Source organism: Marinomonas algicola, from assembly GCF_014805825.1.
Lineage (GTDB): Bacteria > Pseudomonadota > Gammaproteobacteria > Pseudomonadales > Marinomonadaceae > Marinomonas > Marinomonas algicola.
Genome location: NZ_CP061941.1, coordinates 2,076,176 through 2,306,861 on the forward strand (window position 1 = coordinate 2,076,176; position 230,686 = coordinate 2,306,861).

At 41.1% G+C, this 230,686-nt stretch carries 199 protein-coding genes, 13 tRNA genes and 5 pseudogenes (2 of these 217 cut by a window edge); 87 read left to right on the plus strand and 130 right to left on the minus strand.

What is annotated here, in order from left to right:
- The 6 genes from IEZ33_RS09420 to IEZ33_RS09445 form a co-directional block, all read right to left on the minus strand.
- Positions 1 to 565 carry the 5' portion of a phosphoribosylanthranilate isomerase gene (locus IEZ33_RS09420; RefSeq protein WP_191603395.1) on the minus strand. Its footprint begins 53 nt before the window's first position, so only the first 565 of its 618 coding nucleotides appear in the window; it begins with the start codon at positions 563 to 565; its stop codon lies beyond the left edge, outside the window.
- Positions 549 to 1,373, minus strand: coding sequence for a tRNA pseudouridine(38-40) synthase TruA (truA, locus tag IEZ33_RS09425; RefSeq protein WP_191603396.1), 825 nt, complete (start codon positions 1,371 to 1,373; stop codon positions 549 to 551). The genes IEZ33_RS09420 and truA overlap by 17 nt, the downstream gene beginning before the upstream one ends.
- Position 1,374: 1 nt before the next feature.
- Positions 1,375 to 3,552, minus strand: coding sequence for a FimV/HubP family polar landmark protein (locus IEZ33_RS09430; RefSeq protein ID WP_191603397.1), 2,178 nt, complete (start codon positions 3,550 to 3,552; stop codon positions 1,375 to 1,377).
- A 260-nt stretch (positions 3,553 to 3,812) separates the two neighbouring features.
- Positions 3,813 to 5,459 carry a chaperonin GroEL gene (gene groL, locus IEZ33_RS09435; RefSeq protein WP_191603398.1) on the minus strand — a complete coding sequence of 549 codons (1,647 nt, stop codon included), beginning with the start codon at positions 5,457 to 5,459 and terminating at the stop codon, positions 3,813 to 3,815.
- A gap of 54 nt (positions 5,460 to 5,513) precedes the next feature.
- Positions 5,514 to 5,804 carry a co-chaperone GroES gene (locus IEZ33_RS09440; RefSeq protein ID WP_191603399.1) on the minus strand — a complete coding sequence of 97 codons (291 nt, stop codon included), beginning with the start codon at positions 5,802 to 5,804 and terminating at the stop codon, positions 5,514 to 5,516.
- A gap of 131 nt (positions 5,805 to 5,935) precedes the next feature.
- Positions 5,936 to 6,397 (minus strand): FxsA family protein, encoded by a 462-nt coding sequence (locus IEZ33_RS09445; RefSeq protein ID WP_191603400.1) that lies wholly within the window; start codon positions 6,395 to 6,397, stop codon positions 5,936 to 5,938.
- 49 nt (positions 6,398 to 6,446) lie between these two features.
- On the opposite strand from IEZ33_RS09445, the gene IEZ33_RS09450 reads away from it, so the two are divergent.
- On the plus strand, positions 6,447 to 6,749 hold the full coding sequence (locus IEZ33_RS09450) for an MGMT family protein (RefSeq protein WP_240009677.1): 303 nt from the start codon (positions 6,447 to 6,449) through the stop codon (positions 6,747 to 6,749).
- Between the two features lie 33 nt (positions 6,750 to 6,782).
- Here IEZ33_RS09450 and IEZ33_RS09455 read toward each other — a convergent pair whose 3' ends face one another.
- On the minus strand, positions 6,783 to 7,268 hold the full coding sequence (locus tag IEZ33_RS09455) for a YajQ family cyclic di-GMP-binding protein (RefSeq protein WP_191603401.1): 486 nt from the start codon (positions 7,266 to 7,268) through the stop codon (positions 6,783 to 6,785).
- Positions 7,269 to 7,349: 81 nt separating this feature from the next.
- On the opposite strand from IEZ33_RS09455, the gene IEZ33_RS09460 reads away from it, so the two are divergent.
- Positions 7,350 to 8,285: a ketopantoate reductase family protein gene (locus IEZ33_RS09460; protein WP_191603402.1), complete on the plus strand. Its 936-nt coding sequence runs from the start codon at positions 7,350 to 7,352 to the stop codon at positions 8,283 to 8,285.
- Between the two features lie 52 nt (positions 8,286 to 8,337).
- On the opposite strand, the gene IEZ33_RS09465 is transcribed toward IEZ33_RS09460, so the two are convergent.
- Together IEZ33_RS09465 and IEZ33_RS09470 are read right to left on the minus strand one after the other, a co-directional pair.
- Positions 8,338 to 9,174, minus strand: coding sequence for a CvfB family protein (locus tag IEZ33_RS09465; protein ID WP_191603403.1), 837 nt, complete (start codon positions 9,172 to 9,174; stop codon positions 8,338 to 8,340).
- 111 nt (positions 9,175 to 9,285) lie between these two features.
- Complete coding sequence (locus IEZ33_RS09470) at positions 9,286 to 9,846, minus strand: DUF1415 domain-containing protein (protein ID WP_191603404.1); 561 nt, start codon at positions 9,844 to 9,846, stop codon at positions 9,286 to 9,288.
- A 222-nt stretch (positions 9,847 to 10,068) separates the two neighbouring features.
- Here IEZ33_RS09470 and IEZ33_RS09475 point away from each other — a divergent pair, with 222 nt between their 5' ends.
- Entirely contained in the window at positions 10,069 to 11,346 is a 1,278-nt protein-coding gene (locus IEZ33_RS09475; RefSeq protein WP_191603405.1) for a DEAD/DEAH box helicase, read from the plus strand.
- 227 nt (positions 11,347 to 11,573) lie between these two features.
- On the opposite strand, the gene ribA is transcribed toward IEZ33_RS09475, so the two are convergent.
- Both ribA and IEZ33_RS09485 read right to left on the minus strand, forming a co-directional pair.
- Complete coding sequence (ribA, locus tag IEZ33_RS09480) at positions 11,574 to 12,185, minus strand: GTP cyclohydrolase II (protein WP_191603406.1); 612 nt, start codon at positions 12,183 to 12,185, stop codon at positions 11,574 to 11,576.
- Positions 12,186 to 12,273: 88 nt separating this feature from the next.
- A complete protein-coding gene (locus tag IEZ33_RS09485) occupies positions 12,274 to 12,762 on the minus strand; it encodes an Lrp/AsnC family transcriptional regulator (RefSeq protein ID WP_191603407.1) in 489 nt (162 codons plus the stop codon).
- Between the two features lie 184 nt (positions 12,763 to 12,946).
- Between IEZ33_RS09485 and leuA the strand changes: the two genes are divergently transcribed.
- Positions 12,947 to 14,620 (plus strand): 2-isopropylmalate synthase, encoded by a 1,674-nt coding sequence (gene leuA, locus IEZ33_RS09490; RefSeq protein WP_191603408.1) that lies wholly within the window; start codon positions 12,947 to 12,949, stop codon positions 14,618 to 14,620.
- 60 nt (positions 14,621 to 14,680) lie between these two features.
- Here the strand turns inward: leuA and IEZ33_RS09495 are convergent, their stop codons facing one another.
- The 4 genes from IEZ33_RS09495 to IEZ33_RS09510 form a co-directional block, all read right to left on the minus strand.
- A complete protein-coding gene (locus tag IEZ33_RS09495; RefSeq protein WP_240009678.1) occupies positions 14,681 to 15,556 on the minus strand; it encodes a PhzF family phenazine biosynthesis protein in 876 nt (291 codons plus the stop codon).
- 204 nt (positions 15,557 to 15,760) lie between these two features.
- Complete coding sequence (locus tag IEZ33_RS09500; protein ID WP_191603409.1) at positions 15,761 to 16,216, minus strand: NfeD family protein; 456 nt, start codon at positions 16,214 to 16,216, stop codon at positions 15,761 to 15,763.
- A gap of 2 nt (positions 16,217 to 16,218) precedes the next feature.
- Entirely contained in the window at positions 16,219 to 17,154 is a 936-nt protein-coding gene (locus IEZ33_RS09505; RefSeq protein ID WP_191603410.1) for an SPFH domain-containing protein, read from the minus strand.
- 50 nt (positions 17,155 to 17,204) lie between these two features.
- On the minus strand, positions 17,205 to 18,248 hold the full coding sequence (locus IEZ33_RS09510; protein WP_191603411.1) for a threonine aldolase family protein: 1,044 nt from the start codon (positions 18,246 to 18,248) through the stop codon (positions 17,205 to 17,207).
- Positions 18,249 to 18,619: 371 nt separating this feature from the next.
- On the opposite strand from IEZ33_RS09510, the gene IEZ33_RS09515 reads away from it, so the two are divergent.
- On the plus strand, positions 18,620 to 19,780 hold the full coding sequence (locus IEZ33_RS09515; RefSeq protein ID WP_191603412.1) for an MFS transporter: 1,161 nt from the start codon (positions 18,620 to 18,622) through the stop codon (positions 19,778 to 19,780).
- Positions 19,781 to 19,849: 69 nt separating this feature from the next.
- Here the strand turns inward: IEZ33_RS09515 and IEZ33_RS09520 are convergent, their stop codons facing one another.
- Positions 19,850 to 20,593, minus strand: coding sequence for a substrate-binding periplasmic protein (locus IEZ33_RS09520; protein ID WP_191603413.1), 744 nt, complete (start codon positions 20,591 to 20,593; stop codon positions 19,850 to 19,852).
- A gap of 460 nt (positions 20,594 to 21,053) precedes the next feature.
- Here IEZ33_RS09520 and IEZ33_RS20860 point away from each other — a divergent pair, with 460 nt between their 5' ends.
- Together IEZ33_RS20860 and IEZ33_RS20865 are read left to right on the plus strand one after the other, a co-directional pair.
- Positions 21,054 to 21,548: an FAD-dependent oxidoreductase gene (locus IEZ33_RS20860; protein WP_206696929.1), complete on the plus strand. Its 495-nt coding sequence runs from the start codon at positions 21,054 to 21,056 to the stop codon at positions 21,546 to 21,548.
- Positions 21,449 to 22,111, plus strand: coding sequence for a SidA/IucD/PvdA family monooxygenase (locus tag IEZ33_RS20865; protein WP_275672806.1), 663 nt, complete (start codon positions 21,449 to 21,451; stop codon positions 22,109 to 22,111). The genes IEZ33_RS20860 and IEZ33_RS20865 overlap by 100 nt, the downstream gene beginning before the upstream one ends.
- Positions 22,112 to 22,323: 212 nt before the next feature.
- Here the strand turns inward: IEZ33_RS20865 and IEZ33_RS09530 are convergent, their stop codons facing one another.
- From IEZ33_RS09530 to IEZ33_RS09555, 6 genes are all read right to left on the minus strand, one after another.
- Entirely contained in the window at positions 22,324 to 22,842 is a 519-nt protein-coding gene (locus IEZ33_RS09530; protein WP_191603414.1) for a GNAT family N-acetyltransferase, read from the minus strand.
- A gap of 348 nt (positions 22,843 to 23,190) precedes the next feature.
- Positions 23,191 to 23,673, minus strand: a complete 483-nt coding sequence (locus IEZ33_RS09535; RefSeq protein WP_191603415.1) for a cupin domain-containing protein — start codon at positions 23,671 to 23,673, stop codon at positions 23,191 to 23,193.
- A complete protein-coding gene (locus IEZ33_RS09540) occupies positions 23,673 to 23,876 on the minus strand; it encodes a hypothetical protein (protein ID WP_191603416.1) in 204 nt (67 codons plus the stop codon). The genes IEZ33_RS09535 and IEZ33_RS09540 overlap by 1 nt, the downstream gene beginning before the upstream one ends.
- 22 nt (positions 23,877 to 23,898) lie before the next feature.
- Complete coding sequence (locus IEZ33_RS09545) at positions 23,899 to 24,219, minus strand: antibiotic biosynthesis monooxygenase family protein (protein ID WP_191603417.1); 321 nt, start codon at positions 24,217 to 24,219, stop codon at positions 23,899 to 23,901.
- Between the two features lie 60 nt (positions 24,220 to 24,279).
- Positions 24,280 to 24,774 carry a nucleotidyltransferase domain-containing protein gene (locus IEZ33_RS09550; RefSeq protein ID WP_191603418.1) on the minus strand — a complete coding sequence of 165 codons (495 nt, stop codon included), beginning with the start codon at positions 24,772 to 24,774 and terminating at the stop codon, positions 24,280 to 24,282.
- Between the two features lie 242 nt (positions 24,775 to 25,016).
- On the minus strand, positions 25,017 to 25,553 hold the full coding sequence (locus IEZ33_RS09555; protein WP_191603419.1) for a GNAT family N-acetyltransferase: 537 nt from the start codon (positions 25,551 to 25,553) through the stop codon (positions 25,017 to 25,019).
- Positions 25,554 to 25,936: 383 nt separating this feature from the next.
- On the opposite strand from IEZ33_RS09555, the gene IEZ33_RS09560 reads away from it, so the two are divergent.
- Both IEZ33_RS09560 and IEZ33_RS09565 read left to right on the plus strand, forming a co-directional pair.
- Complete coding sequence (locus tag IEZ33_RS09560; RefSeq protein ID WP_191603420.1) at positions 25,937 to 26,209, plus strand: type II toxin-antitoxin system Phd/YefM family antitoxin; 273 nt, start codon at positions 25,937 to 25,939, stop codon at positions 26,207 to 26,209.
- Entirely contained in the window at positions 26,190 to 26,459 is a 270-nt protein-coding gene (locus IEZ33_RS09565) for a Txe/YoeB family addiction module toxin (RefSeq protein WP_191603421.1), read from the plus strand. The genes IEZ33_RS09560 and IEZ33_RS09565 overlap by 20 nt, the downstream gene beginning before the upstream one ends.
- A gap of 36 nt (positions 26,460 to 26,495) precedes the next feature.
- Here the strand turns inward: IEZ33_RS09565 and IEZ33_RS21015 are convergent.
- From IEZ33_RS21015 to IEZ33_RS09595, 7 genes and pseudogenes are all read right to left on the minus strand, one after another.
- Positions 26,496 to 26,600, minus strand: a pseudogene (locus IEZ33_RS21015) (transposase); the annotation flags it as partial.
- A 184-nt stretch (positions 26,601 to 26,784) separates the two neighbouring features.
- Positions 26,785 to 27,243 (minus strand): methyltransferase family protein, encoded by a 459-nt coding sequence (locus IEZ33_RS09570; RefSeq protein ID WP_206696930.1) that lies wholly within the window; start codon positions 27,241 to 27,243, stop codon positions 26,785 to 26,787.
- A 138-nt stretch (positions 27,244 to 27,381) separates the two neighbouring features.
- Complete coding sequence (locus tag IEZ33_RS09575) at positions 27,382 to 29,130, minus strand: hypothetical protein (protein ID WP_191603422.1); 1,749 nt, start codon at positions 29,128 to 29,130, stop codon at positions 27,382 to 27,384.
- A 137-nt stretch (positions 29,131 to 29,267) separates the two neighbouring features.
- Positions 29,268 to 30,065, minus strand: coding sequence for an SIR2 family NAD-dependent protein deacylase (locus IEZ33_RS09580; protein WP_191603423.1), 798 nt, complete (start codon positions 30,063 to 30,065; stop codon positions 29,268 to 29,270).
- Positions 30,065 to 30,583 carry a non-canonical purine NTP pyrophosphatase gene (locus IEZ33_RS09585; RefSeq protein WP_240009679.1) on the minus strand — a complete coding sequence of 173 codons (519 nt, stop codon included), beginning with the start codon at positions 30,581 to 30,583 and terminating at the stop codon, positions 30,065 to 30,067. The genes IEZ33_RS09580 and IEZ33_RS09585 overlap by 1 nt, the downstream gene beginning before the upstream one ends.
- 26 nt (positions 30,584 to 30,609) lie before the next feature.
- Complete coding sequence (locus IEZ33_RS09590; protein WP_191603425.1) at positions 30,610 to 31,593, minus strand: amidohydrolase family protein; 984 nt, start codon at positions 31,591 to 31,593, stop codon at positions 30,610 to 30,612.
- A 74-nt stretch (positions 31,594 to 31,667) separates the two neighbouring features.
- A complete protein-coding gene (locus tag IEZ33_RS09595) occupies positions 31,668 to 32,417 on the minus strand; it encodes a hypothetical protein (protein ID WP_191603426.1) in 750 nt (249 codons plus the stop codon).
- A 707-nt stretch (positions 32,418 to 33,124) separates the two neighbouring features.
- On the opposite strand from IEZ33_RS09595, the gene IEZ33_RS09600 reads away from it, so the two are divergent.
- Positions 33,125 to 33,373 carry a reverse transcriptase domain-containing protein gene (locus IEZ33_RS09600; RefSeq protein ID WP_240009695.1) on the plus strand — a complete coding sequence of 83 codons (249 nt, stop codon included), beginning with the start codon at positions 33,125 to 33,127 and terminating at the stop codon, positions 33,371 to 33,373.
- Here the strand turns inward: IEZ33_RS09600 and IEZ33_RS09605 are convergent.
- The 5 genes and pseudogenes from IEZ33_RS09605 to IEZ33_RS09625 all read right to left on the minus strand — a co-directional run bounded on the left by IEZ33_RS09605 (position 33,370) and on the right by IEZ33_RS09625 (position 37,761).
- The gene (locus IEZ33_RS09605; protein WP_191603427.1) at positions 33,370 to 34,380 is read right to left on the minus strand and encodes a DUF2971 domain-containing protein; all 1,011 of its coding nucleotides are present in this window, start codon (positions 34,378 to 34,380) and stop codon (positions 33,370 to 33,372) included. The genes IEZ33_RS09600 and IEZ33_RS09605 overlap by 4 nt on opposite strands.
- A 480-nt stretch (positions 34,381 to 34,860) precedes the next feature.
- A complete protein-coding gene (locus tag IEZ33_RS09610) occupies positions 34,861 to 35,883 on the minus strand; it encodes a hypothetical protein (RefSeq protein ID WP_191603428.1) in 1,023 nt (340 codons plus the stop codon).
- Positions 35,884 to 36,171: 288 nt separating this feature from the next.
- Positions 36,172 to 36,645 (minus strand): annotated as a pseudogene (locus IEZ33_RS09615) (IS110 family RNA-guided transposase); the annotation flags it as partial.
- Entirely contained in the window at positions 36,623 to 36,931 is a 309-nt protein-coding gene (locus IEZ33_RS09620) for a hypothetical protein (protein ID WP_191603429.1), read from the minus strand. The pseudogene IEZ33_RS09615 and the gene IEZ33_RS09620, both read right to left, overlap by 23 nt.
- A 101-nt stretch (positions 36,932 to 37,032) precedes the next feature.
- The gene (locus tag IEZ33_RS09625; protein WP_191603430.1) at positions 37,033 to 37,761 is read right to left on the minus strand and encodes a hypothetical protein; all 729 of its coding nucleotides are present in this window, start codon (positions 37,759 to 37,761) and stop codon (positions 37,033 to 37,035) included.
- A 243-nt stretch (positions 37,762 to 38,004) separates the two neighbouring features.
- Between IEZ33_RS09625 and IEZ33_RS09630 the strand changes: the two genes are divergently transcribed.
- Positions 38,005 to 38,283, plus strand: coding sequence for a tyrosine-type recombinase/integrase (locus IEZ33_RS09630; RefSeq protein WP_191603431.1), 279 nt, complete (start codon positions 38,005 to 38,007; stop codon positions 38,281 to 38,283).
- Positions 38,284 to 38,715: 432 nt separating this feature from the next.
- Here IEZ33_RS09630 and IEZ33_RS21020 read toward each other — a convergent pair whose 3' ends face one another.
- The 7 genes from IEZ33_RS21020 to leuC all read right to left on the minus strand — a co-directional run bounded on the left by IEZ33_RS21020 (position 38,716) and on the right by leuC (position 44,673).
- On the minus strand, positions 38,716 to 38,949 hold the full coding sequence (locus IEZ33_RS21020) for an NADPH-dependent FMN reductase (RefSeq protein ID WP_191603432.1): 234 nt from the start codon (positions 38,947 to 38,949) through the stop codon (positions 38,716 to 38,718).
- Entirely contained in the window at positions 38,934 to 39,158 is a 225-nt protein-coding gene (locus IEZ33_RS09640; RefSeq protein ID WP_191603433.1) for an NADPH-dependent FMN reductase, read from the minus strand. The genes IEZ33_RS21020 and IEZ33_RS09640 overlap by 16 nt, the downstream gene beginning before the upstream one ends.
- Before the next feature lie 54 nt (positions 39,159 to 39,212).
- The gene (locus tag IEZ33_RS09645) at positions 39,213 to 40,055 is read right to left on the minus strand and encodes a pirin family protein (protein WP_191603434.1); all 843 of its coding nucleotides are present in this window, start codon (positions 40,053 to 40,055) and stop codon (positions 39,213 to 39,215) included.
- Between the two features lie 219 nt (positions 40,056 to 40,274).
- Positions 40,275 to 41,393, minus strand: coding sequence for an aspartate-semialdehyde dehydrogenase (gene asd, locus IEZ33_RS09650; RefSeq protein WP_191603435.1), 1,119 nt, complete (start codon positions 41,391 to 41,393; stop codon positions 40,275 to 40,277).
- Positions 41,394 to 41,500: 107 nt separating this feature from the next.
- Positions 41,501 to 42,577 carry a 3-isopropylmalate dehydrogenase gene (gene leuB, locus IEZ33_RS09655; protein ID WP_191603436.1) on the minus strand — a complete coding sequence of 359 codons (1,077 nt, stop codon included), beginning with the start codon at positions 42,575 to 42,577 and terminating at the stop codon, positions 41,501 to 41,503.
- A gap of 11 nt (positions 42,578 to 42,588) precedes the next feature.
- The gene (gene leuD / locus IEZ33_RS09660) at positions 42,589 to 43,236 is read right to left on the minus strand and encodes a 3-isopropylmalate dehydratase small subunit (protein WP_191603437.1); all 648 of its coding nucleotides are present in this window, start codon (positions 43,234 to 43,236) and stop codon (positions 42,589 to 42,591) included.
- A gap of 9 nt (positions 43,237 to 43,245) precedes the next feature.
- Positions 43,246 to 44,673, minus strand: a complete 1,428-nt coding sequence (leuC, locus tag IEZ33_RS09665; RefSeq protein WP_191603438.1) for a 3-isopropylmalate dehydratase large subunit — start codon at positions 44,671 to 44,673, stop codon at positions 43,246 to 43,248.
- A 92-nt stretch (positions 44,674 to 44,765) separates the two neighbouring features.
- Here leuC and IEZ33_RS09670 point away from each other — a divergent pair, with 92 nt between their 5' ends.
- Positions 44,766 to 45,650, plus strand: coding sequence for a LysR family transcriptional regulator (locus tag IEZ33_RS09670; RefSeq protein ID WP_191603439.1), 885 nt, complete (start codon positions 44,766 to 44,768; stop codon positions 45,648 to 45,650).
- Here IEZ33_RS09670 and IEZ33_RS09675 read toward each other — a convergent pair.
- A complete protein-coding gene (locus tag IEZ33_RS09675) occupies positions 45,647 to 46,798 on the minus strand; it encodes an MFS transporter (RefSeq protein WP_191603440.1) in 1,152 nt (383 codons plus the stop codon). The two genes, IEZ33_RS09670 and IEZ33_RS09675, sit on opposite strands and share 4 nt — an antisense overlap.
- A gap of 194 nt (positions 46,799 to 46,992) precedes the next feature.
- Here IEZ33_RS09675 and IEZ33_RS09680 point away from each other — a divergent pair, with 194 nt between their 5' ends.
- A complete protein-coding gene (locus tag IEZ33_RS09680) occupies positions 46,993 to 48,636 on the plus strand; it encodes an alpha-amylase family glycosyl hydrolase (protein WP_191603441.1) in 1,644 nt (547 codons plus the stop codon).
- Between the two features lie 64 nt (positions 48,637 to 48,700).
- On the opposite strand, the gene IEZ33_RS09685 is transcribed toward IEZ33_RS09680, so the two are convergent.
- From IEZ33_RS09685 to IEZ33_RS09715, 7 genes are all read right to left on the minus strand, one after another.
- Complete coding sequence (locus IEZ33_RS09685; RefSeq protein WP_191603442.1) at positions 48,701 to 49,993, minus strand: NAD(P)/FAD-dependent oxidoreductase; 1,293 nt, start codon at positions 49,991 to 49,993, stop codon at positions 48,701 to 48,703.
- 119 nt (positions 49,994 to 50,112) lie between these two features.
- Complete coding sequence (locus IEZ33_RS09690; RefSeq protein WP_191603443.1) at positions 50,113 to 50,559, minus strand: YaiI/YqxD family protein; 447 nt, start codon at positions 50,557 to 50,559, stop codon at positions 50,113 to 50,115.
- Between the two features lie 189 nt (positions 50,560 to 50,748).
- Entirely contained in the window at positions 50,749 to 52,398 is a 1,650-nt protein-coding gene (locus IEZ33_RS09695) for an electron transfer flavoprotein-ubiquinone oxidoreductase (protein WP_191603444.1), read from the minus strand.
- A 96-nt stretch (positions 52,399 to 52,494) separates the two neighbouring features.
- Complete coding sequence (locus tag IEZ33_RS09700; RefSeq protein WP_191603445.1) at positions 52,495 to 54,276, minus strand: acyl-CoA dehydrogenase family protein; 1,782 nt, start codon at positions 54,274 to 54,276, stop codon at positions 52,495 to 52,497.
- Positions 54,277 to 54,409: 133 nt separating this feature from the next.
- The gene (locus IEZ33_RS09705) at positions 54,410 to 55,489 is read right to left on the minus strand and encodes an AraC family transcriptional regulator (protein WP_191603446.1); all 1,080 of its coding nucleotides are present in this window, start codon (positions 55,487 to 55,489) and stop codon (positions 54,410 to 54,412) included.
- A gap of 112 nt (positions 55,490 to 55,601) precedes the next feature.
- Positions 55,602 to 55,943, minus strand: a complete 342-nt coding sequence (locus IEZ33_RS09710) for a hypothetical protein (protein WP_191603447.1) — start codon at positions 55,941 to 55,943, stop codon at positions 55,602 to 55,604.
- 99 nt (positions 55,944 to 56,042) lie between these two features.
- A complete protein-coding gene (locus IEZ33_RS09715; protein WP_240009696.1) occupies positions 56,043 to 56,486 on the minus strand; it encodes a cytochrome b562 in 444 nt (147 codons plus the stop codon).
- Between the two features lie 118 nt (positions 56,487 to 56,604).
- Here IEZ33_RS09715 and IEZ33_RS09720 point away from each other — a divergent pair, with 118 nt between their 5' ends.
- Positions 56,605 to 56,964 carry a hypothetical protein gene (locus tag IEZ33_RS09720; protein WP_240009680.1) on the plus strand — a complete coding sequence of 120 codons (360 nt, stop codon included), beginning with the start codon at positions 56,605 to 56,607 and terminating at the stop codon, positions 56,962 to 56,964.
- A gap of 71 nt (positions 56,965 to 57,035) precedes the next feature.
- Here IEZ33_RS09720 and IEZ33_RS09725 read toward each other — a convergent pair whose 3' ends face one another.
- The 18 genes from IEZ33_RS09725 to IEZ33_RS09810 all read right to left on the minus strand — a co-directional run bounded on the left by IEZ33_RS09725 (position 57,036) and on the right by IEZ33_RS09810 (position 65,395).
- Positions 57,036 to 59,477: a Lon protease family protein gene (locus IEZ33_RS09725; RefSeq protein ID WP_191603449.1), complete on the minus strand. Its 2,442-nt coding sequence runs from the start codon at positions 59,475 to 59,477 to the stop codon at positions 57,036 to 57,038.
- 160 nt (positions 59,478 to 59,637) lie between these two features.
- A complete protein-coding gene (locus IEZ33_RS09730; RefSeq protein WP_191603450.1) occupies positions 59,638 to 60,444 on the minus strand; it encodes a TatD family hydrolase in 807 nt (268 codons plus the stop codon).
- 3 nt (positions 60,445 to 60,447) lie between these two features.
- Positions 60,448 to 61,386 carry a DNA polymerase III subunit gene (locus IEZ33_RS09735; protein ID WP_191603451.1) on the minus strand — a complete coding sequence of 313 codons (939 nt, stop codon included), beginning with the start codon at positions 61,384 to 61,386 and terminating at the stop codon, positions 60,448 to 60,450.
- Positions 61,386 to 62,021: a dTMP kinase gene (tmk, locus tag IEZ33_RS09740; RefSeq protein WP_191603452.1), complete on the minus strand. Its 636-nt coding sequence runs from the start codon at positions 62,019 to 62,021 to the stop codon at positions 61,386 to 61,388. Before tmk ends, IEZ33_RS09735 begins: the two co-directional genes overlap by 1 nt.
- A gap of 22 nt (positions 62,022 to 62,043) precedes the next feature.
- Entirely contained in the window at positions 62,044 to 63,069 is a 1,026-nt protein-coding gene (gene mltG, locus IEZ33_RS09745) for an endolytic transglycosylase MltG (RefSeq protein WP_191603453.1), read from the minus strand.
- A gap of 12 nt (positions 63,070 to 63,081) precedes the next feature.
- Positions 63,082 to 63,885, minus strand: coding sequence for an aminodeoxychorismate lyase (gene pabC / locus IEZ33_RS09750; protein WP_191603454.1), 804 nt, complete (start codon positions 63,883 to 63,885; stop codon positions 63,082 to 63,084).
- 49 nt (positions 63,886 to 63,934) lie between these two features.
- Positions 63,935 to 64,010, minus strand: a tRNA-Glu gene (locus tag IEZ33_RS09755).
- Between the two features lie 40 nt (positions 64,011 to 64,050).
- A tRNA-Glu gene (locus IEZ33_RS09760) sits at positions 64,051 to 64,126 on the minus strand.
- 63 nt (positions 64,127 to 64,189) lie between these two features.
- Positions 64,190 to 64,264, minus strand: a tRNA-Gly gene (locus IEZ33_RS09765).
- Positions 64,265 to 64,301: 37 nt separating this feature from the next.
- Positions 64,302 to 64,377, minus strand: a tRNA-Glu gene (locus tag IEZ33_RS09770).
- Positions 64,378 to 64,440: 63 nt separating this feature from the next.
- Positions 64,441 to 64,515: transfer RNA gene (locus IEZ33_RS09775), tRNA-Gly, on the minus strand.
- Positions 64,516 to 64,552: 37 nt separating this feature from the next.
- Positions 64,553 to 64,628 (minus strand) — tRNA-Glu (locus tag IEZ33_RS09780).
- 63 nt (positions 64,629 to 64,691) lie between these two features.
- Positions 64,692 to 64,766 (minus strand) — tRNA-Gly (locus IEZ33_RS09785).
- A 37-nt stretch (positions 64,767 to 64,803) separates the two neighbouring features.
- Positions 64,804 to 64,879: transfer RNA gene (locus IEZ33_RS09790), tRNA-Glu, on the minus strand.
- A 63-nt stretch (positions 64,880 to 64,942) separates the two neighbouring features.
- Positions 64,943 to 65,017 (minus strand) — tRNA-Gly (locus tag IEZ33_RS09795).
- Positions 65,018 to 65,054: 37 nt separating this feature from the next.
- Positions 65,055 to 65,130, minus strand: a tRNA-Glu gene (locus IEZ33_RS09800).
- Positions 65,131 to 65,193: 63 nt separating this feature from the next.
- Positions 65,194 to 65,268, minus strand: a tRNA-Gly gene (locus IEZ33_RS09805).
- 51 nt (positions 65,269 to 65,319) lie between these two features.
- Positions 65,320 to 65,395, minus strand: a tRNA-Glu gene (locus IEZ33_RS09810).
- A 139-nt stretch (positions 65,396 to 65,534) separates the two neighbouring features.
- Between IEZ33_RS09810 and IEZ33_RS09815 the strand changes: the two genes are divergently transcribed.
- Together IEZ33_RS09815 and htpX are read left to right on the plus strand one after the other, a co-directional pair.
- Positions 65,535 to 66,110: a YajG family lipoprotein gene (locus IEZ33_RS09815; protein ID WP_191603455.1), complete on the plus strand. Its 576-nt coding sequence runs from the start codon at positions 65,535 to 65,537 to the stop codon at positions 66,108 to 66,110.
- 196 nt (positions 66,111 to 66,306) lie between these two features.
- Positions 66,307 to 67,188 carry a protease HtpX gene (htpX, locus tag IEZ33_RS09820; protein WP_191603456.1) on the plus strand — a complete coding sequence of 294 codons (882 nt, stop codon included), beginning with the start codon at positions 66,307 to 66,309 and terminating at the stop codon, positions 67,186 to 67,188.
- Positions 67,189 to 67,263: 75 nt separating this feature from the next.
- On the opposite strand, the gene IEZ33_RS09825 is transcribed toward htpX, so the two are convergent.
- The 4 genes from IEZ33_RS09825 to gcvT form a co-directional block, all read right to left on the minus strand.
- Positions 67,264 to 67,986, minus strand: a complete 723-nt coding sequence (locus IEZ33_RS09825; protein WP_191603457.1) for a flagellar brake protein — start codon at positions 67,984 to 67,986, stop codon at positions 67,264 to 67,266.
- 10 nt (positions 67,987 to 67,996) lie between these two features.
- Positions 67,997 to 69,142, minus strand: a complete 1,146-nt coding sequence (locus IEZ33_RS09830; protein ID WP_191603458.1) for a 4-phosphoerythronate dehydrogenase — start codon at positions 69,140 to 69,142, stop codon at positions 67,997 to 67,999.
- Entirely contained in the window at positions 69,126 to 69,644 is a 519-nt protein-coding gene (locus IEZ33_RS09835) for an elongation factor P hydroxylase (RefSeq protein ID WP_191603459.1), read from the minus strand. Before IEZ33_RS09835 ends, IEZ33_RS09830 begins: the two co-directional genes overlap by 17 nt.
- A 130-nt stretch (positions 69,645 to 69,774) precedes the next feature.
- On the minus strand, positions 69,775 to 70,869 hold the full coding sequence (gene gcvT, locus IEZ33_RS09840; RefSeq protein ID WP_191603460.1) for a glycine cleavage system aminomethyltransferase GcvT: 1,095 nt from the start codon (positions 70,867 to 70,869) through the stop codon (positions 69,775 to 69,777).
- A 396-nt stretch (positions 70,870 to 71,265) separates the two neighbouring features.
- Between gcvT and glyA the strand changes: the two genes are divergently transcribed.
- From glyA to IEZ33_RS09895, 11 genes are all read left to right on the plus strand, one after another.
- Positions 71,266 to 72,543 (plus strand): serine hydroxymethyltransferase, encoded by a 1,278-nt coding sequence (gene glyA, locus IEZ33_RS09845; protein WP_191603461.1) that lies wholly within the window; start codon positions 71,266 to 71,268, stop codon positions 72,541 to 72,543.
- 64 nt (positions 72,544 to 72,607) lie between these two features.
- Complete coding sequence (gene gcvH, locus IEZ33_RS09850; RefSeq protein WP_191603462.1) at positions 72,608 to 72,991, plus strand: glycine cleavage system protein GcvH; 384 nt, start codon at positions 72,608 to 72,610, stop codon at positions 72,989 to 72,991.
- Between the two features lie 118 nt (positions 72,992 to 73,109).
- The gene (gene gcvP, locus IEZ33_RS09855; RefSeq protein ID WP_191603463.1) at positions 73,110 to 75,986 is read left to right on the plus strand and encodes an aminomethyl-transferring glycine dehydrogenase; all 2,877 of its coding nucleotides are present in this window, start codon (positions 73,110 to 73,112) and stop codon (positions 75,984 to 75,986) included.
- Between the two features lie 240 nt (positions 75,987 to 76,226).
- Positions 76,227 to 77,279, plus strand: coding sequence for an ABC transporter substrate-binding protein (locus IEZ33_RS09860; protein ID WP_191603464.1), 1,053 nt, complete (start codon positions 76,227 to 76,229; stop codon positions 77,277 to 77,279).
- A 32-nt stretch (positions 77,280 to 77,311) separates the two neighbouring features.
- Positions 77,312 to 79,621, plus strand: coding sequence for a putative bifunctional diguanylate cyclase/phosphodiesterase (locus IEZ33_RS09865; RefSeq protein ID WP_191603465.1), 2,310 nt, complete (start codon positions 77,312 to 77,314; stop codon positions 79,619 to 79,621).
- Between the two features lie 553 nt (positions 79,622 to 80,174).
- Entirely contained in the window at positions 80,175 to 81,182 is a 1,008-nt protein-coding gene (locus IEZ33_RS09870) for a Bug family tripartite tricarboxylate transporter substrate binding protein (protein ID WP_191603466.1), read from the plus strand.
- A gap of 85 nt (positions 81,183 to 81,267) precedes the next feature.
- A complete protein-coding gene (locus tag IEZ33_RS09875; RefSeq protein ID WP_191603467.1) occupies positions 81,268 to 81,708 on the plus strand; it encodes a tripartite tricarboxylate transporter TctB family protein in 441 nt (146 codons plus the stop codon).
- Between the two features lie 2 nt (positions 81,709 to 81,710).
- The gene (locus tag IEZ33_RS09880) at positions 81,711 to 83,225 is read left to right on the plus strand and encodes a tripartite tricarboxylate transporter permease (protein ID WP_191603468.1); all 1,515 of its coding nucleotides are present in this window, start codon (positions 81,711 to 81,713) and stop codon (positions 83,223 to 83,225) included.
- Positions 83,226 to 83,389: 164 nt separating this feature from the next.
- Entirely contained in the window at positions 83,390 to 84,073 is a 684-nt protein-coding gene (locus tag IEZ33_RS09885; protein ID WP_191603469.1) for a response regulator transcription factor, read from the plus strand.
- Complete coding sequence (locus tag IEZ33_RS09890) at positions 84,036 to 85,493, plus strand: sensor histidine kinase (protein ID WP_191603470.1); 1,458 nt, start codon at positions 84,036 to 84,038, stop codon at positions 85,491 to 85,493. The genes IEZ33_RS09885 and IEZ33_RS09890 overlap by 38 nt, the downstream gene beginning before the upstream one ends.
- Positions 85,490 to 86,554: an ABC transporter substrate-binding protein gene (locus IEZ33_RS09895; RefSeq protein ID WP_191603471.1), complete on the plus strand. Its 1,065-nt coding sequence runs from the start codon at positions 85,490 to 85,492 to the stop codon at positions 86,552 to 86,554. The genes IEZ33_RS09890 and IEZ33_RS09895 overlap by 4 nt, the downstream gene beginning before the upstream one ends.
- A 229-nt stretch (positions 86,555 to 86,783) precedes the next feature.
- Here the strand turns inward: IEZ33_RS09895 and IEZ33_RS09900 are convergent, their stop codons facing one another.
- Both IEZ33_RS09900 and IEZ33_RS09905 read right to left on the minus strand, forming a co-directional pair.
- The gene (locus IEZ33_RS09900) at positions 86,784 to 94,151 is read right to left on the minus strand and encodes a DUF4347 domain-containing protein (protein ID WP_191603472.1); all 7,368 of its coding nucleotides are present in this window, start codon (positions 94,149 to 94,151) and stop codon (positions 86,784 to 86,786) included.
- A gap of 511 nt (positions 94,152 to 94,662) precedes the next feature.
- Complete coding sequence (locus tag IEZ33_RS09905) at positions 94,663 to 95,394, minus strand: substrate-binding periplasmic protein (RefSeq protein WP_191599937.1); 732 nt, start codon at positions 95,392 to 95,394, stop codon at positions 94,663 to 94,665.
- 211 nt (positions 95,395 to 95,605) lie between these two features.
- On the opposite strand from IEZ33_RS09905, the gene IEZ33_RS09910 reads away from it, so the two are divergent.
- Complete coding sequence (locus tag IEZ33_RS09910; RefSeq protein ID WP_191599938.1) at positions 95,606 to 96,556, plus strand: LysR family transcriptional regulator; 951 nt, start codon at positions 95,606 to 95,608, stop codon at positions 96,554 to 96,556.
- Here IEZ33_RS09910 and IEZ33_RS09915 read toward each other — a convergent pair.
- The gene (locus IEZ33_RS09915; protein ID WP_240009496.1) at positions 96,549 to 97,445 is read right to left on the minus strand and encodes a phytanoyl-CoA dioxygenase family protein; all 897 of its coding nucleotides are present in this window, start codon (positions 97,443 to 97,445) and stop codon (positions 96,549 to 96,551) included. The genes IEZ33_RS09910 and IEZ33_RS09915 overlap by 8 nt on opposite strands.
- Positions 97,446 to 97,575: 130 nt before the next feature.
- Here IEZ33_RS09915 and IEZ33_RS09920 point away from each other — a divergent pair, with 130 nt between their 5' ends.
- Positions 97,576 to 98,397 carry an apurinic/apyrimidinic endonuclease family protein gene (locus IEZ33_RS09920; RefSeq protein WP_191599939.1) on the plus strand — a complete coding sequence of 274 codons (822 nt, stop codon included), beginning with the start codon at positions 97,576 to 97,578 and terminating at the stop codon, positions 98,395 to 98,397.
- Positions 98,398 to 98,476: 79 nt separating this feature from the next.
- Here IEZ33_RS09920 and IEZ33_RS09925 read toward each other — a convergent pair whose 3' ends face one another.
- On the minus strand, positions 98,477 to 98,794 hold the full coding sequence (locus IEZ33_RS09925; protein WP_191599940.1) for a hypothetical protein: 318 nt from the start codon (positions 98,792 to 98,794) through the stop codon (positions 98,477 to 98,479).
- 275 nt (positions 98,795 to 99,069) lie between these two features.
- On the opposite strand from IEZ33_RS09925, the gene IEZ33_RS09930 reads away from it, so the two are divergent.
- A complete protein-coding gene (locus IEZ33_RS09930) occupies positions 99,070 to 99,729 on the plus strand; it encodes a DUF2959 domain-containing protein (protein WP_191599941.1) in 660 nt (219 codons plus the stop codon).
- Positions 99,730 to 99,788: 59 nt separating this feature from the next.
- Positions 99,789 to 101,426, plus strand: a complete 1,638-nt coding sequence (locus tag IEZ33_RS09935) for a methyl-accepting chemotaxis protein (protein WP_191599942.1) — start codon at positions 99,789 to 99,791, stop codon at positions 101,424 to 101,426.
- Between the two features lie 80 nt (positions 101,427 to 101,506).
- On the opposite strand, the gene IEZ33_RS09940 is transcribed toward IEZ33_RS09935, so the two are convergent.
- The 5 genes from IEZ33_RS09940 to hrpA form a co-directional block, all read right to left on the minus strand.
- A complete protein-coding gene (locus IEZ33_RS09940; protein WP_191599943.1) occupies positions 101,507 to 101,905 on the minus strand; it encodes an MmcQ/YjbR family DNA-binding protein in 399 nt (132 codons plus the stop codon).
- Positions 101,906 to 102,160: 255 nt separating this feature from the next.
- Entirely contained in the window at positions 102,161 to 103,612 is a 1,452-nt protein-coding gene (gene modF / locus IEZ33_RS09945) for a molybdate ABC transporter ATP-binding protein ModF (protein WP_191599944.1), read from the minus strand.
- A 144-nt stretch (positions 103,613 to 103,756) separates the two neighbouring features.
- Complete coding sequence (ilvC, locus tag IEZ33_RS09950; protein WP_191599945.1) at positions 103,757 to 105,232, minus strand: ketol-acid reductoisomerase; 1,476 nt, start codon at positions 105,230 to 105,232, stop codon at positions 103,757 to 103,759.
- Between the two features lie 571 nt (positions 105,233 to 105,803).
- On the minus strand, positions 105,804 to 106,607 hold the full coding sequence (locus tag IEZ33_RS09955; RefSeq protein ID WP_191599946.1) for an MlaA family lipoprotein: 804 nt from the start codon (positions 106,605 to 106,607) through the stop codon (positions 105,804 to 105,806).
- Between the two features lie 9 nt (positions 106,608 to 106,616).
- Positions 106,617 to 110,501 (minus strand): ATP-dependent RNA helicase HrpA, encoded by a 3,885-nt coding sequence (gene hrpA / locus IEZ33_RS09960; protein ID WP_275672779.1) that lies wholly within the window; start codon positions 110,499 to 110,501, stop codon positions 106,617 to 106,619.
- Positions 110,502 to 110,767: 266 nt separating this feature from the next.
- On the opposite strand from hrpA, the gene cysK reads away from it, so the two are divergent.
- Entirely contained in the window at positions 110,768 to 111,733 is a 966-nt protein-coding gene (gene cysK / locus IEZ33_RS09965; RefSeq protein ID WP_191599947.1) for a cysteine synthase A, read from the plus strand.
- Positions 111,734 to 111,861: 128 nt separating this feature from the next.
- On the opposite strand, the gene IEZ33_RS09970 is transcribed toward cysK, so the two are convergent.
- The 8 genes from IEZ33_RS09970 to dnaX form a co-directional block, all read right to left on the minus strand.
- Positions 111,862 to 112,647, minus strand: a complete 786-nt coding sequence (locus IEZ33_RS09970; protein WP_191599948.1) for a class II glutamine amidotransferase — start codon at positions 112,645 to 112,647, stop codon at positions 111,862 to 111,864.
- Between the two features lie 17 nt (positions 112,648 to 112,664).
- On the minus strand, positions 112,665 to 114,566 hold the full coding sequence (locus IEZ33_RS09975; RefSeq protein WP_191599949.1) for a vWA domain-containing protein: 1,902 nt from the start codon (positions 114,564 to 114,566) through the stop codon (positions 112,665 to 112,667).
- A 117-nt stretch (positions 114,567 to 114,683) separates the two neighbouring features.
- The gene (locus IEZ33_RS09980; RefSeq protein ID WP_191599950.1) at positions 114,684 to 115,163 is read right to left on the minus strand and encodes a YcgN family cysteine cluster protein; all 480 of its coding nucleotides are present in this window, start codon (positions 115,161 to 115,163) and stop codon (positions 114,684 to 114,686) included.
- A complete protein-coding gene (locus IEZ33_RS09985; protein ID WP_191599951.1) occupies positions 115,163 to 115,453 on the minus strand; it encodes a YcgL domain-containing protein in 291 nt (96 codons plus the stop codon). The genes IEZ33_RS09980 and IEZ33_RS09985 overlap by 1 nt, the downstream gene beginning before the upstream one ends.
- A gap of 21 nt (positions 115,454 to 115,474) precedes the next feature.
- Positions 115,475 to 116,617: a ribonuclease D gene (gene rnd, locus IEZ33_RS09990; RefSeq protein ID WP_240009497.1), complete on the minus strand. Its 1,143-nt coding sequence runs from the start codon at positions 116,615 to 116,617 to the stop codon at positions 115,475 to 115,477.
- Position 116,618: 1 nt separating this feature from the next.
- The gene (gene recR, locus IEZ33_RS09995; RefSeq protein WP_191599953.1) at positions 116,619 to 117,212 is read right to left on the minus strand and encodes a recombination mediator RecR; all 594 of its coding nucleotides are present in this window, start codon (positions 117,210 to 117,212) and stop codon (positions 116,619 to 116,621) included.
- 11 nt (positions 117,213 to 117,223) lie between these two features.
- A complete protein-coding gene (locus IEZ33_RS10000; protein ID WP_191599954.1) occupies positions 117,224 to 117,550 on the minus strand; it encodes a YbaB/EbfC family nucleoid-associated protein in 327 nt (108 codons plus the stop codon).
- Between the two features lie 11 nt (positions 117,551 to 117,561).
- The gene (dnaX, locus tag IEZ33_RS10005) at positions 117,562 to 119,784 is read right to left on the minus strand and encodes a DNA polymerase III subunit gamma/tau (protein ID WP_191599955.1); all 2,223 of its coding nucleotides are present in this window, start codon (positions 119,782 to 119,784) and stop codon (positions 117,562 to 117,564) included.
- 394 nt (positions 119,785 to 120,178) lie between these two features.
- Between dnaX and IEZ33_RS10010 the strand changes: the two genes are divergently transcribed.
- Complete coding sequence (locus tag IEZ33_RS10010) at positions 120,179 to 123,025, plus strand: sensor domain-containing protein (protein ID WP_240009697.1); 2,847 nt, start codon at positions 120,179 to 120,181, stop codon at positions 123,023 to 123,025.
- Positions 123,026 to 123,081: 56 nt separating this feature from the next.
- Here IEZ33_RS10010 and trhO read toward each other — a convergent pair whose 3' ends face one another.
- Together trhO and IEZ33_RS10020 are read right to left on the minus strand one after the other, a co-directional pair.
- Positions 123,082 to 124,068: an oxygen-dependent tRNA uridine(34) hydroxylase TrhO gene (gene trhO / locus IEZ33_RS10015; RefSeq protein WP_191599957.1), complete on the minus strand. Its 987-nt coding sequence runs from the start codon at positions 124,066 to 124,068 to the stop codon at positions 123,082 to 123,084.
- A 194-nt stretch (positions 124,069 to 124,262) separates the two neighbouring features.
- Positions 124,263 to 124,925 carry a 2OG-Fe(II) oxygenase gene (locus IEZ33_RS10020; RefSeq protein WP_240009498.1) on the minus strand — a complete coding sequence of 221 codons (663 nt, stop codon included), beginning with the start codon at positions 124,923 to 124,925 and terminating at the stop codon, positions 124,263 to 124,265.
- A gap of 92 nt (positions 124,926 to 125,017) precedes the next feature.
- Here IEZ33_RS10020 and radD point away from each other — a divergent pair, with 92 nt between their 5' ends.
- Positions 125,018 to 126,838, plus strand: coding sequence for a DNA repair helicase RadD (gene radD / locus IEZ33_RS10025; RefSeq protein ID WP_191599958.1), 1,821 nt, complete (start codon positions 125,018 to 125,020; stop codon positions 126,836 to 126,838).
- 6 nt (positions 126,839 to 126,844) lie between these two features.
- On the opposite strand, the gene IEZ33_RS10030 is transcribed toward radD, so the two are convergent.
- The 3 genes from IEZ33_RS10030 to IEZ33_RS10040 all read right to left on the minus strand — a co-directional run bounded on the left by IEZ33_RS10030 (position 126,845) and on the right by IEZ33_RS10040 (position 129,103).
- A complete protein-coding gene (locus IEZ33_RS10030; protein WP_191599959.1) occupies positions 126,845 to 127,450 on the minus strand; it encodes a TetR/AcrR family transcriptional regulator in 606 nt (201 codons plus the stop codon).
- 98 nt (positions 127,451 to 127,548) lie between these two features.
- A complete protein-coding gene (locus tag IEZ33_RS10035) occupies positions 127,549 to 128,301 on the minus strand; it encodes a DUF1499 domain-containing protein (RefSeq protein WP_191599960.1) in 753 nt (250 codons plus the stop codon).
- Positions 128,302 to 128,626: 325 nt separating this feature from the next.
- A complete protein-coding gene (locus IEZ33_RS10040; protein ID WP_191599961.1) occupies positions 128,627 to 129,103 on the minus strand; it encodes a DUF2947 family protein in 477 nt (158 codons plus the stop codon).
- Positions 129,104 to 129,428: 325 nt separating this feature from the next.
- Here IEZ33_RS10040 and IEZ33_RS10045 point away from each other — a divergent pair, with 325 nt between their 5' ends.
- A complete protein-coding gene (locus tag IEZ33_RS10045; protein WP_191599962.1) occupies positions 129,429 to 129,620 on the plus strand; it encodes a hypothetical protein in 192 nt (63 codons plus the stop codon).
- Positions 129,621 to 129,848: 228 nt separating this feature from the next.
- Positions 129,849 to 130,484 carry an HAD family hydrolase gene (locus tag IEZ33_RS10050; protein ID WP_191599963.1) on the plus strand — a complete coding sequence of 212 codons (636 nt, stop codon included), beginning with the start codon at positions 129,849 to 129,851 and terminating at the stop codon, positions 130,482 to 130,484.
- A gap of 67 nt (positions 130,485 to 130,551) precedes the next feature.
- Here the strand turns inward: IEZ33_RS10050 and IEZ33_RS10055 are convergent, their stop codons facing one another.
- Positions 130,552 to 131,571, minus strand: coding sequence for a nucleoid-associated protein (locus tag IEZ33_RS10055; RefSeq protein ID WP_191599964.1), 1,020 nt, complete (start codon positions 131,569 to 131,571; stop codon positions 130,552 to 130,554).
- 112 nt (positions 131,572 to 131,683) lie between these two features.
- Between IEZ33_RS10055 and IEZ33_RS10060 the strand changes: the two genes are divergently transcribed.
- Together IEZ33_RS10060 and IEZ33_RS10065 are read left to right on the plus strand one after the other, a co-directional pair.
- A complete protein-coding gene (locus tag IEZ33_RS10060) occupies positions 131,684 to 132,007 on the plus strand; it encodes a hypothetical protein (RefSeq protein WP_191599965.1) in 324 nt (107 codons plus the stop codon).
- A 235-nt stretch (positions 132,008 to 132,242) separates the two neighbouring features.
- Positions 132,243 to 132,665, plus strand: a complete 423-nt coding sequence (locus IEZ33_RS10065; RefSeq protein WP_191599966.1) for a VOC family protein — start codon at positions 132,243 to 132,245, stop codon at positions 132,663 to 132,665.
- A gap of 142 nt (positions 132,666 to 132,807) precedes the next feature.
- Here the strand turns inward: IEZ33_RS10065 and IEZ33_RS10070 are convergent, their stop codons facing one another.
- Positions 132,808 to 133,407 (minus strand): pentapeptide repeat-containing protein, encoded by a 600-nt coding sequence (locus IEZ33_RS10070; protein WP_191599967.1) that lies wholly within the window; start codon positions 133,405 to 133,407, stop codon positions 132,808 to 132,810.
- 260 nt (positions 133,408 to 133,667) lie between these two features.
- Between IEZ33_RS10070 and IEZ33_RS10075 the strand changes: the two genes are divergently transcribed.
- Complete coding sequence (locus IEZ33_RS10075; RefSeq protein WP_191599968.1) at positions 133,668 to 134,636, plus strand: sugar-binding transcriptional regulator; 969 nt, start codon at positions 133,668 to 133,670, stop codon at positions 134,634 to 134,636.
- Here the strand turns inward: IEZ33_RS10075 and IEZ33_RS10080 are convergent.
- The 7 genes from IEZ33_RS10080 to IEZ33_RS10110 all read right to left on the minus strand — a co-directional run bounded on the left by IEZ33_RS10080 (position 134,608) and on the right by IEZ33_RS10110 (position 142,347).
- Positions 134,608 to 136,095 carry an FGGY family carbohydrate kinase gene (locus IEZ33_RS10080; RefSeq protein ID WP_191599969.1) on the minus strand — a complete coding sequence of 496 codons (1,488 nt, stop codon included), beginning with the start codon at positions 136,093 to 136,095 and terminating at the stop codon, positions 134,608 to 134,610. The genes IEZ33_RS10075 and IEZ33_RS10080 overlap by 29 nt on opposite strands.
- A 4-nt stretch (positions 136,096 to 136,099) precedes the next feature.
- Positions 136,100 to 137,044, minus strand: coding sequence for a transketolase family protein (locus tag IEZ33_RS10085; protein WP_191599970.1), 945 nt, complete (start codon positions 137,042 to 137,044; stop codon positions 136,100 to 136,102).
- Positions 137,037 to 137,867: a transketolase gene (locus tag IEZ33_RS10090; RefSeq protein ID WP_191599971.1), complete on the minus strand. Its 831-nt coding sequence runs from the start codon at positions 137,865 to 137,867 to the stop codon at positions 137,037 to 137,039. Before IEZ33_RS10090 ends, IEZ33_RS10085 begins: the two co-directional genes overlap by 8 nt.
- 84 nt (positions 137,868 to 137,951) lie before the next feature.
- Positions 137,952 to 138,740 carry an SDR family oxidoreductase gene (locus tag IEZ33_RS10095; RefSeq protein WP_206696838.1) on the minus strand — a complete coding sequence of 263 codons (789 nt, stop codon included), beginning with the start codon at positions 138,738 to 138,740 and terminating at the stop codon, positions 137,952 to 137,954.
- 52 nt (positions 138,741 to 138,792) lie between these two features.
- Positions 138,793 to 140,289 (minus strand): sugar ABC transporter ATP-binding protein, encoded by a 1,497-nt coding sequence (locus IEZ33_RS10100; RefSeq protein ID WP_191599972.1) that lies wholly within the window; start codon positions 140,287 to 140,289, stop codon positions 138,793 to 138,795.
- A 26-nt stretch (positions 140,290 to 140,315) separates the two neighbouring features.
- The gene (locus IEZ33_RS10105) at positions 140,316 to 141,245 is read right to left on the minus strand and encodes a substrate-binding domain-containing protein (protein ID WP_191599973.1); all 930 of its coding nucleotides are present in this window, start codon (positions 141,243 to 141,245) and stop codon (positions 140,316 to 140,318) included.
- Between the two features lie 151 nt (positions 141,246 to 141,396).
- Positions 141,397 to 142,347 (minus strand): ABC transporter permease, encoded by a 951-nt coding sequence (locus IEZ33_RS10110; RefSeq protein WP_191599974.1) that lies wholly within the window; start codon positions 142,345 to 142,347, stop codon positions 141,397 to 141,399.
- 288 nt (positions 142,348 to 142,635) lie between these two features.
- Between IEZ33_RS10110 and IEZ33_RS10115 the strand changes: the two genes are divergently transcribed.
- The 5 genes from IEZ33_RS10115 to argC all read left to right on the plus strand — a co-directional run bounded on the left by IEZ33_RS10115 (position 142,636) and on the right by argC (position 147,345).
- A complete protein-coding gene (locus tag IEZ33_RS10115; protein WP_191599975.1) occupies positions 142,636 to 143,421 on the plus strand; it encodes an SDR family oxidoreductase in 786 nt (261 codons plus the stop codon).
- Positions 143,422 to 143,690: 269 nt separating this feature from the next.
- On the plus strand, positions 143,691 to 144,095 hold the full coding sequence (locus tag IEZ33_RS10120) for an acyl-CoA thioesterase (protein ID WP_191599976.1): 405 nt from the start codon (positions 143,691 to 143,693) through the stop codon (positions 144,093 to 144,095).
- A gap of 849 nt (positions 144,096 to 144,944) precedes the next feature.
- Positions 144,945 to 145,151, plus strand: coding sequence for a ParD-like family protein (locus tag IEZ33_RS10125; protein ID WP_191599977.1), 207 nt, complete (start codon positions 144,945 to 144,947; stop codon positions 145,149 to 145,151).
- Position 145,152: 1 nt separating this feature from the next.
- On the plus strand, positions 145,153 to 145,944 hold the full coding sequence (map, locus tag IEZ33_RS10130; protein WP_191599978.1) for a type I methionyl aminopeptidase: 792 nt from the start codon (positions 145,153 to 145,155) through the stop codon (positions 145,942 to 145,944).
- A gap of 465 nt (positions 145,945 to 146,409) precedes the next feature.
- Positions 146,410 to 147,345 carry an N-acetyl-gamma-glutamyl-phosphate reductase gene (gene argC / locus IEZ33_RS10135; RefSeq protein WP_191599979.1) on the plus strand — a complete coding sequence of 312 codons (936 nt, stop codon included), beginning with the start codon at positions 146,410 to 146,412 and terminating at the stop codon, positions 147,343 to 147,345.
- Between the two features lie 214 nt (positions 147,346 to 147,559).
- Here argC and iolG read toward each other — a convergent pair whose 3' ends face one another.
- The 9 genes from iolG to IEZ33_RS10180 all read right to left on the minus strand — a co-directional run bounded on the left by iolG (position 147,560) and on the right by IEZ33_RS10180 (position 159,094).
- Entirely contained in the window at positions 147,560 to 148,558 is a 999-nt protein-coding gene (gene iolG / locus IEZ33_RS10140) for an inositol 2-dehydrogenase (RefSeq protein ID WP_191599980.1), read from the minus strand.
- Positions 148,559 to 148,728: 170 nt separating this feature from the next.
- On the minus strand, positions 148,729 to 149,544 hold the full coding sequence (iolB, locus tag IEZ33_RS10145) for a 5-deoxy-glucuronate isomerase (RefSeq protein WP_191599981.1): 816 nt from the start codon (positions 149,542 to 149,544) through the stop codon (positions 148,729 to 148,731).
- A 21-nt stretch (positions 149,545 to 149,565) separates the two neighbouring features.
- Positions 149,566 to 151,092, minus strand: a complete 1,527-nt coding sequence (locus IEZ33_RS10150; RefSeq protein ID WP_191599982.1) for a CoA-acylating methylmalonate-semialdehyde dehydrogenase — start codon at positions 151,090 to 151,092, stop codon at positions 149,566 to 149,568.
- A 42-nt stretch (positions 151,093 to 151,134) separates the two neighbouring features.
- Positions 151,135 to 152,058 carry a myo-inosose-2 dehydratase gene (gene iolE / locus IEZ33_RS10155; protein ID WP_191599983.1) on the minus strand — a complete coding sequence of 308 codons (924 nt, stop codon included), beginning with the start codon at positions 152,056 to 152,058 and terminating at the stop codon, positions 151,135 to 151,137.
- A gap of 29 nt (positions 152,059 to 152,087) precedes the next feature.
- On the minus strand, positions 152,088 to 153,953 hold the full coding sequence (gene iolD, locus IEZ33_RS10160; RefSeq protein ID WP_191599984.1) for a 3D-(3,5/4)-trihydroxycyclohexane-1,2-dione acylhydrolase (decyclizing): 1,866 nt from the start codon (positions 153,951 to 153,953) through the stop codon (positions 152,088 to 152,090).
- Positions 153,954 to 153,966: 13 nt separating this feature from the next.
- On the minus strand, positions 153,967 to 155,925 hold the full coding sequence (locus IEZ33_RS10165; RefSeq protein ID WP_191599985.1) for a bifunctional 5-dehydro-2-deoxygluconokinase/5-dehydro-2-deoxyphosphogluconate aldolase: 1,959 nt from the start codon (positions 155,923 to 155,925) through the stop codon (positions 153,967 to 153,969).
- Positions 155,922 to 157,088: a Gfo/Idh/MocA family protein gene (locus IEZ33_RS10170; protein WP_191599986.1), complete on the minus strand. Its 1,167-nt coding sequence runs from the start codon at positions 157,086 to 157,088 to the stop codon at positions 155,922 to 155,924. Before IEZ33_RS10170 ends, IEZ33_RS10165 begins: the two co-directional genes overlap by 4 nt.
- Positions 157,089 to 157,099: 11 nt before the next feature.
- A complete protein-coding gene (locus IEZ33_RS10175) occupies positions 157,100 to 157,897 on the minus strand; it encodes an ATP-binding cassette domain-containing protein (RefSeq protein WP_191599987.1) in 798 nt (265 codons plus the stop codon).
- Positions 157,898 to 157,951: 54 nt separating this feature from the next.
- A complete protein-coding gene (locus IEZ33_RS10180) occupies positions 157,952 to 159,094 on the minus strand; it encodes an ABC transporter permease (protein ID WP_191599988.1) in 1,143 nt (380 codons plus the stop codon).
- A gap of 462 nt (positions 159,095 to 159,556) precedes the next feature.
- Here IEZ33_RS10180 and IEZ33_RS10185 point away from each other — a divergent pair, with 462 nt between their 5' ends.
- Positions 159,557 to 160,516 (plus strand): sugar ABC transporter substrate-binding protein, encoded by a 960-nt coding sequence (locus IEZ33_RS10185; protein ID WP_191599989.1) that lies wholly within the window; start codon positions 159,557 to 159,559, stop codon positions 160,514 to 160,516.
- A gap of 194 nt (positions 160,517 to 160,710) precedes the next feature.
- The gene (locus tag IEZ33_RS10190) at positions 160,711 to 161,571 is read left to right on the plus strand and encodes a MurR/RpiR family transcriptional regulator (protein ID WP_191599990.1); all 861 of its coding nucleotides are present in this window, start codon (positions 160,711 to 160,713) and stop codon (positions 161,569 to 161,571) included.
- A 66-nt stretch (positions 161,572 to 161,637) separates the two neighbouring features.
- On the opposite strand, the gene IEZ33_RS10195 is transcribed toward IEZ33_RS10190, so the two are convergent.
- Positions 161,638 to 162,315 carry a YoaK family protein gene (locus IEZ33_RS10195; RefSeq protein ID WP_191599991.1) on the minus strand — a complete coding sequence of 226 codons (678 nt, stop codon included), beginning with the start codon at positions 162,313 to 162,315 and terminating at the stop codon, positions 161,638 to 161,640.
- 332 nt (positions 162,316 to 162,647) lie between these two features.
- Here IEZ33_RS10195 and IEZ33_RS10200 point away from each other — a divergent pair, with 332 nt between their 5' ends.
- From IEZ33_RS10200 to IEZ33_RS10215, 4 genes are all read left to right on the plus strand, one after another.
- Positions 162,648 to 163,649, plus strand: coding sequence for an ABC transporter ATP-binding protein (locus tag IEZ33_RS10200; RefSeq protein WP_191599992.1), 1,002 nt, complete (start codon positions 162,648 to 162,650; stop codon positions 163,647 to 163,649).
- A 71-nt stretch (positions 163,650 to 163,720) separates the two neighbouring features.
- A complete protein-coding gene (locus tag IEZ33_RS10205) occupies positions 163,721 to 165,004 on the plus strand; it encodes an ABC transporter substrate-binding protein (protein WP_191599993.1) in 1,284 nt (427 codons plus the stop codon).
- A 57-nt stretch (positions 165,005 to 165,061) separates the two neighbouring features.
- Positions 165,062 to 165,928: a carbohydrate ABC transporter permease gene (locus tag IEZ33_RS10210; protein ID WP_191599994.1), complete on the plus strand. Its 867-nt coding sequence runs from the start codon at positions 165,062 to 165,064 to the stop codon at positions 165,926 to 165,928.
- A gap of 32 nt (positions 165,929 to 165,960) precedes the next feature.
- Positions 165,961 to 166,770, plus strand: a complete 810-nt coding sequence (locus IEZ33_RS10215) for a carbohydrate ABC transporter permease (RefSeq protein WP_191599995.1) — start codon at positions 165,961 to 165,963, stop codon at positions 166,768 to 166,770.
- Positions 166,771 to 166,932: 162 nt separating this feature from the next.
- On the opposite strand, the gene IEZ33_RS10220 is transcribed toward IEZ33_RS10215, so the two are convergent.
- The 7 genes and pseudogenes from IEZ33_RS10220 to hsdR all read right to left on the minus strand — a co-directional run bounded on the left by IEZ33_RS10220 (position 166,933) and on the right by hsdR (position 175,578).
- Complete coding sequence (locus tag IEZ33_RS10220) at positions 166,933 to 167,220, minus strand: TfoX/Sxy family protein (RefSeq protein ID WP_191599996.1); 288 nt, start codon at positions 167,218 to 167,220, stop codon at positions 166,933 to 166,935.
- 49 nt (positions 167,221 to 167,269) lie between these two features.
- Positions 167,270 to 168,151 carry a GIY-YIG nuclease family protein gene (locus IEZ33_RS10225; protein WP_191599997.1) on the minus strand — a complete coding sequence of 294 codons (882 nt, stop codon included), beginning with the start codon at positions 168,149 to 168,151 and terminating at the stop codon, positions 167,270 to 167,272.
- A 177-nt stretch (positions 168,152 to 168,328) separates the two neighbouring features.
- Positions 168,329 to 168,523: a hypothetical protein gene (locus IEZ33_RS10230; protein ID WP_206696839.1), complete on the minus strand. Its 195-nt coding sequence runs from the start codon at positions 168,521 to 168,523 to the stop codon at positions 168,329 to 168,331.
- 199 nt (positions 168,524 to 168,722) lie between these two features.
- On the minus strand, positions 168,723 to 169,829 hold the full coding sequence (locus IEZ33_RS10235; protein ID WP_191599998.1) for an SIR2 family protein: 1,107 nt from the start codon (positions 169,827 to 169,829) through the stop codon (positions 168,723 to 168,725).
- Positions 169,829 to 171,472, minus strand: coding sequence for a restriction endonuclease subunit S (locus IEZ33_RS10240; RefSeq protein WP_206696840.1), 1,644 nt, complete (start codon positions 171,470 to 171,472; stop codon positions 169,829 to 169,831). Before IEZ33_RS10240 ends, IEZ33_RS10235 begins: the two co-directional genes overlap by 1 nt.
- A 5-nt stretch (positions 171,473 to 171,477) precedes the next feature.
- A complete protein-coding gene (locus IEZ33_RS10245; RefSeq protein ID WP_240009499.1) occupies positions 171,478 to 173,079 on the minus strand; it encodes an N-6 DNA methylase in 1,602 nt (533 codons plus the stop codon).
- A 23-nt stretch (positions 173,080 to 173,102) separates the two neighbouring features.
- A pseudogene (gene hsdR, locus IEZ33_RS10250) lies at positions 173,103 to 175,578 on the minus strand (EcoAI/FtnUII family type I restriction enzme subunit R).
- Positions 175,579 to 175,832: 254 nt separating this feature from the next.
- Between hsdR and IEZ33_RS10255 the strand changes: the two are divergent.
- A complete protein-coding gene (locus IEZ33_RS10255; RefSeq protein WP_191600000.1) occupies positions 175,833 to 176,282 on the plus strand; it encodes a hypothetical protein in 450 nt (149 codons plus the stop codon).
- A 66-nt stretch (positions 176,283 to 176,348) separates the two neighbouring features.
- On the opposite strand, the gene IEZ33_RS10260 is transcribed toward IEZ33_RS10255, so the two are convergent.
- Positions 176,349 to 177,566: a BaiN/RdsA family NAD(P)/FAD-dependent oxidoreductase gene (locus IEZ33_RS10260; protein ID WP_191600001.1), complete on the minus strand. Its 1,218-nt coding sequence runs from the start codon at positions 177,564 to 177,566 to the stop codon at positions 176,349 to 176,351.
- A gap of 550 nt (positions 177,567 to 178,116) precedes the next feature.
- Here IEZ33_RS10260 and IEZ33_RS10265 point away from each other — a divergent pair.
- The 13 genes from IEZ33_RS10265 to IEZ33_RS10325 all read left to right on the plus strand — a co-directional run bounded on the left by IEZ33_RS10265 (position 178,117) and on the right by IEZ33_RS10325 (position 195,856).
- Positions 178,117 to 178,701 (plus strand): hypothetical protein, encoded by a 585-nt coding sequence (locus tag IEZ33_RS10265; protein ID WP_191600002.1) that lies wholly within the window; start codon positions 178,117 to 178,119, stop codon positions 178,699 to 178,701.
- A 471-nt stretch (positions 178,702 to 179,172) separates the two neighbouring features.
- Positions 179,173 to 180,480, plus strand: coding sequence for an imelysin family protein (locus IEZ33_RS10270; RefSeq protein ID WP_191600003.1), 1,308 nt, complete (start codon positions 179,173 to 179,175; stop codon positions 180,478 to 180,480).
- Between the two features lie 31 nt (positions 180,481 to 180,511).
- The gene (locus tag IEZ33_RS10275) at positions 180,512 to 181,903 is read left to right on the plus strand and encodes a di-heme oxidoreductase family protein (protein ID WP_191600004.1); all 1,392 of its coding nucleotides are present in this window, start codon (positions 180,512 to 180,514) and stop codon (positions 181,901 to 181,903) included.
- A complete protein-coding gene (locus tag IEZ33_RS10280) occupies positions 181,904 to 182,977 on the plus strand; it encodes an imelysin family protein (RefSeq protein ID WP_191600005.1) in 1,074 nt (357 codons plus the stop codon).
- Positions 182,978 to 182,982: 5 nt separating this feature from the next.
- Complete coding sequence (locus IEZ33_RS10285) at positions 182,983 to 184,119, plus strand: DUF1513 domain-containing protein (protein WP_191600006.1); 1,137 nt, start codon at positions 182,983 to 182,985, stop codon at positions 184,117 to 184,119.
- A gap of 111 nt (positions 184,120 to 184,230) precedes the next feature.
- Positions 184,231 to 186,516, plus strand: a complete 2,286-nt coding sequence (locus IEZ33_RS10290) for a GGDEF domain-containing phosphodiesterase (RefSeq protein ID WP_191600007.1) — start codon at positions 184,231 to 184,233, stop codon at positions 186,514 to 186,516.
- A 280-nt stretch (positions 186,517 to 186,796) separates the two neighbouring features.
- On the plus strand, positions 186,797 to 189,166 hold the full coding sequence (locus IEZ33_RS10295; RefSeq protein ID WP_191600008.1) for a hypothetical protein: 2,370 nt from the start codon (positions 186,797 to 186,799) through the stop codon (positions 189,164 to 189,166).
- Positions 189,167 to 189,199: 33 nt separating this feature from the next.
- Positions 189,200 to 190,507, plus strand: coding sequence for an OmpP1/FadL family transporter (locus tag IEZ33_RS10300; protein WP_191600009.1), 1,308 nt, complete (start codon positions 189,200 to 189,202; stop codon positions 190,505 to 190,507).
- Between the two features lie 217 nt (positions 190,508 to 190,724).
- Positions 190,725 to 191,810 carry a TRAP transporter substrate-binding protein gene (locus IEZ33_RS10305; RefSeq protein WP_191600010.1) on the plus strand — a complete coding sequence of 362 codons (1,086 nt, stop codon included), beginning with the start codon at positions 190,725 to 190,727 and terminating at the stop codon, positions 191,808 to 191,810.
- A gap of 60 nt (positions 191,811 to 191,870) precedes the next feature.
- Complete coding sequence (locus IEZ33_RS10310; protein ID WP_191600011.1) at positions 191,871 to 192,410, plus strand: TRAP transporter small permease subunit; 540 nt, start codon at positions 191,871 to 191,873, stop codon at positions 192,408 to 192,410.
- A 36-nt stretch (positions 192,411 to 192,446) separates the two neighbouring features.
- Complete coding sequence (locus tag IEZ33_RS10315) at positions 192,447 to 193,736, plus strand: TRAP transporter large permease (protein WP_191600012.1); 1,290 nt, start codon at positions 192,447 to 192,449, stop codon at positions 193,734 to 193,736.
- Positions 193,737 to 193,831: 95 nt separating this feature from the next.
- Entirely contained in the window at positions 193,832 to 195,187 is a 1,356-nt protein-coding gene (locus tag IEZ33_RS10320; protein WP_191600013.1) for a cache domain-containing protein, read from the plus strand.
- A 27-nt stretch (positions 195,188 to 195,214) separates the two neighbouring features.
- Positions 195,215 to 195,856 carry a response regulator transcription factor gene (locus tag IEZ33_RS10325; protein WP_191600014.1) on the plus strand — a complete coding sequence of 214 codons (642 nt, stop codon included), beginning with the start codon at positions 195,215 to 195,217 and terminating at the stop codon, positions 195,854 to 195,856.
- Between the two features lie 106 nt (positions 195,857 to 195,962).
- On the opposite strand, the gene IEZ33_RS10330 is transcribed toward IEZ33_RS10325, so the two are convergent.
- The 3 genes from IEZ33_RS10330 to IEZ33_RS10340 all read right to left on the minus strand — a co-directional run bounded on the left by IEZ33_RS10330 (position 195,963) and on the right by IEZ33_RS10340 (position 200,388).
- Positions 195,963 to 198,560, minus strand: a complete 2,598-nt coding sequence (locus tag IEZ33_RS10330) for a cupin-like domain-containing protein (protein ID WP_191600015.1) — start codon at positions 198,558 to 198,560, stop codon at positions 195,963 to 195,965.
- Between the two features lie 288 nt (positions 198,561 to 198,848).
- Positions 198,849 to 198,925, minus strand: a tRNA-Asp gene (locus tag IEZ33_RS10335).
- A 197-nt stretch (positions 198,926 to 199,122) separates the two neighbouring features.
- Complete coding sequence (locus IEZ33_RS10340) at positions 199,123 to 200,388, minus strand: glycerate kinase type-2 family protein (RefSeq protein ID WP_191600016.1); 1,266 nt, start codon at positions 200,386 to 200,388, stop codon at positions 199,123 to 199,125.
- Positions 200,389 to 200,756: 368 nt separating this feature from the next.
- Here IEZ33_RS10340 and IEZ33_RS10345 point away from each other — a divergent pair, with 368 nt between their 5' ends.
- The gene (locus IEZ33_RS10345; protein WP_191600017.1) at positions 200,757 to 201,602 is read left to right on the plus strand and encodes a transglutaminase family protein; all 846 of its coding nucleotides are present in this window, start codon (positions 200,757 to 200,759) and stop codon (positions 201,600 to 201,602) included.
- Positions 201,603 to 201,725: 123 nt separating this feature from the next.
- Here the strand turns inward: IEZ33_RS10345 and IEZ33_RS10350 are convergent, their stop codons facing one another.
- Positions 201,726 to 201,995, minus strand: coding sequence for an aldehyde dehydrogenase family protein (locus tag IEZ33_RS10350; protein WP_191603606.1), 270 nt, complete (start codon positions 201,993 to 201,995; stop codon positions 201,726 to 201,728).
- Positions 201,996 to 202,280: 285 nt separating this feature from the next.
- On the opposite strand from IEZ33_RS10350, the gene IEZ33_RS10355 reads away from it, so the two are divergent.
- The gene (locus IEZ33_RS10355; protein ID WP_191600018.1) at positions 202,281 to 203,600 is read left to right on the plus strand and encodes a mechanosensitive ion channel family protein; all 1,320 of its coding nucleotides are present in this window, start codon (positions 202,281 to 202,283) and stop codon (positions 203,598 to 203,600) included.
- 95 nt (positions 203,601 to 203,695) lie between these two features.
- The gene (locus IEZ33_RS10360; protein WP_191600019.1) at positions 203,696 to 204,931 is read left to right on the plus strand and encodes an alkaline phosphatase family protein; all 1,236 of its coding nucleotides are present in this window, start codon (positions 203,696 to 203,698) and stop codon (positions 204,929 to 204,931) included.
- 158 nt (positions 204,932 to 205,089) lie between these two features.
- Here the strand turns inward: IEZ33_RS10360 and IEZ33_RS10365 are convergent, their stop codons facing one another.
- Positions 205,090 to 205,671: an HD domain-containing protein gene (locus IEZ33_RS10365; protein ID WP_191600020.1), complete on the minus strand. Its 582-nt coding sequence runs from the start codon at positions 205,669 to 205,671 to the stop codon at positions 205,090 to 205,092.
- A 148-nt stretch (positions 205,672 to 205,819) separates the two neighbouring features.
- Entirely contained in the window at positions 205,820 to 206,617 is a 798-nt protein-coding gene (locus IEZ33_RS10370) for a helix-turn-helix domain-containing protein (protein WP_240009502.1), read from the minus strand.
- Positions 206,618 to 206,756: 139 nt separating this feature from the next.
- Here IEZ33_RS10370 and IEZ33_RS10375 point away from each other — a divergent pair, with 139 nt between their 5' ends.
- The 4 genes and pseudogenes from IEZ33_RS10375 to IEZ33_RS20740 all read left to right on the plus strand — a co-directional run bounded on the left by IEZ33_RS10375 (position 206,757) and on the right by IEZ33_RS20740 (position 211,229).
- Positions 206,757 to 207,821 (plus strand): TauD/TfdA family dioxygenase, encoded by a 1,065-nt coding sequence (locus tag IEZ33_RS10375; protein WP_191600022.1) that lies wholly within the window; start codon positions 206,757 to 206,759, stop codon positions 207,819 to 207,821.
- A gap of 104 nt (positions 207,822 to 207,925) precedes the next feature.
- Complete coding sequence (locus IEZ33_RS10380) at positions 207,926 to 208,825, plus strand: alpha/beta fold hydrolase (RefSeq protein ID WP_191600023.1); 900 nt, start codon at positions 207,926 to 207,928, stop codon at positions 208,823 to 208,825.
- 269 nt (positions 208,826 to 209,094) lie between these two features.
- Positions 209,095 to 210,111, plus strand: a complete 1,017-nt coding sequence (locus IEZ33_RS10385) for a LacI family DNA-binding transcriptional regulator (RefSeq protein ID WP_191600024.1) — start codon at positions 209,095 to 209,097, stop codon at positions 210,109 to 210,111.
- Between the two features lie 113 nt (positions 210,112 to 210,224).
- Positions 210,225 to 211,229 (plus strand): annotated as a pseudogene (locus tag IEZ33_RS20740) (transposase).
- A 32-nt stretch (positions 211,230 to 211,261) separates the two neighbouring features.
- On the opposite strand, the gene IEZ33_RS10400 reads toward IEZ33_RS20740, so the two are convergent.
- Complete coding sequence (locus IEZ33_RS10400; protein ID WP_191600027.1) at positions 211,262 to 211,957, minus strand: aspartate/glutamate racemase family protein; 696 nt, start codon at positions 211,955 to 211,957, stop codon at positions 211,262 to 211,264.
- Between the two features lie 52 nt (positions 211,958 to 212,009).
- Between IEZ33_RS10400 and IEZ33_RS10405 the strand changes: the two genes are divergently transcribed.
- The 5 genes and pseudogenes from IEZ33_RS10405 to tnpB all read left to right on the plus strand — a co-directional run bounded on the left by IEZ33_RS10405 (position 212,010) and on the right by tnpB (position 218,236).
- Positions 212,010 to 213,245 carry an NAD(P)/FAD-dependent oxidoreductase gene (locus tag IEZ33_RS10405; RefSeq protein WP_191600028.1) on the plus strand — a complete coding sequence of 412 codons (1,236 nt, stop codon included), beginning with the start codon at positions 212,010 to 212,012 and terminating at the stop codon, positions 213,243 to 213,245.
- Between the two features lie 8 nt (positions 213,246 to 213,253).
- Positions 213,254 to 214,573: a hypothetical protein gene (locus IEZ33_RS10410; protein ID WP_191600029.1), complete on the plus strand. Its 1,320-nt coding sequence runs from the start codon at positions 213,254 to 213,256 to the stop codon at positions 214,571 to 214,573.
- A gap of 130 nt (positions 214,574 to 214,703) precedes the next feature.
- A pseudogene (locus tag IEZ33_RS10415) lies at positions 214,704 to 215,996 on the plus strand (IS5 family transposase).
- A gap of 603 nt (positions 215,997 to 216,599) precedes the next feature.
- Positions 216,600 to 217,733, plus strand: a complete 1,134-nt coding sequence (locus IEZ33_RS10420) for a GGDEF domain-containing protein (protein WP_191600030.1) — start codon at positions 216,600 to 216,602, stop codon at positions 217,731 to 217,733.
- 140 nt (positions 217,734 to 217,873) lie between these two features.
- A complete protein-coding gene (tnpB, locus tag IEZ33_RS10425; protein ID WP_191600031.1) occupies positions 217,874 to 218,236 on the plus strand; it encodes an IS66 family insertion sequence element accessory protein TnpB in 363 nt (120 codons plus the stop codon).
- Here the strand turns inward: tnpB and IEZ33_RS10430 are convergent.
- The 3 genes from IEZ33_RS10430 to IEZ33_RS10440 form a co-directional block, all read right to left on the minus strand.
- Complete coding sequence (locus tag IEZ33_RS10430) at positions 218,233 to 218,472, minus strand: NUDIX hydrolase (RefSeq protein WP_191600032.1); 240 nt, start codon at positions 218,470 to 218,472, stop codon at positions 218,233 to 218,235. The genes tnpB and IEZ33_RS10430 overlap by 4 nt on opposite strands.
- Before the next feature lie 104 nt (positions 218,473 to 218,576).
- Complete coding sequence (locus IEZ33_RS10435) at positions 218,577 to 219,086, minus strand: ASCH domain-containing protein (protein ID WP_240009503.1); 510 nt, start codon at positions 219,084 to 219,086, stop codon at positions 218,577 to 218,579.
- A 69-nt stretch (positions 219,087 to 219,155) separates the two neighbouring features.
- Positions 219,156 to 220,178, minus strand: coding sequence for an ester cyclase (locus IEZ33_RS10440; protein WP_191600033.1), 1,023 nt, complete (start codon positions 220,176 to 220,178; stop codon positions 219,156 to 219,158).
- A gap of 201 nt (positions 220,179 to 220,379) precedes the next feature.
- Here IEZ33_RS10440 and IEZ33_RS10445 point away from each other — a divergent pair, with 201 nt between their 5' ends.
- From IEZ33_RS10445 to IEZ33_RS10495, 11 genes are all read left to right on the plus strand, one after another.
- A complete protein-coding gene (locus tag IEZ33_RS10445) occupies positions 220,380 to 221,435 on the plus strand; it encodes an ABC transporter ATP-binding protein (RefSeq protein ID WP_191600034.1) in 1,056 nt (351 codons plus the stop codon).
- 50 nt (positions 221,436 to 221,485) lie between these two features.
- Positions 221,486 to 222,694 (plus strand): ABC transporter substrate-binding protein, encoded by a 1,209-nt coding sequence (locus IEZ33_RS10450; protein ID WP_191600035.1) that lies wholly within the window; start codon positions 221,486 to 221,488, stop codon positions 222,692 to 222,694.
- Positions 222,695 to 222,766: 72 nt separating this feature from the next.
- Positions 222,767 to 223,789, plus strand: coding sequence for a carbohydrate ABC transporter permease (locus tag IEZ33_RS10455; protein WP_191600036.1), 1,023 nt, complete (start codon positions 222,767 to 222,769; stop codon positions 223,787 to 223,789).
- A 4-nt stretch (positions 223,790 to 223,793) separates the two neighbouring features.
- A complete protein-coding gene (locus tag IEZ33_RS10460; protein ID WP_191600037.1) occupies positions 223,794 to 225,011 on the plus strand; it encodes a carbohydrate ABC transporter permease in 1,218 nt (405 codons plus the stop codon).
- A 30-nt stretch (positions 225,012 to 225,041) separates the two neighbouring features.
- Positions 225,042 to 225,575, plus strand: coding sequence for an ester cyclase (locus IEZ33_RS10465; RefSeq protein ID WP_191600038.1), 534 nt, complete (start codon positions 225,042 to 225,044; stop codon positions 225,573 to 225,575).
- 108 nt (positions 225,576 to 225,683) lie between these two features.
- Complete coding sequence (locus IEZ33_RS10470; protein WP_191600039.1) at positions 225,684 to 226,652, plus strand: nuclear transport factor 2 family protein; 969 nt, start codon at positions 225,684 to 225,686, stop codon at positions 226,650 to 226,652.
- 50 nt (positions 226,653 to 226,702) lie between these two features.
- Complete coding sequence (locus IEZ33_RS10475; protein ID WP_191600040.1) at positions 226,703 to 227,719, plus strand: nuclear transport factor 2 family protein; 1,017 nt, start codon at positions 226,703 to 226,705, stop codon at positions 227,717 to 227,719.
- Positions 227,720 to 227,835: 116 nt separating this feature from the next.
- A complete protein-coding gene (locus tag IEZ33_RS10480) occupies positions 227,836 to 228,852 on the plus strand; it encodes a LacI family DNA-binding transcriptional regulator (protein WP_191600041.1) in 1,017 nt (338 codons plus the stop codon).
- A 113-nt stretch (positions 228,853 to 228,965) separates the two neighbouring features.
- Entirely contained in the window at positions 228,966 to 229,943 is a 978-nt protein-coding gene (locus IEZ33_RS10485) for a TRAP transporter substrate-binding protein (RefSeq protein WP_191600042.1), read from the plus strand.
- A 76-nt stretch (positions 229,944 to 230,019) separates the two neighbouring features.
- Positions 230,020 to 230,508 (plus strand): TRAP transporter small permease, encoded by a 489-nt coding sequence (locus IEZ33_RS10490; RefSeq protein WP_191600043.1) that lies wholly within the window; start codon positions 230,020 to 230,022, stop codon positions 230,506 to 230,508.
- Position 230,509: 1 nt separating this feature from the next.
- Positions 230,510 to 230,686: the 5' end (the start) of a TRAP transporter large permease gene (locus IEZ33_RS10495; protein WP_191600044.1), read on the plus strand. Its footprint extends 1,095 nt past the window's final position; the window shows 177 of its 1,272 coding nt (coding positions 1–177); it begins with the start codon at positions 230,510 to 230,512; its stop codon lies beyond the right edge, outside the window.

The window sequence follows — 230,686 nt, forward strand, 5'->3', positions numbered from 1 at the left end:
TGCCTTTCGTTAACTCAACACCACCACTAACGTCTACGGCATAGATACCTGGAACTTTTATCGCATCAGTAATATTAGAGGGCGTTAAACCACCGGCTAAAATAATAGGTGTTGTTAATTCTTTTGGAATAATATCCCAATTAAATGTTTCGCCGGTTCCTCCAGGTACACCTTCTTTATATGCATCTAATAATAATGCGGCGGCCGAGGGGTAGCTATTTAATTGAGAAAGTAATGTTTCCTCACTTTGCACCCTCAAAGCTTTAATGTAAGGGCGATTAAAACTAAGACATTCTTGCTCAGTTTCGTTTCCATGAAATTGAATTACCCAGCGTGAGTTACTCTCAATAACGTCATTTACCTCACCTTCATTTGCATCAACAAAAAGAGCAACAGGTGTTACGAAAGGTGGTAATTGCTTTAAGATTTCATTTGCAACGTTAGGCGAGACGTATCTTGGACTTTTTTTATAAAACACAAAGCCCAAAGCATCTGCACCTAGAGAGGATGCGATAATGGCATCCTCTAAGTTGGTTATTCCACAAATTTTAACTCGATGTGACATAATTTTTTTCTTTATGGTTAGGCAAAAAATGGGGCCCTAATGGCAACGATGGTAATCCATATTCTACTGGATATTCGGCATGAACAAAATACAGTCCATACGGAGGAGCCGTTACACCGGCAACCGTTCTGTCTTTTGCATGTAGCACCTCTTTTGCCCACCCAACTGGTTTTTCACCTGCACCGATTGCAATAAGAACGCCAGCAAAATTTCGAATCATATGATGCAAAAACGCATTAGCTCTTACATCCAAAACAATATATGAATCCGTTTCATATACCTCAAAATTCATCACTGTCCGAACAGGGCTATGGGCCTGACACCCAACGGCACGATATGAAGTAAAGTCATGAGTACCCAAAAAGCATTCAGCAGCTTCTCTCATTAAAGAGGCATTAAGTGCTTTATATGTCCATGTTACTTCTTTGGCCATGATAGCAGACCGATATTGCTTACTGTATATAACATAACGATACCGCCTACTTAACGCACCAAAACGTGCATGGAAGCTATCCGCTACATTAACCGCACTCACAACACTAATGTCATCAGGCAAATTAGAGTTTGCACCTGAGACCCATGCTTTATTCTCTCTTATGGATTCCGTTTCAAAGTGTATAACTTGATAACACGCATGAACACCTGAATCCGTTCTCCCCGCACAAATAACAGAGACTTGGTGATTGGCGATTTTGCTAAGCGCCTTTTCTAAGAAATCTTGTACTGTTTCTACCCTACCTTTTTGAGATTGCCAGCCCTTATATCTTGACCCTTTATACTCAACAACCAACGCAATTTTACTACTCACTTTACGTCATCCGCTCCAACATGTTTTGAGCTTCAGCAATTTGAGTCTCACTTCCAGATTCTACAACATCATCTAGTATCACTCTTGCACCTTCTTCATCTCCCATGTCCATATAGGCTCTGGCTAAATCTAGTTTTGTTGCCACCTCATCTCCGCTTGCATCGAAGAAATCGATCTCTTCCTCCTCATCGGATTCTTCCGCATCTTCGGCCGCTTCATTTTCACCAAATTCTGGAATTTCAAGATCTTCAGTTTCAAATTCACTCTCAATATCAGTAAGATCGTCTTCCAAAGCACTTTCAATTGACGGTTCAGGTGCTTCTTGTTCGTTAGCAAGTTCATCTATGTCATTTAAGCCGGAATCATCAAGTAAGTTTGATACGAAAGACTCTTCTTCTGAATTGTCTAGCTCGTCAATAGTTGGTTGCGTGTCTTCAATTGTTGGAACATTATCATCAACTAAGGCATCGATATCATCAAAACCTTCGGTTTCATCCAGTTCCTCAAGCTCATCCAGTTCCTCAAGCTCATCCAACTCCATCTCAGGCTCTGAAGGTGGAGGGTCATCAACCTCTATTTCGTCATCTAATGAGCTAGAATCTTCATCGAAATCAAACTCGTCAACCTCGTTTTCATCTGATAATTCCAAATCCAAATCGTCTAATTCATCATTACCAAAATCAAAGGCAAATGGGTCTTCTTCTTCTATTTCATCTACCTCAGGGAGCGGCTCCTCACCCTCTTCTTCAATATCGTCTGCCATGTTTGTCACAGCGGCTGCACTCGCCGTGGCCGTGACGGCCGCAGCGCTTCCCATACCGACTCCAGATGATAAGTCAAACTCGTTGCCTAACGAATCTAATGCTTCCTCTCTTTTAATGCCTCTTCGCTTTAACATGAAACCTATTAAAATACCCAGCAGCATCATTACAGCCGCAATAGCAGACATAATGACTGGATTTTTAAATATTTGATTAAATATTGAGTTTTCTTCAGCGGCTTCCGTTTCTCGACGGAGTTGGTCTGCTTCAAGCAGTTGGTCAACGGTATTCTTTTGTTCTTGCATTATCTGCTGAGCACTGATCATTTGCTGCTGAAGCTCTGCAAGCTGAGAGTCTTTTAAACTTATTAACTTTTCTAATGTGGCTTGTTGATCTGTTAACTCTTTCAACTTACCTTCTAGTTCGCTTTTCTCGCGGCGCTCTTTATCTAAAAGCTCATTACTCTCTGAAAGCTTGCCTTCTAAATTTTTAACCGCTTCTGAATTGGCTTGATTAGAGTTAGAGGAGTCTTCTGGGAGAACACTGGAACCAGATATCAATGATAGCTTATCATCATTATTTAATTCTGATTTTGTTTGTTGATTCGAGTTTGCTTGTGTATTTAATTGAGCTTTTTCTAAACTTTTTGGTAATTTTCCCGCTCTCTTTAAGGCATTCCAGGCCGCATTCTGTCGTTCGAACTCTTCTTTAGACGCCAGTTGATTAAACACAGCGATTTGTTCTTGAGTCGGTAGCCTTAAAACAGACCCTTCCTTAAGTAAGTTAATATTATTTGCATAAAACGCTTCTTCATTAAGCGCTTGAATGGCCATCATTGTTTGGTAAATAGTAAGGTCGTTAGACGTTTTATTGTTTTTCGCAATAGACCAAAGTGTATTTCCTTTGATAACGTTGAGCTCATTAGCCAGTGCAGTTGGCCTAGCCGTCGAACCTGAAGTGTTTTCTTCTTGTATAATTGGAGTAATACTGGTTGATTGTATGGCACTTTGCCCCGACTTCTCGATCAAGGCACTACTGTCTAAAGGGGTTTGATACTCCCTTACAACCTGACCACTGGGCCAACGTGCGGCCAATACAAAATGCAATTCGTCTGCGTTGATTGGTGTTGCACTACGTATGTCGACAACCATTTTATCGTCACGGTTTATGACTTGAAACTGAAGTTGAGACAAAGCCCTTACAGGTGTAATGCCAGCTAATTGAAATTCGCTTTCACTACCAAGTCTTATCGTTACATCTTTAGCCGTTAGGTTTACGGAATCCGTTAAAAACACTTCGGCACGAAAAGGCTCACTGCGTGAAGATTTGAGGGATAACTCACCTAATTCAAGCGCAAAAGCAGAAGATCCGGCTAAATACCCAGACACAGCTAAACTAATGAGCGTTTTCTTTAGCATAAGTTACCCTTTATTTTATTGACTGAATAAATCATAGCATTAAGTATCTTACACAGCCTCCGATTTATCAATAGCTTTAGAATCAACGGTTTGGCTTTATTGGAAGATGCACTCTTCTTTTTAACAAAAATATAACATTATCAATTTTTAGGCAGTGGAAACTGAACAGTGTTCATGCATATAGGCGGCTCACCCTACATAAAACTAAAGGCACCGAAGTGCCTTTAGTAGAATAGTCTAGGTTAATTCAGTAATAAAAATTACATCATTCCGCCCATACCACCCATTCCGCCCATACCGCCCATATCAGGCATACTTGGCGCTTCTTCTTTTGGTGAGTCAGCAATCATGCATTCAGTCGTAATCATTAAGCCTGCAACAGATGCGGCGGCTTGAAGCGCTGAACGAGTAACTTTTGCTGGATCAAGAATCCCCATTTCAATCATATCGCCATATTCACCTGATGCCGCGTTATAGCCAAAGTTTCCTTCACCTTGCTTAACTTTATCAACAACAACCGATGCTTCATCTCCGGCATTGGTAACGATTTGACGCATTGGTGCTTCCATCGCACGTAGAGCCAATGTAATACCAACGTTTTGATCTTCGTTATCGCCAATAAGTTCTGACAAGCAAGAAAGTGCGCGAACCAAAGCAACACCACCCCCCGCGACAACACCTTCTTCAACGGCTGCACGTGTTGCATGAAGCGCATCATCAACACGCGCCTTCTTCTCTTTCATTGCCACTTCACTTGCTGCGCCGATTTTAATAACCGCAACACCGCCAGCTAATTTAGCTACGCGTTCTTGAAGTTTCTCTTTATCGTAATCAGAAGTTGAATTAGCCATCTCAGCACGAATCTGATCTACGCGACTTGTGATTTCAGAGGCTTGGCCTGCTCCATCAACAATCGTTGTACTTTCTTTAGTTAGCGTTACACGCTTGGCTGTACCAAGATGCTCAAGAGTTGTTGTATCTAAAGCTAGACCAACTTCTTCAGAAATGACAGTAGCTCCAGTAAGAATAGCAATATCTTGTAGCATTGCTTTACGACGATCACCAAAACCTGGCGCTTTTGCTGCAGCGACTTTTACAATGCCACGCATGCTGTTTACAACCAGTGTTGCAAGTGCCTCACCTTCAACATCTTCTGCAATGATAAGCAATGGGCGTGAAGCTTTTGCAACACCTTCCAATACAGGTAGAAGATCGCGAATACTTGAGATCTTTTTATCAACCAAAAGAATGAACGGGCTTTCAAGTTCAGCGCTCATATTTTCTTGATTATTGATGAAGTATGGTGAAAGGTAGCCGCGATCAAACTGCATACCTTCAACTACATCAAGTTCATCATCAAAACCTGAACCTTCTTCAACGGTAATGACACCTTCTTTACCAACGCGCTCCATTGCTTCAGAAATAATTTTACCAACAGAAGAATCGGAGTTAGCCGAAATAGTACCCACTTGCTCAACCGCTTTTGAATCTTTGCAAGGAGTAGATAATTTCGCGATTTCAGCAACTACCGATTGAGTTGCTTTATCAATACCACGCTTAAGATCCATTGGGTTGCGACCAGCGGCAACCGCTTTTAAGCCTTCAGTAATAATAGCTTGAGCAAGAACCGTCGCTGTTGTAGTACCATCACCAGCAACATCATTTGCTTGTGACGCCACTTCTTTAACCATTTGTGCGCCCATGTTTTCGAATTTATTTTCCAATTCGATTTCTTTTGCCACGGTAACACCATCTTTAGTGACAACAGGAGCTCCAAAGGACTTCTCAATAACTACATTACGACCCTTTGGTCCCAATGTTACTTTAACCGCATCGGCTAAAACATTTACGCCACGTAGCATTTGTTGACGAGCACCATCACCGAATTTAACATCTTTAGCAGACATATTTTACATTCCTAAACTGTATGTTTGATTTTATAAATGAGTTTAATAAGAAAATTAAGCTTCTAAAATTCCGTAAATTTCATCTTCTTTCATCATCAAAAATTCTTCGCCATTTAACTTAACGGCTTGGCCTGAATACTGACCAAATAAAACAGTATCACCAACCTTTACAGCTAATGGAGCAACATCGCCATTAGATTGAATACGGCCAGTGCCTACAGCCAAGACTTCACCCTGATTTGGCTTCTCAGTAGCGGAACCAGGCAAAACGATACCAGAAGCTGTCGTTGTCTCTTCTTCTTTACGGCGAACAACAACACGATCGTGCAAGGGACGAATATTCATTGATCTACATCTCCAAAAAAATTAATCAATACCAGGAACCCCCTGGCCGGATTATGCCTACCATTAAAGTAGGAAAGGTTACTGGTTTTGAATATAGGGTTGTAAAAACCCTTTTCAACCCCTTAGTCTAATTAATTTTTATCAATTTGATCTTTATTTTCCTTAATGTATTCACCTTCTATGATCTCTCCTGTATTTTCATGAAATTGAGAGCCTCTGGGTGACGCTTTTTTAACCTTTTCAGCAATGATTTTTATAAACACACCAAGAAACAATCCTTTTCTGATGGGAGGAACAAGTAACAATAAGCCGATTGCGTCGGTAACAAAACCAGGAATCAATAGAAACACGCCAGCAATAGCCAGTAAAAAACCCTCTATAATTTCTTGAGCTGGCAACACATTTGCTCGCAATTTGTCTTGCGCTTTAAGCAATGTTTTACCGCCCTGCTTTCTGATAATAGCCAAGCCAAATACAGCCGTTGCTAATATCAATAGTACGGCCGCCAAACCACCAATTTGACTTCCAACCTCAATAAGCACCAATATTTCAATCACTGGAATCAGTAACATTAAGAGAAGAGCTTTACGCATATAATTGTCATACCTTATCAATATTTAATAACACATCACCGACTGATAAATGAGCAAATCGACAATGGATGAATTTAATTTAAGAATATACAGCATTCTGGATGCACTACCCACAGGAGAAACCATTTCTTACGGAGAACTTGCAAAACAATCAGGGTTTAAGGGGTACGCAAGACAGGTAGGCCAGCTTTTGAAGCAATTACCGAAAGACAGCGCCTTACCTTGGTTCAGAGTCATTAATAGTAAGAATGAAATCAGTTTCCCAATCGATTCAGATGCTTATTTGAGACAGAAGGAACATTTAGAAAAGGAAGGCTGGAGAGTGGTTGGAAAAAAAGTGAAGCCATCTTAACTCAACCACCCTTGATTAATACCCTATCGATCGTTAATCGCGAAAATTCGTAAACTGCACAGGGATATCTAAGTCTGCTGCGCGTAATATAGCCATAACCTCTTGCAAATCATCCCTTTTTTTACCTGTGACGCGTAATTGGTCTCCTTGAACTTGAGCTTGAACTTTCGCTTTACTGTCTTTAATGATCTTAACAATTTTTTTCGCTTCTGCCTGCTCAATACCTTCTTTAACTGTGATTGATTGAGTCGACCTTAAATTGGCAGCAACAACTTTTCCACGCTCCAACGACTTCAAGTCAATACCACGCTTAACCATCTTTTGAAACAATATATCAATCATTTGCTTAAGGTGTTGCTCAGCTTGCGCTTCCATATCAATGCTGACTTTTTCCTTTATTTCGTAACTGGCATTAACCCCCTTGAAATCATAACGGGTTACAATTTCACGATTTGCTTGGTCAACCGCATTCGTCACTTCGTGCCAATCCAGTTCAGACACAACATCAAATGAAGGCATATTTATCTCCTAATTCGCTTTTCAAAAATATTTTCGTAATAATACCAGCAATTTAAACCAATCAACATTACTTAGTGAAAAATGACTTCTCAAACGCATTCAACGACTTGGCTTATTATTGGCGCCGGTGCCATCGGACTGCTTTGGGCTTGCAAACTGACAAAAGCGGGTCAGAAAGTAATATTAATTAACCGTCAATGCAACGGCTGTCAGAATGTTCAACACATTCATGAGGGTATTACATCGAACTATGAAATTGAATACTCCACCATAGAGCTGCTAAATAACTCATGCTCTCAAAATCAGCTTACTCAGGTATTAATCTGTACTAAAGCGTTTGACCAACCATCAGCGTACAATGAAATCAAACATAGGTTATCCCCTAACGCATTTATTATTTCATTGTGTAATGGGGTCGGCAGTCAAGCCACTCTTCAGAACTTACTCATACATCAACACGCTTTGATAGTAGGAACAACGTCCGAAGGCGCGTTGAAGCACAGCTCAACCAAAGTTGAGCAGACCGGCAAAGGTGAGCACTTCTTTGGTTTTTTTGATGAAAATCAAGCGAAAAACACAGTATTACCCAATGAAATACTCTTATTTAAAGATGAGAATATCATGGCTCGCATCTTATCGAAGGCGATTATTAATGCCGTGATTAATCCAATTACCAGCATTAATAATATTACAAATGGCAACTTACTAAGTGCCCCTTATAAGGAACAGGCGATCGCTGCCATTGATGAATTAATTGGTTTGCTGCAAAACCCGGACTTCATACGAAATAACCCATCCATTAATGCAGTAAATACGGAACGAGAGCATGTTAACAGCCTTGTATTTTCGGTGGCTAAAAACACGTCTAAAAACAGGTCCTCTATGTTAGAGGATGTAAGTAACAGAAGAAAAACAGAAATTGAATTTATCTCGGGCTTTTTTATAACAGAAGCCAAAAAAATCCAATTTCCGATGCCTATTCAAAGCGCATTTCTTCATAAAATAAATAACGTATGAGCCTCCTTGCAAGCCGCCACTTACATAATGAAACGTAGGTAGTATTAATTACTTATTTAACACGCGTAACTTTACCTGGAGATAAGGCTATTTTCTTCTCTTTATACAAAGCGCCTATGGCTTTTTTAAAGGTGGCTTTGCTTACCTTAAAAACGGCATAAATGGTTTCTGGACTACTTTTATCGGTAATTGGCATTTCTCCGCCTTGCGCATCAAGATAATCTAAGATTTCATCTAAAATGCCGCGAACTTTCTTGTACCCAACTTCCTGTAAACTGATATCAATTTTACCGTCTTCACGAACTCGTTTAATAAAAGCTGAGACTTCTTCACCTTTTTTAAGCTGCCTAAAAGCATCTTGAAAAAATAACACCCCCCAAAAGCAGTCATCGATAATGCATTTAAAACCGATATCAGTCTTATCACCAATAATGGCCTTTACCTTATCTCCCGTTCTATAAGGAATTTCCTCACGATTCAACAACGCATCTACTTTTGTTGTTGCTACAATACGATTGGTATTTTGATCAAGGTAAACAAAAAGTAGATGAGTTTCACCTTCTTCTACTCGTATTTTTTGTTGACTAAAAGGAACCAATAAATCTTTTGGCAAACCCCAATCAAAAAAAGCACCTATGTGGTTGACTGCCACAGCGGTTAGCCCTGCAAATTCACCCACTTTTACTTTAGGTGTTTCAGTGGTGGCAATTAATTGGTCACTGGAATCAAGGTAGATAAACACCTCAATATCATCACCCACCCTTTTTCCTTTAGGAATATAGCGTTTAGGCAACAAAATTTCGCCCAATTGCTCAGCGTCTAAATAAAAACCAAACTCTTTTTCTTTAACGACAACCAATGTGTTTAGTTGTCCAATGCGTACGGCCATGAAATCTCCGGCTAAGGGTAATTAATCTCTGTAGTTTAATAGTAATAAACGGTACATATTTGCAATCGTGCTCACTATACGGTACTTGAATGAAAAATGAAGCGTATTAAATCACTTAGTTTCAATATGCATACATTTTGTCAAAATCTTGTCGATTGATTCCGCTCCAACCTCAATCATTTTTTCAATGTTATCCTCTGGAATAGCGCTGGTATCACCATAGAACTCAATGGCTTTTTCTACACTATTTTCCCTAAGGATATGCAGCATAGGGTAAGGTGATCGATTAGTGTAGTTCGTAACATCGTCCGCTTCCGTTCCAGAAAAACAATAATCAGGATGGAAGGTTGCCAATTGATAGATGCCCTCACACTCTTGCTCAAACATAAGATCTTCAGCCAAACTAACAAAATCTAAATACTGATAAAAACTTTTAAATAAGGTTGGGAAAACCAATAAGGATGTTTCTGCTTCTTCATTTTTGTCTAAAAAGGCAATCTCAGCAAGCAGCTCCTCAAGTGCCACCTCTACTTTTTTTGAACGTATAACGCACACTCTAATCGAGTCACGCTCGACCTCCCTTTTTGCAAAAGGACAAACATTTAACTCAACAATGAAATCTTTAACCCAATTCATCGTTTGCTGTGTAACCAACTCATCTGACAATGGCATAATGCGCACTCTTAAAATTTACCACTATTCTAGAAAACTCCACAAATAAGCTCAAGCTTAACACCCTAAACTAAGAAGATATTAACTTTACCGACAGCTGAGCACTTCTCTCACGTGCTTTTAATGTAAAAAGCTTTAAAAAACGGTATTATCCATTAAATTAAATTTTCAATAGAGTTTCTCAAACCTCTATTGTTACGCCTAACCAAATAGAGATAATGCATGTCATTTGACGTTTTAGACTTAGATAACACAATTGAACTGGCCATCCAACAGCTTGGCTTTACTTCTCCAACCCCTGTGCAAGAAGAAGCCATTCCAGCGGCTATGGATGGAGATGATATATTAGCAACAGCACCAACAGGAACAGGCAAAACACTTGCCTTTATGGCACCAGCCATTCAGCATTTACTTGATAGAAATGAGCCTGCCACCTATGCGCCCAAAATTCTCGTTTTAGCGCCTAGCCGAGAACTGGCACGACAAATTTTTAATTTTACCGAATCATTAATACAAAACACACATTTTACGACTCAACTTATTATTGGTGGAACGCCTTATGGAATGCAAGAACAACAGCTTTCCGAAAATTGCGACATTTTAATTGCCACCCCAGGAAGACTATTAGAATTAGATGAAAAGAATTGGCTCGACCTCTCCGACGTTACTTACTTCGTTATCGATGAAGCCGATAGAATGCTGGACATGGGCTTTTCTGACTCGATACTAAAACTATCTAAACTCTTGCCCAAAGAACATCAGACCCTTATGTTTTCAGCCACTCTTGAAGGCGAAAAGATCGGTTTTTTATCCTCTCAACTGCTAAGAGCTGACGCACAACAAATACGCCTTGGAGACTCATCGAGAACAGTACCGAAGCAAATCAAACAAGTGGCCTATCGTGTTGACGACGATAATCATAAATTACGTTTTTTAGAGCATATTTTAAAAGATGAAAATGTAAAACAAGCCGTTTTATTCGTCTCCAATCGTGACCATGTGGACGTATGGGTCCAAAAAATACGTGACCTGAATATTATGTGCGATGGCTTGCATGGCGAGATGAAACAAAGCGATCGCAGCGAGCATTTAAAACAAATGAAGCGTGGCCGTTTAAAAGTCTTGGTTGCCACAGATGTTGCATCACGAGGAATTGATCTACCAGAAATAAATACCGTAATTAATTTACGGTTACCACCAAAAGCCGATTCTTATATACATAGAGCTGGGCGCGCATCCCGTGAAGGCGAGCCAGGTGTTTGCATATCCTTAATCGACATTAATGACTTACCTGCTATTGAAAAAATTCAGCGTTACATGCTAGCTCCGATTAAATTTTCCAGAGTCGCAGGGTTAGAAGCAAAGCAAAAAGTAAGAGTGGCGTCTCTGACTAAAGGGAAAAAGAAAGCGAAAGCCATCCCTAAATCCGTGATTAAAGCTGAGGAAAAAAGAAAAGAAAAAGCAAGAAAAAAAGCAAAAGCAAAGTCACGCGCTAAATAAGCACTGATAAGATAGGTCATCGTTCTGATGACCTATCTTATCGCTATTAACATCGTTGCTTTTGACATTCAACCATGAATCTAGAAACACCAAAGAAGCCGTAGCGTTTTAGCTACCTGCGATCTAGACATCAAAAAAATTGCTCTATTAAAAAACACGTCATAAATTAGAAAAAAGAAAACCACAAACAACCTGAATCGTGACTTTACACTTTAGATTGACTTAGACTATTTATCCATAAAATTTATCGTATGATGCTTACGTTTGGCCTTAGTTTCTAAATACTGTCTGTTATGTTTATTTACATGAACAGAGGTTGGAACCAATTCAGACACGTTTATCCCGTTTTCAATAAGTTGGCTCGCTTTATCAGGATTATTGGTCAATAAGCGAATGTCAGTAACCCCCAATGCTTTTAACATCTCTGCACCAACAGAAAAATCACGGCCGTCATCTGGCAAGTGGAGCATTTCATTTGCTTGATACGTATCATACCCTTGGTCTTGTAACGCGTAAGCGTCCAGTTTGGCATAAAGACCTATACCACGACCTTCCTGTCTTAAATAAAGGATATAGCCGCCTTCTTGATTGATCAAGTCAATCGCTTCATCAAGTTGTTCACCGCAATCGCATCGACCAGAGCCAAAGACATCCCCAGTTAAACACTCTGAATGCAATCTAACCAAAGGGATGCTTGGCTTTTTATCAGAGACACCATCGCAATAAATAGCAATATGCTCTTTCCCAGAATCATCACCATCAAATGACACAAACTCGGCCATGACTTCTCCCGCTCTCATTGGGACAACAACTCGACGTTTAACGGTCAATGCATTCATAAAATAACTATTCTCACAATTAAAAAACGGACTTACCTATGATTGAGGCAACTTCTACAAAACTCAAGTTCGTCAACAAACTTTATCATCATTTATTTATAGTTTGCACTAAATGCGTCAGAGGAAGAGCCGTTCTATTCATTATTTTTCTTAATAAAAAGCTCGAATGAACCCCTGTAACACCTTCTATTCGGGTTAATCTTCCTAAAAGAAATTCTTGATATTTATCCATATCTTCCACTACGACTTCAACTAAGTAGTCTGCCGACTGACCAGTAACCAAACTGACTGACTTTACTTCTGGATAGGATGTCATCAAGGTCTCAAACACTTCAAACCGGTCAGGTGTATGCCTATCCATACTTATTTGAATAAAAGCGGTTAATGTTAGCCCAAGCTTTCGCTGATTCAATAACGTCACTCGTCGGTCAATAATGCCCGATTCTTCCAGAGCTTTCATTCGCCTTAAACAAGGTGAGGGTGACAGGCCTACTCGATCAGAAAGCTCCTGATTTGTTAAGCTAGAATCTTGCTGTATTTCAGTCAATATACTTATATCAATTCTGTCAAGATGCATATAAACAACCATTAATTTCAATATGATATGATTATTCGCTATATTATTGCTAAAATAAACACATTTAATAGAAAAAACGCAATTTATTACCTCAGAAAATTCTGTATGATTTGCTTATCGAGTCGTATAACCCTATGACACACAATAACAATTAAGTGCGCATCGCATGTTTAGAGGACGAACCATGTCAGTATTTACCCATACTAAGTACACTCCTTTTCAACCAGTTCACATTACCAATCGAACTTGGCCTGATAAAGAAATCACTCAAGCACCCATTTGGTCTAGTGTCGATCTAAGAGATGGCAACCAAGCACTTGTAGAACCTATGACAGTTGAACAAAAAAAAGTCATGTTCAAAATGCTGCTAGATGTTGGATTCAAAGAAATTGAAGTTGGCTTTCCTGCCGCATCGCAATTGGATTTTGATTTCGTTCGCTGGATTATTGAAGAAACAGATATTCCTGATGACGTATATATCCAAGTATTGACGCAAGCTAGACCAGAACTTATCGCTCGTACCTATGAGTCATTAAAAGGCGCTAAAAAAGCCATTGTACACGTGTATAACTCGACGTCTAAAACACAGCGTGAGCAGGTATTCCGCTTAGATAAAAAAGGTATTATGGATATTGCGGTTAATGGCGCAAAGTGCGTTCAAGAACATGCATTAAAACACCCCGAAACGGAGTGGGTGTTCCAATACTCCCCTGAAAGCTTCACTGGTACAGAAACAGACTATGCAGTAGAAGTCGTTAATGCTGTCGCTGAGGTATGGCAGCCTACTCCAGAAAATAAAATTATTATCAACTTACCTGCAACGGTCGAAGTCACAACACCTAACCGATTTGCAGATCAAATAGAATGGTTCTGCCGAGAAGTGAAAAATCGTGAATCATTAATTATCAGCTTACACACTCACAATGACCGTGGCTGCGGTGTGGCCGCCGCTGAACTTGGCTTAATGGCTGGCGCTGATCGCATCGAAGGCACAATGTTAGGCAATGGTGAGCGTACAGGCAATATGTGTATCGTTACTATGGCAATGAATATGTACAGTCAAGGCGTTGATCCTCAATTACAATTAGGTAATATGGATAGAATTGTCAGTGTGGTTCAATCATGCACACAATTGCCTGTTCATCCACGCCACCCTTATGCAGGTGAATTGGTTTTCACCGCCTTCTCAGGCTCTCACCAAGACGCCATTAAAAAATGCTTAGACAACCAAACAGAAGACAAACCTTGGGATGTGGCTTACTTACCAATCGATCCTCGTGATGTAGGTCGTAGCTATCAAGAAGTTATCCGTGTTAATAGCCAGTCCGGTAAAGGTGGCATTGCGTACAGCCTTGAACAAGAATATGGCTTATCATTGCCACGTTGGTTGCAAGTAGAATTCAGCCCAATCATCCAAAAATTTGCAGAAGAAGATGGCGGCGTTGTTACTACTGAGTCTATGAAGTCCTTATTTGAAAGCACCTACATCACTGGTTCAGCACCTTATGCATTAGGTCGCTACGAATTACAAAAAGATGATGGTGATAGCATCCGTGCGGATATCAGTTCATCAGGTTCAACCATCAGCATCACAGGCGAAGGCAACGGTACTATCTCAGCTTTTGCTAATGCGCTAGCCAAACAATTTGATATAACCATGGACGTTACTCAGTATTCAGAACATGCTCTTACTATTGGTAGTGACTCCAACGCGATTGCTTATATTCAAATGAATATCAATGGTGATCGTTATAATGGCGTGGCCATTGACGCCGATATTGTCTCTGCTTCCATCCAGGCGATTTTGGCGACGGTTAATCAATTTGTTGTAAACAGCAATAAAAGTAATGTAGCTTAAGATATAAGCAAGACTGAATATTTTTTGCTTGCTAAAAGGCCGCTGTCAAAAGCGGCCTTTTTATTGCTTCAAATAAATGTGCTGTCGCCCTATCCGTTGCGCAAACCCACCAACCGTCACCCTGATGATTCCAGATTCATTTGATTCAACTGATGCCGTAATAATTGAAAGACGGTTCATTGCTCTGCCTTGCTCAAAAATAAAATCATTCAACGGGTTTAGGAATATATGTTTACTTAAATAGCATGCTAATGCTCCGCTAGAGCTTCCAGTTGCAGACTCTTCTTGTATCCCAAACAAAGGCGCAAAGTTGCGGCAACTGGCAGTCAATTTACTTTCCTCCTCGCACAACTCAAACGCATGCAGGCCCACTAACGCATGTTTCTTACAGAAGAGACTGAGTAACTCATCATTTACTTGAATTTGATTTAGATAGCCTAATGGAACAGGAACAATAATATCGGGCAAACCCGTTGAAACAACTTCTATGGGAAGTAGAGTGGACTCAAGTAGTCTAGTATCAATGCCAATCAAGCTGGATACCGTCGTACAGTCCAATTGTCCAAGGCATTTAGGTTGCTTTTGTTGCATCACTATTTTGCCATTTAACGCTATGGTAACAGCGAGCAATCCCGCTTTTGTCCTTTGAATATATTGACCTTCTACGACTATGCCCTCTTTATACATTGTAGAAAATGCCGCCAGAGTTGCGTGACCGCAGAAATCAACTTCACCCGTAATAGTAAAAAAAGACAATTCAAAATCCACTTCTGTATCTTTAGATACAAAAGCCGTTTCTGAATAACCAACTTCTTGCGCAATTTTTAATTTTTCTTCGTTAGACAAATTATCGGAATGTAATACAACGCCTGCAGGGTTCCCACCGCTTCCATTTGAAGTAAAGGCGTTGACCAAGAATGCCTCAATTTTTATCAATGTCTACTACTCCTTATACAATTTAGCCATTTTACTCCATTCTCAGCAAAAGCCAGTTAGCTATACTCTGCATTTTTATCGGATTGAGCTGAATCTACGCGGGTAATAGAGGCGGCATTAAAAAACGCCAAGCTTGACTAAAAAGATCAAACTTGGCGTTATAATTTTCTCTTGTGACACAGAGGAGCGCATTCTTCAAATCATCTATTCAACGACTTTAATATGGAAAGCACCTACTTCGGCATCTGTTACTTCTACTCTCGTCCCCGCTGAAATAAATGTTACACTGAGCAACTTCCAATTCACACCAGAATAATGATACATACTTAGTTGAGTTGGAGAGACATCCTCTTGCAAAATAAAACGATGTCCGACTAAATCGCCTTGAGCTTTTTTAGGGCTGACACCTGATTGCATCTTTTTTAAGGGCCGCCACAAAACAGCCGCAGCAAGTAAGGTAAGCACCCCAGTACTTAACATAGCGCTAAGAACACTGTTTGGCAAAAGGTTGGAATACAGTAATACACCCGTCACTAATGCAGCTAAACCAACAAAAAAAAGCACAAATGTAGAAAAGCCTAATACCGCAACTTCAATTACCAGCAAAATCAAACCTACAACGAAAAAGCTTTGCGCCAGATTATTGGTAAAGAAATCCATGCTTAGCTCCCTTTTGACATTTTCTGAATGATTGTCATGGCTTGTGCAACCACAGAGGCGGCATCCGTTCCACCATCGGGCAATAAAACCACAGAAGATTCTTTCGCAATCGCTCGCTTAGCATCAATCGATTTAGTCGCCAAATCCAGCTGAATGGCTTTTTGCCCTTCTTCCGTTGCAGCGGCTTCACCTACTTGACGCAACGCTTCAGCCTGAGCCGAAGCAACCGCTACAATGGCTTTAGCTTCACCTTCAGCACGTAGAACTTGCTCTTCTTTGTCTGCTTCTGCCGCTAATACAACAGAGGCTTTTTCGCCTTCTGCACGATTAATAGCCGCTTGGCGGTCTCCTTCTGATTCCAAAATCTGCGCACGTTTTACACGTTCTGCTTTCATTTGTGCTTCCATGGCTTGCATAACAGATTGCGGAGGAATGATGTCTTTAATTTCATAACGCAATACCTGTATACCCCATGGGCCAGCCGCATCATTAATTGCGGCAACAATATTGGTGTTCAAAAGATCACGCTCTTCAAAGGTTTTATCTAACTCCATCTTACCGAGCTCTGAACGCATCGTTGTTTGCGCAAGTTGAGTGACTGCGAAAACATAATTATCAACACCGTAAGTCGCTTTATAAGCATCCAATACGCGGAAATACAAAACGCCATCGACGTGTAATGAAATATTATCTTTGGTAATTGCACTTTGCTCTGGTACATCAACAGCTTGTTCTTTCAAAGAGCGATCCGCCGATATACGGTCAATAAAAGGTACGATGAAATTCAACCCAGCTTCTTTAGTCGATTGATATTTGCCAAAACGTTCAATCACATAGGCCTGATTCTGAGGCACAAATTTAATAGAGTTTTTTAGCAACACCACGACCAGCACCAAAATCAGTACTTGTACATTTAAAATATATTCTAAATATTCCATATTTATAAACCTTTACTCAATTGAAGGGAATTCCTAACTCATTACCTATTTTAAACACGACTCACCTCAAAACGGTTCGCACTTTCAATGAAGGCCTCGACAGCTTCTTGGTTCGTTCTAAAGGAAGTCACCAAACGAACAACACCTTCCTCCCAACGACCCCATCCAAACGCAAAGCCTTCTGCCATTAAATAATCGGCCATACCTACAGGTAAGGTACAAAACAACATATTCGCTTGAGCAGGTGTCTGAATTTTAATGCCTGGCACACGGGCCAAACCGGCCTGCATTAAGGCCATCATATCATTTGCATGTTGTGCATTTATACGCCACAGATCATCGGTTAAATACGCTTTCATTTGAGATGACAGCAAACGCATTTTTGAATGCAAATGCCCTCCCCGCTTACGACGAAAACCAAGTTCTTTTGAAAAACGCTTGTTGAAAACAACAATGGCTTCTGATGCCATAGTGCCGTTTTTGGTTGCACCAAAAGAAACAATATCAATACCTGATTTCCACGTCATTTCAGCTGGCGTACAACCTAATGACAATAAAGCGTTCGCAAATCGAGCACCATCCATATGAACGGGCAACCCAGCTAATTTTGCCACCTCTGTAATGGCTCTAATTTCAGCTAAGCTGTAGACACTACCCACCTCGGTAACCTGAGATATACTCACCGCAGAAGGTTGGCAAGAATGCACGTCCCCCACCTTTTGATTCACAAGACGCTGTAACTCTACAGGGTTTATTTTTGCATCAGAACCGCTCACACCAACAAAACGCGCTCCGTTCGTATAAAACTCAGGTGCCGAACTTTCATCATTTAATAAGTGACTTTCTGAATGGCATAACACACTACCCCATGGTGGCGTCATCGCACTAATACTCAAGACATTCGCCGCTGTACCAGTAGACACCAAATACACATCCACATCACATTCAAACAAGTCAGACAGCATAGTCGTTACTTCCGCCGTCGTGTCATCATTACCATAAGGCATTGAATCGCCCTGCTCTGCTTCCATCATAGCGTTAAAAACCGACGCGGATGCACCAGCAATATTATCACTTGTAAATGCGGCTTTCATTTAACTACTCCATAAAATGATTGAAGACATAATACTAAGATTGAGAGGAATATCATCTTTTCATCACCATAATATAGGTTGTTCACCTTTTTTTCTCCAAGAGGAGCAACATTTATGACGATTGGTCAAACAAATGATTCGCTAGTGGGGTCACAGTAATACTGTATTTTTTCCTAAATTGTAAAGGAGCCAGACTGTAAGTGAGTTTAAATTTTTTAGCGAAGTAAGCCGAGCAATTGAACTCACTCTCGTATAACATTTCTCAACAGAAACGCTTTGATAGAATCGTTATAATTAAAGAGACTATATAGTTCAATTTATAATCTGTCAGATTGTATTGTTTTAAAAAATTAATACAGGCCTACACCATCATGTTATTGCTTTTCATCATCTACATAGCCTTTATCAGTTTAGGTTTACCTGATGCCATACTTGGCTCTTCGTGGCCCGTTATGAAAAACGATTTAAATGCTTCCTTGGAATTCGCTGGTATTATTTCTTTTATCATTAGCGCTGGCACAGTAATCTCTAGTCTTTACGTGACTAAAATGATCCATTACTTGGGGATCGGTAAGGTAGTAGCACTAAGTGTATTGCTGACTGCGGTGGCGTTACTTGGGTTTAGTATGGCAAACATAGCCTTAGCACTTGTGTTCTTGGCAATTCCATTAGGAATTGGCGCCGGTGCTGTGGATGCGGCCTTGAATAACTTCGTAGCCTTGCATTATAAATCCAAGCACATGAATTATCTGCATTCATTTTGGGGAGTAGGAGCGACCGCAGGGCCACTCCTAATGGTAAACTTTTTAGCCGTAAATCAAGGCTGGCGTGATGGCTACATGATAATTGCTCTCGTGCAGTTTTTACTTGTTGCCGTATTATTTTTATCCCTTCCTCTTTGGAAAACGTTTTTACTTAAACCATCGAAAAGTCAAGAGATGAACACACCTTTGGTGAGTAATATCTCAGCGCTCAACATCAGTGGCGTTCCGCTCCAATTAACGGTATTTTTTTGTTATTGCTCAATTGAAATGAGCACCGGCCTGTGGGCGGCAAGTTATCTCACTACAGAAAAAAGCTTGCTACCATCAGACGCCGCATTTTGGGTCGCCATGTATTACTCAGGCATTACGATCGGTCGCTTTACTTGTGGCGTAATCGCCGAAAAAATAGCAGAAGAAACCCTCATCCGTTCTGGCGTAATTATGATATTGCTTGGGTGTCTATTACTTGCCCTGCCCCTTTCAGGCGAGCTAGCGAAAATTGGCTTAATATTGATTGGACTAGGTTGCGCACCTATTTTTCCGAACACGATTCATTTAACGCCGAATCGATTCGGACCTACAGCCTCACAAACCATCATTGGTTTATCCATGGCATCGGCTTATGTTGGGCTGATGCTATTTCCCCCCTTACTCGGTTTAATCGCAAAACCTTTCACCTTTGCTTCATTGCCCGTCACCCTTATATTTATGAGTGTCATCCTATTACTGGCCACTGAACGATTAAGGCGTTTTTTACATAATGAATAACCTCTTCTTAAGGAAAGAAGAGAGGGCTATTTACCGATTGAGATAAAGCGGGGTAAATGAACAAGAGGCTTAATTATATTTATCGATTATTTTTTCATAAACGCCATTAGATTTAATGGCATCTAATGCTGACTGCCACTGCTGTATTTCTGCATCAGAAAAGTCCTTGCTTGCGACTAGGTATAAGTCTGCTTTAATGATCGGAAAAGGTATTTTTTCAAATACTTCTTCTATATTCAAGCCAAATGATTTAAGAATATGTCGTACGCCAAGGTCACTCTCACTAATGGCCAAATCACAACGTCCAGCTAACAGCTTTCTATAGATTTGACGTCCATTCGTTGATGAATCGTCTAAATTTTTAAACCCCTGTTTTTGAAGTAAGCGGTGTACCAAACCCGCATGTCTGGAACAAATCCACAAATGGCTATTTTTCATATCATCGAAGTTTTCTATTTTTATGTTTGAACCTTTCTTTTTATAAAAGTAGATTGAACCATCCGTTAGCGGGCCTATCCATTTATAATTGGGCTCTCTTTCAGGCGTTTTAAACATTGAAAACATCATAGAGTGGGCTCGACTCGTGACCATATCGGAGCTTCTCATACTGGGTAACAACTCGATTTTATACTCTTTATCGAGTCTTTCAAGAAGGGTCCTTACTACGTCGGTCGATACTCCGGTAATTTTTCCTTTCTCAGTATAATTGTATGGAGGCCATTCTTCTGTGAAAATTAAGACTTCTTCTGCATATAGATTTGAAAAAAACGGAGCGATCATGAGTCCACACGAAAACAATATTTTATGGAACATAAAATCCCCTTCACTGATACCATTATTAGGATGTGAGCTTCATACTACTACCATCAGCATACTAAAAAATTATCGTACGAGTCACATTGACAGAAAGTAATTATATGAATCTCATCTCATGTCGCTTATTTTAAAGGTAAAACAAACGAAAAAGGCCAAAAGATAAAAATCATTACAACTTAATACAGGAATAGCTAATTAGAATATAAAGGTAGTTTAACATTTCAAAAAAGCGAAATGCATTATAACTATCAAGTAAGATACAAGGTGAATTGGCGTCTTATCACGGGCTTGAATGGCACGGCGATCCGTCCAGTATCACTTTTTTGTTGCTAACGTTTTTGTACACTTTATTAGAATGATCAAATGAACCCATAACCGTAATGAAATAGCTTAGTGAGATTAATTAAGACATTGGTGTGATTTATGTTATTTTGTGATCGAAAAACAGGGGAGAATTATGACTACCAAACAATTTGATGTCGTTGTTATTGGTGCAGGCCAAGCTGGCCTATCAGTTGGGTATTATTTGAAACGTGCTGGCTTAGACTTCATCATGTTAGACAACCAAGAAACCAGCGGCGGCGCATGGCTTCATACATGGCCTTCATTGCGGTTATTTTCACCGGCACCAATGAGTTCGTTACCTGGAAGGTTGATGCCTAAGGCAACAGAAGGCGAATACCCTCATCGGTCTGAAGTATTAAGCTATCTTGCAGACTATGAGCAACATTATCAATTACCAATATACAGACCTCATCAGGTGCAAACTGTTGTACGAGATAACGATGCGTTGCGCGTCAGTGATGGTAAGTACTCATGGTTAGCACTACCGGTACCTGGAGTAATGAAAAAATTCCCCATTTCCAAGGACAAAACACATATCTCGGTAAACAATGCCATTCAGCACACTATCAAGGCCCAGAAGCATACAAAGGAAAGCGAGTTCTTGTAATTGGTGGAGGTAACTCAGGTGCTCAAATCGTGTCTGAGTTAGCCTATACAGTTAGGGTTAGTTGGGTAACACGCGAGGCGCCTTTATTCTTGCCAGACGACGTCGATGGCCGTGTTTTATTTGAGCGTGCTACTGCTCGCATTACCGCAAATGGAGCAGATACCCCAGTAGGCGGAATTGGGGATATTGTTATGATACCCACGGTCAAGAATGCCTATGATAAAGGGCAACTTAACACTGTTAGCATGTTTGAACGTTTTACTGAGCATGGTGTTGTATGGCCTGATGGCAGCCAAGAAGATATTGATGCCATCATCTGGTGTACTGGCTTCAAACCTGAGCTAAGGCATTTAGCTCAACTTAATGTGATTGAGTCAGATGATACCGTTAAGGTCGTTCATGGTCAGTCAATAAAAGAGCCGAGACTTTGGTTGTTTGGTTATGGTGATTGGGCCAGTCCGGGGTCAGCAACCTTGATTGGTTCAGGACGAAGTGCTCGTGAAAATGTGCCTAAGTTGGTGGAATTTTTAAAGAGTACTCATCCAAATATTGGCCGCCAATAGAGGGTATTCTGGGTGTGATTTTTAAGCTACTTTCTAAAAGCTACTTTCTAAGACACCCAGAATTAGAACATACCATGTTGATGCTTTAATCCGTTGAACAAAGTAAACAGGAAGCAAGTAAAAACTGATTGATTCCTGGTCTTTGACCTAATTGTTTACTTCATCCGTGAATGTGGCTCTTTTCAGATGAGATGATGATAAAAAAACATCTATTAAGTCATGGATGATGACTTATACTGACTCAATGAATACTCATAGAAAAGGGTTTCGCTGTTTTCACTGGCACTCTCAACAAAACCAAGCTTATGGAGCAACCTGGATGACAAAAGGTTATTCCTATCTACGCCTGCAATTAATCGCTGTATTTTATTTTCATGTTCAATAAAACCGATTAGCCCTTTCAGAACTTCGGTTGCGTAGCCTTTACCCCAGTATAATTCACCCAGAAGATAACCAATATGAGCATTTGCATCGTTTCCTTCAAATACAAAAACAAAACCAATCACCGTGTTTTCGCCAACGAGCTTAATGCTAAACAAACGGCTTTCCGTCACCATTTTTTCATACCAGCCCTGTGCATCAGATAACGAATCAATGTTTGCAAAATGCGGAGGTAAATTCGCCACTACTTGTGGCGTTAACAATTGCATGATGGACACCAAGGTTTCAGTTTCCTGTGATCCACCGAACATTTCGATCACGGATAACCTTGAGGTTTGATAAGTAAACACAAAAAAGACACTCCATCTTGGTACAAATAGGCTGAATGCCCTGCTCTTAGTCATTCAATAGTGTAACCCACGATAAGTTACATTTACCAAAGATTCAATTTTTCTAGCCGTATGTTTTTTATTGTAGAAAACCATCAAAAGTATCAAGCACGCGATGGGTAGATAAAATGGCCCAGTGCACTAGAGCAAGACGTTTATACCGCGTTAAATAATGCCTCTATTAAGAACGCCGGAGGAGTATTACAGCGCAATGAAAAAGCGCATATTTCACTGTGCTAAATGTAACTCAGTACGTAACCGTATTTAGAGTGTTGTGAGGACAGAAGATTAAAAGCGACGGATCTCCTGTTATGCTTTTTTGCCCGCATTTGGCTCACTAATGTTTTCAATATCGACAAGATTCCATGGCATATTTTTTTGACGATAAATACGTTTATTCAGTTTTGGGTAATCGCCAACATCATGATCGAGACGCTGACCAATAACGATGCATTTCAAAATGCCATTGCCACTATTACGTATACTGTGCGCTTCACCACCAGCGCGATACCCCAAGAAATCACCAGCCTTTATGGAATAGGTTTGATCGCCTATTTGTGCTTCAGCAACCCCCTCCAAAACATAAACACATTCATCTTCATGATAATGCTTATGAAATTCTGTAGATTCGTAGCTAGGTTGAATCTCAATAATGTGGAATCCAAAACCCGTTAAACCCGTTAGGTCCCCAAGTGATTTATTAACTCTTTTGGCATTCTCATTAAGAAAGTGTGTTTTTGAAATGCCTTCCATTTCTTCGATTTCTTCCTTAGTAACGAGATATTTATCCATTAGTCTCTCCGGAGATAAGAAGTGAAGTTTACCAGAATGATACTATCGTCTTTGATTTTAATTAGATCGCCCATTACGGCGGCGGTATCTTCACTTTGAGTATGTTTAAAATTATCAATAATAGCCTGATGGACGTCGGTTTCTGTATCCGCCCACGTTATGGTAGAGATGAGCAGCAATATCATTGATGTAGTAAGTTTCATGTCATTTCCTTATTAACAGTCACTATGACTGGCTGGTATGATTCTGTAAATAGTCCTCACTGACTTCTAACTTGTAAACTGTTTTCGATTGCACTAGGCAATTGCGCATGGCTTCACGAGCTTTTTCATAAAGTTCACCCGTTAATTTATGATCTTTTTCCCATTGCTCACGGCTAGGCCACTGCGCATAACCCACCAAAACATTTGGCGTGTCTGATACATGCAGCCTTGACCCAAAACTACCGCACTTTTGATATATTACCTTTGTCATTTCAAGCCACGCTTCCCGAAACGAGACGTCCATGCCATCTTTTACTTCAAACTCATAGACCGCTATAAACATTTACTATTCTCCTTGAGGAACGAAAAGAGCCAACTGTATTTTGTCCTGATAAATAACTTATTATGGCGCTGATAATGCTTTCAACTCTCTAATATCAATTAAATCAACGTCTCGACCTAATAACCCTTTATAAGCCACTAACTCTGAAATTGGAATGACAGGAACCTCAATACCGTTATAACGTCTCATTATTGACTTAGAGTAATCTGTCGTTAGTTCAACCCACTCATCATCTGAATTTAAGCTCTTTCTATTTAATATTTTTGTTCCTGGCGACAAACCAATTTCAATTTTTTGTTCTTGATATAATAGTTGAAAATACTCTAGATCCCATGAACCCTCAATGTAATGTGTTAAAGGCTTTGAAATATAGTTAGCTGCGCTTATCAATATTTCAGATGCACACTCTTTTGGAATGTATAAGTCGATATCAGCAACAGGTCGTGAACCACCATGAATATGAGCAGCAAAGCCACCAACAATTTGATAGGGCGTATTATTGTCTTCTAAAATACGTTTAATCCAAATTAAAGCATTCTCAACTTTCGAACTCATTGCTATACCTTGTGTTGTGTACGTATTACTCAAAGTACCATAACTACTAATCTGTTATACACGCCTAATTAGGACTAGATAAAAAAGAACCTTCACCACACAAGAAAGCATCAATAACGTGTGGGTGTGCTGTGTTACTTCCTGTATTACGGCTTATGTAATATCGGTAGGCAATCGACCACAGTCATCATTTAACGAACCAAATACTTTCCTACTCGTTCATCATGCACAACAGTGTGTTTCTACCATAAACTTGGATCATTTAATGCATCGACACATTGTGTTGCACCCTTCATCGCTTGAATGGAATGACCATCTAATGATTGCGCGAGCCAACCGATTGGCTGACTCAATGGACAAGGGGCTTTTACGATATTTTCATCCATGTGCTTAAAGCCAAATTTGGCATAATAAGCAGGATCACCGTAAGTAAAGGCTAAACTCACATTCTGAGCCTTAAGATGCTCAAGACCATACTCTATAAGCGTTTTACCAATGCCTTGCCCTTGAACCTCCGTTAACACCGCAACCGGCGACAAAATAAAAGCAACGTCATCACTCGGCACGGTCAATCGGCTAAAAAAGATACAACCAACAATACTTCCATTATTTTCAGCAATGCAGCCGATTAGGTCTTCACGCTTTGTTGTTGTGATTAGGTTTGAGACGAAATCCGCAATCACCTGCCCCTCGGCTTCCCCTTCTGTTTCAGAGAATACACTTTTAAAAAGACCAATAACCTCTGAAGACTGTGTTGCCGTAAATAATAAATAATTCATACTATCTATCGCCTTTCGCATTAACTTAAATGAGTACAAAATCCAAAGTTGGAGTTCTGGGTAATCCTCAGAATAAATCTAAGAAGGAAGATTCAATTTTGTCGATGACCAATCCATTTGGCTCTCGGCATCGTTTATTCCTCATCCTTAAGTTTGTTTTTTTCTCGTTTAGACCGGGATCAAAAAAACATCAACAAAGTAATGAGTGGCCTGTATTATTTCCAGTAAAGGGCTGTGGCGCAGTGCTAAAACTCCGAGGATCAAATTGGTTAAAATAAGCGACGAAGGAGCAAAAACCAACTGTTATTTGTCCTTTTGAGTGACTTGTTATATTTTTTAAACTACAATGTACGGCATTACCGTACATTAATGAGGTTTTAATTATGGATAGCATAAGTGTAAATCAATTTAGAGACAACTTAAAAACATACGTTGAACAAACAGTTAGTGAGCATGAACCTATAAAAGTAACCAGACGTTCTGGCGATGCATTTGTAGTTATGAGTGCCGATGACTGGGAGCGAGAGCAAGAAACTTTGCATGTTTTACAGAGCAGCAGTTTGATGCAACAAATTGCCGACTCGATGAAAACTCACACAGCAAATAAAGGCTATAAACCAACCCAAGAGCAATTAGATGAGATCGTTAACCTTTGAAGGTAAAACTTGGCTCATCTATGAGCAGTTAAGAGAAAAAGATAAAAAGCTACATAAAGCTTTATGCAAAATACTGAAAGAAATGATGCGTTCAGATCCAAGTAAAGGTTTAGGTAAACCAGAACTTTTAAAACATAATTTATCAAGCTTATGGTCGAAACGAATCTCACAAAAAGATCGACTAATTTATAAGTTTGATGATGACTGTATATATATTTTCGCCATTGGTGGGCATTACGACGATCATTAGAAAAATATAACGTTTTTGTTTTGCAAATTTACCATAGACATCCATTGTTAAAACACCCAACAAAACAGAGGCTTCATCTAACAACGCCTGAGACTTAAAGCGGCCCTTCCAAAATCGTCCCGTGCAGCCATCTTCAACATTGAAATACTGTATATATATCCAGCCCTCTTAATTTCCCCTCTCAAACCATTACCGTTCGCTTTTGTTGGATGGGAATCCATCATCTAGTAAATAAAAAACCTTTGTTTTTTCTGCGCTGACGACACCAGTGACGCAAGCCATAAAGTAATGGGTGTCTTAGATTGCCAGCTTGTTATGCTTACATTTACAGCCAACGCCTAACTGAATCTTTATACATTTGATAATTTCTACCAAATAGCTTTTCAAGAAATTCCTCTTCAGGAGTAATTTGATATTTATTTAAATACAAAATAAACAAACCAAGTAAGATTATGTTTAAAGGGTTAGCCAAATATACAGCATAACCAATTAAAGACGAAAGCATACCCACGTACATTGGGTTTCTTGTATATTTAAAAATTCCAGAGTCAACAAGGGCTGATACGTTTTTAGTATTAACAGGATTAACTGTGGTTTTATGCTTTTTAAATGAGCTAACGCCTGAAACTGCAAGCCCCACTCCGATCAAAATGAATACCGAAAAGCCAAGAACATTAAATGTATATGAAAAATTCAAAGAGCCAAATAGTTGCTCTGTTATAAACATAAGCGCTGCAAATATTCCAACAAGAATTAATGGTGGGATTTTTTGTTCAAGTTTCACGATACTTTCCTTGTAAGCATAACGCTAAGCTCACCTGCACATAATGCGGAGAGCGTTTTTGTGTAAAAATGGAGCGTAGCGACAGACACAAAAACGAGCGTAGCAGTATGTGTCAGTGTGCTGCGCCTTGTTATGCATTTATGCCTCAAACGCTTGCTGCACCAAGCTTCTTATAGTCTGATTTTCTAATTTGGCGGCTATAGGGGAAATGTTATCTTGGCCCTCTCTCCAATGCATTCCGTCGTTATAAATAACCCCTAATAAATAGAAATACTCGGGTATTGAAACTCCATGATTTTCTGCACAAGAAAGCTTATCACGTGTTTTAAATGTATCAAGAAACTCCTGCTTGTGTGCGGGGTCTGCAAGAAGCTCATAAGCATGCCTTTCAACTGAAACTCTTACCGCGCAACAAACGGCCAACGGGTCGAAGTTATCGCCATCCTCAAGGTACTTTCTAGCTTCCTCTCTAATGAACCTATAGAAGTTATCACCTTCGCCCCAAGTTTGTCGTAGGTCAAGCGCATTAAACTCTGCCCGCTTATTAATTTCACTATTATGAAAATGTAATAAAAACTTCGAAACATCATCCTTAATTGAGGCTTCATTTCTCTTTCTTAATAGCTTAACCATTGCCGTATTAGGCTGAATATCTCTTTTGTCCAAGTAGTAAACTTTTTGCTTGCTAAAAGCAAAATTCTTGAAATAGTACGGATTTAGATGGGTCAGAATAAGAGGGTATAAACGACGCCCTTCATCCTTAAACTTATCGATTAATTTGGTTATGTAGTACTGAACAGCAACTAAGTTAGCATCATCTAAATAGTCAAAAACTTCATCGATAATAAGAATACAGTTACTACCCGTTAGCTTCTTTTGAGCTCGGTAGAGCAATGCAACAAAAGTGATTACATCTCTTTGACCGTTTGAAATATGATTAGTTTTTGGAAACTCAACTATTAATTTCCTGCCAGACTCTTTAGGCACAACCCTACACCATGAGCTGTTAAAAGCTTCTAGCATTTCTTTGTATTCATTCTTCTCTAGCTTATAACTACTGTATTTCTGAGCTTTCTTGAATTTTGGTTTGTCTTCTGTATAGACGACATGCAACTGCAAACCGATAAAAAAGGATAGTGCAGGGCTAGCCACCCCCAGATTGGCGTTTAAGATTATGTTTGATATTTCATTGAGAGGTTCAATTTGTGATAAATAAACGAGTTTATTATTAGAAACCCACTCTAGAAGTTGTTCTGCTGTACCGTTTTGAGCGTTAACATCTGAGATAAAGTCCTCGATTTTTCGCTGATTTCTTACCTGAGACATTCTGTCAAAAAGAGTGAATCTATCTCCAAGGACGCTAATAAATTCTATGTTTTCTAGATGAGGTGAAATATTTGGCAGAACCTTCCCGTTACAACCAAAGCTAGCCTTTTGATTTCGGTGAGAATATTTGAATATTTCTCTTTCCGGAATTGTTTCTATCAGTATTACTGGATCCACTGATATTGACGCACTTACAGTTGTTCGACCGCCAAAGTTTCGTCCAACACCTTTAGCTTTAATTTGACTGTTAATAACGAACCATGAAAAGTGGTCTGAAATTGTATTATGTGTATCATCAGCTTCCAGTGTGAAAACAGCATTTTCTGAATTTTCATATTCAATTGTCAGCTTTGCCGATAGATCCGAGTCACTTCTGTGATGGTGATCTTCATGAACCGAAAGCTTGTTGGTCTGTAAGCTTTTAAACGCAGTCGCAAATGAGCTTTTACCAAACCCATTTGGCGCAACCAACAAACTAGGCCTATTAGCCAATATATCTAGTTCAAAATTTCTACTTGAAATGCCTTTAACATTCTCAATCGTAATCTTCTTTAAGGTCATTTCTGTTCGTATCCCTTCAAACGTGATTCAGTGCAATGTCTAAGCATAACGCCCGCTTAAGCGGACAAAAATTGTTGGTTATAATATGAAGCGAAGCGGAACCTAACCAACTGTTTTTGTTCCGTTTAAAGCGCTTGTTAGCTGTTGTCTATGAATTTACTGAGAAAATCCTCTAACGCTTTACCAGGATGCTCAATATCAGATGAAATCATATCAATGCCCCATTGCTCTAGAATTTTTTCTTGAACTGGATTTGGTTTTGGGGAGAAAATGTATGATTTTGGCTGTGCTTCGCCAAGGTGATGAGCCTTCCAAAGCATCGACAACTTATAGAAAAGAAATCGTATGTTTACATCAGCCAAACTATAACCAATAAACAAGACTGACTTACCCAATACATCAGAACGCAATTTTATATCCAAAGGAGTTTCGAAACCTAAACGTTCAAAGTAACTAGTTTCATCTAATACAATTGATTTATCATCATCAAAATCTCCATGAAACTTAACAATTTGAGTGCTGTTACTATCTACTTTTGTTAAATCTGCAACCGAAGATATTTTGGTATAAGGTTTTTTATAATGATCTAGAGCGTACTCTAACCAACGGTCGTAATTTGTTGTATAAATTATTGGAAATTCAGCTTTAGCTATATTCTCATGAACTTTAGATGTCGATACATCAATATCTGAAGCATGCCAATTTCTATCCATCCAACTTCTTAGTGGCCCAATACTTCCCATTTTTAAACGATAGTATTCAGCTAAAGCTAAATGATCCCCAAACGTCTTATAAATTTCTGGGTCATAACCCAAGTCTTCAGCGATTTTGTCAATTAATGAATCCCATGATGGCAAACCAAGATTCATAGATACACCAGCGCCGACAAAAAGTATGACATTGCCTTCTTTAAATGACCTTAACAGTTGATCCATTATTTTTTATTCCTTTCTAAAAAAAATTTAAATTCGTCAAAAGCGATTTTCCGCATTGAGATTTCATTTTTCTTATCACCCATTTCAGCAAATGTTTCTGTTTCACCTTCAGGTATAAATATGCAATCCCATTGGAAGCTTCTATCTCCTTTTGGTTCTGGAGATATAGTGCCTTTTATTGCACCTTCAAAGAAATACATTTTTTTAGCATCGCAGTAACCTATAATTGTTTTAGCAACTAGCCCAAGATTGTCTCCGTTTCCTAGTAAGGTCGAAAATTTATCTGCTTTTAATTTATCCCAAAATATTTGTGTTAAACCACCGGGAAATCCATTCAAACTGTCTATATAAAGGCCAGTATGTTCTACAAACACAGGACGTCCAACTTTCTTGAATGCTTTTAACAGTTTATCTTTAACTAATTCATTTACATTCTCTGTTTGTATTTCGTTAATTGAGTGCTTTGCAGCAACAATTGTAACGCCAGTCCCCTCTAATATTTTTTGAACTTCAGCCACTTTGAACTCATTCTTAGAAACAAACCTTATTTGCATGATAATCCTTTTATGAAGCTATATCTTTTTTGTATATCCAGCATTTTTTTAATGTGTAATGAACTCTTTGTTTCACGATAGAATTCAATATAATCTTGAGTTATGCTGGACCTGTGAATGGAAGGGTTGTCTGAGCATATAACAAAGGGCACCTCATTATTTATAAACTCAATTACAGGGTGTGATTCACTCTCACCTACTGCATTTGTTAATCTATTACTTATAGGACAAACTTCGACGCATATGTCTTTCTCTTTGAGTAGTTCCAACGTTGATTGGGATTTTATCGCAGCCGTTCCATGACCAATTCGATCAGCTTTGAAATCATTAACAGCTATCACTATGTTTTCAAAATTTCCTGTTTCACCTGCATGAATGGTTATTTTCAGTCCAAATTCAGTTTTAGCACGAACAAACTCATACGCTAGTGAGCTAGAAACGTTAATGTCTTCATTTCCAGCAAGGTCTAATCCAACAATTAAGTCAGGCTTTCCTAACTTGATATAAGCGTTCAACAGTGATCGGAGTTGTTCTAGTGAATAGTCCCCTCTAGTAACCGTAAGAATTAGGCCAGCCTTAATGTTGTAAAATTCAGATGCTCTTGAGACATCTTCTAATAACCAAGCCATTGCTACGTCGACATTTACTTCATTAAGCAAGGCTATATATAAAACACTATTTCGCAGTTCTACAAATCTCACATTACTCTTTCTTAGATTTTCAAATGCATCAAATACAATCAAGGTTAAATCTGATCTGCTTTTAGGAACAAACCTTAATAGAACCCAAGGTTTCAGGTATGAAGACAAACTCTTAGCTGGTTTTATGATATTGAGATCTTTTTCAAGGTCAAAGCCTTGTGGAATATCAATTATATTATTATTAAGTAATTTGATTACAAGTTCCGAACTGACAAGTCCATTAAGATGAACATGTAGCTCTCCTTTATCCATTTCTAGTATAAAATTTTCCATCACCTACCTGTGTCAAATACGGAAACAGCTAACGCCGCATTCAGCGGCTTGTCCGCTGCAATGCATTGTTAGCTTTATATCTCGTTCTTTGCATAAAGAATAAACTCTTGGTGCGTTCTGTAAACCTCAGTAGCCATCTCATTAAGCTCTGTAATTTGAGATTTCACCCAGTCTGGAAAGTCCCATTCGCCTCTAAGGTGGTCAGGAACGACACTAGAAAAGTTGCTCGCACCTACCGGAGACGTATATTCGGCTATCTTCACCAAAAAGGATTTACACAACGAGTGGAATACAGCCCGTTTTTCATCAATATCTTTGTTCATAAACTTATATTCAGCACCATTCCAGCGATATGTAAAATCATCAATATTTTTCAGATAGTCCCGATTAAAGGAATTTCCAAAATCATGATCTTTCAGTAAAATCGCGCTGGAACAGTCAGAAGGGAACTCCAACAAGAATTTCTCTAAAAGCTTAAGGTCAGAATGTTTTAATTCTTGCGAAACTGCATGATCAAACTTGTCTTTTTCCAAGGAAAAGTACTTATGCCCGAGATTATGGGCCAATGCTAAAACTATTAGAACTATACCTACCGTATAGTCGGTACTTGCTTCCAGATCAGGAAGTTCAAGCGGCACCCCTGAATTAAGGTTGAATATATCTATTAGCCAATTCAGAAAAAATAGCTTTATAGGTTCTGGAACGAGAATAAATCCAGCACCCAATGTCACAACATACCAAGTTATTTTGTTTGAAAAATCCGGGAAAAACCACTTATTTCCTAACTTGATAATGAAGGACTTAACTTCTTCCTGTGTAAACACTCAATACTTCCTTTTGTAAGCTAACGCCCGCATTTGCGGCGGGTTTGGAGCGCAGCGGAAAACCAATCCGACAACATGCGCTTGTGTACGCCCAGCATGGGCATGAACTAATGAGGTGAAAGTCCTCTGTAGGAAGATCACCGTTTAAATAACATACTGTTATTAAACGTTAACTACTAGCGAACGGCAAGGGCTTATCCGCAAGGATTGGTCTGGAGGAAGCCGGACGCAAAACTGCGAGCTGATGAATAAGAACATCATATGAGGCGTAGGCTGAAGGCGAGTTGGCACAAGACGACGAAGCCAAGTGATCTAACGGCCACCGTAAATGATGCAGCAGTGCAGTGAAAGTTCATGTTCTTATCTGGGGAGATCTGCTTAATACGCGATCGGTCATTAACCAGTAAGGCTCTGGTTTATAAGTGCCTTGGCTTTTCAGTGTCATCGACTGAAAAGAGCGAACCAGATGGAAACCGATAGCGCATGACGGGGTAACTCGGTATGTGATTAAGCAGAAGTCAGCATACGACTGCATGGATGCAGGAGGTAGGGCGAAGCAGGAAGCCAGAGCCGAGTAGCCCAACGCCCATCGTAATGGATGGGACATGGTGAAGGCCTGAACATTTAGAAGAAGGAGGAGTCTTGTCAAACTTGTCGATACCCACTACAGAAATGCCAAACAAGCGGTACTGCAAGTAAGGGATATCATCAAACAAAAGCGCAAATTTGCTGTAGATGTCGACCTGTCCAAGTTCTTTGATCGGGTTAATCATGATCTTTTGATGACTCAATTGAGGAGCAAGGTACAGGATAAGCGTCTGCTGGCGCTTATTGGTAAGTATATTCTTGGTGGCGTGATGGTCAACGGCCAATTTGAAGCAAGCTTCGAAGGTGTGCCTCAAGGCGGCCCACTCTCACCATTACTATCAAACATCATGTTGGGGGCTGGAGGTTAGAAACCTCCGGCTACCCGATTATATTCAATTTCGTGAAATACTAATTCAAACCTTTTATCAGAAATATTCGCTTTCTTAAATTTTATATTATTTGAAAAGAGGTTGTTTTCGTGTACTGTTTTCATAATCTCATTAATATCGCTATCACTGACATGGCAGCCAAAATATACCCCCGTGATAGATTTAGGATCTATATGATACAAATGAATAATGTCAGTATTGCATTTTGACATAACTTCAATACCTACTCGAATCCCACCCCCATTTACATCTTCATTATCATCGGTATCATGATCATACTCAAAATTCAGTTCGCAATATCCATTATCTAACTGCTTTATTTCAAGCTCATCCCTACAGATACTCTCAACATAAGAGTCATATTTCGCAATTATTTTGTCTGCGTAAGATACCTTAAGAACGGAGCGATGCTCCTTTTCATACAGCCATCTATCGCCCTTTGTTAGAAATATTGATTTTATCAATTTCTGATAATTTACATTCCATTTATTATCAGGTAATGCATCATGTTGCAGCTCAAACTTTGGCTGTGAATCTCTATAAACTACTCGAACAGGCTTTTCTTCGGTATTACATAAAGGCTTCTTCTTATATCTAAATTGATTGCCGTTTCTATTTATATAAGAATCTGTTAACCATGGCCTATTTTCAATTTCTAAAACAAACCCTCTATGCTCATCGGCATAATGCGACCACATCAATAAATTTGAGTAATCTTCCGTAAAGGAAACAACGCCATATTCGAATAAGTCATCTTGCAAGCCTTCAATTACAGCTTGGATATGATACTCATTATCTTCAGGGTCAATATCAACAACTTCCGGCTTTAAATGCAAATTCTCATGCTTATTTACATTTCTAATTTGTTCTTCTGAGTACTGGCCTTCAAATGGATCATTTAAATTGTAAAATGGAGTTGCCCTCAGCATTGGTTCTTCAAAAAACTGCTTTCTTAAGGGCATATATTTATATAAATATTTGTTCAAATTTAACTTCCTTATGAATATAACGCCTAAGCTAAACAGAAAATGCGAGTGCTTTGGGCAAAGCCCAGCGAGTGGTTTTCTGTTTTAAGCTTTTTGTTAGCGGCCGCGATACGTACCGCTGTTTGATTTAATTGCTGAACTAACAAACTGTGACTTCCTGTTTTAAATTGTGTGACTTCACTATCCATTGCCTTAAGTTTGAAAGTTGTTGATGATTTATATTGCCAGGCTTTTTAAGTTACGTGAACTGAAATTACAAACCGTGACAAACTAAAAAAATCACCGCTTTGCATACCACTTTTTGGTAAAAAACAAATTAATGCTTTGGCCTGCTAACGCCGCGTTAAGTAGTGAGCAACGCAACCACTTAACCTTACCATACCGCCGTAAACACAAACCCAACGATAGAATGAAAAATGCCATGCGTTGGGAATCTGTCTTAAACGCTTGTTAGCTCTTACTTCACGGTAAACACTTAACTTAACCAACCCCGAGCAAAGCAGTAAAGGCAGCAATGATTCTCTCTTGAGCCAAGCCTGTTATTGCGCCAATGAATAGAGCACTCCGCCAACTCAATGACAATTTAAAACCTTTCCCTAATGACGTATGTTCATAGATGTTAAAAAAAATTAAAGCGACTATACTCGCTGAAATTATATTTGTATGAATTACAGGATTAAGTAAAAGTGTATCAAAATTAAAATTTTCGACTTGTGAGTTTTTGATAAATACGCCAAGAGCACCACTAAGCATAGCTATTATACTTAAGCACCATGGGCGTGGGCTAATCTCTACATTAGAAAATGAAGTTGAGTTCTGTACCCCTTGAGTGTCCTCTTTTTGGTGATCTACATCTACACTAAACCTATACATTTTCGGGTCTATAACCCCCCGCTTAAATTCAATAATATATGTTAGATATATAGATTCGCTTGATTGAATAGAGGCTACAAATTCTTTTTCATCTTGGCTCATTGAGGACTCTAACTCTTGCAGTTGCTCAACTTTAGCTTCAAAAATGCTAGATATATTTTTATGCTGTTCTGATTTGGAAAGCCACTTGTCAAATGCTACTTTGGCCTCTGTACTTGAATGAATCTGATAATTAATAGACTTTAATTCTGTAACAAGAATTGATTCAAAATTTAGAAAGCCAAACAACATGTGATAGTAAACTTTAGCTAAACCACTAAAGCTTAGGATTCTCTTCATTCCTTCTCGCTGAGTACGTACCCAGTCTTCTCTAAATCCTTCTGATGTTACTAATAAATACTGCTTAAGGAGAGAATTTAGATCATCTAATAGAGCCTTTCTTCTAATTTTAGCTGTTGCAATTGAGCTGTCAGATATTTCGACTAGTTTTGCACCTTCAGGTAACTTAGGTTTTATTGATAAAACCTTAACCACTTGTAGACTAGAGTTTTTAACTCTTAGCTTAAAGGTAATCTGATTTGTCCTTTGGCTTACCGATGATTCTTCAATAATAGTTTCGATTGACGCCATAATAGTCCCTTAGAGCTAACATCTATGGACACCCCGATTTTTGCAAGCAAAATCAAGTATTAACAAGGGTAGTTTTGCAGCCATCTATTCGGATTTTTTACGAGACATTAATTGTCTCTATCCCTGATGAACTCCGCTGACTTGGTTCTAATCATTTTAGCGTTTTCAACGAAACGATGTTAGTCCCAGAATTTCCAAGTCACGGTCTTACCTATCCTGTCATCACTCTTTTTTACTAAGCAAAACTTGGTGTATCATTTTTTAAACCATTTAAACCATTTAAACCATTTAAACCATTTCAGCTTTATACTTTTGATCTCGTGCAAGTACAGCCCAAACAATCCTTACTAATTTATTTGCCAATGCCACAATCACTTTGTTTTTATGCATTCTTGATTGCAAACTCATAACCCACTCGTAAAAAGGTTTACCCGGTTTCAAGTGCCTTATTACCGCTCTTGCGCCATGAATAAACATACGCCTCAGATAAGCATCTCCACGTTTACTTATACCTAATAAAAGCGACTTCCCACCACTTGAATGCTGGCTTGGAACCAAACCTAACCATGCAGACAACTGACGACCCGATATAAACTCTTTCGCATCACCAACACTAGCAACCAAAGCAGATGATGTTAATCGACCAACTCCTGGAATTTCTCTAATTGCCTGGCATTCACTACTTTCTTGGCTCGCCCCATCAATGTGGTCATCCAAACTTTCAATGTAATTTCCTAAATCAATCAACCGTAGATGTCGCAAAGAGTAGGGACTGACATTGCGTCATGCGTTTACGGAATACTTCAGCCGTTGCAGAATTTACAGATTCGCACTCCAACTGTTTATCGTCAATCCAGTCCACATATACAAATAGCTCTTGTTCTTCTAAGTAATTCTTTAACCTAAAAACTATATCCTTATCCAGATAGCTATGAGACAAAAAGACATCGAACTTCTCATAATCAAGTTCTCTGCTAGATAAAATCTCCAGAGATATAGAACTTTTTTTTGAATACGATCTTAAATCAGATTCTTTTATTAAAGCCATTTTTCTCCCTTAATATATGACTACTGTGAGCTAAATCCTCTAACGCCCTTGTTAACTTGCAAAATGCAGTGGGCTAAAATTGAGCGAAGCGAAATAGCCCGCTATTTTTTGTCCAGTTGAACAGCTTGGTATATTTTTTGATCACGATTCCTAAAATGAATAATTATTCCCTCTTCCACAGAATTTAACAACATCCCCATAGTGAATTTGCGCCAAACCATCAACTTACCTTTATGTTTGGAACAATGGTTAACGTCTCCAATTTCTAATGTGTGTGTTGTTGAGTGAGCAAATTTACTTCTTACATGATAAATAAGTTTTACGAGCAATTCCGTACTCTCAATCGGAACATCATCGATGGTAACATGCGACCTTAGTCGCTCTTGGGTATTTGACGAGAGGCTTTTAAAAAAGGAAACCACATTAGAAATTGAACCATGCTCTTGCTTATATTTTCTATAATGGCCATCAAGCTCTCTTCTCTCGATAGGGAAAATATTTTTATTTTCTCTTTTATTCAACCAATCAAAAAACTCCAAATGCTTTGTGCTCTCTAACCCTTCTATAATGGATAGTAGCGATACAAGCTTGAATGAATTTGTAAAATAACTAACTATCGGTGCAGAGCGCTTAACATCAACATGCCAATCACCACTTTTAACAAAAAACAGGTAATCTGTACCTACACGCAAAAAGTCGTCTTTTGTTTTATCATCAGGTAAAGAATTATAGAAATCTAAAAATTCTTGCTTATCTGAAAATTGAGATGATAAAGCCTCAAATACATCATCCATAAATATTGGATTATCTAAAAACTTCAATTGACTCATAACCCTCTAAAAAATATAACATTTTATTAATGCGCATGCGGGTTTACACCTTTATCCACGGCCTGTAATTTCTGCTGAGGATATTATTATCCATTTGATACTAAAAGACTTTCTTAATTCTTGCCAGTACAAACGCACAATACCGCGATTATTTTTTAGACAAATCGAGCCAATTATTGGCAACCTAAAAAATAAACTGTATATTTGTACAGTTATAGGTCAATTATCCACAAGGAGTGTGTGATGTCTTCTAGCCCTTTTCATAATTTTATTCGCGAGCATGATTCAGTACCTCGTAAAGCATTAAAAAAAGCCGTTTATGCCGCTAAGATTATAGAGAAAAGAGTCAACTGTCATACGTTCCGTCACTCCTTTGCAACACACTTATTAATGGCGGGTAGAGATATTCGAACCGTTCAAGAACTTCTGGGTCATAACGATGTATCAACCACACAAATTTACACCCATGTTATAGGCCAGCATTTTGCTGGCACTGATAGCCCAATTGACTTAATTCTATAAAAGCTTCTTCTTAAATAAAAAGAATAAGACGGTATTATCAAAAAACACTTTGCTGGCCTAAAGACCAACGTTCTGTAAGCTCCAAGTGCATTTGGATGACTCTAAAGCACTTTGTCGGGCTGAAGCCGCGACCTACAGAAAATTCTCATTTTAGGTGTAATGTGGTGCCACATGAAAAGTCTGCGTTCCAAGAAAGTTTGAATAATTCTAAAGCATTTTGTCGGCCTGAAAGCCGACCTACGACACTCACAGAAAATACTGTATATATATCCAGACTTCTTAATTTCCCCTCTCAAACCACTGCCGTTCGCTTTTGTTGGATGGGAATTCACCATCTGGTAAATAAAATGCCTTTGTTTTTTCTGCGCTGACGATGCCAGTGGCGCAAGCAGAAAAGACGAAGGCTTTTTTTGTGTTCCAAGGTGAGTTTAATCAAAGAGGCCGTTTTGTCGGGCTAAAGTCGCGACCTTGATAGAGTATCGATAAAGTTGAGTCAAAAATGAGTTTAATGTGGGCTTGTGCTCTCGCTCCACCCACGGGGCTATTTGCTTGAGTGATAATAGTGACGGGGTTATCTTTTATTACTGAGTTAAAAGCTGGGCGAGAGGCCCAATCAATGGCGTTTTTAAGACGGCGGGGATGCTGTGATTTTATTCTGGCGAACACACGATGATGCCATCACTTAGCGCCATTTGATCAATGAGGTCTTGCACGTTGTCAGGCTTATTCTCATTCAAATCATCCGTGTAAAACGGCAATAAATCTAATTTAGGCAATTGAAATTGATGTTCTGGGAAAGCGTCTTGTAAAAAATGTAAAATCGATAGGCTTTTGCTTTTTGAATGAAAGCGGCCTGATAACAAAAGAATGTTCATACTATAAACCTAATAATGTGCGAAAACGGGCTAAGCAAATAACAAGGCTGCCTTTTATTTCGCGTCTGCCACTTGTGCAAGCGTGCCGTTGTTGTAGTCGGAAATCGCTTGATGAATCTCAGCTTCGGTGTTCATAACAAAGGGGCCATATTGCACCACAGGCTCTTGTAATGGTGTGCCTGAAATGACTAAAAAACGTGCGCCATTTTTACTGTTCAAATGCACAAAATCCCCATTCGCGACTTGCACTAATTCGCCAGTGGAAACCTTGGTTGTATTCACGGTCATTTCACCCACAAACACATAGAGAAGGTGTGTTTGCTCTGGTTGCAATTCCATTTGATAGGCGCTGTTCTTACAAAGTTCGATGTCTAAATAAGTAGGCGATTCTGTGTCGTACAGCGCGCCTTTGACCCCTTTGTGTTCACCTGCTAAAACTTTAAAGGTAATGCCGTTTTCTTCTAATATAGGAATTTGGTCACTTGGGATATCTTTATACCAAGCCGAACTCATTTTTTTATGAGACGGTAAATTCACCCACAGTTGAAAGCCCCACATAGTGCCTTCCGTTTGCTTAGGCATTTCACTGTGAATGATGCCCTGCCCTGCGTTCATCCATTGCAGACCACCATCTTCTAATAACCCCACATTACCTAGATGATCGGTGTGCTCCATTTTGCCTTTGAGCATATAGGTCACTGTCTGAAACCCCCGATGCGGATGCGGAGGAAAACCGCCTTTATAATCTTCAGGGTCGCTGGAACCGAACTCATCAAGCATTAGAAAAGGGTCGAGATCTCTTGCGCTGTTTCCACCGAACACACGAGTCAAACTGACTCCATCGCCGTCTTGTGTTCTCACCCCTTTACGTTGTTTTACGATATCCGCTTGTTTCACGATAATGTCTCCAACCTTCTCAATAACAGTGACACTATAGTGAAACAAACCGACTCAAGAAAACAGCGCATTTTTCCTAAGTTAATCATCAGTTTTTTTGATCTATGTGTTCTTTAGGGTCTTTTAACAGAGAATAGCCTCGAACAGAATTCGTTAGAGATAGGCAAAAAAAATCCCAGACATACGCTGGGATTTTTACAAACATAAAACGCGTTGTAACTAGGCTTCCAATAAAATGCGCAACATTCTACGCAGAGGCTCGGCGGCGCCCCATAGAAGCTGGTCACCTACAGAGAACGCACTGATGTACTGAGGGCCCATATTCAATTTACGAATACGACCAACAGGAATGTCTAGGGTGCCGGTTGCGGCGGCAGGAGTGAGCTGCTGCATAGTGATTTCTTTTTCGTTTGGTACGACTTTCACCCAATCATTATGTTGTGCTAATAAGCCCTCGATGTCCGCCACTGGAATATCTTGATTCAACTTAATAGTGAACGCCTGACTGTGAGAGCGCATCGCACCGATACGAACACACAGACCGTCAACAGGAATTGGCGAGCCAACGTTACCCAGGATTTTATTTGCCTCGGCTTGAGCTTTCCACTCTTCACGGCTTTGTCCGTTTTCCAATTGTGAATCAATCCAAGGAATCAAACTACCGGCAAGCGGTACCCCAAATTGGTCAACAGGCATCGCGTTTGAACGCATGGTTTCCGTTACACGACGGTCAATGTCTAATATCGCACTGGCTGGATTACTTAAATCAGCGGCGACTGAGTCTTTTAATACACCCATTTGATTGATCAACTCACGCATATGACGCGCACCACCGCCAGAAGCGGCTTGATACGTCATCGAGGTCATCCATTCAATGTGGCCTTTTTCGAACAAGCCACCAAGCGCCAATAACATTAAGCTAACCGTACAGTTACCGCCAACGTAGGTTTTAACACCGTCTTTTAGACCTTGTTGAATCACATTTTGGTTCACTGGGTCTAAAACGATAATGGCGTCTTTTTCCATGCGAAGTGAAGACGCCGCATCAATCCAGTACCCTTTCCAACCTGAGGCACGTAAATCAGCATAAACAGATTTGGTGTAGTCACCACCTTGACAAGTAATAATAATGTCCATCTTCTTCAATGCTGTAATGTCCATAGCATCTTGTAAAAGAGGAATATCCTTACCAATATTAGGACCCGCTTGCCCCGTTTGTGATGTAGTAAAGAAAACCGGATCAATATGATCAAAATCTTTCTCTTCCAACATACGTTGCATTAATACGGAACCAACCATTCCGCGCCAGCCGACTAAACCTACATTCTGTTTTGACATGATTTCTACCTTTTAGTTTGGGCCCACTCATACCAAGAGCAGTTTCCCCAGTGAATGCGCCTAAAATTATTTTTAAGCGCGTATAAAGCCTTTTTGCTTTGTATAAATTAAAGCGCTGCTAGTACGGCATCGCCCATTGCTTGTGTGCCAATCACATTGCATCCTTCAGAAGCAATATCACTTGTGCGTAAACCTTGATCCAAGACGTTACTTACCGCGGCTTCAATGGCATCGGCGGCGTCTTTCGCGTCTAAAGAATATCGCAACATCATAGCAACAGATAAGATAGTTGCAAGCGGATTTGCAATCCCTTTCCCTGCAATATCTGGTGCAGAGCCATGACAAGGCTCATACATGCCACGACCTTCCGAGTTTAGAGAGGCTGATGGCAGCATTCCAATGGAGCCAGTCAGCATCGCCGCGGCATCAGAAAGAATGTCACCGAACATATTTCCCGTCACCATAACGTCGAATTGTTTTGGAGCACGTACCAATTGCATGGCCGCGTTGTCTACCAACATGTGGCTCAATTCCACATCAGGGTATTCTTTAGCGACTTCTTCCATGACTTCTTTCCACAGTACCGTTACTTCAAGTACATTGGATTTATCGATAGAGCACAGGCGCTTACCACGTTGACGAGCCGCAAGAAACGCAGAATGAGCAATACGACGAATTTCAGATTCGCTGTAAACGTAGGTATTAAACCCTTCACGCTCACCATTTTCTAATGTTCGAATGCCGCGCGGTTGACCAAAATAAATACCACCCGTTAATTCGCGTACAATTAAGATATCAAGACCCGCGACAATCTCAGGTTTTAGGCTTGAAGCTTCTGCCAGTTGAGGATACAAAATAGCCGGACGTAAGTTGGAAAATAAATCCAAGTTTGAACGTAATCCTAACAGCCCTTTTTCTGGGCGTACCGACATATCCAGTCCATCCCATTTAGGTCCACCAACGGCACCTAATAAGATCGCATCAGCGGCTTTTGCTTTTGCTAAGGTGTCTTCTGGTAATGGAGAGCCTGTCTCATCATAGGCAGAACCACCGACTAAAGCGGATTCATGAGTCACACCTAGACCAAACGTTTCATTTACTTTGTCTAACACTCGTACCGCTTGTGTCACAATCTCTGGTCCAATACCGTCACCCGGTAGAATCAATACATTTCTAGACGTCATTCTTACATTCCTTACTTTTTATCTGCAAATAACCAAGGCGCTTTTTGTTTGCGAGCTTCTTCGTAGGTACGAATGGTTTCCGCATGTTGCAATGTTAACCCGATATCATCTAAACCGTTAAGTAAGCAATGTTTACGAAACGCATCCACATCAAAAGTGAATTCTGTACCGGAAGGCGTTGTTACTTTCTGCTCGGCTAAGTCAACGCTCAATGAGTAGCCTTCTGTAGACTCGCTTTCAGTAAACAACTGCTCAACCTGAGCTTCAGTTAATACAATTGGCAAAAGACCGTTTTTAAAGCAATTATTAAAAAAGATGTCAGCAAAGCTAGGAGCAATTACAACACGGAAACCGTAATCATCTAATGCCCATGGTGCGTGTTCACGACTTGATCCACAGCCAAAGTTTTTGCCTGCAAGTAAAACACTTGCGCCTTGATAACGAGGCTGGTTTAACACAAAGTCTTTTTTTAATGGACGCATAGAGCAATCTTGATCAGGTTGGCCTTCGTCTTCATAACGTAATTCATCAAATAGATTCTTCCCAAAGCCTGTTCTTTTAATGGATTTCAAAAACTGCTTTGGAATAATCATATCTGTATCAACATTGGCCAAATCTAAAGGCGCTACTAATCCAGTGTGTACGGTAAATGGACGCATAATCCTCTCCTAGTGTTTAACCAATTCATTAACATCAACAAAGTGACCCGCAACCGCCGCCGCCGCGGCCATAGCTGGGCTAACTAAGTGAGTTCTTCCGCCAAAACCTTGACGACCTTCAAAGTTACGATTGGACGTGGAAGCGCAATGCTCACCATTACCTAATTTATCCGCATTCATTGCCAAACACATGGAGCAACCAGGCTCACGCCATTCCAAGCCAGCCTCCGTAAAGATTTTATCTAGGCCTTCTTTCTCGGCTTGTGCTTTAACCAAACCAGAGCCTGGTACCACAATGGCTTCTTTTAATGTAGAGGCAACTCGACGGCCTTTAACCACTTCGGCCGCAATACGTAAATCTTCAATTCGTGAGTTAGTACACGATCCGATAAAGACACGATCTAAAGTGATGTCCTCGAGAGTGGTTTTGCCTTCAAGCCCCATGTATTTCCAAGCGCGTGCATAACTTTCTTGTGCGCCAGCATCCGCTTGATCTTGTGGGCGAGGTATTGGCTGATCAATAGCAATGACCATTTCTGGTGAGGTACCCCACGTTACTTGAGGTTTAATGTCTTCCGCCTTTAACACAACCACATTGTCAAAATGCGCCTCCGTGTCCGAATGCAAATCTTGCCAAGCCATTACCGCCTGCTGCCACTGTTCGCCTTTCGGTGCATAAGGACGATCTTTAACATAATCTATCGTTGTCTGATCTACCGCAATTAAGCCCACTCGTGCGCCCGCTTCAATGGCCATATTGCAGACTGTCATACGACCTTCCATTGATAGCGATTGGATGGCTTCACCGCCAAACTCAATCGCGTAGCCTGTACCACCAGCCGTGCCAATTTTACCAATAATCGCTAACACAACGTCTTTTGCCGATACCCACGGGGACAATTTACCGTCTACACGTACCAGCATATTTTTGCTTTTCTTTTGTACCAAGCACTGAGTCGCCATGACGTGCTCTACTTCAGAAGTACCAATACCATGAGCCAATGCACCAAAAGCACCATGAGTAGAAGTATGAGAGTCACCACATACAACGGTGGTTCCCGGTAATGTAGCACCTTGTTCTGGCCCAACAACGTGTACAATGCCTTGACGTATGTCTTGCATTTTAAATTCTGTAATACCAAATTCATCACAGTTATCATCCAAAGTAACCACTTGGATTTTTGAAACTGGATCAGAAATACCTTCAATACCGCTTTTACGCTCAGCATTAGTAGTGGGTACATTGTGATCTGGTGTCGCTAAATTGCCACTGATTCTCCATGGCGTGCGGCCTGCAATACGCAGACCTTCAAAAGCTTGTGGTGAAGTCACTTCGTGCAACAACTGTAAATCAATATAAATCAATGCACTACCATCGTCACGTTGCTGAACCAAGTGGTCATCCCACAACTTATCGTAAAGTGTTTTTGCCGACATTTGCTCTCTCCTCTTTATCTATTTGATTATCCTAAAGCTTTGCTTTAAATTACTCAAATTCATATTTTTCATGTTTTGGATAATTTTTTGGAATGATGGATATTTCTGAACTGCTTACTTTTATAAAAGTCGCTGAAACGGGCTCTTTTTCCGAAGCCGCCGAAAAACTGTTTGTCACTCAACCGGCCATTAGTAAACGCATTGCCAGCCTTGAACAAAATCTCAACATCCGTCTTTTCGATCGTATTGGTCGTAAAGTACACCTTACAGAATCGGGATTGCGTCTTTTACCAAAGGCCAAAAGCATTGCACTTGAGCTGAACGAGATTAAGCACAGTATGTCACAGCAAGAAGGTGAAATAAGTGGTGAACTTCGTATTGCTACCAGCCATCATGTTGGACTCAGGCGACTGCCTACTACGCTCAAACGTTTCCACTCTGAATTCGCCAATGTAAACTTGGAAGCGGATTTTACGCAATCTGAAGAGGCTTATCAGCAAGTAATGCGTGGCGAAGTTGAATTAGGCATTATTACTTTGTCGAATCAACTTGATAGCTCTATTGAATCCATTCCTGTTTGGTCAGACCCTTTTGTCTGTGCCGTTAGTAAAGATCATCCTCTGAGTCATTTAAAATCGGTGGATTTGGTTAAATTGGCCGCCTATCCATGTGTGTTGCCAAAACAAAATACATTCACACGGCAAATGGTAGATCAAGCATTAGCAAAATATGGACTCAGGCCTAATATTCGCATGAGCACCAATAACTTTGAAACCTTAACCATGCTGACCAGTATTGGCTGGGGGTGGTCTTTGTTACCCTCAACCTTAATTAACAATGAGTTATGCATATTGGATCTAACGGAGCTTAACATTGCTCGGCAATTGGGCGTTATTTATCATAAACAACGCACGTTAAGTCGAGCGGCTCAAATGTTTATTCGTATTATGATGTCTGAAGCTCAAATAGAGCCTTAACGTCGTTGATGGGCAATCAAGGTAACAAGCGCAATGGCACTGATGATCGCGGCAAAGGTAAACGCCGTTGGACCGCCCATTAACTCCCAAATGTAACCAGCGATGACCATACCAAGACCACCACCAAGACCAACAGCGAGAGAACTGTACATGGCTTGACCTTGCGCTGCATATTTTTCAGGAAAAAGTCGATTTACTTGGTCGATTGACACCATATGAAACAAGGCAAACGTAACACAATGAGTTAATTGCGTTAACAGAACGACCCATAAGCTATCAACGTACCAACCAACTAGAAGCCAACGCGCAATTCCTAAACCAAAACACAAGGCGACAACATAAACCACGGAGTAACGTTTTAATAAGTTACCAAAGAATAAAAATAAAACGATCTCCATCACGACACCAAAAGAGATGAGCAGACCAATTTCATCACCTGAATAACCGGCATTAGATAGGTGTAATGCCATGAAAACATTGAATGGCGCGTGCGCCATATAAGAGAGAAACGACAAAAGTAAGAAGAATCGCACTTCTTTAATTTTAAATAATGACCAGAAAGAACCAACTTGCTTATCCATTTCAAGTGGTATGGGTTTTTCTTTCAATAGAAACGTCGTTGCAAAAGCGATGATAATAGCGAGGATCATCATCGGAACAATGGCATTAACACCGACTTTTGCAATAATGAATCCTGTCAACGTCACGGCAAAAATGTAGCCGAGTGAGCCACCGGCTCTTATTCTTGTATAGGGTATTCCCAGCCCTTTAATACTTCTAATCGCAAAAGAGTCGGCTAATGGTACTAGAGCACTGTAGGAAAGCGCCAAGAGTAAGGTCAGCACCCAAAAGGTTTCATAGCCTTGGGCAAAATAAAAGGGCAAAACAGCCAGTAAAGTACAGCCCGTTGCTATTTGTAGGGTTAGCTTTGGTAAACCTAAGCGTGTTGTTAGCCACCCCCAAAAATGAGGCACAACAATCGTTGATAAAGTCAATAGCGCCATGATACGGCCAATCTCTGAGCCACTAAGATCAAGAGATTTGTAGTACATTGAAATATAGGGAGCCATTGAGCCAGTTAGACTACTAAAGAAGAAAAAATACCCGAATAATGGCCAAGCAATAGAACTAGATCGAGCTGGAAACATGATATACCTAGAGTCGTGTTGAAAGTGGTGATGGCTGAAAACGCTTAGGCAAAGTTTAATACGATTCTTTTATCGTTATTTTAGGAATATAGTAAAACAACTTATGCAACTACCGTATAAGTATATAACATAGCGTTTAAAATCGAGAACATAAAATGCGAAAGATCTCATTAATTTTTTAGGAGTAAGCTTTGATGCTAGAAAACAAATCAAACTGGTGGCGTGGTGGCGTTATTTATCAAATATACCCTCGCAGTTTCCTAGATTCTAATAATGATGGTATAGGTGACCTTCCAGGTATCACCCGTAAACTTGATTACGTCGCTTCTTTAGGAGTAGATGCCATTTGGCTATCTCCCTTCTTTACTTCACCAATGAAAGATTTTGGTTACGATGTCTCCGACTATTGCGATGTAGATCCGATCTTCGGCCTGTTATCGGATTTTGACGCTCTCATTACTAAAGCTCATTCCCTTGGTTTAAAAGTGATCATTGACCAAGTATTAAACCATACGTCTGATCAGCACCCTTGGTTTGAAGAATCACGCCAAAACCACACTAACGACAAACACGATTGGTATGTTTGGCAAGACGCTAAACCAGACGGTACGGCTCCGAATAATTGGATGTCTGTTTTTGGTGGCCCTGCTTGGCATTGGGACAGTCGGCGTTGTCAGTATTACCTTCATAACTTCTTGGACAGCCAGCCAGATTTAAATTTCCACAACCCTGCGATAGTAACTGCACTTATGGACACATTGGAATTCTGGTTAAAACGTGGCGTTGATGGCTTTCGATTAGATACGGCCAACTTTTTCTATCACGATGCCGAATTAAAAGATAATCCGCCAAAACACGACATTGTAGAAGGCAGTATTGGCGTTCGACTTGATAACCCTTATGCATTTCAGTTGCACTTATACGATAAATCCCAACCAGAAAACATACCCTTCTTGCAACGCATCAGAGCCCTAATGGATCGTTACCCCAATACCACTACTGTGGGTGAAGTGGGTTGTGATTTTTCCCTCAAAACCATGGCTGAATACACTCAAGGTAATGACAAGCTTCATATGTGTTATTCATTTGACCTGCTGACCCATGATTCCTCCATGGGTCATGTTCGCAATACCATGGAACAAATAGAAAATGCGTTAGGGGATGGCTGGCCCTGTTGGACAATTGGCAATCATGATGTTAACCGAGTGGCATCGAGGTGGTCTGAAAACGGCACGCCTAATATGGAACAAGCAAAAGTGTTTATGGCCATGCTACTCACTTTACGTGGCAGCGTTTGTTTATATCAAGGCGAAGAGCTAGGGCTGACCGAAGCGGAGCTAGCATTTGAAGATCTTGTTGATCCGTTTGGCATTACCTTTTGGCCTGAATTTAAAGGACGAGACGGTTGCCGAACTCCCATGCCATGGGAAAACTCGGAAAATGGTGGCTTTAGTCAACACACTCCTTGGCTTCCTGTTGAGAAAGCGCACCTTAGTCAATCCGTCGCCGTTCAGGAGCAAGAGCCTAACTCGGTGATGCGAGCTTACTCTGACTTTTTGACGCTCAGGAAGTCCCACCCTGAATTTATTGAAGGCCGCATTACATTCTTATTTAACGATGAAAAGCGCTTAATCTACATTAGAGAGCTGGATAATAGAAAAACCCTAGTAGGAATCAATACGGGTCATGAAGAGAAAAGAATGGCGCTAGAAGCACTTGTTGACAAAACAGCGCAACTGGACGTTATTGAGCTTCCTCAAAGTATCAAGTCGGGAGAAGTCATTGATAAGGAATTGATCTTGGGTCCTTACAGTATTATTTTATTGTCTCTACATTAATCGAGAAAACAGCACTCACTCGGCCTATTTAGTGGGTGCTGTTGCAATTTAATGTCGTTGCAATTTAATGTAGTTTCATTTTCGGTTTAACCGCTTTACTGATGCGTTTTACAGACATAATCAGCAGCGCTTTAATCCATCCATGAATCGCAATTTGATGCATTCTGTATAGTGAAACATAGACAAATCGGGCAATTCTCCCCTCTACAAACATAGATTTACTGGACAAATTGCCCATTAAACTGCCAACAGTACTGTAACGACTTAAATTAACTAATGACCCATGATCATTGTATTTAAATTCTTTTAATGGTTTATCAGTAAAGCTTGCTACAATATTGTCACCCACTAAAGACGCCATTTGATGGGCTGACTGGGCTCGCGGAGGTACAAATTTTCCGTCAGCTAACTCACAGGCACAACAATCGCCGATAACATAGACGGTCTCTAGCTGAGTCGCTTGCAAGTTTTGTTTAACTAAAATTTGATTAGCACGGTTGGTTTCCAAACCCTCTATGTTTTTAATAAAATCTGGCGCTTTTACACCCGCCGCCCACACCATTAAATCGGCTTCTATGGTGTTTTCATCCGCCGTTAAAAAGCCCTGATCTGTTGCTCTAACAATACGAGTGTCTTCACTGACTTTCACACCTAATCGTGACAGTTCTTTACGTGCTAACAAGGCAATTCGCTCTGGAAGCGCAGGCAGAATTCGACCACCGGCTTCAATCAGACTCACTTCCATTCGCCTTGATGACATGTTTCTCATACCATAGGCTTTTAAAAGATCGGCCACATGATTCAGCTCAGCGGCCAACTCAACACCTGTCGCACCCGCTCCAACAATAGCCAGTTTAAGCTTTGCATCATTGCCACTTGTTTGATGAACACGCAAGAACTGGTTGAGCAAGGCTTGCTGAAAGCGCTCTGCCTGCTTGTGAGAATCAAGGAAATAGCAATTTTCCTTCACACCAGGTGTACCAAAATCGTTACTAACACTGCCAACCGCCAGTACTAAGATGTCGTAAGACAATGATCGAACAGGTAGAATTTCATGGCCTTCTTCATCCAGCAAGGCCTCTAACTCAATGCTTTTTGATTCGGCGTCCATACCAATCATAGTACCTAACTGATATTGGTAATAATGCCTTGCAGAGTGGGCACGATAATTAATACCATCGGTATTGATGTCTAATGACCCAGTCGCCACCTCATGTAACAAAGGTTTCCAGATATGGGTTCGGCTGCGATCAACCAGTATGACTTCGGCTTCCCCTCGCTTCCCAAGTTTGTGGCCAAGTTTGGTGACTAATTCAAGCCCACCAGCCCCCCCACCAACGACAATAATTCTTTTCATGAGTTGTTTACCTTTAAGTGAAATTAACTGAAAAGCTGTCTTCAAGAAAGCACCTTTTCAGATAATTCAACACTCATAAAGTATCAAAAGTTAACCAACGGATTCACTTTTTGAATTCATTAACGCATTTTCATTAATAACTTATCCAGTGCATTGGCAAAGGCCGCTCTGTCCTGATGATTGAAGCTTTCAGGACCACCAATATTTTCACCACTGCTTCTCATTTGCTCCATAAAATCCCTCATCGCAAGACGTTGTTTAATGTTTTCTTTAGTGTAGATCTCACCGCGAGGGTTTATTGCAATAGCCTGTTTTGCAATGACGTCGGACGCTAATGGTATATCGGCGGTTATCACTAAATCGCTTTCCGCTACCTGATCCACGATGTAATTATCGGCTTCATCAAATCCTTGTGAAACTTGATGACGTTTAATCCAAGGAGATGGAGGTATGGCTATTAGCTGATTAGCAACCAATATGCATTCAATTTGCACCCGTTCAGCGGCACGAAATAAGATGGTTTTAATCACATTTGGACACGCATCGGCGTCAACCCAGATTTTCATTACTTCAACCCTATGTAAAAGATACTGATATTATTCCCCTTCAACGAAACTTTATCTAGAGGCAAATTAATGAAGTCTATTTTTTTATGAAATTTACAATCGAAAAGCAAAAAAAAACCAACTTATGTTCGAATAAATTGGTTTTTTTAAAGTCAAATGACTCACTTATCGTTTGAGCCTCATTATCATCTACATGTTAGGATAATTTGGTCCACCTGTGCCTTCTGGTACAACCCAAGTAATGTTTTGAGAAGGGTCTTTTATATCACAGGTTTTACAATGAACGCAGTTCTGACTGTTTACTTGAAACACAGACTCGCCTTCTTTTTCAACCACTTCATACACACCGGCTGGACAATATCGTTGAGCAGGCTCATCGTACATGGGTAAATTCTTCTGTATAGGTATGTCTTTATCCGTGAGTTTTAAATGGCTGGGTTGGTCCTCGTCATGATTGGTATTCGATAAAAACACCGACGACAATTTATCAAAGCTGAGTAAACCATCAGGCTTTGGATAGACAATTTTCTGGTGCTTCTCCGCCAACTCAAGAGACGCATAATCTGGCACCACGTCAGTAAAGTTAAAAGGTAATGACCCAGAGCAAAGGTTTTGATCAACCCAGTTATAAGCGCCGCCAAAGAAAGTGCCTAATTTATGCATGACCGGAACAAAATTGCGTGTTTGTTGCAATTCTTTCCCTACCCAAGACGCATTAAATGCTTCGGTGAAATCGGTTAACTTACTAGGAGGATTTTCACCTAATAAGGCGTTAACAATCGATTCTGCGGCTAACAAACCGGTTTTCATGGCCGTATGGGTACCTTTGATTTTACCTGGGTTTAAAGTTCCCGCGTCACAACCAATAAGTAGACCACCCTCAAAAACCATCTCAGGTAAAGAACGTAAGCCACCTTTAGCAATGGCTCGTGCGCCATAGGAAACCCGCTTGCCGCCTTGCAGATGCTTTGCTATCAATGGATGATGCTTATAACGCTGGAATTCATCATAAGGACTTAAGAAAGGGTTTTTATAGTTGAGGTCCGTAATGAGCCCGACGACCACTTGGTTATTTTCAAGATGGTATAAGAATCCCCCTCCACCCGCTTCGTTACCTAAAGGCCATCCAGCCGTATGAATAACGGTACCTGGTTTACTTTGTTCGGCAGGAACGTCCCATAACTCTTTAATACCCAATCCATAATGTTGTGGATCGGCGTCTTTGTCCAATCCAAAATGTTGGATTAATTGCTTTCCAAGGTGACCACGGCAGCCTTCAGCAAAAATAGTGTACTTAGCTTTAAGTAGCATTCCTGGCATATAACTGTCTTTTTCAGTCCCATCAGCGGCAATCCCCATATCACCAGTAATAACACCTTCTACTCGACCAGAGTCATCGTAAGCTACCGTTGCGGCGGTGAAACCAGGAAACACTTCAACGCCCAGCTCTTCCGCTTTTTCGGCCAACCATCGACATAAGTTGCCTAAACTGATGACATAGTTACCTTCATTGTGCATGGTTTTTGGAATCATCCAATTGGAAAACTGACGACTTACTTTATCATCATGTAGCCAATGCAATTCATCAACCTTTACTTCGGTATTCAGCGGTGCCCCTAGCGCTTTCCAATTAGGATAAAGCTCTTCTAAAGCAATAGGATCAACAACAGCGCCAGATAAAATATGAGCGCCTATTTCAGACCCTTTTTCAACTAAGCAAACACTAATTTCTTTTTCTTGCTCTTGAGCTAATTGCATTATACGGCAAGCGGATGAAAGACCTGCAGGACCACCACCAACAATTACCACATCAAATTCCATCACTTCACGTTCTGACATATCCCCTCCGAAACTGGCAAAATCTAAAACTTTTGTAGACCTATTATTTTTATAATACAAGCCATACTGCTAACCCTCATCGCCACACAGCCAAAACTATCGACTAAAACTGGATAAGGACAAATCTGATATTGTTGTACTACTAAACATAATAGCCTGATAATAGCTGTTTGTGCGAGGTAATATGTGCTTACAATAAAAATTAACGGACTGATTCCAAGATGATTTTTGTATATCAGACATTACACTTGATGATGACACTTTGGATTGCGCTTTAATTTGTAACCAACCACCAATGGTGTAACCCATTAACATCATTAGAGAATACGCTGATCCTGTTGCATTAACAGGGTCTTCATTCATGTATTTTAAACATTCTTTTTGCGCGTTATCCAATTCGTTAAGTGACTTTCTAACAAGGCTAATATTATTCATTACATCAGGCAATGTCGTTTCTGTTTCAATAGAAGTTAATTCACTCTCTATGTCTGCTAGTAACCGTGACATCCCTTTACCTTGATCCGCATGCAGTTTCCGTCCAATCAAATCCAATGCTTGAATACCGTTTGTGCCTTCATAAATAGGCAGTATACGAGCATCTCTTGCATGTTGAGCTACGCCAGTCTCTTCAATAAAGCCTACACCACCATGGACCTGAATGGCTAAAGATGTGATTTCTTGAGCTTGCTCAGTGATCCAACCTTTGACGATAGGAGTCAAAATACCATTGCGTTCATTGTGGTTCGCCTGTTCCTTTCCTTCCGTTAAGTTAGCCAGGTCGATTTCTACGGCCGCACTGTAAACAAGTGAGCGCATAGCATCAATTTGGCTTTTCATTGTCATAAGCATCCTTAGCACATCTGGATGCTCAATGATGCTGGCTTTTTTGGAACGATCTTTAGCGACGCCTTGTTTCCGCTCTTGAGCGTATTCCAGCGCCTGTTGGTAAGCTCTTTCTGAAATAGCTAAACCTTGTAAACCAACACCTTGGCGAGCATTGTTCATCATAGTAAACATAGCCATTAAGCCTCGATTCTCTTCCCCTACAAGGTAACCGATCGCGCCTTCGTTATCACCGAAACTCATAACACAAGTTGGCGATGCGTGAATCCCAAGTTTCTTTTCTACAGAAACAGGCACAACATCATTGCACGTGGTTGGGTTACCCGCTTCATCTAGCAAGAACTTAGGCACAATAAATAATGAAATACCTTTCACCCCTTCAGGTGCGTCAGGGAGACGAGCTAACACAAGATGAATAATATTATCCGTCATCTGATGGTCTCCCCATGTAATGAAGATTTTTTGACCAAATAAACGATAATGTTTGTCTTCAGGGATGGCTTTCGTCTGAATAGCGGCTAAATCAGAACCCGCGGCAGGTTCTGTAAGGTTCATAGAGCCTACCCATTCACCACTGATCATTTTAGGTAGGTAGGTTTCTTTAAGTTCATTACTGGCATGAGTTTCAATGGCTTCAATGGCACCTTGATTGAGTAAAGGGCAAAGAGAAAACGCTAAGTTAGCCGCTTGTACGCCTTCACTGACGGCAGCGGATAACGCAAAAGGCAACCCTTGTCCTCCATATTCTTCTGCACCTGAAAGCGAGCCCCAGCCCCCTTCCACATAGGATTTAAACGCCTTTTTAAAGCCTTTTGCTTCATGAACAGAACCGTTGACTATGCGGGAGCCTTCTTGATCACCAGAATGATTAATAGGTGCAATAACCTGTTCACACAATTTGCCGGCTTCATTCAGAATGGCATCAACTAAATCTTCAGACACTTCATCTGAACGCAAAGCATTGACACGAGAGAAGCCTGCAACCTGCTGTAAGCTAAAAGTAATATCATTAAGAGGGTAACGGTAATCGCTCATTTTTTATTCTCCGATTAATACCGATTAAAAGCATATAATTGGCTAATATAATCCCCTTCTTGACCATTTCACTCAATAACACATTTCCTCTAAATCAATGACAAAAACAATCACATAAGTATTTTAGACGTATTTACCCTTTACTCACTTCTTTAAAGCCTTTCTCAAATTTTAAGTATTCTTCATTTTTTCTGTATTCACCAGGCGTTACCCCTGTCCATTTTTTAAAAGAACGAAAGAAGGCGGAGGGCTCATCAAACCCCATTAATTGAGCTATGTCGCTGATGCTTAATTGAGGCGCATTCATATAAGTAATCGCAGCTTCTTTACGACATTCGTCTTTTATCTGTTGATAAGAGGTTTTCTCTTCATTTAGCCTTCTACGTAATGTAGAAACACTCATATTCAATGCAGAAGCCACTTCATCAGCACTTAATACGTCTCTAGAAAAGTCTTTTCCTAACATAGACATAACTTGCGATTTCAAGCTGTTGTCATTATCGACCATCACCAGCAATTGGTAAGGCGCTGTTTTTAAAAATCCCCTGAGGCTTTCCTCTGTTTGAACCACAGGTAAATCTAAATAACTGGAAGGAAAAACCAAGGCATTGGCGTGTTGATTAAATTTTACTTCAGATTGAAAGAGGGTCTTGTAATAATCAAGGTCATCTGGGCGCTGACAAGTAAAATACGCGGCTTTTAGTGATAATCGTCGCCCAATGAGCCAGCTAATAAAGTGATGCCACATGGACAGCGTGGTTCGAAGACGATCTTGTGACTCTGTGTTCATCAACGCCTCAACGTCTCCCTCTGATGCGGAATCTAATGGCGCGAAGGTGACCATGGCATATCGGCCTTTTTTAATTAACACCGGCTTTATGCTTGGTCCGCGACAAATTTCATAAAAATCACTGCAACGATATAATGAATGGGCGAGAGAACGAGCATGAATAATGCACAAGCACATCATTCTAAAGGTTCCATTAGGTATCTTTCCACCACTTAACATGCCAAAAGACTCGTCCTGAACCAAAAACATAATATGTTGATACAAGAGTCCATACTTATGAGCGGGGAAGGAACTGCCAAACTCAATATCTTCTTTAGATATATCTAATGTCGACAATAATCCTGCGCTATCAACTCCCTGATCTTCAAGGGCCTTCAGCAAAAAACGGACACTTGACATGGGAACAAACGCTTTTAAATTCATGATGTATCTCTTTAAAACAAATGTTTTACAGTAAAAAAAACAATAAAAAAGGCTGCAAATGCAGCCTCTTTTAAACATTAACGCTTGAAACAACCATCGCGCTCTTTAAACCTTAATAGGTTTCAGAGAATGCATTCATTAAATCATTCGTTGTTAATTCTTCAGTTGAAGAGTCATCTTGAGCAAGAGCCTCTTCAACGGTCACTTCGGTAGCGGGTGCTACAAAAGTAAATCGTCTTGGCCTGATTGCCGGTTTTGCTTCTGCAACATCAGGCAACAAACCTAATCGAGATAATTTCTTTTGAGCTTGCTCTTTACGTAACTGTGATTTTTTTACATGGAAGCGTCGCGGCTCTTTTGATTTTTGAGCTTTACGCTGCTCTTTCATCATTTCTTTCGTGCCGGTTTTACCGAGTTTTCCACGCATTGTTCGCGTTTTTTTTGATCGTGCCATGATTTCCTCACTCTATTGCGGGTAAATTGTAGCAGCCTTAGGCAGCACAGTCACTGAACTTTGACGGATCAAAAATATTTCTGCTGTTTCAGCGTTAATTTAACACTCGAACTGGAAAGTGCGATGCCCTATTTTACGCAATTTACCGACTTCTTTAACCAAACTCTTAACTGAGTCTTGATCATTCTCCGACACGGCCACTTTTAGTTTATTGAAAACACTTGAAGTATCATCGATTACTTTCTGGTAATCAGCCATACGTTGCGACAGTTCTTCAGCTGAAAGTGTTTTTTCCTTCAAGAGATAAGGTGTCTCACTTCTAGATAAGGTTAAGTTTTGACGAATCGAATCGATTCTGGTTAACGCATTCTCAGTATTTCCGGATCGAATTTCAAACGACAAAGACTTTAAATCAGTCTTCATGTCTTCCATGTAATTATGCAGTTTTGTATCATGACAATCTCCATGTCCATGTCCATACACAGGCGCACTCAGGGAAACCGCAATTGCGGAGGCAGCAAGCAGGGCTTTAAACGGTAACATAAACAAATCACTCTCCAATGAATATTAATAGAATCTAAACTAGCAACTTAAATAAGTTAACTTTCTTTACGACTCTTTTGCAAAAACAGACCATTTTAATAAGAAGGACGGCTTTTTTATGGTAAAAGTGCTTCACTTTATCGACAATAGGCGTTATTCATTAAGCACAATCAGTAGGCCACTTTTCCTTATGCCAATAAAAATTACCATCACATGCTTTATATCACTGCTCATGGCAAGCAATGTGTCTGCTGAATGTCGTGACTTAGATAGCATAAAATCATCAAATGAAAAGGCATTGGAACTCTTACCTGGTGAGGTTTTTTTACCTGGAAAAGTACTAAAAAAGCACCATCCAAGCGGCATAAAAGAAGTAGCAAGCTACATTAAATCACAAAACTTATATTACACCGTTTTTGCTCATGTAAATGCCGACTGTAACGCGACTTTAATCAAGCGTACAAACGGAAAATACTAGAGATCATAAGTCCTTCGTCTAAAATCGGCGCACTTATGATCCCTAAGCAAAAAATAACTCATTCGCTTTTATTAACGAGCGGATTTACCATCTTTTGTGTCTGGTTTTTCTTCCTCCTCGCCCTCTTCACTCTCTTCTTCTTCACCAAGCTTAGATATTTCTTCTAGTTTTTGTATCACACGAGCATTAATACTTCCATCTGGGTAGTCCCCTTCAGCATTAACCACACCTGCTTCAATACCTGTCAGTAATGCAAGCGCTTCATCGGCGGTGGCTATTAAATAAATTGAAAACTTGCCTGCCGATACGGCGTCTAATATTTCATCTGATAACATCAAATTATTGGCATTAGACTTAGGGATAATGACCCCTTGAGTCCCTGTCAGTCCTCTGGCATTACAAACGTTGAAGAAGCCTTCGATTTTTTCATTTACGCCACCGATAGCCTGCACTTCACCGTATTGATTCAATGATCCAGTGATCGCCAAATCTTGTCGTAATGGGACTTGAACTAGAGCGGATAACAAACAACACAATTCGGCCGTTGACGCACTGTCGCCGTCGACATAGCCATAACTCTGCTCCATTGCGATAGACGCCGATATATCTAAAGGAAATTTTTGAGCGTATTTGTTACCTAAGTAACCTGACAGAATTAACACGCCTTTTGAGTGAATATTCTGCCCAAGATTGGACTCTCTCTCGATATCAATGATTCCTTTTCCACCAGGATAGACCGTTGTCGAAATCCTCGCCGGTGCGCCAAAGCTACTGTCTCCAATTTGCATCACAGTCAACCCGTTTATTTTACCGACCGCAATACCATCGCTTTCAAGTAAAACCGTGCCATCGACAATTTCTTCAATAATTTTTTCACTCACACGACCCGTGCGGTGTTTTTTCGCCTTTAATGCGCGTTTGATATGGATATCAGTAGTGAGGTCGTCTTTAGCAAGTTGACGAATAAAATCCGCCTCACCTAATAACTCAAACACATCGCCAATACGCGCCGACATCTCTTTTTGATGCTCTGCCAAACGACTGCTGTACTCGATTAATGTTGCCACACCGGCCTGAGTAACGTCGGCGTAGTTTTCCTTTAAAACACGATCATTTAACAAGCGTGAAAAGGCCATTTCTGACTCTTTATTACGTTTTAAGGTATCGTCAAAATCAACCAACACACGAAACATATCTTGAAAATCTGGATCCGCATCCTGCAACAGATAATAGATTTCACGCGAACCAATAAGCACTACTTTTACTTTTAAAGGAATGTCTTCTGGTGCTAAGGTGGTTGTATTCGTTAGCCCTAAATCAGAATAAGGGTGCTCGATTTTTAAGGTCTTACTTTTTAAAGCACGCTTTAGTGCTTCCCACAAATAATGATCCGTTAGCAGCTTTTCGGCATCCAGAATAAGATAACCGCCATTAGCGGCATGCAGACTACCAGATCGAATTAAACGATGATTGGTAATTAGCATCCCTTGATCACTGCTGTACTCAACTTGACCAAAGAGGTTTCTATAGGTGGGATGTGCCTCATAGACAACCGGCATCCCACCATCCACTTGATGTGTCACCGCCACATTGGGCAAATAAAGTTCTTCATAAGCCTGACGCCTTCCAGCATCATCCCGACTGTCTGTTACTTTATCGTCAACCATTTGATCAATAATGTTTTTATCTAAATCTTCGCGCATTGAATTTAGATACGCTAAGACAGCAGGATTTTCACTATAATGGTCAAACAATGGCTGCATAAAAGGATCAAGGGCTTCTTTTACTGTTTCTAGATTCAGTAGTTTATGTTTTTCGTAGGTGGTACGCTTCCATTGAGGCAAAATCAGCAACTCATTATTTAACCTCTGCTCTAGCTGAGAAACCCCCTCTTGAAAGTAGTCACGCTCATCATCGGATAAGGCCGCAAACTCATGATCCTCTAGCGCCTTACCTTCTCTCATGGGAGCAAAACTGACAGAAGAGGCGTCGCGATACATCGCCACGCCAATTTTTACCGATTCTTTTTCAACTTTATTAATCGCTGATTCATAGAGCTCATTAAACTCACGATCTATCGCGCTTTTTTGCTGCTGATAAGTAGGGTTTTCAAAAGCCGCCGGAAAACTGACCATTAACCCGTCGATGACCTCTTTTAAATGGTCTTCAAACACTTTTGCCTGCCCCGGCGCAAATTCAATGGCTTTTGGTGAGCGACTGTCATCAAAATTATGAACGTAAGTCCACTCTTGGGGTGACCCTTGACGTTTTGCTTCTCCTTTCAAATAGCTCATCACATAAGATGATCGTCCTGTTCCAGAGTCACCCATCGCGTAGATATTGTATCCAGGCCTTTGCATGGCGACACCGAATTGAATGGCTTCAACGGCACGCTCTTGGCCTAGAATACCGTTTAACGGATCAAGCTCAGAAAGCGTTGAAAATTCAAGGTGGGACATGGGAACTTTTGCACATAATTTGTCAACTGAAAGAGGGCTTACCGTAAATGTCATTCATTATCTTCCTAAGTCATTACGAACAATTACTCAAAAGAAAAGTAACTGTCTCGAATAAATATCAATCTTGTATTTGATCCAATATAACTGACTGGCCACTATATAGCACTGAAGCCTGTTTTATATTACATCATTCTCTGGTGCCACTAGGCTGTATTTAACCTATTGACTTAAGGGTATTAACAGCCGAGGCACGCTTAAAGTGCCCATAGAAGTTAGCCGCCGTAATCTCTAATAACTCGTCGTAACGCACGCCTTTGATATCCGCAATAAATTGCGCGACATCCACCACATACTTAGGCTCGTTTTTCTTTCCTCTATGAGGAATTGGCGCTAAATAAGGAGAGTCCGTTTCGATTAACAAACGATTTAGCGGTAATTTTTTCACCACCTCTCTTAGCGCTTCGGCATTTCTAAACGTCACAATACCTGAAATGGAAATAAGATAATTTTCATCTAAGGCTTGTTTCGCCATTTCATAGGATTCAGTAAAACAATGAAGCACACCACCGGATTCAAGGTTTCCGTATTCTTTAATAAGATTAATAGTATCCGATCTGGCTTCTCTCGTATGAACAATCACAGGCAAATCAAGTTTGCCAGCCGCGGATAAATGCAACGCAAAACTATCTTGTTGAGATTTATGAATCCGTTTGTCCGTTTCGTAATGATAATCCAACCCCGTTTCACCAATGGCGATCACTTTATCAAACTGCGCAAACTCAATTAAGGACTTGTCGTCTACCAATAAACCTTCAGTATGCAGAGGATGCACCCCCGCAGACGCGTAAACACCCTCTCTTTTTGTGTATTCCAATAGGCTCGGCAAGCCTTCTAAATCAACAGAAATACTCACTAACTGCTTTACGCCAGCACAAGCGGCCGCATTAAGTGCAAGGTTTAAATTTCCGTCATAAGGAGTCAAGTCCAACTTGTCTAGGTGACAATGAGTATCGATTAACATAAATTAGCTAAACCATTTGTTTATTTGATGTTTAAATTGCATTGGTGCATTTAAATTTGTGCGCCCTAAGCTGTCTTTTAATAATTGTAATGATTCATAAGTAGACAGCAGCTTATGAACGCCAAATCGTGTAATCATCTTCTCATACAGCGCTGCATGCTCCTCACGGCGATCGCATGAAACAGAAAAGAGCACACTTTGATGGCATAATGCCTGCGTTGCTTTTATGTAACTCAGTACATTTTTAGTATCTACTCCCTTCAATAAGCTCACTAATGCTGACGGAGAGTCTATGCAAGCTTGCAGCGAAGCCGGAAAATCAAAATAAAACGCATCTTTACCTGAATCAGTTAGTTCAGCAAGCTCATAAGCCTGCTGGGATAACCAAAAAAGCGAGGTAAGGTTTTTATCCGGATAACGTTCAGCAAGCCATTGACTCACTTCTTGTAAAGTTGGGGTTGGCAAATTTACCAAAAGGCAACGACTTCGAATCGTTGGCAGTAAACTGGCGGCTTGGAATGCGGTGAGTAAGAAAAAAGTGCCAGAAGGTGGCTCTTCCAATATTTTAAGCAAGGCATTTGAAGCATTTACATTCATATTTTGTACATGCATCATATGCAATACTTTTGTACTGCCTACTTGGGATTTTTGTGAGACCTGCTTGCTCAATGTGCGGATTTGGTCCACTTTAATACTGTCATTACGGCCATCTACGCAATAAAAATCAGGGTGCGTATTGGCTTTCATAAGCTCACAAGAATGGCACACACCGCATGCACTTGATGAGCGTTCACACATTAAATCAATTGATAATTGTTCGGAGAGTTTTTCTTGACCCGCACCCTGAGGGCCAATAATCAGTATGGCATGAGATAAGGCTTGCGCTTGCTTTAAGGCAACAAGTTGATGATATTCTTTTTGCAACCATGACGGTAATAACATCAACGTTTACCAAAATTAAATGTATTGGCGAGCACCCCATCAATATGTTCCAGAACCAAATCAAGTGATTGGCTCGCGTCAATTACAGCAAAACGGTCTTTATCCGCTTTCGCTCTTGCCATAAACCCTGATCGAACCCGTTCGTGGAACAATATTGACTCTTTGTCTAGCCGATTAGCATGCTCCTCTCTTAATTGAACCCTAGATAAACCAATTGTAACGGGCACATCCAATAAAATTGTCTTATCCGGAAGGCAGTCACTGACCACCCACTCCGCTAAAGCTGAGATTTTTTTTAAATCTCCTTGCCTTGCCACGCCTTGATAAACAAAAGAAGAGTCAACAAAACGATCAGAGACAACACAGACACCGGACTCAATAGCAGGCTTAATCTTTTCATTAATATGCTGAGCTCTAGCCGCAAAAACCAACAATAACTCAGTTAAATCGTGAACCTTCTCGGCTCTTTCGCTGAGAACCAAAGAACGAATTTCTTCGGCCAGAGGTGTTCCTCCAGGTTCCCGAGTGGTGATAAATGGAATGCTTTTCTCTTCAAGCCATGACAATATGTAAGAAAGACTGGTCGACTTACCACTTCCTTCACCGCCTTCCAAAGAAATAAATTTACCTTTCATATAGTTAGTAATCCAATCATTCTTATTGAGGTGAAGAGGTATAGTCTGCCCGACGCTGATAGCGTTGATACTTAGCAACGGCGTTATTATGCTCTCTTAATGTTCGAGAAAAAACATGGGTGCCATCACCCTTAGCAACAAAATACAATGCGTCCGTCTCGCCAGGCTTAGCTGCGGCCTCAATGGACTCTTTGCCCACATTCGCAATAGGTGTAGGTGGCAAACCAAATATTGTATAGGTGTTATAAGGTGTTTTCTTTCTTAAATGAGCCCGAGTTAGGTTGCCATCAAAGTCACTTCCTAAACCATAAATTACCGTTGGATCCGTTTGTAGCCTAATATTACGCTTTAAACGATTCACAAATACCTTAGAAATAATGGGTCTTTCTGACGCATCTCCGGTTTCTTTCTCAATAATAGACGCTAATATAAGTGCTTCATACGCACTTGCTAAAGGAGTGAATTTATCTTTGCTTGCCCATAAACGCTCAAGCTCCGCCATGAGTTTTCGATGTGCTCTACGTAAAATAGCCTCGTCTGTATCGCCTTTATAGTACTGATAGGTATCAGCAAAAAAGAGACCTTCAGCATTCGGATACGGCAAATTTAACTTTCTAGATAGTTCAATATTAGACAAACCACTCAACGTCATGTCCACATTGCCTTTTTGAGCTAAAGTATCAAGAAACTCCTGCGTTGTATTACCTTCAAGCAACGTTACTTTGTAATGAATAGCATCGCCAGAATCAAGCTTAGCCAACAGATCTAAAATATTCATTTGAGGCGTTATTTCGTACTCACCTACTTTAGAAACCCAGTGAGGGTTTAATCGAGCGGCTACTCTCATTAACAGAGCGTTATATATCCACCCTCTCGCTTCCATCTGAGAACCTATCCTAGTAGCGGTGTATCCTGGCTTTACTTCATAAATAATGGGTTCATCAATCATGAGAGGCTGAGTAATTCCATAATACAAACCTCCAGCCAATAAACCCATCAAAGTAATTGCCATTAATAACAAACGCCACAACCATTTTATTACAGACATGTACAACCTAACTCAATAATTCAATAGGGCTTTGATTTTACGGGTATTCATACCGATTGGAAACGATTGTCCAATAAAATTCGTAACCGGGACAACCCCCATTAAGCTATTTGTAATAAAAATCTCTTCCGCACTCTCTAATTCTTTTACTCTATATCGACCCACTTCAACTGGATGCATCATTTGTCGGCTTATTACTTGACTTCGCATGGTTCCTTGGACACCTCCTTTATCCAATATTGGCGTTTTTAAGACCCCATCTTTAAACCAAAAAACATTACTTTGAATACACTCTACCAAATAGTTATTATCATCCAACATAACATCTTCAAAACAACATTCGCTAAGAGCGTTTTTTGCCATCACATTTTCTAACCTATTGAGATGCTTCATGCCTGCGAGGTAGCGATTCATTGTTGAAGGCACCGACGACACACCAAGAGACACGCCTTTCGATCGGATTTTTGAGAAATCAGGCGCGGTTGAGGTGGAGACTATGACATTAGGGAGAATATCGTGATTAGGCAAATACCCTCTCCCACCCTCTCCTCGAGTAACAATTACTTTAAATACGTGTGGCGTATCATAAGTAAGCGCCAGAGCATTAAGAAACGTAACAAGCTTTTGCTGATCTTCATAATTAAATTGCAACGACAGTTTAAAACAGCCACGCATTAATCTATTTAGGTGGTCATCTATATTGTGCAGACGTTTGCTTGAGACAAGGATAGTTTCAAATAGACCATCACCGTAAGCGATACTTCTATCCGACAAAGAAATGGATTGACTAGGTGAGTAATTAAGAAATGTAGCCATTAACACGATGCTTTATTTAGTTGCGACAGCTTAGTGTAACGCAAATAAATGGCGTCCCATAGGGGGTTCGAACCCCTGTTACCGCCGTGAAAGGGCGGTGTCCTAGACCTCTAGACGAATGGGACGTACGATGCATTTCACAAATTGAAATGACTTCTATATAAATGGCGTCCCATAGGGGGTTCGAACCCCTGTTACCGCCGTGAAAGGGCGGTGTCCTAGGCCTCTAGACGAATGGGACACAACAACCTATTGCTAGGTTTCGATAGCACTAAGCCAATGCTCAACGTTATCAGTAACAAATTGGAGCGGGAAACGAGGCTCGAACTCGCGACCCCAACCTTGGCAAGGTTGTGCTCTACCACTGAGCTATTCCCGCATTCACCTTTACCGCCGTAGCCGTAAATCAGTAATAATGGCGTCCCATAGGGGGTTCGAACCCCTGTTACCGCCGTGAAAGGGCGGTGTCCTAGACCTCTAGACGAATGGGACGCAACAACCTATTTCTAGGTTTCGATAACACTAAGCCAATGCTTAACGATATCAGTAACAAATTGGAGCGGGAAACGAGGCTCGAACTCGCGACCCCAACCTTGGCAAGGTTGTGCTCTACCACTGAGCTATTCCCGCATTCACTTTTACCGCCGTAGCCGTAAATCAGTAATAATGGCGTCCCATAGGGGGTTCGAACCCCTGTTACCGCCGTGAAAGGGCGGTGTCCTAGACCTCTAGACGAATGGGACGCAACAACCTATTTCTAGGTTTCGATAACACTAAGCCAATACTTAACGATATCAGTAACAAATTGGAGCGGGAAACGAGGCTCGAACTCGCGACCCCAACCTTGGCAAGGTTGTGCTCTACCACTGAGCTATTCCCGCATTCACCTTTACCGCCGTAGCTGTAAATGAGTATTAATGGCGTCCCATAGGGGGTTCGAACCCCTGTTACCGCCGTGAAAGGGCGGTGTCCTAGACCTCTAGACGAATGGGACGCAACAACCTATTTCTAGGCTTCAACAACATTAAACCAACGTTCAATATTATCAGTAACAAACTGGAGCGGGAAACGAGGCTCGAACTCGCGACCCCAACCTTGGCAAGGTTGTGCTCTACCACTGAGCTATTCCCGCATTCATATTTACCGCCGCAGCCGTAAATCAGTAATAATGGCGTCCCATAGGGGGTTCGAACCCCTGTTACCGCCGTGAAAGGGCGGTGTCCTAGACCTCTAGACGAATGGGACGCAACAACCTATTTCTAGGTTTCGACAACATCAAACCAACGTTCAATATTATCAGTAACAAACTGGAGCGGGAAACGAGGCTCGAACTCGCGACCCCAACCTTGGCAAGGTTGTGCTCTACCACTGAGCTATTCCCGCATTTCATTCACACACTTTACATCGTATTATATAGCCAATGCCGTATAATAATGGCGTCCCATAGGGGGTTCGAACCCCTGTTACCGCCGTGAAAGGGCGGTGTCCTAGACCTCTAGACGAATGGGACAACAAATAAATATTGCTGTGTGAGCGGGTGCGTATATTACTGTTACTAGCCTGAAAATCAACAGTTTTTTTAATTTTCTGCTAAAGTAATTGGGTTTTTTATCAATTCTCTCATTGAAGAGGCTTCCTGGAGTCATAATATGCTTAAAAAGATCATTTATAGTACAGCTCTGTCTGTTGCGCTATTTACAACTATTGGCTGTGCTAACACCACACATTACATAAATTTAGATCCTTCTATTGAACTAAAGTCCGCGCAACTTTCAAATAGTCACCCAATAAAAATCAAAGTAACCAATTACCTAGACAATAAAATTGGCTCCATTGATACCGCTATTAATGAACATGCTGATGTCTTTATTAGTAACGAAGTTGCAGAAAGCATTAAATTGAAAATTGCACAGGGGCTGACAGAACTAGGTTATGACTTGGAGAAAGGAGAGCCACCAGCGAACGTCCTCACCGTTAATGTAACTCAACTAAGCTATACAACAACTACGCAGGCATTAAAAACCATCGCTAAGATTAAATTCAATTTAAAAGCCACGTTAAAAAGTAGCAACCAAACTTATTCCGCCAACTACGGCTCAGAAGTAACAGATGAGTATGGTTCCCTACCGGACCAAAAAGACGTAGAAAAAACGCTAAATAAATTAGCCGGTCAAACCGTTAATCGCCTACTAAATGACTCAAACATTCGTGCTTTATTAAAATAAGCCAAACTAACTAGAACAACTCAATGCTATTGGCACTACCGATTAAGTAAGTAGTGCCATTATCTATCTACGTTGCCACAGCCACCCTCCTCATATATACCGCCCCCTTTGTAAGGTTTTTTTACATATCTCTTACTTGAATCCCCCTAGATAAACACTATGATGCAACTAACTTGTCAAACTTTGGAGTGTTAAAATGCGCATACTACTGTTCTTAGCAACAAATATGGCCGTTATTATTGTAGCCAGTATTGTTTTAAGTGTATTAGGTGTTGAGAGATATATTTCCAGCACTGGATTAAACCTCACTTCTTTACTGGTTTTTTGTGCCGTATTCGGCTTTGTCGGCAGCTTCATCTCCCTATTCCTATCAAAAATGATGGCGAAAATGGGCTCCAGAGCCGTGGTCATAAAAGAGCCTAGTAATCACAAAGAAGCTTGGCTGTTAACAACAGTGGAAAAGCTTTCTAAGAAAGCGGGTATATCCATGCCTGACGTGGCTGTATTCCCAAGTCATGACGCCAATGCCTTTGCCACAGGCTGGAACAAAAATGCCGCCTTAGTCGCTGTCTCTAGCGGAATGTTAGATCGTTTTTCTCCAGATGAAATAGAGGCGGTTTTAGGTCATGAGATTGGCCATGTAGCTAACGGCGACATGGTCACTCTAACCTTGATTCAGGGTGTTGTTAATACCTTTGTCATGTTCTTCGCTCGTATCGCAGGGTATGCTGTTGATCAATTCCTAAGACGCAACGACAACGAAGAAAGCTCACCTGGCTGGGGATACTATATAGCCACCTTTATTTTTGAGATTCTATTTGGAATTTTAGCCTCGATGATCGTTATGTGGTTCTCTCGCTATCGCGAGTTCAAGGCCGACAAGGCTGGTGCTGAGCTTGTCAGTAAGAGTGCTATGATTGCCGCATTAGTTCGCTTAAAGCAAGAGCATGAAGCGTCCCATATGCCTGAATCAATGTTGGCATTTGGCATACGACAAGGAAAAAAACCGACATTAGGGCATCTATTATCAAGCCACCCAGCGCTAGATGATCGCATTCAAGCACTGAAATCCTTATAGTCACTTGGTACATTACGCACTAAAAAGCAGTCTTTTTGAAACAAGAGAGACTGCTTTAATTTTAAATAAGAATAATTATAAATTGTATTTCTGCTTTTCCAGAATAAACGCCGTTAAAATAATAGCCGCTTCTTTTGTCATATTAATAAACCTTACGCCGTAAACAAAAAAATACTCAGCCCCCATCCTCCCTAGAAAATCATTGTCAACTATACTGGCCTGAACTTGATCAAGCATTTGTATTTCCTGAGCTCGTATTTCACAATCAAGCTTTAGTAGCTGCGGGTAACCTGCAACCTTAATATTGACGGCCATTTTCATCACTGAATTGACCGAGCCTATATCCTCCTTTGAAATCAGTTTTATCCCCCCAACACTCAAATCAATCACAATACCGTTTGAAGGTGTTGTAATACTATTAGCATCATCCGGTAAAACGTCTAAGGTGCATATTAACTTTGTTTCTATTCTCATTGCTTGACGTACTACAGACGTTTCAACTTGCCTAGGATAGGCGATATGTAAATGAGGCGCAGGCTCTAAATAACTTTTGGCAATTTTGCTTGAAAAGGCTGAAACAGAAGTATTTAACATGAGTCGCACATTAACCACTTGACTGTCACGAACAATAATATTTTTACCATTTACTTTTGGACAAGAAACGATGAGAGAGCGGCTAGGAATAAACCCAATTATCTTTACCATATGCCTTGATGGGGGAGAGATAAACTCTATCTGGGCTTTTTCCCCAAGGTTTATACTCAGATCGTTTAATTGAGATTCAATTAGCTCAGCCATGACACCTTCTTTATTCAGTACGACTAGAAAAACCTAGTGCCGTAAAAATGTTATTGTTACCAACGTGACATGTATTTAGTTCATCACGCTCAATATAGTTTTTCCGCAAATTATCAAATGGCACTTTCTTTTGAGCGGGGCGTTTATAAGCTGACCTCATATAGCTGTCGTCCCTCATCACATCATATATCGAGTGTACAACTTTAGAGATAACATCTAAATCCCAGTCATCACGACTGGTTACTATAGATGAAATATACCCTTTTGAAATAGATTCTTCATCGTTATTTGATGTATCGATATTAAAGTGATCTAAAAACGCTTTAAATATCATTAACGTACCCATTTCTCTACCCTGCTTGCTGTAACCTGCAATATGCGGAGTCGCTATATCTACTAGGGATAAGGTTTCAGATGAAATAGCTGGCTCGTTTTCCCAAACATCAAAGACCAAACTAAGCCTAGAATCCAATTCAACATGTCGAGATAACAACGCCACCTCATCAACAACACCACCTCGTCCTGCAGAAATAATGCACGCATTGGCTGATAAGTAGGCCAACGTATCTCGGTTTAGCATATGATAAGTTGGGTTAGTTCCATCTCGTGTGAGAGGCGCATGCAAACAAATAATATCGCATTGCATTACGCGTTTCAGACTCGTGAAATTCACACCCTCAATATTTGCTTTAAATGGATCATACGCGACAAGATCACAACCAGCCATATCTAATCTGTTATAAACGGTTGACCCAACATTACCAAATCCAATTACACCAATTTTTTTGTTTAGCCAGTCGATACCTTTATTTGAATGTAAATAACACAAAGAGCTAACAACATAATCAGCCACTGCATTTGCATTACAACCAGGAGCGCTAGCAAAACCGATGCCATTTGACTGCAAGTAAGACTTATCAACATGATCAACGCCAATGGTTGCGGTTCCAACGAATTTTACCGAGGAACCTTTTAATAGAGATTCATTTACTTTAGTTACTGATCGCACCAACAATACGTCAGCATCAATGACCTGTTGATTTGTTAACTTTCTTCCATCAACAAGAGTGACTTCACCAAAATCTGCAAACAATTCTCTTACTTTTGGCATATTCTCATCAGCAACAATGCGTAAATTTTTATTTAAGATACTCATATAACGATTTATTAATCTCTTGATATTTCAGTAAATATTCACAAAAGGCTTGAGCCCTTACTGGAAAGCCTATCTCTAAATACTGATAGAATTGCTGCTGTACAGCTTCTTCAAAATGTGACGTATCGTAGTCAATCAGGCTCATATTATCCGCACTGACCCTAAAAGGCAGACCCAGTACTTTATGAAAAGCCATTTCAACGGCCTGAGGTTTGACCTCGACTGACTCAAATTTTTTCTGCATCTCAAGCGTTCGACTATCGGTTTCATACCAATACCCATAATCTTCCATCTTTAACCGATCATGACCAGCAATACACCAATGACTAATTTCATGCAATGCACTTGAAACATAATCTAATCGAAAATAAATTTTCGCTGGCACATCATTATTTTCAATAGGCGTGTAAAGAGGTTCTTCAGCCCCTCCAACCAAAATCACATTGAACTCATTTTTAAAACAGTCATTAAAACAGTCTATTAACTTGTTAATGGCAAGCACTCTTTCCCACGCTTAAAAGCAGCAATTATTCCATAGTTAATAGAATTTACCTATAAAAAAACCTTAAGTGATTCCACTTAAGGTCTTATTAAATTTAGTATTATACCAACTGAAACCTGTGCAACTAGGCTTAGCCTCTATAATAACGGCTTGGCACGAAAGGCATGACTGTTTTTTTCAGTGGGATATTTTTTCCTCTAACAACCGCATATAAATCGGCTTCCAACAATTCAGACTTAACATAGGCCATTACTATAGGCACAGATAAAGAAGGTGAAAAACCGCCACTGGTCACGTTACCAACAACAGCACCGTCCGAATTGACAATTTCAACACCCTCTCTAACAGGCGCTTTACCATCAACAATAAAACCAACGCGCTTTAAAGCTGGCTTTTGATCGAATTCAGGTAAAATCTTATCATCACCCAAGAAACCACCTGCACGATCACCACCGGTACGGCGAACTTTTTGTATCGCCCAATTCAAGGAAGCACTTACAGGGGTCGTTGACTCAGTAATATCATGACCGTAAAGACACAAACCCGCTTCTAAACGAAGTGAATCTCGTGCTCCTAAGCCAATCCATTCAACTTCTGACGACTCAAGTAAGGTGTTTGAAAATGCAACGGCATGGTCAGAAGGTACCGATATTTCATACCCATCTTCTCCAGTGTAACCAGAGCAACTCACCCAAATTTCAACCCCTTCCCAGTTGAACTTTTTGCTCTGCATAAACACCATATCAACCACTTCTGGCACCAAATTCGACATAACAGACCTAGCTGATGGTCCTTGTAATGCTAATAACGCTCTGTCTTCTATTGGTTCAACTACGCAGTCAACCAAAGAGGCCTTCATATGTTCAATGTCTTGCTCTTTACAGGACGCGTTAACCACAACAAAAACGTGCTCTCCCCAATTCGCAAACATTAAATCATCAGAAATTCCACCATCAACAGTGGTAAAAAGCCCATATCTCTGTGTGCCTTCCGCCAAACCGAGGACATCTACAGGTAAAATCCCTTCTAATTTTTGCTTAACACTGTCACCAGACAGCATTACCTGCCCCATATGCGACACATCAAACAACCCTGCGTGTTCACGTACCCACAAATGTTCTTTTTTAACACCCAATGGATATTGAACCGGCATTTCATACCCCGCAAACTCAACCATTCTAGCGCCAGCTTCTAGATGTAAATCAAATAACGGTGTTTTTTTCATGATATCGCCCCATAAACTTTAGTTTTGTTTCCAATCGGAAACAGAGTAACTATTTTCACCACTAAATTACAAGAAAAAAATAGTTGGAATACATCAAAGTACCCATTCTGAAGCAGGCGAGAAAGCACTAAATAATCCTTAACAGACAAATAAACACAGGCTATATCTGCAAATTAACAAGCAAAAATCATTAAAAATAAAAATATTTAAAAAAAAGCTTGTTTCCAATCGGAAACTTTTGTTTTACTATTTGAATATTGCAGCACAGTTTAATAATGACTATAGCTCAAGAAAAACTGATCTTTTTTCATTATTTAAAGCAAAGCAAGTGATATTATATGCAGGTCCACTTTGCACACTTGTGCGTACTTGAATAAATAGAGAGGAAATTTACGAATGTCTAATACTGATATATTTTTCAGCCAAGACTTATCCCAAAGTGATGCTGAACTGTTCTCGACTCTTGTTAAAGAAAACGAGCGTCAAGAGACGGGTATTGAATTGATTGCGTCTGAAAACATTGTGTCTAAAGCCGTGCTTCAGGCTCAAGGATCGGTTCTAACAAACAAGTACGCTGAAGGTTACCCTGAAAAGCGTTACTATGGCGGTTGTGAAGAAGTAGACGTTACTGAAAAACTTGCTATTGATAGAGCTAAGAAGCTTTTCAACTGTGAATTTGTAAACGTTCAACCACATTCAGGGGCTCAAGCAAACGGCGCCGTATTTTTAGCTCTTTTGCAACCAGGCGATACCATTTTAGGCATGTCTCTCTCTGCTGGTGGTCATTTAACTCACGGAGCGCCACCTGCTCAATCTGGCAAATGGTTTAATGCCGTTCAGTACGGTGTTTCAAAAGAAACATTAAATATTGATTACGATGCTGTAGAAGCACAAGCAATCGAATGCAAACCAAAGCTAATCATTGCTGGTGGTTCAGCAATACCTCGCACAATTGACTTTAAGCGTTTCAGAGAGATTGCGGATAAAGTTGGTGCTTACCTAATGGTTGATATGGCACACATTGCGGGACTTGTTGCGACCGGTGTTCATCCATCACCACTTGAGCACGCTCATATTGTAACAACAACTACTCATAAAACATTACGCGGCCCTCGAGGCGGCATGATTCTTTCAAATGATTTAGACATTGGTAAGAAAATCAATTCTGCTGTTTTCCCCGGCTATCAAGGTGGTCCTCTTATGCATGTTATCGCGGGTAAAGCGGTTGCATTCGGAGAAGCGCTTCGCCCAGAGTTTACTGATTACATTAAACAAGTCGTTAAAAACGCACAAACACTTGCGGCTGTTATGATTGAACGCGGGTGCGATGTGGTCACTGGCGGTACGGATACTCACTTAATGCTTGTTGACCTTCGTCCTAAAGGACTAAAAGGCAACGTTGTTGACCAAGCATTAGAACGTGCAGGCATTACTTGTAACAAAAATGGCATCCCTTTCGACACAGAAAAACCAATGGTTACTTCTGGTATTCGTTTAGGTACACCTGCTGCAACAACCCGCGGTTTTGGTGAAGCAGAGTTTCGTCAAGTTGGTCACCTAATCAGCGATGTACTCGATGGCTTGATTGAGAAACCTGAAGGCAATGCGGAAGTTGAAGCTCGAGTTCGCAGTGAAGTAATGGATTTATGTAAGCGTTTCCCACTTTATCGTTAAATAAATGCGCCGTCAGGAACACGATTTTAAAAAAGTGCTCCTGACGACTGAATGAGGCTAAATTATGAGCAATATCCCAGCAAATTTAAAATACGCAGAATCACATGAATGGGTTCTTGATAATGGCGATGGCACTGTCACTGTAGGCATTACAGATCACGCACAGGAATTATTAGGTGACGTTGTTTACGTTGAACTTCCTGATGTCGGTACAGAGGTAAATGCAGCAGAACAATTTTCCTTGGTTGAATCTGTTAAGGCGGCTTCTGATATTTATGCGCCAGTTTCGGGTGAGATCATTGAAGTTAATGAAGCGCTTTCTGACGAACCAGAGATGATAAACGATGCGCCTTTCGAAGGTGCATGGATTGCCAAAATTAAAATGAGTGAAGCATCTGAATTAGACGCGCTATTAGATGCCACTGGATATGAAGCGATCATTGAATAAAGGTTAGTTGAAGGTTTCCTCATATAGAAGCCGCTCAACGACTTAAGTCAAAAGCCTTACTTAATCTTTTCTTTTAAGTAAGGCCTCCCCCAAATTTAAAAAAAGGTGTTTAACTACCATGACTTCGTGCATTCGTGATTTACTTGGAAACGATGAATTTATTGCTCGCCACATTGGCCCTGATGAGGCCGAAAAGCAATCTATGTTAAATGCTCTAGGCATCGACAGCTTGGATGCATTAATTGAGAAGACAATTCCTCAAGCAATTCGCCAAAACACTTTAGATATGAGCCAGCAACCAGTCACAGAAATTGAAGCGCTGACTCAACTAAAAGCAATCGCTTCCAAGAATAAAATCGCGAAGTCATTTATCGGCCTTGGCTACCATGACACCTTAGTGCCCTCTCCTATATTACGTAATTTATTAGAAAACCCAGGTTGGTATACTTCATATACCCCTTATCAACCTGAAATTTCTCAAGGGCGCTTAGAAGCGTTATTAAACTTCCAACAGGTTGTCATTGACTTAACTGGAATGGAAATTTCAAACGCCTCTTTGCTCGATGAAGCAACGGCGGCAGCGGAAGCTATGACTCTCATGGCTCGCTCAAATAAAAAGAAATCAAACCTGTTATTTATTGCTGATAACTGCTTACCTCAAACAATAGACGTTGTAAAAACACGAGCGGATATGCTTGAAATTGAGTATGTCATCGATAATGTTGCAAATATATCAACTCACGATATTTTTGGCGCCATTGTTCAATACCCAGGAACTGACGGTGTTGTTGAAGATTTAACGCCCATTATCACAAAGTGCCATGAACAGAAAGCGCTAGTAAGCGTTGCAGTTGACCTGCTTTCACTTGTGCTATTGAAATCACCTGGTGAAATGGGGGCGGATATTGTATTTGGCTCGAGTCAACGCTTTGGTGTTCCGATGGGGTTCGGTGGCCCTCATGCTGCTTTCTTAGCAACTAAAGATGCATACAAGCGTTCTATGCCTGGTCGTATTATTGGTGTATCCATTGATAGACACGGCAATAAAGCCTTGCGTATGGCAATGCAAACACGTGAACAACACATTCGTCGTGAAAAAGCGACATCCAACATATGTACAGCTCAAGCGTTACTGGCCATGATGGCGGGCTTCTATGCCGTTTATCACGGACCAAAAGGTCTAAAGCGCATTGCGAATCGGGTAGCAAGCTTAACTCACTGCTTTGCTGAAGCCGCTAAGAAAAGTGGATTTAGCTTAAATAGCTCATACTTTGATACATTGGTTATTGAGACGGGTGATAATACCGATCAGATAATGCAAGCTGGCGCTGATAAACTGATGAATTTTTATCGTTTATCAGATTCTCAGATATCGATTTCTTTTAGTGAAACAACTGAAACAAAAGACATGGTTGAGCTAGCTCGATGTTTTGGGTTCACAATGACATTGGAAGAAGTTGAAAGCTTTACTGGCTGTGTCGGTTTTAACGATAATCTTCTTCGACAAGATGATATTTTGACTCATCCTGTGTTCAATACTCATCACAGTGAAACCGAATTAATGCGCTACATGCATCAACTCGAAGTAAAAGACATCGCGCTTAACCAAAGTATGATTGCACTTGGCTCTTGTACCATGAAGCTAAATGCGGCGTCAGAAATGCTTCCTGTAACATGGGCTGAATTTGGTCGAATCCATCCATTCGCCCCAGAAAATCAAGTAACTGGATATCAAACCCTGCTTGATGAACTTGTTGAAATGTTATCCAAATCAACTGGTTATGACACTATGTCATTACAACCAAACTCAGGTGCTCAAGGTGAGTATGCTGGATTGATTGCAATCGACCGCTACCACAAATCCCGGGGTGACCATAACCGTAACATTTGCTTAATCCCAAGTTCTGCACACGGCACTAACCCAGCATCCGCTGCTCTCGCGGGTATGAAGGTAGTGATTGTTAAGTGTGATAATGAAGGCAATATAGATGTTGAGGATTTGGCCGCTAAAGCAGAAAAACACGCGGATCAACTGAGTTGTATAATGGCCACCTACCCTTCAACACACGGTGTTTTCGAAGAAGCCATTCGTGAAGTATGTGATATTGTTCATAAGTTTGGTGGCCAAGTTTATATCGATGGAGCAAACTTAAATGCTGTTGTCGGTATTGCGCCTCCAGGCTTGTTTGGTGGTGATGTATCTCACCTTAACTTACATAAAACATTCTGCATTCCTCACGGTGGCGGCGGTCCAGGTATGGGTCCAATCGGTGTGAAATCTCATTTAGCGCCCTTTTTACCAGGACATTCTGTAAAGCCTGTTACAGCGCTTGACTTAGTCAGCGATGTTCAAAATGGTGCCGTCTCAGCCGCACCTTACGGCAGTGCGAGCATTCTAGTGATCACTTGGATGTATATGAAAATGATGGGGGATGAAGGCCTAAGATCGGCGACTTTCCATGCTATCTTAAATGCCAACTATGTCGCTAAGCGATTAGAAGCGCATTATCCAATCCTATTTACTGGCACAAACGGTACCGTTGCTCATGAGTGCATTATTGATATTCGCCCTCTTAAAGAAAAATCTGGTATTTCTGAAGAAGACATTGCCAAGAGATTAATTGACTTTGGCTTCCACTCACCAACGATGTCATTCCCAGTCGCTGGAACACTGATGATAGAGCCTACCGAGTCTGAGAACCAAGAGGAAATTGATCGCTTCTGTGATGCTATGATTCAGATTCGTAAAGAAATCAGCAAAGTGCAAAACGGTGAATGGACATTAGAAGACAACCCTATCGTTCATGCCCCACATACTGCCGACAGTCTGCTCGCTAGCGAATGGCCTCATAGCTATACACGCAAAGAAGCGGCTTACCCTCTTAGTTGGATTACTGAACGCAAATACTGGCCACCTGTTGCTCGCGTCGACAATGTGTTCGGAGACCGCAATTTAATTTGTTCATGCCCTCCTATTGAAAGTTATGAAGATTAATTGTAGGAAGTTAGTGTAATTATCAAGGGCCAGATTTCTGGCCCTTTTTTATACACTTAAGCATAATAATATTAGACTCGCTTTATTCATTCTTTTTCAAATAGTCAGTGATTGTCTCCACACTTCAAAGCGATTCCATACCGTCTTCACCAATAGTCCTAGTAAAAACGAAAAAGTTTGTTACACTTTTTAATATGACTATTATTTTATGATGAGTACTAACATGTAATGGAATCGACCATGTTGCCATATTTTAAACTCAGCACTTTCTTTGCTCCTGCGGTATATATCGGTATATCAGGAAACCTTTTTGCGGCTAATGTCAGTATTTACAACTGGGAAGCTTATCTATCCCCAAAAATAATTCAGTTGTTTGAGGAAAAAACAGGACATACAGTCACCCAAACTTATTTTGATAACGATCACAATATTGGCACCTTATTCTACAGTGGAAAATCCAATTTTTTTGATTTGATAATGGTTCAAAGTTCACGAGCAACTCTTTTTGGTGAAGGCGGTTATTTAAAGCCAGTCGCCTCTCTTAATTTAAAAAATCTATCACAGTTAAATTCAAGGTGGCGCAATAGCTGTGGTGATTACAGTATTCCTTACAGCTGGGGGACCACTGGATTAGCCTATAGAACAAGTGTTGCAAAAACAGACATTACTTCATGGGAAGCTTTTTTTTATCCAAGTGACGAGTTTAAGGAAAAAATTGTTGCACAAACAGATACAACAACATTAACTGAAACCGCTTTACTCTATCTTGGCAAAAATCCAAATACAGATAATCTAGATGACCTCAAACAAGCCTATACTATCCTAGTAAACCAGAAGCCTGATATTTTAGAGTATAAATATGGCATTACTTATGTCTCTGAATTTAAAAATAAGAGTAAAATGGCCATGACATTGGCATTTTCAGGTGATGTTGAAGAAATAATAACGCAAACAGGGCAAGATGACTGGGTATACACCATTCCAAAAGAAGGCTCCATGCTGTGGGTCGACTGTCTAAGCTTTCCCGCAAAAAAAATGACTACTGCGGCAACCATTGAATTTGTTAATTTTCTAAACACCCCGAAAATAGCCGCTTTAAATTCAGTGGATGTCTACATAACAACACCAAATGATGCCGCAATGGCTCTACTTCCTAAAGCGTTGCTAGAAGATGAGGAGCTTTACCCAGAGAGCAATTTAATAGAAAAATTAAGTTACCCATACAAAACACTGTCAGATGAAAGTTACAAAATCAGACAAAAAATGATGAATTCATTAACACTAGATAAATAGAAAAGGAGGCTTTTATAAAGCTTGTTACTAAAATGAATTGGGTTTTACTCCCTATTATCAGCCTGGTTTTTTTTGTTGTCTCAACAATCGCCATCATGCAAGTTGTTAATGAAAGAAAACAAGAGATTATGTTTCATACAAAACAATCTCTTACGCTTATTCATAATAATACAATGCTACAAAAGAAAATATTAGAAGACCTAATACGCCAAACGTTAAACAGTCCAGAAGTGATTGCAGAGGCAAATAAGGCAAACGAATTTTTACACGACCTTGCATTGGAGGACGTTCTATTCCGTTATTTTAAACGTTCCAAAAAAATACTGCCTTCGCTAAACTCAATTCAAATCTTAGATTATAAAGGGGATGTATTGTTTAGCATCGATGAGTCAGATCCATTTGATGAGAAACGTCTTATGCCGATTCCTAAAAAAAATCAGCTGTGGCTGAACGATTACAACAACCAAAACCCGGCACACTTCTTTAATGAGCTCAATGATAATCAATCTATTCAAGGTTTTATTCAGCCCTTTTCTCAAAATTTATTCACAGACCTTAATTTACATAGAAATGATAATGATTTAACACTTTTTTATGCAATAATAACCATAAAAAACAATATAAATCAGAACATAAAAGAGCATATAAGACAATCTCTAGGCAGTGATTATGAAATGAAATTCTCAATAATTGACAGAAGAAAACCGCCTAAAGAAAGTGATTTTTTTACAGAAATACATTTCGAAAATTCAGTACTCGTTAATTCACTTTATACCCTCTCATTAAAACCCGACCTAGCCTCATTTAATAATGAAATAAGAAAAGTGTATTATTCTATATATGGATTAGCTCTGGTTGTATCTTTTATTACTTATATCATTTTACGATCATTATTTCTAAAAAACCTAATAAGCCCTTTATTGAAATTATCAAAAGAAATAAGAAACGCTAAATACGATATAAACAAAGTTAAAATTAGCCACATTGATAAAAACGATGAAATTTCCGAGCTGAACAACAGTTATCTGAACCTGCTGCACAATGATCCACTTACAGGACTGGTCAATAGAAGTCGTTTTATGGCCGAATTAGAACATGCCATTGAGCTAGCAAGAGCAAACAAAAAAATGTTGTCTGTGATCTACATCGATTTAGATAACTTTAAACAAGTAAATGACCAATACGGTCATCATACTGGTGACGCGGTATTAATAGAGTTCGCTAACCAATTATCCAATATTGAAGGGGTAAATAATTCCCAAAGTCAAAGTAAAAATACCGCTTCTCGTCTTTCTGGTGATGAATTTATCCTTTGTATTTCAAATACGGAAGATGTAATACAAATAATTCAAGATATTAATGCATTATTTAAACATGGTTTCTTAGTTAAAAATATACGTCATAATATTTATGCGAGTATTGGTGTTGCTACCTACCCGACAGATTCAGATGACGCCAAAACTATCATTAGCTGTGCTGATGCCGCCATGTATACAGCAAAAGAGAACGGAAAAAATCAATATTGTGTTTTCTCAGCGTCTATAGAGGAAAAGTCTCAACATCGCCAGTATATAGAAAGGACCCTTTCAAACTCCCTACACAATAATTTGTTACATTTAGTGTACATGCCAATTTATAATTCAAAAACAAACATAATTGAAGGTGTAGAAGTGTTACTTAGATGCAAGGAATTGACCAAGAGCTCAATTGGTCCTAATGAGTTTATTCCTATTGCTGAATCTTCTGGATTGATAAGAAACATTGATCTATGGGTCTTAGAAAATGCTTTCATTCAATACCGTAGGCTTAAAGACAAATATAATTTTTCTGGTTATTTCTCTATAAACATCTCAGGGGTTGAACTAAGTAATAACGATTTTTCCAACGGGTTAACGTTTCTTTTAGAAAAATATAAAATACCTCCTAACAAAATCGAACTTGAAATAACAGAAACCAGCCTAATTTCTGTAGACAATAAAAGCCTTGAGCTATTCAAAAAAATAAAGTCGTTAGGTGTTAATATTTCCCTAGACGATTTTGGGACTGGCTATAGCTCGTTCAATCAGCTCTCATCATTTCCTGTAGATACATTAAAAATAGATAAATCCTTTATCGATACATTAGAACACATTAATGTTAACGAGTATTCACTCATGAATGTCATCCTTTCAATTGCCAAGCTTTACAACTTAAAGGTGATTGCAGAAGGAGTAGAAACAGAGAAACAACTTACTCATTTAACTCGATTTGGTTGTTATCACATACAAGGTTATTATTTTAGCCAACCTATTATATTTGATGAGCTAACCTTAATAATCAATAAACCTTTTACTAAGACCTGAATTCAAGCCCGAAGTGCGACACTTTTCATTTCAAGCAACCGCGCAGCAATCAAAACCAAGGACGGTCGCTGAGTATTCTTGACATACTTCGATTTGCTCGGCTTAGTCGACAAGCTTCTAGTGGTATACTATCTACAATAAAAAAATCACTTTCTGGGCACATTTAGAGAACAATACTTTACCTAAGTTCTTCTCATATAAAGCTAAGTCTTCGAGCTCTCCTGTTATAAACAGAGCGTTCAATACACCCAACGACTTCGTGCGGCAACGGTTTAAAAAGAAAATGTTCAGAATCGATACTCAAACAGTCTGTCAGTGACTCATCGTATTATCAATTTGCTAGATCATTAATGATAATTTCTTATTGAGGGTGAGTAACTTAATCTTTTTACCGTATTTTCCATAGGCACCACGGGTAAAGGGTCTTTTTTTGAATGAAAAGAAATATCAAATGACAGGTAAGCGACAGTTTAATGATATATCTTGTTTGGTATGGGTACATTCTAAAAGTACTAGTATATTTATAAAAAAAATAACAAGCAGGAGATAACCTATGCTGAATCGTAAGTCCGTTCTGTCTACCTCTATTAAACTTGCCGTCGCGAGTACTTTTTCAACCGTTATTCTAGTAAGCCAAGCACAAGCTTTCGAGCCTGCTCGATCCGCTGAATGCATAGCTCCAGCAAATCCAGGCGGTGGTTGGGACTTTACTTGCCGTAGTGTTGGCAAAACCTTAGTAGATCTTCAGTACATTAAAGGCAACGTTCAGACTGTTAACATGAGCGGCGCGGGTGGCGGTGTTGCATTTGCCCATACAGTGAGTAAGCGCTCTAAAGACGATGCTCTGATTGTGGCAGCAAGTACTGCGACAACAACACGTCTTGCACAAGGACAGTTTCCAGGTATGAATGCCGACCAAGTTAAATGGGTTGGAACACTGGGCGCTGACTATGGAGTTATCGCTGTAAGCAAAGATTCTAAATTTCAAAATCTAACGGAATTGATGGATTCTCTAAGAAGTGATCCAAATTCGGTTAAATTCGCAGGTGGTAGTGCTACAGGTGGCTGGGATCATTTAAAAGTACTGATTACAGCAAAAGAAGCCAAGGTTGAAAATCTTCCAAAAATCAAATATCTCGCCTTTAACGGTGGTAGTGAAGCCATTGTTCAAGTAGTTGGTGGCCATATTGATGCTTACACAGGAGATGTATCAGAAATAAAAGGCTTTATGGATTCCGGTGATTTGCGTGTATTAGCCGTTCTTGCAGAAGAGCGTTTGCCAGAGCCATTTGGCCATATTCCAACAGCCATGGAGCAAGGAATCGGTACGATTGCACCGAACTGGCGTGGTTTTTATGTTCCAGGTGATGCGAGTAGTGATTCGTACAATTGGTGGGTAGAAACAGTAGATGAATTGTACACAACGCCAGAGTGGAAAGAGGTTATGGCAAAAAATGGTCTAATGCCATTCCATAAAACAGGTGAAGAATTCACTCAATTTGTAAAAAATCAAACTCTAGACATTCGTCTATTGTCACAAGACATTGGCCTAATTAAATAATTAGCCCTTGTAGCCAACCTTAAGGGACGAGAGCATCTTTTCGTCCCTTTATTTAACTGTAAATTCTTAACTATGGAGCGACGTCATGCGTTTAAATGATCGCGTTTTTGGCATACTTATGCTGATTTTAGCCTTTGGCTACGGTTGGGAAGCAACTCAATTTCCTGAGCCTTTTGGTGGCGGTGAATCTGTAGGCCCAGAAACATTCCCTATTATCCTATCATTCTTATTGGGTATTAGTGCTGTTTATTTAATCCTTAAACCTGATCCTGATGAAGCTTGGCCAGCATCTAAAATGCTGTTAGAGCTTTCCGCAGTAGCATTAGCCATTCTAGTGTTTGCATGGGCAATTGAACCTATAGGTTTTATACCTGCAGCCATTATGATTGTGTCTTATTTATGTTGGAGAATGGGCGCAAAGCCTAAAAATTGCCTATTAACAGGAACAATCAGTTCGGTGGTCATGTTCTTAATCTTTAATAATATGTTGGAATTAGCACTGCCACTAGGTTTACTGGAGTTTTAAAGATGGAAACAATCAATTTATTAATGCAAGGTTTTGCCGTAGCACTAACGCCTGAAAGTATTATGTTTGCCATAATAGGTTCTATTTTAGGCACCTTAATTGGTGCATTACCTGGTTTAGGCCCTGCAAACGGTGTGGCTATCTTAATACCACTCGCTTTTAGTTTAGGTTTATCCCCAACGTCTTCTTTGATCTTACTAACTTCTGTTTATGCTGGCGCTATGTATGGTGGACGTATTTCTTCCATCTTGTTAAATATTCCAGGTGATGAGCCCGCTATGATGACCTGTTTAGACGGTTATCCAATGGCTTTAAAAGGTAAAGCCGCTGAAGCATTAGCCATCTCTGCCATTGCGTCTTTTATTGGCAGCTTAATTGCTACTATCGGCTTAGTTATTTTGGCTCCTATTCTAGCTAAGTTTGCCCTTAAATTTGGGCCAGCAGAGTATTTTGCTCTATTTGCACTGGCGTTTGCGACACTGGGCGGTATTACAGGTAAAAATCAATTTAAAACGTTAATGGCGGCGGCTTTAGGTTTAATGATTGCGTCCGTTGGTATTGATATTTCCTCTGGAGTACAACGTTATACATTCAATACCTTAGAGTTATTTGAAGGCGTCGATTTCATTATTGCAATCGTGGGTTTGTTTGCCATCAGTGAGTTACTTTTCTTTATTGAAAAACATGCCGGAGATGGCATGAAAAAAGTGGCGGTGAATCGACTTAAATTAACCATGAAAGATGTGATAAAAGTACTTCCTTCATCTATTCGTGGAGCATTACTTGGCTTTGTTGCCGGTGTTTTACCTGGTGCGGGAGCGTCTCTAGGAAGTTTTGTCAGCTATACATTAGAAAAGAAAATTGTTGGCACGAACGGCGATTTTGGTAAAGGCGATCCGCGTGGTGTAGCGGCTCCAGAAGCAGGAAATAATGGTGCGGCATCCGGCGCACTTGTTCCAATGCTAACCCTAGGTGTACCTGGAAGTGGTACAACAGCGGTGCTTCTTGCTATGTTGATATCACTTAATGTGACACCTGGCCCAATGTTATTTCAACAGAACGCGGATCTTGTTTGGGGTGTTATTGCTGCATTATTTGTTGGTAACTTAGTATTGTTATTACTTAACATTCCTATGGTTGGAATCTTTGTTAAGTTGCTAAGTATTCCACCAAAATACTTGATGCCTATTGTCACTCTGGTGGCGTCAGTGGGTATCTATTCCGTTAGCCACAGTGCTTTGGATCTGTATTTTATGGTGGCTTTTGGTGTTGTTGGGTATATTTTAAGAAAAGTCGATATTCCTTTAGTTCCGGTTATTCTTGGCATGCTGCTTGGCCCTGAAATGGAAAAAAGCTTACGCCATGCATTAGTATTATCTGATGGTGATTGGGGTGCTCTTTTCAATAGTGGTTTGAGTATTGGTTTGTGGGTGGTAGCTATCTTAGGATTAGTCTTACCAGTAATTATTGGGCCCATTGTGAGATCTAAAATGAGACAGGCTAAAACAAGTGATTAAACACTCAATTTAGTTTATGTTTAGATGCACATGGAGTTTAGCGCAATAACGGACGCTACTTTAACGAATGAAAATTCGGAGTGAATGATATTTTGCTCCGAATTTTGTACTTTTAAAGACCAAATTTTTTTATCGATAATAGTTTATTCGTAGCGAGTGTACTCATGAGAGTGTTAGTAGTAGAAGATACGAAAGTGCTTGGAGAAGCGATATGTGAGCGCTTAAACAGTCTTGGTCATGCGGCTGATTTAGTCATGAATGGACAGCAGGCTTCAGACATCCTGAAATATCAAACGGTCGATTTGATTCTTCTAGACCTAAACTTACCTGGGTTGTCAGGTTTACAAGTGCTGAAAAACCTACGATCTCGTGATAATCCAACCCCTGTTCTGATTTTAACGGCACAAGATCAAATTGAATACCGTATACGTTTGTTAGATGCTGGAGCGGATGACTATTTAACCAAACCTTTTAATTTTGGCGAGCTTGAAGCCCGTTGTCGCGCGTTACTTCGACGGCATCATGGGTATGCGAAAAACATCACTGATCATGGCAATTTACAGGTGAATCGTGACGCCAGGCAAGTTTTACTTAATGGTGAAGTGCAGCCGATTACGAGTAGGGAGTTTCAATTACTTGAAATTTTTTTAGGGCATTTAGGGCGCGTACTCAGTAAAGATGAAATAACGGAACACTTGTTTAACTTTGATGAAAGTCCAGGACCGAATGCGATTGAATTATACGTTGGTCGATTACGGAAAAAACTGTCGGGTAGCTCTTTGATTATTAGCACCTTAAGAGGATTAGGCTATGTGGCAGAAGTTACCAAGCTACCAAAGTCAGACTGAAGAAGAGCAGCAGTCATTAAAAAAAGCGCCTTCTTTACGTGTACGTTTTATTGTCGCAGGCATCGGTATTATCAGTATTATTGCTATCATAGTGATTAATCTGGTGTTTAATTATAGTCAACGTTTGGCTGATTTATCCTATGATCGTTTGCTTAGAAGTGCTCTTCTACAAATGGATGAAAATGTTATTTTAGTACGAGGAAAAATCTCTATTGATATTCCTTGGTCTGTATTTTCTACCTTGGCACAGGCAAATGACGATCGTATTTTTTATCGGGTAGACAGTTCAGAAAATGGCTTTATCACTGGTTACAAAGAATTAGAAGGTGAGCCACCTACTCCATCAAAACTGGGAGAAATGCAATTTTATAATCAAGCGTTTTCCGGTGAAGAAATCCGTGTGGCTTGGCTTGAACGAGGCTTAACTGAACCAAATACTCAAGGAACTATTCGGATTCTATTAGCTCAAACTCGCTTGTCGCGAGAGGAAATGTCTTCTTCGATCACTTCCAGAGCGTTACAAGTAGTCGTCTTGATTGTTTTTGTAACCATTGCTTTAATTACCTTTGGTAGTCATTTTGTATTGCGCCCATTACATCGTTTAGAAGATGTATTAGAAGCACGGCAACCCGGTGACTTGTCCCCTATCATGATTAACACCCCAAAAGAGACTTACCAATTAAAAGTGTCTATTAATCATTTTATGGCGCGATTGCAGCAAAATTTAGAGCAGTTAGAAAATTATACGGCAGAATCTGCACATCAATTACGAACGCCACTATCGAGTTTAAAAGCCCTTGCAGAGAATGCCCGGGATCAAACAACCCCCGAAAGGCAGCAAGAGGCATTAAAGCAAATTGTTCTGCAAAGCGATAAACTGAGCCAAACCGTTACCATGTTACTTAATCAAGCTGTGGTTTCCCATCGGTTGCAAACCCAAGGCCTTGTTGAAATTGAAATGAATGGATTGGTAAAGCAGATCTGCATGGATTTAGCGGTTTCGGCTTTGCAACAAAAGATCTATTTATCTTTCGATTCATCTGCTCCAGACGCTTCAATTTTAGGTGATGTGTTTTCACTGCAGCAAATGTTTTCCAATATTATTGATAATGCCATTCGTTATAGCCGCGTACACGATAACGAATCGTCTAAGTCTGTTGATATTCATGTATTCCAAACGAATGGTTTTGTTGGCGTTAAGGTAATTGATTACGGTGTTGGTATCAGTGATGACGATAAAACCAAAGTATTTGATCGATTTTATCGAGGGCAGTACGAAATTTCAGGAAGCGGTGTTGGTCTAGCGATGGTAAAAGACATTGCGGATAGACACAATGCAACACTTTCAATTTCAGATACCGAGCCCCAAGGGACTACTATTGAAGTTTTATTACCAGAACATAATGAGGTGGAAGCATGAAGTACGGCCTATTTTTTCTGCTTACTTGTTTTAATGGATTGTCTAGCTCTTGTTCTTTTGCGGTTGATGACGTGCCCTTTTTTGGTAATGACAATGCGCCTAAGAGTTTAACTCTATATTCAACAGTAGGTGTTGAAACTCTGTCACCTTTAATTGAGCATTTTCTTGCAATACACCCTGATATTAAAATCAAGTACGATCAAATGAGTACATTAGATTTATACAATAGAGTTATCAATGAAAAACCGAAGCCAAACGCTGGACTTGTCATTAGTAGTGCTATGGATTTACAACTGAAATTAGTCAATGATGGCTTTGCTCAAAGTTACCAATCGATTATGACAGATGCTTTGCCTACAATAGCATCATGGCGCAATCAGATTTTTGCTTTGTCAATGGAACCTATTGTAATGGTCGCAAATCGAGGCTTATTTCCAAACTCTGAGTTTCCTCATAATAGACAAGAGTTACTACAAACCATTCGAAAATACAGTAATGATATTAAAGGGCGTATAGGGACGTATGATATTCAACGCAGTGGTGTTGGTTATTTGCTCGCGAGCCAGGACTCTAGGCAAGCGGACATTACTTGGGGGCGTTTGTTAGAAGCCTTTGGCAGCCATCATGTAAAAACCTATTGCTGCTCAAGAGACATAATTGATGATATTGAAAGTGGTCAGATTGTATTGGGTTATAATTTATTGGGTTCATATGCGCATAAAAGAGTATTAGAAAACCCCTGGTTGATTATGATTATCCCGACAGATTACACCTTGATGTTAATGCAGGTTGCTTTGATTCCTAAAAACTCACCTCAAGCACGAATGGGAGGACTGTTTTTAGATTTCTTACTTTCGGATATAGGACAAAATATTATGCAATCAGAAAATTTATTATATCCGATAAATTGGAATATCACCCAAAATGGTCAAATATTAAATCCATCACACCCAACAAGAATGATAGAGTTGAATCAGCAGCTCTTATTGGGTCGAGATTATGCTAAACAGAAGCGCTTTGTAGAAGAGTGGGAATATGCTTTAGAGCTTAATACTAAATAGGTTGATATTGTTGGGCTAAATTAAGCGAAAAGTAGGTTGTGCTTTAGCGCAACAAGGATCAGTAATATCAAGGTGTTTTCGGGTTAAATCAAACGAAAAGGTTGTGCTTTAGCGCAACAATGATCAGCAATATCAATGTCTTGTCGGCCTGAAGGCCGACCTACAGAACGCAACAATTATTAATAATATCAACGTCTTGTCGGGCTAGAGCCCGACAAGACGTTGTGGTTTAAATCATCAGACCGTCGCCCACCACTTCCTCTTGATAGCTTGGCATCCCTGTTAAGAGCACAAAACCGTCTTCTCTCGATAGATTTGTATCCAGCCTTGACGTCCAGTAATCCACTTCAGTTTCGCTCAGCGGTGTCTCGATCACCGCGTTGGATACTTGCTCCACAAAGCTTCTATTATCCAATGCCCCCCATTTGGCTTGATATTGCTCTGATGCCATCAGCGCTTGAGCTTGACCAAACAGAGTGAGGCCACTTTCTTGATACTGACTTAATTCCTCTAAAGTAACGCTTTCTCCAGTCACCAGTTGTTTCAGGGCGGCAAGGTATTTCAGTGTGTAGGCGGATAAGTTTGTGGCGGCGAAGTTCTCAGTGGTGTCCGAGAAGGTAACCACTTCAACGCTGTTCAGGGTATCCGTTTCCACATAGGCTTTATCTGTATACACCAAGGTGATTTTGCCGTCAGAGGTTAAGAGAGTTTGGTAATCGGTGGAGGCTCTAAATTGCTGCGCTGTATCGATGCCGGTGCCACCGTTAAGGATGTCGCTGCCATGACCGCCAATCAGCGTATCGTTACCGTCACCGCCGTTGAGTATGTCTTCACCCGCGTCTGGCATTAAACCGCTTTCGGCTACATCCAGGGTCTGAGCCAATTGCAAATTACCACTGTTGTCAGCCATCAAGGCCGTTGACTTGCTGTTATCGACTAATTGCACTAACCAGGATTCAAGTGTTGTGCCGCTATTCATCTGGCTGACCGCACTGTTGATGTCTTGCTGGGTGACGTTATTGGCTCCCCACATGGCCTTCAGCAGGCCGCTGACTTGCGTTTGCACGTCGGTTTGATCGGTAAAACCTGACTTAGCTTGCCAAAAATCCAGTGCCAGAGCCGCTAATTGATCCACATTGTGTTGGCCCGATGCAAAATCATTTAACTCGGCAAGGGTCGGTCGCGCCCCAACCACGGCGGTATATAAAACGGCAATGGTTTTTAAACGCGCGACATCAGAGGCCAAGAAAGCATAGTCTTGGTTACCTTGAAGCACAAAGCCAGCTTGATCAAAGTTTGCGACGTTTGCTTGAGAGGTATCAACCGCAAGCGCTTCGCCTTCGATGATGTACACAGGTCGAGTATACCAATCGCCGGTGAATGACGCCGATACCGCGCCTAAATCAGAGAAGTCAGCATCATCAGGTGTGTAGGTGGTTTGCATTTTGCCATCGGCTGTTAGGCTAAAGGTGAATTCTCCTTTGCTTTGTTGGCCGCCTTGAAGTACGTCGTCACCGGTGCCGCCATTTAAGGTGTCGTTACCCGTGCCACCAACGACGGTATCGTTGCCCGCGTCCCCGAATAAGACATCGTCACCGCCTTTGGAGCCGATAAGATCATTGCCATCACCAGCGTGCAGTTCATCGTCTTCCGCACCGAGGATAATATCTTGGTTACCCGCGCCTGCGAAGACCACGTTTTTACCCGCACCACCGCGGACTTGAATACCGCTGCCCACGATAACAGCAAACTCTATGTCGCTGAGATCCAATACGGTGCCAGGCGACAGCTGACGGGCATCAATGACGAGCGCTTCTTCTTGTGTGGTATCTGAAGTACCTGATACCTTAATGGTTGTGCCACTGGAGCTTTGGTTTTGATCTAGTTCCAGTACCACTTCATTCACCCAAAGTTGGTTGCCTGCATCAGACGCTTCATTTAAAAAGGTTTGACCTTTTGCGAGTGCTTCGTCCTTGTCCGACCCTGCGGTTGAGAACTTATTGATTAGACTGACGAGATCGGTTTCTGCATTTTTGGTTTTGGCGGTATTGTTGGCTCTCGCTTTGATACCAACGCCTGTTGGTAAACTGACGGTGGTTACGACCACGTTACCTGCGTCATCAGAGAAATGCAGAGGCACATCGGCTGATTCTGACACTGGGTTTGTGTCTGAACGGTCTGCTGTCGTTGGGAAAACGGATATGACGTCAATTGTCTCCCCATTTTGATCTTCTTCTGTGGAAGAGCTAACAAATGCACCGTCAATCACAGTAGCGTTTGCTGGAGGTTGAGGCACCGTTGGTGTCGTTGGTGTTTCTGGTACAGGCGTTACGCCAAACGAAAAGGTATTCGGCGTTGTATCTATTGTATTCGCTTGACCGGAGTCATCAATCACACTAAAGGTGAAAGCATCATTACCAAACGCGGTAGGCGCATACACTAAATTGCCTAAATCGGCGAGATTTACTGTTTGTCCGTCGGTTACGGTGACGCCTGACAGTGTTAGTAGACCGTTGTCTAGCGACTGCACATCAATGCGTACGCCAGATAATCCGTCGTTTTCCACATCGGTTAGGGTAAAGTCAGAGGCGGCAAAGGTATGCGCTTGTAAGCCACTAATGGAAACGGACTTATCAGCCCCTTCGGGCGCATCATTCACGGCGGTAACATCAATGTTAATGGTTTGGGCCGTTATGGCGGTGTCATTGCTGTCTTTGGCATTCACCGTAAGAGTGGCTTGATCTTGCCCATTTACATTGGACGCGCCTGTGTATTGGATATGATTGGCGGTATCCAGATAGGTATTAATGTCCGCAGCCGACCCAGACAAGGTGATTTGAGTGCTACTGACTAAGGCCTCAGTAACGCCACGGCCGACACTCGCTCCATCAGCGGGTGCAGAGAAAGTGCCTGCGTCAATGTCTAAGGTGACCGTAATGGTTTCGCCATCCAGCTCAGCAAAGGTCAGCGCCGACAAATCCACATTGCTTACCGTGTCTTCTGTCACCGTAATGTCCGTCGGTGCATTTGATAAAGTTGGCGCGTCATCAACCGCCGTCACCTCAATCGTTCTCGTGTCACTTGATGTGCCTGAGCTGTTATCTGTTGCCGTGATAGTGACGGTGCGGTTGGCCGTTCCCGGGTTATCGGAAGTGTTGGAATAACGCAAAGACTGCAACACTTCTTGTACACCCTCATTAGTTGCATTCTCGTTAAACGTAATGGTTAACGGTGTTGTACCGTTGCTCATACTAACACCACCTTTAGACGCACCGAAAAAACCGATCTTGCTGTCATTAGCGTAAATAGTATTAGAGTTAGTGGTTATTGTAATGGCATCACCATCGGTATCTGACATGCTCAGTAGGTCCGCGGCTTCCGCATTTCCAGTAATTTGGGCGACTAAGGTGCCTTCGTTCCAGTTACTTTCAATGTCACTTAATGTCGCTGCCGAGTCGATTTGTACAGCCGAAGCATTTTCGGTATAGGGTAAATTCGTATCGGCTACCGAAAGATCAGGAGCGTCATTCACGCCATTGATGTCGATGTTGATGGTTTGGGCTGTCATGGCGGTGTCATTACTGTCTTTGGCATTTACCGTCAGAATGGCTTGATCTTGCCCACTTACATTGGCCGCGCTTGTGTATTGAATACGATTGGAGATATCCAAATAGGTATTGATGTCAGAAGCTGAGCCTTCTAGGGTAATTTGAGTGGGGCTGACTAAGACCTCAGTCACACCGCTGCCGACACTCGCTCCATCAGTGGGTGCGGAGAAAGTGCCTGAGTCAATGTCTAAAGTGACCGTAATGGTTTCGTCTTCTAGTTCTGAAAATGTCAACGCTGACAACTCAAGGCCAACAGTAACGTCTTCTGTAGCAGGAAGATCGGTTGGCGTATTGATAAGTGTAGGCGCATCGTCTACGGCCGACACCTCAATCGTTCTCGTGTCACTTGATGTACCTGAGTTGTTATCTGTTGTCGTGATAGTGACGGTGCGGTTCGTTGTCCCTGGGTTATCAGAGGTGTTGGAATAACGTAGAGATTGCAACACCTCTTGTACAGAATCATTGGTGGCGTCGTAATCAAATGTAATGGTTAATGCCGTCCCGTTGGTCACAGTACCGCCAGCCGCGCTGAGGTCGCCAATGTCGATGACGCCGGATCCGCTATTCGCAAAAATGTCGGTGCCGCTGACCGTAATTTCAAGGGAGTCGCCATCGGTATCTGAGATGCTGAGTACGTCTGCGGTTTCGGCATTTCCAGTAATTTGGGCGACTAAGGTGCCTTCGTTCCAGTTACTTTCAATGTCGTTTAATGTCGCTGCCGAGTCGATTTGTACGGCCGAAGCATTTTCGGTATAGGGTAAACTCGTATCGGCTACCAAAACATCAGGTGCGTCATTCACGCCACTGATGTCGATGTTAATGGTTTGGGCTGTCATGGCGGTGTCATTGCTGTCTTTGGCATTCACTGTCAAGGTGGCTTTATTGTTGCCACTTACATTGGACGCGCCTGTGTATTGGATATGATTCGCGGTATCCAGATAGGTATTAATGTCCGCAGCCGAACCAGACAAGGTGATTTGAGTGCTACTGACTAAGACCTCAGTAACCCCGCTGCCGACACTCGCTCCATCAGCGGGTGCAGAGAAAGTGCCTGCGTCAATGTCTAAGGTGACGGTAATGGATTCATCTTCCAGCTCAGCAAAGGTCAACGCCGACAAATCAACACTGCTTACCGTGTCTTCGGTGACAGTGACGTCATCAGGGGTATTATTCAAGGTTGGTGCATCATCCACAGCGATGACTTCAATAATACGAGAATCGTTATTTGTGCCACCGTCTTGATCCGTCACACTAATGGAAACGGTTCTATCTGATGTGTCTGGGTTTTCGGAAATAGTGCCATAAATAATGGACTGGAGTACCTCTTGAACGTTGTCATTGGTAGCCAGTTCGTTGAAAGTAATAGTCAGCGCTGAGTCGTCAAAAACAGCGCCATCAGATGCTTTAGATGCGTCTGACTTAGACGTAGATTCACTGATGGTACCGATCTCAAATGTACCAGAGCCTGTATCTGCTAAAACGCTTGATTTATCTAGTGTAATATAAATGTCATCTTCGTCTCGATCAAATATGACGAGGAAATCGGACTCGTTAGCGTTAGCGGTAATTTGAGCGACTAAAGTGCCTTTATTCCACGTTCCCTCTATATCAGACAGGGTAGCGGAAGGGCCTATATTAACGGCATTTGCCTCAAAATCCCCTTCGGTATAGGTTAGTTTACTGTCTTCAATCGATATTTCTGGTGCGTCATTCACGCCATTGATGTCGATGTTAATGGTTTTGGCTGTCATGGCGGTGTCATTGCTGTCTTTGGCATTCACTGTCAAGGTGGCTTTATTGTTGCCACTTACATTGGACGCGCCTGTGTATTGGATATGATTCGCGGTATCCAGATAGGTATTAATGTCCGCAGCCGACCCAGACAAGGTGATTTGAGTGCTACTGACTAAGGCCTCAGTAACGCCACTGCCGAAATTCGCTCCATCAGCGGGTGCAGAGAAAGCGCCTGCGTCAATGTCTAAGGTGACGGTAATGGATTCATCTTCCAGCTCAGCAAAGGTCAACGCCGACAAATCAACACTGCTTACCGTGTCTTCGGTGACAGTGACGTAATCAGGGGTATTATTCAAGGTTGGTGCATCGTCAACCGCCGCGACAGTAACCGTTGAAGCAATATCAAGTGTCACGGTATCCTCACCGCTGTTGGCTCTGCCGCCGTTGTCAGTAGCACTTACAATGCTCGCCGTCCGAGCACCTGAGGTCGGGTTCTCGTTTACATTACGGTAGGTTATTGTATTAATTAAGGAATTGGTTTCGGCCGGTGTCAGGCTCGCTCCAGTGATGGTTACCGTCGCTGTGCCATTATTTACGGAAACACTGTAATTGGCGGTGCCAATGGCGCCTGTATTGGTATCATTAAGTGCAATATCGACACCAAATACCGTCAGTATTTCATCCGAGCCTGTAGGCGTGCCGTCTGCTACATTAGAAACCGTAAATGTCGCGCCAGAAAAGGTTTGACTCGCTTCAATTGTTGAAGCATTTGCTCCTGAAAACAAGGTTACCGCTGAACCATCTTCGGTAAAGGTTGGGTCGCTGCCTGTTGCGGTTAGGGTTGGGGCTGTGTTGGCAGGTGCTATAGTCGTTACATCCAGCTTAGTGACTGTCGCTTGAGTGTTGGGTGTGCTTTCATCATCTTCCGCAACAACGTAGACATCGTAAGATGTGTTTGCCGTTAGCCCGACAACATTGAAAATATTAGAGAAGTCACCAGTCGACACCAGTGCATTGCCGGATTGAACCATAGTGACACCACCACGGCCTGCTTCAACAGTACCGTAGTCTATGCCTGCCTTTACCTCATCGACCGTCGGGGCTTGTGCGCCATCAGCAACGACAACGTAATAAATCTTACCGCCTTCATCAATGTCGGTTGTTAAATCAAACGTGGTCGTTGCGATGTTACTGGTTGATGGGCTGGTATCAAAGACTGGAGCCGTTGTATCGGGAGCTATTGTAAACTTGATATTATCGATCCCAAGGTACCAATCATCAGAGCCTTCGTAAGATACAGTAAGTGAGGTAACTTCAGACCAATCACTTGGATTAAGCCTGGCGATTTCACCGCTAAAACTGCTGCTATTGTCGGCTAAGTTCACTGGCGTACCACTATCCGGCGTAATCACGTAATTTTCGCCAGCATTAATGTCGTCAAATTCAGCAATATCAAATTCTGTTATATTCAAAGTTTCGGAGAAAACAAGAGTATACGTTTCAGAACTGGGGAGAACATTAGGATCCAGAAAACCATAAGTGGTACCAACTAAATTTTCGCCATCCGACCGAGTGGCTGTGCTCGTAAACGAGGTGATGCCGTCAGTATCAGGATAGACTATAGTTGGAGTGTTTGAGCTATTGTGAATAGCAAAGCCAATAATATCTGGATCACTATCGCCGAGGAAGCCCGTAAACCCACTTAACAAGTCTTTTGATAAGCTAGTAGCCTCGATAGTACCAGACCGATTCTCCAATACCCAATCCCCACCCAGCACAGCCGAGCCAGTTAAGTCATCGGACGCCGCTACATCGGCCTGCGTTGCTTTGGCGAAAGCAGTAACAAAATCTTGTCCTTCGCCACTGGCGACGTCACAGCCGTAAAGCAGTATATCGCCGTCTTCAGTTAACGAGTCGCCTAGCTGAGCCAAATCGCTACTGCGGGACTCTATTGTGTTGGTATCTAAGTTCAAGCCCCCGAGATTCAGCGAGCCTTCACTACCATGGGAGATAAGATGAATGGCATCAAAATCAGTATGCGTTGCAGCCCACAATGCCATTTGAGCGAGGCCGTCTTGAGTTGAGTCTAGTAGAACGACTCCCACTCCAGCATTCACTCCATCGATAAGAGTTTGATAATCGCTGACATTATCTTCAATAAAGACCACTTCTTTTTTGTTCTTGTTTTGTGCTGGGTCTACTGCTTGAATTTTAGTCGGTGCTGTAACAAAAGAAGATTGAGAAGTGATGCGCATATGGGCTCCATGGTTTATAAGTATAAATAGTTAAAAAATTATCCCTTCATCACTGTTGGGGCTTGATTATCTAGAGTTGAGTATACTGAAATAGTTCATGTAATTAACCACTTTAATAGATTGCGCTAGACTAAAAACCAAGATGTAAATCAATACCTCTTTCAGTTGCCACGATTATCTAGCTTGAAGAATTCATGTCAGCCTAAATCATATAAGTTAGTCAGTGATGACGATTTGTTGTCCACTAGAATAGATCATCCTAGAAAAAATGATGTCTAGTTGTACTTTATTTTAGAGATGAAAACATCATAAATTGTTATCGAGACACACAAAACGTACATAGGGATAAACATGTCAGACTTGAGATCGACAATTTCGATGATAATTACCTCGACTGTAAAAATAAATTCCGACTTACACAATAAAGTTAGGTTACGCTTTTTTCAATATTGATCAGATTTTTTAAACTCATTCCTATCTAATAAATAAACTCTTGACAAGGAACGCCATACTAATTGGTAAATGAAGACAGAATTTCTTTATATCTCCCAGACGCTTTTAGCCTTCGTATTCCACGATCAAACGCGTCGGCAAGCTCTTGTCCGTCCTGAGTCTGTTTGGAGAATAATACATGCATACCACCCTCTTTTATCACTTTAGGATGCGTTGTAAAAAGGGTTGCTTCTTCAGGCGAAAACAGTGATTTGATAACTTCGTAGCCAACCAGAGACCCAGATGGATAAGCGTCAATTCTTCCTGCCATCAGCATTTTAAAGTTAAAACGCTCGTCAGTTGTTACAAAGACGTTTACACCATTTTCTTCGAGCAATGTAGTATCATAATAGCCTACCGTGCCTCCGACTTGGTAGGCCTTTAAGTCATCATATGTTTCCCACTGAAAATCTGTACTTTTCAAGTGAAAAAAAACTTGCTTCTCTCGAAATAGCGCCTCTTTAGAAAGGATAAATTGTTTTTCTCTTTGTTGCGTTTTATACCAAGGGAAAGTTCCGTCAACATTACCGAGATTAACGCTTGAGAACCCCCTTTTCCAAGGGTGGTATTCAAAGCGTACAGAGTATCCTTGATTATGAAATGATTCTTCTACAAGGACTTCAGCAAGGTACTCCTTTGTGTGATCCTCAGAAGTATAGGGCGGCCACTCCCCTATGTAAAAAGTAACTGTATTTTTTGCCATTAACGCTGACGGAATAAAAAACATCCATAAAAAAATCAAAGACTTCATAAAACATTACTCCTGTTATTCATTCCATATTGGTAATCTGATGAATATTGGATAACCCCATGATTTTCACCATTCATTGCTTAAGATTAGTACGAAACGGGTAATTTAAAAAGCGCCATTTATTTACAGAGAAAGCTAAGTTAGGAATCTACATCATTGAAATTTGTTATACTGAAGGTTCAAATAATAGTGAATATCACAAAGGAACACGATGGACTTTGCAAAACTATCTCGAGTAAACATTAACCTTTTAATTACCTTAAAAGCACTGTTAAAAGAACGGAGCGCCTCTCAGGCGGCGGATAGATTGAATTTAAGCCAATCCAGTATTAGTAAAAACTTATCTCAATTACGATATATTTTTAAAGACCCACTCTTCCATAGAACATCTCACGGCTTGACTCCGACGGCTTTTGCGCTCTCAATCGAACCGAAGCTGTCTATCGCCATTGACGCTATTGAATCGCTTTTCACTCAAAGCCGATTCCTTTTAGCCGAATATAAAGGGACTTTTCGCCTTTCTATGCAAGAAAGTGCGTTTGAATTTATTACTGCGAAATTGTTAAATAACCTGCTTATTCATGCCCCTGGAGTACGTCTAGATACTTGGTTCAAAGATACCTTAAGTTTAGAACACCTCAATCAAGGGTTATTGGATTTTGTGATTCTTCCACATGATATCGGTCAAACACCGAACCTAGGTAATTATTTAAACAGCTATGAACTCTATCGAGATCATTTGGTCTGCTTAGTAAATGGTAAACACCCTGCTTTAATGCAAGCATGGAATCAAGAAAGTTACCTCAACTGTAGACACATACATGTAAGAGACAATGAGTTAGGGACCCCAATATTCGACCAAACGCTCGCAAAACGAGGCTTGGAAAGAGACATTGCCGTACAAGTACCTGATTTTCATTCGGCATCAAGTTTGTGCAGTCAATCAGATTTGGTTTTTACCACATCGTCAACCTGGGCCGCATACAGCTGCAAAGTACGTGACCTTATTGAACTTCCCATGCCTCTTCCTAGTTCAGAGGTAGTTTACTCTCTTATTTGGCATCAACGAAGTGAATCAGATAAAGCTCATACTTGGCTTAAAGAACAAATTATACAAGCTGCGTATAAGCTTTCTCCGGAACAAGTAAGAGCGCTTAATTAAAGCCCCGTAAAGGTAAGTTAACAGACTGCAGCCAATTCTCTTTAGCATACTCTGTTGAGCCATCGGTAACATGTAACGTATACGCTTGACGAGACTTATTAGAACGGTTTGGTGCGCTGTAGTGCGGTAGGTAGCCATGGAACACAATTAAACTACCAGCCTTTACTTCAACAGGTGTTCCACTGATTTCATTCGGCCAAGGCATATCATCTAATTTTTCCATGTTAGTCACATCACCGTCACGATTAAAACGTTCTCTTAACGGACCTTTGTGACCTTCATTTTCAACCCATAAACACCCATTTTCTAGAGTCGCATCCTCCATCGCAAACCAGAATGTCACCACACTTTGGGGGGTTGTATAGAAAAAGCTGGCATCTTGATGCCAATTGACTTCTCCACCAATTTTAGGCTGTTTAAAGATATACATCGACTGTCTAATTTGAGGTGTTGTCAGCCCTATTGCTTGAGCAATATCGCCCAGAACAGGTAAATGGCTAAAACGTTCAAAAACAGGGTCTAGTTCATGCAAAGCATGCCCAATTTTATTGATGCAAAGCTCACGTGCTTGATTTAATTCTCCTGTTTCACTAAAGGCTTCCTCTTCAAAAAAACATCTGATTTCTTCGGCTGAGTCTAGAAAGAAATCATTGCCCGTTCTATCATTATCTTTTGTAGTAAAGATATGATCTTTGGAACCATCATCCCATTCTCTAATGATTTTATCCGCTCTAGCAATTACTTTGCCGATTTCATTGGCATCAAACAACTCATCTAAAACTAAATACCCCGTTGAATGATATTGCTGAACTTGCTCTTTTGTTAACATATAAAACCCTTCTGAAATAAAGCTATTGAACACATTAAGTTCAGATACTATAAATAACACCTTATCTTTCTCATAATGAATATTTATAAAAATATTTTTTCCAATAACGAATATCAGCTTGTATTAGGAAGTATCATGCGTATTCTTACCCCCAATTTTACTTACGTTATAAATAGTTTTAGAGGCTTATATGAAATTACACTTTCACAAATCATTCTGGGAAACGAACTGCCGTAATGAAGACGATTTAATTAGTCTAACAAGACAAGTGCATAAAGAAGGTTATCATGGCACTGAGTTATTTTTACCTTTTTACCCTCTTTCACCTGAGCTAACGCTTAACGTACATGAACGACTCGGTTTAGACATTATTGTTGGTGTTGCAACGCAAGGGGATACACCTACAGAACATTTAAAAAGCTATAAAGACCAACTAGACTATGCTCGTAAGTTCAGCCCTAAACTGATCAATAGCCATACCGGAAGAGACATATTTAGTCTTGAGGAGAACCTGGCTCTTTATGATTTAGCAAGTGAGTTTCAATCTAAATATGGTATTACCATAGTGCATGAAACACATAGATTTAGACCTACGTTTAGTACTTTATCAACGGAAACTATTTTGCAATCGCGCATCAAGCTGCCATTAAACTTAGATGTTAGCCACTGGATGGTTGTTCATGAATCCGATTTAAGCGATCAAGTTGAAAGAGTGAATAGTATTTTAAACAATGTACATCATATCCATGCTCGCGTGGGTTACGAAGAAGGCCCTCAAATAACGGATCCAAGCGACCCAATTTGGAAAGCACACTTGGAAAATCATACTCGCATTTGGCAACAAGTCATTAATAATGCTAAACGAAACAATCAGCCCTCTTTTAGTATAACGCCAGAATTTGGACCCTTTCCTTACGCACATACAATGCCAAAAACACAGTCGCATCTAACGGATATTTGGCAGGCCAATTTATATATGAAAAATTATCTACAAAACAACTTAACCCTGTAAAAAAATGGATAACGACTCTGATCAAAATCATGAAAATTTGAACCTAATCAGGGTCGTTAAAGAGTTTCTTAGAAAAATTCTAATGACTGGGTTTATCTAAATTCACTGATTTGAACAATTCATAAAGACCATAAACAATCAATAACGCATACATTCCAGTGACAAAGTAATCCGTTCCTGACACACTAGAAAGAATGACATTTACCACTGCCCCCGTGGTAAATGCTATCCATAAATATACGGTAAGGCGCGATACAATTAAAACAGACAATAAAAGAAAAGGAATGCCTACTAATAAAATAAAAAGCTGACCTATCATCACACCATTTACCGATGCAATCGTCATTGCAATAAACAAAATCCATTGGTCTGGCTCTTTAAACACTTGCCGTGACATAATTTTCTCACTTAGTTCGTTAATCCAAAATTAAAGTAGACTATTTTATCGATCCGTTTACTGAGGCTCAGTTTTTTGACTATCATCGCATAATAAAGTCGCACGGTATCGAACCTAAAGCTCTTTTTATCTTTATACAAGATCCAACCTTTGTCCAATTAAAACATCAACACGATTTCCGTCTAGATAAGAAAACAGAGCCAGACTAATTCTCTTTGAAGTGCTAGAATTGTTAGCAACGTCCATATACAGATTGTCATAAAATAGGATTTTCAATGAAAAAGCGTACTTTACTAAAGGCGTCAACCATTGCATTCACTTTAGCACTAACGACTGGTTGTCAAACGGCTTATTATTCAGCAATGGAATCCGTCGGTATCCACAAGCGAGATATTCTTGTAGATCGGGTGGAAGAGACGAAAGAGGCTCAAGAATCCTCTCAGGAAGAGTTTCAATCTGCCTTAGAAAGGCTTACCACCCTAGTAAACTTTAATGGCGGTGAATTGAAAGAGGTCTACAATCAACTTAATGATGACTACCAGTCAAGCTTAGATGCGGCAAATGATGTCACAAATAACATCAATAAAGTAGAAAGTGTCGCTGAGGCTTTATTTGCAGAATGGACAGATGAATTAGAGCTTTATAAAAATGCCTCTCTTAAACGTGAGAGCGCAAAGAAACTGGCATCAACAAAACGACAATTTATCCAATTACTTCGTTCAATGCGCAGCTCAGAAGAAAAAATGCAGCCCGTATTATCTTCATTGCAAGATAATGTTCTGTATTTAAAGCACAATCTTAATTCTCAAGCTGTAACAGCAATAAAGGGAGAGTTCTCAAGTTTAAAGAACGACATCCAAGTTCTATTGAATGATATGAATAAATCGATATCCGAATCAAATAAATTCATTGCTGAGATGCAGAAAAACGGATGAGAGTATTTAAAATATCTACAAAGCCAGCATGTTAAAACTCGAATTACAGGGGCCCTCTTATGACCAACGCTTTACGTAAAGTCTCAATCAATTATAGGCTGCTTAGTCTAGTCGTTTTCTTTTCTTTTGGCTTATTCGTCACCGGTTACTTTTCTCTCAGCATTAGTAAGCAAGCCATACTTGATGCAAAATACGCTCAAACAAAACATGTTGTTGAAACGGCCATGGGAGTCATTGAGCATTTCCATGAATTGGAAGAATCTGGAGCACTAAATAAGGAACAAGCTCAATATTATGCGATGAATACCATTAAGGGTACACGTTATTCTGGCTCGGAATACTTTTGGATCAACGACTACAATGCAACCATGATTATGCATTCTGTAAATCCAGCCCTAGATGGTAAATATTTAAGAGACTTAGAAGATGCAAAAGGCAGAAAGTTTTTTGAAGAAATGGTGCGCATTGTTAAGAAAAGCAACGCTGGTTTTGTGGAGTATTTGTGGCCTAAAGCAAACAGCAAAGAGCCTATCGAAAAAATATCATATGTTAAAGGATTTAAGGAATGGGATTGGATTCTCGGATCAGGCATTTACTTAGACGATGTAGATGAGCAATTTATGAGCAAAGCGATTGAAATGACCGCAATTAACTCAATCTTTGTTCTGGCTGGTTTGCTGATTTCTTATATCATAGTTGGATCAATTTTAAGGCCTCTCGGAGAAGTACAGACAGCCCTTCAAAATATTGCCGATGGTGACGGTGACCTAAGCAGACGCTTACCTGTCTCAGGTAACGACAAAATCACAAAAATTGCCATTTCATACAATACGTTTATTGATCGCTTATCCAATACACTTTCAGAAGCCATCTTATTAAACAAAGAAGTTGAAGTACAAAGTCAAAACCTCAAAGTAGTCTCTCACTCTACACAACAAATCACTCAAGAACGCGAAAGTATGTTTTTAGAAATGGAGAAAACCATTGAAGAAGTGGACGGCTTTAAAGGGCAAGTGACCGAAAGCACACGATCTACTTTGTCTTCAGCCCAAGTCACAGTCGATAAAACAAATACTGGACAAGAATCTATTAAACAAACCGTTCAATCTCTTGACCACCTTTCCCATGAATTAGAATCAGGGTTAAAAACCGTTGTACAACTTGCCGAGCAGTCTCAAACAATTGGTTCTGTTCTTGATGTTATTAGTGCAATAGCGGAGCAAACCAACTTACTTGCGCTTAATGCCGCTATTGAAGCCGCACGTGCCGGTGAGCAAGGCCGCGGTTTCGCTGTTGTAGCGGATGAAGTTAGAGGGTTAGCAAGCCGAACTCAAGCGTCAACCGATGAAATTCAAGCAATGATTAGCAAACTCCAAAATGGGGCAAAACAAGCTGAAGAGCGTATCACAGAAAGCCATAAACAATCGCAAAAAACAACGGAGGAAATTGCTCTGACGACACAATACTTACAGGAAATAGCCGCTTCTGTTGAAGACATTACACAAGCCAGTAGCACAGTGTTAGAAAATGTGAACAGACAAAGCGATGCCGTTCAAAGACTCAACAACCTCAATCAAAAAGTAGCTGAATTATCAGGGAAAGTCAGTGCGCAGATCACTCAAAATAGTGACACCAGCGACGCGCTAGCAGAAACCTCAAAGCAGACGCAAAAAGTCATGTCCACTTTTAAACTCTAAAAATAAAACTTATTTTGCAAGCTATCAAACGGCAAAACACATAAGTCAGCGTTCAAACTGGCTTATGTGTTTTTCATTAATTAATGTTTTTTAATGTCACCTTGATAAATAAGTGGCTTACCATATCGTACTTCTAACCCTTCTCTGATCGATTTTTTTAACCCTTTGACGACTAACGCATAGGAGTGATCAATCAAACGTTCAAGTTCTCCCATTGGCAATTCACCGTCTAAAAAGATCGAATTCCAATGACGCTTATTCATATGATAAGCAGGAAAAACTTCTTCAAAAATGCCTCTTAATTCGATCGCGTGGTCTGGATTGCATTTCAAATTCACCAATGGGCGTCCTTGATAGCGACTCAATAAAGCAAACATTTTCCCTTGAACTTTAAACACCGCGATACTTTCATCAAATGGATAACACTCTTCCGCTTCAGGTTTGAACAACAAATACGACTTTACTATTTTAACGTCCACGCTGTTCCTCTCACATATAGAATGAAATGGCTGACCAGTGCCGTTTTACAGTTAACTTTTATCGTAACCATAAGCTTTAGCTTGATGTTATCGACTTACCTCAGTAAATTAATAGCAACACTCTTAACATTTTTGCAAGGTTTCTTATACGATTTTAACCCAGCGAACAAAAATGCAACAACGACGTAAGCCAAGCAGAGCCCCTTCACTTGGATTAAAATGCGCTCCATCAGTGGAAAGGCCATAAATACAAAGCTAGCGCTTTATCAACCCCAAGTGGTTTTCTATTCCTTTGATCTTATCTTCCGCGTGGTGGTTCACATAAAGCACGGTGGTTTCTGAGCCTTGGCAGATTTTTTCAATTAACGCTAAAACCAGCTGTCGGTTCATGTCATCCAGGCCGAGGCAGGGCTCATCTAGTATCAACAACGGAGGGTGTTTCACCATGGCACGAGCGATAAGCAATAAACGTTGGTCGCCGTAGGAGAGTTTATTAAATGGCTGGTCAGCGCGATCTTTCATCCCAAGCAACGTGAGCCATTGGTCAGCGATCTTCTTTTGATTGTCGGATGATTTGCTGTACATGCCAATGCTGTCGTAAAAGCCCGAAATAATGACGTTTTTACAACTGGTGCTGACACGATATTCCCATTGCAAGGCCGTCGAAACGTAACCAATAAATTGCTTAATTTGCCAGATGCTTTCGCCCTTCCCGCGCTGGAATCCGAAGACAAAAATGTCATTGGTATAGCACTGAGGGTGGTCGCCAGTGATCAGAGACAAGACGCCTGTTTTACCACTGCCGTTTGGGCCGCTGAGCTGCCAATGCTGGTTGGGGTGAATCGTCCAGTCGAGTTTATCGACAATCACGGTATCGCCGTATTGAATCGTTGCTTGATTAAGTTTTACTAAGGGTTGGGTTGAGTCAAGTGCTGGCAATGCTGTCGCTGAATCGGCTTCTGGAATGCTTAGCTCTGTGGTTTTTAAATGCAACAATTGATATAGCTCATTAAATGCGGCCTTGTCTTTTCGATCAATCGTTAGAGCCAAACGACCTATATTCGAATTGTTATTAGTATTATCTTTATCTAAATACGCCACATTCGTAATAAAATCTGGCATTTCATCAAAGCGATTCAGCACCAATACCATTGGTGTTGTATCTATGATAGATGAAAGGTGTTCTTGTAACATCGATAAAGTATCAACATCTAACCCATCAAAAGGCTCATCTAAGATAAGCAATTCTGGCTTACTAGAAAGTGCCCGGATCAACATAACCTTTCGGGTTTCTCCAGTAGAAAGCTTACGAAAGGCACGGTCAAGTAATTGACTAATACCGAATTTTTCTACTAACGATTTGGCAAGTTGAGGATCCTCACAATGCTCAAAAATCATCTCATGAACCGGCGTACCGAGAGAGATAACGTCCATGATATCGGCATCGTCTTTTTTTAGCTCTTTTGCAATCAATTCCGCTTGAGCCTCAAAAGATACCAACCCAACTTTCTTAGGTAGGTTCGTAAGCGAACCTTGTTCAATGTCACCAACGCCGGCTAGCACGGCCGCTAAAGCAGACTTACCTGAGCCATTAGTGCCCGTTATGACCCAATGCTGCTGTTTCTCTAGGGTCCAATCAATCTCGCTCAGCGTAAAGCGATCATCAAAGTTAACAGTAACCTTGTTTAAGCTAATTGCCTTGTCCATAAAATGACATCTCAACCAATATAATATTAAAGAAAAAGCCGAGTGTTCAATGAGGAATCACTCGGCTTTTTTAAAGCTAAAACAGAATAGTATGAACACCACCAATGCTAAGTTTAATTACGTAGTGGTAGTGTCAGAATCCTATTAAACGATTTTTTTCATATCGGCCATGTGACCACGTAAAACGCCGCCAATGGCTTCAACTGGATGAGAGCGTAATGCTGTATTCACTTCGATTAAACGAGCGTTATCAACACCTGTGTCCTCTAAAGAAAGACCTTTACCAATAACGTCCGTTTTAATGTCTTTCATAAAGTCAGCTAACAATGGAAGACAGGCGTGGTTGTATAAGTAACAACCGTATTCAGCTGTATCAGAGATAGTCGCATTCATTTCATAAAGTTTTTTACGAGCGATTGTGTTCGCGATAAGTGGCGTTTCATGTAGAGACTCGTAGTAAGCAGACTCGGCAATGATGCCAGCGGCTGTCATTGTTTCGAATGCTAATTCAACACCGGCTTTAACCATAGCAACCATCAAGATGCCGTTATCGAAGAATTCTTGTTCAGAAATTTCAACGTCTCCAGCAGGCGTTTTTTCGAAGTTAGTTTCGGCCGTTTCAGCTCTCCAACCTAGTAAGTTTTTATCATCGTTCGCCCAGTCTTCCATCATAACGCGAGAGAAAGTGCCGTTGATGATGTCATCTTGATGCTTGTTGTACAAAGGACGCATGATGACTTTAAGCTCTTCAGAAAGATCAAATGCTTTGATCTTAGCTGGGTTAGAAAGACGATCTAGCATGTTAGTCACACCGCCATATTTCAACGCTTCGGTGATGGTTTCCCAACCGTATTGGATCAAACGAGAAGCATAACCAGCGTCAATACCCTCTTCAATCATTTTGTCGAAGCAAAGAATAGAGCCAGTTTGCAACATACCACACAGGATAGTTTGCTCTCCCATCAGGTCAGATTTTACTTCTGCGATGAAAGAAGACATTAAAACGCCTGCTTTATGGCCGCCAGTACCGACTGCATAAGCTTTAGCAAGCGCAAGACCTTCACCTTTAGGATCGTTATCTTCGTGAACTGCGATCAGTGTTGGTACACCGAAACCACGAACGTATTCAGCACGTACTTCAGAACCAGGGCACTTAGGCGCCACCATTATAACGGTTAAATCTTCACGAATTTGCATGCCTTCTTCTACGATATTAAAACCGTGAGAATAAGATAAACAAGCCCCTTCTTTCATCAGCGGCATGATTTCATTAACAACAGGAGTGTGTTGTTTATCTGGTGTTAGGTTCAAGACAACGTCCGCTGTCGGAATCAATTCTTGGTAAGTTCCAACAACAAACCCGTTTTCAGTCGCGTTTTTCCAAGATTGGCGTTTTTCGGCAATGGCTGCGGCACGTAAAGTGTAAGAAACGTCTAGACCAGAATCACGTAAGTTTAACCCTTGGTTTAGCCCTTGAGCACCACAACCAATAACAACAATTTTTTTGCCTTTCAGCGCATCGACGCCATCTGAAAATTCGTCCATAGACATAAAACGGCATTTTGCTAATTGAGCCAACTGTTCACGTAAAGGTAAAGTATTGAAATAGTTCTGAGACATAATAAAATTGTTCCGCTTGGAGTAAAAGTATTGCACACAGCAAATACAAATAACATTGACTGGCCAACTTGGCTCAGTCACTAACTTGGGGACACTTTATAATAAGAATCATCTTGTGTATATTGATATATTATCAACTTTGTATTTCATTTTATGCAACACGAATTTTTTCTTCGCAACAAGCGCTGTAAATCGATTAGAGAATCACAACGTTTGGTTAAGAGAGTAATATCATGACTGGCGAGCAACACCGCCCTCTCTCATTTCTAAATAAGTTCATCAGAAAATATCAATACAGGATCAAGACGTAAGGCCCATTGTGTTGCAAAACGTTGTCACTCTTTTTTCACTTTCGCAGTGCCTCACTCATAAGTTACTTCACCGGTGGGAAAAGTAAATTCTATGTTATTTCTCAAAATACGATTTACTTGCCCTATGGTTAAGCTTATTACCTTAAAAGCAAGGGTTTAAAATGAACACCAATGAGAAAGAGATATAAAAAACCCTTGTCTTTTAACAAGGGCTCTTTAATAAAAAATAGGTTCAATTGGCAAAAGAACGAAAACAGTCGTTAGATTGTATTAAGCTCTTCATCAATATCACCCCAACTGTCTGTTTCTTCACCCCAACTGTCTGTTTCTTCGCCCCAACGGCTATCATCTGAGGTCTCATTTTTCTTTGACGCTTTATCCTTACCATCACGAATGGCTCTGTCCCTTGTTTGTAAATACACATCGCGAATAAAAGTATAACGGTCCCCAAAAATTAACGATTCAGCTGATAGAAAACTGGCCCTTAAATCAATGATTTCTAAAACAGTTAAACCTAACTCTTCTTTGTTGCCTAACGCCAGTATCTCAACAGGATCATAATTTGCATAATCGACGGCCAACCCTCCTGTGTCTCTGACCGTAGAAGAGCCCAAAAACGGCAAAATAACATAAGGGCCTGCACCCACCCCCCAATAGCCGAGGGTTTGGCCAAAATCTTCTTCTTTTTCAACTAAACCGAGTTCTGTGGCGACATCAAATAAACCACCCCACCCAGCCGTACTGTTAATTACAAATCGAAAAAAAGACGTAGCAACACCGTCTGGCTTTCCTTGCAGAAGATTATTCGTCAAATTACTGATTTCACCCAAGTTAGAAAAGAAATTACTCACACCTTTCTGGACCGGATTAGGCACAATTTTGTCATATCCTTTGGCTATAGGCTTAAGCAAGGCACTGTCAACACTCGAGTTAAAGTTGAACATAGCCCGATTATAACCTTCCCATGGATCGTCAGGAGTTTCAGCCACCGAAAGAGACGCAAAAAATGATAATAAAATCGCCACAAACAACAATCGACTACGAGATATGAGATGAGTATCCATAAAACCTCTTTAAACTAATTTTTTTACCAAATCCCATTGTTTGGACAAGCGCTTATCCGAAATAGGTTCTAATGTTCCAACTGTTTGAGCAAACTGAGAAATACGATATTCCTCCATCATCCAGCGATATTTCATTAACTCAGGGTCATATAAATTTTTAGCCGAATGTGCTTTTTTTTGCTTTATATAACGGTCCCACAAGATTTCTAACTCTGTTACAGCGGCATTTTCTTTCGCTAAGTGATTTTGGAAGCGCTCTAATCGCGTCTCAATACCTCGAAAGTAGCGAGGAAATTGAGCTAACCAAAATAAGGGCGTCTCACTTATAAAGCCAGGATAAATAAGGTGTCCTAACTGTGCCTGTATATCACCATAAATGCGGGTCCAAGGCATAGGGATACTTCCTTTCATGCGTTTTGCCACTTTCTGGTATGAAGATAATACCTCAAAAAGCTGCTTAGCCATGTCATTCGCTACCATAATGAGTGTATTTTTTCTTTCTTCTATGCGAGATAAGAATTCAGCCTCGGTTCTTGGTAACGGTAAACCATCAAGAAACACTTTATCCAACACGGCTTGCAATAAATCCTTGAGCAATACATCTTTTTTACCAATAGGCGCAAAAATTAATAACGACTTTTGAACATTAGGCATGTTTTTTTGTAAGTATTTCACGTCTTTATGAAGGTATAAATTCAAAAGGCAAATCACCCCTTTTCTATGCTCATCCTGAGCCGTATGCTTATCGTCAAACATTTTTACTGAAACGGTTTCTCCTTGTGCCACTAGCGCTGGATAAGCAAGAACTTTAATGCCAGCTTGAGATAACCTCTGCTCTTCAGGAACATCTTGGTCAGGCCAACGCGTTAGGCCTTCAGCTTCATGCGCTTTGGTTCCAAACTTCGCAAAACTTTCATCCACCTCCTTGGCAAACCGATCTTGCAACTTCGCAAGATCTTTACCAGCACCAAGGACCTTGCCCTTTTCGGAAATCACTTCAATGGTTAACGTAAGGTGCTTATCTAATCTCTCAGCATTCCACTCAACCAGTGGAATTTCAACTAGGGTTTCACGTTTAATTTGCAAAGTTAGCTGATCAAGTAAGTCGCCTTTTTCTTGCGATAAATTAGGGTAAATACGTTCCACAAATTGAGGAATTGGTACAAATCGACGACGCAATGCTTTGGGTAAGGCGCGTAAATAGGCTTCACATTTTTCTCGAATAAACCCAGGAACAGCCCAACTTAATTCATCAATATTCAATTGCCTTAAAAGGCCAACCGGAACCTTTAAAGTAGCACCATCTTTTTCTTGACCAGGCTCGAAAGCGTAGTCAATAGGCAGTTTGATATCATTTAATTTAAAGGCATCAGGAAAAGCAAACGCATCGGCTTCTAGATTTTGATTAATCAAATCTTCACGTGTTAATTTCAAGGTATCTGGGTTTTTCTTTATCCAATACTCTAACCCTTTCTGATTATAAAGAGCCTCAGGTACGCGACCGCTATAAAAATTAAAGAGCACTTCATCATCGACCAAAATATCTCTGGTTCTTAGCTTGGCTTCCTGATTTTCAACCGATTCAATTAGGCGCTGATTGTGTTTAAAGAAAGCGGCCTTTGTTCGCATTTCGCCTTCGACTAACCCAGATCGAATCATAATTTCACGCGCTTCATGCTGCACAACCTGACCATAATCAACTCGGCGTTTAGCAATTAAAATCAAACCATAAAGAGAGATCTGTTCGTTTGCTACCACTCGACCTTGGTTTTTCTCCCAGTGAGGGTCAAAATATTGGCGTTTTACAAAAGGAGCTGCGTATTCTTCAATCCAAAGCGGATCGATTTTAGCGACCACTCGACCAAACAACTTCGACGTCTCTACCATTTCCGCCAACATGACCCACTGAGGAGGCTTTTTAAACAACATTGAACCAGGAAATAAATGCAATTTACGACCGCGACACGCCAAAAACTCTTTTGTTTCGTCCATTTTTTGCGCGACTTGAGTAAACAAACCCGCCAATAAAGATCGATGAATGGACTCGTAGTCTCTTTCTTCACGAGCCACCTCTTTAAAGCCTAGAGCTTTACAAGCCAAGTGAATTTGACGATGTATATCCCGCCATTCACGCATTCTCATAAAGTTTAGAAATTGCTTACGACAATACTGACGCAATTGATTTTGCGATAGTTCAACCCGTTGCCCCTCATATCGCTCCCAAACATTGAGCAATACGATAAAGTCTGAATCGGCATCTTTATCTTGAGCGTGCGCTTGGTCAGACTGCGTTTTTTTATCTTGGGGACGTTCACGAGGGTCTTGTACAGAAAGCGCACTGACAATAACAGCCACTTCTTTAAGAACGTTTTTCTCAGCGGCGGCAATTAACATTCGGCCAAGTTTTGGATCGATTGGCAGTGTAGATAATTGACGACCAATCTGAGTCAGTTTGCCGCTTTTCAACGCCCCTAACTCAACCAAGGCTTGATAACCATCATTGATTAACCTTTGATCCGGCATTTCTACAAAAGGAAATTTTTCTACTTCCCCCAATTTAAGACTGGCCATTTTTAAAATAACGGACGCTAAGTTAGTCCGAAATATTTCTGGATCGGTAAATTCATTTCGATTAGCAAAGTCAGATTCGTCATATAAACGAATGCAAATACCCTCAGCAACACGACCACATCGCCCAGCCCTTTGATTCGCACTGGCTTGGCTAATTTTTTCAATCGGTAATTGCTGAACTTTTGAGCGCACACTATAGCGACTAATGCGGGCTAATCCGGGATCGATTACATAGCGTATTCCTGGTACGGTAAGCGAAGTTTCTGCAACGTTTGTAGAAAGCACAATTCGGCGCCCAGAATGGGATTTGAAAATACGTTGCTGCTCACTACTAGATAATCTCGCATACAGAGGCAATACCTCGGTATTTATCAGTTCTGCTTTGCGGAGAATTTCAGCTGTTTCACGAATCTCTCTTTCTCCTGGTAAAAAAACCAGAATGTCCCCTGCCCCTCGATAGGAGGACTTTCTCTCTTCTTGTATAAGGATTTCAACAGCATCGAGTATACCTTGCTCCATGCTTTGGTCGGCATCGAGTTCTTCAGAGTCATTTTTATTAAGTAACGGCTGATAACGTATCTCAACAGGATACGTTCTACCTGACACCTCAATAATTGGCGCATTGTTAAAATGTTTAGAAAAACGCGCAACGTCAATGGTCGCCGAAGTCACAATGACTTTTAAATCAGGGCGGGAAGGTAAAATACGACTTAAGTAACCCAACAAAAAGTCAATATTTAAGCTTCGTTCATGAGCTTCATCAATAATAATTGTGTCGTATTTTTGTAAAAAGCGGTCTTTCTGAATTTCAGCCAGTAGAATCCCATCTGTCATCAATTTTATTAACGTTTTATCGCTACTTTCGTCATTAAAACGTATTTGAAAACCGACTTGCTCACCTAAATTTACGCCTAGTTCATCGCTAATTCTATCGGCTACACTGCGCGCGGCAATGCGTCGTGGTTGTGTGTGCCCAATTATACCCGCCACACCTAAACCTGCTTGTAAGCACATTTTTGGCAGTTGAGTGGTTTTACCTGAGCCCGTTTCACCGGCAATAATGACCACTTGATTTTTTGTAATCGCGTCAATTATTTCCTCGGCTCTCTCCGCCACAGGTAAATCATTATCGTATTTAATGGCTGGCAAATAAGAATGCCTTTGCAAATAGGAGGCTTTAGATTGATCGATCAGGGATTGAAGTTCATTTTCTAAGCGATCAAATGGTGCGCCTGTTTTTTTGCGTTTCTCAAGGTTCTGTTGCTTAAGCTTGATAAGATGACGATCACGTGTCATCAAGTTTTCTAATTCATGATCTAACAAAATTGAATCCTGTATGTACTTGCGCTCAATTTAACGTCTCAACACCTTGACTGAAAATAAAATAGTCTTGTTATGGAGCATTCTTATATGGATATGGTTGCAAATTCTATCACTAAACCCAACCAAGAGGTTATAGTGTAGAAAAACAAGGAACTAAGATCCTTTAATAATTCTAATTCGATGAGTGTTTTCATGCCATTTTACCGATGTTAAGACTCATTTTAATTTTAATACTCAACCATTAACATTACCTAAAGGACAAAAACATGTCTCACAACATTTTTGACGATAACTCCCTAACCATCGGTAATACTCCTCTTGTTAAATTAAACCGCATTGGCAATGGCAATATCTGGGCCAAACTTGAATCCAGGAACCCCGCCTTCTCAGTAAAATGTCGAATTGGCGCCAATATGGTTTGGGATGCTGAAAAGAAAGGCCTCTTGACAAAAGGCAAATCCTTGGTGGAACCAACAAGTGGTAATACAGGTATTGCACTTTGCTTTGTCGCAGCCGCTCGTGGTTATCCAATCACAATCACAATGCCTGCTAGCATGAGCTTGGAAAGACGCCAAGTGATGAAAGCACTCGGTGCGACGATTGTCTTAACGGAACCAGCGAAAGGCATGAAGGGAGCCATAGAAAAAGCCAAGGAAATAGCAGAAGACCCTGATTTTGTTTTGTTACAGCAATTTGAAAATCCAGCAAACCCTGAAATCCATGAAAAAACAACAGGGCCTGAGATTTGGAAAGACACGAATGGCGAAATTGATATCTTTGTTTCTGGTGTGGGAACAGGTGGAACCATTACAGGTGTTAGTCGCTACATTAAAAACACACAGAAAAAAGCCATTTTAAGTGTGGCTGTAGAACCAACAGCGTCTCCTGTCATCACGCAAACAATGAATAATGAAGAAGTAAAGCCGTCTCCACATAAAATCCAAGGGATTGGCGCAGGATTTATTCCTAAGAATCTTGATTTAACAATGGTTGATCGTGTCGAACAGGTCTCCAATGAAGACGCCATTGATATGGCCAAACGATTAATGCGTGAAGAAGGTATTTTATGCGGTATTTCGTGTGGTGCGGCCGTCGTAGCCGCAGAAAAACTGTCACAACAAGCCGAATTTTCAGATAAAAAAATTGTTGTTGTGCTGCCTGACTCTGGTGAAAGATATTTATCTACGGCTCTTTTTGAAGGCGAATTCACTGAAAACGAAACCGTTCAATAAATTGTTTACAGAATTTATCTTAATTCGTTTTCAGCTAACGATATGGTAGACTTTGCACCAATAAAAAAATCCGATCGGTTTTTGCCGATCGGATTTTTATGTACATTCAATAAAGCAACTAGCTTAATTTAGAGCACATTTCGGGAATTATAGAGAACTTCGCCAGAACGAAATGCAATAAACTCACCTTCTTGCATTTGCTGCCAGGTTTCATTTGTTGTCAAAGGCTGTGTCGCAATCACTGTAACAACGTCTTTATCTGTAGTCACTTCCGAAAAATTAATCGTAATATCCTCATCAGAAAGTGTGGCTTTTTTAAAGGGCGCGCGACGAGTGATCCAATGCAATTTTGTACTGCAATAACAAAACAGAAACTCCCCCTCGGATAACATCATATTGAAGACACCCATCGATTTTAGATGGTGAGCCAAACGACACAAGGCTTCAGACAAAACCTCACCTTCAGGCATAACATCACCAAATTCATTAGACAAACTTTCCAAAAGCCAACAAAACGAACGCTCAGAGTCCGTAGTACCAACAGGGATAAATTGCGTTAAAGATAAAGTCTCAGATTTTTCGAGCTGACCATTATGAGCATAACTCCACGTCTTTCCCCATAATTGCCTTGAAAAAGGATGGGTATTTGGCAAACACACTTCCCCAACGTTAGCTTGGCGAATATGGCTAATAACCACCTCACACTTAAGAGACGTCTTACTAATAACATCGGCCATATCAGAGTCAGCGCTTGGTCTTGGATCGTGGATAGACCACACTTGTCCATGGCGATACATCGCAACGCCCCAACCATCTTTATGAGGTCCTGTACGCCCACCTCTCGCCATTAACCCGGCAAAACTAAAGCAAATATCTGTTGGAACATTTGCACTCATCCCCAATAGCTCACACATAAATTCACATCTTTTGACTAATTTTTTTCATTTGAGGCACCAAGCTTGCTCTTCTTCCTGCTACGGTACAAAAAGTACCCCAATCCAATAACAACAATCACCACGAGATTAATGCCAATATAAAATACCAAATCACGACCTGTCACCAAGTCGTCGCTTTCGCTTATCTCAGCACCCTCAACAGTTGGCTCTTCAATGTTAATCTCAACAACGTCAGGCTCACTTACCTCATCTACGTCGTCAACTTCGACGGCCTCACTCACCACGAGCTCTGGCGGTGAGAAAACAGACATAACTTCACGACTGTCCGTTTCGAATTGAGCTCCGGATATTTGACCTTTGGACTCCTCTAGCCTCTCAACAATTAACGGAACCACTCCCGTCTTATCAATATCCCAATAATTAGACCAATAGGTAAAGCTAACACCTGTTTGTGTGATCGCCTCTAACCTGACTCTTACCGAAAAGAGCTTATCAGAATCAAAATCCACTCTTTGCCAGTAACCTTGACCGATAACAGGCAATTCTTCCTCACTGATAAGCCCATCAGAAGAAGTAACCTCTAACATTAGCCTACTACGTAGAACATTAAGACGTAAATTCGTTGGTTTAATGGAGTAAGTCATAACCCCAGCGACACCAGATTTAATTTCAAATAGAACGGGGCTAACCACTGAAAAATATTGAACAAGTTTACGAACAAAACTACCACCATCAACAAAACTATCTAACTCATAATTCCCCACATTAGCTAGACCATCATGCTGACTTTTATACTGGAAGTCTGTTAAAGGCACCTGCGACTCTTGATGGACCAACTCATTCACTTCACCATTATTTTTATTCAATGTTTTATTAACGGTTACTAACCTTAAAAAAGCATCATCCTGTATCAGCTCATCCTCTTGATATAAGCCCAAACTTGAGAAAAAAGGTTCGTTTTGAAAAAGCACAGTAGGGACTTGACTGGATTTTGTTTGTAAATCGGTAATAACACGAATAGTGCTTTGCTTGGTATTGATATTATTTACCCGCCAAGTCCCGACCATTGGCTCAACAACGGTAATAAGAGAATAATGCTTACCTTTTACACGGCGAGCTTTATCTGTAGCATTAAAGGTTACTGGAGTGTTTTTTGCGTCTAATAAAAGAGGCTGCTTTTCTGGAGAATGGAAAACCAATAACGTGAACTCATCAATACTCTCATCGACAAAAAACGTATTGCCTTCAAATGGAATTTGATCTGAATCTGAGCTTAACGAAAAAATCTTGTTAAACGTTGGCAATAAATCTTCAGGGAGAGCAACCTCTGTATGGCTAGCATTCGTTTGACTAGATAAAACTTCAAGTAACGCTTTATCTGTGTATCCAGTCATAGAAACCGTGTGCAGGTGAACGCCTCTTTCAACCAACTCTTCCAGTAAATCACCTTTTATACGCTGTCTAGATGCCTCATTAATCTTCTCATCAAGACTAATATCAACCATGCCATCCGTTACTAGGATCCAATGCTGGTCAACGGAACCCTCTACAGGCGCCTCCCTTAGCAGCATACTAAGAATGGCCTCTAAGTCAGTTTTAACATCAGAAGTCACATAGGAATCAACATAAGACGCCAGCCTTTCCCTATGTTCCGATGTGATAGGTTCATCAGCCAGCAAAACTCTGGGCTCTTCACCAAATAACCAAATACCCAGCGTCGTTTCTCTTTCTGGGGCCAGATCAGCTATAAGACGCAACGATTCAGCCGTTAATTTGTCAGGATCACTAATGACCATACTGCCAGAAGCATCAACAATGACTCTAAACTGAGTGGCCGCATACAAAGAGAAACTGCTAAAAAAGACAACAAACAGGATGAACGGCTTCAGAATTAATTTGATGTACACAAAGATCCACTCCACTATGTCAGATGTCATAATTACTCTATCACTTTAACTCAAAACCACATGATTCTGGACGCTTTAAAAACCACTAAGATGGTGCTTTCAAAAGTAAATTGAACAAAGCCAGGCTAAAACTTAGTATGAAATGCACTAATCAACACGATACGATTCAGGTAACCCATGCACCCACCTAATAACATGTAAATCCCAATCATCTTCATTAACTGTTTGCTCATTTTCGGCGTACTTAGTAACAGTCAACCCCTGACTGATCATCTCTTTTTGACTCCCTACTATCAAAGGGTGCCAATTAGGAAGCGCTCCCGTGGACTGCAAAACTCGATAACTACAGGTATCCGGTAACCACTTAAATTCATCAATACTGGCTGGCGTTAAGGTAATACAATTAGGTACGACCTTTTGACGTGTTTCATAAACCCGACACTGACATGTGCTTGTATTTAATTGAGCGCAAGAAAGTGTGGTGAAAAAAATCTCCTGTGTATCGATATCTTCAATTTTTTGCAAACAACACTTGCCGCAACCATCACAAATCGATTCCCACTCATCGCTCGACATGTCTTCAAGTTTCGTTGTCACCCAAAAAGGTTCATAACGCTTCGCTATCATTAATACACCGCATCCGTTGGAGTCTTATAGAGGTTCAAAAAATACTCATCTTTAGCCGCCGGCATCTGCAAATAAAACCCTTGAGTTTTAAGGGATTCAATTACTTTTGCGGAGTCTGCTCTAGCCAACTTTTGCCCCTCTTTAAGTAACATAGTCATAACGCTTAAGCCTGACCCAAAGCGCTCCATAAGCGCATCTGGAACAGCCTTTAACCCCTCTGCTTTTTTGACATACAAATACATGTCATCATTACGGGACGAGCGAAAAATTTCAATAATCAAATGTTCCATAAAATTCTCTTGGAGGTCCGCTTAACGCTTTCCAAATTTCTCAATAATAGGTTGAATAACCACATCTTTACGCCATCCAGCCATTGAAATAGACGCCTCTTCTAAAGGAGTCCCATCATATAGATGACACAGAATAGGCTCTAATAATTTACGTTTTAACACGGCTTCTGGTGCTACTTCAATCTCAGCCGCCTTGGTTTTAACAAACGCTCTAACGGCTTTCGATAAATCCCCAGCACTAGAAGGTAAAGGCGCGGCTAACGAATCAACCAACTCATCATCAGCAAGCTGCTTAACAACCGCGACGTTTTGTAAAATCACATCCCCATACAGACGCTGCTGTTTATAGGTAATTTCCTCAGCGCCAGTCAACGTATGATTTTGCTCAGGCAGTAACTTAGCCAAGCTCCATAAAGTACGATCTTTGAGGACTTGTCCTTTCGGCACATCTTCTTTTCTGGCCTGCGCATCTCGCCAAATAAACATCAATCGTAAAAAGGTAAGCCCTCTCCTAGAAAGACGCCAAGCCGACTTAATACCATCCCAATTCTTTTCTGGATCAGAATTAATTCTATACTGCTGCTTTAAGGCTTCACAATCCTCTAAAACCCAATCAAGCATTTTCTTTTTTTCTAAAATCGCTATCTGTTTCGGATAAACCTGAGCCAAATAGACAACATCTAAAGCGGCGTACCGTTTTTGTGCATCCGTAAGCGGTCGTTTTATCCAATCTGAGCGCGTTTCGTCTTTGGCAACTTCTATACCAGAATACGCGTGAACAAGCTTAACATAACTTAAAGACCACTGAGCACTGGCATAGGCTTCACCAATTTGAGTGTCGAAGAAAGGCGTCGGTAAAACACCTATTAACTGCTCAAAAACATCTAAATCTTCAGAGCAAGCATGAAACACTTTCATTACGATCTTATTTTCCATTAATGCCGAAAAAGCAGACCAATCTGTAATGGCTAAGGGATCAATTAATACGGCCTTTTTCCCTTCACTTACCTGAATTAAACCAGTAATAGGGAAATACGTTGTACGTCTAATAAATTCGGTATCAACCGCTATGACAGGTAAGTTAGCCCAATAGTCACACCACTCTTGTAAATGCGAATTATCGTCAACCCAAACTATGTCTACGTTTTCTATTGAGGATTCCATACTACAACTTCTTCCGCCCATCTAATGCTAAAGCCAATGTATTACCATCGACATATTCCAATTCACCACCCATGGGCACACCATGAGCAATTCGACTTACATCTATCCCTAAGTCTTTCAATAGCTCGGCGATAAAGTAACTGGTCGCCTCCCCCTCAACCGTTGAGTTAGTCGCGATAATAACTTCGGTAACGTTATTATACTCAACGATATTTTTTAACTTATCTAGCCCTAATTCATCTGGACCAATGCCATCAATAGGCGATAAATGCCCCATCAACACAAAATAACGACCAGAAAAACAGCCGGATGATTCGATGGCAATGACATCTGCAGGAGTCTCCACAATGCACATGACACCGTTATTACGTCTGTCATCTCGACAAAGTTTACACTCCGGTTCTTCCGTCAAAGTACGGCATGAAGAACAACGTCCAACTTTATCTAAAGCAGAGCGAAGAGCGCCAGCCAAACGGTCAGCGCCTTTGTGCTCACGCTCAAGGAGATACAATGCCATTTTTTGCGCCGACTTTGGACCAACACCAGGCAAACAACGTAAAGACTCTATTAATTCATCAATGAGCGGACTGAACACGTTTTTATCTCCTAAAACGGCATTTTAAAACCAGGTGGCAATTGCATACCCGCCGTAGCTTGATCCATTTTTTCTTTCTGAGTAGATTCAATGTTACGTACCGCATCATTTACGGCGGCGGCAATTAGATCTTCTAACATTTCTTTATCGTCTTCAAAAAGACTTTGATCGATGTGCACACGCTTAACATCATGACGCCCTGTCATGGTAATTTTCACCAAACCAGCGCCTGACTGCCCCTCAACCTCCATGTTAGCTATTTCTTCTTGAACCTTCGCTACATTTTCTTGCATTTTCTGCGCTTGGCGCATCATGTTGCCCATACCACCTTTAAACATACTTCTCTCCGTTACGCTTTTACTTTTACTGATTCATAAATAAGTTGACCACCTAAACGCTCACCCAACCCTTTTACAATAGGATGAACATTCAAATGATCGATTGCGGCCTGCAAAGCCTCAGCCCTTTTGCTGGCGGCGAACTCTTCCGCTGTCACACACGCCACCTCTTCAACTGTATCGATAATAAGAGGCACGTCGGTACCGAAGAAATCACCAAGAGCTTGCTTTATCTGTTCATATCGCACTTGATTTAACATATGACCATATTCTAATGGCACTTGAATTTTTAACCCTAAATGTGTCGCTTCGATCAGCCCTGAATTCATTAATATATTTTGGACTAATCCAGTTAATTCAAGTCTTGGTGCTACGAGCCACCAGGTTTGCATCGTCAGCTCCGAAAAACGACTCAAAGTCGGTAATGGCATACCTAAAGCAGGTTGAGCTACCGTATCAACAACCTGCTTTTGAGTCTTCGACAACTGAGAGTCCGCATCGTTACTTTCGAGTGTTGATTCATCTTCAACAGATATTGCCGAAACCATGTCTGACATAGAAAAATGAGGATCTAATGACTCGTTAATGGCCTGTTCTTCTTCATCTGAGTCAGTCTGCGTATCATCAACAATTTGCTTTTTAATCTGACTGGGAGATTCCTCTATAACAGGTGCAACGGCCTCTTTTAATTCAGTATCAACATTTTCATCAGCTATGTCAGGAGACTCAGCCAACACCGCTTTATCTGATAATGAAACCGTCTGTACTTTTTCTTTTACACTAGACACTTTTAAAGGCTTATCATCGACCTTCACTCCACTCATAACAGCCGCATCACCCATTTCCTGATGACGGACCGGGTGATTTATAGCCGAATCAGAAACGGCAATATGGGGTTCACTTGAAGCGGTTTTATCCTTGTGTGCCGTATCAACACTCTCTTCTTCCCATGGCGGACTGTCTACTGGTTTCATCGGTACGTGTGGCACAGCTGAAGGCGCGGACGCTTCCTCTAACGCCTCAGAGTATGACTCATCAACACGGGACGAAGAATGGCCCGTGCTATCTCGGGCCTTATCACTCGGCTTTTCTGCCGAAACGTTAATTGGAACGACAGATTCAGCTGACATTTCAATTTTCACAGGAGGTGAAGGCCGAAACGCGATCAAACGCAGCATCAACATTTCAAAACCAGATTTAGGAGAATGAGCAAGATGCAGGTCTCTACGACCGATTAAGAGACTTTGATAGAACAACTGTACTTCTTCAGGAGCGAGACGTTGAGCAATACTTTTTATTCGTTCCAAATCCCCGAATTGGTCTTCTAGAGCATTTGGAACTTGCTGCTCAATAGCAATACGATGCAGAGCATCCATGAGACTGGCACACAGAGCCACAAAATCGGGTTGGTATTCGGCCAATTCATTGACTTTATTAAGCACACCGAGAGCATCATTGCTGGCAATCAACTCTAGCAAGTTTAAAATTTGACTTTGATTGACCAACCCCAACATTGACGTCACGCCAATTTCAGAAATAACCCCATCACCAAACGCAATAGCTTGATCGGTAAGACTTAACGCATCGCGCATACTGCCATTTGCGGCTTGCCCAATCTGCCATAAAGCCGCTTCCTCAAAGCTAAGCTTTTCTTCACCCAAGATTTTAGTGAGGTAGTTAACGACTCGCGCCGAAGACATATTTTTTAAGTTAAATTGCAAGCAGCGAGACAGAACAGTAACAGGTAATTTCTGAGGGTCAGTTGTCGCTAACAAAAATTTGACATGCGCTGGAGGCTCTTCAAGCGTTTTTAATAACGCATTAAAAGAGTGTGTGGATAACATATGTACCTCATCGATAAGATACACTTTAAAACGCCCTCGCGTAGGAGCATATTGTACGTTTTCCAATAGCTCACGAGTGTCTTCGACTTTCGTTCGAGAAGCGGCATCAACTTCAATTAAATCGACAAATCGACCTTCCGCAATCTCAGTACAACTAGAACAGGTGCCACAGGGTTCAGGGGAAATTCCATTTGTTTCGCAATTCAAACATTTTGCAAATATTCGCGCAATTGTGGTTTTACCCACTCCTCGAGTCCCAGTAAACAAATACGCATGGTGCAAGCGCTGCTGACGCAAAGCATTCACTAGAGCCTGCAAAACATGGTCTTGCCCAGCCATTTCTAAGAAGGTTTGTGGTCGCCACTTACGGGCTAAAACTTGATAACTCATAATCCGTACTGGCTATTAATGTGAGACTGCCCATTGTACGGCACTCGCACTCGTTAGGGAACAATTTCGCAAAGACTATTGATCAAGCCCAATGAATATTTTCATTATAAAATATTGAGTTACCAAGATTAGCGCCCCTTATCAGAACACACTTCAAGCCTAACAGCTTCTTCAAAAACACAAACATCTAATGAGAAACAATGCCCCATGTAATGTTCATACTTAAGGATATTATTTCCAATATTTCTTATAACAAAATTTTATACTTCATGATTTGCCTTAACCATAAAGGAAGGTTATTCTCTTGATGGCTACTTAAAAGAAGAACGTTTTTATACACTTATACCATTCATTTTACAAATATTCTGCTTTAAAGGAGTAGTATGTGACCCATATGCACAGCTCATTATCTCTCTACGATACTATTCCAATAAGCCTAGCTCTCATTTCCACCAGCCAAACTATTGTTTATACCAATTTGCAATGGCAAAAAAACCTTATAGCGTTTGAAAACAGTCATGTTTTCACACAAAAAGGCCAAAATTGGCCTTGTAAAAACATGCCAAACTCTCTTTCTAAAGCGCTTAAAAATGCAATAACGAAATTAGAATTAGAAGGTATAAATCAAAAGGATATTCAGCTAAGCCTTTTTATTTCAGGCGATACCTACCACTTTACATTTTCACTTTCTTCAATTGAGATAGAGGGTCAAGCCTTTGTTCTTGTCTCCATCCAGCATTCAATTGACAAAGTTTTAAACACCATTAATCCAACGTTAATGGATAAAAATGAGTGTCTTATCTTAAACTCCCTACATGAAGGGGTGATTATTCAAGACGCTAATGGTGTCATCACTGCAAACAACCTTTCTGCAGAAGCCATTTTAAATTTAAGCAGTAGCAATATTAGAGGGCGTGTTAACAATGACTGGGAAACAATAACCGAATACGGAGCTCATTATCCAGCTGACAAGCACCCTTCCACCTTAGCAAGATTACTTGGGATCCCAGTATTTAACTCTGTAATGGGCATAAAAACACCTGAAAGAGAGTTACGCTGGATCAACATAAACGCCCAACCCATTTTTAACGACAATGAAATAACGCCTTATATTACCGTCACCTCCTTTACAGACATTACAGAAGAGCGCCTCCATCAAAGTGAGCTTAACAAACTATCTACACGACTTCACCTCGCCCTGAAGGCTGGAAATACAGGTGTCTGGGAATACGACATTGAGACAAAAAAGGTCCTTTGGGACAACACCATGTTTCGTATTTTTGATGTGGACCCTACCGAATTTAAAGGTGAGCTTAACGATGTATTACAAATAATCCACCCTGACGATTTAGAAAGGGTTATTGATCAAATTAATACGGCAAACAACGCTGAAGCAGGGGCAAACATAACGTTTACATTTAGAATACTGGCGCGAAACAAAGAAATCCGTCATATTTACTCAGCTTCCACTTTTGTAAAATCCAATACAGGATCAGGAGGCTCGTTAGTTGGCATCAATAGAGATATCAGTACAGAACGACGAGCAGAAGAACACATGCTCGCCCGCCACGACCACTTAGTCGAACTCATTAGCAGCCTGCCAATTGCGGTTTTTTCGATAAGCAATAATAACATTGCTATCAACAAACAAGGCGAAGCGCTTATCGGCTACGAAAACCATGAAATAAATACAGCAGAGAAATTTTTTAACACATTATTTGATGATCGCATCACGCCAAACCCGGATTTTTTGAACTGCGTTACGGGCAACACAACGCTAATTAGTCAATGTAAAATGCAGATTATTCGACGTAATGGGCAAGTACGTTGGGTAGAGTTTAAAGGATGTAGATTAGAAAAACAGCAAGCATGGATAATGCACGATATTTCAGATCAAGTAGTCGCCGAAGAAAATTTAAAAAAACTGGCCTTCTATGATCCCCTTACCAAGCTATCCAATAGAACAACCATTGAAAAGAAACTCATTGCTTCCATTTCTGAGGCCGCTCAAAAGAACACTCAAATCGGGTTATTAATTCTTGATCTTGACCAATTTAAAAACGTTAATGACACCTATGGACATCATGTAGGAGACAAATTACTGATTGCGGTGGCAGAACGACTGAAGGAAGAAGTTCGACCGAATGAAAATTTTGGTCGCATGGGTGGAGATGAATTCATGGTCATTATTGAAAATTTAAACAATCAACAAGAACTGCTCGATATCGCTCATAAATTACTACACACTCTCACTCGCCCAATACCACTTCCAGGTCAAACCAGCGTCCACCTAAAAACCAGCATCAGTATTGGCGCTAGCGTTTATCCTGAACATGGAACGGATCATATAAACTTATTCAAGAATGCCGATGCGGCATTGTATAAAGCTAAATTTTTAGGTAAAAATAGAGTCCAACTCTATCTAGAAGAGTTCACTCAGGTACTACAGAAAAAACTTGCCCTTGAAAACATGATTGATCAAGGCATGCAGAACAAGGCCTTCAAATTACACTTTCAGCCGATTGTTAATAGCAAAACAAACAAAACAATTGGCGCCGAATGCCTGACACGCTGGCATGATCGCGAACTCGGCAATATTCCACCCGATAAATTTATTAAAGCAGCCGAATCAAGCGGACAAATAATAAAGCTAGGGCTATGGATACTAGAAAACGCGTGTAACACTTTTGTCGAGTGGGAAAGACAAGGCGTTCATCTCGACTATATCGCCGTAAACATTTCTCCTATTCAGTTTAATGATGCCTCATTTATTAGCAGCATCCAGCGGATATTATCGACAACAGGACTCTCACCAAAACATCTTGTTTTGGAAATTACTGAAGGCATCCTGATGCAGCACCGCGCACAAACTAAAAAGACCCTTTTGCAGCTAAAACAACTCAACATTCGATTAGCGATTGATGACTTTGGCACAGGCTATTCATCTTTAGCGTATTTAAAATATTTTGATGTCAGCATTTTAAAAATTGACAAAAGTTTTATTCAAGACGTCATGATAGACCCGGTGGATGCGCAAATTACAGAAGCGATCATATCAATTGCTAAAAACTTAAATTTAACGGTTGTTGCTGAAGGCGTTGAAAACACGGATCAACTGGAATTCGTTAGAAACCATCATTGCGGCACTTATCAAGGCTATTTAAAAAGTCCAGCACTCAATAACAATGACTTTATTGCCTTTATAAAAGAAGAAAACATGGAAGAAATGGATATATCATAAAAAAGCTCAGCGTCCGTTTTGTGAAAAACGAACGCTAATTACATGATACTTTAGAATTACTTAGCGGCTCTTATTGCCCTTTGTCGATCTTTTTCTTGTTGCTTTTCTTGACGATGCTTGTCTACAGCCTGCGACACATCGGCACCAATATGCTCTTCTCCACGCATGCGAGCTAATTGAACCTGTCTTTCTCGCTCAATAAAGCGCTGACGCTGTTGATCCGTTACTTTATCAAAACAATGAACACAGCTTACACCCTGCTGAAAACGCTCGTCTTGTTTTTCTTCTTCAGTAATCGGCATACGGCAAGCATGGCACTGGTCATATTCGCCTTTTTCAAGACTGTGATTGACCGAAACGCGATTATCAAACACAAAACACTCGCCCTCCCACATCGTTTCTTCTGGAGCAACTTCTTCAAGATATTTAAGTATGCCACCCTCCAGATGATACACCTCTTCAAATCCCTGCTCTTTCATATAAGCCGTGGACTTCTCACAACGAATACCTCCAGTACAAAACATAGCGACTTTTTTCTGCTTAGTCGGATCCATGTTTTCCTTCACATAATTTGGAAATTCTCGAAATGTATCTGTTTTAGGATTCACTGCATTTTGGAACGTACCGATTTGAACTTCATAATCATTACGAGTATCAATCAAAACAACATCGGGATCAGAAATTAATGCATTCCAATCCTTTGGTTTAACATAAGTACCAACAACTTCTTTTGGATCGATACCTTCAACACCCATAGTAACGATTTCTTTTTTTAATTTAACCTTAGTGCGATAAAAAGGCATTTCCTCATCGAAAGATTCTTTACATGACAAGTTATCTAATCCAGGAACTTGGCCAAGCCACTGCAACATGCTATCAATAGCCTCTCGAGTACCGGCTACCGTGCCATTAATGCCTTCATTCGCCAGCAATAAAGTGCCACGAATGCCATTATCTTCAAGCATTGCTTGCAACGGTTCGCGTAATTCTTGGTAATTTTCTAAAGTAACAAATTTATATAAAGCACACACTACAACAGACACATTTTTCTCCTCTGCGATCTGGAACGTAAAACCAGAGCATAATTAATTACACATATTAACCACTATTCACTAAGCCCAGTATTGAGCGCTGGATATAGGGTGCGAATTATAAGAAAAATCACACTATAATTCGACCTGATTTTAGCCATTTTCATTGAGATAGATCAATCAATGGAACCGTTTTACCAGCGTAATTAACGGCTTGGATCAATTGTTAAACGATCGGTTGCATTTACTCGGTACCAACCCGCAATACTGTGTCGGCATACGTTAGCAGGATTTACCTGATGAGCGAAGCTTTCACTCAAGAAAACCACAAAGCGACCCTTTACTGGCAATATTGTCGCAATACTTTTATCCACATCATGCTCATCAAACATGACTAACTCGCCACCATTCGATCCCAGCCAACGTTCATTCAAATACAAAACAGTCGATAAAACGCGATTTCCTTTACCTACAAAAGCATCAAAATGTTTATCATAATACCCATTCTCATGATAACGAGCAAAGTGAGCTTCATAATCAAAAAGCCCAAGTAATAACATTCGATTCAAGGTTACTTTCAACGCTTCCATCGCCACCAAAAAATCTCGCCTTGCTGGAGTATTCCCATCAATCCACATGATGCAATCCTGACGAACGTCTAATTTCACTTGATGGTCCGACTTTCTCCCAATACCCGCTTGTTGCATCATTTCATCTGGCAACTGATTCACTTCCATTACCAACGAGTCAATCAACTCACAGGAAAAAGCATCATCCAACACACACCAACCTTTAGCCTTTAATGAACTGGCTAATATTTCTATAGCAGACACTGACATAAAATTGTCTAGACCAGTTAATGTGATCATGTAGAACTTCCTAAAATGCAACGTTATAATGTGCGGCATCATACTGTACTATCTCTGTTTGACGAACGACTAAATGATTTTTCTATTAAAATATGTCTCAATTCATACTTCGTGAATATCAAACTAAAGCGGTACAGGCAACACTTTCGCACTTTCGGTCTGATTCAACCCCAGCCGTCATTGTATTGCCGACTGGAGCGGGAAAAAGCCTAGTTATTGCTGAACTAAGTCGACTGGCTCGTGGTCGGGTGCTTTGTCTTGCGCATGTAAAAGAGCTGGTCGAACAGAATCACCTAAAATTTGAAGCGACAGGAAGGTCTGCAGGGGTTTTCTCAGCAGGGTTAGGCGAAAAATGCTCAACAGAACAAATCACCTTTGCTAGCGTACAGTCTCTTGCACCAAATTTAGATGCTTTTGATAAAAAGATAAGCCTATTAATTATCGACGAATGCCACCGGATTTCCGATACTAAAGAGACGCAATACCAGCGAGTAATTCAGCATCTTCAGTTAATCAATCCTTCAATTAAAATACTAGGGTTAACAGCCACACCTTTTCGGCTTGGTGCAGGCTGGATTTATGAGCAACATTATTACGGGTTCGTAAGATCAAGTGAGCCAAGGTTTTTTAAAAAATGTATTTATGAATTGCCCTTAAGACAAATGATCAATGAAGGATATTTAACAACACCCATTCTTTTTGATGCGGCCATTGCACACTATGATTTCTCAAAACTAGAAACAACGCCTACCTCACCTGACGGGTTCGACCAACAAGAAAAGTCACTTAACACCCTTATTGGTAAATACCCTCGAGTAACACAAGCGATTGTAGAACAGATTATTGATCTATCGAAAAAAAGAGAAGGCACGATGATTTTCGCCTCTACAGTGCAACACGCACAGGAAATCACTCAATACATTGAAAACCAAGACCCCAATAACCTGGTCAAATTAGTTCATGGGGGTACTAAGCTGCCTCAAAGAGATGACATTATTCGTCAATTCAAAGCCAAAGAAATAAAATACCTAGTCAATGTTTCAGTGCTCACTACCGGATTTGATGCACCTCATGTAGATGTCATTGCGATTTTAAGGCCTACACAATCCATTAGCCTCTTTCAACAAATTGTTGGTCGCGGATTACGCCTTAGTGCTAATAAAAAAGACTGTTTAATACTGGATTACGCTAACAATGCTTACGATCTATTTATGCCAGAAATTGGAGAAAAGAAACCCTCACAAGACTCAGTACCGGTTCAAGTGGAATGCCCTATTTGCGAGTTTGCCAATACGTTTTGGGGGAAAGTGGACCGTGATGGCGATATCATTGAACACTTTGGACGACGATGCCATGGTTTAATAGAGACGGATTTAACTGGAAACGTTTTATCAAGATTAGACAAGAGCGCTAGCCTTGCAGGAAACACAGAGAAATCACAATGCAAATACCGCTTTCGCTTCAAGGTTTGTCCACTTTGTAACGAAGAAAATGATATTGCTGCGCGACACTGCCAATCATGCGAAGGACGACTCATTGATCCTGATGATCTTTTAAAAAAAGCGCTGAATTTAAAAGATGCAAAAGTAATCCGCTGCTCTGGTATTGACAGCACAATAAAGCAAAACATCCTGACGATTAGATACTTTGATGAAGATGGCAACGAATTAAAAGAAAACTTCGATACAAGTAAAAAGAACGCTTTAACGCGCTTTAACGAATACTTTGCACGACGAATTGCACAAGGCACAAAACCAATCGTATTTACTCATATAGATGAAATTGCGCCATTCCTATCTTTTTTACCGCACCCTGATTTTGTCATTGCCAGAAAAAAATCACACTATTGGAAAGTAACTGAGCGATTGTTTGATTATGAAGGTCCTTACAGAAAGGCCAATCAACTTTACTAATACTGGTTACAAATGACGTGTATTTGCGGCAACCGCGCTTTGATAGGAAATAGAAAAAGGTTTGTTTAAAGCCGACAACTTCTGTTTCGCATTATCAGGAACAAATTCAGAACTTGCTAATTCACTGAGTAAAACGTGTAAAAAGTTAGACACTATATTCTCACAGAAAACCTGAGCCACCCTCTCATCCACTCCAACACTACAATATTTATACATTGCCTTGGCTTGCAATACCTGCATTTGCTTGGTAAAAAATCCACCCTTCAACAAACTGTCCATTAAAACTAAATGGGTTGCCTCTATGTGACTCCCGTAGAAACGGAACAAAATATCGGCATAAAACTCAAAGAAGATAACCGGATGACTACTCTCTACATAGGTTGCATCCGACGCACTTTTTAATGCGGTATCCATATCCTCAAAAAAAAGTTCTTTGACAAGTGAGAGTTTATCAGGGAAATGACTAAAAAAAGTACCAACAGCAAGACCACAGGCTTTACTAATGAATCGGGTATTTGTAGCAGCAATACCTTTTTCTGAGAAAGACGCCTTTGCCGTGAGTTTGATCAACTCACGTGTAGCCAGCTTCTTTTTCTTTCTTTGGTCACTCATACATTAAGCCCATCATCCACTTTAAAGGAGAGTGTATCCCTAATTTCTCCAGCAGAAAAGGCTTTCAGAGTACAGAGAATGCACCCTCATGCTTCGCATTAATTTTCCGATCGCTCTACACGCTCATGCAACCGCATTTCAAGGGCCAGCATAAAATCCTTAATACGCTCAGCATTTGTACCCCAGTCTCCAACGCCAATACGAGAACTGGAGCGCATGTCAATGCGTGTTACATTGTGATCTTCTCTAATACGTATGACAACATCGTCTCTAAACCCAAAAACAGGTGTTCTAGCCGTCGCCTCAACAACACCAGCATCAGGGTAAGATTCAACTAACTCCCAGCCTTTTTCCTCTATTAACAATAATACTTCAGGTAGTATCTCGCTAGGATTTAGAACAGAAAACGCAGGTTTAACATTAGGATAATACTTTAGTTGAGTACGGATGTTTTTTTCATTATAGAAAGTTGAATTTTCAGAAAAAGTGCGAATCATAGGGACGTGAATATAGCTGGGGGGGACATCTACATCAGTCGAAATATCAGAAATCTCAGGCAATCCAGATTTTGAAAAATAAAACCCTATCCAGAATACACTGTAAATCAGAGGGATAAACGCCGCAATACAAAAAACCAACTTGCTATTAGTACCCTTTTCGCAAGGGCAAAAGAAGACAGACAAAAAAGCCACTAAAGAGAGCGCTATAGAAAAATAGACACTTTTGATTAGCAGAGAAAAGCCAGTAACAGGTTCTAAAAACCCAACGCGAACACCTGCAATAGATAGAAACACTAAACAGCCAAGTAGCAACAACGAAATGTATAGTATCGGTGAGATATATCGACTCATATTCCACTCATCATTAATAAGAATATCTCAACAATATACTTGCTGAGAGACACTTAAAAGCACCCTCCCTATGATTTAACTTTGATTCCTTGTTATTTGCATAATTAGCCAACTTAAACATTAAAAATGTCGATTTTAGTGCGTAAATGCACTTAATTAGCACCTTAACATAACCAAAAAAGCTTGATTTTATTAACTTATTCAAATCAAGCTATAAGCAGGCTCATAGTAGAATTATTCGCGGCTTCCTTAAATTGAGCCATTTAATAATCACCGACTCAACGAGGAAACCAAACAACTAGACTCCACGCTAAGCAACCGCCTCTCAACTACGTGAAAGCAGTTGGCACTGTCCATTGCTAAAAAACTGTATAGCCTGCTTTTTTTTCTTACCAAAAAGAATTGGACCATTATCAAAAAACAAAAAATTTTTCCAATAACGGGAGAAAACAACCCAAGTTGTTTCAATCACTTCATCACTGTGATAACAGAAAAATACAACAGTATCATCTCCCCAATGCCCCACATGCTGCAAAACCTCATCTGGCAGAGAGTGGTCTTCAGAATCCCAGCAACTTTCCCAATGCGCACGGCCCATTTGATGGTTTTCCATTTTGAGCCAATCATTGGGCGTTAAATGGTCCGGGTGAAGCTGTTCTTTACTGACATAATCCCGCCAAATGTTATTTGAAAACTCTTCAGACAACACTCGAATCTTTTCAAGATCTTCTGTAGGGATTTTAGGGTCATCACGTTTAAACGCCCACGCTTTCTTAAAGGCATTAAAATCAGAATACTGCATATACACAATCACACTTAAAGTAGAATTTATTAAATTACCTTGATCCTATCAAAAAAAGCCATTTAGATAAGCCATCATAGGTCGATTCAGACGTTTAGGAACACATTTTCTGCCACCATACAGAATGAGACATTAAGTTTCAAACCCCACCTTTAAGATAAAGAAACCGCTCCCTCGCCCATAAAAACGCCAGGCCAAAATACAAACACGTAGTATTAATGAAAAAAACTAATCTATTTGATGAGAAAGCATCGTTTGTTGGATGCCATCTGTTCATCTACCATTTAATTGTTGTAATAAAACAACATTACATTTTTTGGAGAATATGATGGATACACAAATAAAATACGATGCACTTCTTGCTCAGTGGGGCTATGATGGTAGTGAATTTAAATACACTAAAAAAGCCTATGCATTTACAGCTAAATACACCAAAAGCATCATTAAATTGCTTATAAAGGCACGAATTTCAGCAACAAAGAGCACAATTTCAAACAGACTTTCCGCGCAATTCTAATAATGATCACTTTGTTGATAGGGAAGAAAAAAAATAACACTCCCTTTTTCAACCTCGAACTCGTTCAATCTTCTATAAACGTCATATACTATTCTATTTATCATCATTTAGTAATAAAATCACATATTACACACTCTTCTTCCTTTCAAATTTTGTCCGTAATAACGTAACATAAGCCTTGTAGCAACAAGACTAATAACGTTTCATTCAAACATCAGAGGACCCATTATGTACGAAGCTATCATTTTCGATTGCGACGGGGTAATAGTTGATACCGAAAACATGCTAAATCATATCTTCCAAGAAGAGCTTGCAAAATTAGGTTTAATTCTAACTCACAAAGAAATGGATCATCATTTTAGTGGTTATGCCGCTTCTGAAAACCTGTTAAAAATTGAAAAGTTACTCAAAAAGCCTGTCCCTAGCCACTTTGCGAAAACGGTTGACAGTCGCTTTAAAAAAGAAATGGAAGCCAATCTCATCGCCATAGAAGGCGTTTATGATTTACTCAAAAAAATCAAACACCCTATCGCTATGGCGACCAACTCAAGAAAAGAGTCACTAAAATTTAAATTAACAAAGATAGGTCTGTTGGATACCTTTAATGTACGTTTTTGTGTTGAAGACGTTGAACACCCAAAACCCAAACCAGATCTGTATTTAAAAGCCGCGAATGCACTCAATGTTGAACCAAAAAACTGCATTGCTATTGAAGATTCCGTGGCGGGTATTACGGCCGCCGTTGCGGCAGGCATGACGGTGTACGCTTACAGTGCATCAGTAGATAAAGTCGATCAATTAAATGCTGGTGCGACACTGACTTTTAATTCAATGAAAGAGCTAGAATCTTTACTTAACGTGTAAAGATTCTAATCATACTATCGCTCTTGGGCACCCATAAATCCATAATAATATAGACGCATTAACTGGGCTATTTCTTTAATTGCTTTAACAAGGTTTTAGGAAGGTCATTGATTACTAAAGAATTTGTCTCTTCATCAAATCGCACCGAATCACCTAATAAGCTACTATCAAAACTTAAGGTTAAGGTGCGAGTACTGCCTGAGTAACGGGTCAATTTTTTTAAAGCGGCCTTCTCAACAAACATGTCTCGATCCAACGCAAAGCTTTCAGACTCAGCGATTTCCATAAATAAACCCGCCTCATCAGGAGAGAAGCGCTCTTCCACTTCTTTCGCTATTTCGTTCAAATCGATCCGTTCATTTTCTTCTGCTTTACTCAAACAATGCTCAGCTACAACACGCTTTAATTCATTTGCCTTGGGTACCGACAACGACTTCATGTCACAATAAGCCGAGGTAACATCCACCAGCTTACGCGTTTCTTTAGAAGTAACTTTAGGCTCATCACAACCAATAAAGCGTGTAAAATAATCACTTTCAACTTTCGCAGCACGGCCGAAACGAAAGGAGATATAGCGACTGTCATCACGATCAGCCCATGCTGATAAATTAATACGCATTGCCATATGCAATTTTTCTAACTCAATCTGCTCAATTTGCGACAAGCTCAAATCAGCATTTAGCACCATACCATGCTTACGCTTTAATAGTGCGATAAACAGAAAATGGGTGTCATGCAGCTCATAATGGTTAAACCATAACAAGCCACCTTCGGCCTCTTCTATTTCACCAATACAGGTTACAAAATCTGACGCACACGCTTTGGAAAAAGCCGCAAAATCACTAAAAACGTTATTAGAATAAAATTGCGTCAGCAGCCCGGGGAGCTTTGCGCCTGTTTCACTGCCTTCTGGGTTAGAGAATTGACCGGTATTCATCCCAGAACGATTAAATAAATTACCTATTTGTTCTGCCAACTTTGCCGCCTGCTCATCCACCGCGTTCTCGGTTGGTCGGGCGACCAATACCGCCTTATTTGAACCGGTATTCTTTTGCACTTCATGTACGATTAAATTTGCAATTGACATGGAAACCTCTAAAAAATCGAATAAAATATATACAAATTTCTGAAATCTTGCTGTATTGTTAAACGTTAGCCCATCACTATTAAATAATTTTGGAATAAACAACAGACACACTATGACAAAACTGCCTACAACAAAAAGAGAAAAACGCGATGAAATCAACTCTCAGATCGATGCATTCCTAAAAGCTAAAGGAGAAATAGTTAAAGCTAATATGGGCGAATCAGGTCTAGTGGACGGAAAGTATAACACGAGCCATATTGGTTTTAATGAACCAAAACAAACAAGAACACCCTTAAACTATGTTGTCGCGACCTTAGAGCAAAGAAAGCAGCAGAAGCACGCCAAAAACCCGGTACAGCCTAAAAGATCCAACCCTAAGAAAAAAGTCATTTACGATGATTTTGGCGACCCAATTCGATGGGTATGGGAAGATTAATCATTATAACCTCCTTGGATTGGCTACGCTTGTCACTTACTTTTATGATTTCATCTAAAAGCCTTCTTACTAAAATATTGTCGGCTCCCTCCTCTCTCTACACCGCCGAATAACAACAAACAGGCTTAGTGCCTTCTCAAAACCGTCAAATCACCTAACTTTTTCCTTGTTTGTAAATTCAGCTTTGACACAAAGTGCGTTACCATCACGAGTAAACAAAATAAGGGAGAGAATTATGTCAATTCATTACTTGCATGCAATGATACGAACCAACAAACTTGAAGAAAGCCATGACTTTTATACTAAAGGCCTAGGTCTAATCAAAACACGCCAGTACGACAGTGAGAAAGGCCGCTTTTCATTAGTGTATTATGCAACTGAAGAGGGTGCACCAGAAGTAGAGCTTACTTATAACTGGGATCACAGGGACTACTCAAACGGTGATCAATTTGGCCATCTAGCGTTTCGTGTAGGTGATATTTATCAAGTGTGCCAAACGTTAAGAGACCAAGGCGTCACTATTTTAAGACCACCTAGAGATGGCCACATGGCATTTATTAAAGACCCAAATGGCATTTCGATTGAGCTGCTACAAGAAGGTGATAATTTACCGTCACAAGAACCTTGGGCGTCTATGGAAAACACGGGCAGCTGGTAAACCATTCCTAAACAGTGGACAAGAGCACCCACTAGAGTTGATTAATTCTCAGAAGTCGATCAAGACATAATAATAGGATTAATCAACTCGTTTATAAGAAAACATAGGCTATATGCGACGTAACCGTTACTTTCATACAAGGTCACACTAACCTAATACCAAGCGATGTTAATAAACTAACCGCCTCATATCGACAAAAGATCGCTTTATCAACCGTATTCTTCGTCACATCAATCTCGTAGTTGGTCGCTCCATTAAAGTCCGCTCCCGTTAAATTCGTATTCATAAAAACGCTATTCGTTAAATCTGTATGCGTAAATTTGGCTCTAGAAAGTGTCGCTTCTCTAAAATCAACATCATGTGCACGACATTCATCAAAAACAATGCCAGGTTGCTTTAATCCGTAGAAAGACGAGGCGTTAACCAAGCACTCTTTAAAATGAAGCGAGGCCCCTAAATCCATCCCTCTCCAGTAAGCTTTACTCCAATCTACTCCTAACACTTTAGAACCATGAAACTGCACATCTGAAAACTTACTGTTCCTGACATTGATTGCCGTAAGTTTACACTTCTTGAATACACACTCTTTAAAGGTACAAGAGTCAAAAAACGCTTCCGTAAAATCACAGGATTCAAAGATACAATTATCAAATACAACTCGACTGAGGGTTTCTTGAACCGCTATATGATGCGTAAATGTTATTCCATCATAGGATTCGTTGTCGATAATAGCGTGTTCCACAAGAGGCTCCATTTTCAAAATACCAAACACGCACCATACCATATTTTACTTTTAAATAAGAGCAAGCATAATCAGCCACTCGCCATATTCACCAAGATAACATCTTGATAAATTAACGGAACTATGACTATAAAAGCCATCTATTATGAATTAATATTCAATATTGCATTTTTACGATATCTTTTTAATTTCACCCCATTACAGTGGCTAGAACAAACAACGATCCACTATGAGTGCATATTGAACTTGCGGAACTTTACATGTCTAAAAACGATGAAACACGATTACTATTGAAAATTGCCACTTTGTACTACCAAGAAGGGTTGAAGCAAGCTCAAATTGCTAAACAGCTTCGGTTGTCTCAATCTCAAGTTTCTCGCTCTATTACTCGTTGCTTAAAGGAAGGCATCGTTAAGATCAACGTAGTACAACCACCAAATGTATTTATGTCTTTGGAGTCCACTATTCAAAAGACGTTTAGTGTACCTAATGTCATTGTGGTTGATGTGGAAGACCGAGCGTCAGACGCGCAAATAAAACGCGCTATAGGCTCCTCGTCAGCCCATTACTTGGACACCTCATTACGAGATGGCGATTTAATTGGCATTTCTTCTTGGAGTGAAACGATTCGCTCTATGATTGATTATTTGACCCCAGCAAAATCCAAAACAAAGGGTGTGATTCAGTTATTGGGGGGAGTCGGTCATAACGGCAGTATCCAAGCCACAATTTTAACGCAAAACATGGCCGACATTTTAACTTGCCCTGCTTATATGTTACCCGCTCAAAGTATTGAGCAGTCGGTTGCCGAAAAGAATAAGCTACTCAAGACAAGCGGCGTATCGGAAGTGGTAAACATGTTTAATGAAGTCAACATGGCCATTGTAGGTATCGGTATGTTAGAACCCTCAAATCTCCTGCGTAATTCAGGTAACTACTATGACGAAGACACACTCAAAATGCTGGCTGATCGCGGCGCCGTTGGCGATATTAGCTTGCATTATTACAACCAATCAGGTCAAGCGGTACTTAATGACACAGAGAACCCTGTTATTGGAATGAGTTTAGAACAATTAAACGCGTGTGAGCATGTGGTAGCGCTTGCGGGTGGACTAGACAAAGTGGAAGCCATTAAAGGTGCATTACGTGGCGGTTACATCGATGTGTTGATAACAGACCGAATCACCGCCGAAGCAATGGTTAAGAGCACGAACTCAGTCGGCATTTAGCAACAGCCGTTTTCCAACCAAGGTAACGAGCTTGCCAGTAGGCTTGTTTGTCTGCTCTGGGTTCAAACAAAGTCACTTCGCCTTCTAACGTTGCCAATGCTTCTTTATTTTCCCACCAGCCGATTGACAGTCCTGCAAGATAACCCGCTCCCACAGCAGACACTTCGGCCACATCCCCACGACGAATCGTCACACCCAGCAAGTCGGCTTGCGCCTGCATCAGCCAATCATTTAATGTAGGTCCGCCATCAACGGACAAGCATTCGATCTTTTCAGGCAGTTCATCGGCAATCACATGAAACACATCCGCCACTTGAAAAAGCACTGATTCAAAAGACGAACGGGCGATATCCTCTCGCTCTGTAGAACTTTTCAGCCCACAAAAAATGCCCGTGGCATCCAAATCCCAATAGGGTGCGCCAAGCCCAGACAAAGCAGGCACAAAATACACGGTATGATCCGAATCGGCTTGAGCAGCAAGTTCACACATGGCGTCCATGCTTTCAACGCCGAGCATACGCCGCGTCCAATCTATCGCCGACCCCGTATGCGTAATATTACCCTCTAGACCATAAAATAATGTGGCGTCATCCCAAGCTATGGTTGTACTGATCTCATCACGAATGCTTGGCAATATAGACATCGCCGCCATCACTGAGCTGCCTGTTCCATAAGTCGCTTTGACGACCCCGGCTTTGTAACCACCATGACCATATAAAGCCGCGTGCGAATCCCCTACTTGCGAGGCGATAGGTATACCCTCTTTCAGAACACCAAACTCTGTTGTCAAACCAACCACTTGAGAAGACGCGACCACGTCGGGTAACGCCGCAGCCGAAATCTCTAATCGCGTTAAAATCGTCGTATCCCAGGCTTGTGAACCAATATTAAACAATTGCGTACGAGCGGCATTAGACGCATCCGTCACAAACACATTATGGGCCATATTCCATACCATCCAAGTGTTAATAGTACCGATACAAATCTCACCTTTTTCCGCTCGTGCATGACCATCAGGGATTTGCTTTAATGCCATGGACACTTTCGTGGCTGGAAACATAGGGTCAAGGGTCAAACCTGTAGACGTTTGAACATAACGACTAAAAGCGTCGTCTTGGCGCAATGCCTCACACAAGGACTCTGAACGTCGACATTGCCAACTCATCACTTGAGTGAGAGGCTTGCCGGTAAGGCGTTCCCATAGCACCACCGATTCACGTTGATTGCTAATCGCTACCGCTTCTATTTCAACATCTCCCTCAATAGAATCAACGGCAAGGGCAATAGACACTTTCATTTTTTCAATGATTTCCAGCGGATCTTGCTCAACAACGCCCACAGAAGGAAAGTTGATGGATAAAGGCGCAGATCCTTTACTAATTACTTTGCCCTGTTTATTTAGAAGCAAAGATTTAACATTGGTTGTGCCTTCGTCAATGGCTAAAATAACCTTTTGCATTCACTCACTCACTCTGCAAAAATTGCTGACAAATAGATTGAATGCCCACGCTATCAATCGACAGTTGTTGACGAGTATACGCCCTGTCACCCGCTGCGGCATAGTCACCATCAGCAACACCTAGCCTGATTAATTTTGCAGCGCAGGCATTTTCTGCCATCACCTCAGACACGACACTGCCCAAACCACCATTAATGTTGTGTTCTTCTACCGTCACAACAAGCTTTGCTTTGTTTAATTGTGCGGCAAGAGTACCTTTATTTAATGGACGAATAGACGACACATTCAGTACGCTAATGTGAACGCCTTTTTCTTTCAATTCGTTTGCCGCCGCGACCGCTTCATGCACGACAGAGCCTAAAGCACAAACCACTATCTCATCCCCGTCACATAATAACGAAGGTTCACCCGCGACAAACTTATAATCACTAGAATGCAATTCAGGTAAGGCTTTACCATCCATTCGAATATAAACAGGGCCTTGTTCAGCAATGGCGTATTCAATGATTTGCTTACATTCAACCGGGCAGCTCGGCGCAAAGATTTTGATGTTACCGAACCCTCTCATCACACCAATATCATCAATAGAATGATGGGTACTGGCCAAAGGCCCATAACTTGCTCCAGAGTTCAAACCAAATAATTTCACGTTGGTATTGTTATAACAAACATCGACTTTTACTTGTTCGTTAGAGCGCGAAATTAAAAAAGGCGCGGCGTTACAGGTCACGGCGACCTTGCCCGCTAGCGCCAAGCCTGCTGCTGTGCCCACCATCACCTGCTCTGCAATACCGACATTAACTAATCGGTCTGGAAACGCCTCAACAAAAGGTGTAATTTTTGAGGTAGAAGTCGAGTCCGCCACCACGGGAACGAGGTCAACGCCATTCTTCACCGCATCAATAAAACATTGCACCATGATATTCGCTAAATGTTCGCTGTTAGACATCGGCCAGCTCCTTTAATGCACGTTCAATTTCTTCACCTTTCGGAACCCTGTGATGCCACTCTGGACGCCCTGCAATAAAGGATACGCCAGCGCCTTTTATGGTATTCGCAATCACTACATGCGGTTTTCCAGCCGGTGTTAAGCCTTCTAACACATCCACTACGGATGCCATGTTATTCCCTTCACATTGATGAACATCGAATCCAAAGGCTTTCCATTTTTCATCTAATGGGTCTGTTCTCATAATGGATGCCGTTGCACCAGCCAATTGCAGCTTATTTTTATCATTGATAACAATCAGGTTATCCAGTTGATAATGCGCGGCGACCAATGCGGCTTCCCAGTTACTGCCTTCAGCGAGTTCACCGTCACCCGTAACCACATACACTTTACGAGAGCTGCCATCGCGCTTTGCGGCTAACGCCAAGCCAACCGCCACAGGTAGACCGTGACCTAACGCGCCTGTATTCAACTCAACGCCTGGCGTTTTTTGGCGCACTGGATGGCCCGGCAAATGGGAATCGTTGTGCTGGTAACTTGGCAACCACTCTTCTGGGATGTAACCCGCTTCCGCGAGCACACAATAATACCCCCCCGCCGCATGGCCTTTAGACTGGATATAAATGTCTCTAGTGTCGTCTTGAGTACGATCTGGCGCGCAGTTTAAAAGGCGAAAATACAACGCGGTGACGATTTCTACCTGAGACAGGTCGGCCCCTGTATGGCCGCCCGCAGGACTGTTCGCATTCAAGTTAATGATCTTTCTTCGAATTGAACGCGCTTTACGTTCAAGTTCTCCAATCTCTAGTTTGAAAGGATTCATATATCCTCCTGTTAAATCAGACGATCTGAATTAAATTTCTCATATGAATATTTATTCATTTCGGTCAAAAAATATTGACAGCTCTTACCAGCAGACAAATCCACCATCTACCAATAAATCCACACCGGTACAAAAGGAAGCCGCATCAGAAGACAGGAAAATCGCAGGACCCGCCATTTCTTCCACTTTTGCCATTCTTCCCATCGGCGTTTGGCGTTCAAATTCTTTGGTTTGATGAATCATTTCTGGACGAGTGTTCATCGGCGTTGCGGTGTAACCCGGACTAATCGAATTAACGCGAATATTTTTGTCTACCCACTCCATTGCCAAGCTTTTGGTGAGATGAATAACACCCGCCTTAGAAGTGTTGTAATGCGCTTGCTCAAGACCACGATTTACGATGACGCCAGACATAGAAGCAATGTTCACAATAGAACCGCCGCCACTTTTCTCCATCAATTCAGCTTGCGCTTTACAAGAGTGCCAGATGCCCGTTAGATTAATGTCGATCACGCGTTGCCACTGGTCTGGCTCCATGTCTAGGGCAGGATTCGCATTGGCGATGCCCGCCGCATTAACCGAGATATCAAGGCAACCAAACGTGTCCTCAGTTAATTTTACCGCTGTGCGTAAAGACTCAAGATCACATACGTCACCAGTATAATGGATGGCTTCACCGCCCATCTTTTTAATACGGGCAACCGTGTCAGTGATGCCGGCGTTTTGTAAATCAAAACACACTATTTTTGCACCCGCACTGGCAAGTGCTTGAGCAATGCATTGCCCTATTCCACTGCCAGCACCTGTGACCATGGCAACGCGCCCAGATAAATCAAAAAGTTTGGCTGCATTAATGTTCAAATCAATCATCATGGTTACCTAATCAAATTAAAGTGTTAAACGTTCTTAATAATGGGAGCTGTTGTTACCCAAATGCGGTCGCCAGCTCCATTACAGAGACATCATTTGCCTCTTCACGATCAAGAATGCCGGTCATTTTCCCTTCCGCCATGACCATAATACGGTTAGAGATACCCAACACTTCTTCAAGATCCGAACTCACAACAATGACAGCAATGCCTTTGTCCGCTAGTTCAACGATAATGTCATAAATTGAAGATCGAGCACCCACATCAATCCCCCGCGTTGGCTCATCAAGCACGACCACTTGAGGGTCTTTCGCCAGCCATTTAGCCAAAATCACTTTTTGCTGATTACCGCCCGACATTTCACCTGCGTTTTGTGCACCAACCCCTTTCACGCCAAATCGAGCAATGCCAGCTTTGGCATAGTTTTTAATACTGCTACGGCTAATGAAACCAAACTTGGAAATGGTCGATAAGTTCGCATAAGCAATGTTGTCTTCAATAGAATGCTCAAGCACCAAGCCCTGTAGTTTTCTATCTTCTGGCACCAGCACCACACCGTTATTAATGGCGCTGGTTGGTGTTTTCGGCGTAATATCCTTGCCATGTAAAAAAACCTGCCCTGTTGCAATCGGATCTGCGCCGGTTATCGCCCTAACCATTTCAGTTCGACCTGCTCCAATAAGACCTGCAATACCGAATATTTCGCCTTTTTTAACCGAAAAGTTAATGTCTCTGAACGCACCATTAGGAGAAGAGAAGTTTTTAATCTCTAAACAGACATCCTCTTTTGGCACAGGAATCGTCGGAAACATTTGATTGAGGTCTCGCCCGACCATGCTTTCAACAATGGCTCGAATCGGCACATCACCGCTGTCGAACTGCTCAACCGTATTGCCATCACGCATCACCACAAGACGATCGGCTACCTTACGAATTTCCTCTAGACGATGAGAGATGTAAATTATGCCAACGCCGTCGGCTTTTAAACGTTCAATTTGTTCGAACAAAAGCTCCGTTTCGGCCCCCCCTAGAGCGGCCGTCGGCTCATCTAAAATCAGCAACTTAGCATCCAACGCAAGCGCCTTGGCGATTTCTATTAGCTGCTGATTTGCCGTTGAAAGTCCTCGCACCAATGCCGATGCGGGGATATTCAGGCCTAATCGTTCTATCTGAGCTTGCGCACGCTGCTCCATCTCTTTACGACTGATAATGCCATTTTTACCGGGCCAACGACCAATAAAGACATTTTCAGCAATGGATAGGTGCTCAAGTAATCTCAGCTCCTGATGAATGAGGACAAGGCCTGAGTTTATGGCTTCTCGCGGACTATTGGGCGAATAAGGCTCACCCATCCACGTCATTTCTCCAGAGCTTTGGTGAAAACCGCCCGCAATGATATTCGAAGTTGTCGACTTGCCAGCGCCATTCTCACCCAACAATGCCACGACTTCTCCAGGGTATACCTCAAGATCTATACCGTGTAACACCTCTGTCGGACCAAAACTCTTACGAATTTTACGCAGAGTCAATATAGGCTTTCGTTCAGTCGTCATGATATTGTTTGCTCCAAAATTAACGATTAAGGATGATCAGCTATGAATGCTTCAACATTGGCGGATGTTGTCAAAACGGCATCAATAATCTGTTCTTTTGGCACGTCTCCACCTGCCGCAAGCTTGATAGCAGAATCGACCGCTAAGCGCCCCATAGAACGGGTACTTTGCGTTGCTGTCACATCAAACACCCCTTTTTGGATAGCCAGTAGCGCCCCTGTGTCACCATCGTAACCACCAACGAAAATACGCTGTTTTAAACCAGATGCCGCAACAGCTTTCGACGCTCCCATTGCGAGTCCATCAGCTTGACCGAAGATCAAGTTCACGTTTGGATACGCTTGGAGTAAATTTTGAGCTATAGAGAAACCTTCATCTTGAGACCAACGCTCACTCCATTGATCCGCGACCAATTTCACACCTGGGTTTTCATCAATCGCTTGCTGACAACCTTGGGTACGATTTACTTCAGGCGTTACGCCTTTTTGACCATGAATCATGATCATCTCACCTTGGCCGCCAGCTAAATCAATAATATGGCTACATACTTTATAAGCCGACTTAATACCTTCACCTGCAATGAATGTATCGCCCGGTTCTGTTTCAGCATTACGATCTAAGTTGACAACAGGAATACCTGCCGCTCGAGCCAACCTTGGTGGTACTGTTGCCGCAGCGGCACCAGCAGGAATATATAAGAAAGCGTCAATATTCTGAGTCATCAAATCCTGAACTTGACTTACTTGAGTTGAACTATCATCACTTGCATTAACGGTAATCACTTTAATGCCTTTACTCTCTGCGTATTCTTCAACAGATTCTTTAATTTGAATAAAGTAATTCGCCGATAAGTTTGGTACAGCCAAACCGATTTTTTTCACTTCCGCCGCATTTGCGCCTGTTGATACAATGGCCGCTGCAACAGCACTAGCAAGTAACATTTTTTTAATTTTCATTAGGCATTATCCTCATAGAGTATTATTTTTATTAAAACCCGCATCGTATTGATTAACGGTTTCTAAGGATATTCGACATAGTGTCGAATGGTCAGTACTTTGGTTTACCCAGTTTTGGCGAATCAAAGCCAAAACGTTTAGCAATAATGTATTAGCGTTTTTTTAGGGCTTCTATTGATACGGCTAACGCAATGACCAAACCGATAACAACTTGCTGCATAAAGGGTGACACGCCCAAAAGGTTTAATCCGTTTCGTAAGACACCGATGATCAGTACGCCAATAATGGTTCCCACTAAGCTCCCCGTTCCACCTGATAAACTGGTTCCGCCGATAACAACTGCGGCAATAGCATCAAGTTCGTATGAAACACCAGCTTGAGGTTGAACAGAATCCAGACGTGCTCCCAATAAAACACCGGCCACGCCAGACAAGACAGCCGCAAAAACGTAAACACCCACTGTATGCAATTTCACTTTAATACCAGCAAGACGTGCCACTTCTGAATTACCGCCAATCGCATAAAGACTACGACCACCAGAGGTGAACCTTAGATAAGCCCAGCAGATAGCAAAAACAGCTAACATAATAGCGACGGTAATCGTTATAATGCCGCCATAGCGAATAACCGCCATCAAGTTAAACCAAGCAGGGAAGCTAATAATTTGATGGCCATCACTGACCATATTGGCTAAGCCGCGTGCAGCGGACATCATAGCAAGCGTGGCGATAAACGCAGGGACACGGAAGAAAGCAATCAAGGATCCGGATATGAGCCCAGCAAAACCGGCACCAACCAAACCAGCGGCAATCGCCGCTTCCATAGGCCAACCTATTTCTTTTGCAAGAAAGCCCATTATCATGCCGCTCAGGGCGAGGATTGAGCCTACGGATAAATCAATACCACCAATTAAAATAACAAATGTCATTCCAACAGCGAGAATCCCAAGAACGGTTATTTGATCGAGTATATTGACAAAATTTCGTAACGAGAAAAATGACTCCGTCATAAAAGAAAGGAAGACACAAAGCAGTAACAAGCCAATTAATGGACCAGTAGAACCACTCAGTGAAAACGACGCATTCAATCTGCTTCGCAGCATAGGGATTACTCCTAAAAACAATTATATTATTTTTATTCATCATGAATATTTATTCATGTATGTTTAATTATTCAAATCATATTAAATACAGCGCATCTTAGTTGTCAAGTAATTAACCTGACTAAATTCACTTGATCCCGTTTTAGCACTAAATTGAGAACGCCTTTTCAACACAATACACCGTCACTAACAAATTATTTATAAGCAAATTATCAACTCGTTATTGACGATTAACGACTAAATATTCTATTGTGGATTTTTATTCAAAAATAATTTACGGGTTACTTCATGACTAATAAATACAAAAATGTTGTTGTTTGTGGCGGCAATAAAGGAATAGGTCTTGGCATTACTGAACGCTTTCTGCAAGATGGATTCAATGTCGTGGTCGGTACAATTGACAACGATTACGACCAGACAGTTGCAAAATTAAAATCTGATTTCCCACAGCAAATTGTTCAATTTTTAAACTGCGACGTCAGTTCAATCCAGTCAATTAAACAATTTTTTAAGCAGGCATTCGACCTCATGGGATCAATTGACATTTCTGTTCAAAATGCTGGTGTCATTCGTATTTCAAAACTTGAAGAAGTTACAGAAAACGATTGGGACATGACTCTAGATGTAAATACCAAGGGCATGTTCTTTTGCTGTAAAGAAGCCATTCATTATATGAAAGCGTCTGGTAAAGGTGGCCGTTTAATTAACACAGCGTCAGGTCAAGCGAGAGAAGGGTTTATTTATACCCCCCACTATGCTGCCAGTAAATTTGGCGCAATGGGTTTAACACAGAGTCTTGCTAAAGAAGTCGCCACGGATAACATTACTGTTAACTCAATTTGCCCTGGCATCATTCATACTGATATGTGGGATTACAACGACCGGGTATGGGGGCAGTTGATGGGTGATTTTAAACCTGGTGAATTGATTGATTCATGGGTTGAAAACATTCCAATGAAACGAGCAGGTACCATCAAAGAAGTCGCTGGGTTAGTCGCCTTTTTGGCGGGGCCAGACGCCGCTTATATAACGGGACAAGCCATTAATGTAGACGGCGGCCTCATCATGTCTTAACAGTACAACCTTTCCAGTTTTGGTAGCGAAACTGTATATAGTGGTCTATTCCCATCACCTTGTTATTGACTTATTAAAAGGCTCAATAGCAAGGTGATGTATAGCGTCTTTCCCCTTTTACTAATCTAGCCTTGTCTAGAGTACTTTAAACCGACACCTACTATTCTCTCCTTTTGCATATGTCATTCAATTTGAGCGTTTTTGCTATTGGTATCCTTTACCAAGCATCGTACTCTTTTTCTCTTCATTTTTTTCAAAAAGGAAAAACCATGATCCACTCCACTCTTATCAAAGTCAGAGGATTTCATATTGATGTTTTTCAACATGTCAATAACGCCCGTTATTTAGAATTTCTTGAAGAGGGGCGCTGGGCATTCTTCGATGATTTCGATTCCAATATTGATCTTATACAACAGGGCATCGCTTGGGCTGTTGTTAATATTAATATTGATTTCAAATCAGAAGCGAGTTTTGGTGATGTGCTTGAGGTACGGTCCCAATTTTCCAAGCTTGGTAAGCGCAGCATCACCATGAAGCAAACTATTATCAATAGCCGCACTCAAGATATCGTAGTGGAGGCGGATGTTACTTACGTATGTTTCTCCAAAGAATTAAAAGCAGCCATTCCCCTTCCTGAGGCGTATCGACTAAGAATAGAAAAAGCGATTGTTTGATGTGTTTCAACACGTGCATTGACGCCATGCCCCGTGATTTGAAAAAAATCTAATCCACAGCCTCTAAAGAGACATAAATGTGCATTTATATGCGCATTTTTTTGTATATTTATCTCAAAAAGCAGGCACACTGACCTTTTAGTTACACATTAGTTAATCTCATCATTTAGTTGATAACGGCTCACTTGTTGCACGTTTTATTTCTGATTATTATCGGCTCCGACACCAATTAAACAAACATTCAACTAAGAGTTAATGATGAAAAATGTTCTAATCAAAAGATGGTTATACACACTTGTAAGCCAATCGATAAAACTGGTTAATTTTCTTTTTAAGGAAGTCCAAGCAGATCGTTTACCGACAAACGAAAAAGGTCTGACCCATATTAATTGGAGTGGAATTGAAACGAGACATTTTTACAACGACTCTGACGATCATTATTGTGCTCACCCTACGGCTAAGCGGGTGCAAAACACGTAATAGTGTTAGAAATTAAGAGGCTTACAAAAAAGCATAATACGTCACTATATTATGCTTTAACCTCCCATTGGTGTCTTATTTAAGACACAGAATGCAAAGCCTTAATTAATGGTTAAACGACTTTTTAGCCAAATAATATTATCAAATCGTATTACTCAAAAACACAACGATAAAATACGTCTCTCTTTATCGTAGTACTCATCAACACCGATAAACTTCTTACACTAACCCACAAGATTCACTGGTAGAGTAATCCTGAAACTGAATGTCAGTAACCAGACCCATGAGTAATTAACGCTTGATAAGGACTGATTTCGAATATATGATTCGTATACGTTTTATTATAAATCATATATGGAAAATTTACACATGGGCATTATCAAAATCTCTGACGACCTTCACGATGACATCCGAAAAAGCTGCCAGGTTATGTCTCGTTCAATCAATGCTCAAGCGGAATTTTGGATTAAGATGGGGCGACTTGCCGAACTAAACCCCACCCTAACCTTTTCAGAACTGATTGCTAACGAACTGGCAACGGCAAACAATGAATCACCACTCAAAGTGGTAAAATAATATGCAAGTACAAATTAAAAGTGCAGAAGAAATTGAATTGATGAAAACATCAGGCAAGCTGTTAGCTGACGTTTTTCACATGCTAGACGATATTGTCAAAGAAGGCGTGTCAACCTTAGAGATTAATAATAAAGTAGATGAATTCATCCGCCATACATTGAATGCACGTCCTGCAAGTTTAGGGCAATATGGTTATGAATTTGTACTCAATTCATCGGTAAACGATGTGGTCTGCCATGGTGTACCCACCCATAACCAAAAGCTTAAATCAAAAGACATAGTGAACTTTGATATTACCCTTGAGAAAAATGGATTTATTGCTGACTCCAGCAAAATGTATCTTATGAGCGAAGCCAGTCCCATAGCAAAACGTCTTGTTAAAACCACTTATGATGCGATGTGGGCTGGGATTAAAACGGTGAAACCTGGCGCCACATTAGGAGACATTGGTGCGGCTATTCAAACCCTAGCAGAAAGCAAGGGGTATTCTGTCGTTAAAGAATATTGTGGCCACGGTATTGGCCGAGAAATGCATGAAGAGCCACAAGTTCTGCATTACGGTAAGGCTGGAGCTGGCTTGGTTTTAATAGAAGGCATGACCTTTACTATTGAACCTATGATTAACCAAGGCAAAGCCAAAACGAAAACCAAAAAAGACGGTTGGACTGTGGTTACTGCGGACAAAAAGCTCTCTGCCCAGTGGGAGCACACTATCTTAGTGACATCAACAGGTTATGAAGTGCTGACCTTAAGAAATGAGGAACCTAACCATAAACGCGGCCTGAAGACTTAATGTCACGATCAACAGCCGTTAAGCCCGCTAGTCGTTACAACGGAATGAGACTGAAAACACAGTGTTATTGCCTAGCTATAAGCACGGTATCCATAAGGTGAATAACACGGCTTGATTGTTTAACATCTACACTGGTTGCGTGCAGCATTTGACCGTTTGAGCTTCAGGCTTAATTTTGAAGCCGATAATTTTATCACCCATAGCGCTCATTGAAACGAAAACTACGCAGCAGGTCAAATCCGATTTTCTAGCAGCGCTAAACTGGCTGTATTTTACTGGCGACAAGAATGACGACTTTATCAATGAAGAATACAGGTTCGACTCTCAATTTCCCGTCAATCCCAGATATTTCAACTATTCAGCCACCTCGCTATGCTTTAAACTATGTCTCATCCAACACAGTAAAGTAAAGGTCGAAGCAATGGCTCTATTTTACTATACGACCTCAAGTTAAGGAGCTAGGCCGTGAAAAATGTATTCATTGATGGCGAAACAGGCACAACAGGACTTCAAGTAAGGGAGCGCCTGCTTAACCACCCGCATATTAATATTATTAGTATTGATCCTACTAAAAAACGGGATGAATCTGAAAAACGTCGCTTGATGAAAGACGCCGATGTGACGGTACTTTGTCTACCAGATGAGGCGGCGAAAGAAAGCGTTGTTTTAGCGAAAGAAGAAGGCAGCCGTATTTTGGATGCGAGCTCGGTTCACCGCGTTGCTGATGGTTGGTCATACGGTTTACCGGAATTAGACGTAACCCAACGGGAGAAAATCGCCAAGGCACAGTTTGTGTCTAATCCAGGCTGTTACCCTACTGGTGTTATTTTGCTTCTTAAACCTTTAATCGAAGAAGGCTTATTACCGGCTAATGGCGATTATGCGATCAATGCCATTTCCGGGTACAGTGGCGGCGGTAATGCACTGATAGATCGTTATGAAAAAGAACCTAATGCGCCTACCTATGGCGTTTACGGTTTAAACTTTGCTCACAAGCATTTACCAGAATTAGAGAAATGGTCTGGTCTGTCGAAAAAGCCTATTTTCATACCGAGCGTAGGAAACTTTCGCCAAGGCATGTTGACTTTCGTACCAGTGGAATTGACGGATGGAATGACAGCATCACAACTGCACGCAAAACTGTCAGAAACATACTCACAGGAAACCTTTATCTCGGTAAATGATTACAACGTGATTGACGATGCGGCAGCGCCTTTCCTAACCCCACATAACATTGACAACAGTAACCGAGTAGAATTATCTGTTTTTGGTTCGACTGATGGAAAATCTTGTCTCTTAGCGGCTAAATTTGACAACCTAGGTAAAGGTGCTTCTGGTGCCGCCGTACAAAACCTAAACATAATGTTAGGATTTGACGAAACACTTGCCGTTGAGCTTTAAATGCGTTTAAAAATGGCATGACAATAATAAGACCCGCAATTAAGTGCGGGTCTTATTATTGCGCAATCCCCTCTTTATTTATCAAAGAAAATTCCAATATTTTTTTCATTTTATGAGGGTATTTGACAAAAAAAATGAGCCTAAGCTCATTTTTGAAACCGTAATGATTGACTTTATATAACCAAAAATACGACTTAACTATTTCGATTCAAAATCACCAACTCAACGTAATTTTTTGCCCAGTTTCTAAAGACGTTTGTGCGGCATCGGCCAACATTTGCGCACGACGACCGTCTTCAAAACTCGGTGTAACAGGCTGTTTCGCAATCACATTTTCGATGAAAGACGTCAACTGCAAGTTATAAGCATCCACATATCGGTCAATAAAGAAATTATAAAGTGGGTCTTGCACTTGTGTGGTTGCTTTAGTAAAACGTGTAACAGACGTCGGGGTCTGATTGTTCGAAATCACCATGCCTTCTGAGCCAAACGCTTCCACTCGCTGATCGTACCCATAAATAGCACGACGTGAGCCATTGATGTGAATTAAACGACCAGATTGACTTTTCATGATCAGCATCACGCTGTCTACGTCGCCAATATCGGTGATTTTTTCGTCTACCATGGCGCCACCAAACGCCTGCAGTTCAACGATTTCTTCACCCAAAACAAAGCGAGCCATATCAAAGTCATGAATAATCATGTCACGAAAAATACCGCCTGACGATTTTAGGTATTCCACTGGCGCCATACCGGGGTCACGGCTGGTGATAATAACCTGTTCAAGTTTACCAATACTGCCATCTTGAGCGGCTTTGGCGATCGCCGCATGGCTTGGATCATAACGACGGTTAAACCCTATTTGAATGGGCACATTGCACTCTTTAATCTGTTCTAAGCATGCATTAACAGTAGCGGTATCCAAATCAATCGGCTTTTCACAAAGGATGGCTTTACCCGCCTTTGCCGCTTTTACAATCAAATCTACGTGAGTATCCGTACTTGTCGCGATTAATACCGCATGCACATCTGGATCAGCCAAGGCTTCATCAACACTGGAGACAACTTGAGCACCTGTCGCTTTAGCTACCTCTTCCGCCGCTGGCGCATAGACATCAAATACGTATTTAAGATTTGATTGAGCGAACGCTTGAATATTTTGTGCGTGCATTTTACCGATGCGACCCGCACCAAAAAGAGCAAAATTAAGCATGGCATTTCCTTACTATTTTATCGTTTGTAGAAGGCGACTACTGTGCTGGTAAATACGGCATCAATACAAAATCAAAAGCGCATCTAGCAAGTAGAATGCGCTTTCTCGTATGTTTTTGCCTTGTTTTTACTTCACTCGTGATATCGCGACGGTTATTAGAATATTAAAATTTAAACTTTCTTATCTCGCTCAATAATCCACTCATGATCGGGGTCATTATGGAATATCCAGTTTCGACTTGGTCCTGCCATTACATTTAAGTAATAGGATTGATAACCATGAGGTACGCCAACAGGATGGTACCCTTCTGGAACCATCACAAGATCACCGTCTTCAACCGCCATCGTTTCATCAATACTGCGATCATCCGTATAGACTCGCTGAAAAGCGAACCCTTGTGGTGGATCAACCTTGTGATAATAGGTTTCTTCCAACTGAGTTTCAGATGGTGCTGCATCGGTATCATGCTTATGTGGCGGATAACTCGACCAACCGCCACTTGGTGTAATCACTTCACACACCAATAAGCTATCAGCCGGCTCGTTACCAAACAAAATATTACACACATGACGTGTATTACTGGTGACACCACGTGTTTCATATTGGCACTGATCGGGGGTAATCAGTTTAGCCTGAAAACCACCTTTTCCGGGTGCCTTACAAAAAGCCACTTCTACATCGGTAATGGCTTCGATACAAATTTCATCGTGTGCTGGAGAATACACAGAATACGGCGCTTTTTGATCAAAGACGCTCATGCGATCCCCAATATCAGACCAAGATTCATGCTTGGTACTGGCATTAGCTTTACCTGAAAGAATTACGGCACAAACTTCATCAGTTCCTGTCGCAAGGGTAATGGAATCACCTGCTGACAATTCATGCGCTTCAAAGCCAACATACGTCCAGTTCGCACTTTCTGGGGTTACATGCTGGATTTGTGTCTGCCCTGCTTTCTGGCTCTTTTTACTGAGTAAATGAGACATAAATTAAAACCTCGTTACAAATTACTTCATGGTTGGCATTGAAAATTCTGGGCCGGCACGTAAACCTGTTGGCCAACGAGCGGTAACGGTTTTCATGCGAGTATAGAAACGTACACCATCTGGTCCATGCATATGTAAAGGCCCAAACAAAGAACGCTTCCAGCCACCAAAACTGTGAAAAGCCATCGGAACAGGAATTGGAACATTCACCCCAACCATACCGACTTGAACATTCTCTGTGAATTGTCGTGCGCTGTCACCATCACGGGTAAAGATAGCCGTACCATTACCGTATTCGTGTTTATTGATTAACGCGAGACCATCCTCATAGGAATCAACACGAACCACACACAATACAGGGCCAAAAATTTCTTCGTCATAAATTCTCATGCCATCTTTCACTTGATCAAAAAGTGTTGGACCAACAAAGTAGCCTTGTTCATGGTTTTTAACCACAAAATCACGACCGTCAACCACTAATGTTGCGCCTTCTTCAACACCTGAGGAAATGTAATCACGTACTTTCTGAGCGTGCTCTTTACTCACTAACGGCCCCATATGAGGTTCGTTTTCGATGCCGTATTGCTTATAAAGGCCTGGACCAACCGTCATAGTAGCAATTTCAGTCTGTAATTGGCTGATCAAGTTGTCAGCAACCTCATCACCAACACAAACCGCAACCGAGATTGCCATACAACGCTCGCCTGCTGAACCATATGCCGCGCCCATCAAAGAATTCACAACTTGATTTGGATCGGCATCAGGCATAACTAACATGTGGTTTTTTGCACCACCAAGAGCCTGAACACGTTTTCCATGGGCACTTGCTGTTGAATAAATATAATGTGCAATTGGAGTCGAGCCGACAAAGCTCACCGCTTGAATTCTCTCGTCTGTTAGCAACACATCAACTGACTCTTTGTCACCATTAACGACATTGAAAACACCATCAGGCAATCCCGCTTCTTTTAGCAATTCCGCAAGACGCATAATCGTACTTGGGTCTTTCTCTGATGGCTTCATAACAAATGTATTACCGCAAGCAATAGACACAGGGAACATCCACATTGGCACCATTGCAGGGAAGTTAAATGGACTGATCCCAGCACAAACACCAAGGGGCTGCATTAGACTGTAGCTGTCTACGCCACGACCCACATTTAAGCTATGTTCACCTTTTTGTAAATGGGGAATGCCGCAGGCAAACTCAACCACTTCCAAACCACGAGTTAATTCACCCATGGCATCGGAATACACCTTACCATGTTCGATAGAAATCAGTTCCGCCAATTCATGGCTGTTTGCTTCAACCAACGCTTTGAATTTGAACAATACACGAGCACGATTCAATGGCGTTACTTTTGACCAAGTTTCAAACGCCGTTTGTGCTGACGCAATCGCCGCTTGAGTCTCTTTCACTGTACTCAAGGATACTGACAAAGACACATCACCCGTTGCAGGGTTAAAGACATTAGCTGTACGAGTTGAGCTACTTGCCACAAATGTGTTGTCGACAAAGTTCCCCATTACCTTATTTACATCAGACATTCTCTTCTCTCTTTAAAATAGTAGAATCGTTTTAGCGAATAGTTAAAAAGCAAAACCGGCTTTTTTAAGGTTCGAAGACAGATATTCGTAACCCATTTTTGCGTACTTCAATGGATTTGCGATAGCAGGATCTTGTTCAGCCTCTACGACTATCCATCCGTCATAATTTACCGATTTCAAGACATTAAAAATCGGTAAATAGTCAATGCTGCCATCGCCAGGTACAGTATAAACCCCCTCTAAAACGGCATTTAAAAAAGCACTATCGCGGTTAAGATTATCTTTTAGAACGTTTGGACGGATGTCTTTACAGTGCACGTGTTTAATACGTTTAGCGTGTTTTTGAGCTACTTCAAGCGCATTCCCGCCAGCAAAAGTAATGTGTCCCGTATCCAGTAATAAACCGACGTTATCGCCCGTCATTTCCATCAATTTATCCACTTCAGCGGCCGTTTCAATCACGGTGCCCATATGATGGTGATACGCCATTTTTACGCCTTCACCCGCCATATAATCCGCCAGTTTAGTCATGCGTACCGCGTATTCCGCCCATTGATCATCGGTCATTCTTGGGCGATGAGACAACGGCGCCGCTTGATCTCCGTGAATGCAGCCACTCACCTCGGCTACAACCATTACATTTGAACCCAATGTTCTTAATAAATTAAGGTGGTCCTGCATGGCTTCAATTTCGTCTTCCACACTGCGTTCCAATAAGCGCGCGCTGTACCAACCTGACACTAGGGAAATATCATATTTTTCTAAAATCGGCCCTAATACAGATGGGTCACGAGGAAACTTATTACCCAATTCAATACCACTGTATCCAGCTTGACGTGCCTCAGTTAAACAAACTTCAAGAGGAGTATCTGCACCTAATGAAGGCAAATCGTCATTGGTCCACGTTAATGGGTTAATGCCGATTCGAATCGTCGATGTTGATGCTATAGTGTGATTATTATTCATAGGATTGCTCCAAAGCTCAGATCAAAAAGTTAGTAGGGTTGTTGTTGTTTTGAGACCTTGTATTGACGCTCGGCCTTAACCACTTCGTCACGGATCGATACTTCAGGTACCGCTACATCCCACCATGCGCCCCCCTCCTGCGTACTTGGCATAGGGTCTGTATCGATGGCAATAACATAGGTCTGATTACTCGCTTTGGCTCTTGCTAATGCGGCTTCAAGGTCCGCCAAACAACTTACCTGTTCTGATCCGGCACCCAGTGCTTTTGCATGCGCTGCAAAATCGGTTTTAGGTGCACCCGCTGTCACCGTATGGCAATTTTGTAATAAATTATTAAAGGGTTCCCCGCCACACGCTTGTTGCAAACGGTTGATACAGGCATAGCCACGGTTATCCAAAACAACAATCGTTAGCTTTAGACCCAGCATAACAGAGGTCGCAATTTCGGAGTTCAGCATCAAATAACTACCATCCCCAACCATCACAATAACATCACGCTCAGGCGTTGCCATTTTCACCCCCAATCCACCAGCCAATTCATAGCCCATGCAGGAGAAACCATATTCGACGTGATAGCCAAGATCAGAAGAAGTACGCCATAATTTATGCAGCTCACCCGGTAGACCGCCCGCGGCCTGAACAATCGTACTGTCAGCCGATGCAAAACGATTAATCACACCAATCACGTTAGCATCAGTAGGTAAATAGTTTGCATCGTTAGCTTGAGCCGGTAATGCCGTTGCCTTTTCTACATCAGACAACCACTGTTGGTTCAGGGATTGAACTCTTTGCGTCCAAGGAGATGATGCTTTCCATTCTGTAGACAACTGAGCGGTCAATTCTTCAAGCGTGGATTTGGCGTCTCCCACCAAAGGGACAGAGTTATGTTTTTCAGCATCAAATGACGCCACATTAAGACTTAATAAAGTATGCTCTGGATTAGCAAACAAGGTACGTGACGCCGAGGTAAAGTCTTGAAGACGGGTACCAATTGCAATGATCAGATCGGCTTCTTGAGCCGCCGTATTCGCAGAGCTTGATCCCGTAACGCCAACCGCACCTAGGTTTAACTCATGATCCCAAGCCAAAACCCCTTTACCTGCCTGGGTTTCGCAAGCGGGTATTTGATATTGCTCAATAAAGGCTTTTGCTGTCTCTACTGCTAGGCTGTAATGAACCCCTCCACCCAGAAGAATCAACGGCTTTTTTGCCGTTTTAATCGCGTCCACTGCGGTCGCAAGCTGTTCTATGTCGCTGCGATTACGGCGTAGTTTGTGCACTTTCTTGGCGAAAAAGCTCACAGGAAAGTCAAACGCCATGGTTTGCACATCTTGTGGCAAGGCCAAAGTTGCTGGCCCACAGGTAACGGGGTCCAGCATTGTATTAATAGCCACTGGCAAACTGGTAATCAATTGCTCAGGACGATTAATACGATCAAAATAACGAGATACCGGACGAAAGCAATCGTTTACCGACATGCTTGGATCATTAAAGTGCTCAACTTGTTGTAAGACTGGGTCAGGCGTGCGAGTCGCAAACACATCCCCAGGTAAAAATAAAACAGGCAACCGGTTGGCCATCGCCAAGCCAGCGGCCGTTATCATATTGGTTGCCCCTGGCCCAATAGACGATGTGCAAGCCATAATACGTTGACGACGATGTTGCTTAGCATAAGCACAGGCGGCCAACGCCATACCTTGCTCATTGTGCGCTCGGAATGTGGTAAAGTCATTTTTGACCTGTGCCAGCGCCTCACCTATTCCAGCCACATTACCGTGTCCAAAAATAGCCCATGCACCACCAAACAAAGGCACTTCCACGCCATCTATGAGAGTGAATTGAGCTTGTAAATGCTTGACCAACGCTTGCGCCATGGTTAAACGTACAGTTTCCATTTTAGGCCTCCAATTATTTAGCTGCTTGCTCATCTGTTGATACAACCGTACGTTGCTTCCAAAGACGACTCATTTCCAAATAGTTATTTTTCACTCTGGCAACGTATTCAGTATCATCAATCTGGTTACTTAACCACGCTTTTGTCGGTTCAGAAAAGATCGTTCGACCAATCGCAAATCCCTTACAAATATCTTGTTCAGCCGCCGCATTAAAGCCCGCCTGCAACTCATCTACAGGACGATCCAAACCAAGCAATACAACACCTCGACAATGTGGCGCGCGTGCCTTGATTAAAGCACCAATCTTTTTCCACGCGGCTTTACTTGGAGAAGGCAGTTTCCACCAATCAGGGAACACGCCTAAGTTATAGAAGCGTTCAATTGAACGAGACAAAGTGTCGTCTTGTACCGCTGAATCTGCAGGTGGAATAATTTCAACCAGTAATTCATGGCCTGATGCGCAACACGCTCGATATAAATCTTTTACTTTTTGCTCTTGTTCATTACGTAAATCAACCGCATCATCTGGGTGATAAAAAACCAGACATTTAATAATGTGATTTGTTGGCCAAGTCGAGATAATTTGACCGATGTTGTCACCCAATTCAAAACGTAATGGTCGGCTACTTGGCATTTCCACTGGTCGTGCGATCCAGTGATCTTTACCTGTAATATCATTCAGAACGTCTTGAGCAAATGTACCGTCAGCAAGAATGCCTGTTCCACCAACCGTGTCACCCAAAGCGTCAGCGCCTTGATACGCCGCTTGCAAGATTAACTCTTTCGCTTTGGGGATTTTTGACAGCGGTGCACCCACTTCAAGACACATATCAACAAATTGACGTCTATGATCAAAAGCTAGAATACACATATCCTGCCATTCTTTCTTACGCTCTTGACGAACAGGCCTTTGAGTCGTCACACGATGTAAATAATTCAACACAGGATCAAGATCGGGTCTTGGAATGTCATCACGATTTAACAAATAGTAATCTAACTCTTCAAGACTGGGCATAGCTGGTGAACAACCATGACGAGAAACAACGATTGCGCCACATGCGTTAGCATAATCACAAGCATTCTCTGTTGATTCACCTTGAATCCAGCCACGTAAATACCCACTTAAAAAAGCATCACCTGCACCTAATACATTCAGTACTTCGACCTCTACTCCGTAACGCGTAATCCCTTCATCCAATGTCTCAGGAATCGTCCCTTTAAAAACCGAACACCCCAATGCGCCACGCTTCACAACAAACTCAGCCGAAGACACCTTACGAATGCGTTTTAAACACTCAATGGTATCTTCACAACCACCCGCAATATGAAACTCCTCTTCTGTTCCCACCACTAAGTCACATAGTGGCATAATTGACATCAGATGCTGAGTAACCGATGCATTTGATACAAAGCGATTTTCACCTTCACCTTTACCTGTCAATCCCCACAGAACGGGCCGATAATCAATATCAACAACCACTTTGGTGTTGTTTGCTTGAGCGTATTTGATGGCGGTTCGCGCGGCTAAATCCGTACCTTCTGTTGAAAAGTGCGTACCTGTGATGAGTAAGGCTTTTGCCGATGCAATGTACGCTTCATCGAAATCTTTTTCGCAAATAGCCATGTCCGCACAATTTTCACGGTAAAAGATCAGCGGAAAGGTGTCCTTATCTTTAATCCCCAACAAAACCAATCCGGTTAAACGCTCATCGTCAGTCACAACATGAGAAACATCAACGCCGACTCGTGCTAATTCTTTACGCACAAAGCGCCCCATGTGTTCGTCACCGACTCGAGTTAACATCGACGATTTCAAGCCCATGCGAGACGTGCCAAAGGCGATATTACAAGACGAGCCACCTAGGTATTTTTTAAAGCTGCTTACGTCTTCTAGTGGCGAGCCGATTTGCTCCGAATACAGATCCACCGCAGCACGTCCTAAGCAAATAACATCTAAATTTTTATTATTCATTTTTGTTCCCCATCGTACTGTTCCACTTCAACCCACGCTCTGTTCTCGTAAGATTCAATAACCTTGTCTAGGATGATGTTCACTTGCGTCGCGGCTCGAAAATCAGGCCACAATGGTGTGTCATTGACTATACTTTTATACAAATCACGCACTTCAACCGCTTTCATGTCGTTGTAACCTAAACCATGGCCTGCCGATACACAAAAGGCCGAATAATCAGGGTGTTCCGGCCCCACTAAAATACGTTTAAAACCTTGAGTTTGTGGATTACCTTCAGCAATGTATAAAGACAATTCGGATAAAGTTTCTTGATCGAAAGTTAGGCTTCCTTTGGTGCCTGTTACTTCAAAAGACAAACCGTTTTTCTTGCCCCAGGCAATTCGGGAAGCTTCTATTGTTCCTTGAGCACCATTTTCAAAACGCACCATCATATGAGCTTGGTCATCGTTTTCCACCTGACCAAAACCGCCCTTAAAAGCGGATGATCCCTGTGATAAAGGTCGCTGCTCATGCACAATTTTAAGGTCCGCACATAAAGACGTGATGGGTGACACTAAATGGATAGCCAATTGAACTATATGCGATGCCAAATCATTTAACGCTCCAGTTCCAGCAAATTGTTTTTGCAAGCGCCAGCTAAAGGGTACATTTTCATCCGCCAAATAATCTTCATTAAACACACCACGAAAATGAACCACCTCACCAATATCACCACGCTCAATCAACTGTTTGGCAAATTGTACCGTTGGGTTTTTTATATAGTTGAACCCAACTAAGGTTTTAACGCCTGCCAACTCAGCCGCCTGAGTCATGTCTTTGGCGTCATCTGCATTCAACGCCAGTGGCTTTTCACTGTAGACGTGTTTGCCCGCCGCAATAGCCGCTAGCGCAATTTCTTTATGCAAAAAGTTCGGTGCGCAAATATCAACAACATCAATATCAGGATCATTAACTAACGTCTTCCAATCCCCTGTTGAGCGGCTAAACCCCAACTCTTTAGCTTTCTCCGCCGCAAGTTCAGGGGACGCATCTGCCAACATCTCACATACCAAAACGCCCTTAGGAATAGCAAAAGCGACCATCGCATTGTGATACGCAATGGCATGCGCTTTCCCCATGTAACCAGAACCGACCAAACCTATTCTTATTTTTTTAGTCGTCATAGAGGTCCCCCTTATGCACTTGCATCTAAACGGCTAAATTCTTCCAATTCAGCCGTTAACGCATCCAATTCCTGACCGCCGGCCATCATCTCTAATACATCTTCGCGGCTGACTTCTGATTTCAAAAAGGAGCCTAAACTCTGACCACGATTCAATAATGTAAAGCGATCCGCAATTGGATAAGCATGATGAACGTTGTGAGTAATTAAAATAACAGCAAGACCACGCGCCTTAGCTTTGGCAACGACTTTCAACACATTAGCAGACTGTTTGACGCCAAGAGCCGCAGTAGGCTCGTCGAGAATCAATACTTTTGCACCAAAATGAATCGCGCGAGCAATGGCCAAACACTGCTTCTCACCACCTGACATGGTACCAATTGCCTGTGAAGGATCACGAACGTTGATCCCCATTTCAGCCATACCTGCTTGGGCAATTTCATTGGCTTTTTCAAGGTCGAAACGCTGAAAAATTCCCCGACCTTTGGTTAGCTCACGGCCCATAAAAAAATTACGTGTCACACTCATCAAAGGCACAAGAGCAAGATCTTGATAAACCGTTGCAATCCCAGCATCTAATGCTTCTACCGGGGACTTAAACTGAACAGGCTTACCTTCTAAATGGTATTCTCCTTCACTGGGTACATGCACACCGGCTAAGGTTTTAATTAAGGTAGATTTGCCTGCACCGTTATCACCTAGTAGACAGTGAACTTCACCTAATTTCACTTGCATATTAATGTTTTGTAGCGCAATAACCGAACCGAAGTAACGGCTTACATTTTTCAATTCAATAATAAATTCGCTCATTTTGTTCTCCTAAATTCTTGATCTAAACAGTAAATTTGCATTCGAAAAACACGTTTAATGTCGTGCCTCGGTCACTTTTTTACGAATATAGTTGTTGAACAAAACAGCAATTAGCAGCATGGCACCTAAGAATACACGGAACCAATCTGAATCAATGCCAGTGAAGAAAATACCCATTTGAACCACACCAAAGATCAGTGCGCCAAAACAAGCTCCAATAACCGAGCCGTAACCACCTGTTAGCAATGCACCACCGATAACCACAGCAATAATGGCTTCAAATTCCTTTAGAACACCACGGTCTGCTGAAGCAGAACCAAATTCAAATACCTGGCAAGCAGCGTAAACCGTGGCTGTAAAAGCGGTAAACATGAAAAGGGATATTTTTACTTTATCTACTGGGACGCCCACATTGCGTGCCGCTTTATCGTCGCCACCTGTTGCGAATATCCAGTTACCGTATTTAGTGCGCAGTAATACCCAGCTAGCAACACAAGCAAGCAAGAAGCACCAAACAACCACCATTGGAAGACCTTCCACTATCGGAGAGCCATCTTTGTAACTGCTGATAATGCCCACATCAGCAAGCCATACAAAGAGCCATTTACCGATCGTTCCACCGAACGCCGCTGCTAACCAATCACCATCAGCGTATTTATCGATTCCACCAACAATCGTTCGGTTAGTAAATAAGATCGAAAGAGCAATGGTCAAACCACGAAGAATAAACAGAAAAGCCAGACTAACAATAAATGAAGGCAAACCCGTTTTAACCACTATATAGCCGTTCAAGTAACCAATAAAGAGAGCGCCTGCGAAAGAAAAAAGGATAGCGGCCCAAATTGGCCATCCCCAATAGACAGCAGGAATGGTCATCATCATGCCGGCAAAGCCGATCATAGAACCAATAGACAAATCAAACTCCCCCGCGATCATTAATAAGCATGCACTGATCGCAATTAAGCCTAATTGAGCTGATACCGTTGTCCAGTTCATGATTCCATCGGAAGCAAACATGCCAGAGTCGCCAGCCGTTAAAAAGAAAAAGACAAACACTAACAGCGCACCAGACATAGCACCGAGCTCAGGACGATGCAGCATCCTCTTCCAAGCGGGTACTTTGCGTATCCTCTCATCACTCGAACCCGAACTATCAGCCGTTGCTGGCGTCTCAATTACTTGAGTTGGATCAGTCATAACGTTTCACCTTTGCTTATTGTATTTATTTTTTGTGAACTCCAATCTTATTATGTTGACGTGTTATAAAGCGCTTTTCACATTATAACTACCACCACCAAGCCGTGATTAAGCCAAGCTAACAATAGAGTGGAGCTTAATAATTTTTCATTTCAACAGTGACACCATAATAGAATATTTATTTCATTTTTTTCAATAGACAAAACAAATATTTTTTATTTTTTTACATTAAATATTAATAAAAACGCATTAAAAGCCACGTAAAATTAAATTTAATTATTTAAAATCAACACTTTAAAAGATAGAAAACGCTTTGAAACGAAAAATTCCAAAGAGTTGCATTTATGAAATATTCATTCTAATATCGTTTTGATTCTGATTAAAAATAAATCAGGAGATGTGTTCACTAAATCCAATAAAGAGTAATAACAAAAATAATTAATCCAAGCGGAGATAGTTTTAATGAAAAAATTTCTTAAGAAAAGTACCGCAATCCTAGTTGCAAGCGCAGCGACTTTCGGAGCAATGACGGTAGCAACAGCCGCTCATGCAGAAGGCGAGCGCTATGTCTTTATTTCCCATGCTCCAGATTCGGACTCATGGTGGAACGTTATCAAAAATGCGGTTAAACACGCTGGTGACGATATGGACGTTACAGTTGAATACCGTAATCCGCCAACAGGTGATTTAGCCGATATGGCACGTATTGTTGAACAAGCTGTAGCGACAAACCCTGATGGCATTGTTCTTTCAATTGCGGATTTCGATACACTTGAAGGCCCTCTTGAAAAAGCCGCTCGTAAAGGCATTCCTTTCATTACGATGAACTCAGGTACTGAAATGCAATCAAAAGCGCTTGGTGCTTTAATGCATATAGGTCAACCAGAATTTGCTGCAGGTTTTGGTGCGGGTGAGCGAGCTAAAAAAGAAGGCGTTAAATCGTTCCTTTGTGTCAACCACTATATTACCAACCCGGCGTCTGTGGAGCGTTGCATGGGCTTTGCAAAAGGCCTTGGTGTAGAACTTGGTAGTCAGATGATTGACTCTGGATCGGATCCAACCAACGTAGAAACAAAAGTATCCGCTTATCTACGCAAGCACCCAGATACCCAAGCTATTCTAACATTAGGGCCAACCTCTGCGCATCCAACACTACGAGCTCTATCAAAAAATAAAAACTTAAGCGACGTTTATTTTGGCACATTTGATTTAAGTGGCGAAATTTCAGAAGCAATCAAAAACGATAAAATCGATTTCGCTATCGATCAACAGCCTTACCTTCAAGGCTACTTACCTATTAGCTTCTTAACTTTGTACTCTCGCTATGGGTTGATTCCAAGCAACAATGTTAACTCTGGCCCAGGCTTCATAACCAAAGACAACATTGAATTAGTTGAAAAATACGCTGGTGAATTCCGTTAATCCAATGCACCCTATTGGATAGAATGAACGAGTAATGGAGGGGGTTATAGACACCCCCATGACCAATCAAGTCAGGGCAATATCTTATGGATATTGCCTCCTCAATCAAAAAAATCTCGCACGTATATCTAAATAAAAGCAGCTATAATAAGCAATTATAATAATCTCTATTTTACGGTAATAGGAGTCAATTTGTGGGTGCACCTACCTCTCTAGAACAATTACAGCAAGCTATTAGCCGTAATTACGACGACTTAAGTAAACGCTTGCAGCAAGTTGCACGGTTTTTATTGGAACATCCCAATACTGTTGCGCTCGAAACCGTAGCCAGCCTAGCCGAACAATGTGACGTTCCTCCCTCTACACTAGTTCGCTTTGCAGCCGCGTTTGAATACAACGGCTTTAGTGAAATGCAAAACTTATTTCGACAGTCTTTGGTTGAACAAACCTCCAGTTACAGTGAACGAGTCAAACTCAGCAAAAGTACCAGCGGCAATAATATTAATGCTTCCTACATATTAGAAGAGTTTAGCTCTGGCAATGCTTCTTCAATGAATCATTTGAATCATCACTTTTCACAAGACATGCTTAATAAAGCCGTCGATTTATTGGAAAATGCGCAAAACATCTACCTCATAGGATTACGCCGCGCTTATCCTATTTCAAGTTACTTTGCATACAGCTTACGACACCTGAATAAAACAACACACCTCATCGATGGCGGTGGAGGCATGTTAGTAGAACAAGCCAGTAACATACGAAAAAACGATGTTATTATTGCCACTACATTTAGTCCATATGCCAAAGAAACCGTGAACGTCAGCGAATACGCATTTAATTCTGGAGCAAAAGTAATCGCTATTACCGACAGCAAAATCAGTCCATTGGCGTCTCTTTCTGAAGTGTATTTCGATATTAAAGAAGCTGAAGTAATGGGGTTTCGCTCACTTACCTCTTCAATGACATTAGCACAAACTCTTTTGGTTGCCTTGGCCTATCGCTTAAATAATGACGGAAAAATGGGAGACACCAAAAAAATTGCATGGAAGCATTAATGACTCTAACGGAAAGACATTATGATTCCAGCTGAAGCCATTGTGTGAACAACATAGGGCAACCGCTCATTTAACGACTGACTTATTCTCATATTTTGCCTTGTAAATTGAATAAGACAGCGCCAGTAATACACATATTCCAGAGGGAATAAATAAAGCGTTAAATTGCATCTGGTTAAAACAGTATGCGCCTATTACGCCCCCGACCATAAATCCGCTAATAATCAGTATAAACAACAATGCCTTTCTTTTGTCGAATGGCTCCCCCCTAAATTTAGCGCCTAACATAATACCTAAATCCGTAAAAATACCCGTGACATGGGTGGTTCGAACAACGGCCCCACTAAACGTGGTTGCCAGAGCGTTCTGCAAACCACATGCGCTTGAAGCCAAATAGTGACCATAAAAATAATCTCCAGACAAAAAATAGAGAGCTCCTAAAAGTAAAAACGCTTCTAACAAAAGTAGGCGGCTGTAATTTAATCCTAGTTTTAATGAACCCGTTCGCAAAAAATACCCTGAGATTGAAGCGCCAAATAAAAAGCTGAGCAGAATCATCGCCAAATGAACTACATCAGAGGCGCTCGAGTTAATCATTCCTGTTCCGAGTAAAGTCGCTGTCCCGGATAAATGTGAAATAGATTGATGTTTAAATCCCAGTAGACCGATTGAATTAACCAACCCAGCCACTAATGCAAGTAGAAATGAGCCATATTCTACCCAACGGGGTAATTTTGAGACCATATTAATCCTCTAAAGACATGACGTGCCTCGCTAAGTATACCAACCATAGCCGCCTAGTATTGGAATCTTATTCAATAGCTTGATTATTGACAAGAAAACAGATTAACCCATTCCTTGTGATGACTTAGCACCCTATTTAACGCTTGAACGTTGCAACATAAATAGCACTAAAACGTCATTAATCCTTAAAAAAAGCTTCATATGAAACTGATAACCTATAAATAAATAGCGAGTTGATAGATTAAATGTTGCGTATGACAAGCCATTGTCTGCTTATCAAATCTATCTATTTCAGATAAATGGGTTCCTTACAGCAACATCTTGAGGCAAGAATGAGCTTTTTAAGCATTTCTAATTTAACAAAAAAATTCGAAAACAGCGTGGCGGTCAACGACATCAGCTTTTCTATTGAGCAAGGCGAGTTTATTTCCTTACTTGGGCCAAGCGGTTGCGGTAAGTCCACTACTTTAAACATGTTGGCTGGATTAGAAACACCAAGCAGCGGCCTCATTCACCTTAACCAAAGAGACATCACCCATTTACCACCAGGTCAAAGAAACTTGTCCATGATATTTCAGTCTTATGCACTCTTCCCTCACCTTTCAGTGAAAGAAAACATTTTATTTGGTTTAAAAGCTCGCAGGGTAGATAAAACAGAGCAACAAAAGCGCCTTAGACACGCGGTTGATCTGGTTGGTTTAGGTGAACACCTTCATAAGAAACCCAGTCAATTATCTGGTGGTCAATGTCAAAGAGTGGCGCTGGGGCGCAGTATTGTGTCGCAAGCGCCGCTTTGTCTAATGGATGAACCTCTTTCGAACCTTGATACCAAACTACGCAATGAAATGCGCTCTGAAATTCGACAATTACAAAAGTCTCTCGGACTCACTGTTGTGTATGTAACACACGATCAAATAGAAGCCATGAGCATGGCCGACAGCATCATTTTATTAAACAAAGGAAAAGTAGAACAACAAGGGGCACCAGAGAGCTTCTACCAACACCCTCAGACCACCTTTGTGGCTGGTTTTATTGGCCATCCACCGATGAACCTGATCACATTGAATCAGCATATTTTGGGTATCCGACCAGAGCACATTAGCCTTAATCCTACGGGCTATAAAGCCAAAGTGAACAGCTGCGATTACCAAGGTGCCGCGACCGTACTGGATATTGACATAATAGAAGGTCCCTTTGCTGGCGCAAAACGCATTCAGTTTTCTCTCGAAGGTAAACACATACTCGCCGTTGACAGCCTCATAGCCATTCAATGGCCTGAGAAGGCACAACACACTTTTTCTCTTTCCACTGGTAAACGATTCGTACCGCAATAAAGCTAACTTATAACACATTGCCATTCTAAACCACGATGCAATTCCAACTCACTATGAAAGGAACGACCGTAATGACTGTCTCTCTTAAAAAAATACTAACCTTGAGCGCAATTGGGCTGAGTTTATCCGCTTTTGCACAGGCAAAAACAGAACTGACAATGTACTACCCCGTGTCTGTTGGTGGTGCGTTAACAAAAGTAGTCGACTCCATGGTCGCAGACTTTGAAAAACAAAACCCTGATGTGGATGTCAATGCCATCTATGCAGGTAATTACAATGACGCTCGAGTTAAGGCTTTGGCGGCACTAAACAGCGGCAAACCAGCACAACTCTCTGTCATGTTTTCAATTGACGTACACGAACTGATGGACCTAGATGCCATCGTTCCATTCGATGAAGTGGTATCCACTGAAGCTGATCGCACTTGGCTGAAAAGCTTTTATCCCGCTTTAATGGAAAACGGTGTAGTGAAAGGTAAAACTTACGGCATCCCATTTCAACGCTCGACAATTGTCATGTATTACAACAAAGACCTGTTTCGTGCGGCCGGGTTAGACCCACAGAAAGCACCATCTTCATGGGATGAGTTAGTGAATATGGGGAAAAAGCTGACTAAAACCGATAGCAACGGACACACGAATCAATGGGGCGTGATGATACCGTCAACAGGTTACCCTTACTGGATGTTTGGTGCCATGACCAAGCAAAAAGGCATGAAGTTAATGAATCAAGAAGGTAACAAAACCTACTTTGACGACCAAAATGCCATTGCAGCGCTTAACTTCTGGAAAGATTTGGGACAAACACATCAGATCATGCCAAAAGGAATGATTGAATGGGGAACGCTACGTCAAAACTTTTTAGAGCAAAAAACCGCCATGATGTGGCATTCAACTGGTAACCTTACCGCCGTTAAAAACAACGCTAAGTTTGACTTTGGCGTGGCCATGTTACCCGCAGAGAAAGAGTTTGGTTCTCCAACTGGTGGCGGTAATTTTTACCTATTTAAAAATTCAACAGCAGAAGAAAAACAAGCGGCCTTGAAATTAGTTAAGTTTATGACGTCACCAAAACAAGCCGCTAAATGGAGCATCGAAACGGGTTACATGGGCGTCAGCCAAGCGTCCTATAAAACACCAGAGCTAGCCGACTATGTGCAAACCTTCCCCCCCGCCGCCGTTGCGCGTGATCAACTCAAATTTGCCACCGCCGAACTGTCAACACACCAATCCGGTCGTGTTCGTAAACTGTTAGATGATGCTATTCAAGCGGTTTTAAATGATCAAGAAACGGCCGAAGGAGCCTTAACAAAAGCACAAAAACAAGCGGATCGCATTTTATCTCGCTACCGTTAAACCACGACTTTTGTCATAACATCATGGGGCTGTGTTCAGCCCCATATTGAGAGAACGATGATCAAATCACATAAAACACAAGCCTGGCTGCTTCTAACTCCAGCCCTTATTTTGCTTTTCACATTTACCTACCTCCCTATTGCGACGACCTTTGTCCGTAGTCTATTTGGCTACGGCGTTCAAATGGGCTCTCAAGCAAGTAGTGAAAACTACGTGCGTTTAATAGAAGACGAAGTCTTTTGGCAAGTATTGAAAAACAGCCTTTGGTACGCCCTCGTCACCGTCCCGGTATCGATCGTACTCGCGCTTAGCATGGCCATGTGGGTTAATTCAAAGTTGGCGGGCAAAAGCGTTCTTAGACTGTCTTTTTTCACACCGACTATTTTACCAATGATTTCGGTCGCCAATATTTGGTTACTTTTTTACAGTCCTGAAATAGGTTTATTTAATAACGTCCTTGAACAATTTGGTCTCTCTGGCATTAATTGGCTCGGTAACCCTGACACCGCACTGCCAAGCCTTATGGCAATGACCATTTGGAAAGAAGCAGGCTTTTTTATGATTTTCTACCTAGCCGCGTTGCAAACACTCTCACCAGATTTGTACAACGCCGCAAAAACGGAAAATGCCTCGCCCTTATATATGTTTAGAAGAATCACCTTTCCATTACTGATGCCAACGACCTTGTTTGTCTTTGTAAACGCCCTATTGAATTCCTTTAAACTCGTCGATCATTTGTTTATTTTGACCAAAGGCGGCCCAAATAACGCCACTAACTTATTGCTCTATTACATTTACGAAAACGCCTTTTCTTTCTTTGATACCGCCTATGCCTCGTCTTTAACCGTCATATTACTTGGCCTACTCATACTCATGGCACTCATCCAATTTGGAATAATAGAGCGCCGCGTTCACTATCACTAAGCAACAGGTTTTAATTAGACTGAGATGACACGATGAAAACGCTTTTTACAGGACTTTCTAACACTCTCGCCTGGCTACTCGCGCTTGCGTGGATCTTTCCATTGCTCTATGCCTTTTGGGCGGCCTTCCACAGTGCCGAGTACACCACACACTTTTCCCTATTTGCGCCCATTGAATTAAGCAACTTTTACACAGCATGGCAGCAGGCGCCTTTCTTACACTACATGGTGAACACCTTTGCTATTACGACCTTGACGCTCATCAGCCAATTAATCGTCTGTACCTTGGCCGCGTATGCCCTAGCACGAATTCCTTTTCGTGGGCGTGCCGTGGTGTTTAGTTTCGTTATTATGCAATTGATGGTAGCGCCAGAAATCCTCATCGTAGAGAATTATCAAACACTCGCCTACTTTGGAATGATTGATAGCTATGCCGCTGTAGCATTGCCTTACATCGCCAGCGCCTTTGGTATTTTTTTGCTACGCCAAAGTTTTAAAACCGTCCCATTGGACCTTGAAAACGCCGCTAAGTTGGAAGGTTGCAACCTCTTGCAAATTATTTGGAAAGTCTATGTTCCGTTGGCCAAACCCACTTATCTAGCCTACGCCTTAGTATCAATCAGCACGCATTGGAACAATTTCTTATGGCCATTGGTCGCTACAAACACAGAAAACAGCCGACCACTTACCGTTGGTCTTTCCATTTTTGGCGCCCCCGAATCCGGCGTCAATTGGGCCATCATCTGCGCCGGAACATTAATCTCCATTGCGCCTCTTTTAGTTATGTTTATTGTCTTTCAAAAACAATTTATTCAATCCTTTATGCACGCCGGTATTAAATAAAAATAAGTCATAAATAAGGAACCATTAAAAAGGAGCATAAAAGCGGAAACAATAAAGGGGGGCGTAAAAAGAAGACGCCCCTTTTTGCTTTAGTCAACAGTAAATCGTTTTTTTTATACACTCAGCCCGATAAAACGCTCAATGCGTCGTTAACCAAGCCAATCACTCCTCTAATTTAAGAATCGCTTCTAACTCTTTATAATCATCCAGTTCCATAAGCAATCGAGTCTTTTCACTTTTGGCAATTTTGAGCCAGCTTTCGCCCTCTAACGCCCCCACCAAGGCATACAAAAAATTCAAACTGGGATTCACACGACTTTCTTTTTTTAAACGGATAAACGCCCGCACCGCACCAAGAGCCCTAAGTTCTTCAACTGTAGTTATGCCAACCTCAATCAATAACGCTTCGGACTTAGGCCCCAAACCCTGTAAGTCTCTTAATCTACTCAACTTCTCTCAGCTCCTCGTTACGCATATAAAACGGCAAAAACCAGTTGGCTCAGACTATTTTTAATTCCTCTTCTTCTACAGTAGCAAGCGTTCTACCTTTATCATCTTTCCATTCCTTTAAACCATTAGCACTGCGCCCCATGATGACAGCAGCGGCACTGGATGGACTGCTAAACAAATAGTCCTGTTCGAAAACAAACGACTCGCCTTTAGTGACAATAACGCCGCCTTCGATAAGTTCATCACGAATCAATTGGGCCCATTTGGGAAAAGACGGCACGGTATCTTTGGTCACTTCAGAGCCAGCGAACACCACAAAACCATCCGCTACTCGCTTGCCTCGACCATTGGCACCACGAGCACCTTTTACATAAAAACAATCGTCGACTTGAAATTGGTCATCGTTGTGTCGAACAAGCGGCTCAAACACTCGAAAACCCATGGTATTCACAAGGACTTGAAGGTACCCAATAAACTCTTCCATTTCCGCTTGGTCGGACTCAGAAATAGCGCTGCGTGTGGGCGTGTTGTCGTTCACCAAATCATAACGACCTGCTTGCTTTGCGATCTCAAACAATCGGGATTCAAGGTATTTGATATGAGCTTTATTAAGATTGTCGTCTTTACTAATAAAGACCACCGCCTCATTCCAGAAGTCTTTTTTCAATTCATGGACAGCCAGACGCTTCGCCACATTTTCGGTTTCGCCAATATAGACTTTGGGGTTCGAGGTAGAAGACTCCGCTTTGCCAAAAAGCAGATACACCGAGGTACTTTTCAAATCCGCTCTGTCGGTACAATCTTTCACCTTGCCTCGCGGAATACGATAAGCCTTGCCATTCCAATTGGACAACTCGCACATCATGCGACCTTCTGGATCAGCATCCATTAAGAAAAGCTTTATCGTTTTTGCGTATTGCTTGTTGTACATCTCACATTCCCTGATAAAAAGGCGTTAAGTCTAGACTTTAAGATACAAAGTTATAACCTGCTTAATAACGAATTACTTGCAAATACTAACTCATGTAGCTAAGATTCGCGCATCTCATCTACCATGTGTAGAAGGAGTTACGACACCGTCCTCGCAAGAGGGCGAGGTCAGCTTTTCTTAGTTATTTCCTAATACATTATCTTTATTTCGTTCCCAACGTTTATTGTATTTTCTTCTTTCATGTTCACGCTCAACGTAAAATGCAGTCCAAGGCAAGATATAGTCGCCTCTATCATCTAGCACAACTAAATATCCTTCTTGCTCATACCAAATATGAATGCGCTTATTTTTACCTTTAGGTTCAGCCCACATTTTTAAAGATAAATGTTGATCGTTTTCAATAATTGGCTTTGGCCAACGAATGCTCCAGATTCAGTTATTCCGCTTGTCGCTCACTAATCTAGGCATAGATCATATGTATATTAATCGACATCATGAAATCAGCGCGCAGAAATAACTTACCAGACACAACTTTAATCCAGAATCCATTAAATACTATTGCTAAATAATTTTAGCTTTCTAACTTCAATAGTTTAAGTATTTCTTCGGGCTTATCCCAATCTCCATTAGCAAACCAAATAGGTGTTATTCCATGACTTGCTAAATGCCGATCTCTTAACAACCTTTCAGCTTCATCATCGGGAGCAACTACAATAGCAAAATGATCAGGTATTAGAGCTGGGGCAAAGCTATAAGTTTCTTTGAGAACATCCAAATAACGATCTGAAATTAAGCTACAGCCAACAAATAAGACTGTAAAACTGCCAAAAATTCTCTGTAGTGTTCGTGGAATTGGAAATGAATAATCTACTTTTCCTTCACCATAACCTTTGTCATATTCATTTTTAGTTAAAACCCTATCTCTCGGTTCATCAATATTTCCATGTAATTTGAGCAAGTATTTTTCATTCCTATAAATCGCCTTTAAAAAACGACCAGTATCATCTTTTCCTACAACCTTTTCGTCAAATGGCATAGATTCATGGTGACAATGATCAAGAACCCTATCGAAATTTGTCGTTATATAACATTCATTAAATAGGCCAGCCAACTCAGAAGAAGGACTTAAAGCAGGAGTAATACGCCCACCTTCAAAGTTTGATCGAAAATCGCGAGTAAATAAATCAATTCCAAGAGCTACAACAACTTCATCCATTAAGTTCTCATGATCACCAACTTTTAAGCGCTCTGCTATATCAGTTTTTAATCCCGCATTTAGTGCTTCCTGCTCAATGTACTCAGACCAAGATGGACATCCAGAAGCAACTGAAAAACCTGCACCTACAAATGGAATAACAGTTGCTTTATGTTTAACTAAATTTAGTAATCTGTCATATGCAGCTAGATTTCCGGGAAACTCTTCAGTATTTAAAATTTGGTTCCGTCTATTCTCAAGATCGTCTCTTACAATATTTCGATATACAGGTAAGTCTGCAGAAAACAAAACAGCACTTATTGGAGAAATACTCTGCACTTCTCCATCAGGTTTTCTGAGAAGTAATTCATAACCTTCAATATCACCATCATCTAATCGATCATTCACATCTTTATTCTTAAAGAACTCTTTAACTTCTTCTGCATGCTCAAAAGAGCCATTTATGAGCCTTTTTAAATCCATTAGATAAGCCCTCTATTTACAACTTCATCGGCCAATCTAATTTTAATCATTTGAGCATCTAAACATCTTAATTTAAGTTCATCACACGTCTTAATCAATAAATCAACCATAACTACAATTGCTCTTTGTGTTTCACGGGAGCGAGGCAGCTTAATTGGTATCGATTCAACTATACTTTTACTTATTTTCGGCATTGTTCCAGATGTTCCAGTCATTCTGCTCCATAGAAATTCACGCGTATTAGGAGCACTAAGAGTAAGTGACAAAAAACTAGGTTCAATAAGCTCATTAGCTCTTATTTTCATCATCAAATCGGGATAAATATAGCCAATACATTCTTTCTTAATAATTATATTAGAACCAACAAAATTAGATGAATTTCCTCTCTGGATTAAAATGTCGTCAGGTTTTAACCATAAATGCGAATCACTTGATATATTTTCATCAATAAACTTACTTTCTTCGACATTCAGCTCTCCATAAGACGTTGCCCCAAGTTTTAAAACTTTAAGCTCCGTCTCATAACTAACTTCTTTAGCTGAAAAACCATTTTTGGGACCAAATGCAAGAAGATCTTTTAATTTAACATTAACGACTTCCCCGAACGGCACTAGATTTCCCATAACGGCTAGTTGCATGATAGTTTGTTTTAGCTGGTCGATGCTTTGTTCTGTGGTGAATAAAGAGTCGAAATGGCCGCTGATGCGCGTCCAGTTTTCTGCTAACTCTTCGGCATTCTGGCTATTCACTAGAGTGTCTAGCAAGACAGTCACTAAGGTTTGGTGAGCATCAAGGCTGAAGTCCGTTTGCTCTTCCAGCTGATCACAAAGCGCCATCAACTCATCAACTTTCTCGACGATTAAATTCTGTTGTATTTCACTACATAAAGGCACAAGAGCTAAACGGGCTTTATCTGTTCCCATCCTAGGTAGATTCATTCCATGGGTTGATTCATTTGCATACAAAATAAAACGAGGAGATTTCATTACCAATCTAAGATAACTGGGAAGTAAATGCTTATAACCTCGAACAGGTATCATTTCAGTAGTACAAACACCCTGTTCATCTGCAACAATGACTTTATCTAAATAAGGCCTTAGTTTTCCATAAATAACATCACCGCTTTTGAAAACGTTTTTTGAGCTTTTAAATTGGCGTTCAGAAAAGCGCACTACTTTTAGCAGTCTTGATGTCTCTTTTTCAACATCTTCAAGCTCCAATACCCAAGTACTTGCAGTAACATCATTTGCTTCCGCTTTATCGCATTCACCGTAATTAGTCACATCACCCAAACGACACCATTCCCACCCTTCCAGCAATTCAAACGGTTTTTCCTCTTCGCTAATCTCTGGCAGTTTTTTCGGCTTTTTGATTTTACCTTCTTTGACTAGCTGAGCTTTTTCTTGGGCGATACGTTCTAGCAAAATAGAGGCAGGTTCGTCATTCGGGTTTTGTGGGACCAGCTTGCCACGCACGGCGAGCTCTAGAATCAGCTCACGCAGTTTCTTGATGCCGTAGAGTTCTATTTTTTTGTTTGAGCCTCGGCCAGAGCTGGATCTGCGTTTGATGGCGCTGCTCCAAATGTCGATGTGCTCGGTGATCAAGCCTTCTATCGGACTGGTATCTGTTGTTTGGGCGTTCACCGGCATTACTTCTCTCCACCCGCAGTCGCGTCAGACGAGCTTAACGCCGCGCCGAGTATGTCTTTTAGCTGGTTGCGTAATGCAGTGATGTCGTCTTGTTGTGCTTGGAAAGTGGCCAGCAATTCTTCTGGATCGTGGCTTTCTGCCGCTTCTTTATAGGGGTTTTTAATGTCTAAATTGAAGTTACGGGCGATGATCTCGTCGATAGAGACTTTCCACGCGTTGTTGGTTTCGACTCGGCTAGCAAAGCCGTCCGCTTCGTCGCCCCACCAGTCGATCTCGGTTTGAAATTCTTCAAACTTCATTGGCTTGGTTTTGTTGTAGTTTTTCACGCCATCTGGATACGGATGCTCATAGAACCACACGTCTTTCGTCGGTTGGCCTTTGGTGAAAAACAAAATATTGGTTTTAATGCCCGTATAAGGGTTAAACACGCCATTTGGTAAACGCACGATGGTGTGTAGGTTGCATTCTTCGGTGAGCATTTTTTTGATTTTGGTTTTTACGCCTTCGCCAAACAAGGTACCATCGGGTAAAACCACACCTGCTCTACCGCCAGATTTGCTATCAGTTGGTTTAGACAGTACTTCGATAATCAGTTGTAGAAATAAATCCGCTGTCTCGCGGGTTTGCATGTCCGCTGGAAAGTTCTTTTCGATGCCGTCTTCTTCTGTGCCGCCGAACGGAGGATTGGTAGCAATCACATCGATGTTGCTGTCCCAGCTCGACAGCGGTTTGTTCAAGGTATTGCCATGGCGGATTTGCACGGGTACTTCGATGCCATGCAACATCATATTGGTGATGCACAATAAATGCGGCAGCTGCTTTTTCTCAACGCCGTGAATTTGCTTTTGTAGGGTTTGATGATCGTCCGTGGTGTGCACATAACGCGCTTTCACATGATCGAAAGAACAGGCCAAAAAGCCACCGGTTCCTGTAGCTGGGTCCATAATGGTTTCGCCCAGCTTTGGATCAAGACGATCAACAATAAAACGCGTAACAGCCCGCGGCGTATAGAATTCCCCTGCGTTACCGGCACTTTGTAAATCTCGCAGAATTTGCTCGTAAATATCGCCAAATAGATGACGCTCTTTAGAATCAGTAAAGTCAATTTCGTTAAGCTTGTTAATTACTTGGCGCAGCAGCGTGCCGTTTTTCATGTAGTTAAAAGCGTCGCTAAAGGCTTCTTTCACCACAAAACCACGTGGGTTTAGGTCGATAGGCGCGGTGAGGTTTTTTAGATCATAGAATAAATCGTCGTTAACGAAATCGAGCAACTCGTCGCCCGTTATGCCTTCGGGATCGGCGGCCCAGTTGTGCCATAAATACTCTTCAGGAATTGGCGCTTTGTAGGAGCCTTCTAGTTCAAACGCAAGTTCTTCTTCTTGGGCATCGAATACTTTAAGAAACAGCAACCAAGACATTTGACCAAGGCGCTGAGCATCGCCATCGACACCGGCGTCTTTGCGCATGATGTCTTGAATGGATTTTATTGCAGAACTAATAGACATGGATTTTCTCTTAATAAAGCGTTTTGTAAAAAGTACGGGCGCTGAATGGTGAGCGCCCGTGTAATAGCATGTTTCTAATGATATAAAGCGGATCAAGTCACGTTATATTAGTATGAACGCTAAGCCGATTTGGGTGTGTCTGATTGGTAAATCTCACTTTCAAGCTCTCTGATCGCTTCGTCATATTGTGGTTTGCCACCAAAACCTTTTTTCACAATTTCATTCGGGCGACCAATTTGGTCAAATGGCGTCACTTTGAGCACTTGAATGTTTTCGATTTCTTGTACACCAATGTCGGCGTACTTATCTAGCAACTGACTAAGCACTTGCTGAGCCGTTTCGCCATACTTAACAAAGTAATTGCGTTTTTTTACCTTGTCGGCACGTTCGCGTCGCGTCAGCGGTGGCCTATCATAAACCACATGACAGATCAGATCGAATGGATCTAGCCCTTTTCCAACTTCCTCTTCTAACGCTTCCCAAATAATGCCCTGCTCTGCCAATTCATCGATGATGACTTGCTTACGCTCTGAGTCTTGCCACTTTTTGGTGAACTCATCGAGGGAGGCAAATTGTTTCGCCATGGTTTTGCGGGCGTAATCTTTGAACGACTCGGTAACCAGCTTGCCGTCTGTATCGTAATATTGAATACGCTCAGCGATGGCTTTCACCTTGACGCCATTCACATAGAACTTGCGGACTTTGTCTTCGTCGTTCCAATCTGTGCTGTCGTCACTGTTATCAAAGGAACCAAAGTCATCACTCATGGTTGAGTTAGACATCTCGTATGGCGCTTCTGGCTCTTGTATGGAGTCAGGATCTATCTCTTCGTCACCAAAAGGATTTTCAATGTCATCCATGCCATCAACGATGTCGTCTAGCGCCTCTTCTGTCTCATAATCACTGGTATGTGTTTGTTTGATTTGCACAGGCTCGCCATCGAATCGCTCGTCGGCAAACAATTCGGTAGCCTTTTTAAAGTCCATAATGGTAAACCAGAGCTTGCCGTATTTTTCATCGATACGAGTGCCACGGCCGATGATTTGCTTGAACTTGGTCATGGATTGAATACCTTGATCCAACACCACCAGCTTACAGGTTTTGGCGTCGACACCTGTGGTCATTAACTCCGAGGTTACCGCTATGACTGGGTAATCTTTTTTCGAGTTGATAAAGTTATCCAACTGGCCTTTGCCTAAATCTTCATCCCCTGTAATTCGCATGACGTATCTATCATCTTTCGCCATTTTTTCTGGATTAAGATTGGCTAACGCACGACGCATACGCTCGGCGTGATCAATATCGTTACAAAATATAATGGTCTTAGACATTGAGCCAATGCGCGTTAAATAATTGGTCACGGTTTGCGCCACCAACTGGGTGCGCTCATCGATGACTAACGTTCGATCCATGTCTTTTTGGTTGTAGATTCGATCCGCTATCACATTGCCTTTTTTATCTATTTGCTCTTTGTAAGGTCGCCAACCTTGTATATCGATATCGATATCGACACGCACAACCTTATAAGGCGCTAAGAAACCATCCTCGATGCCTTGCTTCAAGGAATAGGTGTAAATAGGGTCGCCAAAATATTCGATGTTAGAGACTTCGTCGGTTTCTTTCGGCGTCGCGGTCAAACCGACTTGAGTCGCAGAGCTGAAGTATTCGAGAATCTCTCGCCAAGCACTCTCTTCCGATGCGCTGCCACGATGACACTCGTCGATAATAATCAGATCGAAAAAAATCGGGGTCAACTTGTTTGTAGGCTTTTTGGTCTTCTTCTGGTCCAGTTAAGGCTTGATATAAGGCAAGGTGAACTTCATAAGCAGGATCAACTTTACGACCGGTGATTTTCGTCATGGCCGTGCCAAAAGGCTGGAAATCATTAATTCGAGTTTGGTCTACTAGGATATTACGATCCGCTAAAAAGAGAATACGTTTCTTCGCTCTTGCTTTCCATAACCGCCAAATAATCTGGAAAGCGGTGTAGGTTTTGCCTGTTCCAGTGGCCATGACTAACAATAATCGGTTTTGCCCTTCGGCAATGGCTTCGACGGTTTTGTTAATGGCTTGCAGCTGATAATAACGCGGCGCTTTGCCGGTGCCATCATCATGATAATCTTGTGAGATAACAGGCAGGTTTTCAGTTTTGTAGCCTTTCCATTGGCAGTATTTTTCCCAGAGTTGATGTGGCGTGGGGAAATCTTCAAGGTGAATTTCGGTTTCTAATTGAGACAGGTTGGTTTTATCGTGAAAAATAAAACCATCGCCATTGGAGGCAAACACAAAAGGCACGTCAAGCAAACTGGCGTATCCTAAGGCTTGTTGCATGCCTTTGCCGACTTCGTGCTTGTTAGCTTTTGCCTCAATAACCGCCAGCGGCATGCTTGGCTTATGATAGAGTACGATGTCCGCCGACTTGACAGTTTTACGAGCCGCCACCTGACCGCGAACAATGACCATGCCGTCTTTGAGCTTTACCTCTTGGCGTATCTGCGTCATATCATCCCAACCAACGCTTTTCACAGCGGGCAGAATAAACTTAGTGATGATGTCGGTTTCGGTTAATTTTGCTTTGTTAATGCCTGAGGTCATGTCGCACATCCAATGCCATTATTTTTAACTCCCCAATATAGCGAAAGTTTTCTCTAAAACCGAGAAAATAATAAAATGTTTTTACTGCGCATTCTACTTGCTGTTACTTAAACCTACTTACATTAAACAATGGAGAATTCATTGAACTTCAAGTAAGAAAATAACTTAACTGTTCACCTAACTACCAATCGATCGTATTTTTTGTCATTCTGTGTCTGGAATAGGCTAGCTAGATTTATAAAGGAGTATGCACTATGAGCTACAAAAGTAGAAAAACACCCGCTGTCTATACAGAGGAGTCTGAGGGTAATGTGACATCAAATGTTCGCCCTGATTCTTTCTACATTACTAGAGAAGAAAGCATATCAGATAAAAAAATAAGAGAACTCAAAGAAGAATTAGACGAGATACTGCAAGAACTTGAATTAGGGTCAAATACGGCACAAGCTTGGAATCATGTAGAGTTTAAGCTTGTAGAACGCTTACATGACATCTGGAAAAATGCGTTAACTGTCCATTTATATAGTCGCAGGCTCTATGGAGATAAACCAAATGAAGCGTATTCTGTAATGGTTGGTTTAGGAAGCACTATGGCTCAGGAGGATTTATTTAATGGTATTTTAAAGGTAACCGTTAAAGTCGCCTTGTTTCTGCCGAATGAATTTATTGAGATTAACCTTTTTCGATCGATTGATCCTTTATAAAGAAAACAAGATAAAAGTGGGGGAGATGGCCAAAACAGGCCTCCCCTTTTAATAAGCCGTTAACCCTTAGACAAACTGCCCTGCGGCGTAGCCACTGGCCCACGCCCATTGGAAGTTGTAACCGCCAAGCCAGCCTGTTACATCCAATACTTCACCAATAAAATACAAGCCCGGTACGGTTTTGACTTCAAAGGTTTTGGAGGAAACAGATTCAGTATCAACGCCTCCTAGGGTGACTTCGGCTGTACGGTACCCTTCTGTACCGTTGGGTTTGATGATCCAGTTACTTAGCTGTTCGGAGATGCTGTCTATTTTTGCATTACTTAAGTCGCTAAACGGGCCCTGCCAGTGGTTTTCTTCCACTAATACTTGCGCCAAGCGTTTTGGAATCTGCTTTGTTAGCCATTTTTCCAGTGTGGCTTTAGGGGCATCTTGGCGTAATTGTGTTAGCTCTGCTTTAATGTCTTGCTGTGGCATTAAATTGATTGATAAAGGGTGACCGGGAGTCCAAAAATTTGAAATTTGCAGTATCGCTGGGCCGCTTAACCCTCTATGGGTAAATAACATAGGTTCGGTAAATTGCGTATCGTCAAAAGCAGTCGTTACGTCACTGCTGACACCTGAAAGCTCGGCAAAACGTTCTTTGTCGCTTGGTTGCAAGGTCAATGGGACTAGACCCGCGCGAGTTGGTAAGACATTTAAGCCAAACTGCTCCGCCACTTGATAACCAAAGCCTGTGGCGCCCATTGTAGGAATGGACAATCCTCCACAGGCAATCACTAAAGAATCGCATTCGATAACGCCTGAAGAAGTATGAATCTGTTTGACCGATTTAGCGCCATCCTGTTCTACTTGACTGTCCTTCAACACATCCTCAATCTTATCGATAACCGTATTCAGCTGAATGGTGACACCGGCCCATTCGCACTCAGTCAATAAAATCGCCAATAAATCTTTAGCTGAATGTTCACAGAAAAGCTGCCCAGGTGTTTTTTCCACATAGTTCAAACCATGCCGATCAACTAGATCAACGAAATCTTGCGGTGAATAACGTCTAAGTGCGGAAATACAAAAATGCGAATTAGTCGATAAAAAGTGCTTTGGAGAAGCATCCATATTGGTGAAGTTGCAACGCCCTCCTCCAGACATGAGAATTTTTTTACCCGCCTTGTTTGCGTGATCTAAAACCAAAACCGATTTCCCACGGTAGCCCGCCGTGGCGGCACACATTAATCCGGAAGCACCAGCACCAATAATTACTACATCAACTTTATTCACAGTCATTCACATCAAAAAAATAAGATCACATTATAAACCGTTGAAGCGGTGTAAAAAAAACGGTTTTTAGGTCTTTTTTTAAAATTAACGACCCACCTTATTAAGGTTTACGACTGTCTTAATTATGTCAAGAATCTTATCAACTTCTTTTTTTGATTTTTTTTACCATCATGACCAAAGTTAGTCATAAAAGATATTGACTTTGATTCTGTCCACAAAAACCGTGAAAAACACTGTGGGAACTGTCATTTTCTCTTTAAAAAACAGAAGGCTACAAGTAAAAAAAGCGTTCATTCGATTTTTTTTGGCAACCATGTCAATAGGACTTGATAAATACTTTACATTCTTTGCCCTGTGTTTTTTCAAATTAATGTATAAAACAAGTCTATTTAACACCGTGTTTTAACTAAATTTCCCACCGCTCGACAAAAACAATCACTTACTCATTTAACTCAACATGCTTAAAAAAACAGCTTGTGGATATCTTTTTCATTGACCACTGTTTTTTTATACAGTACTGTATATGCATACAATAAAAGTTGACCAAGGACACACCATGACCTCTTTGATTAATCGCGCTGTACCCAACAAGATGAAGCACATTATCATCATGTTATTAATAATGGCTCTTTATGCCCCTACTAAAGACTTGATTGAGCTTGTTAGTGATTCATTAAAACAACACACTATTGAACTTACCAATATCTCTTTTGGTGGTGCGTTACCTTGGCAAGAAACGGCCACCAATAGTGCGTTCCAAAGAGTGTCCTCTTCTAATACTTTGAGCATGCCGCAACTCATTTACACCAAGTTAAAATTTTCTAACCCGACGAATAAAACCGTGGTTTATAGGGACATATGGCTGAACTTTGAGCACGAGAACGGAGACCTTGAGTATACGACGGATTACAACTTGTACGACATGACGACTCGCTCTCGGTTAGTAGGACGCTCGATTGAATTAGGTCCGAATAGCTCTATTAGCGTTTTGGCTTCTTATCGCTTTATTCCAAGTTACCCAAATAAAACGCCGATGAGTGTGACGGTGTCTTGGGAGGGTGAAAATCTATTAAGACGATCAGCTTGTGATTACAGTGTCAGCAATACTAACCTGAATTCTTTTTCTAAAACGTGCTTATAGATCGGCCTATCGAGAAGATGGCGTGTTCATCCTTTTTATGTTTAGCCTTTAAAACCTGTTTTGTGTTTCCCCCTTTAAAAGAGAGCGGTACAAATTACGAGTTAAGCTCTCTTTTAATCTAACTATTCAGAACAATGTTTAATCTGCGCAGAATCACGTGACTATTGATCTCTATTTATCGTTTTCTATTGTGTTTCTACTTTAAATAGAAGCACACCCCATACTCTCTTATTTCTGATTTGCTCACTGAGTAAAAACCCAGAGGCGTCATTCGCTTTCAATTAACCTTATCCGGAATGGTTATTCGCTCTATTTTAAGTACTCATTTAAGGACACCTTAAACACAACATCATGTTGTTCTACTCCGCTTTATGACATATGTCCTTAAAAGTAAGATAAATCCCTATACAATGTTGATAAGCGTTATCATTTACCTTATTGTAACGAATAACTTTATAAGGAGAACAAAAAATGAAACCGTCTTCCCTACCTTTTTTTGCAGGAACCATTGTGGCGGCTGCGTTGTTATCGGCATGCAGTCAATCTCAAGTGCAAGAACATGCTCAGTCATCTTCTAGTGATTTAAAAAGTTCTGTCGTTATTCAGTATGCTAATATCGCTGAAGCTGTTTATGAAGACTCTTTGATTACGGCTATTGCATTACGTGACCAGATTACGGTTTTCCTAGCGAACCCAACCGAAGACAATTTAACGAAAGCAAAAGCCGCCTGGGTGGCGGCCCGTGTTCCTTATCAACAAAGTGAAGTTTACCGTTTTGGTAATCCGATCGTTGATGACTGGGAAGGTAAAGTAAACGCATGGCCGCTTGATGAAGGCTTAATCGATTATGTTGATACTGGTTCCTATGGCCAAGAGTCCGATGTAAACGAACTTTATAATGCAAATATCATTGCGAACACATCTCTTAATATTGGTGGTGAAACCCTAGACGTCAGTAAAATCACACCAGAACTAATCGCTGAACATCTACACGAAGCAGACGGTGTTGAAGCCAATGTTGCAAGCGGTTATCACGCAATTGAATTCTTACTTTGGGGTCAAGATTTAAATGGCACCAATAAAGGTGCAGGCGAACGTCCAGCATCAGATTTTGATTTGCAAAATTGCACCAATGGACACTGTGACCGCCGCAGAGATTACTTGTTAGCGGCTACCGATCTATTGATTAGCGATCTTCAAGAAATGTCTGAAAATTGGAAAAAAGCGGGTGCAGCACGAGTCGCTTTACTAGAGCAATCTACTGAACAAGGCTTATCTACCATTCTTACTGGCATGGGCAGCTTGGCTTATGGAGAACTTGGTGGAGAAAGAACAAAATTAGGCTTATTACTCCATGATCCAGAAGAAGAGCATGACTGCTTCTCTGATAATACGCACTACTCTCATTATTATGATGCGAAAGGCATAAAGAATGCTTATTTAGGTGAATACACTCGTGTTGATGGCAGTGTTTTATCTGGTCCGTCTCTGTCAACATTGGTTCAACAAGCTCAGCCTAGTCTTGATGTGACAATGAGAACACGATTAATGGCGACTGAAGCCGCCGCACAAGTAATGGTAGATCAAGCAATGCAAGGCAATACATTTGATGTACTGATTGGCATGAATAACAGCGCTGGCAATAAAATTGTCAATAACTTTATTGATTCGTTAGTGAGTGAAACCCGTACAACAGAAGAAATCATCCGTTTACTTGATCTTGAAGGCATTACACTAGAAGGTTCAGACAGCCTTGATAATCCTGAAAGTGTTTTTTAATTAACAATTATCGAGAATTCGACCTAAGAATATGACGCAACGTTTTTATTTAAAAACTTCCGTAAAGGCTGGCATTTTTGCCAGCCTTGTTTTTTTCCACCCTTTAGGGTTTCCTGAGACACTATTGAGAAATGGGGCTAACTCAACAGAAGAAAGTGATTTCTCCCCTGTTTTGGGAAAGGCCATTTTTGAAAAGCTTTGGGCAAGTTCCCCCTCTTCTACTTTAGCCAGTGATGGACTTGGCCCACTGTTTAACGCCCGTTCTTGCCATTCATGTCATCTTAACGAAGGCGGTGGCAAAAGACCAAAGCAAGGGGATTCAACATCAAAAACGACCGCTTTCTTTATCCGTTTAGGACTCACTCAATCAGATAATACTCCCATACCCAGTCAGCCTATCTCCGTCTGGCCAGATCCTCATTATGGTCATCAATTGCAAAACAAAAGCATTCAAGGCTTGTTGGCAGAACCCAGCTTTAGTGTCGAGTACCTTCCGAAACCCGTTCGTTTTTCTGATGGAACAAACCTGATACTCAGCAAACCAATATACCGTTTAGATAAGATCGATACGAACCGCCCAAGAATCGATAAACACACTGGAATTTCGGCGCGCTTAACACCTCACCTCACTGGAATGGGGCTCATTGATGCGATTCCAGAGTCGGCAATTCTAGCCTTGGCGGACCCTAACGACTTAGATGGTGATGGCATAAGTGGTCGTGTCAATACCGTTTGGGATCGTAACAGCGCGACATGGAGAGTGGGTAAATTTGGATTTAAAGCCACACAACCGACATTAGACCAACAAAATCAAAGCGCCTTTAATGGCGACATTGGCTTATCCACGCCACTGTTCCCTGCACCGTCAGGCGACTGTACTGCACAACAAACGCGTTGCTTAGAAGCCCCTAATGGCAATACGCCACATATAGACAATCTCGAAATTAATCAGCAACAATTAAACTGGGTCAACCTTTATTTAGCCTCGCTGCCGGTAAATCGCATAAAAAACACTCAAAACCCTATATTTGATGACGGTAAACAGCACTTTATCAAGCTCAATTGCATTGCCTGCCACACACCAAAATTCACCACGGCAGACAGCACCATATCCCCCTCTTTGGAGAATCGTGTTATTTTACCCTTTAGCGATTTTCTCTTACATGATATGGGCAATGAACTAGCCAGTGGCTTCTCTGAATACGCCGCTAGCCATAATGAATGGCGAACATCACCATTGTGGGGGATTAGTACACGTTTAACCCAAAACCCAACAGGCGGTTTTTTGCATGACGGGCGAGCACGAACAGTAAACGAAGCCATTTTATGGCACGGTGGCGAGGCCGCTGCATCACGAGCAGCGTTTATGACTTTGCCGAAACACGATCGCAAAGCGTTACTTTATTTTTTGGAATCTTTATAAATGTCACACACTACTCATCTATTGTATTCTTCCGGGTTAATTATATCTTCTTTACTCTTTTCTGCCGTATCAAGTGCTGCCGAATGGCAAGGTCCACTAGAAGGTATCCAAAATACGTTTTTAAAACCAAAATATCAGGAATATTATGCATCAGCTGAAACCCTGTCTCATGACGTACATCAATTGTGCGCGTCACCTAACAATCAAACACTGAATACAGCACGTGCGGCCTTTGAACACAACATGCTCGATTGGCAAGAAGTACAATGGCTAAATTTTGGCCCGGTTAGTTATTTTATGCGTTTTTATGGGTTTCAGTTTTGGCCTGATAAAAAGAGCATTACAACGCGTCAGTTACGCACCTTAAAACAAAATATCGACTCAACCTACGAAGATGACTTTTGGAAAAAAGCCAGTATCGCAGTGAAAGGACTCACGGCTATTGAAGCCATTCTCTATCGAGACAGTTTTAGTCCTATCAGCGACAAGGCGAACTGTGATCTTCTGTACCAAATCACCCAGCATCATGCCATAACCACGAAAGACATAGCCAATGTATGGAAAACACACTCTGTAGAAGAATGGGTGTTTGTGGAAGAAGACAGTTCTGAAGATATTCATACCGTTGCCCTTGAACAGCTTTTACAACAATGGCTTGAACATTTGTCTGTTCTAAAAGAAAGTAAAATAGAAATCCCTCTGGGTTATAACGCCAAAGCCAAACCGAAAATGGCGGAATTCTATCGTAGCAATCAATCACTCAATGCGATCAAGCAAAATTTACAAACTTACATTGACCTTTATCATGCGGGCTCACCCTCCTTGTTTGATTTAGCTAACCAAGCCTTTCCAAAAGAATCTCATGCTCTTGATGAACAGTTTTTAATTAGCCTCAAGATTGCAGGGGCTTTACCGGAGACTGTTTTCAGTAACAAAGCCGATCAAGCAAATGTCGAGGTTAAACAAGAAATCACCAAACTGGTGAAATCCATTTCCCAAAGTCAGGCTCAGTTGCAACAATTAATTGTTGCTCTTGGCTTCAATATTGGTTTTAACAGCAGAGACGGAGACTAAAATAAGTGGATCGTCGCTCATTTTTAAGATACACCGCACTGAATATCCCTTTATTCAGTGCCTCAAGCACTACCCTTTGGTCGACTAACGCTTTTGCAACAGATCAAACAAACTATCATTTATCTGATGCTCATCTTGATCATTTTGCTTCGGCTTATACTGGAGAAGGCAACAAACATCATTTGGCCTTAGTCGGTTCTCAAGGAGAGCCCATTTGGGAACAGGCGTTAGATTCTCGCGCTCATGCCCCAGTCTTCCACCCTAGTAAGCCAATCGTCGCAGTGGTGGCTCGTCGCCCCGGGTTTTATATTGATCTGTACGACACAAAAAGCGGCAAAAAATTGATTCAAATGCCGCCGTCCGAAGGCCATCATTTTTATGGTCATGGGGTATTTTCGGCTGATGGCAAATACTTCATTACCCAAGAAAACCATTACGATTCTGGTGAAGGTAAAGTGTTTGTTCGAGATTGGCAAAATGGTCGCATTGTGCACGAATGGCTTAGCTATGGGATCGGGCCTCACCAATCGTGCCTACTTAATGACACCACTCTCGTCGTCGCTAATGGTGGTTTAAAAACCCACCCAAATAACGACCGTAAAATCGAAAACATAGATAGCATGCAACCAAATGTCTCTTTTATTTCTTTGCAAGATGGACACCTGCTTCACCAAGTCACACATCCCGCTGAATACCATCAACTGAGCATTCGCCATCTTCATATCAATAAAATAGGACAGGTTGCCATCGCCTTTCAATATCAGGGCCCAAAATGGGATACCGTACCTTTAGTTGGTCTTACTTCGTTAGAATCGTCAAAAATTGACTACCTTCCTATGCCAGAACCAATTAGACAAAGGTTCAAACAATACTGTGGCAGTGTCCGTTTTGATGCATCAGGGAAAGTATTGGCCGTGACGACGCCAAGAGGGGGCATGATTGCTTTTTGGTCAATCGAACATCAAGACTTTTTATCCAATAATACATTAATGGATGTTTGCGGATTGAAAGCGACAAGCCAGCCTTTCGAATTTATAGTTTCAACTGGCCGAGGCAAGATCTTTAAGATAAATACGATGGAAAACATCGTCCAATTAGTACAAAAAAACGACAAGATTCAATGGGATAATCATTTAACATAACAAAAGTTAACGTTTCAGTAGATATCGTATTGGCTAATGCTTATTTTTTCGTTACTGTTGAGAATCTATATAGGCAATTCATTGCTTTCTTTTTTTATTTAAAGCGGCTGTATGCTAAAAAATTACCTTAAAGATTTTTTATTAATAAACTCAAAGCAACTTTCGAAGCACGACACACATACGTTTCAACGTAGCGCGTTAAAAATCATGTTGGTTTGCGGCTTTGTGTCTACTTGGGGAATCGTCCTTCATAATACTTGGTATGCCACTCAAGAAGGAAACACCGCCGCTCTAATAGTAAATGGTTTTTATTTAATAGGGTCTATTCTGCCCTTCCTATTCAAGAAAATATCGCCAAAGGTTACCGCGCGCTATTGTTTATTTATGATTGCTTCCTCGGGCCTTGTTTTTGCGACAACGTTGAAAAATGAGCACGTTTTAGAAGTTGGCCTTATCTTGATGTATGTATTGCCAACCATCGCAAGCTTATTTTTTAGCTACAAATACGCTATCTATGCAAGTTTACTGAATTTACTCACTCTTGCTGTCATATTGACCAATTCTAGAATTAATATACTGCCCACTGTCGATATCACTTTGCCTTTTTCTGGACAATATGCACATATCCTTATCTTTATGGCATTTAATGTTGCCTTACCTTTTGCTGTGTCGAGAATTTTCTTCACACTTGAATCAAACTCCAAACACATGCAGTCCCTGTATCGACGTTTAAACCATAACTATGCACTTTACGAAGAAATATTCGAACACACAGGAACACCTACTCTTTTGTGCAATCGTCATGGCAAAATATTAAAAGCCAACCGAGAAGCAAAAGAACTATTAGACAAAGGCAGTTGCCATCCCATTGAAAACTCTATGATAAACAGCTGGATGTCACCTCTGGGCAAAACCTCTTCCGGCCATTATTTTTGGGAATCCAATTCCACAGAGTGCTCTCTAAAACTTTCACCAGATGTTCATTTAGAGCTGCATCGATCGAATCTAACCACTCACGGCCATTATGTTTTGCACTTACAAAACATCACTCATTTAAAAGCGTTAAAATTAGCGCTTGTCAATACACAAGAAACAAACAGCCGCATAGTACGTTTTGACGCCTTAACAAAATTCGCCAATCACGGTCACTTTTGCGCCGAAGTGAATAAGCGACTATCCGTGCCCAATCAAATGGGTACGGGCGCGATGTTTATTATTCGTATTAGCCAATTTAAGTTATTGAATAAACGTTATGGTAAAGATCAAGCCAACAGAATTCTCTTAGCTTTTGCAAAATCCCTGCAAAACAAAATGTCAGACCAGTCTATTATCGGTCGATTGCGGGGCGTTAAATTCGCCTGCTTTGTGCCATTAAGTCACACCTATTTTATTCAACGAAACTTATCCTCCTTGATTCTTTCAATTTTACCTGAACAACTTAAAATCAAAGACGATTTACTGACAATGCAATACCAAATAGGGGTAACGTACTTCCCTGCGGATGGTGAAAGTGCTGAAGATTTATTGGAACATTGTGAAATGGCACTGGAATACACCTCTGAGGCCGAACGAATCTCCTACTTTGATCATGAGTTAGAAGAGAAACTGTTTGAAGAGCATCAATTAGGAATGGAGCTGAATGCGGCCATTAAACGTAACGACGTTCGTATTTGGTTACAACCCCAAGTTTCTCCTTCCGGTCAAATCGTATCTTTTGAAGCATTAGCAAGATGGCAGAAAAGGGATGGGTCATTTGTTTCTCCTATGGTATTTATCCATATTGCGGAAACACTAGGCTTACTGCCACAACTCGCTGAAAACCTACTGCGTGAATTAGTGTCTATTCTTCAAGTATGGCATAGAGAAAAAATCAATACTCCTGTGGCATTCAATTTAGCCGGTCAAGAGCTCATGAATGACTCTTTCTTTGCATTATTGATGTCAATGAACGCCGATTATTCGTGGTTATCCGACATGCTCGAACTAGAAATAACGGAAACCAGTGAAGTAATGACGCACCCACTTATTCATAAAAGACTCAAAGCTTTATCACAGTATGGTTTCTCTATTGCTATTGATGATTTTGGTACAGGTCAAGCATCCCTAGGTCAGTTAGTTGATATTCCAGCAAATATTTTAAAAATAGACCGCCGTTTTATCGCCCCCCTCCCTGATGACGCCCGTCATTTAGACATTGTTCAATCAACCATCCAGCTAGCAAATTCATTAAATATGAAAGTCATCGCTGAAGGTATTGAAACAAAAGAGCAAGCAAATTTGCTCATTTCTCTAGGTTGTCATACCCTTCAAGGGTATTACTATGGAAAACCCACTCCAAGTACAGAGTGGACTGACAACAATCATGCTAAAGCGAAAGAATTACGAATGGTATATTAAGGACATTGGATTCTAAGGTTAATCACCTAACAAAACCGTCTACCTATCATCCAAGTTTATACCATATATAGCGTTTTCAGATATGACGTCTTTATTGGAAATAAAAATATGTTTAATGCTCAAAATAATCGCTTTTTTAGTATTTATATGTGATTTTACTGTTTATTTTTATACCAAATAAACATAAAGTAATTAGCAAGTAATTCACTTGAGTAATATCAACAAGACGCATTACACACATTAGTATTAACTCTATAACAAAAAGAAGAGTGAGATTAAGATGAATAAAACCGTACTCGCTACCTTAATTGCAGCGTCTGTTACTTTAACAGGGTGCAATGAAGCCGAAAAACTGGTTGATGGGAATGACGACATATCCAAAACAGCCAATCCTACTGCTGCAACAGTGGAAAGCCCTATTGTCCGCTTTAACCCTGCTATTGGCGCACTGTCTACCCCTAATGATATTTTATTAGAAGATGGCACTATTGACCCCACAACGATTGGCCGGTTATCTCGAATTCCGAACCAATCTTCGGCGGATGTGTATTCATCAACGGCTCAACTCGATGGATGGGGGATAAGCACTCCATTCACTATTGCTATAGAGCTTCCAGATCAAGCAAAAACGCTTTCCTCTCTTGACAGCGATTCTGTCGCTCAAAGTAATACGGTTTTACTTTTTGAGTGCCCAACCGGAACCCGTTTTGCAACTGGGTCTTGCGCCGCAAATCCATCAGCCATTAAACAGCTAGTACATGGCACAGACTTTACTACCTCCGCCAGTACTTCTGGCATTGTTGTGACACCATTAAAAGCCCTTAAAAGCAACACAAATTATTTTTATCTGGTGACGAACCAAGCTAAAGACAATTTCGGCCAAGCCATTACACGTTCCTCAACCTTTAATACACTGAGTGAAACGCCTGTTGAAAGCCTTGGGGAAAATGCGGCTTTAGGCACACTTATTCAAGGGCTGAATTCTACGGGCGCCTTTTTATCTCAAATAGACACAGCAAGCATTACCTATTCAGCCACCTTTACGACCCAATCTGTTGAACCCGTTGCTCAAGCTGTAATGGATAAAATTGTTTCTGATAATGGTGTACTTACCAACCTTGTCAATACAGGCTTAACGGCTAGACAAATTTTGGCGGCTAACTTTGGCGTTTCTCTTGCCGATAATTCTCAAGCCGCTTTTGTCGCAGACAATACCTTGGTGTATCAAGCTGATTTAGATTTGCCTTATTTCTTACCTTACCCCGGTGTCAGTATTCCTGGTCTAAACACTTGCCCGACGGGCATTACTCTTTGCGGTAACTGGAAAAACAGTGCTGGACAAGCTGTTTGGAAAGGCGGGGCAGAACCCGTTGAACCAACACAAGCGGTAGGTCAACCGAATGTTGTTAAGGTACAAATTACCGTTCCGAGCGCCGCCTTGATCGCCACATTAAATGCTCAAAACCCTAGCGCGCCCATCACTGAAATCCCTATTGTACAGTTTGTACACGGTATCACGGCGATTAAAGAGACCGTATTTCCTATTGCACCTTCTTTTGCGAGCCAAGGTATGATAACGATTGCGATTGATCAGCCTCTTCATGGATCCCGCTCAGCAAACACGGATGCCGATACAGAATACGAAGTCACGGCAACCAGTCCAAACTATGGAAGTCAATACCAAAATGGCAGTGCAGCGGTATTTGGTAACCTAGCAAGTTTATTAACAGCGCGCGATAATTTAAGACAGGCGGCCAGTGATCAACTTGCTCTTAAATACGCTATTTCAAAGTCTGACTTATCCACTCTTAGTCAAGCGACTGGGTTAACGGTTAACGCCAGTAAAACCAGCTTACTCGGCGTGTCTTTAGGTTCTATTATTGGCACTATGACACAAGGTATGTCTGAAATTTATAATGGTTCAGGCTCTACGCCACTAACAGGTAGCGATAACCCATTCCTTTATACCGCCTCTGCTATGACAGTAAATGGCGCTCAAACAGCCGCTATCATGGGGTATTCGCCAGATTTTGGGCCAATGGTGAAAAATACGTTAACTCAAACAAACAGTTTTGCGGCTTCTATTGCCTCTGCCGTTGGTTATACACCAACAGAAGTGATTGCATTTAGAGACAGTTCTGATCCAGTTGCCAATGACACCTTTAACCAAATTGTTAACTTATCCTACAACACGTTTATAGCCGCTTTTGTCAATGGTGCTCAAACGGTTGTCGACGGCGGCGACTCTATCGCTTGGGCCGCTAAAACAACCGCTACCCCAACTCTTGTAACGCAAGTCGTAGGCAATGGTGTGAACTTAAGTGATCAGACCATTCCAAACGAGCTGGTTTCACAAGGATTCCCTCTAGCGGGCACAAAAGGTGTAATAGACTCACTTAACCTTACAAAAATATCTGGTACAACGGCTTCTGCTACGGGACAAAGAGTCTATACTAATTTCTTAGTTGGCAAACACACAAGCATACTGAGTAATACAGCCAGTGCTAGCGAGCAATCCACACTAGGCTTAACCTCTGAGGCGGCTGCGCGCGCCACCAGCGAGATGCAATCTCAAGTGATTAGCTTCTTGAAATCAGAAGGTCGATTGGTTCAGTCTGCAACGTCTGATCCATCAAGTACTGTTCAATAATGGCATTACCACTCAACTATTTAGGAGAACACTATGTTTAAATATACAAAATTGAGCACCGGTATTGCTTTAGCCACTTTAGTAATAAGCTCTCAAACTCAAGCGGCTGGTTTCGCACTAAATGACCACAGTGCAACGGCATCAGGTAGTGCTTTGGCAGGCGTCGCATCGAGCAATGAAGACATTTCCAGTAGTTTTTGGAACCCTGCCAATCTTACCAACACAGATAAACCGACTTTCTATGCGTCTGGCGCACTTGTTATCCCAAACATGGATGTCACAGTGAACTCGGCGACAGACCCAACAGGCAATGATTTAACGGGGGCAAAAGCACCTGGTGACATTGTTGATACAACCTTGGTGCCATCTTTGGTATACGCTCACCCCATCTCTAAGAAAACGGTTTTGGGTGCTTCCCTAAATGTTCCATTTGGCCTTTCCGGTGAATATGGTGACGAATGGGCGGGTCGTTATCATTCTTCAAAATCAGAAGTATCTGATATTGCGGTTGCCTTTTCCGTTGCCCACAAATATTCAGACAAACTCGCCGTTGGTGCTAGCATTCAGCTTCATAGCGCTGAAGTGATCCTGGATGCGGCGTTAACAGATTTTCAAGGCGGCAACAGTGCAAAAGGAGACGGTTCGGGCTCAATCCAAGCGGATGACATTGCCGTTGGCTACGCATTTGGTATCAAATTTGAGCCTCAAAAAGGCACAAGAATCGGCCTAGGATATCGATCAGAGATTGACTTCGCTTTCGAGGGCGACGTTAAATACAGTAACGTTAACAATACCTTACTTAGCAAAGGGTTGGATGATGTTTATGTCTTTGACGAAATTACCTTCCCAGACGTATTCACATTCAGTGTTGAACAAGATATCAATGACAAGCTAACATTGGGCGCAACAGCTATGCGTACAGGTTGGGGAACAATGGATGGCTTAAATATTGCTTTTGATCTGGGCGACGATAATGTCAAACAGCCTAACTCCATATTAACTTTTGACTTTGAAGATCAGTGGTTTTATTCCATTGGCGCAACCTATCAAGCCACAAATAAGTTAGTATTGAGAACAGGCTTTGCAATGGATAACTCTCCGATTAAAGACGAATACAGATCGGCAAGAACACCTGACGGTGATCGTAAATGGATAACACTGGGTGCTACTTATCAAGTAAGCAAAACAACCTCAATTACTGCGGCTTACAATAATGTCAGTGTAGACGACGTTAAAGTAAATCGTAATGGCGCGCCTGAAGATGCCGTTAGGGGGAGATTGGACGCAGACTATGAAAGCTCAGCCGATGTATTTTCTCTAGGCATGAATATGGTTTTTTAATACCTCATTATTGAACTATTCGTTAGTCGTAAAAAATCAAAAACCAGCTTCTGCTGGTTTTTTTTGGTTGTTTATACGTATTACTACTTAGGCGACCTAAGTACTTATTCATAAAAATTTCGGTATTCACACGAATAGTTTACCTAGCCTTTACACGCGATTATGTACCTGCTTTAGCAATAAACAATAATAATCAACGTGCAGGATGATAAAAATAATGATGTCCTTTAAAACTACGACGCTACTTGCTGCAACCGCAGTCACACTTACCGCTTTCTCAATGCCATCAATGGCCGCTGATAAAGTATATCGTTTAAAAATGGCTGAAACTTGGGCTTCAAATTTCCCTATTTTCGGTGAAGCTCCGCGTAATATGGCAAAAATGGCTGAAGAGATGTCTGGCGGCCGTTTGAAAATCACAATCGACTCCTCTAATAAACATAAAGCACCGCTTGGTATTTTCGATATGGTTCGTTCGGGCCAGTACGATATGGGTCACTCAGCATCCTACTATTGGAAAGGTAAGGTTCCAAATACTTTGTACTTTACCACCATGCCATTTGGAATGATTACACCTGAACAGTACGGCTGGTTCTATCATGGTGGCGGTATGGAATTAATGCAGAAAGTTTACGAACCATTTGGTCTAATGTCTTTCCCTGGTGGTAACACAGGTAACCAGATGGGCGGTTGGTTCCAAAAAGAAATTAATTCGCTTGATGACCTTCAAGGTTTAAAAATGCGTATTCCTGGTTTTGCCGGCGAAGTACTTGCGAAGTTGGGTGCAAAACCAACAAACATTGCTTCTGGTGAGCTTTATACTGCACTAGAACGTAATACGATCGACGCACTAGAGTGGGTTGGCCCTTCTCTTGATTTGCGTATGGGCTTCCACAAGATTGCGCCTTACTATTACACTGGTTGGCACGAGCCTGCAACAGAATTACAGTTCTTAATGAATAAACGTTCTTGGGATCGTCTACCTGAAGATTTGCAGCAAATTTTACAAACTTCGATGAAATTGTCTGCTTATGATATGTATATTCAGTCTTACCATGAAAGTGGTACAAACTGGGTAACCATGAAAACAGAGTACCCAAATGTCCAAGTAAAAACGTTTCCGAAAGACGTTTTAGCGGCGATGAAAAAGGCCAATCAAGAATTGCTTGAAGAGAAAGCCTCTGAGGACCCTCTAGCGAAAGAAATCTTAGATTCTCAGGCTGATTACCTTAAAACAGCCCGAGTTTGGACGAACATTTCTGATCGTGCTTATCTAGACAGTTTAGAAACAATTTCAGAATAACCCACCCACATGGCAGGCACCCTCTTGCCTGCCATGCCCTAAATTCTAGGAGCCTTCACTATGTTCTTACTTCGCCTAGAACGCGGCATTTCTCGTTTTTCAAATCTATTAGGCATGCTGTCAGCCGTTCTATTTATACTCCTACTCTTCAACGTTTTTTATGACGTGCTTATGCGATACGTATTTAACGATGTTTCGATTGCTATGCAAGAGCTTGAATGGCATCTGTATGCCGCTATTTTCTTAATTGGTATTCCTTATGGTATTCAAAACGGCGGTCACGTTCGTGTTGATTTAATTTACGAAAACCTCTCTATTAAAGGAAAAGCTTGGATTGATCTTTTTGGCTGCCTCTTTTTTTTATTGCCATTTACTCTGCTTGTGGCTTATTACGGAGCCTTCTTTTCTCACGAAGCGTTTTTATTAGGGGAAACCAGTGGCGACCCAGGCGGATTACCTTATCGCTGGATTATTAAAGCCGTCATCCCATTTGCCTTTTTCTCTATGGCAATTGCAGGTATAGGCATGCTTTTACGTTCCATAAACGCGATTCGCGGTGTGAGTGAAGACGGTTTCAATCACCCTCCAATACAGCACTAATCCATAACGTTTTATCTATTTTAAAGTAGGTTTTTTATGATTGGTATCATAATGTTCTTCGTCGCTCTGGTGATGCTTTTATTAGGCTTCCCAGTCGCATTCACTTTCGGTGGGATTGCACTCATTTTTGGTGTGTTCGCTGAAGGCTTCGATATGTTTGCTTTTATGCCATTCCGCATACAAAGTTACATGGAAAATACTGTCATGATGGCAGTACCACTATTCGTTTTTATGGGTATTGTTTTACAAAAAACACAACTCGCTGAACAATTACTGGAGGCCATGGGGAAACTGTTTGGTGGCGTTCGTGGCGGACTGGCCATCTCAACAATCTTAGTGGGCGCTTTGTTGGCCGCCTCTACTGGTGTTGTCGGTGCCAGTGTCGTGGCTATGGGATTAATTTCATTGCCCGTAATGCTTAAGTACAACTACAACAAGTCCCTTGCTTGTGGCACCATTTGTGCGTCGGGCACACTTGGTCAAATCATTCCGCCATCGATTATTTTGATTATTCTAGGCGATGTATTAGGCATTCCTGTCGGCGACTTATTTCAAGCGGCATTGCTTCCAGGCATTGTGTTAATCGTTTGCTACATTATTTATATATTGATTCTAACTTATATGAATCCGGACATGGCTCCACCTGTTCCTGCCGATGATTTAAATGAAACTCGTGGCGAGCAAATTCGCAGTGCATTGAAAGCCATTTTACCCCCTCTTGCTTTGGTATTAGTGGTGTTAGGCTCGATCTTTACTGGCATCGCCACACCAACTGAGTCATCCGCACTAGGTGGCGTTGGAGCCATCGTATTAGCCTTATTGTACCGTCAATTTAGCTGGAAAATGCTCTTTGATAGCAGTTTGGAAACCGTAAAAGTAACCGCTATGGTGTTTGCTATCCTAATGGGGGCAACGGCCTTTTCGATGGCTTTTAGCTATACTGGTGGCGATTATATCGTCGAAGAGCTACTCCTTGATTTACCTGGAGAAAAATGGGGATTCATTGCCCTGGCCATGTTAGCCATCTTGATTTTGGGCTTCTTTATCGATTTTATCGAAATCGCGTTTATTATTGTCCCAATCCTTGCGCCAGTAGCGGAAGCGCTTGGTATTAATATGGTATGGTTTGCTATCCTGATAGCCATGAACTTGCAAACCTCGTTCTTAACGCCACCGTTTGGGTTTAGTCTATTCTATCTTAAAGGCGTCGCGCCCAGGTCGATCAAAACAACTGATATTTATAAAGGCGTGATTCCATTTATATTGATACAAGTATTGGTTCTGATTAGTATTATTACCTTCCCTGAACTCTACGGTATGGACTAAGAGAGAGCTGTCTTTAATAATAAAACTGAGTAGCTAAGATAAAAAGGCAGGATGCATTCCTGCCTTTTTATCTTTGAAACAACCTTGGTGATCGTATGAACCTAAAAAGTAAAATTATCTTACTGGCCGTAGTACCTCTTATTGTTGCAACGACGATTATTACCTATTTGAGCTTACAATCTGCAAAAGAGCTCGCCGCAGAAGAGCTGGCTATTTATGAGTTTAATCTTATTAATGTCAAAAAACAGGCTCTAAAAAGTCATGTTGGCATTGCTATGTCCGCCATAAGACCTATTTTAAATGATTACTCTATTGAAGATGAAGCGGCCAAAAAGCAGGTTAAACAGATTCTAAAAAGATTAACCTACGATGATGACGGCTATTTCTTTGTTTATACAATGGAAGGGGTAAACCTGGTACATCCGACACAACCTATTTTCGTTGGGCAGGACCTTTGGAATTTTCAAGATAAATCTGGTAACCACCTCATCCAACACCTAATTGCCGCCGCTCGTGCCGGCGGAGGCTTCCATCGCTACATTTGGGAAAAGCCACCCTATATGATTCAAGAAGATAAGATTGGATACACCATCATGATTGAGCGCTGGGATTGGATGGTAGGAACAGGGCTTTACCTTGATGATATTTATGATGAATTAGCCAAAACGCAAGCCATCATGCACTCAAATATTCAAAAAAGTTTCCTAAGTGTGATTACGATTGTTATCGTCACTGTCATTCTTGTTATTCTTTTAGGGTTAGCCATTAATCTTCACGAACATCGACTAGCGGATTCTCGACTAAAAGAATTAGTACAACGTTTTATGCGAATACAAGTCAACGAAAGGCGTCGTTTTTCCAGAGAGTTACACGATGGCATCAATCAAATGCTGGTGTCTTGTAAGTTCCGCGTAGAGCTAGCAACCAATAAATTGAAACGAAATCACACAACGGATGTTATTGAAGCCGAGTTAGACAAAGCCGAAGCGCTCATTAATCAAACGATCAATGAAGTTAGACAAATATCGCATAATTTACGCCCTACCCTTTTGGACGATTTAGGACTGGATGCGGCCATTAAATCACTAACCAGTCAATTTAGTGAGCGTACCGGAGTAGATATTATTTACACAGGCAAATTAATTAATGATTTACCCGATGAAATTGAAATTACCATTTACCGTCTGATACAAGAAGCGTTAAGTAACATTGAAAAACACGCACAAGCAAACAAGGTCACGCTGACTATTTGGCAAGATAAGGCCCATATAAAACTCGAATGTCTAGACAATGGCAAAGGCTTTTCTCAAACAGCCGAGCTTTTGCCAGGCATAGGATTAATTAACATGAGAGAAAGGCTTGAGCTAATTGGCGGAGACTTTACACTGGAATCTAGGAAGGGGGCAGGCACAAAAATTCTGGCTAAGTTGCCTTTAGAGCAAACCCTATAAACAATACTTATAATGAAAAGGTTACCCATGGCAGACCCGATAAAAACAATAAAACTGCTCCTGGTCGACGACCATGTGCTGGTATTAGATGGATTGCAAGCTCGATTAGAACTAGAAGATCATATTGAAGTCATAGGCACAGCGTGTAATGGCCTAGAAGCATTAAACCAAGCGGATAAGCTCAAACCAGATGTGGTTCTAATGGATGTGTCTATGCCTGTTTTAAATGGGCTGGAAGCCACGAAACGCTTTCGAGAAGAGCAACCTCTGGTCAAAATCTTAATTTTAAGCATGCACTATGAAAAAGAATACATTTTGTCCCTAATCCAATCAGGCGCAAATGGCTATGTATTAAAAGACGTCTCCTCTGAAGAGCTTGTTCAAGCCATAACCACGGTTCACCAAGGGGGCACCTACTTTAGTTCAGGCGCGTCAGCGGCTTTGTTTACCGATACCCTGACAACCAAGCAAAAGGAGCCCTTAACAAAAAGGGAAATATCCGTTTTGAAAGAAGTGGCCACAGGCCTTTCTAATAAAGAAATTGCTCAATCACTTAACATCAGTGTGCGAACAGTAGAAACCCACAGACAAAACATCAAAAACAAACTTGAGATACACTCATCCGCTGGTTTGATTAAATACGCTTTAGACAAAAAACTCATCGACTGATCAGTAGATGAGTCGCATTCCTACTGATCAAAAGTAAGGGGACCACGCTCGCTCTCATTTTTGAAACTTATCTAATCTGCTTAATATCAATTTCTCTGCCCTTTCCCTACTCCCTAGGATAACGTTCATGGAAATGATTAGGCGCATTAAAATTAGTGAAACTTAAACTGATGGAAACATCAAGACTTTCAACACAATGCCACCAGCCAATCGGGATAAAGAGAGAGTCGCCTGGATTTAATAATACAGATACCGGAGTCACATTGGCCATCGCGGGATGGCGAGCGACATCAAAGTTTGGATACTCTGCGGCACTGTAAACACCTTTATCATTGTAGAGATACGGCACCTGCATCGCCGGTATTAAGGTAACTTTTTTCCGACCATAGATTTGCACCAACATGTTGTTCGTCAAGTCATGATGTAACGGAGTAAAGGTACCTTTTGGTCCAAACCAAAGTAAGTTGGTTGTATCAATTGAATCTTGTTTTCGATAACCCATCGCAAAGTCAGACACGTCGTCAAACAATGGAGACATACTGGAATAGCTGCCTGCTGCGTTATTCGCGGTCATATAATGATCGTTGCTTGCTCCATGCTGAATCAGTTTGACAAACTCACGCATCAGAATCTTTTTCTTATGTAATACCGAATTACGCTCAAAAAGAGGATCCTGCTCTCGTCCTTGTTGTATTTCGATTTCTTTATCACCAAATTTTTCTAAAAAATACTCAGGAGTCCATTTAGTTAATGCTGGCCAGTGGTCTATCGCCCCGGTCAGAATAACAGGAAGGTGCTTACTGTAATATTGCCTTATAAAATCACTGAAACTTGGCGCCTTACGCTTTTCTATTAAAGCATTATAATGAACGTCTAGTGCCGCAAGAGTATCGCACGTCCTTAATAACCAATTGCGTTTATCTAACTCCTGAAAAAGATGCTTTCCAGCATCAACGTAAGGATGATTTTCAGCCTTTAGCGTCTCTAAAGCACAATCAATTGGTGTAAATCCTTGCTCTACTAGGACTTTTTGTAAATCAATCCCCTTGCTGCCCTTCATAAGGTTTGACCCTAACCAGCGCAGCCATTCACTTGGTACAGAGGATTCCTCATGAGGTGAAAGCAGCAATTTACTGGCGCTTTTTCTTAGTATTCCGTGATGCCAACTTTTCAATTCGCTTAACCAAAAAGCGTACTTAGATGACTGGTCGCGTTTTAATGCGGACAGCAAATTAAGATAAAAAATCGTCGTATAATGACACACTAAAGCCCAATCAAGGTTACGTCCTGACAGCATTTGGTATTTTTCAAAAATACGTTCCGCTAAATCAGGAGAGCTCAAATTCATCGTAGAAAGATCTTGATGCAAATCACCAATTTTACAATTCCCAAAATCAATAACCGCCTTCACTTTTACTTGATTGGTGTCTAAAAGAAGATTGCCGCCATGTAAATCAAAATGACCAAACACCTTGTGTGAATCCGGCACAACTAACGACGCATGGAACGAGAGTGTTTCTTCTAATAGCGCCACCACGGACCCATCTTTCTCTTCAGAGAGTTGCTCTTTAATTAATGGCAATGACACGCTCCAGGAAGGCACTAAGGGTATTTTTTGTGTCTCAATTTCATCAGGGTGAATTGCATGGAAATCCAACAAGAGTGACGCTAAGGTGCCTGCTAATTGGTTTTTAGACTCTACCGGTAAATTGTCATAGCGATTTGAATCAAAAACATCACCTTGAATTTTTGCATAACGCCCCATTAATACGGGTTGTTTCACAATGTCAAATTTAGGGATAGGTAAATGAATTTTATCTCGAATACAATCAGTAATCATGGCTTCAGCGATTAACCCTCCACCCCCTCTATTAAGTCTAGGCAGTTTCAAAATGTACTGATTGTTAACGTCGGCCACCACACTTTCATGGGTGCTAGGAAACAGATGGATGCTGCGTACGACTTGATCCGAGAAAGCCTTTTCATAGGCAACTTGAATTGACCGACGATCAAACTGATCTAATAAAGTCACATCATTTAGGTCTACTTCGAATATTTTGTTGTCAATACGCTTTTCACATAGAAACATTTTTCTATTGGCGTAAGTAGGATCATCATCCGATTGATCCGACAGCAAAACCACCTCTTTATAAATAGTCGAAACAAAATCCAATTGCGCCTTTTGTTGCGCCAATGTTCCATGGGATTCAAACAACAAGCAACTTGTCATGCTTGAACACAAGCGAAAAACGTCTTTCCAGCGCTTAACCCACAAGGAAATATTAAAGAAAAAACAGATGTCCACTTTTTCACCTAAGATAAAGTGCGTCAGCATTGACAGGTCTTCTTTATCTAGATCAAAGGTATAAAAGTGGATATTATCAGTACGATTAACGGCTTTTAACGCATTGGCTGCATTGACACATTTTGAGTTGAAATCAACCCCTACACCAAATTCAATTTGATCTGTCAACGCATGCAATAAACCGCCGTTAGAACAACCAACATCCAGAACCCGCTTATTCGTAAAATCATAAGGAACTTTCGCTAATCGTTTCAGCGGGTCACGTTGACCTAAGAAGATTTCACCTTGTATCGAGACGGTATGGTAACCCGCAACCATGTTTTTCTCGTCAAACCACTCTTTATCATTTTTTGTATAATCGAGTACTTTAAGAACAGACGTTGTTTTGTTTGTCGCCATAGCTACTTTTATCCCTATATGATTACTAGGACTCGTTAAATTTGCATGTATATCGAGTGTAGCATCCCCTGCTTTTATTGTAACTTTAGCCGATATAAATTGACCATAACAAGCTCATAGAGGGTTTGATTGAATAGGACCGCCGATGAATAAAGAAAAATAAACACGACAGAAAACAATAAGCGTAAAGAGATTGAAAGATGATTTATAGGCAACCGAATAGAGCTATTAAAAGTATGTATTTGACACAGAAGATAGGTTTTGGGGAGATTTGAAATACAAGAAAAATGGCGGAACGGACGGGACTCGAACCCGCGACCCCCTGCGTGACAGGCAGGTATTCTAACCAACTGAACTACCGCTCCATTTATCAATTAGATCAATCATTTGTATAAACAAACGACCGCTCCAACTCGATGACAGGCATTCTATAGAAAGGATTTATTAGAGGCAACCTTTTTATAAAATTAAAAATGAAATAATTACGTTACGAGTGATATTTAATGCATTCATTAAGTATTTATTATCTTATTGTGGCTAGCGTGACTGCGATCTAAAGACACTAGGGTTGAATCAGTATTGCTCTAAAGTCATTGACATTTGTCCTTGTGGGCGCCGTCATTATTAATCCCCCTAAAGTTTCAAAAAATGAGTAGCCATCATTATTTTCTAAATACGCTCGTGGACTGAGTCGCTTATCAAGAGCCCGTTGATAAGTAGACTCCAACATAATGGCTCCCGCATTGTCTTCTGAGCCATCGATGCCATCAGTATCGCAAGCCAATGCCGATACGCCTTTTTCTCCCTTAAGGTCCAAGGTTAAGGCTAACAAGAACTCAGCGTTCCTGCCTCCTCGCCCCCGCCCTTTTACGGTAACAGTGGTTTCACCGCCCGACAAAATCACACATGGCATCTTACAAGGCTGATTGTATTTTATAATTTGTCGTGTAATACCCGCGTGTACTTTTGCCACATCACGAGACTCCCCTTCTAGATCCCCTAAAATAATGGGGGTTATGCCCTGAGCAACAGCAAATTCAGCGGCCGCATCAAGTGACATTTGTGGTGTTCGGATAATAGTATAGCTATTCTGTTCTGACAAAGACGACCAATCTAAAGCCTTTTCTTGCTGCATGTTTAAATACGCCATGACGGTTTCAGAAACCTGAATCTCATAACGAGATAGCACCTCAAAAGCATCTTTAATGCTAGTGTCGTCCTGAACGGTCGGACCTGAAGCAATAACACTCGGAGCATCACCCGGAACATCTGAAATAGCAAAGGTATGTACGGTTGCAGGAGAACAGTGCAATGCCAAACGCCCCCCTTTTATTTGAGAAAGTTTTTTCCTGACGCAGTTAATTTCATCAATGCTAGCACCTGAACGCAACAGCTGTTTATTAATCGATTGCTTTTCGGCTAACTCTACTTCTTCTGGAGGCAAAACTAACAAAGATGAACCGCCACCAGAAACAAGGAAAATAACACGATCACTCTCTGTCAAACCTTTCACTAGGGTCAGCATTTTCCTAGCGACAATCTGCCCAGCCTGATCAGGAACGGGATGAGCGGCTTCAACCACCTCAACCGTATGTGTTTCACACCCATGTTGATAAGGCGTTACCACAACGCCTTCCACACGACCTTTAAAATAGTTCTCAGCAATCGAAGCCATTGCCGCGGCCGCTTTACCCGCACCAAGAATGACCGTTCTTCCACCGATAGTAGCGGGAACAGTCGATAAGGCGGCAAGCAGTCCATCATCTGGGTGCGCTTTTCGGACAGCGACATTGAATAATTCATTTAAAAAATGTTCTGGAGTCATCATAAGTTAGCCCTTATTTCTTTGTTTCAAATAATTATTAAACATTGTGTCCGAAAACATCCCTTTTCAAATCAAAACCAATCGACCTGTTTTAACAGTAATACAAATTTCATACCAAAACACTGGTTACTTTGATGCTTAACAAGATGAAGCGCCATGTAAACCAAACCAATTCAAGGATACTTTCTTTATTTGCGTAGGCTTTTGTGCCAATACAACTTACACTCATTACAAGGGCTAACTGGGCTAAGCAAATAACGGCCATACTTCTATTTAGAGAGCATGGTGTTACAAACAGGTTTACTTCCTTGCCAATTTATCACTTTAGTTTATCGTAAGTAGATAGACACTCACCGATTATAGAGAGTTCTATGAATTTCAAGATAGTCCATGAAACAACCTATATATTTGATAACAAGGTTTTTCTAGAACCTCACTGTTTGAGATTTCGACCGAAAAACTCCCCTTTTATTACATTAAAACAGTTTTCTATCGATCTCCAATCCACTCCGGAAGGACATCGTGTCATAGAGGATGAAGATCATAATGATGTGGATTTTTATTGGTTTGGAGCGCTAACCAATCGACTTCACATCACAGCGGAAAGCTACCTACAAATCCGTGATTACAATCCTTTTGATTTTCTTATTTACCCAGATACCTTTAGCGTTACGCCCTTTGTTTATTCCGATAAACAATTCCAAGTGCTATTTGCCTATTTGCAAAAACTCGATATCGCCACCGATTTGATCGATTACTCACAGAAGATACTGCATGATTCGAAATTTAAGACGGTTGAATTTATAACAAATTTAAACGCTCAGATACACAACGACTTTTTAGTGGAGTATCGTGAAAGTGGGCCGCCGCTTGAGCCTGAAGCGACTTTTAATATCAAAAAAGGCTCCTGTCGAGATTTATCTTGGATGCTTATTGCTGTATTGCGACACCATGGTCTGGCGACGCGCTTTGTGAGCGGTTATTTCTACTTCGAAACCGAGCAGCCTATCTATGAATTGCATGCTTGGGTAGAGTCATTCATACCCGGCATAGGCTGGTTGGGGTTCGACCCGAGCCATGGCATCTTAACAGGAAACACACATTTTTCAGTGGCATCTAGCTCTACGCCAGAAAATACCATGCCCGTTTCTGGTGGTATACGCGGAAGTGCAAACTCGCAACTGATAACCAACTTAATGATAGAGCGGCTTGAGTGATCAGACGGAAAATCAAAAAAGCCACTACTGAGAGTCCATTCAAACTCAGGTCAACAGTGGCGATTTGAAGCACTCTCAACAATGGCGTCAGCTAAACAAAGGTCTTCATGATGATTATCGAGGTTAGCCTTTTGCTCGGTTAATGACTTTACGCACGGTGTATTCCAATAAGCCTTCTATACCAAACTCAACCCCCATACCAGACTGTTTGTTCCCACCAAAGGGTACGTGAGGCAGTACCTCTGCATGGTTATTTACCCAAACGGTACCGGAATTAAGGGCATCAACCACTTTTTCTAATTCTTCACCTTGAGCGCCCCATACTGACCCGCCCAATGCAAACGTATCATGATCGGCCAGTGCTAAAACCTCGTCCAAATCATCGAATGAGATAGATGTTTACCAACCTCTACTTAGCCCGTGAACACTAACTTTTTCACGCCTCTCTTCGGTAAAAATGGCTCACTTATCACACGCTATCCAAGCATTACTAGTGAAGGCCATTGCCACCAAATAAAGGCATGCTGCTATTTTTGAATGCTATCAATAAAAGCTCGAAACACTTACTATAGGCCAAAAGTATCTACCTCAATTCTAGTCACGTATATTAGAGGTTTGTACTTACTTAACAATTACTCGGCTCAATTTTCAACCAACATTTACCGAAAGACGCACTTTATGGATACAGACACTACCACTCGATTTCTGGATGATCACTTGTATAAAATACAGTCGCTTATTGAAGACCCAAATTCTTATTTACAATTACTCGTCATTGCCGTTATTTACCTACTCGCATTCGTTATGGCTTACAAAATCCGTCACAGTGTTGGTCTTACGCACAATGAACCTTTAGAAAGCGCCCACCCTTTAAGAAAGTTGGGCTTTCGAATTGGTGGTATTCTATTCCCGCTTCTGGCCATCCTATTATTACACGTGTCCAAAAAAGCCGGTGAAACACTTGAATATACCCCCTGGTTAATTGGAACCGCCTTAGCAATTGCGGTTTTACTCTTTGGTAATTCTTTAATACGGGCTTTTGTACAACAAACCTTCGCAGCCTCACTGTTTAGGTGGGTCGGCTTACCCATTTTAATGCTGCACTTATTGGGATTTCTGCCAACAGTCATTCAAGCACTTGAAGAGATATCTCTCGATGTTGGCAATGTCAGCATTTCAGCCTATGGTGTCGCAAGGGTACTTATATTTGGTAGTTTTTTATTCTGGTTAGGACGCACATCAAACAACTTTGGCAAGGCCGTTATCAGAAAACAAACTTCGCTAGATATTCCAACCAAAGAAGTCTTTAGTAAGCTATTTGAAGTAGGTCTGTTCTGCATAATCGTCTTGCTTTTGCTCAATATTATGGGAATTAACCTAACCACATTAGCGGTATTTGGTGGCGCGTTAGGTGTTGGACTTGGTTTAGGGCTGCAATCTATCGCTTCAAACTTCATCTCGGGCATCATCATCTTGCTTGATCGATCCCTTACCGTGGGAGACTTTGTCGAGCTAGACGATGGTCAAAAAGGCTTCGTTCGAGAATTTAAAATGCGGTACGCTGTATTGGAAACCTATGATGGTAAAGACATTCTAGTCCCTAATGAAAAATTCATCTCTTCATTAATGATCAACTGGACTCACAAAGACCCCAAACAGCGATATCGTGTTGACTTTTCTGTGCCCTACTCAACCGACGTACGCAGCCTGGTCGAATTGATCAAAGCCGCCGTATCTGAACATGAACAAGTAATCAGTGGACCTGATGTTCCTTTTGAAGAAAGACCAGATTGTGAAATAGACAGTTTTGGTGATTCAGGCATCAACATGTTTGTTGAATTTTGGATGATGGGTATTGATGATGGTAAAAACAGAGTAGGCGGGGATCTTATGCTGATTATTTTAGAAACACTGAAAGAAAACGGTATTGAAATTCCCTTCCCTCAACGTGAAGTTAAAATTCTTAACCCAGATCAAGGTAAGAACCAAGAAACCTAAAGGTACATGGGGGCAAAACGCCAATGTGGCCGCATTGAAAGATGACTGTTAAATAGATAGCGGGTAGTTATTAACTTATTTGGATTGTGACAGACATGAATAAACTTATTGTAATAATGATTGATGGTATTAGTTCAAAACAATTCCATCAAATGCGAGATAAGCTACCACATTTAAATCGATTAGCTCAGCAAGGGACTCAAGTGTCCTCTCTCACCCCCGAAGTATGCGGCACCTCTTACCCTGGAAGAACCTCAATGATTGTTGGGCGCCCACCGAGTGAGCATGGAATTTATGGCAATAAGATTTGGGATGGCAATGTATTTAGATGGTCCAATCCCTATGACGTGCGCACTGAAACCATTGCATCATTGACCCATGAGGCTGGGGGGGATGTATTCAATATGGGGTTTGGAATGGTACGGCCGGAAGATTGCAGCCTATATATCAGCCCTTGGTGGGTTGATGATGTCATGATTCGCGGCCGTGACGACCACGCACATGAAGCGAATGAGCGTTGGACCATGAAAGGAAAAAACTTAGACCCTGAACAGAGACTCAGTCAAGCGGGTTTATCAAAAGATGACCTAGTTAACCCAATGGACAACCGTAGCCGAATGCTGGAGTTAGGCAGCTTGGCTGATTTTCAGCTAATAGAAATGGCCGCTAAGCTGATTGAATCCGGACAAACTCCAAATTTAGTATTATTGGAGATTGCCGTTACTGACTATTATTTGCATCAATTTGGTACAGATGATCCAAATACAGAGCTATCGTTACGCATTGCAGATGCTCAAATAGGCACCTTGATTGAACGTTTGCGCAATGCTGGACAACTTGAGCATTACAATTTTGCCGTAATGAGTGATCATGGGCATACACTGATGGAAGAAACGATACATTGCGATCTGTTGCTGCCTGAAGGAACTCGTTGGTCTAGCGAAGGCAGCATGCTTTTCGTTAATCCCCGGTCAGCAGCAGAAGCAACTGAAGTCACCAAAAGAATGCTAGCTGAAGGTATGGAGCTTTGGAGCAAGCCATTATTACCGGACGATATAAAGTCTGAAATGTTAGTTTTTAGCTGTCCGGAGGGGCAATATATTAGTTTCGAGTCGGATTTAAAAAACACCGGACAGATACGTGGTATTTCTAAATATCGCTCCAATCATGGAATGCGTCCGGGAACTGAAGAAGACTATCGGTTCTGCATTTTTTCAGGTCCAAATATCCCACAACAAACAGTAGACTTTGCAGAGGCAATACAGATAGCGCCAACTATTGCCGCTATTCTGGGCGTGGAAACGCCTTGGACGGCCACTTCAATCATTTAGCGGTTTGTGTCTCAAAGATGATTTAAAAACCACCTAAACAAGAACATTGCCCCTTGTTTAGGTGGTTTAGTAAAACACGTAGCGCCAATCTACTGACGACCAATAGGCTCTTCAAATTCACAAAGCATGCCGCTCGATTGTATCGCCACTCGCTTAGCTTAGGACAATAAGCTTTCTAAAAGCGGTTGATAGTGGTCAATTTTATATATCGTTCTGCCTTGTACTTTACCGTCATCATCGTAATGGCGCAGTTTAATCGCGGCTTTATGATGAGGGTTCGCCTCAAATTCAGCGACCTCTGACGCGCTCATTTTACCACCTTGTAAGTTGAACGAGTTGACGGATGCCGCAGACAGTTTGTCGTAATAATGGTCATCTACCGTACACAAATAACGCTTAGCCGCCACATGTAAACGCACAGGCTCACTAATTTCTGGTGGGTAGAAGCGCTCTAATATGATGGCGCCAGAATCCTCGTGGAAGTTATCAATGCCATTTTCAAGTGCGTCCAACTCAAAATCGCCGATGAAGTGACCAATATCGTGTAACAGCGCGGCAATGATAAGCTCGTCGCTGGCACCGTCTTCGTAAGCGCAGGCGGCTGATTGTTCCATGTGTTCTGCCATAGATACTGATTCCCCTAAATAGGATTCAGGCCCTCTCGTTTCAAAAATTTCCAACAAAAAAGGAACGATCGTTTGACGCGTCAAACTTGAGCGTCCCGCTGTATTTATACTCATATCAAAAGCTCAACCCTACTTAAATGATGATTTACAATATATCATAATATTGCATAATTAATAGCAAGAAAATCACGGACAGAAAAGTGCCTATAAAGAGTATCCAAACAATCAAAAGTGATCGCAGTGTCACGTAAACTGAGCGTTTTTATATCAAATCATAGCGTTTCGTTTTTCTGTAATCTCGCGGTGTTAAGCTCGTAATACGTTTAAAACTTTTAGAAAAATACAGCGGGTCTTCGTAGCCACATTGGTAGGCAATACTGTCTATCCTATGATCGGTCAATAGTAATTTTTTGCAGGCGAGGTCGATTCTTTTTTGGTTAATGTACTGCTTGGGAGAGGTCTCTACTATCGAGCTAAACCAACGACTAAAATGGGCCGTAGACGTGCCATGTATCGCTGCTAATTGAGGTATTTGAATGTCTTCAGTCAGGTGCTGCTCAATGTAGCTAAAAATCTTTTCAAGCCTTAAATAGTGCATCTCTATACCCTTTGAAACCTGACTTTTCTCAATAATAGGCGTTAACAGCTGATAGGCGCTTGCAAGAGCTTGAAAGTACTTTCCGTTCGCTTCGGCGTCTTTATTTTGCCATTTGATAATATTTGAAATGGGCTGTTCGTTTGAATAATCTACAGGGTGCTTTGGAGGCTGGTAAAGCTGAAATACATCTGCCCCTGATGGCAATTCAAGAGTAAACGCAAAGGCACCAATTTCCATAGGTTTTATACATTGATAATGACATTGTTGATTGAGAGGCAGTAAGGCGAGCGTATTCGGCAGCAGCTCAATATTGTGGTTTTTCATTCTTACGATCCCCTCTCCTGACAGAGTATGAATCAACCAATTATAGGGTCTTTGGTAACTTGGATAGAGCCAATTTTTATCGGGGCTTTGCCAGTAAGAACGAATGATTTTCAAATCTAAAGAATGAGTCGACAACATAACTTTATTCTCAACAATCATAAAAAGACATATTTAACCCTTTTTTATACTGTTAATAAAGGGGCATCCTTTTTAAAATCCTAAATATTCAATTATCGTGCATACAGCGCTTAATCTTTAATACTCAAACGGTATCTCTATGAATGATTTTCTAATTTATGAATCGAAGCGTTTTCATTATTTATGGCTACGTGATAATTGCCTATGCCATCAATGTAAACATGATAGCGGCCAAAGATTACACGAAACATGGCTACTCGATTCGAACATCGCCATCTTGAAGTCTGAAATAACCAATGAGGGATTGGAAGTACTTTGGGACACACCAGATGAGCATGACTCCTTCTACCCCCACGATTTTCTAATGGCTAATTGCTATGACAATGCACCCGCTTCAGTGAACAGCGCATCCCTTTGGGGAAGCGACTTTCAAATGAAAAGTTATGATTATGCGCAAGTTCTGGAAGACGATGCGGTTAAGCTTTCTTGGTTAAAGGATGTCATTCAATTTGGTATCGGAAAGCTATACAATGTACCGACTGAACCCGGTACGATATTAAACGTAGTCTCTGAGTTTGGCTTTGTTCGAAACACGAACTATGGTGATCTATTTGAAGTAGTCAGTGTGGAAAAAGCGGAAAACTTAGCCTTCACTCCATTGCCTTTAAGCTTACACACCGATAACCCATACCGCGACCCTGTACCCACACTGCAGCTGCTGCATTGCTTAATGAAAGCCGAAATCGGTGGTGTTACCGCTTTGGCTGATGGGTTTAAAGCGGCAGACATCTTACAAAAAGAACACCCTGAAGCATTTGAACTGCTGTCTACTTATAAAGCGAAGTTTAGATTTGCCAGCAATGACGCAGTTCTTGAACATTTGGGCTATATGATAGAGACCGACAAGCAAAATCAAGTCATGGCTGTGCGCATTAACAATCGATCTTGTGCGCCAATCAATGTACCTTTTGACATTATGCCTAGCTTCTATGAGGCTTATCAATTGTTTGCAACTATCTTACACAGTGATGCCGGCAAACTTACTACAACACTTGAATCAGGCGAATTGATTGTATTTGATAACCAAAGAGTCTTGCATGGACGTGAAATACAGGCTGTTGGTTCACGCCACTTACAAGGCTGCTATGCAGATAGAGATGGCTTGAAGAGTACAGCGGCTACGCTAGCGGCCAAAGAAGTTTAAACGACAACCAACCGTCTTGTCAGTTTGTTGTCTTCCATCCTTATAATCATTAAACTGAAAGGGGATTTAATTAACATCAACGATCAAAAGGAAAACTCGACAAAATGGAGAGGTTTGTTAAATCCATTGAAATACACAACAAACAAGCACGGTACTATGACTTTGCTACATTAATGTCAGAAAGTATTGATGATTCTAAGCCCAGCGCTCACTTTTACGGAGGAAACGGTTTTCCTGCAGGGGTTTACGAACCTCTATTAACAAAATTGAGTACAAAGCTAAACCTGACCAGTTTAGCCATGCGTGGCTATTGGTTTGATCAACCGAACAATAAAGTACTCACCCGTGAAAAAGACGCCGACATGTTAATTGAGTTTTTAATACAAACTCAAAGTAAGCCTATTATAGGTATTGGTCACTCACAAGGTGCGTCAGCCATGATGTTGGCCGCGGTCCGACGGCCGGATTTATTTTCTGCACTTTTCATAATAGAACCCGTCACTTTTACTAGAATCCAAGCATCCGTTTATAAACTTATCAAGTGGATACCAAGGTATTTTATACTGAACCAAGAACCGTTTAAAAGCACTCTAAAAAAACAGTCAGACTGGGAAAGTACCGAAAACTATTATCAGTTTTTACGCCAACACCGTGCCTATAAACGCATAACCGATGAGCACTTACGTACCTTTGCTAAACACAGCTTGGTGCCTAAATCGATATCGAATGAAGAAGGCTACACCATGTTGTTCCCACCAAAACAAGAGTTAGCAAATTACTTTAGTGCCCCTTATATTACAGGTGCCTTAAAACGCTTTAATAAAATCAATATGCCTTACACAATTTTATTGGGTAAACCCAGCTTATTTATTAGCGATAAGGTGCGCTCCAGCTGGCAAGGCATTGTCCCCACTGAGCAGTTAACGCTATTTCCTAATCATGGTCATCTACTACCAATAGAAACCCCTGAAGAATGTGCAAACATTATCTTGCAGCGAATTTAATCATAGTCACACTTCTCCTACCATGCGTTCAACGGCTAACTCACAAACCGGCTGTGATCAGATTATTGACTGCAAAACTAGCCAACACACTTGATAAATAAACTGACTCAAATGTGCTCGTTTCAGATCAATATACACTCTGAAAAAACACTTTAAAGTTGATCATTTATGCTGCTCGCCAGTAAAATAAGATATTATCGATTAATCAGGGGAAATTGGCGACACTCGATTTCCACCTCCCCAATTAAACAACAGTAAGCTATTTGAATATGAAGAAGAAAACCAGCTCAGTTGATGTTGCCAAAGCCGCTGGCGTTAGCCAATCCATGGTAAGCAGAGCTTTTACACCAGGATCGTCTATAAACTCTGAAAAAAGAGAGCTTATTTTATCTAAAGCAAAAGAGCTTGGGTATCGACCCAACATCATGGCACGCTCCATGATTACTAGAAAAAGTAAAATTATTGGTTTTGTCTTTGGTTATTTAGAAAATCATTATTACCCTCTTGCGCTCGAAAAACTGTCACGTGAGTTTCAAGCTAAAGGCTATCATAGCCTCATGTTTTTTTCGGACCATCAAAGTTCAGCCGATGAAATTGTTCAAGAGTTTTTACAATATCAGATTGACGCGGTTATTTTAGCTTCTGTTTCTTTATCACCAGACTGGATAGAAGCCTGTCATTCACTTGCTGTACCTGTGGTGCTATTTAACCGGGCTATAAAAGCGGATGATGTTACCTCAGTGACTTCAGCGAACTATGAAGGCGGTAAAAAAGTAGCCCATTATCTCGTTAAAACTGGACATAAAAGAATTAGTTACATTTCAGGCTTTGTAGAGTCCTCGACCAATAAAGACCGAGAAAAAGGATTGGTGGATGGTTTAAAAGATCATCAAATGAGCCTCTTTTCAATTGAAAGCGGTAATTACAGCCAAAAACAAGCTAGGCAAGCCACCCTGTCAATGTTTACAGCAGATAAAACAACAACACCAGATGCCCTTTTTGTTGCCAGTGACCATATGGCTTTTGCCGTGATTGATACATTAAGATACGAATTAGGACTAAAAGTCCCAGAAGATGTTTCAGTAATCGGTTACGATGATGTTCCTTTAGGCGCCGCGCCTTCATACAGCCTAACAACCATGAGCCAACCGATTGACGACATGGTTTCTTTAACAGTGAAAGCCGTCTTAAATCGTATAGAGCAACCTAACTACCCTCCAGAAAGAATCCAAATCCCAAGCCATTTAGTTCAACGAAAAACCGTAAAAGATCGCAACCTTCCTTAGATAAGGCCAAAAACATTCAATATACAAATACAGCCTGATAATTAACATCTATTTGTTAGCCAGACTGCTGATAAAGCCCTCGCCATTCGGCGGGGTTTTTTTATAATAACAGCATGCTTAAAGAACGCCCCCAAACCCAGTCGACTTTAGAGGTTATTTCCATCAATGAGCTCGTCCCCAGTGATCTCGTTAAGGATTTTTATTGCGCCGATAATGGTCGTCCCGCTCTCGATCCAACCCTTATGTTTAAGCTGCTGTTTATTGGTTATCTTTTTGGTATTCGTAGTGAACTTCAGTTGATTCGAGAGGTGCAGGTAAATGTGGCTTACCGTTTATTCCTAGACTTAGTCCTGACAGACAAGATACCTGATGTCTCAACGTTAAGTGCTAATCGTACACGCCGCGTTAAAGAATCGGATGTGTACCAGCAGATTTTTGATCAAATTGTACTCCAAGCAATGAAACGTAAGTTGGTAGGTGGACACACCTTCTACACGGATTTCACTCTTTTAAAGGCCAATGCCAACAAAATGCATTTCGAGAAAGCGGTGGTTGAACAGACGCGTCAGGCGTATATGGACGAACTCGATCAGGCGATTGAGGAGGATCGACTCGCTCATAGAAAAAAGCCTTTACCGCCTGAAAAATCCAAGGTGGAAACTCGTGAGATCAAGCAGAGTACAACAGACCCAGATAGCGGCTATATGGTACGAGACACTAAGCCCAAAGGGTACTTCTAATTAGATCACCGAACTGTCGATGCACGTTGCAACATCATCACCGATGTTCATGTCACGGCGGGGAATGTCCACGATGCTGGTTATTTTACCTCTGCGGTTTGTCATGGATTGGAAGAGCGAAACATTTATGCGGTGGTGGGGTATCGTCGTCCTAATCATAAGAAAGGCTTCTTCTATAAACGCGAATACAAGTACGATAGGGAGCAAGATGTCTACCTCTGTCCGCAAGGCGAGCCGCTCATTTACAATACCACTTCTCGAGAAGGCTACCGTCACTACTACTCGAATAGTCTGACCTGCCAGAACTGTCCAGAAAAGTATCGCTGCACCACCAACAAGAAATCTGTGAAGACGATTTCGCGCCATGTTTGGGGGTAGACTTTTAGCCTCCCCCTTATTCATTAACTGGTTTAGATTGATTTTGTCTCTCTAAACCAGTTAATCGCTTGAATGATATCAAAAACAGGTAAATTTGTTGCTGTTTTAACAGCATCAATATAAGGAGATAAATTTGTACACTCTAATATAATTGCTTTTATATTTTTATTATTTTCAATTAATTTCAAAGCAGAAGAAACAACCTCGCTCTCTGATTTAATGACATCTAAACTAAGATAATCATTTTTAATGGTTTTATACAACTCTCCATCTTTAGGAATATCGCCAATGACAACATCATTTTTATAGTGTCCACCAAAATGTTTTTCGTTTAGTTTTTTTGCATCAAAAGTTAATAACCCTATTTTGTCATTCTTTTTATTTATAAAGGTTCGAACAAATGGAAGAGTCAATAGAGAACTGGTTAATATTGGTACATTAGTGGATTCTTTTAATTCATCCTGCATTTCTCCTAAGAAACCACAGGTTGTTACTATTAAGTCTACCCCTTTGTTTTCTAAAGACTTTATACTATAAAAAATGTCTTTTTTTATATCAGAGTTAACACCTTCTGAAGTGACGATAGCGCTTACTTTAGCTGATGATACTCGTTCATAAAGTACATTAAATGCAAAAGATTCTGGGTTGCCAATATCACCCATCACCCGAGGAAAATGGGTATTAAGCATTAAAACACCAAGAGAGAAAGGTTTACTTATTTTTTTCATTTTTATGAATCCACAGTTTAGTTTTTAATTAATTTAATCAAAGGTTTTTCAAATGATCAACGTTTATGTAATTGGTTCAGGTATTGTTGGTGTAAGTTGTGCCTTAAATTTACTTGAAAAAGGCGTCAAGGTCACATTAATTGATAAAGAAAATAGTGTTAAAGAAACATCCTTTGGAAATGCTGGTGTAATCACTCGAAGTTCAGCTTATTTAATTAATAATAAGAACTTAATTCCTAATCTTAAAAAATATATATTTAACAAAAATCCAGCCGTAAGACTTAATCATTTATATTTAATAAAAAATATAAATTGGTCGCGCCAATTTTTATATCAATCATTAGAAAAAAAATCAGAAAGAAACATTAGCTATCTTGATTCAATTATTCGAGTGTCATTAGACGAACATAAGAAGTGGTTAACACAATCAGCGGGGATGTCACGACTACGAGAAGGAGGATGGTTGAAACTGTTTCATTCTGAAGAAGGTGCAATGGCCACTGACTATGAGCAAGCGATATACAATAAACTGGGTATCAACTTTGACATATTGAACGCACAACAAATTCAAATATTAGAACCGGCTTTAAAGCACATTTATGGCAGTGCATTACATATTAAAGATGCCGTATCAGTAGATCATCCAGGTGAAGTCACTCAAAGCTATATTAATCTTTTTATAAAACTTGGAGGACAGGTAATTCGTGATGGTATACAGAGCTTGTCAATTGAAGGAAATCAAGTTGCCCTACATGGCCAAAAATCATATCTAGCTGATAAAGTGGTTTTAGCCGCTGGTCCCTGGTCTAATGATCTGCTTAAATGCGTATCAAAACCCATACCAATGTGTTTTGAGCGTGGGTATCATAGACATTATCAGTTCCCTGAAGGGCCTAGGTTAACTCGTCCCATTTATGATGTAGACAGTGCATTTGTTTTGACGCCAACGACTCAAGGTTACCGGCTTACTAGTGGCTCCGAGCTCAACGACAAAACGGCACCTGACTCCTTTGTTCAGCTTGATAAAGTATCAATATCGGCTCAGCAAAGTACGTATTTAGGGGCTCCTATTGAAAATACCGAATGGAGAGGTAATCGACCAACATTGCCTGACTCATTACCGGCCATTGGCCCATGCCCTAATCAAGACAATATTTGGTTAGCTTTTGGTCACCAACATATTGGCTTCAGTACAGGACCTGCAACAGGACGATTAATCGCTGAAATGATCTCTCAGCAACCAACATTTATTGATGCATCACCTTTTTCTCCCGCGCGATTTTATTAAGGAATATTATGTTTTCAAAAAAGCACCATTCGCCATTCTCTATCCATACATTTTCAGGATACGGTGTTGTCGCTGGCTGTGGATTATTTTTATTATCCTTAATTCCTTATTTCGAGTGGTTATATGGTTTCTCTGCCCTCTGTTATTGGAGTGTTTTTATCGTCTCTTGGAAGCGATTAAACCAACGTAATAAAAGTCAAATCCGGCTTCTCATTGGCGCTGGCGGAATCGCTCTTATTTACCATCTCTATTTAGCGGAAAGCATTGATTTGAGTTCACTGTTTGAAGGAAATTTAGGCATAGTAGCCATGCTTACAGGCGTTTCTCTATTAGCTCTGCTTCCTGATACAGCCAAACAATCGCCCCCTGTTTTAGGCATTAAAGGTGCCTTGTACACCTGGCTCAGCGTCCACTTGCTGGGGGCTGTTATTAATATGTCTGCGACGTTTTTTGTTGGTGATAAGCTACAAAGACCAACCGGAAAAATGACCATGCCTCAATACTCTATGCTTGTAAGAGCATTAACCAGTGCAGGGCTATGGTCTCCATTTTTTGCATCGGTCGCTGTGGCCCTATCGATTGCACCTGATGCCGAATTTCATAATCTTGCTATGATAGGGATCCCGATGGCCATTTGTTCTTGTCTGCTGTCTCTTTGGGAATTAAAAAGGCGTGATCATCTAACCTCTTTTTCAGGCTTCCCCATTGCCGTAAACTCCTTATTTTTTCCTGTGATGTTGGCATTTTTAGTGATCGTATTTCATTATTTTATTATGACGCAAACGCCAATCCTATCTATTGTTACCTTACTTAGCCCCTTATCTGTCGTGATTTACTTAACCTTAAAAACCGGCGGAAATCACACAAGATCACGCATTCAAGATCATATTCATATCCGCTTACCTAATATGGCGAATGAGATCGCATTATTTTTATCTGCTGGCTTTCTTAGTAAAGCAATTAGTCTGGCATTAATGAGCACATTTGGTAATGAATGGTCACTGTTTACAAGTTTTGGCTTTAGTGAAGCCCTTATCTGCTTTATCGGGATTTGCGGAATCTCTTTATTAGGGCTACATCCCATTGTTGGTATTTCATTAATGAGTTCATTTGTTCCAGCAGGCAGTGCTGACAACACCCTACTGGCGTTCGTTTCTCTAAGTTCATGGGCTGTTGGAACCGCCATTAGTCCATTGTCAGGGATTAATCTGTCTATATCAGGAAAATACGGTGTAGATAACTTCCAGCTTGCCCGTTCAAACTGGCGATATGGGGGAATGATGGCCGTGGTCGTGGCATTCGGAATGTTGGTGCTAGTCCTCTTTTGAGCGACTGATTAATTCTCCCTGATAATATCTCAACCTATTGAATCTAATGTGTTTTTATAAGATACTTAATACCTAAATCTTACGATAAATACGCCTTTAGACCTAAAAAGTTGCAGAATGGGTGAGTTTTATGAAACCTCGTCAGACAAAGATCGTCCCGCAAAAGGGTTTGTTCCAACCTCAGCTCGTAGACATCATTAACCCCAATCACCCTTTAGTTCGACTGGCTAAAATCATTGATTAGTGTCTGTTGGATAACGAATTAGGGGCACACTTCTCAACGGTTGGCGCAGCCGCGTTGACAACGCGCCTTATGGCGGGGTTACTGTATTTGCAGCACTTACATAACTTGTCTGACGAAATGGTATTAGAGCAATGGCTTGAATCGCCTGAATTACCAGTATTTTTGTGGCGAAACCTTTTTTCAACATGACTTCCCGTGCCATCAAACTAGCCTTGTTAAATGGCTAAAACTAAAAGTCATCAAACCAGCGAGCTTAAAGCGAGTCGTCGTAGACACCACAGTACAAGAAAAGAACATGACCTTCCCAACAGATGCCAAGCTCTACAACAAGGCTCGACAACAGCTCACGCAGGTAGCCAAAGAACAAAACATTACCTTAAGACAAACCTACGACAAAGACCGCCATGAGTTAATGCCAAAAATTGGACGCTATGGCCACGCCAAACAATATAAGCGGATGAGAAAAGCGATTAAGTAAGTCAAAGGCTTTTTAGGGCGAGTCCTGTGAGATATTGATAGACAAATAAAGCAACAAGGATTAACGCTCACCCAAAAACAGGAAGACACACTTAACCAAGCCTATCGATTACTAAAACAAACTCGCCAAAGCAAAAACAAAATCTACAGCCTGCATGAACCTAATGTGGACTGTATCTCCAAAGGAAAAGCGCATAAACGCTACGAATTTGGTGTGAAAGTCAGTATCGCCGTTACCGCGAAAGACTCCTTCATCGTGGGAGTAAGAAGCTATCCTGGCAATCCGTATGATGGACATACCTTGAAAGATCAACTCCAACAAGTAGAAACCCTCACTGGGCGAAAACCAGAACCCTGTTTTGTTGACCGAGGCTATAAAGGGTATGACGTGGAAGACATTAACGTCTTGATAGCAGATTAAAAACGCGGAATCCCACGAAGCAGCGTAGAACCCATCATAGGGCATCTCAAATTCGATGGAAAACTCAGACGATGCTTCTTAAAGGTGTACTAGGCGATGCGATGAACGTGATCTTAAGTACCTGTGGTCAGAACCTGCGTAAGCTACTCCAGTGGCATTATTGTGCGCCATATATGGGGGCATTTTTAAGGCGATTATGGCTGAAAATAGCATTTCAAATGGAAAGGTCTAAAATAACATGGGGGTTCTTGTCTGAAACGCCATTATTCAGGGACGACTAATTACTTCAAGCGTGGTTTCATCAGCATGACATGTCCAGAGTATAGAATGATATTCTCATATTTAAGAACGTTTCGTGCAAAGATCTCAGTTTAGATTTGTTTGCACTTAGTCATTTTTTATGGAACAAACTTTCGTTTTTAGTGGTAGCAAGAATTAAGAAAATCCTTTACTATCAAGAGGTACAACTGTTTACATCAGATCTAATGGGTTGAAAATTAATGGTATATCCAGCACGTTTGCTTTTCTATATTGTTAGGGAATAGCAGGTTTAAAATACAAATAGGGCCAGCGGCGCGACTATATCTGTAGGCGATTTGCTGATAGGGAGGCCTAGGAGATTTATACATATGTGTGAATTCTTTTCATTTTTACTGTCCTTAGATTATGGAGGATCTGAACTATAATTGGAGTAAAAAGCTCGTAACCGGGTGTATATGGAAAACTTAGGTATATTAACGTTTCGCAAAAAACTGGATGTCGACTTTTCGCAGGATTTTATGTTGTAGGGCAGATTAAGGTGTTTTGATGAATTCGTCGGTAGCGCTTCAACTATAAATTGTGATTAATAACCGAGGGGTTATTAAATAGCGGCCAAGATACATATGAGTATTAATGACGAAATTCAATTAAGTATCGACCAGCATCGACTGTTTTACCAGCAAATGCGAACAACGACTCCTTTACAGGCCTTGGTTGTAAGTTGTTGGTTTGGTGTATTGATGTATCACGACTCGTCAGTTTTTCCAAAGTTATGGTTAGCAATTTTTATGGCTTTTCTTGCTTTTCGCTTCTCGGTTTATCTGAAGATAAAAGGTTGGGATGATTACAAGGTCGCGAGCCAGATGAATGCGGTTAACCGTAATGGCCTGATTGCAGCGGCATTGAATGGGCTACTCTGGTCCGTTTTCTACATCTATTCGTATTATCACCTTTCAGAGCGATGGATGTTTCTTTTCGCAGCTTTCGTTATTATTCTAATGGCGTCTGGCTTCATTACTCTTGCAATTCATAAATATTCATTTTATGCCTTTTTTTGCTGTTTTATTATTCCAATAATCATTTTTACTTTTATGCATTATGAAAATGGCAGTACATTATTTTTTATGGCTTTTATGTACCTTTTTTTCGGATTTAATATCTTGTCACTGCATAAAAATATCAACAAAACTATTATTGATAGCTTGAAAAGTGTTATTGAAAATAAAAATTTGGCGAATCGTCTAAAAGAGCTCAGCAATACAGATAGTTTGACCACACTATCGAATCGCCGACATTTTGACGAGAAAAGTTATAGCACCTTAAAGCAAGTAGTAGAATTAAGGCAAAAATTTTCCATTCTGATGATAGATATTGATTACTTCAAATTATATAATGATAACTATGGTCATTTGCAGGGCGATAATGTGATTGAACAAGTAGCCAAAGTGATGAAAGGCGCTCTGATCAAGACATCAGATCTCATCGCCAGATATGGTGGAGAAGAGTTTATTGTGATGTTAGCGAATACCAGTGAAGCTGATTCTGAAAGGGCGGCGAAAACGTTGGTTAGGATTGTCGAGGCGCTTGAAATTGAAAATAAGCATTCTAAAGTGAGCCCTTTTGTGACAATCAGTGTCGGGGTAGCGGTGGTTGCTCCAACGGATGATCTGGAGCTCAAAGAGGTTATTAAGAAAGCGGACCATTCACTCTATCAAGCAAAGTCTGAGGGGCGAAACCGCTACTGCCTTAACTCTTAAGGCATGCGACTTCACTTGAAGATGATTGCTATAGAGATACCTCTATGTAAAAAAACTGTAAGCGTCGGTTAAACCCCACATAGTAATGCCTTTCAAAAATCATAAAGTCTTTTGTTTTCTTTCAAGGGGATAAAAGGCTTATGTTTACCGCATCAAATCAATTTAATGTGACCCTCATTTGTGGACCAACCGATATGCGTAAAGCCATTAATGGACTATGTAATATTGTCGCGTACGATCTGGAAAAAGAACCCTGTAGCGATCATATTCTTGTTTTTTGTGGCCGAGCACGAGATAAAGTCAAAATTTTACAATGGTCTTCTAATGGCTTTTGGCTGCATTATAAGCGTCTCGAAAAAGAACATTTTCAGTGGCCTGGTATTGATGATGAGCACTTGTCTATTCAAGTATCACCCCGTCAGCTGAATTGGTTATTGGATGGTCTTGCGCTCAATTTACAAGAGGCTCACCCACATTTAACGTATCGATATCATGACGATTAGGAGATTTTCTCTTCCTTTAGTTCACGAATCAAACCTGTAATGTAATCTTCTTGGCCATCAATTCCGCCACCGGGAAGGCTGTAATCATGATACCGCCGCGTATATAGTAATAAAATGTCCTCCCCTTTTAGTACAATTCCTCGTGCAGCGTGACGCATAATAATAACTTGCTTGCTTAAAGGAGAGACGTCTACAGGAGACACATCAGGATGAAAAGCCGTTTTTAACTGCCGCATAAATACCAACCCAAAGGCACTGCCATTACTTCGTTGTTATTGTACTGATTATGGTATTTACCACATTCGATCACCGGACTATCCGTCATTATTCACTGTGAAAATTAGGATCGATAAACCACTTTAAACTGCTCTAGAACCAACAGCATATCTTCACTTGGTTGAATACCTAACTCGTCACATTCAAGTGCAAAGAAAGCCCAATGCGCATCACGCCACCAAGCTAATGTTTTGTCCCCTTCGCCTTCTAAAGCAGCAAACTCTGCGGTGATTTCATTGTATTTGCATTTGGATACGGAAGTAATTTCAATAATGCAAACAGGGTTCCCATCCCAATCCGTAACGACTTGCAAATGCCCAACTTCGGGCAAAGCTTCATCTTCATGGCTATACCAATAATCCATACTACAAGAGGCTTGTTTTTCTCCTCGTACGATTAAATCAGCGCAAATATTTGCATTCACTTCGTCTGCACAAAAGTAATCTGAGCTAAAAGAAGTGTGCTTATTCGCAACATTTGAAGGCAAAGTTTGAAGATATTCATCTAAATACACTTTACTTTTTGCGTCCATATTATCCCTTGATATCAATCCAAAAACGGACTCTTCGGGCATAGAATGACCACCGAATAGATCTAAGTGTCATTCATTATAAACAACAATGCTCTCCTATGCCCTCATAAGTTAGTGCTCAAAGTTCAATAGGCGTGACTTATTAAGCTCCTTCATCCGGCCTAGAACATCTACCCCAATTTGGTTGTAAACGTCTAATAAATCGATCAATACCCAATTTTCTCTAATGTAACCATTTTCCACCCTCCAAAAATCCAAGCTTCTCATCGTAATCTTTTGATTCGCAGGAGCAATGCCTAACCAACCGCCTTGACTAATGGTCATACCCATACCGGGCCAAGCGGTAAAGCCGACATAATCCGCATCCGCAAAAAGATACCCCTTATTAGTATCACCCACACGATTTGGCAGCGCGTTTAAAAATGGAATTTGATGCCAATTGCGAAAACCTTTAATGCCTCTTGCTGTACCAATGCCTGAAGGCCCATACCAACTGCACTGGGGGTGCCAGTATTTTTCCAGTGCCATCGCATCCACACCTCCTTCGGCAAAGTTCCCTAAAGATGCACACATGTCTGCAACTGTATTCAAGCTAACGTCTGAACGTTCTTTATCATAGAAAGATTGAATAATACCATCTTGAGTTGCTGGCCCCGGAACATGCCATTCTCTCCCCAGACTTATCGATAGTGGCCATACACCTGCTTGCATCATCACTTCAGGAATGTCCCATACCACTTGCATTTCAACAATAAGGCCGCCCTCAATACGAAAAAATTCATGAAACCTCATACTGACTTGATGCCCGGTAGGTTGTATGTCTAACCATGGTTTTTCAAAAGAACCTGTATAATAACCACAACACCCAACCCACTCACTATCGTGGTTTGAATCCCCTGCCATAACAATCGTGTCTCGACGCTCTAAACCAACAAACGCGCTTGCTAAAGGTCGATAAATATCCGTGACCAACGCCTTTTTCGAAGCAATGGTTTCAAAAGGAAAGGGAAATTTCAGCAATGCATTCTCAGAAAAGATTTCGTTAATAACATGCGTTAACGACGCCTCGGAAAAGTCATATAAAGCCATTCGAAACGAGCCTATTAGCTCTTTATTTTGGTTGTGTATAGACATCACTTAATAACCTTTAATCAATAGGATAGTTATGTATTTTTCTCGCTCGTTGATGTAAAAAACACTGGCTTAAAACTTGCTTTAAGAAACAAAGCCAATTTATTTCAATCAGATTAATAAACAAAAAATATTGCAAGAATTACAGAATTATGTATATTTATTGCATACGTATTCAAAAAAATCAATAAGACGGGAAAGTGTATGGCCAAGATACAACTAAAAAACATTTGTAAACGTTGGGGCTCCACAACAGGAGTCAGAGATTTCAATTTAGACATTGAAGACAAAGAGTTTATCGTATTCTTAGGCCCGTCTGGTTGTGGAAAGACAACAACAATGCGAATGATTGCAGGTCTTGAAGATCCAACAGAAGGGGAAATTTATATTGGTGATACCTGTGTAAACGGTCTAGACCCTAAGGACAGAGACATTTCAATGGTGTTTCAAAGCTATGGACTTTATCCTAATTTAACCGTTTATGAGAACATTCGATTCCCGTTAAAAATACGCAAAGTCGATCCGGCAACACACGATGCGAGAGTGAATAAAGCATCAGATATGGTTGAACTGGGAAAGCTGCTTGATCGTTATCCAAGAGAACTGTCGGGAGGGCAACGTCAGCGAGTTGCGCTGGCAAGAGCGATTGTACGAGAACCGAATGTTTTCTTAATGGATGAGCCACTCTCGAATTTGGATGCCAAGTTACGTGTCTCTACGCGAGCTCAAATTAAGCATTTACAACACTCCCTGCAAACAACCACAATCTATGTAACACACGATCAAATTGAAGCAATGACTCTCGCAGATCGAGTCGTCGTCATGAGTATGGGGGAATTACAACAACTCGGTACTCCAACAGAAATTTACGATAGACCAGCCAATACATTTGTCGCCAGCTTCATAGGTTCTCCTGCTATGAACTTGTTAAATGGGACCATCAATAACGGTGCATTTACAGCAGACAATAGCAATATCAAAGACGTTCCTTCATCACTTCCCAATAACGTCACAATAGGGTTTAGAGCAGAAGATATTACCGTCTCAACCGAAGAGAATGGCGACATTGTCGCGCCAGTTTACAGCGTTGAGCTACTCGGTGATTCCACTCTTATTTCTGTCAAAATTGGAGATGCATTATTAATTGCAAAAGCAGATAAAACCTTTAGAGCAGACATAGGTCAAAGCGTCAGCTTTATTATCCCACCGGAAGCGAGGCATTGGTTTGACCAAGAAAATGGTGCTCGCATCGACATTTAAATAATAAGAAAACAATAAAAACGACATAAAATCACACAGGAAACCTGATTATGAAAAAGCTAACACTATCGACACTGATTGCACTCAGCTCTCTAAGCTCTGTTTCTTATGCCGCTTGCGCAATTGAAAATACTCAAGAAGTAAAAACCATTTCAGCCAGTTTTGCTGCATGGAAAGCCGTTACTCAAGCTATGGCGGAATGTGGGAACGTCAGCTCCACACTTGATTCCGAATTTAAAACAAAAGTAGGGGCAGCTTTAGCGGCAAAGCCCTCTTTGTATCATGTCAGTGGCGTTGCTAATGGCACCTTTGTTCCTCTATTAAACAGCGGATTACTCAGACCTCTTGATGATCTTGTTGTTAAATACGGTAAGAACTTAAACCCTAATCAGTTCATTCAAGTCGATGGAAAAACCATGGCCATCGCAATGATGATAAACACTCAGCACTTTATGTATCGCAAAGACATTTTAGACAAAGTGGGTTTGGATACACCGACAACATGGGATGAAGTGCTTGTCGCAGCAGAAAAAATTCAACAAGCGGATCTCATTCAATACCCTCTCGGTGGCACCTATCAGACAGGCTGGAACCTTGCGATGGAGTTCATCAACATGTACCTAGGTTTTGGTACTGATTTGTTTGATGGTAACCAAGCAACGGTTAACAATGAATCTGGTATTAAAACACTGGAAATGATGAAGAAGCTAACCGCTTACATGGACCCAGAATACCTTATTGCTGATCCAACGTTCGTTCAAAAACAGTTACAGCAAGGCAATGTCGCGATGGCAAATCTATGGGCAACACGAGCAACAGCACTCGATAACAAAGAAGAGTCACAAGTTGTTGGAAAGGTTTATATGTCAGCGGCACCTAAATCAATGGAAAATGGTCACCCAGCAAGTACGATGTGGTGGGACGGCATTACCATCGCCAAAAACATTACGGATGAAGAAGCGAAAAATGCGTTTCAAGTCGCGTTAGAAGGCTTAGATGAAGAAATGGTAAAAGAAAACGCCGATGCCGCTATTTGGCTTATCAAAGGTTATAAGCCAACACGCTTGAGTAATGGAGCTATTCAAAACGCAATCAACAAAACACCAAGTTACCCGCTCACTGCGAATATTGGTTTAATTCATTCCGCATTGGGTAAAAATGTCTCTGATTACTTAACAGGTCAAAAAACCGCAGCGGAAACCTTACAGGCTGTAGAAGAAGATTACACCTCTGCTGCAAAAGAGTCTGGCTTACTGTAAATACTCTCTTTTTCAAATGGGGTTAATGAATGCATTAGCCCCATTTCACGTTGACTTAATACGGTAATTAGAATGAAAAATAAAACTTTCTTTACCTTCGTAGCGCCTTCACTTGTGATGATGCTTGTATTTATTGCCATTCCTTTGGTTTCGGTTTTTATACAAAGCTTTTACGTCACCCAAGGCGTGTATGAAACGGTTACGATAGAAACTTGTACACCAAGTTTCCCAACGTCTATTTGTGAATCCACAGAGAAAACGGTCCCTGTTTTAGATGAAACCAATACCCCAGTCACTCAAACAGCTTTTGTAGGTCTGGATACTTACAAAGCGTTGCTCGAACCAGAGAAAGTCTCTGAACTCATTAGTAATGGGCAATTTTTTGATATTTTTAACTCTATCGACTTTTATAAAGCATTGCGCTTCACGCTAATGTTTACCCTAATAACTCTGCCTTTAGTTATTGGAGTCGGCCTACTGATTGCTCTTGCCGTCAACACGGCGTCAAAGAAAGTGAAAGGTCCGATTATCTTTGTTTCACTATTGCCCTTTATTATTACGCCAGTTATTGGTGCCCTATCCATCAAGTGGCTTTTCATAGGCGAAGGATTATTAACCAGAGCATTAGAAAGCATCACTGGCCAAGAGATATCCATGTTCGCTCAAGGCTGGAGCATAGAACTGCTCATGATGTTTTATCGCGTTTGGCATGTCGCCCCTTTTGCTTTTGTTATTTTTTATGCGGGTTTGCAATCCGTCAACCAAGACACGCTTGAATCGGCAATCATCGATGGTGCATCTCGTTTTCAACGTATTCGCTATGTGGTTGTGCCCCACTTAATGCCGTTAATTTACTTTATCGCTCTCATACACTTAATGGATACATACCGTGTGTTTGAAGAGATTATCGGTTTCTCCAGTGAAGCTCATGTTATTTCATTACAGTGGCTAACGTTTGATTTCTTAGAACCTGATGATACAGGCAACCGTTCTATCTCAAGAGCATCAGCGTCGTCTATGTTAACCATGGTTGGGATTATAATTTTACTCGTCCCTGTCTTAAGCCGCACGCTTCGTGACCAGAAAAAAGGATAATAAGATGCAAGACGATACACCTAAAGCATTTAGACAAACGCCTTTATTGCAAATAAGTAGCTACGGCTTTCTCGCTTTTTGGGCGCTCATTGCAGCCTTTCCACTCGTGTGGATTTTTATAATGAGCTTTAAATTACCAATAGATGCCTTTGCTCAAAGCCCTCTCGACGTTATTGTTGGATCAAACACCGCGTCTAAGGCCAGTGCTCTGAGTACTGTCGATATTATCCTTGGAGGTGTTTTTGCGTATTACGCTTATCAAATACCAACAAAGTTTTATCGGACAACGCTTGAATATTTTGTTCCAAACCAAAATAAAAACATGGGCGCGTTTGCGCTTATTTTATCCTATGTATTTGTTTTGATTGGTTGCGCACTTTATCTTTTGCCTGCTATCAGTAGCTTAGTAAATACCATCTTAAGTGTTATCCCACTGGTGTCTCTTTTAGCGGAACCGTTTATTGGGTATACCCTAGAGCATTATTACTCTGTCTGGGTGGACAATACGTTTTATATCCAATTCAAAAACTCTCTGATTGTCACCGTTGGAGTGGTAACCATTTCCTTGACTGTCGGTACTCTGGCCGCTTATGCACTTTCAAGAACGGCATCCAATATTGCGATTTGGTTATTGATAACGGCTCTGGTTTTCAGAGCATTGCCTCACTCGGTCTTAGTTACGGGTTATTTACCTTTTTTCATCGAGTCTAAAGAGATTTTAGAGCCTTTGTGGAACATGCCTATAATTGGCTGGTTGCTTGGTTTATTTGCTGACGTACCTCCGACTTTATACGGTCAACCTTTGGCTGTTATTGCGGTACTTGTTGCCATAAATCAGCCATTCACTATTTGGATGTTACGCTCTTTCTTTATGAACGTTCCTAAAGAGCTTGATGAAGCAGCGCGCGTTGATGGTTGCACGCATTTTCAAGCATTTAGAAAAGTCATACTCCCTGTTATGTGGCCGGGGTTGATTACAACAGGGCTGTTTTCTTTCTTGCTTGCCTACAACGACTATTTGGTCACATCGCTGTTGCTAGATAACCAGAACCAAACAATGGTGCCAGCCATAACAGCCTACTTCAACAGGGAAACAACGGCTACGGATCAAGTAGAAGCCATTGCTGCCGCCACCTCGATTACCGCACCACTGTTTATTCTCGTGATGCTTTTCCAAAAACAAATTGTCTCTGGTTTAACCGCTGGTGCCGTAAAAGGTTAAATTTTGACCGTTAATAATAGGAGTTCCTAAATGAACAATACTGAAGTAAAACAAGCTCCCTTCACATTGAATAACGATGTAACAAAGACAGAAACCACCAGAGCCGTTATTGATGCTATGGTGAATGGTTTAAATGACCATGATATTAATGGCATGGGGCGTTTTTTTGATGAGGATTTCCGTTGGATTGGTAATACAGGATGCGGCTTCAAAAACGGCCTTCAAGAATTCCAAGAAAATTGGCAACGTCCTTTCCAAGCCGCTTTCAGTGAAAAAGTGTGCACTGACGAAGTACGCATTGCTGAAGGTGAATGGATGGCGGCTTTTGGGCGACAAAATGCTAAGCACACTGGTGAGTTTATGGGGATAGCGCCCACCGGACAGGATGTTGAAATTCGTTATATGGACTTTTGGAAAGTCGTCGATGGTAAAATAGTCGATAATTGGGTTATGGTTGATTTCCCTTATGTTCTAAAACAACTAGGTAGAGATATTTTTAATGGCGAAGGGTGGGAAAAGAAAGACTCGCAAACCGCTCAGCATCCAATCACACCTCTGAAGTAATTTACTAGTCCACTCGAAGTACAGGTAAAGAAAGCGCTCTTTATCTGTGCTTTACAGACAATGTATGTCACACCTATTTATACTGACGATATTTATGAGCACGCTATAATGAAAAATTTTGATTCTAAATTTCTCGATTTACCCGACTACATCATTAAAATTACCAAAGAGATCTGGGAAGATCGAAGCTTACACACTCTCCACAAGTATTATGGAGAAGACATTATCGTCCGCGTTCCTGCCACTTTAATTAAAGGTAATGTTAATGTCATCGCTTCTACAATGGCAACATTAAGTGAATTCCCTGATCGAACACTATTAGGTGAAGATGTGATTTGGTCTGGCAATGATACGGACGGCTACCTTTCTTCTCATCGAATTTACTCTCAAGCAACACACCTAAAAGATGGCGTATTCGGCAAGGCGACGGGGAAAAAGCTTGGCTTTAGAATCATTGCTGACTGCTACTGTATCAACAACCAAATTACCGACGAATGGATGATTCGAGACCAAGGAGCCGTTGTCTTTCAATTAGGTTTAGACCCTAAGACTTACGCTTACCAACAAATTCAGGATGAGGGTGGTATCGATCAAGCTACCAAACCCTTTAACGCATCGATGGACATCGTGGGGCCTTATACAGGAAAAGGCAACGAAAATTCAATTGGTCAATCCTACGCAGACACGTTGCAGCGCTTGATGAACGCCGATTTTAACGCTATTTTCTCTCTTTTCGATAGGGCCGTACAAACAGAATACCCGAACGGTGTGTCCGATCACGGTCACCAAAGTGTCGACGCATTTTGGTTAGGACTACGTTCATCCTTCCCTAATGCTGAATTCACCATCCATCATGTCATTGGCCGTGATGACAAAGGAATGGCCGATCGAGCCGCTATACGTTGGTCTCTTGCAGGTAAACATGAAGGATGGGGGCGTTATGGACAACCAACAAACGCTGAAGTTTATATCATGGGTATAAGCCACGTTGAATTTGGACCTCGTGGTATTACGAGAGAATTTGTCACTATTGATGACACAGCTATCTGGAAGCAAATCTTATTACACACGGGTTAACAGCCAACCAATATTGAGTAAGATAACCTTCTAATTTATAGAGATGACACATGAGTACCTTTCAAAAAAGTAAACAATTGGTAAGAGCGTATTTTGATGCACTCGAAAATTCGAATTTAGACGAATTAGACGCTGTTTTCTCCCAATACATTGCATCCGATTACCAATGGAGAGGCGTCTACCCTTGGAGAGAAATTCATAATTCAAAAGAAGTTATAGATACTTTTTGGAAACCATTGAGATCATCTATAAAACACATGCAACGCCGCCAAGACATTTTCATTGCAGGTAATAATGAGTTCGGCAATGAACAATGGGTAATGAGCATGGGTAACTTCATGGGCTTATTTGACGAAGACTTTTTAGGCATAAAAGCGACACGGAAAATTGTCAATATTCGTTACGCCGAGTTCAATTGCGTCGTCGATGATCAGATCACTAAAACAGGGCTATTTATTGATATCATAGGTTTAATGGATCAAGCTGGTGCATACCCATTACCGCCCTCCACTGGGGTATATTATAATTATCCAGGCCCTAGAGATCACAATGGATTGTTGTTTGAAGACGCAAAGGAAGGAGAAGGGGAAAAAACCCTAAACCTCGTCAATGAAATGATTACCGACTTGGACAATCTCAACAAAAGCGGCTCAATGACTTGCGCACCAGAGGTGCTGGAAAAAACGTGGGCAAAAGACATGATTTGGTATGGCCCTGCTGGTATCGGTGCTACCTACACCATTCCACGTTACCAAGAACAACACCAGTTACCTTTTCGATCAAGCCTAGGAGACAAGCGTTTTTGTGGTCATGTTTGTCGCTTTGCTGAAGGCAATTTTGCGTGCTTCTTTGGTTGGCCAAATTTATCTAACACGCCACTAGGCGGTTGGTTAGGGTTGCCGGGAGGAAACGTTAATGCAGAAATGCAAGTGGTTGATATTTATTATCGTGATGGCGATAAGCTCAGCGAAAATTGGATACTGATTGATCTACCCTATTGGTTAAAACAACAAGGTCTGGATGTGTTATCACGCACAGAGGAAATATTAAACGCAAAAAACAAATGACCATCGTCTCTTCACTCTGTTCGCGGTATTAACTAAAAAAGCTTACAATGCGTTATTCTAAAGGTTGTAAGCTTTTTACTTAGTCTCTCTTTCAGACAATGGAAAACGATTCGAATATGAATAAAAAAACCAGCTCAGTTGATGTTGCCAAAGCCGCTGGCGTTAGCCAATCCATGGTAAGCAGAGCTTTTACACCAGGATCGTCTATAAACTCTGAAAAAAGAGAGCTTATTTTATCTAAAGCAAAAGAGCTTGGGTATCGACCCAACATCATGGCACGCTCCATGATTACTAGAAAAAGTAAAATTATTGGTTTTGTCTTTGGTTATTTAGAAAATCATTATTACCCTCTTGCGCTCGAAAAACTGTCACGTGAGTTTCAAGCTAAAGGCTATCATAGCCTCATGTTTTTTTCGGACCATCAAAGTTCAGCCGATGAAATTGTTCAAGAGTTTTTACAATATCAGATTGACGCGGTTATTTTAGCTTCTGTTTCTTTATCACCAGACTGGATAGAAGCCTGTCATTCACTTGCTGTACCTGTGGTGCTATTTAACCGGGCTATAAAAGCGGATGATGTTACCTCAGTGACTTCAGCGAACTATGAAGGCGGTAAAAAAGTAGCCCATTATCTCGTTAAAACTGGACATAAAAGAATTAGTTACATTTCAGGCTTTGTAGAGTCCTCGACCAATAAAGACCGAGAAAAAGGATTGGTGGATGGTTTAAAAGATCATCAAATGAGCCTCTTTTCAATTGAAAGCGGTAATTACAGCCAAAAACAAGCTAGGCAAGCCACCCTGTCAATGTTTACAGCAGATAAAACAACAACACCAGATGCCCTTTTTGTTGCCAGTGACCATATGGCTTTTGCCGTGATTGATACATTAAGATACGAATTAGGACTAAAAGTCCCAGAAGATGTTTCAGTAATCGGTTACGATGATGTTCCTTTAGGCGCCGCGCCTTCATACAGCCTAACAACCATGAGCCAACCGATTGACGACATGGTTTCTTTAACAGTGAAAGCCGTCTTAAATCGTATAGAGCAACCTAACTACCCTCCAGAAAGAATCCAAATCCCAAGCCATTTAGTTCAACGAAAAACCGTAAAAGATCGCAACCTTCCTTAGATAAGGCCAAAAACATTCTTTTTCGGTGATATTAAAAATTGCTTGCATACGTATTCAAAAACATTCAATATACAAATATAGCCTGATAATTAACAATAAAAAGGACGGTAATAATGAAACTTAAAAACCTTTCAATCGTTGCAGCACTTAGCATCTCGTCAGTAATGGCCCATGCAGAGACGACCATTCGAATCGCTCACTCGACACCAGAAACGTCCCCTATTCATAAATCACTTGAATATTTTGAAGAAAACCTAGAAAAGCGCTCAGAAGGTGATTTTGATGTACAAATTTTTTCCGGAGGTCAAATTGGCAGCGTCAATGAAGTTACAGAGCTAGTGCAAATAGGCTCTATTCAAATGACTATGGGGGCCTCTGTTTTACTCTCTTCCGTCGTCCCTGAATTTAATGTGTTAGATACCTTTTTCCTTTTTAATGATAAAGAACAAGCTCGTCGTGTTCTTGATGGTAAAGGAGGTGAAATGATTAAAGGCGCTATGGAAGAGAAAGGGTTTAAAGGAATTGGTTTTTTTGAAAGAGGGTTTAGAAATTTTTCCAACAACCGCGCACCCTTAGACTCAGTTAAAAGCTTTCAAGGTCTAAGAATGAGAGCCGCGTCTAACCCGACACAAATAGCGGCATGGAAATCAATTGGCGCCGCGCCTATGCCATTAAATTGGGGGGAAATTTACTCCTCGTTACAACAAGGCCTAATTGATGGGCAAGAAAGCGCACTGTCCTCTATTTACATAGAACGCTTTTTTGAAGTTCAAAAATACGTCTCTTTAACTGGTCATACTTACACAACTGAAGTCTGGTTCGCTAACAAGGAATTTTGGGACAATTTATCACCGAATCAGCAAGCGTTGTTAAGCGAAGTAGCAGAAGAAACCGTGGAACTGCAACGTGAATTAACTGTAAAAGAAAACAACGACACATTGGATACCTTAAAAGAGCAAGGTTTACTGGTAAATGAGGTTCATGTCGATGTCAAGAAAGCATTAGGTAACACAATTAATGCAACAATCAAGGATGACATTATCAAACGTGTTGGTCAGCCCTTCTACGATGATTTCATGGCTGAGTTGTAACGCGCCCCCACAATTATATTCATTCTACGTTTCTGGCAATGGAATACCATCCATTGCCATTATGAAGAGGTCTTTTATGAATTTACTGCGTAAATTAGATGAGAACTTTGAGCCCGCTTTAATCATTGCTTCCGTATCTTTAATTGTAATTTTAATTTTCACTAATGTCATTTTACGGTTGTTTGATACTACTTTACCTTGGGCAGGGGAACTTTCCCGCTATTTATTTGTGTGGATGGTTTATCTTGGCATTAGTTATGGAGTCAAGAAAAAGCGCCATTTACGAGTATCCGTCTTATTTGACGTCTTACCAAGAAAAGCCAGTTTAGTTGCTCAAATTTTTTCTGATTTACTCTTTTTAGCCTATTCGTTTGTGGTCTTATATTACGGTTATGTCATAGCAGCTAAAGCAATCAGTAGGGACCAAATAGCACCTGCCATGGAAGTCTCAGTGGGGTTTCTTTATGCCGCGTTAGTCATTGGCAGTCTACTTAGTATTATTCGTTTATTGATGAGTATCAATGAGCATTGTGGAAATTGGAACGCCTCGGAAGAGGTTCAATAATATGACTATATTAATTTTATTTGGCAGCTTTATTCTATTGATGTTATTGGGTTTACCGATCGGTATTGCACTTGGTTCAGCGAGTATTTTAACCATTTTATCATTGCCCTTTTTGTCCTTAGAATTTTTTACATTAGGTCTGATTAGCGGACTCAACTCCTTTACGCTATTGGCCGTT

Excerpts from the sequence above, each read along its gene's own strand:
- IEZ33_RS09430 (WP_191603397.1), bottom strand. The coding sequence starts at position 3,552 with ATGCTAAAGAAAACGCTCATTAGTTTAGCTGTGTCTGGGTATTTAGCC.
- groL (WP_191603398.1), bottom strand. The coding sequence starts at position 5,459 with ATGTCTGCTAAAGATGTTAAATTCGGTGATGGTGCTCGTCAACAAATG.
- IEZ33_RS09440 (WP_191603399.1), bottom strand. The coding sequence starts at position 5,804 with ATGAATATTCGTCCCTTGCACGATCGTGTTGTTGTTCGCCGTAAAGAA.
- IEZ33_RS09445 (WP_191603400.1), bottom strand. The coding sequence starts at position 6,397 with ATGCGTAAAGCTCTTCTCTTAATGTTACTGATTCCAGTGATTGAAATA.
- IEZ33_RS09450 (WP_240009677.1), top strand. The coding sequence starts at position 6,447 with ATGAGCAAATCGACAATGGATGAATTTAATTTAAGAATATACAGCATT.
- IEZ33_RS09455 (WP_191603401.1), bottom strand. The coding sequence starts at position 7,268 with ATGCCTTCATTTGATGTTGTGTCTGAACTGGATTGGCACGAAGTGACG.
- IEZ33_RS09460 (WP_191603402.1), top strand. The coding sequence starts at position 7,350 with ATGACTTCTCAAACGCATTCAACGACTTGGCTTATTATTGGCGCCGGT.
- IEZ33_RS09465 (WP_191603403.1), bottom strand. The coding sequence starts at position 9,174 with ATGGCCGTACGCATTGGACAACTAAACACATTGGTTGTCGTTAAAGAA.
- IEZ33_RS09470 (WP_191603404.1), bottom strand. The coding sequence starts at position 9,846 with ATGCCATTGTCAGATGAGTTGGTTACACAGCAAACGATGAATTGGGTT.
- IEZ33_RS09475 (WP_191603405.1), top strand. The coding sequence starts at position 10,069 with ATGTCATTTGACGTTTTAGACTTAGATAACACAATTGAACTGGCCATC.
- ribA (WP_191603406.1), bottom strand. The coding sequence starts at position 12,185 with ATGAATGCATTGACCGTTAAACGTCGAGTTGTTGTCCCAATGAGAGCG.
- IEZ33_RS09485 (WP_191603407.1), bottom strand. The coding sequence starts at position 12,762 with ATGCATCTTGACAGAATTGATATAAGTATATTGACTGAAATACAGCAA.
- leuA (WP_191603408.1), top strand. The coding sequence starts at position 12,947 with ATGTCAGTATTTACCCATACTAAGTACACTCCTTTTCAACCAGTTCAC.
- IEZ33_RS09500 (WP_191603409.1), bottom strand. The coding sequence starts at position 16,216 with ATGGATTTCTTTACCAATAATCTGGCGCAAAGCTTTTTCGTTGTAGGT.
- IEZ33_RS09505 (WP_191603410.1), bottom strand. The coding sequence starts at position 17,154 with ATGGAATATTTAGAATATATTTTAAATGTACAAGTACTGATTTTGGTG.
- IEZ33_RS09510 (WP_191603411.1), bottom strand. The coding sequence starts at position 18,248 with ATGAAAGCCGCATTTACAAGTGATAATATTGCTGGTGCATCCGCGTCG.
- IEZ33_RS09515 (WP_191603412.1), top strand. The coding sequence starts at position 18,620 with ATGTTATTGCTTTTCATCATCTACATAGCCTTTATCAGTTTAGGTTTA.
- IEZ33_RS09520 (WP_191603413.1), bottom strand. The coding sequence starts at position 20,593 with ATGTTCCATAAAATATTGTTTTCGTGTGGACTCATGATCGCTCCGTTT.
- IEZ33_RS20860 (WP_206696929.1), top strand. The coding sequence starts at position 21,054 with ATGACTACCAAACAATTTGATGTCGTTGTTATTGGTGCAGGCCAAGCT.
- IEZ33_RS09535 (WP_191603415.1), bottom strand. The coding sequence starts at position 23,673 with ATGGATAAATATCTCGTTACTAAGGAAGAAATCGAAGAAATGGAAGGC.
- IEZ33_RS09540 (WP_191603416.1), bottom strand. The coding sequence starts at position 23,876 with ATGAAACTTACTACATCAATGATATTGCTGCTCATCTCTACCATAACG.
- IEZ33_RS09545 (WP_191603417.1), bottom strand. The coding sequence starts at position 24,219 with ATGTTTATAGCGGTCTATGAGTTTGAAGTAAAAGATGGCATGGACGTC.
- IEZ33_RS09550 (WP_191603418.1), bottom strand. The coding sequence starts at position 24,774 with ATGAGTTCGAAAGTTGAGAATGCTTTAATTTGGATTAAACGTATTTTA.
- IEZ33_RS09555 (WP_191603419.1), bottom strand. The coding sequence starts at position 25,553 with ATGAATTATTTATTATTTACGGCAACACAGTCTTCAGAGGTTATTGGT.
- IEZ33_RS09560 (WP_191603420.1), top strand. The coding sequence starts at position 25,937 with ATGGATAGCATAAGTGTAAATCAATTTAGAGACAACTTAAAAACATAC.
- IEZ33_RS09565 (WP_191603421.1), top strand. The coding sequence starts at position 26,190 with ATGAGATCGTTAACCTTTGAAGGTAAAACTTGGCTCATCTATGAGCAG.
- IEZ33_RS09575 (WP_191603422.1), bottom strand. The coding sequence starts at position 29,130 with ATGACCTTAAAGAAGATTACGATTGAGAATGTTAAAGGCATTTCAAGT.
- IEZ33_RS09580 (WP_191603423.1), bottom strand. The coding sequence starts at position 30,065 with ATGGATCAACTGTTAAGGTCATTTAAAGAAGGCAATGTCATACTTTTT.
- IEZ33_RS09590 (WP_191603425.1), bottom strand. The coding sequence starts at position 31,593 with ATGGAAAATTTTATACTAGAAATGGATAAAGGAGAGCTACATGTTCAT.
- IEZ33_RS09610 (WP_191603428.1), bottom strand. The coding sequence starts at position 35,883 with ATGGCGTCAATCGAAACTATTATTGAAGAATCATCGGTAAGCCAAAGG.
- IEZ33_RS09620 (WP_191603429.1), bottom strand. The coding sequence starts at position 36,931 with ATGGCTTTAATAAAAGAATCTGATTTAAGATCGTATTCAAAAAAAAGT.
- IEZ33_RS09625 (WP_191603430.1), bottom strand. The coding sequence starts at position 37,761 with ATGAGTCAATTGAAGTTTTTAGATAATCCAATATTTATGGATGATGTA.
- IEZ33_RS09630 (WP_191603431.1), top strand. The coding sequence starts at position 38,005 with ATGTCTTCTAGCCCTTTTCATAATTTTATTCGCGAGCATGATTCAGTA.
- IEZ33_RS09640 (WP_191603433.1), bottom strand. The coding sequence starts at position 39,158 with ATGAACATTCTTTTGTTATCAGGCCGCTTTCATTCAAAAAGCAAAAGC.
- asd (WP_191603435.1), bottom strand. The coding sequence starts at position 41,393 with ATGTCAAAACAGAATGTAGGTTTAGTCGGCTGGCGCGGAATGGTTGGT.
- leuB (WP_191603436.1), bottom strand. The coding sequence starts at position 42,577 with ATGACGTCTAGAAATGTATTGATTCTACCGGGTGACGGTATTGGACCA.
- leuD (WP_191603437.1), bottom strand. The coding sequence starts at position 43,236 with ATGCGTCCATTTACCGTACACACTGGATTAGTAGCGCCTTTAGATTTG.
- leuC (WP_191603438.1), bottom strand. The coding sequence starts at position 44,673 with ATGTCGGCAAAAACACTTTACGATAAGTTGTGGGATGACCACTTGGTT.
- IEZ33_RS09670 (WP_191603439.1), top strand. The coding sequence starts at position 44,766 with ATGATGGATATTTCTGAACTGCTTACTTTTATAAAAGTCGCTGAAACG.
- IEZ33_RS09675 (WP_191603440.1), bottom strand. The coding sequence starts at position 46,798 with ATGTTTCCAGCTCGATCTAGTTCTATTGCTTGGCCATTATTCGGGTAT.
- IEZ33_RS09680 (WP_191603441.1), top strand. The coding sequence starts at position 46,993 with ATGCTAGAAAACAAATCAAACTGGTGGCGTGGTGGCGTTATTTATCAA.
- IEZ33_RS09685 (WP_191603442.1), bottom strand. The coding sequence starts at position 49,993 with ATGAAAAGAATTATTGTCGTTGGTGGGGGGGCTGGTGGGCTTGAATTA.
- IEZ33_RS09690 (WP_191603443.1), bottom strand. The coding sequence starts at position 50,559 with ATGAAAATCTGGGTTGACGCCGATGCGTGTCCAAATGTGATTAAAACC.
- IEZ33_RS09695 (WP_191603444.1), bottom strand. The coding sequence starts at position 52,398 with ATGTCAGAACGTGAAGTGATGGAATTTGATGTGGTAATTGTTGGTGGT.
- IEZ33_RS09700 (WP_191603445.1), bottom strand. The coding sequence starts at position 54,276 with ATGAGCGATTACCGTTACCCTCTTAATGATATTACTTTTAGCTTACAG.
- IEZ33_RS09705 (WP_191603446.1), bottom strand. The coding sequence starts at position 55,489 with ATGAATTTAAAAGCGTTTGTTCCCATGTCAAGTGTCCGTTTTTTGCTG.
- IEZ33_RS09710 (WP_191603447.1), bottom strand. The coding sequence starts at position 55,943 with ATGGCACGATCAAAAAAAACGCGAACAATGCGTGGAAAACTCGGTAAA.
- IEZ33_RS09715 (WP_240009696.1), bottom strand. The coding sequence starts at position 56,486 with ATGTTACCGTTTAAAGCCCTGCTTGCTGCCTCCGCAATTGCGGTTTCC.
- IEZ33_RS09720 (WP_240009680.1), top strand. The coding sequence starts at position 56,605 with ATGGTAAAAGTGCTTCACTTTATCGACAATAGGCGTTATTCATTAAGC.
- IEZ33_RS09725 (WP_191603449.1), bottom strand. The coding sequence starts at position 59,477 with ATGACATTTACGGTAAGCCCTCTTTCAGTTGACAAATTATGTGCAAAA.
- IEZ33_RS09730 (WP_191603450.1), bottom strand. The coding sequence starts at position 60,444 with ATGTTAATCGATACTCATTGTCACCTAGACAAGTTGGACTTGACTCCT.
- IEZ33_RS09735 (WP_191603451.1), bottom strand. The coding sequence starts at position 61,386 with ATGTTATTACCGTCATGGTTGCAAAAAGAATATCATCAACTTGTTGCC.
- tmk (WP_191603452.1), bottom strand. The coding sequence starts at position 62,021 with ATGAAAGGTAAATTTATTTCTTTGGAAGGCGGTGAAGGAAGTGGTAAG.
- mltG (WP_191603453.1), bottom strand. The coding sequence starts at position 63,069 with ATGTCTGTAATAAAATGGTTGTGGCGTTTGTTATTAATGGCAATTACT.
- pabC (WP_191603454.1), bottom strand. The coding sequence starts at position 63,885 with ATGGCTACATTTCTTAATTACTCACCTAGTCAATCCATTTCTTTGTCG.
- IEZ33_RS09815 (WP_191603455.1), top strand. The coding sequence starts at position 65,535 with ATGCTTAAAAAGATCATTTATAGTACAGCTCTGTCTGTTGCGCTATTT.
- htpX (WP_191603456.1), top strand. The coding sequence starts at position 66,307 with ATGCGCATACTACTGTTCTTAGCAACAAATATGGCCGTTATTATTGTA.
- IEZ33_RS09825 (WP_191603457.1), bottom strand. The coding sequence starts at position 67,986 with ATGGCTGAGCTAATTGAATCTCAATTAAACGATCTGAGTATAAACCTT.
- IEZ33_RS09830 (WP_191603458.1), bottom strand. The coding sequence starts at position 69,142 with ATGAGTATCTTAAATAAAAATTTACGCATTGTTGCTGATGAGAATATG.
- gcvT (WP_191603460.1), bottom strand. The coding sequence starts at position 70,869 with ATGAAAAAAACACCGTTATTTGATTTACATCTAGAAGCTGGCGCTAGA.
- glyA (WP_191603461.1), top strand. The coding sequence starts at position 71,266 with ATGTCTAATACTGATATATTTTTCAGCCAAGACTTATCCCAAAGTGAT.
- gcvH (WP_191603462.1), top strand. The coding sequence starts at position 72,608 with ATGAGCAATATCCCAGCAAATTTAAAATACGCAGAATCACATGAATGG.
- gcvP (WP_191603463.1), top strand. The coding sequence starts at position 73,110 with ATGACTTCGTGCATTCGTGATTTACTTGGAAACGATGAATTTATTGCT.
- IEZ33_RS09860 (WP_191603464.1), top strand. The coding sequence starts at position 76,227 with ATGTTGCCATATTTTAAACTCAGCACTTTCTTTGCTCCTGCGGTATAT.
- IEZ33_RS09865 (WP_191603465.1), top strand. The coding sequence starts at position 77,312 with ATGAATTGGGTTTTACTCCCTATTATCAGCCTGGTTTTTTTTGTTGTC.
- IEZ33_RS09870 (WP_191603466.1), top strand. The coding sequence starts at position 80,175 with ATGCTGAATCGTAAGTCCGTTCTGTCTACCTCTATTAAACTTGCCGTC.
- IEZ33_RS09875 (WP_191603467.1), top strand. The coding sequence starts at position 81,268 with ATGCGTTTAAATGATCGCGTTTTTGGCATACTTATGCTGATTTTAGCC.
- IEZ33_RS09880 (WP_191603468.1), top strand. The coding sequence starts at position 81,711 with ATGGAAACAATCAATTTATTAATGCAAGGTTTTGCCGTAGCACTAACG.
- IEZ33_RS09885 (WP_191603469.1), top strand. The coding sequence starts at position 83,390 with ATGAGAGTGTTAGTAGTAGAAGATACGAAAGTGCTTGGAGAAGCGATA.
- IEZ33_RS09890 (WP_191603470.1), top strand. The coding sequence starts at position 84,036 with ATGTGGCAGAAGTTACCAAGCTACCAAAGTCAGACTGAAGAAGAGCAG.
- IEZ33_RS09895 (WP_191603471.1), top strand. The coding sequence starts at position 85,490 with ATGAAGTACGGCCTATTTTTTCTGCTTACTTGTTTTAATGGATTGTCT.
- IEZ33_RS09900 (WP_191603472.1), bottom strand. The coding sequence starts at position 94,151 with ATGCGCATCACTTCTCAATCTTCTTTTGTTACAGCACCGACTAAAATT.
- IEZ33_RS09905 (WP_191599937.1), bottom strand. The coding sequence starts at position 95,394 with ATGAAGTCTTTGATTTTTTTATGGATGTTTTTTATTCCGTCAGCGTTA.
- IEZ33_RS09910 (WP_191599938.1), top strand. The coding sequence starts at position 95,606 with ATGGACTTTGCAAAACTATCTCGAGTAAACATTAACCTTTTAATTACC.
- IEZ33_RS09920 (WP_191599939.1), top strand. The coding sequence starts at position 97,576 with ATGAAATTACACTTTCACAAATCATTCTGGGAAACGAACTGCCGTAAT.
- IEZ33_RS09925 (WP_191599940.1), bottom strand. The coding sequence starts at position 98,794 with ATGTCACGGCAAGTGTTTAAAGAGCCAGACCAATGGATTTTGTTTATT.
- IEZ33_RS09930 (WP_191599941.1), top strand. The coding sequence starts at position 99,070 with ATGAAAAAGCGTACTTTACTAAAGGCGTCAACCATTGCATTCACTTTA.
- IEZ33_RS09935 (WP_191599942.1), top strand. The coding sequence starts at position 99,789 with ATGACCAACGCTTTACGTAAAGTCTCAATCAATTATAGGCTGCTTAGT.
- modF (WP_191599944.1), bottom strand. The coding sequence starts at position 103,612 with ATGGACAAGGCAATTAGCTTAAACAAGGTTACTGTTAACTTTGATGAT.
- ilvC (WP_191599945.1), bottom strand. The coding sequence starts at position 105,232 with ATGTCTCAGAACTATTTCAATACTTTACCTTTACGTGAACAGTTGGCT.
- IEZ33_RS09955 (WP_191599946.1), bottom strand. The coding sequence starts at position 106,607 with ATGGATACTCATCTCATATCTCGTAGTCGATTGTTGTTTGTGGCGATT.
- cysK (WP_191599947.1), top strand. The coding sequence starts at position 110,768 with ATGTCTCACAACATTTTTGACGATAACTCCCTAACCATCGGTAATACT.
- IEZ33_RS09970 (WP_191599948.1), bottom strand. The coding sequence starts at position 112,647 with ATGTGTGAGCTATTGGGGATGAGTGCAAATGTTCCAACAGATATTTGC.
- IEZ33_RS09975 (WP_191599949.1), bottom strand. The coding sequence starts at position 114,566 with ATGACATCTGACATAGTGGAGTGGATCTTTGTGTACATCAAATTAATT.
- IEZ33_RS09980 (WP_191599950.1), bottom strand. The coding sequence starts at position 115,163 with ATGATAGCGAAGCGTTATGAACCTTTTTGGGTGACAACGAAACTTGAA.
- IEZ33_RS09985 (WP_191599951.1), bottom strand. The coding sequence starts at position 115,453 with ATGGAACATTTGATTATTGAAATTTTTCGCTCGTCCCGTAATGATGAC.
- rnd (WP_240009497.1), bottom strand. The coding sequence starts at position 116,617 with ATGGAATCCTCAATAGAAAACGTAGACATAGTTTGGGTTGACGATAAT.
- IEZ33_RS10000 (WP_191599954.1), bottom strand. The coding sequence starts at position 117,550 with ATGTTTAAAGGTGGTATGGGCAACATGATGCGCCAAGCGCAGAAAATG.
- dnaX (WP_191599955.1), bottom strand. The coding sequence starts at position 119,784 with ATGAGTTATCAAGTTTTAGCCCGTAAGTGGCGACCACAAACCTTCTTA.
- IEZ33_RS10010 (WP_240009697.1), top strand. The coding sequence starts at position 120,179 with ATGCACAGCTCATTATCTCTCTACGATACTATTCCAATAAGCCTAGCT.
- IEZ33_RS10020 (WP_240009498.1), bottom strand. The coding sequence starts at position 124,925 with ATGATCACATTAACTGGTCTAGACAATTTTATGTCAGTGTCTGCTATA.
- radD (WP_191599958.1), top strand. The coding sequence starts at position 125,018 with ATGTCTCAATTCATACTTCGTGAATATCAAACTAAAGCGGTACAGGCA.
- IEZ33_RS10030 (WP_191599959.1), bottom strand. The coding sequence starts at position 127,450 with ATGAGTGACCAAAGAAAGAAAAAGAAGCTGGCTACACGTGAGTTGATC.
- IEZ33_RS10035 (WP_191599960.1), bottom strand. The coding sequence starts at position 128,301 with ATGAGTCGATATATCTCACCGATACTATACATTTCGTTGTTGCTACTT.
- IEZ33_RS10040 (WP_191599961.1), bottom strand. The coding sequence starts at position 129,103 with ATGCAGTATTCTGATTTTAATGCCTTTAAGAAAGCGTGGGCGTTTAAA.
- IEZ33_RS10045 (WP_191599962.1), top strand. The coding sequence starts at position 129,429 with ATGATGGATACACAAATAAAATACGATGCACTTCTTGCTCAGTGGGGC.
- IEZ33_RS10050 (WP_191599963.1), top strand. The coding sequence starts at position 129,849 with ATGTACGAAGCTATCATTTTCGATTGCGACGGGGTAATAGTTGATACC.
- IEZ33_RS10055 (WP_191599964.1), bottom strand. The coding sequence starts at position 131,571 with ATGTCAATTGCAAATTTAATCGTACATGAAGTGCAAAAGAATACCGGT.
- IEZ33_RS10060 (WP_191599965.1), top strand. The coding sequence starts at position 131,684 with ATGACAAAACTGCCTACAACAAAAAGAGAAAAACGCGATGAAATCAAC.
- IEZ33_RS10065 (WP_191599966.1), top strand. The coding sequence starts at position 132,243 with ATGTCAATTCATTACTTGCATGCAATGATACGAACCAACAAACTTGAA.
- IEZ33_RS10075 (WP_191599968.1), top strand. The coding sequence starts at position 133,668 with ATGTCTAAAAACGATGAAACACGATTACTATTGAAAATTGCCACTTTG.
- IEZ33_RS10080 (WP_191599969.1), bottom strand. The coding sequence starts at position 136,095 with ATGCAAAAGGTTATTTTAGCCATTGACGAAGGCACAACCAATGTTAAA.
- IEZ33_RS10085 (WP_191599970.1), bottom strand. The coding sequence starts at position 137,044 with ATGTCTAACAGCGAACATTTAGCGAATATCATGGTGCAATGTTTTATT.
- IEZ33_RS10090 (WP_191599971.1), bottom strand. The coding sequence starts at position 137,867 with ATGAATCCTTTCAAACTAGAGATTGGAGAACTTGAACGTAAAGCGCGT.
- IEZ33_RS10095 (WP_206696838.1), bottom strand. The coding sequence starts at position 138,740 with ATGATGATTGATTTGAACATTAATGCAGCCAAACTTTTTGATTTATCT.
- IEZ33_RS10100 (WP_191599972.1), bottom strand. The coding sequence starts at position 140,289 with ATGACGACTGAACGAAAGCCTATATTGACTCTGCGTAAAATTCGTAAG.
- IEZ33_RS10105 (WP_191599973.1), bottom strand. The coding sequence starts at position 141,245 with ATGAAAATTAAAAAAATGTTACTTGCTAGTGCTGTTGCAGCGGCCATT.
- IEZ33_RS10110 (WP_191599974.1), bottom strand. The coding sequence starts at position 142,347 with ATGCTGCGAAGCAGATTGAATGCGTCGTTTTCACTGAGTGGTTCTACT.
- IEZ33_RS10115 (WP_191599975.1), top strand. The coding sequence starts at position 142,636 with ATGACTAATAAATACAAAAATGTTGTTGTTTGTGGCGGCAATAAAGGA.
- IEZ33_RS10120 (WP_191599976.1), top strand. The coding sequence starts at position 143,691 with ATGATCCACTCCACTCTTATCAAAGTCAGAGGATTTCATATTGATGTT.
- IEZ33_RS10125 (WP_191599977.1), top strand. The coding sequence starts at position 144,945 with ATGGGCATTATCAAAATCTCTGACGACCTTCACGATGACATCCGAAAA.
- map (WP_191599978.1), top strand. The coding sequence starts at position 145,153 with ATGCAAGTACAAATTAAAAGTGCAGAAGAAATTGAATTGATGAAAACA.
- iolG (WP_191599980.1), bottom strand. The coding sequence starts at position 148,558 with ATGCTTAATTTTGCTCTTTTTGGTGCGGGTCGCATCGGTAAAATGCAC.
- iolB (WP_191599981.1), bottom strand. The coding sequence starts at position 149,544 with ATGTCTCATTTACTCAGTAAAAAGAGCCAGAAAGCAGGGCAGACACAA.
- IEZ33_RS10150 (WP_191599982.1), bottom strand. The coding sequence starts at position 151,092 with ATGTCTGATGTAAATAAGGTAATGGGGAACTTTGTCGACAACACATTT.
- iolE (WP_191599983.1), bottom strand. The coding sequence starts at position 152,058 with ATGAATAATAATCACACTATAGCATCAACATCGACGATTCGAATCGGC.
- iolD (WP_191599984.1), bottom strand. The coding sequence starts at position 153,953 with ATGGAAACTGTACGTTTAACCATGGCGCAAGCGTTGGTCAAGCATTTA.
- IEZ33_RS10165 (WP_191599985.1), bottom strand. The coding sequence starts at position 155,925 with ATGAATAATAAAAATTTAGATGTTATTTGCTTAGGACGTGCTGCGGTG.
- IEZ33_RS10170 (WP_191599986.1), bottom strand. The coding sequence starts at position 157,088 with ATGACGACTAAAAAAATAAGAATAGGTTTGGTCGGTTCTGGTTACATG.
- IEZ33_RS10175 (WP_191599987.1), bottom strand. The coding sequence starts at position 157,897 with ATGAGCGAATTTATTATTGAATTGAAAAATGTAAGCCGTTACTTCGGT.
- IEZ33_RS10180 (WP_191599988.1), bottom strand. The coding sequence starts at position 159,094 with ATGACTGATCCAACTCAAGTAATTGAGACGCCAGCAACGGCTGATAGT.
- IEZ33_RS10185 (WP_191599989.1), top strand. The coding sequence starts at position 159,557 with ATGAAAAAATTTCTTAAGAAAAGTACCGCAATCCTAGTTGCAAGCGCA.
- IEZ33_RS10195 (WP_191599991.1), bottom strand. The coding sequence starts at position 162,315 with ATGGTCTCAAAATTACCCCGTTGGGTAGAATATGGCTCATTTCTACTT.
- IEZ33_RS10200 (WP_191599992.1), top strand. The coding sequence starts at position 162,648 with ATGAGCTTTTTAAGCATTTCTAATTTAACAAAAAAATTCGAAAACAGC.
- IEZ33_RS10205 (WP_191599993.1), top strand. The coding sequence starts at position 163,721 with ATGACTGTCTCTCTTAAAAAAATACTAACCTTGAGCGCAATTGGGCTG.
- IEZ33_RS10210 (WP_191599994.1), top strand. The coding sequence starts at position 165,062 with ATGATCAAATCACATAAAACACAAGCCTGGCTGCTTCTAACTCCAGCC.
- IEZ33_RS10215 (WP_191599995.1), top strand. The coding sequence starts at position 165,961 with ATGAAAACGCTTTTTACAGGACTTTCTAACACTCTCGCCTGGCTACTC.
- IEZ33_RS10225 (WP_191599997.1), bottom strand. The coding sequence starts at position 168,151 with ATGTACAACAAGCAATACGCAAAAACGATAAAGCTTTTCTTAATGGAT.
- IEZ33_RS10230 (WP_206696839.1), bottom strand. The coding sequence starts at position 168,523 with ATGTGGGCTGAACCTAAAGGTAAAAATAAGCGCATTCATATTTGGTAT.
- IEZ33_RS10235 (WP_191599998.1), bottom strand. The coding sequence starts at position 169,829 with ATGGATTTAAAAAGGCTCATAAATGGCTCTTTTGAGCATGCAGAAGAA.
- IEZ33_RS10255 (WP_191600000.1), top strand. The coding sequence starts at position 175,833 with ATGAGCTACAAAAGTAGAAAAACACCCGCTGTCTATACAGAGGAGTCT.
- IEZ33_RS10260 (WP_191600001.1), bottom strand. The coding sequence starts at position 177,566 with ATGACTGTGAATAAAGTTGATGTAGTAATTATTGGTGCTGGTGCTTCC.
- IEZ33_RS10265 (WP_191600002.1), top strand. The coding sequence starts at position 178,117 with ATGACCTCTTTGATTAATCGCGCTGTACCCAACAAGATGAAGCACATT.
- IEZ33_RS10270 (WP_191600003.1), top strand. The coding sequence starts at position 179,173 with ATGAAACCGTCTTCCCTACCTTTTTTTGCAGGAACCATTGTGGCGGCT.
- IEZ33_RS10275 (WP_191600004.1), top strand. The coding sequence starts at position 180,512 with ATGACGCAACGTTTTTATTTAAAAACTTCCGTAAAGGCTGGCATTTTT.
- IEZ33_RS10280 (WP_191600005.1), top strand. The coding sequence starts at position 181,904 with ATGTCACACACTACTCATCTATTGTATTCTTCCGGGTTAATTATATCT.
- IEZ33_RS10290 (WP_191600007.1), top strand. The coding sequence starts at position 184,231 with ATGCTAAAAAATTACCTTAAAGATTTTTTATTAATAAACTCAAAGCAA.
- IEZ33_RS10295 (WP_191600008.1), top strand. The coding sequence starts at position 186,797 with ATGAATAAAACCGTACTCGCTACCTTAATTGCAGCGTCTGTTACTTTA.
- IEZ33_RS10300 (WP_191600009.1), top strand. The coding sequence starts at position 189,200 with ATGTTTAAATATACAAAATTGAGCACCGGTATTGCTTTAGCCACTTTA.
- IEZ33_RS10305 (WP_191600010.1), top strand. The coding sequence starts at position 190,725 with ATGATGTCCTTTAAAACTACGACGCTACTTGCTGCAACCGCAGTCACA.
- IEZ33_RS10310 (WP_191600011.1), top strand. The coding sequence starts at position 191,871 with ATGTTCTTACTTCGCCTAGAACGCGGCATTTCTCGTTTTTCAAATCTA.
- IEZ33_RS10315 (WP_191600012.1), top strand. The coding sequence starts at position 192,447 with ATGATTGGTATCATAATGTTCTTCGTCGCTCTGGTGATGCTTTTATTA.
- IEZ33_RS10320 (WP_191600013.1), top strand. The coding sequence starts at position 193,832 with ATGAACCTAAAAAGTAAAATTATCTTACTGGCCGTAGTACCTCTTATT.
- IEZ33_RS10325 (WP_191600014.1), top strand. The coding sequence starts at position 195,215 with ATGGCAGACCCGATAAAAACAATAAAACTGCTCCTGGTCGACGACCAT.
- IEZ33_RS10330 (WP_191600015.1), bottom strand. The coding sequence starts at position 198,560 with ATGGCGACAAACAAAACAACGTCTGTTCTTAAAGTACTCGATTATACA.
- IEZ33_RS10340 (WP_191600016.1), bottom strand. The coding sequence starts at position 200,388 with ATGATGACTCCAGAACATTTTTTAAATGAATTATTCAATGTCGCTGTC.
- IEZ33_RS10345 (WP_191600017.1), top strand. The coding sequence starts at position 200,757 with ATGAATTTCAAGATAGTCCATGAAACAACCTATATATTTGATAACAAG.
- IEZ33_RS10355 (WP_191600018.1), top strand. The coding sequence starts at position 202,281 with ATGGATACAGACACTACCACTCGATTTCTGGATGATCACTTGTATAAA.
- IEZ33_RS10360 (WP_191600019.1), top strand. The coding sequence starts at position 203,696 with ATGAATAAACTTATTGTAATAATGATTGATGGTATTAGTTCAAAACAA.
- IEZ33_RS10365 (WP_191600020.1), bottom strand. The coding sequence starts at position 205,671 with ATGAGTATAAATACAGCGGGACGCTCAAGTTTGACGCGTCAAACGATC.
- IEZ33_RS10370 (WP_240009502.1), bottom strand. The coding sequence starts at position 206,617 with ATGTTGTCGACTCATTCTTTAGATTTGAAAATCATTCGTTCTTACTGG.
- IEZ33_RS10375 (WP_191600022.1), top strand. The coding sequence starts at position 206,757 with ATGAATGATTTTCTAATTTATGAATCGAAGCGTTTTCATTATTTATGG.
- IEZ33_RS10380 (WP_191600023.1), top strand. The coding sequence starts at position 207,926 with ATGGAGAGGTTTGTTAAATCCATTGAAATACACAACAAACAAGCACGG.
- IEZ33_RS10385 (WP_191600024.1), top strand. The coding sequence starts at position 209,095 with ATGAAGAAGAAAACCAGCTCAGTTGATGTTGCCAAAGCCGCTGGCGTT.
- IEZ33_RS10400 (WP_191600027.1), bottom strand. The coding sequence starts at position 211,957 with ATGAAAAAAATAAGTAAACCTTTCTCTCTTGGTGTTTTAATGCTTAAT.
- IEZ33_RS10405 (WP_191600028.1), top strand. The coding sequence starts at position 212,010 with ATGATCAACGTTTATGTAATTGGTTCAGGTATTGTTGGTGTAAGTTGT.
- IEZ33_RS10410 (WP_191600029.1), top strand. The coding sequence starts at position 213,254 with ATGTTTTCAAAAAAGCACCATTCGCCATTCTCTATCCATACATTTTCA.
- IEZ33_RS10420 (WP_191600030.1), top strand. The coding sequence starts at position 216,600 with ATGAGTATTAATGACGAAATTCAATTAAGTATCGACCAGCATCGACTG.
- tnpB (WP_191600031.1), top strand. The coding sequence starts at position 217,874 with ATGTTTACCGCATCAAATCAATTTAATGTGACCCTCATTTGTGGACCA.
- IEZ33_RS10430 (WP_191600032.1), bottom strand. The coding sequence starts at position 218,472 with ATGCGGCAGTTAAAAACGGCTTTTCATCCTGATGTGTCTCCTGTAGAC.
- IEZ33_RS10435 (WP_240009503.1), bottom strand. The coding sequence starts at position 219,086 with ATGCCCGAAGAGTCCGTTTTTGGATTGATATCAAGGGATAATATGGAC.
- IEZ33_RS10440 (WP_191600033.1), bottom strand. The coding sequence starts at position 220,178 with ATGTCTATACACAACCAAAATAAAGAGCTAATAGGCTCGTTTCGAATG.
- IEZ33_RS10445 (WP_191600034.1), top strand. The coding sequence starts at position 220,380 with ATGGCCAAGATACAACTAAAAAACATTTGTAAACGTTGGGGCTCCACA.
- IEZ33_RS10450 (WP_191600035.1), top strand. The coding sequence starts at position 221,486 with ATGAAAAAGCTAACACTATCGACACTGATTGCACTCAGCTCTCTAAGC.
- IEZ33_RS10455 (WP_191600036.1), top strand. The coding sequence starts at position 222,767 with ATGAAAAATAAAACTTTCTTTACCTTCGTAGCGCCTTCACTTGTGATG.
- IEZ33_RS10460 (WP_191600037.1), top strand. The coding sequence starts at position 223,794 with ATGCAAGACGATACACCTAAAGCATTTAGACAAACGCCTTTATTGCAA.
- IEZ33_RS10465 (WP_191600038.1), top strand. The coding sequence starts at position 225,042 with ATGAACAATACTGAAGTAAAACAAGCTCCCTTCACATTGAATAACGAT.
- IEZ33_RS10470 (WP_191600039.1), top strand. The coding sequence starts at position 225,684 with ATGAAAAATTTTGATTCTAAATTTCTCGATTTACCCGACTACATCATT.
- IEZ33_RS10475 (WP_191600040.1), top strand. The coding sequence starts at position 226,703 with ATGAGTACCTTTCAAAAAAGTAAACAATTGGTAAGAGCGTATTTTGAT.
- IEZ33_RS10480 (WP_191600041.1), top strand. The coding sequence starts at position 227,836 with ATGAATAAAAAAACCAGCTCAGTTGATGTTGCCAAAGCCGCTGGCGTT.
- IEZ33_RS10485 (WP_191600042.1), top strand. The coding sequence starts at position 228,966 with ATGAAACTTAAAAACCTTTCAATCGTTGCAGCACTTAGCATCTCGTCA.
- IEZ33_RS10490 (WP_191600043.1), top strand. The coding sequence starts at position 230,020 with ATGAATTTACTGCGTAAATTAGATGAGAACTTTGAGCCCGCTTTAATC.